The sequence below is a fragment of the Isoptericola maris genome (assembly GCF_048065335.1).
Classification (GTDB): domain Bacteria; phylum Actinomycetota; class Actinomycetes; order Actinomycetales; family Cellulomonadaceae; genus Isoptericola; species Isoptericola rhizosphaerae.
The window spans coordinates 55,738-224,370 of sequence record NZ_JBLUNY010000007.1; the positions used below are offsets into that span (position 1 = coordinate 55,738).

At 72.2% G+C, this 168,633-nt stretch carries 124 protein-coding genes, 1 tRNA gene and 2 rRNA genes (1 of these 127 only partly in view); 86 read left to right on the plus strand and 41 right to left on the minus strand.

Annotated elements, in window-relative coordinates; translation table 11 throughout:
* The 3 genes from ACH5HR_RS11555 to ACH5HR_RS11565 form a co-directional block, all read right to left on the minus strand.
* On the minus strand, positions 1-3,795 hold the 5' portion of the coding sequence (locus ACH5HR_RS11555; RefSeq protein WP_416477967.1) for a multifunctional oxoglutarate decarboxylase/oxoglutarate dehydrogenase thiamine pyrophosphate-binding subunit/dihydrolipoyllysine-residue succinyltransferase subunit. The gene continues 24 nt to the left of window position 1, outside the view; the window shows 3,795 of its 3,819 coding nt (coding positions 1-3,795); it begins with the start codon at positions 3,793-3,795; its stop codon lies off the left edge, out of view.
* A 319-nt stretch (positions 3,796-4,114) separates the two neighbouring features.
* Positions 4,115-5,209 (minus strand): sensor histidine kinase, encoded by a 1,095-nt coding sequence (locus ACH5HR_RS11560; protein WP_402375779.1) that lies wholly within the window; start codon positions 5,207-5,209, stop codon positions 4,115-4,117.
* 10 nt (positions 5,210-5,219) lie between these two features.
* A complete protein-coding gene (locus ACH5HR_RS11565) occupies positions 5,220-5,948 on the minus strand; it encodes a response regulator transcription factor (protein WP_402375777.1) in 729 nt (242 codons plus the stop codon).
* A gap of 157 nt (positions 5,949-6,105) precedes the next feature.
* Here ACH5HR_RS11565 and ACH5HR_RS11570 point away from each other — a divergent pair, with 157 nt between their 5' ends.
* The 3 genes from ACH5HR_RS11570 (at position 6,106) to ACH5HR_RS11580 (ending at position 9,488) form a co-directional block, all read left to right on the plus strand.
* Positions 6,106-7,419, plus strand: coding sequence for a hemolysin family protein (locus tag ACH5HR_RS11570; RefSeq protein ID WP_416477969.1), 1,314 nt, complete (start codon positions 6,106-6,108; stop codon positions 7,417-7,419).
* The gene (locus ACH5HR_RS11575) at positions 7,416-8,468 is read left to right on the plus strand and encodes a hemolysin family protein (RefSeq protein ID WP_402375773.1); all 1,053 of its coding nucleotides are present in this window, start codon (positions 7,416-7,418) and stop codon (positions 8,466-8,468) included. The genes ACH5HR_RS11570 and ACH5HR_RS11575 overlap by 4 nt, the downstream gene beginning before the upstream one ends.
* Before the next feature lie 168 nt (positions 8,469-8,636).
* The gene (locus ACH5HR_RS11580) at positions 8,637-9,488 is read left to right on the plus strand and encodes a M15 family metallopeptidase (RefSeq protein WP_402375771.1); all 852 of its coding nucleotides are present in this window, start codon (positions 8,637-8,639) and stop codon (positions 9,486-9,488) included.
* Between the two features lie 46 nt (positions 9,489-9,534).
* On the opposite strand, the gene ACH5HR_RS11585 is transcribed toward ACH5HR_RS11580, so the two are convergent.
* The 5 genes from ACH5HR_RS11585 to ACH5HR_RS11605 all read right to left on the minus strand — a co-directional run bounded on the left by ACH5HR_RS11585 (position 9,535) and on the right by ACH5HR_RS11605 (position 14,110).
* A complete protein-coding gene (locus ACH5HR_RS11585) occupies positions 9,535-10,164 on the minus strand; it encodes a CYTH domain-containing protein (RefSeq protein ID WP_416477971.1) in 630 nt (209 codons plus the stop codon).
* 26 nt (positions 10,165-10,190) lie between these two features.
* The gene (locus ACH5HR_RS11590) at positions 10,191-11,333 is read right to left on the minus strand and encodes a bifunctional 2-methylcitrate synthase/citrate synthase (RefSeq protein ID WP_416477973.1); all 1,143 of its coding nucleotides are present in this window, start codon (positions 11,331-11,333) and stop codon (positions 10,191-10,193) included.
* A 48-nt stretch (positions 11,334-11,381) separates the two neighbouring features.
* On the minus strand, positions 11,382-12,305 hold the full coding sequence (gene prpB / locus ACH5HR_RS11595; protein WP_402375765.1) for a methylisocitrate lyase: 924 nt from the start codon (positions 12,303-12,305) through the stop codon (positions 11,382-11,384).
* On the minus strand, positions 12,305-13,822 hold the full coding sequence (locus ACH5HR_RS11600) for an MmgE/PrpD family protein (protein ID WP_416477974.1): 1,518 nt from the start codon (positions 13,820-13,822) through the stop codon (positions 12,305-12,307). Before ACH5HR_RS11600 ends, prpB begins: the two co-directional genes overlap by 1 nt.
* A gap of 215 nt (positions 13,823-14,037) precedes the next feature.
* A tRNA-Arg gene (locus ACH5HR_RS11605) sits at positions 14,038-14,110 on the minus strand.
* 130 nt (positions 14,111-14,240) lie between these two features.
* Between ACH5HR_RS11605 and argS the strand changes: the two genes are divergently transcribed.
* The 23 genes from argS (at position 14,241) to ACH5HR_RS11720 (ending at position 37,905) form a co-directional block, all read left to right on the plus strand.
* Complete coding sequence (gene argS / locus ACH5HR_RS11610; RefSeq protein WP_402375761.1) at positions 14,241-15,926, plus strand: arginine--tRNA ligase; 1,686 nt, start codon at positions 14,241-14,243, stop codon at positions 15,924-15,926.
* Positions 15,923-17,353: a diaminopimelate decarboxylase gene (lysA, locus tag ACH5HR_RS11615; protein WP_416477975.1), complete on the plus strand. Its 1,431-nt coding sequence runs from the start codon at positions 15,923-15,925 to the stop codon at positions 17,351-17,353. Before argS ends, lysA begins: the two co-directional genes overlap by 4 nt.
* Before the next feature lie 134 nt (positions 17,354-17,487).
* The gene (locus tag ACH5HR_RS11620) at positions 17,488-18,867 is read left to right on the plus strand and encodes a homoserine dehydrogenase (RefSeq protein ID WP_402375909.1); all 1,380 of its coding nucleotides are present in this window, start codon (positions 17,488-17,490) and stop codon (positions 18,865-18,867) included.
* Positions 18,868-18,869: 2 nt separating this feature from the next.
* On the plus strand, positions 18,870-19,976 hold the full coding sequence (thrC, locus tag ACH5HR_RS11625; RefSeq protein ID WP_402375757.1) for a threonine synthase: 1,107 nt from the start codon (positions 18,870-18,872) through the stop codon (positions 19,974-19,976).
* Between the two features lies 1 nt (position 19,977).
* Complete coding sequence (thrB, locus tag ACH5HR_RS11630) at positions 19,978-20,919, plus strand: homoserine kinase (protein ID WP_416477976.1); 942 nt, start codon at positions 19,978-19,980, stop codon at positions 20,917-20,919.
* 306 nt (positions 20,920-21,225) lie between these two features.
* Positions 21,226-23,139 carry a transcription termination factor Rho gene (rho, locus tag ACH5HR_RS11635; RefSeq protein WP_416478076.1) on the plus strand — a complete coding sequence of 638 codons (1,914 nt, stop codon included), beginning with the start codon at positions 21,226-21,228 and terminating at the stop codon, positions 23,137-23,139.
* Between the two features lie 118 nt (positions 23,140-23,257).
* The gene (gene rpmE, locus ACH5HR_RS11640; protein ID WP_106268919.1) at positions 23,258-23,464 is read left to right on the plus strand and encodes a 50S ribosomal protein L31; all 207 of its coding nucleotides are present in this window, start codon (positions 23,258-23,260) and stop codon (positions 23,462-23,464) included.
* 158 nt (positions 23,465-23,622) lie between these two features.
* A complete protein-coding gene (prfA, locus tag ACH5HR_RS11645; protein ID WP_402375753.1) occupies positions 23,623-24,714 on the plus strand; it encodes a peptide chain release factor 1 in 1,092 nt (363 codons plus the stop codon).
* Positions 24,707-25,681 carry a peptide chain release factor N(5)-glutamine methyltransferase gene (gene prmC / locus ACH5HR_RS11650; RefSeq protein WP_416477977.1) on the plus strand — a complete coding sequence of 325 codons (975 nt, stop codon included), beginning with the start codon at positions 24,707-24,709 and terminating at the stop codon, positions 25,679-25,681. The genes prfA and prmC overlap by 8 nt, the downstream gene beginning before the upstream one ends.
* Before the next feature lie 5 nt (positions 25,682-25,686).
* Entirely contained in the window at positions 25,687-26,349 is a 663-nt protein-coding gene (locus ACH5HR_RS11655; RefSeq protein ID WP_416478078.1) for an L-threonylcarbamoyladenylate synthase, read from the plus strand.
* The gene (locus ACH5HR_RS11660) at positions 26,346-27,569 is read left to right on the plus strand and encodes a glycosyltransferase family 4 protein (RefSeq protein WP_402375750.1); all 1,224 of its coding nucleotides are present in this window, start codon (positions 26,346-26,348) and stop codon (positions 27,567-27,569) included. Before ACH5HR_RS11655 ends, ACH5HR_RS11660 begins: the two co-directional genes overlap by 4 nt.
* Positions 27,535-28,011, plus strand: coding sequence for a Cg1360 family ATP-synthase-associated protein (locus tag ACH5HR_RS11665; RefSeq protein ID WP_402375748.1), 477 nt, complete (start codon positions 27,535-27,537; stop codon positions 28,009-28,011). The genes ACH5HR_RS11660 and ACH5HR_RS11665 overlap by 35 nt, the downstream gene beginning before the upstream one ends.
* A gap of 140 nt (positions 28,012-28,151) precedes the next feature.
* Positions 28,152-29,039: a F0F1 ATP synthase subunit A gene (atpB, locus tag ACH5HR_RS11670; protein ID WP_402375746.1), complete on the plus strand. Its 888-nt coding sequence runs from the start codon at positions 28,152-28,154 to the stop codon at positions 29,037-29,039.
* A 99-nt stretch (positions 29,040-29,138) separates the two neighbouring features.
* Positions 29,139-29,375 (plus strand): ATP synthase F0 subunit C, encoded by a 237-nt coding sequence (locus ACH5HR_RS11675; protein ID WP_098464265.1) that lies wholly within the window; start codon positions 29,139-29,141, stop codon positions 29,373-29,375.
* Positions 29,375-29,959, plus strand: a complete 585-nt coding sequence (locus tag ACH5HR_RS11680) for a F0F1 ATP synthase subunit B (protein ID WP_402375744.1) — start codon at positions 29,375-29,377, stop codon at positions 29,957-29,959. Before ACH5HR_RS11675 ends, ACH5HR_RS11680 begins: the two co-directional genes overlap by 1 nt.
* A complete protein-coding gene (locus ACH5HR_RS11685; RefSeq protein WP_402375742.1) occupies positions 29,959-30,771 on the plus strand; it encodes a F0F1 ATP synthase subunit delta in 813 nt (270 codons plus the stop codon). Before ACH5HR_RS11680 ends, ACH5HR_RS11685 begins: the two co-directional genes overlap by 1 nt.
* 79 nt (positions 30,772-30,850) lie before the next feature.
* Positions 30,851-32,479: a F0F1 ATP synthase subunit alpha gene (atpA, locus tag ACH5HR_RS11690; RefSeq protein WP_402375740.1), complete on the plus strand. Its 1,629-nt coding sequence runs from the start codon at positions 30,851-30,853 to the stop codon at positions 32,477-32,479.
* A 4-nt stretch (positions 32,480-32,483) separates the two neighbouring features.
* A complete protein-coding gene (locus tag ACH5HR_RS11695) occupies positions 32,484-33,383 on the plus strand; it encodes a F0F1 ATP synthase subunit gamma (RefSeq protein ID WP_402375738.1) in 900 nt (299 codons plus the stop codon).
* Positions 33,384-33,450: 67 nt separating this feature from the next.
* Positions 33,451-34,932, plus strand: a complete 1,482-nt coding sequence (gene atpD / locus ACH5HR_RS11700) for a F0F1 ATP synthase subunit beta (RefSeq protein WP_402375736.1) — start codon at positions 33,451-33,453, stop codon at positions 34,930-34,932.
* Between the two features lie 196 nt (positions 34,933-35,128).
* The gene (locus tag ACH5HR_RS11705) at positions 35,129-35,416 is read left to right on the plus strand and encodes a F0F1 ATP synthase subunit epsilon (RefSeq protein ID WP_402375734.1); all 288 of its coding nucleotides are present in this window, start codon (positions 35,129-35,131) and stop codon (positions 35,414-35,416) included.
* A gap of 13 nt (positions 35,417-35,429) precedes the next feature.
* The gene (locus ACH5HR_RS11710) at positions 35,430-35,846 is read left to right on the plus strand and encodes a DUF2550 domain-containing protein (RefSeq protein ID WP_402375732.1); all 417 of its coding nucleotides are present in this window, start codon (positions 35,430-35,432) and stop codon (positions 35,844-35,846) included.
* A gap of 28 nt (positions 35,847-35,874) precedes the next feature.
* Positions 35,875-36,570, plus strand: coding sequence for an endonuclease NucS (nucS, locus tag ACH5HR_RS11715; protein ID WP_402375730.1), 696 nt, complete (start codon positions 35,875-35,877; stop codon positions 36,568-36,570).
* A gap of 66 nt (positions 36,571-36,636) precedes the next feature.
* Entirely contained in the window at positions 36,637-37,905 is a 1,269-nt protein-coding gene (locus ACH5HR_RS11720) for an N-acetylglucosamine-6-phosphate deacetylase (protein ID WP_416477978.1), read from the plus strand.
* 3 nt (positions 37,906-37,908) lie between these two features.
* Here the strand turns inward: ACH5HR_RS11720 and ACH5HR_RS11725 are convergent, their stop codons facing one another.
* Positions 37,909-40,854: a glycoside hydrolase family 3 C-terminal domain-containing protein gene (locus ACH5HR_RS11725; RefSeq protein WP_416477979.1), complete on the minus strand. Its 2,946-nt coding sequence runs from the start codon at positions 40,852-40,854 to the stop codon at positions 37,909-37,911.
* A 303-nt stretch (positions 40,855-41,157) separates the two neighbouring features.
* On the opposite strand from ACH5HR_RS11725, the gene ACH5HR_RS11730 reads away from it, so the two are divergent.
* The 3 genes from ACH5HR_RS11730 (at position 41,158) to ACH5HR_RS11740 (ending at position 44,983) form a co-directional block, all read left to right on the plus strand.
* On the plus strand, positions 41,158-42,825 hold the full coding sequence (locus tag ACH5HR_RS11730) for an extracellular solute-binding protein (protein WP_416477980.1): 1,668 nt from the start codon (positions 41,158-41,160) through the stop codon (positions 42,823-42,825).
* A gap of 320 nt (positions 42,826-43,145) precedes the next feature.
* A complete protein-coding gene (locus ACH5HR_RS11735) occupies positions 43,146-44,009 on the plus strand; it encodes an ABC transporter permease (protein WP_416477981.1) in 864 nt (287 codons plus the stop codon).
* Positions 44,006-44,983 (plus strand): carbohydrate ABC transporter permease, encoded by a 978-nt coding sequence (locus ACH5HR_RS11740; protein WP_402375720.1) that lies wholly within the window; start codon positions 44,006-44,008, stop codon positions 44,981-44,983. Before ACH5HR_RS11735 ends, ACH5HR_RS11740 begins: the two co-directional genes overlap by 4 nt.
* A 22-nt stretch (positions 44,984-45,005) precedes the next feature.
* Here the strand turns inward: ACH5HR_RS11740 and ACH5HR_RS11745 are convergent, their stop codons facing one another.
* Together ACH5HR_RS11745 and ACH5HR_RS11750 are read right to left on the minus strand one after the other, a co-directional pair.
* Positions 45,006-46,031, minus strand: a complete 1,026-nt coding sequence (locus tag ACH5HR_RS11745) for a LacI family DNA-binding transcriptional regulator (RefSeq protein WP_416477982.1) — start codon at positions 46,029-46,031, stop codon at positions 45,006-45,008.
* Between the two features lie 2 nt (positions 46,032-46,033).
* Positions 46,034-48,550 (minus strand): glycosyl hydrolase family 95 catalytic domain-containing protein, encoded by a 2,517-nt coding sequence (locus tag ACH5HR_RS11750; protein ID WP_416477983.1) that lies wholly within the window; start codon positions 48,548-48,550, stop codon positions 46,034-46,036.
* Positions 48,551-48,666: 116 nt separating this feature from the next.
* Here ACH5HR_RS11750 and ACH5HR_RS11755 point away from each other — a divergent pair, with 116 nt between their 5' ends.
* The 7 genes from ACH5HR_RS11755 to nrdF all read left to right on the plus strand — a co-directional run bounded on the left by ACH5HR_RS11755 (position 48,667) and on the right by nrdF (position 59,060).
* Entirely contained in the window at positions 48,667-50,802 is a 2,136-nt protein-coding gene (locus tag ACH5HR_RS11755) for a beta-galactosidase (protein WP_416477984.1), read from the plus strand.
* A complete protein-coding gene (yicI, locus tag ACH5HR_RS11760) occupies positions 50,799-53,099 on the plus strand; it encodes an alpha-xylosidase (RefSeq protein ID WP_416477985.1) in 2,301 nt (766 codons plus the stop codon). The genes ACH5HR_RS11755 and yicI overlap by 4 nt, the downstream gene beginning before the upstream one ends.
* Entirely contained in the window at positions 53,096-54,547 is a 1,452-nt protein-coding gene (locus ACH5HR_RS11765; protein WP_402375710.1) for a GH1 family beta-glucosidase, read from the plus strand. The genes yicI and ACH5HR_RS11765 overlap by 4 nt, the downstream gene beginning before the upstream one ends.
* 580 nt (positions 54,548-55,127) lie before the next feature.
* A complete protein-coding gene (gene nrdH / locus ACH5HR_RS11770) occupies positions 55,128-55,370 on the plus strand; it encodes a glutaredoxin-like protein NrdH (protein ID WP_402375708.1) in 243 nt (80 codons plus the stop codon).
* Positions 55,371-55,433: 63 nt separating this feature from the next.
* A complete protein-coding gene (gene nrdI / locus ACH5HR_RS11775) occupies positions 55,434-55,865 on the plus strand; it encodes a class Ib ribonucleoside-diphosphate reductase assembly flavoprotein NrdI (RefSeq protein ID WP_402375706.1) in 432 nt (143 codons plus the stop codon).
* The gene (gene nrdE, locus ACH5HR_RS11780; RefSeq protein ID WP_402375704.1) at positions 55,862-58,027 is read left to right on the plus strand and encodes a class 1b ribonucleoside-diphosphate reductase subunit alpha; all 2,166 of its coding nucleotides are present in this window, start codon (positions 55,862-55,864) and stop codon (positions 58,025-58,027) included. The genes nrdI and nrdE overlap by 4 nt, the downstream gene beginning before the upstream one ends.
* A gap of 52 nt (positions 58,028-58,079) precedes the next feature.
* Positions 58,080-59,060, plus strand: coding sequence for a class 1b ribonucleoside-diphosphate reductase subunit beta (gene nrdF / locus ACH5HR_RS11785; RefSeq protein ID WP_402375702.1), 981 nt, complete (start codon positions 58,080-58,082; stop codon positions 59,058-59,060).
* A gap of 170 nt (positions 59,061-59,230) precedes the next feature.
* Here the strand turns inward: nrdF and ACH5HR_RS11790 are convergent, their stop codons facing one another.
* Complete coding sequence (locus tag ACH5HR_RS11790; protein ID WP_416477987.1) at positions 59,231-60,208, minus strand: FKBP-type peptidyl-prolyl cis-trans isomerase; 978 nt, start codon at positions 60,206-60,208, stop codon at positions 59,231-59,233.
* Positions 60,209-60,313: 105 nt separating this feature from the next.
* Between ACH5HR_RS11790 and ACH5HR_RS11795 the strand changes: the two genes are divergently transcribed.
* The 3 genes from ACH5HR_RS11795 (at position 60,314) to ACH5HR_RS11805 (ending at position 62,243) form a co-directional block, all read left to right on the plus strand.
* Positions 60,314-60,613, plus strand: a complete 300-nt coding sequence (locus tag ACH5HR_RS11795) for an Rv1322 family protein (RefSeq protein ID WP_402375698.1) — start codon at positions 60,314-60,316, stop codon at positions 60,611-60,613.
* Positions 60,614-60,711: 98 nt separating this feature from the next.
* Positions 60,712-61,452, plus strand: a complete 741-nt coding sequence (locus ACH5HR_RS11800; protein WP_402375903.1) for an alpha/beta hydrolase — start codon at positions 60,712-60,714, stop codon at positions 61,450-61,452.
* A 5-nt stretch (positions 61,453-61,457) separates the two neighbouring features.
* Positions 61,458-62,243: an alpha/beta fold hydrolase gene (locus tag ACH5HR_RS11805; RefSeq protein WP_402375697.1), complete on the plus strand. Its 786-nt coding sequence runs from the start codon at positions 61,458-61,460 to the stop codon at positions 62,241-62,243.
* A gap of 25 nt (positions 62,244-62,268) precedes the next feature.
* Here ACH5HR_RS11805 and ACH5HR_RS11810 read toward each other — a convergent pair whose 3' ends face one another.
* Positions 62,269-63,711 (minus strand): coiled-coil domain-containing protein, encoded by a 1,443-nt coding sequence (locus ACH5HR_RS11810; protein ID WP_416477989.1) that lies wholly within the window; start codon positions 63,709-63,711, stop codon positions 62,269-62,271.
* 282 nt (positions 63,712-63,993) lie between these two features.
* On the opposite strand from ACH5HR_RS11810, the gene ACH5HR_RS11815 reads away from it, so the two are divergent.
* The 3 genes from ACH5HR_RS11815 to ACH5HR_RS11825 are packed head-to-tail and all read left to right on the plus strand — an operon-like array spanning position 63,994 to position 67,581.
* On the plus strand, positions 63,994-65,517 hold the full coding sequence (locus ACH5HR_RS11815) for a hypothetical protein (RefSeq protein ID WP_416477991.1): 1,524 nt from the start codon (positions 63,994-63,996) through the stop codon (positions 65,515-65,517).
* Positions 65,514-66,587, plus strand: a complete 1,074-nt coding sequence (locus ACH5HR_RS11820) for a DUF8094 domain-containing protein (protein WP_416477993.1) — start codon at positions 65,514-65,516, stop codon at positions 66,585-66,587. The genes ACH5HR_RS11815 and ACH5HR_RS11820 overlap by 4 nt, the downstream gene beginning before the upstream one ends.
* A 46-nt stretch (positions 66,588-66,633) precedes the next feature.
* Positions 66,634-67,581 (plus strand): tetratricopeptide repeat protein, encoded by a 948-nt coding sequence (locus tag ACH5HR_RS11825; protein ID WP_416477995.1) that lies wholly within the window; start codon positions 66,634-66,636, stop codon positions 67,579-67,581.
* Here ACH5HR_RS11825 and glgB read toward each other — a convergent pair.
* Entirely contained in the window at positions 67,575-69,794 is a 2,220-nt protein-coding gene (gene glgB, locus ACH5HR_RS11830) for a 1,4-alpha-glucan branching protein GlgB (RefSeq protein WP_416477996.1), read from the minus strand. The two genes, ACH5HR_RS11825 and glgB, sit on opposite strands and share 7 nt — an antisense overlap.
* 112 nt (positions 69,795-69,906) lie before the next feature.
* Here glgB and ACH5HR_RS11835 point away from each other — a divergent pair, with 112 nt between their 5' ends.
* The 7 genes from ACH5HR_RS11835 to ACH5HR_RS11865 all read left to right on the plus strand — a co-directional run bounded on the left by ACH5HR_RS11835 (position 69,907) and on the right by ACH5HR_RS11865 (position 79,973).
* On the plus strand, positions 69,907-70,929 hold the full coding sequence (locus ACH5HR_RS11835; RefSeq protein WP_402375684.1) for a LacI family DNA-binding transcriptional regulator: 1,023 nt from the start codon (positions 69,907-69,909) through the stop codon (positions 70,927-70,929).
* A gap of 118 nt (positions 70,930-71,047) precedes the next feature.
* Positions 71,048-72,361 (plus strand): ABC transporter substrate-binding protein, encoded by a 1,314-nt coding sequence (locus ACH5HR_RS11840; RefSeq protein ID WP_402375682.1) that lies wholly within the window; start codon positions 71,048-71,050, stop codon positions 72,359-72,361.
* 65 nt (positions 72,362-72,426) lie between these two features.
* Positions 72,427-73,374 (plus strand): carbohydrate ABC transporter permease, encoded by a 948-nt coding sequence (locus ACH5HR_RS11845; RefSeq protein WP_402375680.1) that lies wholly within the window; start codon positions 72,427-72,429, stop codon positions 73,372-73,374.
* The gene (locus ACH5HR_RS11850) at positions 73,371-74,282 is read left to right on the plus strand and encodes a carbohydrate ABC transporter permease (protein WP_416477998.1); all 912 of its coding nucleotides are present in this window, start codon (positions 73,371-73,373) and stop codon (positions 74,280-74,282) included. Before ACH5HR_RS11845 ends, ACH5HR_RS11850 begins: the two co-directional genes overlap by 4 nt.
* Entirely contained in the window at positions 74,279-76,843 is a 2,565-nt protein-coding gene (locus ACH5HR_RS11855; RefSeq protein ID WP_416478000.1) for a glycoside hydrolase family 2 protein, read from the plus strand. The genes ACH5HR_RS11850 and ACH5HR_RS11855 overlap by 4 nt, the downstream gene beginning before the upstream one ends.
* The gene (locus tag ACH5HR_RS11860; RefSeq protein WP_416478002.1) at positions 76,840-77,823 is read left to right on the plus strand and encodes a glycoside hydrolase family 113; all 984 of its coding nucleotides are present in this window, start codon (positions 76,840-76,842) and stop codon (positions 77,821-77,823) included. The genes ACH5HR_RS11855 and ACH5HR_RS11860 overlap by 4 nt, the downstream gene beginning before the upstream one ends.
* The gene (locus ACH5HR_RS11865) at positions 77,820-79,973 is read left to right on the plus strand and encodes an alpha-galactosidase (RefSeq protein WP_416478004.1); all 2,154 of its coding nucleotides are present in this window, start codon (positions 77,820-77,822) and stop codon (positions 79,971-79,973) included. The genes ACH5HR_RS11860 and ACH5HR_RS11865 overlap by 4 nt, the downstream gene beginning before the upstream one ends.
* Here the strand turns inward: ACH5HR_RS11865 and ACH5HR_RS11870 are convergent.
* Genes ACH5HR_RS11870 through ACH5HR_RS11880 form a run of 3 tightly spaced genes read right to left on the minus strand, consistent with a single transcriptional unit; the run spans position 79,957 to position 85,228 of the window.
* Positions 79,957-81,366 carry a phosphotransferase gene (locus ACH5HR_RS11870; protein ID WP_416478005.1) on the minus strand — a complete coding sequence of 470 codons (1,410 nt, stop codon included), beginning with the start codon at positions 81,364-81,366 and terminating at the stop codon, positions 79,957-79,959. The two genes, ACH5HR_RS11865 and ACH5HR_RS11870, sit on opposite strands and share 17 nt — an antisense overlap.
* Entirely contained in the window at positions 81,363-83,177 is a 1,815-nt protein-coding gene (gene treS, locus ACH5HR_RS11875) for a maltose alpha-D-glucosyltransferase (protein WP_416478007.1), read from the minus strand. Before treS ends, ACH5HR_RS11870 begins: the two co-directional genes overlap by 4 nt.
* Entirely contained in the window at positions 83,174-85,228 is a 2,055-nt protein-coding gene (locus tag ACH5HR_RS11880; protein WP_416478009.1) for an alpha-1,4-glucan--maltose-1-phosphate maltosyltransferase, read from the minus strand. The genes treS and ACH5HR_RS11880 overlap by 4 nt, the downstream gene beginning before the upstream one ends.
* A 247-nt stretch (positions 85,229-85,475) precedes the next feature.
* Between ACH5HR_RS11880 and ACH5HR_RS11885 the strand changes: the two genes are divergently transcribed.
* Positions 85,476-86,420, plus strand: coding sequence for a type IV toxin-antitoxin system AbiEi family antitoxin domain-containing protein (locus ACH5HR_RS11885; RefSeq protein ID WP_416478010.1), 945 nt, complete (start codon positions 85,476-85,478; stop codon positions 86,418-86,420).
* 114 nt (positions 86,421-86,534) lie between these two features.
* Here ACH5HR_RS11885 and ACH5HR_RS11890 read toward each other — a convergent pair whose 3' ends face one another.
* A complete protein-coding gene (locus ACH5HR_RS11890; RefSeq protein WP_416478012.1) occupies positions 86,535-88,229 on the minus strand; it encodes an FAD-binding dehydrogenase in 1,695 nt (564 codons plus the stop codon).
* Positions 88,230-88,256: 27 nt separating this feature from the next.
* Entirely contained in the window at positions 88,257-90,497 is a 2,241-nt protein-coding gene (gene glgX / locus ACH5HR_RS11895) for a glycogen debranching protein GlgX (protein WP_416478014.1), read from the minus strand.
* 176 nt (positions 90,498-90,673) lie between these two features.
* On the opposite strand from glgX, the gene ACH5HR_RS11900 reads away from it, so the two are divergent.
* The 3 genes from ACH5HR_RS11900 to ACH5HR_RS11910 are packed head-to-tail and all read left to right on the plus strand — an operon-like array spanning position 90,674 to position 93,593.
* Positions 90,674-91,477: an electron transfer flavoprotein subunit beta/FixA family protein gene (locus ACH5HR_RS11900; RefSeq protein WP_402375660.1), complete on the plus strand. Its 804-nt coding sequence runs from the start codon at positions 90,674-90,676 to the stop codon at positions 91,475-91,477.
* A 14-nt stretch (positions 91,478-91,491) separates the two neighbouring features.
* Positions 91,492-92,478: an electron transfer flavoprotein subunit alpha/FixB family protein gene (locus tag ACH5HR_RS11905; RefSeq protein ID WP_402375658.1), complete on the plus strand. Its 987-nt coding sequence runs from the start codon at positions 91,492-91,494 to the stop codon at positions 92,476-92,478.
* Positions 92,478-93,593, plus strand: coding sequence for a ThiF family adenylyltransferase (locus ACH5HR_RS11910; RefSeq protein ID WP_416478015.1), 1,116 nt, complete (start codon positions 92,478-92,480; stop codon positions 93,591-93,593). The genes ACH5HR_RS11905 and ACH5HR_RS11910 overlap by 1 nt, the downstream gene beginning before the upstream one ends.
* On the opposite strand, the gene ACH5HR_RS11915 is transcribed toward ACH5HR_RS11910, so the two are convergent.
* From ACH5HR_RS11915 to ACH5HR_RS11960, 10 genes are all read right to left on the minus strand, one after another.
* A complete protein-coding gene (locus ACH5HR_RS11915; RefSeq protein ID WP_402375654.1) occupies positions 93,555-93,797 on the minus strand; it encodes a MoaD/ThiS family protein in 243 nt (80 codons plus the stop codon). The genes ACH5HR_RS11910 and ACH5HR_RS11915 overlap by 39 nt on opposite strands.
* A 3-nt stretch (positions 93,798-93,800) precedes the next feature.
* Entirely contained in the window at positions 93,801-94,883 is a 1,083-nt protein-coding gene (gene moaA, locus ACH5HR_RS11920) for a GTP 3',8-cyclase MoaA (protein WP_416478017.1), read from the minus strand.
* A gap of 9 nt (positions 94,884-94,892) precedes the next feature.
* Positions 94,893-95,165 carry a DUF6457 domain-containing protein gene (locus ACH5HR_RS11925; RefSeq protein ID WP_416478019.1) on the minus strand — a complete coding sequence of 91 codons (273 nt, stop codon included), beginning with the start codon at positions 95,163-95,165 and terminating at the stop codon, positions 94,893-94,895.
* The gene (gene mobA / locus ACH5HR_RS11930; protein WP_402375649.1) at positions 95,162-95,770 is read right to left on the minus strand and encodes a molybdenum cofactor guanylyltransferase; all 609 of its coding nucleotides are present in this window, start codon (positions 95,768-95,770) and stop codon (positions 95,162-95,164) included. The genes ACH5HR_RS11925 and mobA overlap by 4 nt, the downstream gene beginning before the upstream one ends.
* A complete protein-coding gene (locus tag ACH5HR_RS11935) occupies positions 95,767-97,062 on the minus strand; it encodes a molybdopterin molybdotransferase MoeA (protein WP_416478021.1) in 1,296 nt (431 codons plus the stop codon). Before ACH5HR_RS11935 ends, mobA begins: the two co-directional genes overlap by 4 nt.
* 74 nt (positions 97,063-97,136) lie before the next feature.
* Positions 97,137-98,360 carry an MFS transporter gene (locus ACH5HR_RS11940; protein WP_416478023.1) on the minus strand — a complete coding sequence of 408 codons (1,224 nt, stop codon included), beginning with the start codon at positions 98,358-98,360 and terminating at the stop codon, positions 97,137-97,139.
* The gene (gene narI / locus ACH5HR_RS11945; RefSeq protein WP_402375643.1) at positions 98,357-99,121 is read right to left on the minus strand and encodes a respiratory nitrate reductase subunit gamma; all 765 of its coding nucleotides are present in this window, start codon (positions 99,119-99,121) and stop codon (positions 98,357-98,359) included. Before narI ends, ACH5HR_RS11940 begins: the two co-directional genes overlap by 4 nt.
* A complete protein-coding gene (narJ, locus tag ACH5HR_RS11950) occupies positions 99,112-99,846 on the minus strand; it encodes a nitrate reductase molybdenum cofactor assembly chaperone (RefSeq protein ID WP_402375641.1) in 735 nt (244 codons plus the stop codon). The genes narI and narJ overlap by 10 nt, the downstream gene beginning before the upstream one ends.
* Positions 99,843-101,528, minus strand: a complete 1,686-nt coding sequence (narH, locus tag ACH5HR_RS11955; protein WP_402375639.1) for a nitrate reductase subunit beta — start codon at positions 101,526-101,528, stop codon at positions 99,843-99,845. The genes narJ and narH overlap by 4 nt, the downstream gene beginning before the upstream one ends.
* Before the next feature lie 37 nt (positions 101,529-101,565).
* Positions 101,566-105,540, minus strand: a complete 3,975-nt coding sequence (locus ACH5HR_RS11960) for a nitrate reductase subunit alpha (RefSeq protein ID WP_416478026.1) — start codon at positions 105,538-105,540, stop codon at positions 101,566-101,568.
* A 223-nt stretch (positions 105,541-105,763) separates the two neighbouring features.
* On the opposite strand from ACH5HR_RS11960, the gene ACH5HR_RS11965 reads away from it, so the two are divergent.
* From ACH5HR_RS11965 to ACH5HR_RS11975, 3 genes are all read left to right on the plus strand, one after another.
* Positions 105,764-107,116 (plus strand): MFS transporter, encoded by a 1,353-nt coding sequence (locus ACH5HR_RS11965; protein ID WP_416478028.1) that lies wholly within the window; start codon positions 105,764-105,766, stop codon positions 107,114-107,116.
* A 68-nt stretch (positions 107,117-107,184) separates the two neighbouring features.
* Positions 107,185-109,338, plus strand: coding sequence for a molybdopterin oxidoreductase family protein (locus tag ACH5HR_RS11970; RefSeq protein ID WP_416478029.1), 2,154 nt, complete (start codon positions 107,185-107,187; stop codon positions 109,336-109,338).
* Entirely contained in the window at positions 109,335-110,987 is a 1,653-nt protein-coding gene (locus tag ACH5HR_RS11975) for an FAD-dependent oxidoreductase (protein WP_416478031.1), read from the plus strand. The genes ACH5HR_RS11970 and ACH5HR_RS11975 overlap by 4 nt, the downstream gene beginning before the upstream one ends.
* A gap of 86 nt (positions 110,988-111,073) precedes the next feature.
* Here the strand turns inward: ACH5HR_RS11975 and ACH5HR_RS11980 are convergent, their stop codons facing one another.
* Positions 111,074-112,432, minus strand: coding sequence for a cellulase family glycosylhydrolase (locus ACH5HR_RS11980; RefSeq protein ID WP_416478033.1), 1,359 nt, complete (start codon positions 112,430-112,432; stop codon positions 111,074-111,076).
* Between the two features lie 206 nt (positions 112,433-112,638).
* Between ACH5HR_RS11980 and nirB the strand changes: the two genes are divergently transcribed.
* From nirB to ACH5HR_RS12000, 4 genes are read left to right on the plus strand one after another with little or no spacing between them, the layout of a single operon-like run.
* The gene (gene nirB / locus ACH5HR_RS11985; RefSeq protein WP_416478034.1) at positions 112,639-115,335 is read left to right on the plus strand and encodes a nitrite reductase large subunit NirB; all 2,697 of its coding nucleotides are present in this window, start codon (positions 112,639-112,641) and stop codon (positions 115,333-115,335) included.
* Positions 115,332-115,745: a nitrite reductase small subunit NirD gene (locus ACH5HR_RS11990; RefSeq protein WP_416478036.1), complete on the plus strand. Its 414-nt coding sequence runs from the start codon at positions 115,332-115,334 to the stop codon at positions 115,743-115,745. Before nirB ends, ACH5HR_RS11990 begins: the two co-directional genes overlap by 4 nt.
* 1 nt (position 115,746) lies before the next feature.
* The gene (gene cobA / locus ACH5HR_RS11995) at positions 115,747-116,535 is read left to right on the plus strand and encodes a uroporphyrinogen-III C-methyltransferase (protein ID WP_402375625.1); all 789 of its coding nucleotides are present in this window, start codon (positions 115,747-115,749) and stop codon (positions 116,533-116,535) included.
* 31 nt (positions 116,536-116,566) lie between these two features.
* Complete coding sequence (locus ACH5HR_RS12000) at positions 116,567-117,664, plus strand: uroporphyrinogen-III synthase (protein ID WP_416478079.1); 1,098 nt, start codon at positions 116,567-116,569, stop codon at positions 117,662-117,664.
* Positions 117,665-117,673: 9 nt separating this feature from the next.
* Here the strand turns inward: ACH5HR_RS12000 and ACH5HR_RS12005 are convergent, their stop codons facing one another.
* Positions 117,674-118,975 carry an ATP-binding protein gene (locus ACH5HR_RS12005; RefSeq protein WP_402375623.1) on the minus strand — a complete coding sequence of 434 codons (1,302 nt, stop codon included), beginning with the start codon at positions 118,973-118,975 and terminating at the stop codon, positions 117,674-117,676.
* On the minus strand, positions 118,972-119,628 hold the full coding sequence (locus tag ACH5HR_RS12010) for a response regulator transcription factor (RefSeq protein WP_402375621.1): 657 nt from the start codon (positions 119,626-119,628) through the stop codon (positions 118,972-118,974). The genes ACH5HR_RS12005 and ACH5HR_RS12010 overlap by 4 nt, the downstream gene beginning before the upstream one ends.
* 75 nt (positions 119,629-119,703) lie before the next feature.
* Here ACH5HR_RS12010 and ACH5HR_RS12015 point away from each other — a divergent pair, with 75 nt between their 5' ends.
* From ACH5HR_RS12015 to ACH5HR_RS12025, 3 genes are read left to right on the plus strand one after another with little or no spacing between them, the layout of a single operon-like run.
* Complete coding sequence (locus tag ACH5HR_RS12015) at positions 119,704-120,921, plus strand: LolA family protein (RefSeq protein ID WP_402375619.1); 1,218 nt, start codon at positions 119,704-119,706, stop codon at positions 120,919-120,921.
* Positions 120,918-121,877 carry an ABC transporter ATP-binding protein gene (locus ACH5HR_RS12020; protein WP_416478037.1) on the plus strand — a complete coding sequence of 320 codons (960 nt, stop codon included), beginning with the start codon at positions 120,918-120,920 and terminating at the stop codon, positions 121,875-121,877. The genes ACH5HR_RS12015 and ACH5HR_RS12020 overlap by 4 nt, the downstream gene beginning before the upstream one ends.
* Positions 121,864-122,730, plus strand: a complete 867-nt coding sequence (locus tag ACH5HR_RS12025) for an ABC transporter permease (protein WP_416478039.1) — start codon at positions 121,864-121,866, stop codon at positions 122,728-122,730. The genes ACH5HR_RS12020 and ACH5HR_RS12025 overlap by 14 nt, the downstream gene beginning before the upstream one ends.
* Before the next feature lie 4 nt (positions 122,731-122,734).
* Here the strand turns inward: ACH5HR_RS12025 and ACH5HR_RS12030 are convergent, their stop codons facing one another.
* From ACH5HR_RS12030 to ACH5HR_RS12045, 4 genes are read right to left on the minus strand one after another with little or no spacing between them, the layout of a single operon-like run.
* Positions 122,735-123,790, minus strand: coding sequence for a sulfate/molybdate ABC transporter ATP-binding protein (locus tag ACH5HR_RS12030; protein WP_416478041.1), 1,056 nt, complete (start codon positions 123,788-123,790; stop codon positions 122,735-122,737).
* Positions 123,787-124,620: an ABC transporter permease gene (locus ACH5HR_RS12035; RefSeq protein WP_416478043.1), complete on the minus strand. Its 834-nt coding sequence runs from the start codon at positions 124,618-124,620 to the stop codon at positions 123,787-123,789. Before ACH5HR_RS12035 ends, ACH5HR_RS12030 begins: the two co-directional genes overlap by 4 nt.
* Positions 124,617-125,393 carry a molybdate ABC transporter substrate-binding protein gene (gene modA, locus ACH5HR_RS12040; protein ID WP_416478044.1) on the minus strand — a complete coding sequence of 259 codons (777 nt, stop codon included), beginning with the start codon at positions 125,391-125,393 and terminating at the stop codon, positions 124,617-124,619. The genes ACH5HR_RS12035 and modA overlap by 4 nt, the downstream gene beginning before the upstream one ends.
* Positions 125,390-125,797, minus strand: coding sequence for a TOBE domain-containing protein (locus ACH5HR_RS12045; protein ID WP_416478046.1), 408 nt, complete (start codon positions 125,795-125,797; stop codon positions 125,390-125,392). Before ACH5HR_RS12045 ends, modA begins: the two co-directional genes overlap by 4 nt.
* Positions 125,798-125,905: 108 nt before the next feature.
* On the opposite strand from ACH5HR_RS12045, the gene ACH5HR_RS12050 reads away from it, so the two are divergent.
* The 7 genes from ACH5HR_RS12050 to ACH5HR_RS12080 all read left to right on the plus strand — a co-directional run bounded on the left by ACH5HR_RS12050 (position 125,906) and on the right by ACH5HR_RS12080 (position 134,678).
* A complete protein-coding gene (locus ACH5HR_RS12050; RefSeq protein ID WP_416478048.1) occupies positions 125,906-127,198 on the plus strand; it encodes a molybdopterin molybdotransferase MoeA in 1,293 nt (430 codons plus the stop codon).
* A complete protein-coding gene (moaC, locus tag ACH5HR_RS12055; RefSeq protein ID WP_402375606.1) occupies positions 127,195-127,686 on the plus strand; it encodes a cyclic pyranopterin monophosphate synthase MoaC in 492 nt (163 codons plus the stop codon). The genes ACH5HR_RS12050 and moaC overlap by 4 nt, the downstream gene beginning before the upstream one ends.
* The gene (locus ACH5HR_RS12060; RefSeq protein WP_416478050.1) at positions 127,683-128,735 is read left to right on the plus strand and encodes a molybdenum cofactor biosynthesis protein MoaE; all 1,053 of its coding nucleotides are present in this window, start codon (positions 127,683-127,685) and stop codon (positions 128,733-128,735) included. Before moaC ends, ACH5HR_RS12060 begins: the two co-directional genes overlap by 4 nt.
* Before the next feature lie 123 nt (positions 128,736-128,858).
* Positions 128,859-131,132 carry a PhoX family protein gene (locus tag ACH5HR_RS12065; RefSeq protein ID WP_416478051.1) on the plus strand — a complete coding sequence of 758 codons (2,274 nt, stop codon included), beginning with the start codon at positions 128,859-128,861 and terminating at the stop codon, positions 131,130-131,132.
* Between the two features lie 113 nt (positions 131,133-131,245).
* Positions 131,246-132,493: a cysteine desulfurase family protein gene (locus tag ACH5HR_RS12070; RefSeq protein WP_416478052.1), complete on the plus strand. Its 1,248-nt coding sequence runs from the start codon at positions 131,246-131,248 to the stop codon at positions 132,491-132,493.
* Positions 132,490-133,644, plus strand: a complete 1,155-nt coding sequence (gene mnmA / locus ACH5HR_RS12075; protein ID WP_416478054.1) for a tRNA 2-thiouridine(34) synthase MnmA — start codon at positions 132,490-132,492, stop codon at positions 133,642-133,644. The genes ACH5HR_RS12070 and mnmA overlap by 4 nt, the downstream gene beginning before the upstream one ends.
* Positions 133,641-134,678, plus strand: a complete 1,038-nt coding sequence (locus ACH5HR_RS12080; RefSeq protein WP_416478056.1) for a uroporphyrinogen decarboxylase/cobalamine-independent methonine synthase family protein — start codon at positions 133,641-133,643, stop codon at positions 134,676-134,678. Before mnmA ends, ACH5HR_RS12080 begins: the two co-directional genes overlap by 4 nt.
* A gap of 31 nt (positions 134,679-134,709) precedes the next feature.
* Here ACH5HR_RS12080 and ACH5HR_RS12085 read toward each other — a convergent pair whose 3' ends face one another.
* Positions 134,710-136,884 (minus strand): prolyl oligopeptidase family serine peptidase, encoded by a 2,175-nt coding sequence (locus ACH5HR_RS12085; protein ID WP_416478058.1) that lies wholly within the window; start codon positions 136,882-136,884, stop codon positions 134,710-134,712.
* A gap of 212 nt (positions 136,885-137,096) precedes the next feature.
* Between ACH5HR_RS12085 and ACH5HR_RS12090 the strand changes: the two genes are divergently transcribed.
* From ACH5HR_RS12090 to ACH5HR_RS12110, 5 genes are read left to right on the plus strand one after another with little or no spacing between them, the layout of a single operon-like run.
* Positions 137,097-138,452 (plus strand): histidine kinase, encoded by a 1,356-nt coding sequence (locus ACH5HR_RS12090; protein ID WP_416478060.1) that lies wholly within the window; start codon positions 137,097-137,099, stop codon positions 138,450-138,452.
* Positions 138,449-138,868: a roadblock/LC7 domain-containing protein gene (locus tag ACH5HR_RS12095; RefSeq protein ID WP_402375592.1), complete on the plus strand. Its 420-nt coding sequence runs from the start codon at positions 138,449-138,451 to the stop codon at positions 138,866-138,868. Before ACH5HR_RS12090 ends, ACH5HR_RS12095 begins: the two co-directional genes overlap by 4 nt.
* Positions 138,869-138,879: 11 nt before the next feature.
* Entirely contained in the window at positions 138,880-139,233 is a 354-nt protein-coding gene (locus ACH5HR_RS12100; RefSeq protein ID WP_402375590.1) for a DUF742 domain-containing protein, read from the plus strand.
* On the plus strand, positions 139,214-139,822 hold the full coding sequence (locus ACH5HR_RS12105) for a GTP-binding protein (protein ID WP_449768917.1): 609 nt from the start codon (positions 139,214-139,216) through the stop codon (positions 139,820-139,822). Before ACH5HR_RS12100 ends, ACH5HR_RS12105 begins: the two co-directional genes overlap by 20 nt.
* Positions 139,819-141,048, plus strand: a complete 1,230-nt coding sequence (locus tag ACH5HR_RS12110; protein ID WP_416478062.1) for a cytochrome P450 family protein — start codon at positions 139,819-139,821, stop codon at positions 141,046-141,048. The genes ACH5HR_RS12105 and ACH5HR_RS12110 overlap by 4 nt, the downstream gene beginning before the upstream one ends.
* Positions 141,049-141,090: 42 nt before the next feature.
* Here the strand turns inward: ACH5HR_RS12110 and ACH5HR_RS12115 are convergent, their stop codons facing one another.
* Positions 141,091-142,581 (minus strand): flavin-containing monooxygenase, encoded by a 1,491-nt coding sequence (locus ACH5HR_RS12115; RefSeq protein WP_402375586.1) that lies wholly within the window; start codon positions 142,579-142,581, stop codon positions 141,091-141,093.
* Positions 142,582-142,737: 156 nt separating this feature from the next.
* On the opposite strand from ACH5HR_RS12115, the gene ACH5HR_RS12120 reads away from it, so the two are divergent.
* Entirely contained in the window at positions 142,738-144,981 is a 2,244-nt protein-coding gene (locus tag ACH5HR_RS12120; RefSeq protein WP_416478063.1) for a beta propeller repeat protein, read from the plus strand.
* A 47-nt stretch (positions 144,982-145,028) separates the two neighbouring features.
* The gene (ligA, locus tag ACH5HR_RS12125) at positions 145,029-147,431 is read left to right on the plus strand and encodes an NAD-dependent DNA ligase LigA (protein WP_416478064.1); all 2,403 of its coding nucleotides are present in this window, start codon (positions 145,029-145,031) and stop codon (positions 147,429-147,431) included.
* A 22-nt stretch (positions 147,432-147,453) separates the two neighbouring features.
* On the opposite strand, the gene ACH5HR_RS12130 is transcribed toward ligA, so the two are convergent.
* Positions 147,454-148,125 carry a ThuA domain-containing protein gene (locus ACH5HR_RS12130; RefSeq protein ID WP_416478066.1) on the minus strand — a complete coding sequence of 224 codons (672 nt, stop codon included), beginning with the start codon at positions 148,123-148,125 and terminating at the stop codon, positions 147,454-147,456.
* A complete protein-coding gene (locus tag ACH5HR_RS12135) occupies positions 148,122-149,318 on the minus strand; it encodes an ROK family protein (protein ID WP_402375578.1) in 1,197 nt (398 codons plus the stop codon). Before ACH5HR_RS12135 ends, ACH5HR_RS12130 begins: the two co-directional genes overlap by 4 nt.
* 127 nt (positions 149,319-149,445) lie before the next feature.
* Here ACH5HR_RS12135 and ACH5HR_RS12140 point away from each other — a divergent pair, with 127 nt between their 5' ends.
* From ACH5HR_RS12140 to ACH5HR_RS12170, 7 genes are all read left to right on the plus strand, one after another.
* Positions 149,446-150,966, plus strand: coding sequence for a sugar ABC transporter ATP-binding protein (locus ACH5HR_RS12140; protein WP_402375576.1), 1,521 nt, complete (start codon positions 149,446-149,448; stop codon positions 150,964-150,966).
* Positions 150,963-151,994: an ABC transporter permease gene (locus ACH5HR_RS12145; RefSeq protein WP_402375574.1), complete on the plus strand. Its 1,032-nt coding sequence runs from the start codon at positions 150,963-150,965 to the stop codon at positions 151,992-151,994. The genes ACH5HR_RS12140 and ACH5HR_RS12145 overlap by 4 nt, the downstream gene beginning before the upstream one ends.
* Positions 151,995-152,065: 71 nt before the next feature.
* Positions 152,066-153,133, plus strand: coding sequence for a substrate-binding domain-containing protein (locus ACH5HR_RS12150; RefSeq protein ID WP_402375572.1), 1,068 nt, complete (start codon positions 152,066-152,068; stop codon positions 153,131-153,133).
* A 104-nt stretch (positions 153,134-153,237) separates the two neighbouring features.
* The gene (locus ACH5HR_RS12155; protein WP_416478068.1) at positions 153,238-154,413 is read left to right on the plus strand and encodes a Gfo/Idh/MocA family protein; all 1,176 of its coding nucleotides are present in this window, start codon (positions 153,238-153,240) and stop codon (positions 154,411-154,413) included.
* A 171-nt stretch (positions 154,414-154,584) separates the two neighbouring features.
* The gene (locus ACH5HR_RS12160; RefSeq protein WP_416478070.1) at positions 154,585-160,458 is read left to right on the plus strand and encodes a ThuA domain-containing protein; all 5,874 of its coding nucleotides are present in this window, start codon (positions 154,585-154,587) and stop codon (positions 160,456-160,458) included.
* Positions 160,459-160,786: 328 nt separating this feature from the next.
* Positions 160,787-161,380, plus strand: coding sequence for a hypothetical protein (locus ACH5HR_RS12165; RefSeq protein ID WP_416478072.1), 594 nt, complete (start codon positions 160,787-160,789; stop codon positions 161,378-161,380).
* A gap of 53 nt (positions 161,381-161,433) precedes the next feature.
* Positions 161,434-162,432 carry a sugar phosphate isomerase/epimerase family protein gene (locus ACH5HR_RS12170; RefSeq protein WP_402375564.1) on the plus strand — a complete coding sequence of 333 codons (999 nt, stop codon included), beginning with the start codon at positions 161,434-161,436 and terminating at the stop codon, positions 162,430-162,432.
* Between the two features lie 14 nt (positions 162,433-162,446).
* Here ACH5HR_RS12170 and ACH5HR_RS12175 read toward each other — a convergent pair whose 3' ends face one another.
* The gene (locus ACH5HR_RS12175) at positions 162,447-163,025 is read right to left on the minus strand and encodes a GNAT family N-acetyltransferase (protein WP_416478074.1); all 579 of its coding nucleotides are present in this window, start codon (positions 163,023-163,025) and stop codon (positions 162,447-162,449) included.
* 534 nt (positions 163,026-163,559) lie between these two features.
* Here ACH5HR_RS12175 and ACH5HR_RS12180 point away from each other — a divergent pair.
* Together ACH5HR_RS12180 and ACH5HR_RS12185 are read left to right on the plus strand one after the other, a co-directional pair.
* A 16S ribosomal RNA gene (locus tag ACH5HR_RS12180) occupies positions 163,560-165,085 on the plus strand.
* Positions 165,086-165,513: 428 nt separating this feature from the next.
* Positions 165,514-168,626: ribosomal RNA gene (locus tag ACH5HR_RS12185) — 23S ribosomal RNA — on the plus strand.
* Together the 16S and 23S rRNA genes form the textbook arrangement of a ribosomal RNA operon.
* Positions 168,627-168,633 lie beyond the last annotated feature (7 nt).

The window sequence follows — 168,633 nt, forward strand, 5'->3', positions numbered from 1 at the left end:
CAGCACCGTCTGCTCCTCCTTGTGGCGCTTGGCCGTGCCGGCGGCGGTGGAGGCGGACGCCGGGCGGGAGATCACGTCGACGCGCGGCATGTCCTCCGGGAGGGCCAGGTGGAGGTACCACCACGCGCCCTGGTTGCGGGGCTCGTCCTGGACCCACACGACCTCGGCGCCCGGGTACTTCGCGAGCTCGTCCCGCAGCTGCTCCTCCGGGAACGGGTAGAGCTGCTCGAGCCGGATGATGGCGGTCGCCTCGTCCCCCCGCCGCTCGCGCTCGGCGACGAGGTCGTAGTAGACGCGCCCGGTGCAGAGCACCACGCGCTCGACGGCCGACGGCCGGATCGTGCCCGCGGCGACGGCCACGTCGCCCAGCACCGCCTCGAACGTGCCGGTGGTGAAGTCCTCGACGTCCGAGGCCGCGGCCTTCAGCCGCAGCAGCTGCTTCGGCGTCAGGACCACCAACGGGCGGCGGGGCCGGTCGTAGGCCTGCTTGCGCAGCAGGTGGAAGTACGAGGCCGGCGTCGACGGCTGGGCGATCGTCATGTTGTTCTCCGCGGCGAGCTGCAGGAACCGCTCGATCCGCGCCGAGGAGTGGTCCGGGCCCTGCCCCTCGTAGCCGTGGGGCAGCAGCATGACGACCGACGAGTTCTGCGCCCACTTCTGCTCGGCGGACGAGATGAACTCGTCGATCACCGTCTGGGCACCGTTGACGAAGTCGCCGAACTGCGCCTCCCAGAGCACCAGGGCGTCAGGGCGCTCGACGGAGTAGCCGTACTCGAAGCCGAGCGCGGCGTACTCGCTGAGCGAGGAGTCGTAGACCCAGAACTTGGCCTGGTCGCCCGACAGGTACAGCAGCGGCGTCCACTCGGCCCCGGTGTTGCGGTCGTGCAGGACGGCGTGCCGCTGGACGAAGGTGCCACGGCGCGAGTCCTGCCCGGCCAGCCGGACCGGCGTGCCCTCGATGAGCAGCGAGCCGAAGGCGAGGAGCTCGCCGAAGCCCCAGTCGATGCCACCCTCCTTGGACATGAGCTGACGCTTCTCCAGCATCTTCGCCAGCTTGGGGTGGATGCTGAAGCCCTCGGGCGGCGAGACGTGGACGTCGCCCACGCGCTCCAGCACCGAGTGGGGGACCGACGTCTTCCAGCCGACCATCGTCCCGGCGTCCTCGCGCTGGGACTCCGGCCGCTCCAGACCGGCGACCTCCTCGGCACCGTCGGGCGCCGTGTACCCGCTGCCCTTGGTCTCGGTAAAGACCCGCTCGAGCTGCGCCTGGTAGTCCTTGAGCGCCTGCTCCGCCTCCTCGACCGTGATGTCACCGCGGGCCACGAGGTTCTTCGTGTAGAGCTTGCGGACCGACTGCTTCGCCTCGATGAGGTTGTACATCAGCGGCTGGGTCATCGACGGGTCGTCACCCTCGTTGTGCCCGCGGCGGCGGTAGCACACGAGGTCGATGATGACGTCGCGGTCGAACTGCTCGCGGTAGGCGAAGGCGAGCTCGGCCACGCGGACGCAGGCCTCCGGGTCGTCGCCGTTCACGTGCAGCACCGGGACCTGGTAGCCCTTGGCGACGTCCGTGGAGTAGGTCGTCGAGCGCGACGACGTCGGCCCGGTGGTGAACCCGACCTGGTTGTTGATGACCACGTGGATGGTGCCGCCGGTGCGGTAGCCGCGCAGCTGGGCGAGGTTCAGGACCTCCGGCACGACACCCTGGCCCGCGAACGCCGCGTCACCGTGCACCAGGATCGGGAGCACGGAGAAGCCGTCGCCACCGAGGTCGATGCGGTCCTGCTTGGCGCGCACGATGCCCTCGAGCACCGGGTCCACCGCCTCCAGGTGGGACGGGTTGGCCGCGAGGTAGACCTTGGTGGTGGCACCGGACTCCGCGGTGAACGTGCCCTCGGTGCCGAGGTGGTACTTGACGTCGCCGGAGCCCTGGACGGACTTCGGGTCGATCTGCCCCTCGAACTCCTTGAAGATCTGCCCGTAGCTCTTGCCGGCGATGTTCGCCAGGACGTTGAGGCGCCCGCGGTGGGCCATGCCGATGCCGACCTCGTCGAGGCCGTTCTCGGCCGACTTCGACAGGATCGCGTCGAGCAGCGGGATGACGGACTCGCCGCCCTCCAGCGAGAAGCGCTTCTGCCCGACGTACTTGGTCGCCAGGAACGTCTCGAACGCCTCGGCGGAGTTGAGTCGGCGCAGGATGCGCAGCTGGTCCTCGCGCGGCGTCCGTGCGTAGCCGTGCTCGAGGCGGTCCTGCAGCCACTTGCGCTGGGCAGGGTCGGCGATGTGCATGTACTCGATGCCGATCGAGCGGCAGTACGAGTCGCGCAGCAGCCCGAGGGTGTCGCGGAGCGTGGCCTTGGGCGTCCCGCCGAACCCACCGGTGGGGAAGACCCGGTCGAGGTCCCACAGCGTCAGCCCGTGGTTCTGGATGTCCAGGTCGTGGTGCTTGCGCTGGCGGTAGGCGAGCGGGTCCGTGTCCGCCATGAGATGACCGCGCGAGCGGTAGGAGTGGATGAGCTCGGCGATCTTGGCCGGCTTCGCCGCCTCCACCTCGGCGTCGACGGTGTTGTCGCGCACCCAGCGCACGGGCTCGTACGGCACGCGCAGCGCGGCGAAGACGCGGTCGTAGAACCCGTCCAGGCCGAGCAGCTTGCCGCTGAGGATCTTGAGGAACTCGCCGGACTGCGCACCCTGGATGATGCGGTGGTCGTAGGTCGACGTGATCGTCATGACCTTGGACACCCCGAGTCGGGCGAGCCGTTCCTCGGAGGCACCCGCGAACTCGGCGGGGTAGTCCATGGCCCCGACGCCGAGGATGGTTCCCTGGCCCTTCATGAGGCGGGGGACGGAGTGGACCGTGCCGATGCCGCCCGGGTTGGTCAGCGAGATGGTCGTGCCGGCGAAGTCGTCCATGCCGAGCTTGCCCCCGCGGGCCTTGCGCACGAGCTCCTCGTAGGCGGCCCAGAAGCCGGCGAAGTCCATCTCCTCCGCCTTCTTGATGCTGGGCACGAGGAGCTGGCGGGTGCCGTCGGGCTTGGCCAGGTCGATCGCCAGGCCGAAGCCGACGTGCGCCGGCTGCACGATGTGCGGCTTGCCGTCCGTCTCCTCGTAGTGGGCGTTCATGACCGGCATGTCGGCCAGCGCCTCGACCAGCGCGAAGCCGATGAGGTGGGTGAAGGAGATCTTGCCGCCGCGACCGCGCTTGAGGTGGTTGTTGATGACGATGCGGTTGTCGACCATCAGCTTGGCGGGCACCGCGCGCACCGACGTCGCCGTCGGGACCGCGATGGACGCCTCCATGTTGGTCACGACCCGGGCCGCCGGTCCGCGGAGCTTCTGGACGTCGTCCGTGGCCTCGCCGTCCTCGTCCTTGGGCGTGGACCGGGCGACCTCGGCGTACGGCGCGGTCGACGGCAGCGCCTCGGCGACCGGCGCGTCGGCGGCGGAGACCTCCGGGTCGGCCGGCACGGGGGCGGGCTCGGACGCCTGCGACGCCTCGGCGGCCGCGGTGCCCGAGGCGGGGGTCGACGCGGTGGCCTCGCCCTCGGCCGGCCGCTTCCGGGCCGGCTCCGAGGTGGTCTGCTCGGCCGGTGCGGCCTTCTTCTCGCCCGTGCTCGCGGCACCGTCGGACGAGTCGTCCGGCGTGTAGTCCGCGAAGAAGTCCCACCACGCGGGATCGACCGCGTTCTTGTCCTTCAGGTACTGCTCGTAGAGCTCGTCCACGAGCCACTCGTTCGCTCCGAACGACGCACTACCGGCGTTGATCGACTCTGACCCAGCCTTTGGGGACACCACGCCCGGATCGCCCACTTTCCCGTATTGCTTGGTTGAATGCTTTGGTTGCACTGCTCGGTCGAACTACGTGCTCGAACTGCTTGCTCGAACTGCTTGCTCGGACTGCGCACCCGTTCTCGGGCCCCTCCAGCCTATGCCCTCGCCCGCTTGTTCGGAGCGGTGGCGGCGGCGGCACGACGCGGTTCGTGGGCCGTCTCTCACCGCCGAGTGGTGTCGGGGTAATAGGGCAGGAAAGTGATGGCAGCAGTTGCGTCGCCAGCGTCATGCGAGGCTCACGGAGAACAGCACAAGACCATGCAGTGTGATGGATCTCACGCGTTCAGGCGGCGGATTCCGTCGTCACTCCCGGAGCCGGTCGGGCGACGGCCGGAAGAGTGACGCGCATGGTCGCGCCCGGCTCCGTGTCCGCCACGGCGACATGACCCCCGTGCAGGTCGACGGCCCATCGCACGATCGCCAGGCCGATGCCGGTGCCGCCGCTCGCGCTGGGCTGGGGCCGGGCGTCCGTCGTGCCGCGCGCGAACCGCTCGAAGACCCGGTTGCGGTCCTCGGCGGGGATGCCGGGGCCCTCGTCGCCCACCTCGATGACGACGTCGTCGCCCTGCGGGTAGGCGTCCAGCCGCACCGTGGCCCCGTGCGGGGAGTGCCGGATCGCGTTCTGGAGCAGGTTGGTGACCACCTGGCGCAGCCGTTCGACGTCCGCCTCCAGGGGCAGGTCCTCGGGCGTGACGTCCACGACGTAGGTGAGTCCCTTGGCGGCGTCGACCATCGACATGGCCTCGGCGCACTCCTCGAGGAAGTCGCCCACCGAGAACCGGGTGAGCATCAGCGCCGACGCGCCGGCCTCCACGCGGGAGAGGTCCAGCAGGTAGGTCACGAGCCGGCTGAGCCGCTCGGTCTGCTCCAGGGAGAGCTCGAGGGACGACGGCGTCGGCTCGGTGACGCCGTCGACCATGTTCTCGAGCTGGGCCTGCAGCGCGGCGACCGGCGTGCGCAGCTCGTGGGACACGTTCGCGATGAGGTCGCGGCGCATACGGTCGGAGGCCTCCAGGTCCCGCGCCATGGTGTTGAACGCCTCGGCCAGCTGACCGACCTCGTCCTGGCTCGTCGAGCGCACGCGGATGGAGTAGTCGCCGTCGGCCATCGTCTGCGCGGCGGCCGTCATCTGCCGCAGCGGCGACGTCATGCCGCGGGCGAGGACCTGGGTGAGCACGAGCGAGACGATGATCGCCAGCGGGAACGTGCGGCTGGGCCCGAGCTCGTTGCGCAGACCCACCCAGGTGATGACCACGGCGACGGTCACGCTCGCGACGACGAGGAGCCCGAGCTTGACCTTCAGGGAGTGGACGGGGTCCAGCGGTCGGACGTCCGGCAGCCGGTGGTCCCGCCACCGCGCATGGTCGTCGTCGCGCACGACGCCCACGTCAGCCCGCCGGGGGCTCGAACGCGTAGCCCACCCCGTGCACGGTACGGATCAGGTCGGGCCCGAGCTTGCGGCGCAGCGCCTTGATGTGCGAGTCGACGGTCCGCGTCCCGCTCGCGTCGGCCCAGTCCCAGACCTCGGCGAGGAGCTTCTCGCGGGTCTGGACGGTCTTCGGTGCGCTCGCGAGCATCACGAGCAGCTCGAACTCCGTCGGGGTCAGGTGGACCTCGTCGCCCGCACGGTGCACCCGGCGCTGGGCCCGGTCGATCGTGACGTCCCCGGCGACGAGCGGCGGGTCGGCGGGCGCGGCGGCGGCGGCCTGCGCGGCCCGCTCCACCCGGCGCAGCAGCGCCTTGACGCGGGCGACCAGCTCGCGCATGGAGAACGGCTTGGTCATGTAGTCGTCGGCGCCGACACCGAGACCGATCAGCATGTCGGTCTCGTCGTCGCGAGCGGTCAGCATGAGGATCGGTGTCGGGTGGTCCGCCTGGATGCGGCGGCACACCTCCAGGCCGTCGAGGCCGGGGAGCATGACGTCGAGCACCACGGCGTCGGGGTGGAGCCGTGCGGCGGCGTCGACGCCGGAGATCCCGTCCCGAGCGACCTCGACCCGCCACCCTTCTGCCGAGAGGCGTTGGGCGATCGCCGTCGCGATCGCCGGCTCGTCCTCGACGACGAGGACCGTGGCATTCTGCTGGCCCTGTCCCGGGTTGGTCGCACTGGTGGTCATAGGCCCATCTTGCACTCAGAACCTGGGTGTTCGCTGGGGATGCGCTGGCGTGGCGGCGGGACGGGACGCTGCGCCGACTCCGGGTTAGCATCGTTGCCACGATGGATGACAGTCGATATCCGGGCCTGCGAGGCCTGCCGTGCTGACCGAGACGATCATGATCACCGTCGGTGTCCTGCTCACCGCAGGGACCGCGATCTTCGTGGCGAGCGAGTTCTCGCTCGTGACGCTGGACCCCGCCGTCGTGGGCAGCGACGACGAGGAGGGCGACAGTCCGCCGCCCGGCCGGAAGGGCCCCGATCGTCGGGACCGCATCGTCCGGGCCGGGCTCAAGCACCTGTCCACGGAGCTCAGCTCCGCGCAGGTGGGCATCACCGTCACCACGGTCCTCCTCGGCTACACCGCGCAGCCGGCCCTGCTGAGCCTGTTCGGTGCCGGGCTCGCCGCGACGCCACTGGGGACCGCCGTGTCCGGGGTCCTGGCCGCTGTCCTCGCGCTGCTGGTCGTCAACGCGTTCTCGATGCTCTTCGGCGAGCTGATCCCGAAGAACTTCGCCCTCTCCGCGCCGCACGCCACCGCGCGGACCGCCGTCCCGTTGCAACGGGTCTTCACGATCGTGTTCGGCCCGCTCATCGCGGTGCTGAACGGCTCGGCGAACGCCATCCTGCGCCGGCTCGGGATCGAGCCGCGCGAGGAGCTGTCCGGTGCACGGTCCGCGACCGAGCTCCTGTCGCTCGTGCGGCGGTCGGCGCAGGAGGGCACCCTCGAGGAGGGCACCGCCACCCTGCTGGCCAACTCGCTGGAGCTCGAGGGCCTCGTCGCGCGTGACGTGATGACGGACCGCACCCGGATGTCCGTCGTCCGGCGCGGGACGAGCGCTGCCGAGGTCGTCGCCCTGGCCCACCGGACCGGGCACTCCCGGTTCCCCGTCATCGGTGACGACCGCGACGACATCGTCGGCCTGGTGCACCTGCGCCGGGCCGTCGGGGTCCCGTACGCCAAGCGGGACGAGGTACCCGCCGGCGCGCTGATGGTCGACGCCCCGCGGGTGCCGGACACGGTCAACCTGGGCCCGCTGCTCGTCGAGCTGCGCGGGCTCGGGCTGCAGATGGCGGTCGTGGTGGACGAGTACGGGGGGACGTCCGGCGTGGTGACCCTGGAGGACGTCGTCGAGGAGCTGGTGGGCGACGTCGCGGACGAGCACGACCGGCGCCGCGGCGGGACGGCGCGCGCGGCGGACGGTTCCTGGATCGTGCCGGGCGTCCTCCGGCCGGACGAGCTGGTCGAGACGACGGGCCTGCGAGTCCCGGAGGGCTCCGCCTACGAGACGTTGGGCGGGCTCGTCATGTCCCACCTCGGCCGACTCCCGGAGGTCGGTGACAGCATCGAGGTCGACGACGTGAGCCTTCGCGTCGAGCTGGTCGACGGCCGTCGCATCGAGCGCCTGCGCGTCCGGGGGGTGGCCCGATGAGCACGGGGACCGCACTCCTGATCGGGCTGCTGCTGCTCGTCGCCAACGCCTTCTTCGTCGGGGCGGAGTTCGCCGTCCTGTCCGTCCGGCGCAGCACGATCGAGCCGCGGGCGGAGGCGGGGGAGAAGCGGGCGCAGATCGTGCTGTGGGCGATGGAGCACGTCTCGCTCATGCTCGCGTGCGCCCAGCTCGGGATCACCGTGTGCTCGACGGGGCTCGGGATCATCGCCGAGCCCGCGCTGGCGCACCTCCTGGAAGGGCCGTTCGCGGCCCTCGGCATCCCGGAGCAGCTCGTGCACCCGGTGGCGCTCGTCATCGCGCTCAGCATCGTGGTGTACCTGCACGTGGTGCTGGGTGAGATGGTGCCCAAGAACCTCGCCGTCAGCGGCCCGGAGACGGCGGCGCTGTGGTTCGCGCCGCCCCTGGTGCTGGTCGCCCGGGTGCTGCGGCCGATCATCGTGGCGCTCAACTGGGTGGCCAACCACGTGATACGCCTCCTCGGGGTCGAGCCCAAGGACGAGGTGGCCTCGGCGTTCACCGCCGAGGAGGTCCAGTCGATCGTCGAGCACTCGCGTGCCGAGGGCGTCCTCGCCGACGAGCAGGGCCTGCTCTCGGGGGCGTTCGAGTTCTCCTCGCGCACGGCGCGGGACGTCATGGTGCCGCTCGACTCGCTCGTCACGGTGACGCCGGGGGCGACGCCGGACGACGTCGAGCACCTCGTCTCACGTACGGGCTTCAGCCGCTTCCCGGTGGTCGACGCACCGGACGAGGGCGTGCCGGGGGCCCTGGTGGGCTACCTCCACCTCAAGGACGTGCTCTACGCGACCAACGGCGACCGGGACCGGCCCGTGCCCGCGTGGCGGGTCCGCGCCACGGCGCAGGTCGGCCCGGACGACGAGGTCGAGGACGCGCTGCGGGCCATGCAGCGATCAGGTGCGCACCTCGCCCGGGTGGAGGACGGGCCGCGCACTGTCGGCGTCGTCTTCCTCGAGGACATCCTCGAGGAACTTGTCGGCGAGGTCCGCGACGCGATGCAGCGGCTGCGGTGAACAGGTCTTGAACAAGGAGGACTTGGCGGTGGGCCACGTCACGGCTAAGGTGCGTGACGGATCGACCACGGCGTCGGCGTGAGCTCGCCGTCGTCGGTCCGTGAGGACGTGAGACCAACAGCTCGAGAGGGTGTCGCACGGGCGCGGCACGAGAGGCACGGAGGTGGCGTGGACACGACGTCTCAGGGCGACGGCCCCGTTCCGCGCTCCCGGCGTGAGATCCGGGAGGCGGCCGAGGGGCGCTCCGGACGCCCTCCTCGCCGTCGGACGTCGAGCGCGCCGAAGAGCCGCGGCAGAGGTGCGCACGCCGCGCCGACGGGGCACACGTGGGTCACGCGCGCCACGGTCCTCGGATCCCTCGCGGCCGCCACCATCGCCGTACCGCTGACCGGCGCGGCGGATGCGGACGAGCGTTCGCCCTTCGACCTGGACACGGCGCCCACCGGGCCCTCGACGCTGTCGTTGCTGCAGTCGGGTGCGAAGACGCCCGGGACGGCGGCCGCGATCGCGGCGGCGCCTCGCGAGCGGAGCGTCGCGGCCGCCGCCAGCCGGACCACCGAGCGTGACCCGCTGCCGGACTGCGACGCCGGCACCCAGGTCGAGGGCTCCAACGGCCAGCTCACCGACCACTCCCTGTGCGACCTGTGGCAGAGCGGTGAGCAGCTGCGCCCGGACGCGGCGGTCTCGCTCAGCGCGCTCAACGAGGCGTTCCGGGCGCGGTTCGGCCGGGACCTCTGCCTCGTGGACAGCTATCGCTCGCTCTCCTCGCAGTACTCGGTGAAGGCGAGCCGTGGCTTCCTCGCCGCGACCCCGGGCACGTCGATGCACGGCTGGGGGCTGGCGATCGACCTGTGCTCCAAGGAGACGGGCAGCGCCGAGGTCTACAAGTGGCTGTGGGACAACGCCCCGGCCTACGGGTGGGAGAACCCGCCGTGGGCGCAGCGCGGCGGTTCCGGCAAGTACGAGCCCTGGCACTTCGAGTACCGGGCCGGCGTCGAGGAAGTCTCCACCTGGCACTGAGCCCCGCCCGCCGCGAGGTAGTGCGGCGGCCGCCGAGGGCAGACGGCTACGGTGACTCGAGCCGCTGGTTCTCCCCGAAGTCCTCCCGGAAGCGAGGCCCGGTCCGTGCGAGCTCCTTCGCATGGTCGGCGGCCCACTGCCCGTACGGGCCGACGGCGAGCGACTCGTTGGAGAACCGGCGGTCGTCGGTGATCTCGGTGACGCAGAAGTCCGGGATCTGCAGCTCCGTCACGGGCCCCGAGCGTTCGCACTCCGCGACGACGAGCGGGCTGTTGGCTCCGCCGAAGACGTCGACGGACCACCCGTCCGCACCCAGCCACACCGCGTACCGGGTCTTGACGACGCGCGCGCCACCGCGGCGCACCAGCTCGACCCCGACCAGCGGGTCGAGCTGGCGCTCCGCCTCGTACCGGGTGCCGCCGGCGGACGGCCCCTTCACCGTGACGGCGGCGAAGTCGAACTGCTCCCGGTGCGCAGCGATGATCTCGGCGGGGTCGCTCTCGCCGTCGACCCCGACGTCGATGCCGCCCGCCTGGATGCGGACCCGCAGCGCGTAGCCGCCGTCCGACAGGAAGTACGACTGGACGATGAGCGACGGGGCGTCGCGGAGCACGTCAGGCAGCCGCCGGACGAGGAATCGGCGCTCGAACTCGAAGTCGGAGTAGCTCGTGGACATGGCCCCGACACTACTGCCGCGCGCTGCTACGGCGACGGCACCTCGCGACGCTCGGGGCCGACGTACTGCGAGAGCGGGCGGATCAGGGAGTTGGCCGCCTGCTGCTCGGCGACGTGCGCCGTCCAGCCGGTCACCCGCGCGGCGACGAAGAGCGGGGTGAACGTCGGGGTGTCGAAGCCCATGAGGTGGTAGGCCGGGCCCGCCGGGTAGTCGAGGTTCGGGTAGATGCCCTTGCGGTCCACGAAGGCGGACTCGAGCGCGGTGTAGAGCTCGGCCAGGTCGGGGCGGTCGTAGTGCGCCACGAGAGCGTCCAGCGCTGCCTTCATCGAGGGCACCCGCGAGTCGCCGTGCCGGTAGACCCGGTGGCCGAACCCCATGACCTTGCGCTTGGCGGCCAGGGCCTCGTCGAGCCAGGCCTCGGCCCGGTCAGCGGTGCCGATCTCGGAGAAGGCGTGCATCACGGCCTCGTTGGCCCCGCCGTGCAGCGGCCCCTTGAGGGCACCGATCGCGCCGGTGACGGCGGAGTACACGTCCGACAGCGTCGAGGCGATGACCCTGGCGGTGAACGTGGAGGCGTTGAACGAGTGCTCGGCGTACAGCACGAGGGAGACGCGGAACGCGTCGACGACGGCGTCGTCCGGGACCTCGCCGAACGTCTGCCACAGGAAGTTGCGCGCGTAGTCGAGGTCGTCGCGCGGGGCGACGGGCTCGAGGCCGTGCCGCCGGCGCTGGCTGTACGCGACGATGCCGGGAAGCTGAGCGAAGAGGTAGACGGCGCGGCCCTGGTTGAGCTCGGGGTCCAGGATGCCGTCCTCCCGGCCGAGCGTGTCGTCCAGGCCACCGAGCTGGCTGACGGCGGTGCGCAGCACGTCCATCGGGTGCGCCTCGACCGGCACGTCGTCGATCGCGCGCCGGGTGCGGTCGTCCATGGGGCGCAGCGACCGTTCGAGCCGCTGGAGCTCGGCCAGCTCCGCGTCGGTGGGCAGCTCGCCGTGCCAGAGCAGGTGGGCCACCGCCTCGAACGGCTGGCTCGTGGCGAGGTCCTGGACCGGGTACCCGCGGTACAGCAGGGAGTTGGTCTCCGGGTCGACCTTCGAGATCGCGGTGGTGTCCGCGACGACTCCGGCCAGGCCCTTGCGGACGTCGGACGGGGTTCGGGGCTCGGTCATCGGTGCTCCTTCGCTCTCAACGACGCCCGGCGCGGGTGGCGCGCCGGTTCAGACGGGGCGGTGGTGGCTGTGGTGCGTCTCCAGGGAGAAGTCGTACACCCCGGCGTCGAACGTGCTGTACGCGGGGTAGTCGAGGAGCTCGTAGAGCTCGGCGCGGGTCTGCATGCTGGGCACGTGCGACGCGAGGGACCCCTCGGTCCGCAGGTCGTCGAGCGCGCGGTCCGCGGCGCCCATCGCCAGGCGCAGCAGGGAGACGGGGTAGATCACCAGGGCGACCCCGGCGTCGCGCAGCCGGGCGGCGGTGAACAGCTCGGACTTGCCGAACTCGGTCATGTTCGCGAGCACCGGGACGTCCAGCGCGGCGGCCACGGCCGCGAACTCGTCGAGGTCCTGCATGGCCTCGGGGAAGACGGCGTCGGCACCGGCGTCGACGAGGGCCTGGGCGCGCTCGATCGCCACCTCCAGCCCGGCGCCCGCGCGGATGTCGGTGCGGGCCATGATCAGCAGGTTCTCGTCGCGTCGGGCGGTGACGGCGGCCCGGATGCGCTGGAGCGCCGTGGCGTCGTCGACCACCTGCTTGCCGTCGAGGTGCCCGCACCGTTTGGGGTTGACCTGGTCCTCGATGTGCAGGCCGGCGACGCCGGCGTCCTCCATCGTCTGGACGGTCCGGGCGACGTTCATCGCCTCGCCGAACCCGGTGTCGGCGTCCACGAGGGTCGGCAGGTCGGTCATCCGGGCGATCTGCCCGGCGCGGCCGGCGACCTCGCTCAGCGTGGTGAGCCCCACGTCGGGCAGGCCGAGGTCGGCCGCGACGACCGCACCCGAGACGTAGACGCCGTCGAACTCCTTGGCCTCGATCAGTCGGGCGGAGAGCGGGTTGAACGCGCCGGGAAGCTGCAACAGCTCGCCGGAGCGCAGGCGCTCGCGCAGCGCGGCGCGCTTCGCCGCGGGGGTCTGCGTCGAGTACAGCATCAGAAGATCCCGGGGACGACGGCGGCACGGGCGGCCGGGTCGTCGGCCGGCGTCACGGTCAGCCCGGCCAGCTCGTCGGCGCCGAGCTCCGGCAGCCGCTGGGCGAGGTCCAGGAAGCGCTCGATCTCGTCGCCGGTGAGGACCCCGTCGGCCAGCGTGCGGAACTTCTCCACGTACTGCGCCCGGCCGAACGGCCGCGCACCGAGCGGGTGGGCGTCGGCGACGGCGATCTCCTCGACGACACGCGTGCCGTCGGCGAGCTCGATCTCGACGCGCCCGCCGAACGACTTCTCGTCCGGGTCGGCCGAGTGGTAGCGGCGGGTCCACTCGGGGTCCTCCGCCGTGGTGACCTTGCGCCACAGCTCGATCGTGTCGGGGTGCCCGGCCCGCTCGGGCGCGTAGCTGCCGACGTGGTCCCAGGCGCCGTCCTGCAGCGCCACGGTGAAGATGTACGGGATCGAGTGGTCGAGCGTCTCGCGGCTGGCGGTCGGGTCGTACTTCTGCGGGTCGCCGGACCCGGAGCCGATGACGAAGTGCGTGTGGTGCGAGGTGTGCAGCACGATCGAGCGCACGGCCTGCGGCTGCCGCAGCTCGGGGCGCTCGCGGCCCAGGCGACGCGCGAGGTCGATCCACGCCTGCGCCTGGTACTCGGCGGAGTGCTCCTTGGTGTAGGTGTCGAGGATCGCGGTGCGCGGCTCGCCGCGGGCGGGCAGCGGCACGGTGTAGCGCGCCTCGGGCCCGGAGAGCAGCCAGGCGATGAACCCGTCGGAGCCCTCGTAGATCGGGCTGGGGGAAGTTTGCCCGCGCATGGCCCGGTCGACCGCCTCGATCGCCATCTTCCCGGCGAACGCGGGGGCGTGGGCCTTCCACGTCGAGATCTCGCCCTTGCGCGACTGCCGCGTGGCGGTGGTGGTGTGCAACGCCTGCCCGATCGCCTGGTAGACCGTCTCGGTCGACAGGCCCAGGAGCGTGCCGATGCCGGCCGCGGCACTGGGGCCGAGGTGGGCCACGTGGTCGATCTTGTGCTCGTGCAGGCAGATGCCCTTGACCAGGTCGACCTGGATCTCGTAGCCGGTGACGATCCCGCGCAGCAGGTCGGCGCCGTCGCGGCCCAGGTGCTGCGCGACCGCGAGGATCGGGGGGATGTTGTCACCCGGGTGCGAGTAGTCCGCGGCGAGGAAGGTGTCGTGGTAGTCGAGCTCGCGCACGGCGACGCCGTTGGCCCAGGCCGCCCACTCCGGGCTGGTGAGCTCGCGGCTGCCGACGATCGTGGCACCGGAGCCGCCGCGTGACACGGGGTGCGCCTCGGCCTGGGCCCGCGCCGCGAGGATCGGTGCGCGGCCCAGCGACGCCGTCGCGACGGCGGCGTTGTCGATGATGCGGTTGATCACCATGTCGGTCACCGCGTCGGTCGGGTCGGCCTGCTCGGTGGCGACCTCCGCGATCTTCCAGGCGAGCTGGTCGGTGCGGGCCAGGGGCTCGTCCGACCCGTAGGTGCGCACGGTGTGGTCGATCATGGGTCCTCCGGGTTGCGGGGAGCAGTGGCCACGCGGACCGCCGGGTCGTGCGGAACCACGCGTCGTCGTCGTCGTCGACTGCTGCCTGGAACCTAACGTGTGGGTGCGACGGCGTCCAAGCGGACGTGGCAGGCGCGTCGTAAAGACGTCGTGACGACGCCGGTGGGGACGAGGAAGGCCCGCACCGTGGGTGCACGGTACGGGCCTCGAGACGGTGCGCCTGGAGGGACTCGAACCCCCGACCTTCTGCTCCGGAGGCAGACGCTCTATCCACTGAGCTACAGGCGCGGGTACCGGACGGTTCGCACGAGGCGACCCTTCGGCACGGTGACCGAGACTATCACCGCGGATGTGCAGGTCGGAAACAGGACCGTGGGACGGGAGCCGGTCGCCGTCGCCGGGCCGATAGAATCCCCCGGTGACACCCGACGAGCTCTCGCAAGCACTCAGCACCGCCCTCGCCTCGGCCGTGGCCGACGGCGCCCTCGCGCTCCCTGCCGACGCGGTCCCGGCGTCGGTGCACGTCGAGCGACCCCGTCAGCGCGAGCACGGGGACTGGGCGACGAACGTGGCGCTGCAGCTCGCGAAGAAGGCGGGAACGTCGCCGCGGGCCCTCGCGGAGGAGCTCGCGGGCCGTCTCGGTGCCACGCCGGGCATCCAGGCCGTCCACGTCGCCGGTCCCGGGTTCCTCAACATCACGCTCGACGCGGCCGCGGCCGGCGAGCTCGCCCGCACGATCGTCGAGACGGGCGCCGCTTACGGGCGCGGCGACTCCGAGGCCGGCAAGCGGGTCAACCTGGAGTTCGTCTCCGCGAACCCGACCGGGCCCATCCACATCGGCGGCGTGCGGTGGGCCGCCGTCGGCGACTCGCTGGCCCGGGTGCTCGAGGCCAGCGGTGCCGAGGTGGCGCGCGAGTACTACTTCAACGACCACGGCGCGCAGATCGACCGCTTCGCGCGGTCGCTGCTGGCCCGGGCGCGTGGCGCGGCGGCGCCCGAGGACGGCTACGGCGGGCAGTACATCTCCGAGATCGCGGACGCGGTGATCGCCGACGCGCTGGCCGCGGGCGAGCCGGACCCGCGCGAGCTGCCCGACGTCGAGGCCCAGGAGGTCTTCCGGGCCCGCGGCGTCGACCGCATGTTCACCGAGATCAAGGCGTCGCTGCACGACTTCGGCGTGGACTTCGACGTGTACTTCCACGAGGACTCCCTCCACGAGTCCGGCGCCGTCGACCGCGCGGTCGCCCGGCTGCGGGACGCCGGCCGGATGTTCGAGAAGGACGGCGCCACGTGGCTGCGCACCACCGAGTTCGGGGACGACAAGGACCGGGTGGTCCTCAAGTCGGACGGCGAGGCCGCCTACATCGCCGGTGACATCGCCTACTACCTCGACAAGCGCGAGCGCGGGTTCGACGAGGTCATCATCATGCTCGGCGCGGACCACCACGGGTACGTCGGCCGGATGATGGCGGTGTGCGCCGCGTTCGGCGACACGCCGGGCACCAACCTGCAGCTCCTCATCGGCCAGATGGTCAACCTCGTGAAGGACGGCCAGCCCGTCCGGATGTCCAAGCGCGCCGGGACCGTGGTCACGCTGGAGGACCTGGTCGACGCCGTCGGGGTCGACGCGGCCCGCTACTCGCTCGCGCGGTCGTCGGTCGACTCCACCATCGACCTCGACCTGGACCTGCTCACCCGCGCCACGAACGAGAACCCGGTCTACTACGTGCAGTACGCGCACTCGCGGACCTGCGCGGTGGACCGCAACGCGGCCGACCGCGCGGTGTCGCGGCAGGACGGGTTCGACCCGTCGCTCCTGGACCACGCGACCGAGGCGGCGCTGCTCGGCCGCCTGACCGAGTTCCCGCGGATCGTCGCGCAGGCGGCCGAGCTCCGTGAGCCGCACCGGGTCGCGCGGTACCTCGAGGCGCTCGCCGGTGACTACCACACGTGGTACCAGCAGAAGGACCGCCGCGTCCTGCCCTACCCGGACGAGGCGGTCCAGGACGTCCACCGCACCCGTCTGTGGCTGAACGACGCGGTGCGCCAGGTGCTGGCCAACGGCCTCGCCCTGCTCGGCGTGACCGCGCCGGAGCGGATGTGAGCGCCGTGCCGACCGGGCAGCAGGCGCTGCCGACGGGCGGGCCGGGCGCCGCCGGCGAACCGTGGTCCGCGGGCGTGCGGCGTCGCCAGGACGGCGAGGTCGAGGTCGCCGGCGTCCCGGTGAGCGAGCTCGCGTCCGAGCACGGGACCCCGGCCTACGTGCTGGACGAGGCCGACTTCCGTGCCCGTGCCCGGGCGTACCGGACGGCGTTCGAGGCCGCCTTCGGGGAGGTCGGTGCCGGCGTCGACGTCTACTACGCCGGCAAGGCGCTGCTGACCGTCGCCGTCGCGCGCTGGGCCACGCAGGAGGGCCTGCGGGTGGACACCGCCTCGGGCGGCGAGCTCGCGGTGGCGCTGCGGGCCGGCGTCCCGGGCTCCGCGATCGGGCTGCACGGCAACAACAAGTCCGACGCCGAGATCCTCGCCGCGCTCGACGCCGGGGTGGGCCGGCTCATCGTCGACTCGTTCGTCGAGATCGACCGCGTGGCCGAGCTGGCGGCGTCGCGCGGCGTCACCGCCCCGGTCATGGTGCGGGTCACCACGGGCGTGCACGCGGGCGGCCACGAGTACATCTCGACGGCTCACGAGGACCAGAAGTTCGGGCTCTCGGTCAACCCGGCGTCCGACGGCGGCACCTCGCCGGCGCTCGCGGCCCTCGAGGCCGTCGTGGCCCGGCCCGAGCTGGAGCTGCTGGGCATCCACTCGCACATCGGTTCGCAGATCCTCGACGCCTCGGGCTTCGAGGCGGCGGCGCGGGTGGTGCTGCAGCTGCGCGCCGACCTGGCGGGCCGGACCGGGGTGCTCGTCGACGAGGTCGACCTCGGCGGCGGGTACGGCATCGCCTACCTGCCGGGCGAGGAGGCGCTGGAGCCGGCCCCGGTGGCCCGCTCGGTGGCTCGTGCTGTCGCCACGGCCTCCCGGGAGCTGGGCACGTCCCTGCCGCGGTTCTCGATCGAGCCGGGGCGGGCGGTGGTCGGGCCCGCGGGGCTGACCCTGTACACGGTCGGGACGGTCAAGCCGGTGGCGGTCACGGCCCCGGCCGAGGGCGCACCGGAGGGTGCCACGTTCACCCGCCTGTACGTCTCCGTGGACGGCGGCATGAGCGACAACATCCGCCCGGCCCTCTACGGCGCCGACTACCACGCGGAGATCGTGGGCCGGGAGTCGACCGCCGCGCCGGTGCTGTCCCGTGTGGTCGGCAAGCACTGCGAGAGCGGTGACGTCGTCGTCCACGAGGTGATGCTGCCGGGTGACGTCCAGGCCGGCGACCTGCTCGCGGTGGCGGCCACGGGCGCCTACGGCCGGTCGATGGCCTCGAACTACAACGGCCTGACGCGCCCGCCCGTGGTGGCCGTGGCGGACGGCGCCTCCCGCGTCATGGTCCGCCGGGAGACCCTCGAGGATCTCCTCGGGCTCGACCTCGGCTGACGGCGCCGCCGACGACCCCGCGCGCGCGGCCCCACCATGCGGGACGGTGGGGCCGCCGTCCGCCGGGCGTGGCTATCCTGAGCCACGTCCTTCCCGTTCTCGACCAAGGTGGTTTCGTGCCTGCTGCAGCTGACCTGCCCACCGTGCCCGCGTCGTCGGGCCCTTCGCGGTCCGAGGTGCGGCCCCTGCGGGTCGCGCTGCTCGGCTGCGGCGTGGTGGGGACCGAGGTGGCGCGCGGGCTGCTGGAGAACTCCACCGAGCTCGCCGCGCGCGCCGGTGCGCCGCTGGAGGTCGTCGGCATCGCGGTCCGCGACGCCTCGCGGCAGCGGGAGGGCATCCCCGCCGGGCTGCTCACCGAGGACGCCGAAGGGCTGGTGGCCGAGGCCGACGTCGTCGTCGAGCTGATGGGCGGCATCGAGCCGGCGCGCACCCTGATCCTGCGTGCCCTCGCCCAGGGCGCCAGCGTGGTCACCGCGAACAAGCAGCTCCTCGCCGAGCAGGGACCGGTCCTGTTCGAGGCGGCGGACGCCGCCCGGGCCGACCTCTCCTTCGAGGCGGCCGTGGCCGGCGCCATCCCGATCGTGCGGCCCGTGCGCGAGTCGCTCGCCGGCGACCAGGTCCAGCGCGTCCTGGGCATCGTCAACGGCACCACGAACTACGTCCTGGACGAGATGACCACCCAGGGACTCGATCTCGAGGACGTGGTCAAGCGGGCACAGGAGCTGGGGTACGCCGAGGCGGACCCGACCGCCGACGTCGACGGGTTCGACGCCGCGGCGAAGGCCGCCATCCTCGCCTCCCTGGCGTTCCACACGCGCGTCTCGATCCACCAGGTCGCGCGTGAGGGGATCCGAGGCATCACCCGCGACGACGTCGACTGGGCCCGCCGGACCGGCTACGTGCTCAAGCTGCTCGCCATCGCGGAGCGGACGTCGGAGGGCGTGGCGGCCCGTGTCCACCCGGCGCTCGTGCCGACGGACCACCCCTTGGCGGCCGTGCGCGGCGCGTTCAACGCCGTCTTCGTGGAGGCCGAGTCGGCCGGTCCGCTGATGTTCTACGGGCAGGGTGCCGGTGGCAGGCCGACGTCGTCGGCGGTGCTCGGCGACCTGGTGTCCGCGGCGCGGGACCGGCTGGTGGGCGGCAAGGGGCCTCGTGAGTCGGCGTACGCCTCGCTGCCGGTCCTGGCGGCCGACGCTGCCGTGACGAGGTACCAGGTACGCCTGGAGGTGGCGGACCGCACGGGCGTGCTCGCCCAGGTGGCCGGGGTCCTCGCCGACCACGGGGTCTCCATCGACACCGTCCGCCAGAGTGAGGCGCTGACCGCGTCCTTCGAGGCGGAGCCCGCCTCGGAGCCGGCGGCGGAGGTCGAGCCCGAGGAGACCGAGCCGGTCGCTCGTCTGGTCATCACGACCCACGCGGCGCGCGAGGCGTCGCTGGCCGCGACGGTCGCGGCCCTGGACGGGCTCGATCCCGTCCGTCAGATCACGTCCGTCCTGCGAGTCGAGGGAGTCTGAGAATGCCGGCACACCAGTGGCGGGGTGTCATCACCGAGTACGCCGACCGCCTGCCGGCCCACGTCACCGAGAAGATCGTCACCCTGGGGGAGGGCGGCACCCCGCTCGTCGAGGCCCCCGCGCTCTCGCAGCGCACGGGTGCCGAGGTGTACGTCAAGGTCGAGGGCATGAACCCGACGGGCTCCTTCAAGGACCGCGGCATGACGACGGCGATGTCGGCGGCGGCCGGCCGCGGCGCGAAGGTGGTGGTGTGCGCCTCGACGGGCAACACCTCGGCGTCGGCGGCCGCGTACGCGACCCGAGCGGGCATGACCTGCGCCGTGCTCGTCCCCGAGGGCAAGATCGCGATGGGCAAGCTCAGCCAGGCGATCGCGCACGGTGCTCGGCTGCTCCAGGTCGACGGAAACTTCGACGACTGCCTCGTCGTCGCGCGCAAGCTGGCCGAGGCCTACCCGGTCGAGCTGGTGAACTCCGTGAACCCGGACCGTATCGAGGGCCAGAAGACGGGTGCGTTCGAGGTGGTCGACGCGCTCGGCGACGCCCCGGACGTCCACGCGCTGCCCGTGGGCAACGCCGGCAACATCACGGCGTACTGGAAGGGCTACCGCGAGTACGCGGGCATCGTCACCAGCGAGCACGGCCCGGGCTCGGCCCCGCAGGCCGTCGCCACGCGCACACCGGCGATGTGGGGCTTCCAGGCGGAGGGTGCGGCGCCGATCGTCAAGGGCCATCCCGTCGACCCCGAGACCGTCGCGACCGCGATCCGGATCGGGAACCCGGCTTCGTGGGCCCAGGCGGAGGCCGCGCGCGACGACTCCGGCGGCGTCATCGAGGCCGTCTCGGACGCGGAGATCCTCGCGGCGCACCGACTGCTCTCGGCCGACGTCGGGGTGTTCGTCGAGCCCGCCTCGGCGGCCGGCGTGGCCGGGGTCCTTTCCCGTGCGGAGCGAGGTCTGGTGCCGGCCGGTGCCCGCATCGTGATCACGGTGACGGGGCACGGCCTGAAGGACCCGCAGTGGGCGCTGCGCACGCTCGACGGTGAAGAGGTGGCCCCGACCCGCGTGTCGGCCGACGTCGTGTCCGTCGCGGACGCGCTCGGGCTGGAGTGACATGAGGCTCGGTGCCGACCACGTCCTGGTCCGGGTCCCCGCCACGAGCGCGAACCTGGGTCCCGGCTTCGACGCGATGGGACTCGCGCTCGGCCTGCACGACGAGATCGAGGTGCAGCTCGTCGCGAGCGACGAGGTCCGCGTCGAGGTCGTGGGGGAGGGCGCCGGCGCGGTGCCCGACGGCGCCGACCACCTCGTGGTGCGCGCCCTGCAGCACACGCTGGAGCTGGCCGGTGCGCCGCTGACGGGCGTCCATCTGCGGTGCACGAACCGGATCCCGCACGGCCGCGGCCTGGGATCGTCCGCGGCGGCCGTCGTCTCGGGGATCGTGGCTGCGCGGGGTCTCCTCGCCGACCCGCAGGCGCTGGACGCCCGGACGATGCTCGGTGTCGCCACACAGTTCGAGGGGCACCCCGACAACGCCGCCCCGGCGCTACGAGGCGGTGTCACGCTGGCCTGGTCCGGGGTGGACGGGCCGCGAGCGGTGGACCTGGAGCTCGACCCGCGGATCCGGGCGACGGTGCTCGTCCCGGACGTACAGCTGGCCACCAGCCGCGCCCGGGGTGTGCTTCCCGAGCAGGTGCCGCACGCCGATGCGGCGTTCACCGCCGGACGCGCCGCGCTGCTGGTCGAGGCGCTCGCGCGCCGCCCCGAGCTGCTGCTGGACGCGACGGAGGACCGGCTGCACCAGGACTACCGGGCGGAGGTCATGGCCGCCACGGCGGAGCTCGTCCGTTCGGTGCGTGCCGCCGGGCTGGCGGCGACCGTCTCGGGGGCCGGGCCGACGGTGCTCGTGCTCACGGCCGTCGGGCAGGAGTCGGAGCTCGAGTCCGTCCTCGGGGATCTCCTGGGTGACCCGCACGGGGGAGCCGGCTGGCACGTCGGCCATCCGGCGATCGACACGACGGGCACGACGTGTCGTAGCGTCCCGCATGGGTGGTAGCATGAAGCAAGCCTTCAGCATCGACCACGACGGCACCCACCCCCTCTGCGCCGCGCTCACGCGCGCATCGTCGCAGTCCGAGGTGTGTCAGGGCGCGGCGGCAGCCGTATCGTCACCGACGTCCCGTGCAGGAGGCCGACAGCAACCCCGTCAGCCGACGTCGTCGTACCACTGACGTGAGGTTCCGCGTCCAGGCGCCCCCTGCGCCCGGGCGCCCACCACCCCGGTCCGAGCGGATGAAACCGCCGGACCGCATACGAGGGGGAAGGGTCCTTCGTGACGAACACCACCGACAACCTGAGCTCGATGAAGCTTGCCGAGCTCCAGGCACTGGCGTCCCAGATGGGCGTCAAGGGGACGAGCCGCATGCGCAAGGGCGACCTTGCCGAGACCATCCGCGCCAGGCGCGGGGGCGCGTCCGGCTCGCAGCCCACGACCGAGAAGGCTCCCGCGCAGCAGCGCGGCGCCGCCGCGGTCGAGACCGCCCCGGCCGTCGAGCGGGCCTCGTCCGCCGCTCCGGTCGCCGCCGCGTCCACCGGGACGCCGACGGTGCGCACCGACGCACCGGCCGAGTCCGGGCAGCGCCGCCGACGCGCCACGCGCCCGACCGGCTCCTCGGCCGACGCCGGGGCCGACCGCTCCGGCGGCGCGTCCGGCGAGAGCGGTGCGGACCGGGAGGCGCGCCTCGCCGAGCTCGCCGACGCCGTCGCTGCGCCCCGTGAGCGGGAACAGCGCCAGCGAGGCAACCAGGGCAGCCAGGGGGGACAGGCCGGCCAGGGCAACCAGGGTGGTCAGACCCAGAGCGCCAGGGGCTCCGACCAGGGCGGGGACTCCGAGGACCGCAACCAGGGCGGTCAGGGCGACCGCCAGCGCGGCGGCGACCAGCAGGACCGCAACGGCTCGCGCCGTCGTCGGGGCCGGGACCGCGGCCGTGACCGCAAGCGCAACCGCGGCGGCCAGGGCGGCGGCCGCGGCGGCAACGGCCCCGACCTGGGACCCGAGGAGGTCGAGGTCCGCGAGGACGACGTCCTGGTCCCCGTCGCGGGCATCCTCGACATCCTCGACAACTACGCCTTCGTGCGCACGAGCGGCTACCTGCCCGGCCCGAAGGACGTCTACGTCTCCCTCAACCAGGTCCGCAAGTCGGGTCTGCGCCGGGGTGACGCCGTCGTCGGGGCGATCCGTCAGCCGCGCGAGGGCGAGGAGCCGCCCAGCGGCGGCACCCAGACCGGCAAGAACGTGCGCAGCAAGTTCGCGGCGCTCGTGCGGCTCGACTCCGTGAACGGCATGACGCCCGACGAGGCGCGGCAGCGCTCGGAGTTCAACAAGCTGACGCCGCTGTACCCGCAGGACCGGCTCCGCCTGGAGAACCCCGAGGCGACCCGGCTCACGCCGCGCGTGATCGACATCGTCGCCCCGATCGGCAAGGGCCAGCGTGGTCTCATCGTCTCGCCGCCCAAGGCCGGCAAGACGATCATCATGCAGCAGATCGCCAACGCGATCACCGCGAACAACCCCGAGGTCCACCTCATGGTGGTGCTCGTGGACGAGCGGCCCGAAGAGGTCACCGACATGGAGCGGACGGTCAAGGGCGAGGTCATCGCCTCGACGTTCGACCGTCCGGCCTCGGACCACACGATCGTCGCCGAGCTGGCCATCGAGCGCGCCAAGCGCCTCGTCGAGCTGGGCCAGGACGTCGTCGTGCTGCTCGACTCCATCACCCGCCTGTCGCGCGCCTACAACCTGGCCGCGCCGGCGTCGGGCCGCATCCTCTCCGGTGGTGTGGACGCCGCGGCGCTCTACCCGCCGAAGAAGTTCTTCGGCGCCGCCCGGAACATCGAGGAGGGCGGCTCGCTGACCATCCTCGGTTCCGCGCTGGTCGAGACGGGCTCGAAGATGGACGAGGTGATCTTCGAGGAGTTCAAGGGCACGGGCAACATGGAGCTGCGCCTGTCCCGCAACCTCGCGGACAAGCGGATCTTCCCGGCCGTGGACGTCAACGCGTCGGGCACGCGCCGCGAGGAGATCCTGCTGTCGAAGGACGAGCTCGGGATCGTCTACAAGCTGCGGCGCGTCATGGGCGCGCTGGACCAGCAGCAGGCGATCGAGCTCCTGCTCGGGCAGCTCCGCAAGACCAAGACCAACGTCGAGTTCCTCCTGCACGTGCAGAAGACGACGCCGGCGGGCCTCTCGGACGGGGACCCGGGCGAGACCATCTGACGTCACAGCGGAGAACATTCCAGGCGCGCACGCGTTCTGGCACAATGGTTCGTCGGCTGTCCGGTTCACGGCTCGCTGTCCTGCGAGGCGACCCGGCGGCATCACACCAAGGAGCATCATGAAGTCCGGAATCCACCCCGAGTACGTCGTCACCGAGGTGACCTGTACCTGTGGCAACACGTTCACGACCCGCAGCACCGAGAAGTCGGGCAAGATCGCGGCGGACGTGTGCAGCGCCTGCCACCCGTTCTACACGGGCAAGCAGAAGATCCTGGACACCGGTGGCCGCGTCGCCCGGTTCCAGGCCCGCTACGGCAAGAAGTAGCACCTCCGCAGCGCCGGTGGTCCGCCCGACAACCTCTCCAGGGGCAGTCGGACGTCGGGCCACCGGCGCTGTCGTGTCTCCCCACCGTCCGTCGGGGGCAAGGGGATCTGCGGACCGACGTCGACGGCCTGCGCGATCCATGAGAGAGAAGAGCTGACGTGACCGAAGACTTCGCGGTGGCGGAGCCCCTGCTCGCCGAGCACGCCGAGATCGAGGGCGAGCTGGCGGACCCGGCGGTGCACGCGGACGCCGGCCGGGCCCGCACGCTCGGGCGACGGTACGCGGAGCTCAACCGGGTCGTGGGTGCGTACCGAACGTGGCAGGCTGCGCGCGACGACGCGGAGACGGCCGCCGAGCTGGCCCGGGACGACGCGACGTTCGCCGCCGAGCTGCCCGCCATGCGGTCGGCCCTGGACGACGCCGCCGAGCACCTGCGGCGGGTGCTCGTCCCGCGCGACCCGGACGACGGCCGCGACGTCATCCTCGAGATCAAGGCGGGGGAGGGCGGCGACGAGTCGGCACTCTTCGCCGGCGACCTGTTGCGCATGTACCTGCGGTACGCCGAGCGGCACGGTTGGAGCACCCAGGTGCTCGAGGCCACCGACACCGAGCTCGGCGGGTACAAGGACGTCCAGGTCGCGATCAAGTCCAAGGGCACGCCTCAGGATCCGGGCGACGGCGTCTGGGCCCACCTCAAGTACGAGGGTGGCGTGCACCGGGTCCAGCGGGTACCCGTCACCGAGTCGCAGGGCCGCATCCACACCTCGGCCGCCGGTGTGCTCGTCTTCCCGGAGGTCGACGACCCGGGCGAGGTCGAGATCGACACGAACGATCTGCGCATCGACGTGTACCGGTCCTCCGGCCCGGGCGGCCAGTCCGTGAACACGACCGACTCCGCGGTGCGCATCACCCACCTGCCCACCGGCATCGTGGTGTCGATGCAGAACGAGAAGTCGCAGCTCCAGAACAAGGAGCAGGCGATGCGCGTGCTCCGGGCGCGGCTGCTCGCCGCGCAGCAGGAGGCGGCGGCCGCGGCGGCGGCCGACATCCGGCGTTCCCAGATCCGGACCGTCGACCGGTCGGAGCGGATCCGCACCTACAACTTCCCGGAGAACCGGATCGCGGACCACCGCACCGGCTACAAGGCGTACAACCTCGACCACGTGCTGGCGGGGGACCTGGACCCGGTGGTGCAGTCGGCGATCGACGCCGACGAGGCGGCCCGGCTGGCCGCGGCCGGCGATGCCTGACCGCGTGACTGTGCCGGGTGCTGCCGCCCTGCTGCGCGCGGCGACCGCGACGCTCGCCGACGCGGCGGTGCCGTCGCCCCGGGTGGACGCCGAGGTCCTGCTCGCCCACGTGCTCGGCGTGGACCGCGGCGAGGTGCGACGCCTCGCCCTGCTGGACACCCCGGTCGCGAACACCGTGCCCGACGGCGGTGCCCCGGACGACGGCGCCGTCACCGATCGCTTCGCCCGCCTCGTGGCGCGCCGCGTCCGCCGCGAGCCGCTGCAGCACCTCACCGGGTCGGCCGCGTTCCGGCACCTCGAGCTCGCGGTGGGGCCGGGTGTCTTCGTGCCTCGCCCGGAGACGGAGGAGGTCGCCCAGGTGGCGATCGACGCCGCGGCCCGCGCTGTCGCCGACCGGGGCAGCGCCGTCGTCGTCGACCTGTGCACCGGTTCGGGTGCGATCGCGCTGTCCGTCGCGACGGAGGTCCCGGGGGCGGTCGTGCACGCCGTGGAGCTCGACGCCGCCGCTCACAGGTGGGCGGCGCGCAACGTCGAGACGGTCACGTCCGCCGGGGCCGCCGTCGTGCACCTGGTGCGGGGCGACGCCCGGACGGCCCTGACGGAGCTCGACGGGACCGCCGACGTCGTGGTCTCCAACCCGCCGTACGTACCGCCGGGCGCCGTGCCGCACGACCCGGAGGTCGCCGACCACGACCCGGCGGTGGCGCTCTACGGGCTGGGCGACGACGGGCTCGAGGTGCCCCGCGGGGTGACGGCGGCAGCCGTGCGGCTCCTGCGACCCGGTGGCCTCTACGTCATGGAGCACGCCGAGGTGCAGGCCGAGGCGGCTCGCGCGACCGCCGCCCGTGCGGGGCTGGTGGACGCGGTCACCCGACCGGACCTCGCCGGACGGCCTCGGATGGTCGTCGCGCGGCGACCGACGCGTGCACGGGACGCCCTACGAACCGTGACAGACTGGGACGTGTGAGCAGCGTGCACGACGTCACCGACGCGAACACCTGGGGACCCGGCATCGACGAGGCGGTCAACGCGATCTCCCGCGGCGGACTCGTGGTCCTCCCGACCGACACCGTCTACGGCATCGGGGCCGACGCCTTCGACGCCGCCGCGGTCGCCGCGCTTCTGGCGGCCAAGGGGCGGGGGCGCCAGATGCCGCCGCCGGTGCTCGTGCCGGACGCGCGCACCCTGGACGGGCTGGCGACCGAGGTGCCCGACGCGGCGCGGGCTCTCGTCGAGGCCTTCTGGCCCGGCGGCTTCACCATCATCCTGCGTGCCCAGCCCTCCCTGCAGTGGGACCTGGGGGAGACGCACGGGACCGTGGCCCTGCGCATGCCCGACCACGAGGCCGCGCTGGCGCTGCTGCGTCGCACCGGACCGCTCGCCGTCTCCAGCGCGAACCGCACCGGTCAGGCCGCGGCGCGCGAGGCGGGCGACGCCGTCGAGCAGCTCGGGGACGCCGTCCGCTGCTACCTCGACGGGGGGACCGCGCCCGGTGGTGTGGCGTCCACCATCGTGGACGCGACGGGCGAGCACCTGCGCGTCGCGCGCGACGGCGCCGTGTCCCTGGAGCAGCTCCGTGAGGTCGCGCCCGTGCTGGGCGTCGGCGAGGAGACGAGCGAGGTGCCGGCCGGGTGAGGGCCTACCTCCTGGTCATGCTCATCGCCGCGGCGGTGACGTACCTGGCCACCCCCGGAGCGCGGTGGGTCGCCAACAAGACGAACGCCATCTCCGCCGTCCGCGCGCGCGACGTCCACGTGCTGCCGACGCCGCGCCTCGGTGGCCTGGCGATGCTGCTGGGGATCGTCGTCGCCGTGCTGGTCGCCGGGCAGATGCCGTTCCTCGACGGGGTGGCGGAAGAGCCGCAGGTGCTCGGCATCCTCGGGGGAGCGGTCATCGTCTGCCTGCTCGGGTGGGCCGACGACGTCTGGGACCTCGACTGGATGACCAAGCTGGCCGGCCAGGTGCTCGCCGCCGGCTTCATGGCGTTCAACCAGGTCCAGCTCACGTCGCTGCCGACTCCCGGCGGGCTCACCATCCCGTCGGCCAGGCTGTCGCTGTTCGTCACCGTGCTGGTGGTGGTCGTGGCGATGAACGCCGTGAACTTCGTCGACGGGCTCGACGGGCTGGCGGCCGGGATCGTGGCGATCGGCGGCTCCGCGTTCTTCCTGTACACCTACTCGCTCACGACGCAGGCGAGCCCCACGGACTTCTCGAGCCTCGCGGCCATGATGACGGCCGTGCTGGTCGGCGTCTGTCTCGGCTTCCTGCCGCACAACTTCTACCCGTCGCACATCTTCATGGGCGACTCGGGCTCGATGGTGCTCGGGCTGGTCCTCGCCGGTGCGGCGATCTCGGTGACCGGTCGGATCGACCCGACGATCACCGACGCGCTGTCCGGGGCCCAGCGTGCGCCGCTGTTCATCCCCCTGCTGCTGCCGCTCGCGGTCGCGATGCTGCCGCTGCTCGACATGACGATGGCCGTGGTGCGGCGGCTCGCCGCGGGCAAGTCGCCCATGGCCCCGGACCGGATGCACCTGCACCACCGGATGCTGGCCCTCGGGCACTCGCACCGCCGTGCCGTGCTGATCCTGTACGTCTGGACGGCGGTGTTCGCGTTCGGCGCGTCCGCGTTCGTCCGCTGGCGCTGGCAGGTGGTCCTCGTCTGGTTGCTCGTCGCCGTCGTCGTCGCCCTGCTGCTGACGCTCGGACCGCTGCGCACCAGGGGTCGCTTCCTGGACGACGACGTCGCCTCCGGTGCGTTGCCGACAGCGCAGGTAGCCGCCCCGCCCCCCGTGAAACCGCAGTCGAAGGAGTCGGACCATGACCGCACAGCCACCCGCCCCGGACAACCCTGACGAGCCGGCCGGGGCTCCGGGCCGCTCGTTCGACGAGGTCCAGGCCGGCGAGCGCGCCATGCTGCGCCGCGCGATGCGGTGGACGCTCGTCCTCGTGGGGGCGCTCGTGGTGCTGGGCTCTGCCGTCGGTGTGCTCGTCGCGGGGACCGAAGGGCTCTGGGGTGCTCTCGTCGGAGCCGCGCTCGCCGCGCTCTTCTGCGCCACGACCGTCTGGTCGATGCAGCGCACGGTGGGCAAGCCCCCCACGGTGATGGCTGGCGTGGTCATGGGGACCTGGCTGGCCAAGATCGTCGTGCTGGTCGTCGTCCTGGCCGTGCTGCGGGGTGCCGACTTCTACGACCCGTACGTGCTCTTCGTGGTGCTGGCGATCGGGGCGATCGGTTCCGCGCTGCTCGACTACCTGGCGGTCAAGGGTGCGCGGATGCCCTACGTCCAGCCCTGACCCCGTGCCCCGGCCGCCCGCGCGGCCCGCCGGTCGGACGCGAGAAAGTGCGGTCGTTCACAAGGCGCAGGATTGCAGCCTCGGATCGTCGTGGATGTGTCGGAGCACGGCACAGCGTCCGGTAGGCTGTACCCGAATCCATGACGGCCAGGTCCGACGGCGTGCCCACGACCGTGGGAGTGCTGCAAGACCTTCGACCTCCGGGAGTCCTCCTGTTTACGTCAGCGACCCCCACGCTGTTCGCCGCCTCCGAGGGTGAGGGCGGCTTCCACGTGCCGTCCATCGACGAGTTCTTCCCGCCGGCGATCCTCTTCGAGGACACGATCTTCCAGATCGACCGGATCTGGATCATCCGTGTCCTCGCGGTGATCGTGCTGCTCGCGGTCTTCGTCGTCGCCGCCCGGCGGGCCAGGCTCGTGCCCGGCCGGTTCCAGGGCGCCATCGAGATGATCCTCGACTTCGTGCGGGTCCAGATCGCGGAGGAGATCCTCGGCAAGGCGAACGCCCGGCGCTTCGTCCCCATGCTGACGACGATCTTCCTGGCGATCCTCGTCTTCAACATCACGGGGATCATCCCGTTCCTCAACCTGGCGGGAACGTCCCGGATCGGTCTGCCGCTGGTGCTTGCCCTGTGGGTCTTCGCCACCTACTGGTGGGTGGGCATCCGCCAGCACGGGCTCGGCGGCTACCTGAAGAACAACCTCTTCCCGCCCGGCATCCCGTGGCCGATCTACTTCATCGTGACGCCGATCGAGCTGCTGCAGATCCTCGTGGTCCGTCCGCTCTCGCTCGCGCTGCGACTCGCGGCCAACATGATCGCCGGGCACATCATGCTCGTGCTGTGCTTCGCGGCGACGCACTTCTTCCTGCTCGAGGCGGCTCCGGCCCTCAAGGGGATCGGCGTGCTCACGCTCGCCGGCGGTTTCGCCATCACGCTGTTCGAGATCCTGGTGGCGCTGCTGCAGGCGTACATCTTCGCCCTGCTCGCCGCGGTCTACATCAGCCTCTCGCTGGAGGAGGAGCACTGACCTCGCGGTCGGCTCCTCGACTGATCACGCCCACCACCCACACAGACGCAAGTCAGCGACGTCGGACCGCCGGTCCGTCGCCCAACGGAAGGAAACCCAGTGGACGTCACCACCCTCGCCGAGGTCACCGGTAACCTCAACGCTGTCGGCTACGGCCTCGCCGCCGTCGGCCCGGGCATCGGCCTCGGTATCCTCATCGGCAAGACCATCGAGGGCATGGCCCGTCAGCCCGAGGTCGCCGGCCAGCTGCGCGCTACCATGTTCCTCGGTGTCGCGTTCGTCGAGCTCCTCGCGCTCCTCGGCCTCGTCGCCGGCTTCCTGTTCCCGGCCGCGTGATGGCGGCGGCGCAGAACGCCGCCCCGGTCATCGTGGCGGCGGAGGGGACCGCGGAGGGCATCGACCTCTTCATCCCCGCCTGGTACGACATCATCTGGTCGTCGGTCGTCATGCTCGTCATCGCCGTCGTCTTCTACAAGTACGTGCTGCCGAAGTTCCAGGCCGTCCTGGACGAGCGCACGGCGAAGATCGAGGGCGGCCTCGCCAAGGCCGAGAAGGCGCAGGAGGAGGCCGCGGCAGCGCTGGCGGAGTACCACCAGCAGCTCGCCGAGGCTCGCGCCGAGGCGTCGAAGACCCGCGAGGAGGCCCGCGCCGAGGGCACGGCCATCGTCGCGGAGCTGAAGACGAAGGCCAGCGACGAGGCGGCGCGTATCGTCGAGACCGCACACCGGCAGATCGAGGCCGAGCGGCAGTCCGCGGCGGTCTCGCTGCGGGCCGAGGTCGGCACGCTGGCCACCGAGCTCGCGTCGAAGATCGTCGGCGAGTCCCTCGAGGACAGCGCGCGCCAGTCGCGCGTGGTCGACCGGTTCCTCGACGAGCTCGAGGCGGACCAGTCGGCGACGACGAGCGTCAAGGAGGGCTGATGCGAGGAACGAGCGGAGCATCGCTGGCGGCCGCCCAGGAGCGGCTCGAGCCGGTGCTGCGGTCCGCGGCCGGCGAGTCGGTCACGCTCGGTGAGCAGCTGTTCGCCGTCGTGACCGCGCTCGACGAGTCCGGTGCGCTGCGCCGCTCGCTCGCGGACCCGTCGCGGAACGGTGAGGACAAGGCACGCCTCGTGTCGGCCGTGCTGACCGGGTTCGACGAGCGTGTGGTCGACCTCGTGTCGGGTCTCACCCGGTCGCGCTGGTCGAGCGACGCCGACCTGGTCGACGCCGTCGAGCGGCTCGGCGTGGACGCGCTGCTGGCCGCGGCGGAGTCGCGCGGTGCGCTCGAGACGGTGGAGGACGAGCTCTTCCGCCTGACGCGTGCGCTGGTCGGTCAGCGCGAGGCCCGGCAGATCCTGTCCGACGAGACCACCGACCCGGCCCGCCGCACGGCGCTGGTCGACGCGCTGGTCGAAGGCAAGGTCGACGAGGTCACGCTGGCGCTGGTGCGTCGCGCGACCACGACGCTGCGCGGCCGCCGGTTCGTGCCGACGCTCACGTGGTACGGGGACGTGGCGGCCGAGCGCCGCCAGCGCCTCGTCGCCACCGTGACGAGCGGCTCGGTGCTGACCGGGGCGCAGGAGCAGCGTCTCGGCGAGATCCTCGAGCGCGCCTACGGCCGCCCCGTGCAGCTCAACGTGACGGTCGACCCGGCCGTCGTGGGCGGGCTGCGAATCCAGGTCGGCGCAGACGTCGTCGACTCCACCGTGCTGTCCCGCCTGGCTGACGCCCGTCGCCGGCTGGCCGGCTGATCCATTCGACGCCCAGCCGGCCACCGGTCGGCGCAGATGAACGTTCGGTCGCAGACGCGGCCACGACAGGAGAAGAGCAATGGCTGAGCTGACGATCAGGCCGGAGGAGATCCGCGCCGCTCTGGACAGCTTCGTGAAGTCCTACGAGCCCGAGGGCGCGGTGACCGAGGAGGTCGGCCGCGTCACCTTCGCCGCCGACGGTATCGCCAACGTCGAGGGCCTTCCCGGCGCCATGGCCAACGAGCTGCTTCGTTTCGAGGACGGCACGCTGGGCCTTGCGCTGAACCTGGACGTGCGCACGATCGGTGTCGTCGTCCTGGGCGAGTTCACCGGCATCGAGGAGGGCCAGGAGGTCCGCCGTACCGGTGAGGTGCTCTCGGTCCCGGTCGGCGAGGGCTACCTGGGCCGCGTCGTCGACCCGCTGGGCAACCCGATCGACGGCCTCGGCGAGATCGAGACCGACGGTCGCCGCGCCCTGGAGCTCCAGGCGCCCGGCGTGATGCAGCGCAAGTCGGTGCACGAGCCGCTGCAGACCGGTATCAAGGCGATCGACTCGATGATCCCCGTGGGCCGTGGCCAGCGACAGCTGATCATCGGCGACCGCCAGACCGGCAAGACGGCGATCGCGGTCGACACGATCATCAACCAGAAGGCCAACTGGGAGTCGGGCGACCCGACGAAGCAGGTTCGCTGCATCTACGTCGCCATCGGCCAGAAGGGCTCGACGATCGCCTCCGTGCGCGGCGCCCTCGAGGAGGCCGGCGCGCTCGACTACACGACGATCGTGGCCGCCCCGGCGTCCGACCCGGCCGGTTTCAAGTACCTCGCCCCGTACACCGGCTCGGCCATCGGCCAGCACTGGATGTACGACGGCAAGCACGTCCTCATCATCTTCGACGACCTGTCGAAGCAGGCGGACGCCTACCGCGCCGTGTCGCTGCTGCTGCGCCGTCCGCCGGGCCGCGAGGCGTACCCCGGCGACGTCTTCTACCTGCACTCCCGCCTCCTCGAGCGTTGCGCCAAGCTCTCGGACGAGCTCGGTGCCGGTTCGATGACGGGTCTGCCGATCATCGAGACGAAGGCGAACGACGTGTCGGCCTTCATCCCGACCAACGTCATCTCCATCACCGACGGGCAGATCTTCCTGCAGTCGGACCTCTTCAACGCCGACCAGCGCCCGGCCGTCGACGTCGGTATCTCCGTCTCCCGAGTCGGTGGTGACGCACAGGTCAAGGCGATGAAGAAGGTCTCCGGCACGCTGAAGCTCGAGCTCGCGCAGTACCGCTCGCTCGAGGCCTTCGCGATGTTCGCCTCCGACCTCGACGCCGCGTCGCGCGGCCAGCTCGCCCGTGGTGCGGTGCTCATGGAGCTGCTCAAGCAGCCGCAGTACACGCCGTACCCGGTCGAGGAGCAGGTCGCGTCCATCTGGGCCGGCACCAAGGGCAAGATCGACGACGTTCCCGTGCCGGACGTCAAGCGGTTCGAGTCCGAGCTGCTCGACCACCTGCGCCGCAACACCGACGTCTTCACCACGATCGAGAAGACGGGCAAGCTGGAGCAGGAGACGGAGGACGCGCTCGCCGCGGCCGTGGACGACTTCCGCAACGGGTTCCTCAAGGGCGACGGGAGCCCGCTCGTCGGTGGCGACACCGCGGACGAGGAGACCGACGTCGAGCAGGAGCAGCTCGTCGTGCAGAAGAAGGCTTGATCGTATGGCCGGAGGATCCCAGCGCGTCTACAAGCAGCGGATCAAGTCGACGCAGTCGCTGAAGAAGATGTTCCGCGCGCAGGAGCTGATCGCGGCGTCCCGCATCAGCAAGGCGCGGGGTCGCACCGCGGCGGCGGCCCCGTACGAGCGGGCGATCACCCGCGCCGTCTCGGCGGTCGCGACGCACACGTCGATGGATCACCCGCTGACGAGCGAGCGGCCCGACACGAACCGGGTCGCGGTCCTCGTGATCGCCTCGGACCGTGGCATGGCCGGCTCCTACTCGGCGTCGCTCATCCGTGAGTCGGAGCGTCTGGTCGCCCAGCTCACGGCCGAGGGCAAGGAGGTCAGCCTCTACGCCGCCGGCCGCCGGGCGATCTCGTTCTACCGCTACCGAGGGCGCGAGCTCGCCGGTCAGTGGTCGTACGGCTCGGACCACCCGCAGTCGGACACGGCCACGGAGATCGCGGACACTCTCCTCGGGGCGTTCCTCGCGCCGGTGGCCGAGGGCGGTGTGGGCGAGCTGCACGTCGTGTACACGCAGTTCGTCAACATGGTCACCCAGCGACCGCGCGTCGTGCGGATGCTGCCGCTCGAGGTCGTCGAGGGCGTCGCCGTCCCCGGCGAGCACGAGACGCTGCCGCTGTACGACTTCGAGCCGTCGCCCGAGCAGGTGCTCGACTCCCTGCTCCCGAGGTACGTGCGCAGCCGGATCTTCAGCTTCATGCTCGACGCCGCTGCCTCCGAGCTGGCTTCCCGCCAGCGCGCGATGCACACGGCGACGGACAACGCCGAGGACCTGATCCGTACCTACACGCGCCTGGCGAACCAGGCCCGCCAGGCGGACATCACCCAGGAGATCAGCGAGATCGTCTCGGGTGCTGACGCCCTCGCGGCATCGTGACGACCACCCGCGCACGACGCCGTCGACCGACGAACTCACACCCGAACCTTTCGAAGCGAGGCAAGCAATGACCGCCACCACCGTGGACTCACGCGGCGCGGCCCCGGCTGAGCCGGCAACTGGCCGCGTTGCCCGCGTGATCGGCCCTGTCGTCGACATCGAGTTCCCCGAGGACTCGATCCCCGACATCTACAACGCCCTGACCGTCGAGCTGGACCTGTCCGGCATGGGCGAGGGGGAGAACAAGTTCACCCTCACCCTCGAGACCGCCCAGCACCTCGGCGACTCGCTCATCCGTGCGATCGCGCTGAAGCCGACCGACGGCCTCGTCCGCGGCGCCGTGGTCACGGACACCGGTGAGCCGATCTCGGTGCCCGTCGGTGACGTCACCAAGGGCAAGGTCTTCAACGTCACGGGCGAGGTCCTCAACCTCGCCGAGGGCGAGGAGCTCGAGGTCACCGAGCGCTGGCCGATCCACCGCAAGCCGCCGAGCTTCGACCAGCTCGAGTCGAAGACGCAGATGTTCGAGACGGGCATCAAGTCGATCGACCTCCTCACCCCGTACGTGCTGGGTGGGAAGATCGGTCTGTTCGGTGGTGCGGGCGTCGGCAAGACCGTCCTCATCCAGGAGATGATCCAGCGCGTGGCGCAGGACCACGGTGGTGTCTCGGTGTTCGCCGGTGTCGGTGAGCGCACCCGTGAGGGCAACGACCTCATCGCCGAGATGGAGGAGGCGGGCGTCTTCGACAAGACCGCCCTGGTCTTCGGCCAGATGGACGAGCCGCCGGGCACGCGCCTGCGGGTCGCGCTGTCCGCGCTCACGATGGCGGAGTACTTCCGCGACGTGCGCAAGCAGGACGTGCTGCTCTTCATCGACAACATCTTCCGCTTCACGCAGGCGGGTTCCGAGGTCTCGACGCTGCTCGGCCGCATGCCGTCCGCCGTCGGCTACCAGCCGAACCTCGCGGACGAGATGGGCATCCTGCAGGAGCGCATCACCTCGACGCGTGGGCACTCGATCACCTCGCTGCAGGCGATCTACGTGCCGGCCGACGACTACACGGACCCGGCGCCGGCGACCACGTTCGCCCACCTGGACGCGACGACCGAGCTGTCGCGAGAGATCGCCTCGAAGGGTCTGTACCCCGCGATCGACCCGCTCACCTCGACGTCCCGCATCCTCGACCCGCGCTACGTGGGTCAGGAGCACTACGACGTCGCGACGAACGTCAAGCAGATCCTCCAGCGCAACAAGGAGCTGCAGGACATCATCGCGATCCTCGGTGTGGACGAGCTCTCGGAGGAGGACAAGACGCTGGTGGCGCGTGCGCGTCGCATCCAGCAGTTCCTCTCCCAGAACACCTACATGGCCAAGAAGTTCACGGGCGTCGAGGGTTCGACCGTGCCGCTGAGCGAGACCATCGAGGCGTTCAAGAAGATCTCGGAGGGCGAGTTCGACCACGTGGCCGAGCAGGCCTTCTACAACATCGGTGGGCTCGAGGACCTCGAGCAGAACTGGGCGCGCATCCAGAAGGAGTACGGGGCCTGAGCCCTCGTCCTCGGACGCCCCCGCGTCGGGGGGGGGCGCCCCGGCCCCGGCCGGCCGCGCCCCCGGCCCCCCCCCCCCCACACAACGGGGGGGGCGGCCCCCCGGGGCCGCGCCCCCCCGGGGTGCGCCGGGCGGGGCGGGCCCGGGGGGGCCCGCACGACGTGCCACCCTCGACTGAAGAACCCGGGAGCCCGACATGGCAGAGCTGAACGTCGACCTCGTCGCAGCCGACCGCAAGGTCTGGTCCGGCGCGGCGCGCGAGGTCAGCGCCCCGTCCGCCGACGGTCAGATCGGCATCCTCGCCGGCCACACGCCGCTGCTCGCCGTGCTGCGACCCGGCACCGTGAAGGTCTCCACCGCGCCTGGACAGGTCGCGGTCGAGGCGCAGGTGAGCGGAGGCTTCGTCTCGGTGGACGCGAACGTCGTGACGATCGTCGTCGACCAGATCACCGAGGTCTCCGGCCGCGAGAGCTCGCTGGCCTGAGGCGGGCCGCACGGTGGGGTACACGCTCGGGGTCGTCATCGCGGTCGCGGTGGTGCTCGCCCTCGGGCTGGTGCTCGGAGCATCACGCCTGCGCACGCTCTCGCGCCGCGTGGGTTCCTTCCCGTGCGGCGCCCGGCCGGCGCGGCCCCAGGCACCGTGGTCGGCCGGCATCGCCCAGTACGGCGTCGGGCGGATCGACTGGTGGCGCTGCTGGTCGCTCGCCCCGCGCCCGACCCGCACCTGGCACCGCGACCGGCTCACCGTGACCGGTCGCGCCCCGCTGGACCAGGCGGGCCAGGTCGACCAGTACCTCGTCCGCTGCCGCTACGACGGTGTCGACTTCGAGCTGACCATGTCCTCGGGCGCCTACGCCGGTCTCGCGTCGTGGCTCGAGTCCGCACCTCCGGGCCGCCGCGGCCTCGTCGTCTGACCGACCACACCGCACCCGAAGGGGGACCGTGCGACTCGTCGTCGCCCGCTGCTCGGCTCGTTACACCGGCCGACTCAACGCGCACCTGCCGCAGGCCACGCGCCTGCTCGTCGTCAAGAGCGACGGGAGCGTGCTGCTCCACTCCGACGGCGGGTCGTACAAGCCGTTGAACTGGATGAGCCCGCCCTGCACGCTGACCGTCTCGGAGCCGGACGCGGAGGCGGCCGACCGCGGCGTGACCGCCGTGTGGACCGTGCAGCACCAGAAGTCGGACGACCGCCTGGAGATCGACCTGCACGAGGTGCACCACGACTCGGCGCACGACCTGGGCGTCGACCCCGGCCTGGTGAAGGACGGCGTCGAGGCGCACCTCCAGGAGCTGCTCGCCGCCCAGATCGAGCTCCTCGGCACGGGCCACACGCTGGTCCGCCGCGAGTACATGACGGCGATCGGTCCGGTCGACATCCTCGCCAAGGACGCCGAGGGCGGGACGGTCGCGATCGAGATCAAGCGCCGGGGCGAGATCGACGGCGTCGAACAGCTCACGCGCTACCTGGACCTGCTCAACCGGGACCCCCTGCTGGCCCCGGTACGGGGCGTCTTCGCGGCGCAGGAGATCAAGCCGCAGGCCCGGGTCCTCGCGACCGACCGGGGGATCGGCTGCCTCCTCCTCGACTACGACGCGATGCGCGGCGTCGACGACGCGGACTCCCGCCTCTTCTGAGCGACGGTTCGCGACGGTTCGGCAGGAAAGCTACCTAACCACTCCGCCGTGGTGCAGGATGGAGGGATGGCCCTCGAACCTCCTCCGCCGCCGCCGACCGACACGCCCTCCGCACCGGCGGTCTTCGCCGTCCGTGGGGACGTCGTCACGCCGACGGCCCTCGTCCCCGACGCCGCCGTCGTCGTCGCGGGGGACCGCATCGTGTGGGTCGGCCCGCTGGAGGATGCCGCCGCGGCCGGGGTGGGCGACGCCGTGCGGGCTGCCGACGAGCCGGCGCCGGGGACGTACGTCCTCCCCGGTCTCGTGGACCTGCACGACCACGGTGGCGGTGGCGCGAGCTTCCCGGACGCCACGACGTACGACGAGGCGATGACCGCCGTCCACGAGCACCGCCGGCACGGCACGACGACGATGCTCGCCTCGCTGGTGACCGCCGACCGCGCCACGCTCCTGGCGCGGGCCGCCGTCCTCGCGGACCTGGCCGACGACGGGGAGATCGCCGGGATCCACGCCGAGGGACCCTTCCTGGCGCCCGCCCGCCGCGGCGCCCACGACCCCGCGCACCTGCTGACCGGTGACGTCACGCTGGTGCGCGAGCTGGCCGAGGCCTCCCGCGGTCACCTGCGCACGATGACGATCGCTCCCGACGTCGAGGGCGTCGCCGGGGCCGGCGGGGTCGCCGACGCGCTCGTGCGTGCCGGCGTCGTCCCGTCGATCGGTCACACCGACGCGACGACGCAGGAGGCCGAGGATCTCGTCGCCCAGGTCGTCGCGCGGCTGCGTGCCGCCGAGGTGCCGCGCCGGATGACGGCGACGCACCTGTTCAACGCCATGCGGCCGCTGCACCACCGCGACGCCGGACCGATCCCGGCCTGCCTCGCCGCCGCGCGCAGCGGGAACCTCGTCGTGGAGCTCGTCGCGGACGGCGTGCACCTCGACCCGGCGCTGGTCCGCACCCTGCTCCAGACCGTGGGCGTCGACCAGGTCGCGCTCGTCACCGACGCCATGGCAGCGGCCGGCATGGCGGACGGTGCCTACGACCTCGGGCCGACGTCGGTCACCGTGACCGACGGCGTCGCGCGCGTCGTCGACGCCGACCACCCCGAGGGTGGAGCCATCGCCGGCGGTACCGCCCACCTCGTCGACGTCGTCCGTGCCACGGTCGCGGCGGGCGTCCCGCTCGCGGTGGCGGTGCGGTGCGCGTCGTGGGTGCCTGCTGGGGTGCTGGGGCTCGACGACGTCGGCGGTCTGGTCGCGGGCCGCCGCGCCGATCTCCTCGTGACCGACCGGGAGCTCGTGGTGCAGCACGTGTGCCGGGGCGGTCGGAGGGTCTGAGCCTCAGGCGCTGATCGTCGCCAGGCGCGTCCCTGGTGGCAGCGTGACGCGGAGGTCGACGGGCCCGGCGGGGGCGTCCCCGAGTGCGACCGACGTCTCCTGCCAGCGGTAGCGGGCGTCGCTGCCGGTGGGTCGGGGCGCCGCGACCGACGCGAGCGGCAGCCACGGCGCCCCGGAGTCGCCGGCAGGACGCCAGGCCAGATCCACCCGGGACGCGGCCGGTCGTCGGGTCGCGAGACGCAGGCGCAGGACGCTGCACCCGGCGAGGTCCACGCCGTCGTACCGCACGACGCCGGGGGAGCCGGCGCCGGCCGGCGTCTCGACGCAGGCGCCGGACTCCCGGCTCAGGTCGCCCACGACCACGCCGCTGCCGGTGTGGAACGCATGGCCGTGCAGGGGTCCGTCGGCGATCCGTCGCGTGCGCGGGCCGCTACCGGTGACGCGCAGGGTGGTCCGGACCGGCAGGTCGGCGGCCGACGGACCTGCGGCGAGGGCGTACGAGCCGGGCTGCACCCGCAGCGCGCCGACGTGCACCCAGTCGGCAGGCGTACCCGGCACCTGCTCGGCGACGTCCCAGACGGCGAGCCGCGCGACGTCGAAGGCGAGCGTCACCTCGCGCGCCTCGCCCGGCGCCAGCACCACGCGTTCGTGGGCGACGAGCAGCCGCCGCGGTCCGGGGACCGGCAGCGCGCCGGGCAGGGCGTAGACCTGGACCAGCTCGTGCGCCGGCCGTGCGCCGGTGTTGCGCAGCGAGACCCGCACCAGGACCGTGCGGTCCGGGTCGGACGGCGCCCGCCCGTACGTCGGATGGGTCTGCGTGGGTGCCGGGGCGCCGACGTCGGACCGCTCGACGGCCAGGCCGGTGTACTCGACCGTGGTGTAGGTCAGCCCGTGCCCGAAGGCGAAGGCGGGCTGTGCGTCGGCGTGACGGTAGGTGGCGCGCTGGGCGGCGAGGTCGTGGTCGAGCAGGTCGCCGGGGTCGTCCTCGGCGGCAGGCCACGTCTGGGCGAGGCGGCCGGTGGGTTCCACGTCGCCGGCCAGCACGTCGGCGACGCCGTGCCCCAGCTCCTGCCCGCCGTGGGAGGACCACAGCACCGCGCGAGCGTCGGCGGTCTCCGGGCCGAGCACGTACGGGTAGCTCGAGACGAGCGCGAGCACGGCGTCGGGGTGCTCCTCGCGGGCGGTGCGCCACACCTCGACCGCGGCGTCGGGCAGGCGCAGATGGGGTCGGTCCTCCGTCTCCCGGCCGGACAGGTGGGGGTCGTTGCCGACGACCACGACGACGGCGTCGGCCCGGGCGGCGGCCGCAGCGACGGCAACATGCCCGGAGCGGACGGTGCGAGCGGTGAAGCGTTCCGCCTCGGCGGCACCGTGCGCCTCGGCGACGACCAGGCCGGAGCCGTGCTGGACGCGCAGCCATCGCCCCGAGCCGACGTGCTGGAGGGACCAGCTGCCGTCGGCGTGGTGGTGGCGGCGGAAGCTCTCCTGGGCGACCCAGCCGCCGACCCGCCGTGCGGTGGCACGCACGATCCATCCGGCCCCGGTGAGCAGCCGGTCGTGCGAGACCGAGCGCAGGGTGAGCAGGCCGTCCCCCCAGTCCATGACCTCGAGGTGGGTGGCGGGTGCGGCGTCGGGCGACGCGGCCACCAGCACGGGGCCTTCGTCGTCGTCGGTGACGGTCAGGTAGGCGTGCGCCGTGGTCGACCGCAGGGCCAGGACGTCCGCGCCGGTCGTCACGGTGACCTCGGCGTCCGGCCACCGCTCGCGCAGCGCGGTGCCGACGCCGACGGCGTACGGCGGCGTGCCGGAGTACCAGTCGGTGAGCACGCGGTCGGCGAGCGGGCCGACGACCGCGACGTGGCCCGGTGCCGCCGGCTGGCCCAGGGGCAGCACGTCCGCGTTGCGCAGCAGCACCACCGCGCGGGCGGCGGCCTCCCGGGCGAGCGCCCGGTGCGCGGGCGGGTCGATCGCTCCCGGGCCGATCTGCGCGTACGGGTCGGCGTCGCCGTCGAGCTCCCCGGTGCGCAGGCGCAGCTCGAGGAGCCGGAGCACGGCCCGGTCCACGTGCTCGGCGCTGACGAGCCCCTGGTCGAGGGCGTGGGTGATCCGTTCGACGGTGGGTCCGGCGTCGGCGTCGTTGTCGGTGAAGGAGTCCACCCCGGCCCGCAAGGCTGCCGCGTGCGAGGTGACGTGGTCGTCGAAGTAGCGCTCGCCGGTGACCAGGTTGGTGGGTGCCGCAGCGTCGGAGACGACGGCGAGCGAGCCGTCGGTCCAGCGGCGCAGCTCGTCGAGCAGCTCGCCGGAGACGTGGCACGGCCGGCCGTCGACGAGGTTGTAGGCGGGCATGACGGCGCCGACGACGCCGGCCTCGACGGGCCCGCGGTAGGCGGCCAGCTCGTGCTCGTGGAGCGTGCGCAGGGTGAGGTTCGAGCTCGTCGCCGCCCGGTCCGTCTCGTGGTCGTACCCGAGGAAGTGCTTGAGGGTCGGAACCGTCTTCCACACCCGGTGGCTGCCCCGCAGCCCGGCCGCGTAGGCGGCGCCCAGGTGCGCGGTGAGGTGGGCGTCCTCGGACCAGCCCTCCTCGGTGCGACCCCAGCGGGGGTGGCGCAACGGGTTCACCACGGGCGCCCACACGTTGAGGCTGACCGTGGGGTCGGCGGCGTGCTTGGCCCGCACCTCGGTGGCGACCGCGTCCCCGACGCGGCGCAGCAGGTCGGTGTCCCAGGTGGCGGCGAGGCCGACCGGTTGCGGGAACACCGTCGCGGTGCCCAGCCAGGCCACGCCGTGGAGGCCCTCGGTGCCGGTGCGGAACGGGCCCAGGCCGAGGCGGTCGACGGCGGGAGAGACTTGGTGGAGCATCGCGACGCGCTCGCCCGGGTCGAGGCGGCCGAGCAGGTCGAGCGCGCGTTCGGCCAGCGGCAGGGTGGGGTCGCGGAAGGGGTGGGTCACGACGGCGTGATCCTTTCCATCAAGATCGAAACGGTTCGACAACATGGGGGCCCGCAGGGCGCGTGGCCAGACACTACGGCATGGCTCGCGGTCACGCCGTCCTCGGTTCTCGGCACGGCCGGTCCGGGCCGGCGCGCTAACATCCGTGCGGCCAAGCGGCCGTCGCACGGATTCCGGGCGAGGTGTTGTCAGGGGCGGTGGAGATGGCTACGCTGCGATGTCGAAGCGCTTCGACGGAGAATCGCGGAGCAGTTGTCTGCACGGCGCCAACGGGTGCCGTGGTGTCCACGAAGGAGTGTCCGCATGACGACGAAGTCTCCCGGAACCTCGCCGGCCCGGTATCGGGTCGGCCGCAGAGGGTTTCTCGGCCTGATGGGACTCGGTGCCGCGGCGATCGGTACGCCGTCGCTGCTCGCCGCCTGCAGCAGCGGTGGTGGAGCCGTCGGCTCGGCCGGTGGCGGAGGAGCGGTGAGCACCGGCGTGCTGCCGAACTACCTGCCGATCGAGTACATCGCGCCCGACTTCCCGGGCGTCAACGGCTCGACGGTCGGCTACTCCTCCATCCCGAGCGACCTGGTCAAGGCATTCTCCGCGCCGCCGGGAGCCGGCAGCAGCTTCACGGCCATGACGCCGCTGTGGGGCACGATCCCGCCCACGGAGGGCAACCAGTACTACGACGCCGTCAACGAGGCGCTCGGCTCGACTATCCGGTTCCAGATCTCCGACGGCAACACCTACGGTGACAAGCTCGCCGCCGTCCTGGCCTCCGCCGACGACGTCCCGGACTGGGTCAGCATCCCCACCTGGAACGTGCCGCCACGGTTCACCGAGGCCGTCGAGGGCCTCTTCGAGGACCTGACCCCGTACCTGTCCGGCGCCAACGTCGAGAAGTACAAGAACCTCGCCAACATCCCCACCGACGTGTGGAAGTTCTGCGTCTTCAACGACAAGCTCTACGCCCTGCCGTTCCCCGGCGAGGTCATCAACAACGCCATCTTCTATCGCAAGGACATCCTCGACGAGCTCGGCATCGCGGACCAGCCCACCGACGCCCAGGGCCTGCTGGACCTGGCCAAAGAGCTCACGAGCCCCGGGGAGCAGCGCTGGGGCTGCGAGGACCTCTGGGGCGCCGCCACGATGATGTTCGCCGTCCCCGAGAAGTGGACGCAGGACGACGCGGGCAACCTGGTCCACCGCATCGAGACCGAGCAGTACCGTGCCGCGCTGGAGTGGCACGTCGCCCTCTACGCCTCCGGTGCCGTCCACCCGGACGCGGTCGCCGACAAGACGGAGGAGTCCAAGCAGCGGTTCGAGTCGGGTGAGTCGCTCATCGCGACCGACGGCGTGGGCGGCTGGCACGAGGCGCTGTCGCGCCAGCTCCAGTCGAACCCCGGCTACGACCAGCAGGCGTTCGCTCCCATCGCGGCCGACGGCGGCACCCCGGTCCTCTACAAGAGCGCCCCGGCCAACATCTTCTCGTTCCTCCGGAAGAGTGACGACCCGGCCAGGATCGAGGAGCTCCTCGCGGTGGCCGACTTCCTCGCGGCGCCGTTCGGCACCGAGGAGTACCACCTCGTCAACTTCGGCGTCGAGGGCGTGCACTACGAGACGGACGGCGACGGCCTGCCGGTGGCGACCGACCTGGCCGCGACCGAGCTGCAGCCCACCTACACCTTCCTCGTCGACCCGCCCGTGGTGAACACCAAGGTCCAGTACCCCGGCTTCGTCGAGGACTACTGCACGTGGATGGCGGACGCGGCGCAGCACCTCGTCGACCCGCTGTTCTACGGCATGCAGATCAGCGAGCCGAGCCGGTTCGCCGCGCTGGACGCCCCGTTCGAGGATCTCGAGAAGGACGTCTCCCGCGGTCGCAAGTCGATGGCGGACATGGACGAGGCGATCGAGACGTGGCGAGCGTCCGGCGGCGACGAGCTGCGGCAGTTCTACCAGGACATCCTGGACGCGCAGTGACGTACGGCTCGTCCCAGGACGTCCGCGGCCGGGGGGACGCGGACGACCCGGCGCTCGCGACGGTCGCACCGGCCGCCGCGCGCCCCCCCGCCCGCCCCCCCCCCCCCCCCCCCCCGACCCGGGGCCCCCCCCCCCCCCCCCCGCGCGCCCGGGGGGGGGGGCCCGCGCCCCCCGGGCCCCCCCCGGGGGCCCCCCCGCCCCCCGCCCCCCCCGCGGCCGGCACCGCCGCCCCGACGCTCGCGACCGGGGGCCCGACCGCCCCGCCCCGTCGGAAGGTCTCGTGGCGGGCACGGTTCGCCCGTGACCGGTCACTGATCATCATGACGATGCCGGCCGTGCTCCTGCTGCTCGTGTTCGCCTACGTGCCCATCGCGGGCAACGTCGTCGCCTGGCAGGACTACTCGCCGTTCCTCGGGATCGCGGACAGCCAGTGGGTCGGCTGGTACAACTTCCAGCGGCTGTTCGTCAACGCCGCGTTCTGGCACGCGGTGGGCAACACCCTGCTCATCACGGCGTTCCAGCTCGTCTTCTTCTTCCCGATCCCCATCGCGATGGCGCTGCTGCTCAACAGCGTGATGACGCCCCGGGTGCGGACCACGATCCAGTCGATCGTGTACCTGCCGCACTTCTTCTCGTGGGTGATCGTGGTGACGGTCTTCCAGCAGCTCTTCGGCGGCGCCGGGTTCGTGGCCCAGCGGCTGGCCGACCTGGGCTACGACGGGTTCGACCTGATGACGAACCCGGACACGTTCCTGGTGCTCATCACCATGCAGAGCGTCTGGAAGGACGCCGGGTGGGGGATGATCATCTTCCTGGCGGCCCTGTCCACCATCGACCCGGCGCTCTACGAGGCCTCCGTGGTGGACGGTGCCGACCGCTGGCGTCGCATCTGGCACATCACGCTGCCCGCGCTGCGGCCCGTCATCATCCTGCTGCTCATCCTGCGGCTCGGCGACGCGCTGACGGTCGGCTTCGAGCAGCTCATCCTGCAACGAGGAGCGGTCGGCGTGGACGCCTCCGAGGTCCTCGACACGTTCGTCTACTACCAGGGCGTCATCAACGGCGACTGGTCCTTCGCGGCGGCGGCCGGGCTCCTCAAGGGCATCGTCTCGCTCGTGCTCGTCGTCGGTGCCAACAAGCTCGCCCACGTGTTCGGCGAGGCGGGGGTGTACAAGCGCGCATGACTTCCACGACACACGTCCCGTCCCCGAGAACCGCCGGGGACACCTCGCGCCCGACGGCGGCCCGCCGTCGTCGGCGCTCCAAGCACCGGGCCGTCTGGGAGGAGGCCCCGGGGCCGGTCGGGTTCACCGGCAAGGTGGTCCTGCTGGCGTTCATCGTGCTGGCCGTGGCGTTCCCCCTCTACACGATCATGCTCACGAGCGTCTCGACGCAGGCGGACGTCACGCGCTCCGGCGGTCTGGTCACGGTGCCCGGCGAGCTGTCGCTGGCGGCCTACGAGCAGATCCTCTCGGGCGGCATCGTCACGCGGGCCGCGCTGGTGTCGATCGGCATCACCGCGGTCGGCACCCTGTTGTCGACGGTCGTCTCCGTGCTGGCGGCGTTCGGGCTCTCCCGGCCCGGCTCGTTCGGCCACCGACCGCTGCTGTTCGTCCTGCTGATCACCATGTTCTTCGGCGCCGGGATGATCCCGACCTACCTGCTGGTCTCGGCGCTGGGGCTGATCGACTCCTACTGGGCGCTGATCCTGCCGACGGCGGTCTCGGCGTTCAACGTGCTCATCCTGCGGTCGTTCTTCATGGGCATCGACCCCGCCATCACCGACGCCGCCCGGATCGACGGGGCGGGGGACTGGCGGGTCCTGTTCCAGATCGTCACGCCGATGTCCAAGGCGGCGATCGCCGTCGTCGCCCTGTTCTACGGGGTGGGGTACTGGAACGCGTTCTTCAACGCGATGCTGTACATCAACGACAACGCCAAGTGGCCGCTGCAGCTGGTGCTGCGCTCGTACGTGCTGCAGGGGGCGACCCTGCCAGGGTCGGGTACGGGGCAGGTCGACGTCGCCACGGGTGCCGTGACGGGCCTGCCGGTGAAGATGGCGGTGCTGGTGCTGGCCGTGGTCCCGATCCTGTTGGTCTACCCGTTCGTCCAGCGGCACTTCACCAAGGGCGTCATCTTCGGGGCCATCAAGGGGTGAGCCGCGCGGGCGAGGCGCCGCGTCAGACGTCGACCTCGGCACGGGCGTACGGCCCCGGGGCGGAGCTGCCGCGCTCGGTGAGCACCGGGGCGAGGAGCCGGGTCTCGGACGGGTGGGTGCCGTCGAGACGCGTCATCGCCATCTCGACCGCCACCGCACCGATCACCTCGCCGGGGATGTCGATGCTCGTCATCGGCACGTGCTGCGCCAGCGCCGTGTCGTGCGGGCACACGGCGACCACCGAGGTGTCCCGTCCCACGATCCGCCCCCGCTCGCGCAACCGGTCCAGGACGTGCGGGAGCGCCCGCTCGTTGTGCACCACGAACCCTGAGGTCTCCGGCGCGCGGTCGAGCAACGCGTCGACGGCCGTCCGGGCGCCGTCGGGCGTGGGCTCGCAAGGCTCCACCGTGCCGGTCAGCGCGTTCTCGTCGCACTCGGCGGTGAAGCCGCGGTGCACGCGGTCCGCGTACGAGGTGTGCCGGGCCATCACCTCGGGAGGGGACCCGATGAGGGCGACGTCGCGGTGACCCGTCTGCCGCAGGTGCCGGGCGGCGAGACGCCCGGTCGCCTCGAAGTCCAGGTCGACGCAGCTCAGGCCGTCCGCCTCACGGGGCAGGCCGATCAGGACGGCGGGCTGCTTGAGCGCGCCGAGCGTGGGGATGCGCCGGTCCTCGGCCTCGACGTCCATGACGATGATCGCGTCGACCATGGAACCCGCGGCCACCCGCTCGATCCCGCCGATGTCGTCCTGGGTGAGCAGGAGCACGTCGTGCTCGAACTCCTTGGCGCGCGAGACCACCCCGGCCACGAACTGCATGATGACCGACACGTCGACCCCGGACCGCAGCGGGGCCATGAGGCCGATGACGCTGGTCCGCCGGGAGGCCAGCGCCCGCGCACCCATGTGCGGGCGGTAGCCGAGCTCGGCGATGGCCTGCTCGACGCGGCGCCGGGTCGGCGGGGAGATCGACCGCTTGCCGGACAGCACGTACGACACCGTGGACGACGAGACCTCGGCCGCGCGGGCGACGTCCTCGATGGTGGCCATGGTCAGCTCCTCGCGGTCGGTGCGGCGGACTCGGGTCCGGTGAGGCTCACGGTAGCGCCCCGCAGAAGCCGTTCCGTCGTGGACGGCGCTCCCGGCCGGGTGATCATCACCTCGGTGTCGCAGGTGGCGTGCAGGGCGGCCGAGGTGAGCCGACCGCCACGCCAGTCGACGTCGACGACGACACCGCCACGAGCGCGCAGCCCGCGGACGCTGCCGTCGGGCCAGCCGCCGGGCAGGGCGGGCAGCAGGTCGATCCGGACGGACCGGCCGGCCCTGCGGTGGGACTGGACCAGCATCTCGGCCACGCCCGCGGTCAGACCGCAGTTGCCGTCCATCTGGTAGGGCGGGTGTGCGCTGAACAGGTTCGGGTAGACGCCACCGCGCTCGCCGTGCCCGTCCAGGGCCGGGCGCAGCGCCCGGCGGACCTGGTCGGCGGCGAGCTCGGCCTCGCCCAGCCGTGCCCACAGGGCCGTGCGCCACGCGAGCGACCAGCCGGTGCTCTCCGGCCCGCGCAACGCGATGCTGCGAGCGGCGGCGGCCGCCGTCGCGGGTGTGGTCTCCAGGTCGATCTGGTCGAAGGGGAACAGCCCGACCAGGTGGGACAGGTGGCGGTGCTCGGGTTCGGCCTCGGGCAGGTCCGCGGCCCACTCGGCCACCGCGCCGCGAGCGTCCACGCGGAGGTCGGGCAGCGCGTCCGCGACGGCCTCGAGCCGCGCGAGCCAGGCGGGTGCGGCGCCCAGCTCGTCGGCCACCGTGCGGCAGGAGTCCGCGAGGCGCCGCACGAGAGCCACGTCCATGGTGGCGGACGTCGTCACGGCGGCGGGGTGCGCGTCGGCGGCGGTGAAGTGGTTCTCGGGCGACGTCGACGGCGTGGTCCGTGCGTGCAGGGCGCCGTCGTCGGAGGTCTGCACCCAGTCCAGGCAGAACTGTGCGGCGCCGGTCAGGACGGGCCAGGCGACCTCGCGCAGGAGCTGGCGGTCGGGGCGGAACCGGTGGCGTTCGACGAGGTGGTCCGCCAGCCAGATACCGCCCCAGGGCCAGGCGGCCCAGGCGGCGTCACCGCGACCGTCCCCGACGGGTGCGGCGTGCCCCCAGACGTCGGAGTTGTGGTGGCAGGTCCAGCCGTCCGCGCCGTAGAGGGCACGGGCGACCTCGGCTCCCGGGCCGGCGGCGAGGCGGCCCACGAAGTCCAGCAACGGCTCGTGGCACTCGCCGAGCCCGGTGACCTCGGCGGGCCAGTAGACCATCTGCAGGTTGATGTTCGTGGTGTAGGCGCTCGACCACGGCGCCGGCAGCTCGGTGTTCCAGATGCCCTGCAGGGTGGCGGGCGCCCCGCCGGGGCGGGACGAGCACAGCAGCAGGTAGCGGCCGTAGTGGACGGCCAGAGCGACGAGGCCGGGGTCGGCGTGCTCGACGTTCGCGACGACGCGGGCGTCGGTCGCCGTCGCGGCGGCGCCGTCGGCGGAGGGCAGCCACAGGGCGAACCGGTCGTACAGGTCGGCGTGGGCGGCCACGTGCTCGCGCCGCAGCTCGTCCAGGCTCTCGCCGCCGCGTGCACCGGCCTGGTCCGCGGGTGTCGGGGCGGTGTCGCTCGTCGACGTGTCGATCCGGAGCACGTGCCGGTGGCGGGCGGACGTGCGCAGCTTCCCGCCGGTCACCCGCGCGCCCTCGTCGTCGAGCGCCGTCACCGTCACCCGACCGGTCCGCCCGCGGGCGGTGTCGTAGCGGACCGGCTCGTCGAGGCCGGCGTGCGGAGGGGCGACGTCGACCGGCAGGTGCCAGGTATGCACCAGGTCCGACGAGGGGTGGGCGCCGGCCGCGGCCGGCCGCAGGAGGCTGGAGAGCTCGACGGACAGCTCGACCGGTTCGGTGGCGTGCACCACGTGGACGATCGCGCCGCCGCGGGCGTCCGCCCACGTCTCCTGCGTGACCTCTCCGATCCCCGTGGCCGACCAGGTGTGGCGGGCGACGGCGGTGCGCAGGTCGAGCTCGCGACGGTGCAGCCGGGTGTCGGCCGGGCGGGGACCGGACGCGCCGTCGGCGGGCCGGACCGTGACGTCCGCGGACGCCAGGGGCAGGTAGGCCTGTGCCCAGGGGCTCTGCATCTCGGCGAGGAGCTCCTCGGCGCGGCGCACGTCGCCGGCGTCGAGAGCCGCCCGGACCGCGGCGAGGTGCGCGGGCCCGCGGGCGGCGACCCCGGAGAGCGGGTCACGCCCAGGCAGCCCCGACCAGGCGGCGACGTCGTTCAGCCAGAGGTGCTCGGTCCCGGGGCGGCCGGCGCAGAGCGCCGCACGGTGGCCGTTTCCCACCGGAAGCGCTTCGACCCATCGGGTGGCCGCGGTGTCGAAGAACAGTCGATGGAGCTCGTCGTCTCCCCGTGGCGGATCGTTCGGGCCGGGCCGGGGTGGGCGGCCTTCCGCAGCCTCAGGAAGCGCGTCATCGTGCGGCTGATCGTCGGTGGCGAGGCGCTCTGCGAGCGGGGGCGAGGGCGCGGTCGTTCGACGCTGGACACCGGGCATAGGGACAGGCTAGCGTGTTGAAACGCTTCGACGATGCTGCCGACACAGGCCTCGGCGTGACGCGCACGAGCGGACCGAGCACGCGACGAGGCGTGCCGAGCGACAGGAGGGCGACGGTGCCGCAGACGAACAGCGCCACCGGGCACACGGGTGACCCGGCAGGGTTCGCCGCGCTGACCGACGACCTCGGCCTGCTCTACGGCGGTGACTACAACCCCGAGCAGTGGGACCGCGACACCTGGCGCGAGGACGTCCGCCTGATGGTCGAGGCCGGGGTCAACCTCGTCACGGTCGGGGTGTTCTCCTGGGCGCGCTACGAGCCACGCCCCGGGGTCCGCGACTTCGGCTGGCTCGACGAGGTCCTGGACCTGCTGCACGTAGCCGGCGTCGCGGTCGACCTCGCCACGCCCACGGCCTCGCCCCCGCCGTGGCTCGGCACGCTCCACCCGGACACCCTGCCCGTCGACGCCGACGGCGTGCGGCTCGTGGCCGGTTCGCGCAACCAGTTCAGCCCCGCCTCCCGGGTCTACCGCGAGCACGCGCTCGCGATCACCCGCGACCTCGTGGACCGCTACGCCGGCCACCCGGCCGTCCGCATGTGGCACGTGGGCAACGAGCTCGGGCAGGTCTGCTACGGCGAGGAGTCCGCCGCGGAGTTCCGGCGGTGGCTGCGCGACCGCTACGGGACGGTCGAGGCGCTCAACGAGGCCTGGGCCACCGCGGTGTGGTCCCAGCACTACGCGTCGTTCGACGAGATCCTCCCGCCACGCCGCACGCCGTACCACGTGAACCCCACGCAGTCCCTGGACTTCCGCCGCTACACGTCCGACCAGCTCCTGGCGCTCTACCGCGAGCAGCGCGAGCTGATCCGCGCCGTCGACACCGAGCGCCCGGTGACCACGAACCTCATGGGGTTCTTCCCGCTGGCCGACTACTGGTCGTGGGCCCAGGACCTCGACGTGGTCGCGGACGACGCGTATCCCGACCCCGGCGACCCGCGCTCACCGGCGGACGCCGCGCTGACCGCCGACCTCGTGCGCTCGCTCGGCGGCGGCCGGCCCTGGATGCTCATGGAGGCCGCGGTCGGCGCGGTGAGCTGGCGGGACCACAACCTGCCCAAGACGCCCGCGCGGTCACGGCGCGAGGCGCTGCAGGCGGTGGCGCACGGGGCCGACGGCGTGTGCTACTTCCAGTGGCGGGCCTCCCGGGCCGGCGCCGAGCGCTTCCACTCCGCGATGCTCCCGCACGCGGGGCCGGACACCAGGGTGCACGCTGGAGTCGTGCGCGTCGGCGGCGACCTGGCCCGGCTGCGCGACGTCGTCGGGCAGCGGGTCCCGGCACGCGTGGTCGTGCTCTTCGACTGGGAGTCCTGGTGGGCGGCCGAGGAACAGGCCCGGCCCACCGAACGGCTGCGCACCCTGGACGTGCTGCGCGCCTGGTACCGCGTCCTGTGGGACGCGGGCGTCGCGGTCGACCTGGCCCACCCGGACGACCTCGCGGTCACCGGCGCGGCGGGCTACGACGTGCTGCTCGTCCCGCAGAGCTACCTCCTGTCGCCCGAGGCGGCCGACGCGGTCGCTGCCGCCGCCGCCCGGGGTGCCAGCGTCGTCGTCGGGTGCTTCACCGGCGTCGCCGACCAGGACGCCCACGTCCGCACCGGCCGGTTCCCCGCGCTCCTGAGCGACCTGCTCGGCGTCAGCGGCGAGGAGTGGGCCGCGCTCCCCGACGACGGCGTCCCGCTCACCGGACGGCTCGCCGGCCCCGGCGGCTCGACGGCCACCGACCTCGCGGACGCCGGTGACGGCCCGCGGGCGCACGTGCTGGGCGAGCTGCTCCGCGCCGACGGGGCCGAGGTGCTGGCGAGCTACGCCGTCGGGCACCTCGCGGGGGCGCCCGCCGTGACCCGGCACCGGGTCCCCGGCCTGGACGGTGGCGCGGCCGACACGGCCGACCCGACCGCCGGGTGGGCCTGGTACCTGGGCACGGTCCTGCCGGAGCCTCTGCTGCGGCGCGTGCTGACCGACGCCTGCGAGCGGGCCGGCGTGACCGGCGCCCTCCCGGGCCTGACCGACCTGCCCGACGTGGAAGCCGTCCGCCGCGGCGACCACCTCTTCCTGCTCAACCACTCCGGGGCCGCGGCGCACGTGCCCGTGCCCGGGGAGCACGCCGACGTGCTGAGCGGCTCCATCTTCACCGACGTGGTCGACGTGCCCGCGGGCGACGTCGTCGTCCTGACCGAGAGGAACGCATGAAGTTCACCGACGGCTACTGGCTGTCCCGGCCGGGCCTGCACCCGCTGTACGCGACGGAGGTCGACGACGTCCGCGTGGACGAGACGCACGGGACGATGACGGTGTTCGCGCCGACGTCCGTGGTCCGCGACCGCGGGGACACCCTCAACCGGCCCGTGCTGACGCTGACCTACTCCTCGCCGGCACCCGGCGTCGTGACCGTGCGCGTGGAGCACCATGCCGGTGCCGTCCGGCGAGGCCCGGACTTCGCGGTGCACGCCGAACCCGGGTTCCGACCCGTCGTCAAGGTCGACGAGGCGGCGGGCGTGCTGGAGACCGGAGGGCTCACCGTGCGGGTGCACCGGCAGGGCGCCTGGCGGGTCGACTTCGAGCACGAGGGTCGGGTGATCACCTCGAGCCTGCCCAAGTCCGTCGCCGCGATCTCCGCGGACACCGGCGAGCGCTGGGTGCACGAGCAGCTCGCCCTCGCGCCGGGAGAGCACGTGTACGGGCTGGGGGAGCGGTTCGGCCCGTTCGTCAAGAACGGTCAGGAGGTCGAGGTCTGGAACGCCGACGGCGGCACCTCCAGCGAGCAGGCCTACAAGAACGTCCCCTTCTACGTCACGTCCGCCGGGTACGGCGTCTTCGTCGCCCACCCCGAGAAGGTGTCGCTCGAGGTGGCCTCCGAGGTGAACTCGCGGGTCCAGCTCTCCGTCCCGGGGCAGTCGCTCACGTACCACGTGGTCGCGGGCCCGACGCCGAAGGACGTGCTGCGGCGCTACACGGCGCTCACCGGACGCCCGCCCCGCGTGCCGGCCTGGTCGTACGGGCTGTGGTTGTCGACGTCGTTCACCACGGACTACGACGAGAAGACCGTCACCTCGTTCATCGAGGGGATGGCCGAGCGCGACCTGCCGCTGAGCGTCTTCCACTTCGACTGCTTCTGGATGCGCGAGTACCAGTGGTGCGACTTCGAGTGGGACCCGCGCACCTTCCCGGACCCGGAGGGCATGCTCGCGCGCCTGCACGATCGCGGCCTGAAGGTCAGCGCGTGGATCAACCCGTACATCGCGCAGCGCTCGCCGTTGTTCGCCGAGGGCGCCGAGCGAGGCTATCTGCTGCGCACCGAGGACGGCGGGGTGTGGCAGTGGGACCTGTGGCAGGCGGGCATGGGGCTGGTGGACTTCACCAACCCGGAGGCCACCGCCTGGTACCTGGGGTACCTCGAACGGCTCCTCGACCAGGGAGTGGACTGCTTCAAGACCGACTTCGGCGAGCGGGTGCCCGCCGAGGGCGTGGTCTGGCACGACGGGTCCGACCCGCAGCGGATGCACAACTACTACGCCCAGCTCTACAACGAGGCCGTGTTCGGGATGCTCGAGCGGCGGCGGGGTGCGGGCGAGGCGGTCGTCTTCGCCCGGGCCGCGACCGCGGGCGGGCAGCGGATGCCCGTGCACTGGGGCGGGGACTGCGACTCGACGTACACGGCCATGGCGGAGTCGCTGCGTGGCGGGCTCTCCCTGGCGATGTCCGGGTTCGGGTACTGGAGCCACGACATCGGCGGCTTCGAGGGGACGCCCGACGCGGGCGTCTTCAAGCGGTGGCTCGCGTTCGGCCTGCTCTCGAGCCACTCGCGCCTGCACGGTTCGTCGTCGTACCGGGTGCCGTGGGCCTTCGACGACGAGGCGGTGGACGTCGCCCGGCGGTTCACGCACCTGAAGATGCGCCTGATGCCCTACCTCGGCCGGCTCGCCGAGGAGGTCGTGGACGCCGGTACGCCGATGATGCGCCCGATGGTCCTGGAGTTCCCCGACGACCGCGCGACCTATGGTGTCGACACCCAGTACATGCTGGGCGACTCGCTGCTGGTCGCCCCCGTCCTGCGCGAGGACGGCGTGGCAGAGGTCTACGTGCCCGAGGGCCGCTGGACGCTCCTCGACCCGGGCGCGACCGCCGACGGCGGAGCGGTCGACGGACGCGTCGTCACCGGTCCGCGGTGGGTCGCGCAGACGCACGGGTTCGCGAGTCTGCCGCTGCTGGTGCGACCGGGTAGCGTGCTCCCCGTCGGGGCCCGCACCGACCGTCCCGACTATGCCTGGGCCGAGGGCGTGACCCTCCACTGCGTCGAGCTCGCGGTGGGTCACGACTCCGAGGTCAGTGTGCCCGGTGGCGAGGGCGCACCGGCAACTTTCCGCGTACGACGCACCGAGAGCGCCGTCGTCGTCTCGAGTGGGAACGCTTCCACACGATGGGCGGTCCAGGTCGGTGGCCTGCGGACCGAGGCGAACGGTCCGGAAGAAGTGAGGATCGAGCTGTGAGCACCATCAGCACCACCGGGCAGTTCCCGGACGGCTTCCTGTGGGGGACCGCCACCGCGGCCTACCAGATCGAGGGCGCGGCCGCGGAGGGCGGGCGCGGCCCGTCCATCTGGGACACGCTCTGCCGCGTGCCGGGCGCCATCCAGGGCGGCGACACCGGTGACGTCGCCTGCGACCACTACCACCGCTGGGCCGAGGACGTGGACCACCTGGCGCGGCTCGGCGTCAGCGCCTACCGCCTGTCGATCTCGTGGTCCCGCGTCCAGCCCGGCGGCACGGGACCGCTCAACGCCGAGGGCGTCGAGTTCTACCGGAACCTGCTCGACGCGCTCCGGGAGCGGGGCATCACGCCCTACGTGACCCTCTACCACTGGGACCTGCCCCAGGAGCTGGAGGACGCCGGCGGCTGGGCCGCCCGCGAGACGGCCTACGCCTTCGCCGACTACGCCCGGGCGATGGCCCGCGAGCTCGGCGACCGTGTCGCGCTGTGGACCACGCTGAACGAGCCCTGGTGCTCCGCGTACCTCGGCTACGCGTCCGGCGTGCACGCACCCGGTCGCACCGAGCCGGCGGCGGCGCTCGCGGCCGTGCACCACCTCAACCTGGCGCACGGCCTGGCCGCGCGCGCGATCCGCGAGGAGATCCCCGGGGCGGCGTGCTCGATCACGCTGAACCTGCACGTGTTCCGTGCGGCCTCGGACTCGGCTGCCGACGCGGACGCCGTGCGCCAGGTCGACGGGCTGGCCAACCGGGTGTTCCTCGGACCGCTGCTGGAGGGCACCTACCCGGCCGACGTCCAGGCGGACACGGCGAGCGTCACGGACTGGTCCTTCGTCCAGGACGGTGACCTCGACGTCGTGCGCCAGCCCTTGGACGTGCTGGGGGTCAACTACTACTCGTCGACCCGTGTGCGCCGGTTCGACGGCGAAGGTGAGCCCGTGCGGGCCGACGGGCACAAGACCACGGCCGTCTCGCCGTGGGTCGCGGCCGACGACGTCGAGTTCCTGCCGCAGCCGGGGCCGTACACCGCGATGGGCTGGAACGTCGAGCCGGGCGGCCTGACGGAGCTGCTGCTGGACCTGCACGAGCGTTACCCGGACCAGCCGCTGGCCGTGACCGAGAACGGGGCGTCGTTCACCGACGAGGTCGTCCAGGACCCGGCACTGGGCATCGCGCGCGTCCACGACGTCTCGCGGGTGGCGTACCTGCGGGACCACGTGGCGGCCGTGGCCGCCGCGATCGACGCCGGGGCGGACGTGCGGGGCTACTTCGCGTGGTCGCTGATGGACAACTTCGAGTGGGCCTACGGCTACTCGAAGCGGTTCGGCATCCTGCACGTCGACTACCCGACGGGGGAGCGGACCTGGAAGGACTCCGCGTACTGGTACGCCCGACTGACCCGGACGGGCCGCATCCCGGCGGTGTTCGAGGCCGGCCCGCCCGTCTGACCCTCGTTCGTGACTCGTCCGTGGGGACGACGGCGACGCGCCCGGACGTGCGAGACACGCCCGGGCGCGTCAGGTGTGAGGAAGATCTGAGGTCGTCTGGTCCGACCGGCGCACGGCGCCGTCGGGGCGCCGTGCACAGGGTGTGGACCGCCGTCGTCCACGGGTTGTGGACGGGTGTCCGCCAGGCGCACGACGGCGCGCCCCAGCAGCACCCGGACCGGTGGACCGAGCAGTGGACGGGCGATGGTGTCAGAGGCGCGTGCGACGATGCTCGCAGGAGTCTCCCGGAGGCTCCTGACGGCCATTCCGGGCGAATCACACCGGTGTAACAACAACCGTGTCGACCACAACATGTCGTAGGCGAGCAGTCCGCGAACACTAGGTGTAGTGTTTGTGGGACGCGGAGGCCACTGGCCGCCGCAGCAGCAACATCGGCGTAGTTCCACCGGTGTCGTCACTGGTCACGGACCCTCGGAAGGGGGCCTCGGGGTCGGTCGAGACCGTCGTGGACCGCACGCCAGGACGCGACACACGAGACATCGGACGACCGCCGATCGGGCGGCGAGACAGGGAGTGCGACATGAGCATCACGGTCTACAGCAAGCCGGCCTGCGTGCAGTGCGACGCGACCTATCGTGCCCTCGACCGGAAGGGCGTCGAGTACACGGTCGTGGACATCACCGAGGACGCCGACGCCCTCGAGATGGTCCGCGGGCTCGGATACCTGCAGGCCCCGGTCGTCGTCGCCGGCGACACGCACTGGTCGGGCTTCCGTCCCGACCAGATCAGCGCCGTCGCGGCGCAGCAGGCCGTCTCGGCCTGACGACCCCGCCCGATCGCGGCGCGGTCGGGCGGTACGCAGCACGTTTTTTCGGGGGAGGGTGACATGGGGTCGCTCGTCTACTTCTCCAGCGTCTCGGAGAACACGCACCGGTTCGTCCAGCGCCTCGACCTCGAGGAGCTGGGGATGCCGGTCCACCGCATCCCGTTGCGCCCCGCCGACGGATTCCTGACGGTCGACGAGCCGTACGTCCTCATGGTCCCCACCTACGGCGGGGGCAACGAGGGCGGGTCGGTACCGCGCCAGGTCCGCCGGTTCCTCGGCGACGCGCACAACCGGTCGCTGATCCGCGGCGTCATCGCTGCGGGCAACACCAACTTCGGCGCTGCGTACTGCATCGCCGGCGACATCATCTCGGCGAAGTGCCAGGTGCCGTACCTGTATGCCTTCGAGCTGCTCGGGACGGCCGAGGACGCCCAGCGCGTCCGTGACGGATTGGGACGATTTTGGCAACGACAGTCACTGATCTCGGCGTGAACAGCACGTCGGTGGACGCTCCGCAGGCGGCAGCGGTCCCGCTGCAGCAGTCGGAGCTCGACTACCACGCGCTCAACGCGATGCTGAACCTGTACGGACCGGACGGCAAGATCCAGTTCGACAAGGACCACGAGGCCGCGTCGGCGTACTTCCGGCAGCACGTGCTGCCCCACACGATCGAGTTCGACACGCTCGACGAGAAGCTCGACCACCTGGTCGAGAACAAGTACTACGACCCCACCGTGCTGGCGAAGTATCCGCGCGCGTTCGTCAAGGAGCTCTTCCAGCGCGCCTACGCCGCGGACTTCCGCTTCGAGTCGTTCCTCGGCGCGTTCAAGTACTACACCTCGTACACGCTCAAGACGTTCGACGGGAAGAACTACCTCGAGCGGTTCGAGGACCGGGTCTCGATGGTCGCGCTCGGGCTGGCCGACGGTGACGAGCAGACGGCCCGCGACATCGTCGACGAGGTCATCTCCGGTCGGTTCCAGCCCGCCACCCCGACGTTCCTCAACGTGGGCAAGGCGCAGCGCGGCGAGCCCGTGTCCTGCTTCCTGCTGCGCATCGAGGACAACATGGAGTCCATCGCGCGCGGCATCAACTCCGCGCTGCAGCTCTCCAAGCGCGGCGGTGGCGTCGCGCTGCTGCTCAGCAACGTCCGTGAGCACGGTGCGCCGATCAAGCACATCCAGAACCAGTCGTCCGGCGTCATCCCCGTGATGAAGCTGCTCGAGGACTCGTTCTCCTACGCCAACCAGCTCGGTGCCCGCCAGGGTGCCGGCGCCGTGTACCTGCACGCGCACCACCCCGACATCCTGCGGTTCCTCGACACCAAGCGCGAGAACGCCGACGAGAAGATCCGGATCAAGACCCTCTCGCTCGGCGTCGTGATCCCGGACATCACGTTCGAGCTCGCCAAGCGCAACGAGGACATGCACCTGTTCAGCCCGTACGACGTCGAGCGCGTCTACGGCAAGCCGTTCGCGGACGTCTCGATCACCGAGAAGTACGACGAGCTGGTCGCCGACGAGCGGATCCGGTCCACGACGATCAAGGCGCGCGACTTCTTCCAGACGATCGCCGAGCTGCAGTTCGAGTCGGGCTACCCGTACGTCATGTTCGAGGACACGGTGAACCGTGCGAACCCGATCAAGGGCCGCATCACCCACTCGAACCTGTGCTCCGAGATCCTGCAGGTCTCCACCCCGTCCACGTTCCACGAGGACCTGTCCTACGACGAGGTCGGCCGCGACATCTCCTGCAACCTCGGATCGCTGAACATCGCCAAGACGATGGACTCGCCGGACTTCGGTGCGACGATCGACACGGCGATCCGTGCCCTCACCGCGGTCTCCGACCAGACGAGCATCGAGTCGGTGCCGTCGGTCAAGCGGGCCAACGAGATGGGCCACGCCATCGGTCTCGGGCAGATGAACCTGCACGGCTACCTCGCGCGCGAGCGGATCTACTACGGCTCCGACGAGGGCATCGACTTCACCAACATCTACTTCTACACCGTGGCGTACCACGCGATCGCGGCCTCCAACCGGCTCGCCGAGCAGCGTGGGCGTGCGTTCGGCGGCTTCGAGGACTCGAAGTACGCCACCGGCGAGTACTTCGACAAGTACACGGACGCCGAGTGGAAGCCAGCCACCGAGCGGGTGGCGCGGCTCTTCGCCGAGGCCGGCGTGCACATCCCGACGCAGGACGACTGGCGCCGGCTCAAGGCGTCCGTCATGGAGCACGGCATCTACAACCAGAACCTCCAGGCGGTGCCGCCGACCGGCTCGATCAGCTACATCAACAACTCGACGTCCTCCATCCACCCGGTGGCGGCGAAGATCGAGATCCGCAAGGAAGGCAAGCTCGGTCGCGCGTACTACCCGGCGCCGTACATGACGAACGACAACCTGGAGTACTACCAGGACGCGTACGAGATCGGCTACGAGAAGATCATCGACACCTACGCGGCGGCCACCCAGCACGTCGACCAAGGGCTGTCTCTGACGCTGTTCTTCCCGGACACGGTCACCACGCGCGACGTCAACAAGGCGCAGATCTACGCCTGGCGCAAGGGCATCAAGACGCTCTACTACATCCGCCTGCGACAGCTCGCGCTCGAGGGGACCGAGGTGGACAACTGCGTCAGCTGCATGCTGTGACGCCGACCCGCTCTCGACCGCACCCCGTCACCCGCACCTGAAGGAACCTGCCATGGCACCCACCGGCCAGCTCAAGCTCATCGACCGCGTCAGCGCGATCAACTGGAACCGTGTCCAGGACGACAAGGACCTCGAGGTCTGGGATCGCCTGGTCGGCAACTTCTGGCTGCCGGAGAAGGTCCCGGTGTCCAACGACATCCAGTCGTGGAACACGCTCTCGGACGCCGAGAAGCTCATGACCACGCGCGTGTTCACCGGCCTGACGCTCCTGGACACGATCCAGGGCACGGTCGGTGCCGTGTCGCTCATCCCGGACGCGATCACACCGCACGAGGAGGCGGTGTACACCAACATCGCGTTCATGGAGTCGGTGCACGCCAAGAGCTACTCCTCGATCTTCTCCACCCTGATCTCGACCAAGGAGATCGACGAGGCGTTCGCCTGGTCGGAGGAGAACCCGTACCTGCAGCGCAAGGCGGAGATCGTCCTCGACTACTACCGCGGCGACGACCCGCTGAAGCGCAAGGTCGCCTCGACGATGCTCGAGTCGTTCCTGTTCTACTCCGGCTTCTACGCCCCGATGTACTGGTCCAGCCGCGCGAAGCTGACCAACACGGCCGACCTCATCCGCCTCATCATCCGCGACGAGGCCGTGCACGGTTACTACATCGGCTACAAGTTCCAGAAGGGTCTGGCCCGGCTCAGCTCGACCGAGCAGGACGAGATGAAGGCCTACACCTTCGAGCTGCTCTTCGAGCTGTACGAGAACGAGGTCGAGTACACCGACGCGCTCTACGGCGAGCTCGGCCTCACGGAGGACGTCAAGAAGTTCCTGCGGTACAACGCCAACAAGGCCCTGATGAACCTGGGCTACGAAGGCCTGTTCCCCAAGGACGAGACGGACGTCAACCCGGCGATCCTCGCGGCGCTGAGCCCGAACGCGGACGAGAACCACGACTTCTTCTCGGGGTCGGGGTCCTCCTACGTCATCGGCAAGGCGGTCCACACCGAGGACGACGACTGGGACTTCTGATCCCTCGCCCGCCGTGGTGACCACCGACGGCCCTGCGCTCAGCCGAGCGCAGGGCCGTCGTCGTCCTCCGCCCTCGGGCCGGTACTACCTCGGCGGGATGGCGAAGGGCGGACCCTCGCGTGAAGCGAGGGCCCGCCCCTTCGTCGGTCCGGGCCGTGGCCCGGGGAGGGTCAGTCGGCGTCGAGGATGTCGACGACGAAGATCAGAGGGCTGTCCGGCTCGATGCCACTGCCCTCCGGCGGATTGGCCCCGTAGGCCTGCTCGGCGGGGATGACGAGCAGTACCTGGCTGCCCACCGTCTGGCCGGAGATCCCGTCGGTCCAGCCCGGGATGACCTGCTGCAGGGAGAACGACGTCGGCTCGCCGCGCTCCCAGGACGAGTCGAAGACCTCGCCGTCCAGCGTCCAGCCGGTGTAGTGCGCGGTGACCGTCTGGTCGGCGCTCACCTCGTCGCCCTCGCCCTCGATCAGGGTCTGCGCGACGAGCTCGTCTGGGGCCTCGTAGCCCTCGGGGATCTCGACCGACGGCGCGCCGTCGTCCGCGAGGGTCACGGCAGGCAGGCCGTCGGCCGGCTCGACGGCCTCGCCCTCGGCGCGCGCGGGGATCTGGACCGCCTCGGTGATCTCGACGAGGTTGACGACGGTCGACGGCTCGTTCTGCGCGTCGACGGTCGGGTTCGCGATGAGGATCCGGGTGCCCACCGGCTGCCCGAGCAGCGGGTCGGTGAGCAGGTCGTAGCTGGGGTCGCCGAGCGTAAAGCTCTCCGGGGCGTCGTTCTCCCACGTGGACCCGAGGCGCTCGCCCGCGGCGTCGTAGGCGACGTACTGCATGGTGACCTTCATGCCCTCGGCCAGCTCGTCGCCGTCGCCTTCGTCGACGACGCGGGTGGTCGGCACCGAGACCTCGAGCTCTTCGAAGGCGAGCTCGGGCTCGGAGCCCGGGTCGCCGGTGACCTTGATCGCCGCGACCGCGGCGACGTCCGCCTCGGTGGGCTCGGGCTGGTCGGTGGCCTCGGCCGACTCCGACGTCCCGGCGGAGGCGGACGAGGAGTTCTCCTCGGGCGCGCTGTCGCCGTCGGCACAGCCTGCCAGCGCGAGGGAGGCGGCCAGCACGACGCCGGCGGCGCCGACGGAGGTACGGAGCTTCACGAGGTGCCCTTCGGTCGAAAGTGGATCCGGGACACTGTAGCGGCCGAACCTTGACGAGATTGCCAGGTGTGTCGGCAGGGCCGCGGACGCGTGACAATGGATGGCATGCCGTCGCGTCGACCCTCCCGGAAGCGCCCCTGGGGCGCCGAGCACCAGCCCCTGGACATGGACCGCGCCCTCGGAGGCGTCCAGCACGTCAGCGCCGGTGACGGGGAGTGGACTGTCCGCCGCGTGCGCGGCGGTGACAAGGCGTACACGTGCCCGACGTGCCGCCAGCAGATCCCCGCAGGAACTCCCCACGTGGTCGCGTGGGCCCGGGACGCGATCGGGGGCGAGGCGGCCGGCCTCGAGGCGCGCCGGCACTGGCACACCGCATGCTGGGAGCGGCGCGAACGGTTGCGCTGACCTGGCCGCACGCGCCGTCCTGGGCGAGCGTGAGCCGACACCCGAACTAGGGTGGAAGAGTGAACGACGACGCCGCCACCGGCCACCAGATCCGCTCGATGACCGTCCTGCCCGCCCGTCGCGAGGACGTCGAGCTGCACACCGCGGACGGGCTGACGCTCGTCGGGGAGCTCGCCCTGCCGGCCGCGCAGGAACCGGTGGCCAGCCTGCTGACGCTCCACCCCCTGCCGACGCACGGCGGATTCATGGACTCCCACGTGTACCGCAAGGCGGCCTGGCGCCTGCCGGAGCTCGCCGACCTGGCCGTCCTGCGCTTCAACACGCGCGGCACGACGTCGGCCCGCGGCACCTCGCAGGGGGAGTTCGACGGCGGCGACGCGGAACGCTTCGACGTCGCGGCGGCGCTGGAGCTCGCCGAGTTCCGCGAGCTGCCGCACCCCTGGCTCGTCGGGTGGTCGTTCGGGACGGAGCTCGTGCTCAAGCACGGCGCGGACCCGAGCATCGAGGGTGCGATCCTGCTCTCGCCGCCGCTGCACCGCGCCACCGACGCCGACCTCGACCGCTGGGCCGAGTTCGGCAAGCCGCTCGTGGTCCTCGTCCCGGAGCACGACGACTACCTCCAGCCGGCCGAGGCACGGGAGCGGTTCGCCCGCGTGCCCCAGGCGGAGGTGATCGGGGTGGACGGCGCCAAGCACCTGTGGGTGGGGGAGCCCGCCGTGCGTCGCGTGCTCGACGAGATCGTCCAGCACGTGCTGCCAGGCCACGCCCCGCTGCCCACGCACTACGACGGCGAGGTGCAGCACGCCTCGGACGTCGCCCCGGCCACGACGAGAGGATGAGGACCATGACGAGCCCGACCCTGGCCACCTACCTGCTGCGCGACGGTGCCGGCGTCCCGGTGGTGCTGCTGCACGGCTTCCCGCTCGACCACCGCATGTGGGTCTCCATGGTCGACGCGCTGCCGGACGGCCTGCGCATCATCGCCGTCGACCTGCCGGGCCACGGGCACAGCGACCTCGGCCAGCTCCCCGCCAGCCTCGACGCGACGGCCGACCTCGTGCACGCGACGCTCCGCGAGCAGGGGGAGGGCAACGCCGTCGTGGTCGGGCTCTCGATGGGTGGGTACGTGGCGCTCGCGATGGCGGAGCGCCACCCCGGGTTCGTGCGGGGCCTCGGCCTCGTCGACACCAAGTCGACCGCCGACGACGACGCGGCCCGCGAGGGACGGCTGCAGGTCGCTGCCGCCGTCGAGTCGACGCAGACCCTCGACGCCGTGATGGGCATGCCGGCCAAGCTCCTCGGGCCCACCTCGGAGCTGGAACGGCGGTCGCTGTACCCGACGGTGTACGCCTGGATCCGCTCCCAGGCGGTGGCCGGCGTGGCCTGGGCGCAGCGTGCGATGGCGGCGCGGCCGGACCGGACCGATGTCCTGCGCTCCTTCGAGGGCCCGGTAGCCGTCGTCGTCGGGGCGGAGGACCGCGTGACGACCGTCGACGACGCGCACCACATGGCCGACGCGGCCCGCGACGCGACACTCTCCGTGGTGCCGGAGGCGGCTCACCTCAGCGCGGTCGAGGAGCCGGCCGCGGTGGCCCGGGCCGTGGCCGCCCTGCACACCAGGCTGCGGTGACGGTGCCCGACCGGGCCTGACGGCCTCAGGCCCGGCTGGTCGCCGCCTCGTCCGTGGGCGAGGACGCCTCCTCCGCCGACTGGGCGGAGGCCGCGCGGGCACGCTGGGCGGGCGTCTGGTCGAGAGGGTTCTCGGACTGCGGGCTCTCGGCGCTGTCGGTGCTGTCGGCGCGGCGCGTCTCTGCGGACGTCGCGCTGCCGGTCGGGCTCGACGGGGCGTCGACCGTGGCGACCGGGACGACGTCCGCCGCCTTCTCGCTGCCCAGGAGCCCGCGCAGCTCCTCGAGATAGGAGTTGATGGAGTCGTGCCGGCGTGTCAGGTCCTCGAGCTGGCGCTCCGCCGTCGTGCGGCTCTGCTCGGCCTCGGCCTGGGCGTCGGAGACGGTCTGGTCGGCGAAGGTCCGTGCCTCGGCCACGATGGAGTCCGCGGTGCGCCGGGCGTCGGCGACGAGCTCCTTGATGTAGGCGTCGGACTCGGTGCGCACCTGGTCGGCCTGCTGGAGGGCGACGGCGACCCGCTTCTCGGCCTCGGCGGCGTGCTCCTCGGCCGCGGCGACGAGACGCTCGGTCTCGGCCCGGGCCACCTCGTGGCGCTCGGCGGCCTCGTTCTCGACCCGCTCGCGCATCTGGGCGGCCTCGAGCTCGGCGTCCGAGAGGGCGCGGCGTGCGCGCTCGCGGAGGTCCTCGAGCTCGGTCGTGACGGCGTTGGCCGCCTCGGCAGCCTGGTGCTTGGCCTCCGCCACGATGCGCGCGGCCTCGGTCCGGGTGCGTTCGAGGAGGTCGTTGGACTCGCGCTCGGCCTCCTCGCGCAGAGCGGCCGACTCGGCGGCCGCCTCGGCACGGAGCTGGGCGACCTCGCGGTCCGTCGTGACCCGCGCCTCGGTCACCTCCCGCTCGGCGGTGGAGCGCATCGTGCCGATCTCGCGCTCGAGCGACGCTCGTCGCTCGCTCTCCTCCGTGGTGAGGGTGCTCATGATGAGCGCGGACTCCCGCTCGGCCGACCCGACGAGCTCCTCGGCCCGGCGCTGGGCGCCCTGCAGGATGCCCTCGGCCTCCGACCCGGTGGTCGACCGGATCTCCTCGGCCTCCCGACGGGCGCTGGAGAGCAGCTCGGACGCCTCGGTCTCGGCTCGCTGGCGGACCTGGCCGGCCGACAGCTTGGCTCGCGCCATGACGTCGGACGCCTGCTGGTTCGCCTGCGTCAGGACCTCGGCGGCCTGCTCGTCGGCCGAGCGCAGCAGTCGCTCGGCGCGAGCGCCGAGCCCGGCGTAGGACGGCTTGTCGTTCTCACGCAGCTGGCGGTGCGCCTCGGCGAGCTCGGAGGAGAGCTGCATGGCGCGAGCGTCGGTCGCCTCGACGTTGCGTCGAGCCTCCTCGACGGCCTGCTCGAGGCGGGAGATCTGGTTCTCGACCGCGGCGCGGTCGTATCCGCGCATGGTGATCGGGAAGAGCGTGCGCTCGTCGGACACGTGTAGACCTCCGTCTGTCGTGGGTGCCGAGGCTCCGGCCAGGATAGACGTCACGTGGAACCTCCGACACCTGAACCGGACGTCCGATCCTCGCGAAACGGAAAGATCACCGTCGTGCGGCGGCGGTTCAGTGGTCGTAGGGCCCGCGGCCGTGGGAGGCTCGGGAATGCTGGTACCGGACTCGTGAAGGGTTCGTGAACCGATCCGTCCAGGGTGCCCTCGTGGTCCGGGGCGATCGCCACGCCTCCCTATCCTGAGGAGTCCACGTCGAAGGGAAGCTTGGTGCTGCAACGCATTCTCGGTGCCGTCTTGGTGATCGCCGGTCTGGCCGCCATCGCGTTCGGGGTCGCGACAGCGACCGTCCTGCGCGAGTCGGACACGGTGGTCGCCACGGCCCGGCCCGTCGGTGACGGCACGCTCGTCGTCACGGACCCCGGGGTCCTCGACCTCGTCGACTCCGACGTGACGGTCACCGCCTCGGTGCCGGAGGGCCAAGAGGTCACGGTGGTCGTCGGCCGTGACGTCGACGTGCTCGGCTGGCTCGAGGGCGACCCCTACACCCGGGTCACCGGCCTCCAGGACTGGGACACCCTGACCACCTTCGAGATGCTTCCCGAGGCCCCCGAGGGTGAGGAGGCCGAGGCCGCCGAGGGCGAGGAGCCCGAGGAGCCCGAGGAGGTCGAGCTGCCGGACCCGGCGGGCTCCGACATGTGGATCACCGAGCTGACCGCCACCGAGGAAGTCAGCCTGCGCTGGAACGACCGGCCCGGACCGTGGGTGCTGCTCGCTGCCGGTTCCGGCGCGGCCCCGGTGGAGGAAGCCGAGGCTGCCGAGGGTGAGGAGGCGCCGGCCGAGGCGTCCGACGCCGACGCCGTGGCGCCTACCCTCGAGCTCAGCTGGGACCGCGAGGTCGGCACACCGTGGCTGTGGCCCGCCGTCGGCCTCGGTGGCCTGCTCCTGCTGCTCGGCATCGTGCTGCTCCTGCTCGGCCGCCGGAAGAAGAAGCCGGGTCGTGGGCGCCGTGCGGGCGGGGGCGCGGCCGGGGCTGCCGCTGCGACGCCGGGGACGGCGTCGTCCGGCCCGGTGGGCGGCAGCCCGGCCGAGCCCGCGTCGCCCGAGTCACCCGCGTCGCCCGACGCACCGGCGTCGCCCTTCGGGTCGACGACGTCGGCAGCCGCTCCGGTCTGGACCGCACCTGCCGCCGGCGCGGCTGCGGGAGCCGGCTGGGCCGCGACGGCGGGCACCTCGGACACGACGGTCTCCGCACCCGTCCCGGCACCCGCGGACGAGGGCTCGACCGACGGCCCCGAGCAGGGCGCGACCGGGTCCTCCCCGGAGGACCCCGGCGAGAGCAGGACGGGCACGGCGCCGGTCCCGGTCGCCGGACGGTTCTCCCGCCGGTCGACGCGGCTGCGTCGCACGCGGTCCGCGCCGGAGCCGGCGGCCGAGGACGGTGCGCAGCAGGGCGCCGCACCGGCGTCCCCGTCGGTGCCGGCCGAACCGCCGACCACGACGACCGGGTCGCTGCCGATGCTCGACGGCCGCCCGCTCACGCGGCGCGAGCTGCGGCGTCGCGAGGAGGAACGCCGCGCCGACGGGCAGTCCGGCGTCGGGCGGGCGTTCCGCGCGCTCACGGGTCAGACGCCCGTGGTGCCGCCGGCGCCGGCCACGCCCCCGGCAGCCGACGACCCGCCGCCCATCTCGGGACGGCGTGCGGCGGCGTGGCGGGAGACGTGGGGCTTCGACGCCACGGCCGCCCGCCCCGACGAGCAGCAGGACGACCACACCGACGGGAGGACCCGATGACTGCCAGGAACACGCGCGTCGCGCGGCGCGCGAGCGCCGCCGTCGGGCTCGCGGCCGCTGCCGCGCTCCTCGCCGGCTGCGCCGAGGAGCTCCCGACCCCGGTCGCCGACGAGCCCTTCGAAGGGCCCGTGCTGACGATGGAGCAGGAGACCGCCGTCGTGCAGGACGTCGCGGGAGTCCTCGACAAGGCGGCGGAGGAGAACGACCCGAAGGCCCTCCGCAGCCGCGTCGGCGGACCGGCGCTGGAGGTCCGCAAGAGCCAGATCAAGGTGGCCGAGGAACGGGGCGACGACTCGCTCGTGACCCAGATCCCGACGGACCTCCGGGCCGCGATCATCCCCACCACCGAGACCTGGCCGCGGGTCACGTACACGATCACGCAGCCGACGGAGAACCTCGAGGTCCCCCGCATGGTGGCCTACCAGCAGGAGTCCGCGCGGGACAGCTACAAGCTGTGGTCGTGGGTGCAGCTCATCCCGGGCACCACGATGCCGAACTTCGCCGACCCGGAGGCCATCGGCTCCGAGGAGGTGGCGCCCGACGACGACTCGCTGGCGGTGACCCCCGCCGACGCCGTCGCCCGGTACGCCGACCTGGTGGCCAAGGGCACCGACGACTCGGAGCATGCCGACGCGTTCGAGCTGCCCGGCGAGAGCCAGGACCTCGTCAAGCGGATCCAGGCCGACGCGCGCAACGTGCGCGAGGCCGAGACGTTCGACACGGCCGACGGCCGGTACCGGCTGGCGTTCGCCGCGCGGGACGACCCCCTCACGGTGCGGACGTCCGACGGCGGCGCCGTGGTCATGGGCGTCCTCGACGGCAACGTCCGGATCGACGTCGAGGAGGGCGGCACGATCCCGCCGCTCACCGAGACGCAGTCCGCGCTCCTGGCGGGCGAGGACGAGACGAACGAGCTGTACGTCGAGTACACCGACCAGGTGGCGCTCTACGTCCCGCCGGCGGGCTCGGAGGACCCGATCCGACCGCTCGGGTACTCCCACGTGGCGGTCGCTGCGGCCAACGAGATCCCCAAGAAGCGCAACACCGACCGCGAGGAGTCCGAGGAGTAGTCGCGCCCCGGTCCGTCCCTCCCGCCCGACTTCGTAGGATGAGTGCATGAGCAACCCCGTGCCCGACCCGAGCTTCAGCCCGCGCGGCGCCGTCGACCTGTCGGCGCTGAACCGCCCGCAGTCACCGCCCCCGGGCGAGCCGGGCGGTGCGCCCACGGCCGGTGGCTTCGTCGTCGACCTCACCGACGCCAACTTCCAGCAGGTCGTGCAGGACTCGACCAAGCACCTCGTGGTCGTCCTGCTGTGGAAGCCCACCGACCAGGCGAACGCCGACCTGGCCACCAGCCTCGGGGCGGTCGCCGACGAGTACGCCGGGCGGTTCCTGCTGGGCCGCCTCGACGTCGACGCGTACCCGCAGCTCGCCGCGGCCTTCCAGCCGGAGGGTGTGCCGACCGTCGTCGCCGTGCTGCAGGGCCAGCCTGTGCCGCTCTTCGCCGGTGGGGCCTCCGAGGAGCAGGTCCGCGGAGTCCTGGACCAGCTCCTGGCCGCCGCCGAGCAGAACGGTGTGACCGGGCGGGTACCGGCGCAGGACGGGTCCGAGCCGGCTGCCGAAGCGCCGGTCGAGGAGCCCGAGGAGCCGCTGCCGCCGCTGCACCAGGAGGCCTACGACGCGATCGAGCGCGACGACCTGGACGCTGCGGCCGCGGCGTACGGCAAGGCGCTCAAGCAGGACCCGAAGGACGCGCAGGCCGTCGCCGGGCTCGCCCAGGTGGCGCTCATGCAGCGCACCCGTGGGGCCGACCTGCAGCAGGTCAGGCAGGCTGCGGCGGACGCTCCGACGGACGTCGACGCCCAGCTCGCGGTGGCCGACATGGACATGCTCGGTGGCAAGGTCGACGACGCGCTGGCTCGCCTGCTCGACCTCCTGCCGGGGGCGGACGACGATGCCAAGGAGAAGCTGCGCGGCCGGCTCGTCGACTACTTCGAGGTCGTCGGCGCGTCCGACCCGCGGGTCGCCAAGGCCCGTCGGCGCCTGGCGATGTACCTCTACTGACGGCGCAGGACGAGGCCGCCCAGGGGCGGGACCCGGAGCGCGAGGGAGTGCCGCCGCCCGTGTGACGGCACGTCCTCGGCGTGCAGCTCGCCGGTGTTCACCACGCCGGATCCTCCGTACTCCGGCGCGTCCGAGCAGAACGCCTCGACCCACGTGCCGCCGTCGGGCAGCCCGATCCGGTAGCCCTCGTGCGGCACCCCGGCGAAGTTGACCACGACGACGACCGGGGTGCCGTCGGCGGCGCGGCGGGCGTAGACCAGCACGTTGCGGGCGGCGTCGTCGGCCTCGAGCCACTCGAAGCCCGAGGCGTCGAAGTCGCGTTCCCAGAGCGCGGGCGTGGCGCGGTAGAGCGCGTTGAGGTCGCGCACCGTCCGCTGGACGCCCGCGTGCCCGGGATCGTCCAGGTGCCACCAGTCGAGGCCCTGGCTCTCGCTCCACTCGGCGTCCTGGGCGAGCTCCGATCCCATGAAGAGCAGCTGCTTGCCCGGGTGCGTCCACTGGTAGGTGAGGAAGGCGCGCACGCCGGCGAGCTGCTGCCAACGGTCACCCGGCATCTTGCGCAGCAGCGAGCCCTTGCCGTGCACGACCTCGTCGTGACTGATCGGCAGGACGTACTGCTCGGAGAACGCGTAGACCAGCGAGAAGGTCAGCTCGCCGTGGTGGTGGCTGCGGTACATCGGGTCCTTCGCGACGTACCGCAGCGAGTCGTTCATCCAGCCCATGTTCCACTTCAGGCCGAACCCGAGACCGCCGGTGTCGGTGGGGCGGGTGACGCCCGGGAACGCGGTGGACTCCTCGGCGATCATCATCACGCCGGGGCTGCGGCGGTAGGCCGTGGCGTTCGCCTCCTGGAGGAACGAGATCGCCTCGAGGTTCTCCCGTCCGCCGTGCACGTTGGGCGTCCAGCCGCCCTCCTCGCGCGAGTAGTCGAGGTAGAGCATCGAGGCGACGGCGTCCACCCGCAGCCCGTCCACGTGGAACTCCTCGAACCAGTAGGAGGCGTTCGCCACCAGGAAGTTGCGCACCTCGCGGCGGCCGAAGTCGAAGACGAGCGTGCCCCAGTCGGGCTGCTCGCCGCGCCGCGGGTCCGGGTGCTCGTACAGGGGAGTTCCGTCGAACCGGGCGAGGGCGAACTCGTCGCGGGGGAAGTGCGCCGGCACCCAGTCGAGGATCACGCCGATGCCCGCCTGGTGGAGCCGGTCGACGAGGTACCGGAAGTCGTCGGGGGAGCCGAGCCGTGCGGTGGGCGCGTAGTAGCCCGTCACCTGGTAGCCCCACGAGCCGCCGAACGGGTGCTCGGCCACGGGCATCAGCTCCACGTGCGTGAAGCCTTGGTCGGTGACGTACGCCGTCAGCTCCTCGGCGAGCTCGCGGTACCCGAGGCCCGGACGCCACGAGGCGAGGTGGACCTCGTAGACGCTGATCGGCCCGCCGTGCGGGTCGGACGACGCGCGGCGCGCCATCCAGTCGCCGTCGCCCCACCGGTGCTCGCTCGCCGCGACGACGGAGGCGGTCGCCGGGGGCGTCTCGCTCGCCTTGGCCATCGGGTCGGCCTTCGCGCGCCAGCCGCCGTCCGGGCCGCAGATCTCGTACTTGTAACGGGTCCCGGCACCCACGCCCGGCACGAAGATCTCCCACACGCCGCTGGAGCCGAGCGACCGCAGGGGGTGCACGGACGACCAACGGTTGTGGTCGCCCACGAGCCGGACGCCGCGGGCGTTCGGCGCCCACACGGCGAAAGAGGTTCCGGTGATGTCCCCGTCGGCCGCGGGATAGGTCCGCAGGTTCGCGCCGAGCACCTGCCACAGCGTCTCGTGGCGGCCCTCGCCGATCAGGTGCAGGTCCATCTCGCCCAGGGACGGCAGGAACCGGTACGGGTCGTCGGCGGTGGTCGTCTCGTCGCCGTACCGCGAGCGGACGCGGTAGTCGGGCGCGTGGCGGGTGCCGTCGGCGTCCACCGGGGGGGGGCCGACGCCGGACCACACGCCGGCGGCCTCGTGCACCGTCGGGTGCTCGGTGACGCCGGGCCCGTCCGGGTCGCCGGTGAGGACGACGACCTCGTCGGCCAGCGGTCGCAGCACCCGGACCACGGCGTACGGCCCCTCGTCGGCGGGGAGCAGGTGGGGGCCGAGCACCGCGTGGGGGTCGTGGGTGGTGCCCTGCGCGACGGCGGTGAGGACCTCGGTGTCGACGGCGGGAGGCTCGGGTCTCATGCGTCCACCCTTCCACCGCGTCCACGAGTTGTCTCCATGGGCGCACCGACGTGTCGGCGTCCGGGCGCGACCCCGGGAAGGACGTACGATCCTGGGCGAGGAGAGGTGAGGAATGGCTCGCATCACGATCGCCGACATCGCCGACCGCGCCGGGGTGTCGACCGGAGCCGTCTCGTACGCCCTGAACGACCGGCCGGGGGTGTCGGCGCGGACCCGTGAGCGCATCCTCGAGATCGCCGCCGAGATGGGTTGGCAGCCCAGCCAGGCCGCCCGGTCGTTGTCCGGCGCGCGGGCGGAGACCATCGGTCTGATCCTGGCGCGGGCGCCGGAGACGCTCGGGTTCGAGTCCTTCTACATGCAGTTCGTGGCCGGCATCGAGCAGGTGCTCTCCGAGCGGTCCTACGGTCTGCTGCTGCAGGTCGTGCCCGACGTCGACGCCGAGGTCGTCGCGCACCGGCGGTGGCGGGCGGCGCGCCGGGTCGACGGCGTCGTCGTGGTGGACCCGCGCCAGGACGACCCGCGGCTGCCCCTGCTCACGGACGCGGCCGCGCTGCCCGCCGTCGTCGTGGGGGACCCGTCCCTCGCGGGCGGGGCCACGGCGGTGTGGACCGACGACGCGGCCGCGCTGCGGGAGTGCGTGGGCTACCTGGCGGGACTGGGTCACCGCAGGATCGGGAGGGTGACGGGGACCGAGGCGTTCGGCCACACGCACATCCGCGACCTCGCGTTCTTCGACGAGGCGCGACGGCGGGGGGTGGAGGCCCGGGTGGAGCGTGCCGACTTCACCCCGGAGGCCGGGGCGGCGGCCACGCGGACGCTGCTGACCGCGGACCGGCCGGTGACCGCCATCGTCTTCGACAACGATGTCATGGCGCTCGCGGGCCTGGGGGTGGCCCACGAGCTGGGCGTGCGCGTCCCGCAGGACGTCTCGCTGGTGGCCTGGGACGACTCCCCGCTGTGCGAGGCCGCGTTCCCGCAGCTCACCGCGCTGAGCCACGACGTCACGAGCTACGGGGCGCACGTCGCCCGCCGGCTGTTCGAGCGCATCGAGGGCGCCCCGCACGGGAGCTTCCTCGACGCGACGCCGGTGCTGCGCGTGCGGGGCTCGACGGGGCCGGCTCCCGCGCGAGCCTGACGGCCGCGGGCCCGGCGCGGGTCACGCTGAGATCGAGCGAGGGTGTTGACCTCTCGCGACTTAAGCGCTTAATGTGAGGGTCGTCACCCCGTCAACGACGACCGGAATCGAGCACGACATGGCAACGAGGCACAACATCACCGGCGTGGCCGCCACAGCGGCCGCCGCGCTCGCCCTGTCCGCCTGCGGCGGCGGCACCGACCCGGGCGAGGCCGCCGACGACGGCGAGCCGTCCGGCGAGATCACCGTCATCACGCAGCGCACCGACATCGTCGACACCGTCTTCGCCGACTACAAGGAGCAGTTCGAGGCGGAGTACCCGCAGGTCACGGTCAACTTCGAGGCGCTCACCGACTACGAGGGCGAGATCGCCGTCCGGATGAACACGTCCGACTACGGCGACGTCCTGCTCATCCCCAACAGCGTGACCAAGGACCAGTACGCGAGCTTCTTCGAGCCGCTGGGCACCGTGGACGAGCTGGGCCAGACCTACCGCCTCGTGGAGGAGGCGGCGTTCGAGGACGAGGTCTACGGCGTCTCCATCACCGTCAACACCCAGGGTCTCGTCTACAACAAGAAGGTCTGGCAGGAGGCCGGGATCACCGACCTGCCCACCACGCCGGACGAGTTCCTGGCCGACCTGCAGGCCATCGCGGACGAGACCGACGCCGTCCCGTACTACACCAACTACGCCGACGGCTGGCCGCTGAGCCAGTGGGACGGCAACCGCGGGGCCATGGGCGACCCCGACTACCAGAACACCCACGTGGCCCACTCCGACACCCCCTGGGCCGCCGACGAGTGGCACGGTATCTCCGACGGGCTGCTGTACGACGTGGTCGCGAAGGGCCTCAGCGAGGACGACCCGACCACGACGAACTGGGAGGAGTCCAAGACGCTGCTCGGTACGGGCCAGGTCGCCACCATGCTGCTCGGCTCCTGGGCCATCACCCAGATGCAGCAGTCTGCCGAGGACGCCGGGGCGTCGGCGGACGACATCGGGTACATGCCGTTCCCGCACCAGGTCGACGGCACGTTCCACGCCCAGGTGGCCGGGGACTACAAGAACGCCGTCAACGTCAACAGCGAGCACAAGGCCGCGGCCCGCGCCTGGATCGACTGGTTCGCGGAGGAGTCCGGCTACGCCTTCGACGAGGGTGGCATCTCCCCGCTGCTCGACGGCCCGACGCCGGACACCCTGGGTGACTTCGAGGCGGCCGGCGTGGAGTACGTGGAGATGACGCCCGCCCCGGCGGGCCAGGAGGCCCACGAGACCGACGTCGTCAACACCGCCGAGATCGACCTCTACGGCAACATCTACCGGCAGAAGCTCGTGGACATCGCCCGCGGTGCCGCGGACGGGGACAAGGAGTCGTACTTCGCCGAGCTGAACCAGCGCTGGGCCGACGCCCGCGCGACCGTCGGCGAGTGACCGAACGCCCCGGGGCGGCGACCTGGCGTCCTCGCCCCGGGGACCCCACCGAGAGGAGGACCGCCATGTCGACGGTCTCGTCCCCGGTCCGTGGAGCGGCAGCCCGCTCCACGGCCCTCCCGGCACCGGCGCCACGACGGCGTGGGCCCGGTCGCGGCTGGAAGGTCACCCCGTGGCTCTTCCTGCTCGTGCCCCTGGGTCTGCTGGTGCTGTTCACGTACGTCCCGGTCGCCAACATGGTCTGGTACAGCTTCACGAGCTGGGACGGGATGGCGCCGGTCAAGGAGCCCGTCGGGCTGGACAACTACCAGCGGATCTTCACCGACCCGGACATGTTCAGCGTCTTCCTCGTGAGCCTGTACTACCTGGCGGGCGCGTTCCTGCAGCTCGTGCTGGCCCTGTACTTCGCGACCGTCCTCAGCTTCCGCACCCGCGTGCGGAACCTCTTCAAGGGGATCCTGTTCTTCCCCTACCTGATCAACGGCGTCGCGATCGGGCTGGTGTTCCTGTTCTTCCTGCGCCCCGGGGGCACCCTGGATGCGGTGCTGGCGCTCGTCGGCGTCGCCGAACCCCCGCAGTGGCTGGGCGACCCCGACCTGGCGAACATCTCCCTGGCGTCGACCAGCGTCTGGCGCTACATGGGGCTGAACTTCGTGCTGTTCCTCGGGGCGATCCAGTCGATCCCGGCCGAGCTCTTCGAGGCTGCGGACCTGGACGGCGCCACGAGCTGGCAGAAGTTCCGCTTCATCATCGCCCCGGGGATCAAGCAGGTGATCGGCCTCATGACGATCCTGGCGATCTCCGGCTCCCTGGCGGTGTTCGAGATCCCCTGGATCATGACCGGCGGGGCCAACGGCACGACGACGTTCGTCATCCAGACCGTCCAGCAGGCTTTCGAGTTCAAGAAGTTCGGCCTCGCGTCGGCGATGGCCGTGGTCCTGCTGCTCATCGTGCTGCTCATCACCTGGGTCCAGCGCCGGATCCTCCCGGACGAGAAGGTGGACCTGACATGAGCGCGACGACGCTGCCCGGCCGGACCGGACCCGTCGAGCGGACGGTGCTGCGCGCCCGGCACGGCCTGCGTGCCCTGCACCCGCTGCTCGGCCCCGTGGCCACCACCGCGAAGTACGCCAGCCTCGTGGTGGCCTGCGCCGCCGCGATCATCCCGCTGGTGACGGTGTTCATGGCGGCCTTCAAGTCGAAGGAGGAGTTCGCGACCTCCGACCCCCTGGCACCCCCGCAGAGCTGGACCAACCTCGACAACTTCGCCACCGCCTTCGTCGACGGTGGCATGGTGCAGGGGTTCCTCAACACCTCGATCATCCTGGTCGTGGCGCTCGTCGGCACCATCATCATCGGCACGATGACGGCCTACGCCGTCGACCGCTTCGACTTCCGTGGCCGGCGCCTCGTCATGGGGGCGTTCCTGCTCGCGACGCTCGTGCCGGCGGTGACCACACAGGTCGCCACGTTCCAGGTGGTCAACGGGCTCGGGCTGTTCAACACCCGCTGGGCCGCGATCGTCCTGTTCACGGGGACCGACATCATCTCGATCTACATCTTCCTGCAGTTCATGCGGGGCATCTCCCGGTCGCTGGACGAGGCCGCGATGCTCGACGGCGCGAACCGCCTGACCATCTACGCACGGATCATCTTCCCGCTGCTGCGCCCCGCGATCGCGACGGTCGTCATCGTCAAGGGCATCGCGATCTACAACGAGTACTACATCCCGTTCCTCTACATGCCCTCGCGCGACCTCGGCGTGGTCTCGACGTCACTGTTCCGGTTCATGGGCCCGTTCGGCGCCCAGTGGGAGGTCATCTCCGCCGGTGCGGTGCTCGTCATCGTCCCGACCCTCGTCGCGTTCCTCCTGCTGCAGCGGCAGATCTACAGCGGACTGACCTCCGGAGCCACCAAGTGACCCATCCTTCCTCCCGTCGCACCGCACCGCTCCACACCGGGTGGACCGCCCGGAGCGCGAGCGCCGGCGTCCCCGAGCCCCTGGCCGAACGCCTCGCCGGCCAGGGCGTCGCGGCCACCGTGCCAGGCTGCATCCACACCGACCTGATGGCCGCCGGGCTGATCCCCGACCCGTACCTCGACGACCACGAACGGCTGCTCGGCTGGATCGGCCGGTGCGACTGGGAGTACACGACGACGTTCACCCACGAGGCCGGTACCGGCGACGAGCATCACGAGCTGGCCTTCGACGGACTGGACACCGTCGCCACCGTGCTGCTCAACGGCACCGAGGTCGCCCGGACCGCCAACCAGCACCGCTCCTACCGGCTCGACGTCACCGAGCTGCTGGCCGACGGTGACAACGAGCTCGTCGTCCGCTTCGCCGCTCCCGTGCCGTACGCCGACGCCCAGAGCCTCGCGCTGGGGCAGCGGCCGCAGGTCAACCACCATCCCTTCAACGCGATGCGCAAGATGGCGGCCAACTTCGGGTGGGACTGGGGGATCGACGCCGCCACCGTCGGGATCTGGCGCCCCGTGCGCCTCGAGACCTGGCGCACCGCCCGGCTCGGCACCGTCCGCGTGCTCGCGACCGCATCCGTCGGGCGGGACGAGGCGGCTCAGGGGACGCGCGACCAGGCAGGGCCCGCGGAGGGCGCTCGCGGGCACCTCGAGGTCCGCGCCGACGTCGTGACGGCACCGGGTGCGCCGTCCGGCACCGTGTCGGTCCGCCTCGCCGGCGGCCGGGGCGAGCCGACGGCTAGCGCGACCGTCCCCGCCGACGGCGGCCCCGCCGTCGTCCGCCTCGAGGTGGACGACGTCGACCTGTGGTGGCCGCGCGGCCACGGCGCCCAGCCGTTGTACGACGTCGAGGTCACCTTCGCCGCCGACGGCGCGCTCCTGGACACCTGGCGCACGCGCACCGGGTTCCGCTCGGTCCGGCTGGACCAGACCCCGGACGATGACGGCACCTCCTTCACGCTGGTGGTCAACGACAGACCGGTGTGGGTCAAGGGCGCCAACTGGATCCCGGACGACGCGTTCGTGCACCGCGTGGACCGGGCCCGGTACGCCCGCCGGCTCGACCAGGCCGAGCAGGCGGGCATCAACCTGCTGCGCGTCTGGGGCGGGGGGATCTACGAGGCAGACGACTTCTACGAGCTGTGCGACGAGCGCGGCATCCTCACCTGGCAGGACTTCGCCTTCGCGTGCGCCGCCTACAGCGAGGACGAGCCGCTGCGCTCCGAGGTCGAGGCGGAGGCCCGCGAGAACGTCGCGCGACTCACGCCGCACCCGTCGCTCGTGCTGTGGAACGGGTCCAACGAGAACGTGTGGGGCGTGCGCGAGTGGGGCTGGGAGCCGCTCCTGGCCGGCCGGTCGTGGGGTTGGGGCTACTACACCGAGCTGCTGCCCGCCGTCGTCGCGGAGGAGGACGGCACCCGCCCGTACACGCCGTCGTCGCCCTGGTCGGACGACCCGGCCGTCCCCCCGAACGACCCCGACCACGGCTCCATGCACTCCTGGGAGGTGTGGAACCGGTTGGACTGGACCCGCTACCGCGACGACGTCCCACGGTTCATGGCGGAGTTCGGCTGGCAGGGACCGCCCACGTGGGCCACGCTCACCCGTGCGATCAGCGACGACCCGCTGACCCCCGAGTCGCCCGGCATGCAGGTCCACCAGAAGGCGATCGAGGGCCACAAGAAGCTGAGCCTGGGGCTCGTGCGCCACCTGGCGATACCGGACGACATGGACGACTGGCACTGGGCCATGTCGTGGAACCAGGCCACGGCGGTGCAGGTCGCCGTGGAGCACCTGCGCTCCTGGTCGCCGCGCTGCACGGGCTCCGTCGTGTGGCAGCTCAACGACTGCTGGCCGGTGACGTCCTGGTCGGCGGTGGACGGCGACGAACGCCCCAAGCCTCTGCTGTACGCGCTGCGGCACGCCCACGCGGACCGCCTGGTCACCGTGCAGCCGCGACGCACGCACGGGCGCGACGGGCTCGCCGCCGTGCTCGTCAACGACAGCGACGAACGCTGGTCGGGTGACGTCGTCGTGCAACGCCTGGGTGACGACGGCACCGAGCTCGCGAAGGCCCACGAACGGGTGGACGTCGCGCCGCGCACCACCTTCACGCTGCCGCTGCCCGACGACGTCGCCACCGCGGGTGAGGCAGCCGGCGAGCTGGTGCGCGCCCACCTGGGCGACGCGCGCGGGCTGTGGTTCTTCGCCGAACCCCGTGACTCGGCGCTCGCGGCGCCGGTGCTGGAGACCACGCTCGAAACCTGCCCCGGCGGGTACCGGGTCCGGGTCCGGGCGCAGAACCTGGTGCGCGACCTGACGCTGCTCGCCGACAAGCTGCACCCGGACGCACGGGTGGACGACCAGCTCGTCACGCTCCTGCCCGGCGAGGAGGCCACGCTGCACGTCGCGGTGCCCGACGGCGTCACGCTCGACGCGGAGGCCGTGTCGGCCCCCCGGGTGCTGCGGTCGCTCAACCAGCTCGTGGAGGCCGACCGATGAGCGGGCAGGTGCCGGTGGTCCCGCTGCCCGGCGGGCCCGTGCTCGGGATGACGTGGGGCTGGACCGGGGTGCGCGGGACGTGGGCCACCCCGGCGGCCGAACGGTCGATGGACGCGATGGTCGACTCGTTGGCCACCACCTGGACGGCGGTGACGTACGCCGCCGAGCAGGCCACCGCGCAGTCCACCGAGATCCCGTTCCGCGACGCCCCGGCACCCACCGACGACGAGGTCCGCTGGGCCGTGCGCGCCGCGAAGGCGCGCGGGCAGCGGGTGTGCCTCAAGCCGGTCGTCAACGTGGCCGACGGCACGTGGCGCGCCCACATCGGGTTCCTCGAGCCGGACGTGCCGAACGAGCCCACCTGGTCGCAGTGGTTCGCCGCGTACACCCGGTTCGTGGTGCACCATGCGCGGATCGCGGCCACCGAGGGCGTGGACATGTTCTGCGTGGGCTGCGAGATGGTTCGCGCGGACGCTCACGCGGACCACTGGCGCGCCGTCGTCGCCGCCGTGCGGGAGGTCTACGACGGGCTGATCACCTACAACTGCGACAAGTACCAGGAGGACCGCCTCACCTGGTGGGACGCCGTCGACGTGATGAGCGCGTCCGGCTACTACCCGCTCGGGGAGTGGGAGGCCCAGCTCGACCGCATCGAGAAGGTGGTCGCCCGGGAGGGCAAGCCGTTCTTCTTCATGGAGACCGGCTGCCCCAGCAGGACCGGGTCCGCGGCCCTGCCCAACGACTGGACGCTCGAGGGGCCCCCCGACGGCGACGAGCAGGCACGCTGGTACGCGGACATGCTCACCGCGAGCGCCGCCCGGCCGTGGGTGCAGGGCTGGGTGCTGTGGGACTGGCCCGCCGAGCTGTACGCGCCGCAGGACGCCGCGACGAACGACGACTACTGCCCCTACGGCAAGCCGGCCGCTGACGTGATCGCCGCGACGTACCGCCGGCTCGGCGAGGGAGCACCGAGCGCATGAGCAGCCTGCACCACCTGCGCGCCGGTGGGGTCAGCCTCGTGCTCGCCGTCACCGGCGACCGCCTGCCCACGGTGGTCCACTGGGGCGCCGACCTCGGCGCGACCACCGACGAGCTGCACGCGCTCGCGCTCGGCGTCGCGCCCCAGCCGTTCGGGTACCCCGTCGACGGACCGATGCCCGTGTCGGTGCTGCCCGAGGCCTCGACCGGCTGGCCCGGGGTACGCGGTGTCGCCGGCCACCGGGCCGGTGCGGCGCCGTCCACCCGGTTCGTCGTCACGGACGTCGCCCGGGCCGAGCGCCCCGCGCCCTGGTCGGCGGCCCTGACCCTCGACGCGACCGACACCGACGCCGGGCTCGACCTGCGCCTGGAGATCGAGCAGGCGCGCACCGGCCTGCTCCGGCTGCGGGCGACGCTCACCTCCCGCACGGACGGCGTGTACGACCTGGTCGGCGTCCTGCCCGCGCTGCCCGTGCCGGACCGCGCACGCGAGCTGCTCGACTTCACCGGCCACCAGCTGCGCGAGCGCAGCCCCCAGCGGCAGCCGTTCACGCACGGCACGCACGAGCGCAACGGCCACCGCGGGCGGCCCGGGTTCGACAGCGGGTTCCTGCTCTGCGCCGGCGAACCCGGGTTCGGCGCCCGCGCGGGCGAGGTCTGGGCCGTGCACCCCGGGTGGTCGGGCAACCAGCGGATGCTTGCCGAGCGCAGCTACCACGGCGTGTCGCTGCTGGGTGCCGGGGAGCTCCTGGAGCCGGGGGAGGTCCGGCTCGGCCCCGGTGAGCGGTACACCTCGCCCTGGACCTACGCCACCTACGGCGTCGGCCTCGACGACGCGAGCGCGCGGGTGCACGACTGGTTGCGCTCACGCCCTGAGCACCCCCGCCGCCCGCGACCCGTCGTCGTCAACACGTGGGAGGCGGTCACGTTCGACCACTCCCTCGCGCGGCTCACGGCGCTCGCGGACGCGGCCGCCGAGGTGGGCGCGGAACGGTTCGTGCTCGACGACGGCTGGTTCGGCGCGCGGCGGGACGACACCGCGGGGCTCGGGGACTGGGTGGTCTCGCGCGAGGTCTACCCCGACGGGCTGCAGCCGTTGGTGGACCACGTGCGCGGGCTCGGCATGGACGTCGGCCTGTGGGTGGAGCCGGAGATGGTCAACCCCGACTCCGACCTCGCGCGTGCCCACCCCGAGTGGATCCTCACCGCCCCCGGCGGACGTCGGGCAGCGCCGGGCCGCCACCAGCAGGTGCTCGACCTGAGCGCCCCCGGCGCCTACGCCCACGTGCTCGGCCAGCTCGACGCGCTGCTCGACGAGCACCCGATCGCGTACCTCAAGTGGGACCACAACCGGGAGGTCGGTGAGGCGGGCCTGCCGCCGTCGGGCCGCGGCGCCGTCCACGTCCAGACCCGCGCCGTCCTCCGGCTGATGGACGAGCTGCGCTCGCGCCACCCGGGCCTGGAGATCGAGACCTGCGCCTCGGGCGGCGGCCGCGTCGACCTGGGTATCCTGCAGCACACCGACCGGGTGTGGGCCTCGGACTCCACCGACGCCCACGAGCGGCTCGGCATCCAGCGCTGGACGTCGCTGCTCGTGCCGTACGAGCTCCTCGGTGCGCACGTCTCCGCGCCCGTCGCGCCGACCTCGGACCGGGCGCTGCCGCTCGACTTCCGGTGCGCCGTCGCCCTGTTCGGCCACTTCGGCATCGAGTGGGACGTCACCGAGGCCGACCCGGCGGAGCGCCGGCGGCTGGCCGAGTGGGTGGCGTTCTACAAGGAGCGGCGCGGCCTCCTGCACTCCGGCCGCGTGGTGCATGCCGACGTGCCCGACCCGGCGTACGACCTGCACGGCGTCGTGGCGCCCGGGCATGACGAAGCCCTGTACGGGTGGGTGTGCACGGCGTCGTCAGAGGTGTGGCCGCCGCCGCCCGTGCGGCTCCCGGGCCTGGACCCGCGGCGCCGCTACCGGGTGACGCTCGACGGGCCGGTGCGCGACCTCGAGGGCATCGCCGCCCGCTGGGGGGCGGGACTGCCGTGGGTCGAGGCCGGCGGAGCGGAGCTGCCGGGCCGGCTGCTGGGCGAGGTGGGCCTGGCGATGCCGGTGCTCTTCGCCGACCGCGCGCTGCTGCTGCGCGTCACCGCCGCCAGGTGAAGACCCGGTCGACGGCACCGAGCGGGATGGGCAGCCACTGCGGGCGGTGGTGGGTCTCGTAGACCACCTCGTAGAGCGCCTTGTCGAGCACCAGCGCGCGCAGCACCAGCGCCGCGGTGTCGTCGTCCAGGCCGGTGCCCGACGGCGGGACGGCGGCCGTGCGGCAGCCCGCCAGGAAGGCGCGGGTCGCCTCGTCCTGCCAGGTGGCCGGGTCGGGCGCCGCGCCGACCGCGGCGGCGTAGTCGAAGGACCGCAGCATCCCCGCGACGTCGCGTAACGGCAGGTCGGGGCGCGTGCGCTCGGCGACGGGACGCTGCGGCTCGCCCTCGAAGTCGAGGATCTTCCAGGTGCCGTCGCCGAACAGCGTCTGCGCCAGGTGCAGGTCGCCGTGGATGCGCTGGGTCGGGACCGGCTCCGGCAGGGCGGTCAACCGGTCCTCGAGCGCGTCGAGCAGGGCGGCGATCTCGGTCGTGTGGTCCGCCAGCGACGGTGCGTCCTCCACGGCGCGTGCGGCCCGGCCGCGCAGCCCTGCCACGAATCGCCTCGCGTCCAGGGGCGGGCCCGGCGGGAGCACGCGCGCCATCCGCCCGTGCAGCTCGGCGACCCGCCGCCCGAGGGCCGCCGCATGGTCCGCGAACGACTCGCCCCGGCTCGCGACGTCGCAGGCCAGCTCGAACCCGTCGGCGGCGTGCGGCACCAGCTCCGACATGATCGCCAGGTGCACCGGCAGCACCCGGCCGGCGTCGCCGGCGTCGACCTCGAGCGCGCCGAGGAACCGTGGCACCCCGTCCCAGCCGTCCGCCGTCAGGGCCTGGGGCACCACCACGTCGGGATGCGGGCCGTCCGCGACCGTCCGCAAGATCTTCAGCATCCCACCCGCACCTCCGGCGGACGGCACGCCGGGCAGGATCACCGAGGTGTTCGACTGCTCGCCGGCCAGCACGCGCCCCCGCTCCGTCAGGGTGACCGGGTCGCCGCCGATGCCCATCGCTCGAGCCAGGGTGAGCCAGCAGACCGGGTGCGCACCGCCGTCGTGCACCGCGACGTCCCCCGACGACGTGGTCACGGTGTCGATGTACCCCGGGCCGCGCGCCGCCGGGTCGCAGATCACCAGCGGGACCTGCACGGTGACGGCGCCACCGGGCAGCGCGGTGCCCTCGAGGCGGGTGAGCAGCAGCACGACGTCCGCCGGTGTCGCGTCGAGGGTCGCACCGTCTGGCCCGGCCGTGGTCTCGCCGTCGTCGCCAGGATCGAAGGTCACCGCGAGCCAGGCCTCCGCGCGGACCTCGCCGCGCCCCGGGTACCAGCGCCGTGTGGGCAGCCACGTGGCCAGCAGGGCCGCGACGCTCGGGTCGGGTCCCTGCGCGGCCGCCCGCACGGCGAGGTCGGTCATGACGGTTCGCCTGCCCGCGCCGCTTCGGCCAGGTCCGTGGTGCCGCCGTCGGGCGGGGTCGCGACCAGCCAGTAGAAGTCGCGCGAACCCCACGAGAGGCTCACGCGGCCGTCCTCGCCGACGTCAGGGAACTTCCCACCACCGAACAGGTCCGTGAGCGACCACCCCTCGAGCCCTTCCAGCTCGATGGTCGCCGACCGCGCCGTGGCGGACAGGTTCGCCGCGACGACCAGCGTCTCGCCCTCCGTGCGTGTGAAGGCCAGGACCGCCTCGTCGTCGGCCGCGCACGCCGTGAAGGTCCCCGTGCCGAAGGCCGGGTGAAGACGCCGCACGGCCAGCATGCCGTGCACCCAGTGCAGCAGCGACGAGGGCTGGGCGAGCTGGGCCTCGACGTTCGCGTACTCGTAGTGGTGCACCAGCGACTGGATCAGCGGCAGGTACAGCTTGCCGGGGTCCGACGTGGAGAACCCCGCGTTGCGGTCCGGGGTCCACTGCATCGGGGTGCGGACGGCGTCGCGGTCCGGGAGCCAGATGTTGTCGCCCATGCCGATCTCGTCGCCGTAGTACAGGCACGGACTGCCCGGCAGCGACAGCAGCAGGGCATGGACGAGCTCGATCTCCTTGCGCGAGTTGTCCAGCAGCGGGGCGAGCCGACGGCGGATGCCCACGTTCGCGCGCATGCGCGGGTCGTGCGCGTACCAGCCGTACATGGCGGCGCGCTCCTCGGTCGAGACCATCTCCAGGGTGAGCTCGTCGTGGTTGCGCAGGAACGTGCTCCACTGCCCGCCCGGGGCGGGGATGTCCGGCGTGTCGGCCATGATGTCCAGGAGCTGGTTGGCGCGCTGGTCCTTGATCGCGTAGAAGATGCGCGGCATCACCGGGAAGTGGAAGCACATGTGGCACTCGGGCTCGTCGGCGGTGCCGAAGTACTCCACGACGTCCTGCGGCCACTGGTTGGCCTCGGCGAGCATGATCCGGCCGGGGAACTCGTCGTCGATCATCCGGCGCACCTGGCGCAGGAACTGGTGCGTGCGGGGCAGGTTCTCGCAGTTGGTGCCCTCCTCCTCGAAGAGGTACGGCACGGCGTCGAGCCGGAACCCGTCCACACCGATCCGCAACCAGAACCGGGCGACGTCGATCATCGCCTGCGTCACCTTCGGGTTCTCGAAGTTGAGGTCCGGCTGGTGGCTGAAGAACCGGTGCCAGTAGTACTGGCGGCGCACCGGGTCGAACGTCCAGTTCGAGGTCTCGGTGTCGACGAAGATGATCCGCGCGTCCGGGTAGCGCGTGTCGTCGTCCGACCACACGTAGAAGTCGCCGTACGGTCCCTCCGGGTCCGAGCGGGACGCCTGGAACCACGGGTGCTGGTCGCTCGTGTGGTTCATGACCAGGTCGATCACCACCCGGATGCCGCGCGCGTGCGCCGCCTCGATGAGGCGCTGGAAGTCCTGCAGCGTGCCGTACTGGGGAGCGATCGCCGTGAAGTCGGCGACGTCGTACCCGCCGTCGCGCTGCGGCGACGGGTAGAACGGGGGCAGCCACAGGCAGTCGACGCCGAGCCACTGCAGGTAGTCGAGCCGGTCGACGATCCCTCGCAGGTCACCCGAGCCCGCCCCCTCCGTGTCGGAGAAGGCGCGGACGATGACCTCGTAGAAGACGGCCTTGCGGTACCAGTCCGGGTCGTCGCTCAGGCCCGGCTTGGCCAGCGGTGGCGGTTCCGGCTGCTGTCGCGGAGGCAGTGCCTGCACGGGGATCTGCCGGGTGATCGGGCGGGGCACCTCGACGCCCCCGGCGCTCACGGACGCGTTCATGCCGGACCGATCCTCAGGACGTGGGCCACCCGCTGCCGGGGGTCCAGGCGGACGTACGGATGCTGCCCCCAGGGGTAGGACTCGCCGGAGAGCAGGTCGTGCGCCGTGAAGAACGGCTGGTCCTCGACGCCCTCGGGCCGGGTCAGGCCCAGGGACTCGAGGTCCAGGAGCACCGTCGACTCCTGGACCTGGTGGGGGTCGAGCGTCAGCACGACCAGGACGACGTCGTCCTGCGTGGCGCCGGGGCGGCCGGCAGCCGGGAGGTGCTCGGCCCGCACCCGGCGGGAGAAGGCGACGACCTGGTCGTTGGTGGTGGTGTGCACGGTCAGGTTGCGCAGCTGCTGCAGGGCCGGGTGGGCGCGGCGCAGCTCGTTGAGGCGCCCCAGCAGCATCGAGATGCCGATCTCGTCCGCCCGCTCCCAGTCGCGCGGCCGGTACTCGTACTTCTCGTTGTCGATCTGTTCGTCGGCGCCGGGCCGCGGTACGTCCTCGACGAGCTCGTAGCCGGAGTAGATGCCCCAGGTGGGGGCCCCTGTCGCCGCGAGGACGGCGCGGATCGCGAAACCCGCGACGCCGCCCTCCTGCAGGTAGGGCGGCAGGATGTCGTGGGTGGTCGGCCAGAAGCTCGGCCGCATCACCGACCCCGCCTCGCCCGAGACCTCCTCGAGGTACTCGAGGACCTCCTCCTTGGTGTTGCGCCAGGTGAAGTACGTGTACGACTGGTGGAACCCGATGCGGGCGAGGGTCTCCATCATGGCGGGCTTCGTGAACGCCTCCGACAGGAAGATGACGTCAGGGTCGGTCGCGTGGACCTCCGCGAGCAGCCACTCCCAGAAGTCCAGCGGCTTCGTGTGCGGGTTGTCCACCCGGAACAGGGTGACCCCCCGGGCGATCCACAACCGCACGACCCGCAGCACCTCGGCGTAGATGCCCGCCGGGTCGTTGTCGAAGTTCAGCGGGTAGATGTCCTGGTACTTCTTCGGCGGGTTCTCCGCGTACGCGATCGACCCGTCGGCGCGCACCGTGAACCACTCCGGGTGCTCGGTGACCCACGGGTGGTCGGGCGAGCACTGCAGCGCCAGGTCGAGCGCGACCTCCAGGCCGTTCTCCTGGGCCTGCGCGACGAACGCCTTGAACCCGCGCTCCGTCCCGAGCTCGGGATGGATCGCGTCGTGCCCGCCCTCCGGCGAGCCGATCGCGTAAGGACTGCCCGGGTCGCCGGGCTGGGCGTCCAGCGTGTTGTTGCGTCCCTTGCGGAACGTGGTGCCGATGGGGTGGACCGGGGTGAGGTAGACGACGTCGAACCCCATCGCCGCGATCGCGGGCAGCCGCTTCGCCGCCGAGACGAACGTGCCGGACCGCCAGGTGCCGTCCCGGCGCTGCGTCGCACCCTCCGACCGGGGGAACATCTCGTACCAGGAGCCGGCCAGCGCGAGCCGGCGGTGGACGCGCAGGGGATACGTGGCGCTCGGGCTCATCAGGCGCCGCAGCGGGATGCGACGCAGCGCGGCCCGGACGTCGTGGGTGGTGGCCATCGCGAGGCGGGCCTCGGCCGGGCGGGACGTGTCGGCGAGCTCCCGGGCGACGTCGGCGAGCAGCTCGGCGTCCTGCGGGGTGCGGCGCCGCTGGAGGCTCCGCGCGGTGATCTGCTCGAACAGCCGCGCTCCCTCGGCGAGCATGAGGTCGACGTCCTGCCCGGCGTCGATCTTGATCGTGGCGTCGTGCGCCCACGTCGAGTACGGGTCGGACCAGGCCTCGACCCGGAACGACCAGTCACCGGTGGCGTCGGGCTGGAGGAACCCGCGGAACCGGTCCAGGCCCGGCGCGACGTCCTCCATCGGCGCCCACGAGTGGACCCTGCGGTCCGGGCCGAAGAGGACGGCGGTGGCGGCGACGGCGTCGTGGCCCTCCCGGAACACCGTCGCCTCGACGGGCACGACCTCGCCGGGCGTGGCCTTGGCGGGCCAGCGTCCCCCTTCGATCACGGGGGAGACCTCGAGCACGGGGATGCGTCCGATGGGCCGGGGCGGTGCTGGTTGGGGCGACGTCACGGCTCCACGCTATCCACCCCCGACGTCCGGTGCGCGCGCACCCGGCTGGCGAGTCCTGTCGTCGTCCGCCGCCGCCGTCGTCCGTCACTGTCCGCCGCCTCCTCGTGTCGCGAAGTAGAGCCTCCCGTACTCCGTTCGAGTCCCGGGGGCGCTTCTCGAGTACCGCAGGCGCTACTTCGCGGCAGGGACGGTTGGTTGTCCACAGGGGGTCCGCGACGACCGGGCCGGCCCTGCCACGATCGGCGCCATGGACGACGACGCAGCACCTCCGAGCACGACGACGCAGAGCACGACGGCGAGCATGACGACGGCGATCAAGACGACGAGCACGCGACGGCGTGGCCCGCGACCGACCATGACGGCGCCCCCGCGGGACGGCACCGCGCAGCGCCGACCCAGCCGGCGCCGGCCCGGTGACTCTGCGACGACCAACCCCCGCGATCTGCCCGAGGTGGTCCGGTTCCGCGCGGCGCAGCGGTCGGTGATCGAGCGCCAGGTGCGGCGAGGCGAGCTGCGCCGGGGGATCTACCTGCCGACCACGGTGGACGACGACGGCCCGGCGCTCCGGCGCGAACGTCGCGTCCTGGAGATGGCCGCGGCGACGGCGGAGACCCTGCAGAACGACTTCGTGTTCAGCCACGAGACGGCGGCCCTGATCCATGGCCTGAGCGTCTACCGGCTCGCCGAGGAGGTCCATGTCACGCAACGGTCGAAGCCCACGGTGCGCCGCGCGGACCCGCACCTGCACCGCCATGCGATCACGCTGCCTGGGCGGGACCGCACCGTCGTCGGCGGCCGACCGGTGACGACGGTCGAGCGCACGCTCGTCGACTGTGCCCGATGGCTGCCCGGACCACGGGCGCTGGTGGTGGCCGACTCCGCCCTGCGTGCCGGTGCGGATCTCGACCTGGTCGACGTGCTGCTGCGGGAGGCGGCGGGACGGCCGGGCATCCGGCAGGGCCGGTGGGTGGTCGAGCTCGCCGATGCTCGTGCCGAGTCCGCCGCCGAGTCGCTGGTGCGATGGTTCGTGCTGCAGGCCGGTCTCGACCGGCCCGACCTGGCGGTGCCTGCGCAGACCGACCGGGGCACCTACTGGTTCGACCTGCGTGACCCGGCTGCGCTGATCGGCCGGATCCGTGCGGCCCTCGTCGTTGCGGTGGCGCGACAGCGAACCGGTCGCCGCCCCCTCTGACCGCGAAGTAGAGCCTCCGGTACCGCGGAGGTGTCCCCAGACCTCGACTCGAGAACAGGAGGCTCTACTTCGCGGTGAGGCGTTCGGGGACTGAGCGGCTCGGACGGTCAGGAGTCAGGCGTCGGCGGCCAGCGCACGCCCCGTGACGCGCCCGGTGTGCAGGCACCCGCCGAGGAACGTGCCCTCGAGCGCCCGGTGGCCGTGCACCCCGCCCCCGCCGAACCCTGCTGCCTCACCGACGGCCCACAGCCCGTCCAGCACGGTGCCGTCGGGCCGGAGCACGCGTCCGGACGGGTCGCACCACAGGCCCCCGAGGGTCTTGCGGGTCAGCACCGACAGCCGCACGGCCAGGAGCGGGCCGTCCTTCGGGGTGGTCAACGGTCGCGGCGGGGACACGCGGATCATCTTGTCGACCTTGAAGTCCCGGGCCGCACGGGTGGCGACGACCTGAGGGTCCTTGCCGAGGCCGGAGGCGACCTGCGCGTCGCGCGCGCGGACGACGGCGGCCAGTGCGACCGGGTCCACGTGCCCGGTCGAGCCCGGCGTCGCCTCGGTCAGCGCGTTCATCGCTCCGGCGAGCTCCTCCGGGGTGTCGGCCCAGAGGAACTCGGGGGACTCGCGGGCGAACCGTGCGACCGGTCCCACGGCTCCGGGCAGCACCCGCTGGGCGAGCAGCCGGACGTCCTTGCCCGTCAGGTCGGGGTTCTGCTCCGAGCCGGACAGGGCGAACTCGGCGTCCATGATCGCCTTGTTGAGCACGAACCAGGAGTGGTCGTCGCCGCGCCGGGTGACGTGCTGCAGCGCGCCGAGGGCGTCGAAGCCAGGGAACAGGGGCGCGGGCAGGCGCCGTCCGTCGGCGTCCAGCCACAGGGAGGACGGCCCGGGCAGGATGCGGATCCCGTGGTTCGTCCAGACGGGGGAGTGGTTCGCGATGCCCTCGGGGTAGTGCCACATGCGGTCCTCGTGCACGAGGGCGGCACCGGAGTCGGCGGCGTGGCCCAGCATGAGGCCGTCGGTGGAGTCGGGGACGCCGGAGAGCATGCGGTCCGGCAGCGCGCCGGCCTCGTGGTCCCACCGGGACCGGGCGAGGTCGTGGTTCGCCCCGATCCCGCCCGAGGCGACGACGACGGCGCCGGCCGAGATCTCCTCGATGCCCACCACCTCGCGGGAGGAGGGAGCGCCGCGCAGGGCGTCGTCGTCGGACAGGATCTCGGTGCGGACGCCGGTGACCCGACCGTCCGTCACGACGAGCTCGACGGCCCGACGGCGGAAGCGCAGGTCGAGCAGGCCGGCGGACCGGGCGTCCAGCGCGGCCCGGACGAAGGGCTCGATGATGGCGGGGCCGGTGCCCCACGTGACGTGGAAGCGCGGCACGGTGTTCCCGTGCGCGGTGCCGTGGTCCGGTCCGAACGCGTAGCCGCCCCGCTCGGCCCACTGCACCAGCGGGAACCAGCGGACGCCCTTGCCGTGCAGCCACGAGCGCAGGTCGCCGCTCGCGGTCTCCACGAAGTGTCGCGCCCAGGCGTACCCGTGGCGGTCGGGCCCCTCCCCGCGCTCGGCACCAGGCGCGAACTGGGCCGAGCCGAGCCAGTCCGACCAGGCGAGCTCGGCGCTGTCGTGGACCCCGAGGCGGCGCTGCTCGGGGGAGTCGACGAGGAACAGCCCGCCGAACGACCACCATGCTTGCCCGCCGAGCGAGGCCTCGGGTTCCTGGTCGAGCAGGACCACCTTGCGTCCGGCAGCGGTGAGCTCGGTGGCGGTGACGAGGCCTGACAGACCGGCCCCGATCACGATGACGTCGGCGTCCATGCTCGCAGTCTGCCAGAGCCAGGTCGGTCAGCGGCGGGCGACGAGCACGTCGACGCTGAGGGATTCGAGCACCACGTGGCCGGGCTCGACCGCCTCGTCGGCCTGCTCCGGGCCCTCGGGGGTGTCCCACGTCGAGCTCCAGACGCGTTCCCATGCGCCCTCCCCGGTCAGGGGACGGGGCAGCGTCACGTCGGCGTCGTCCAGCCCTCCGTTGATCACGAGCAGCACGTCCGCCTCGCCGTCGTCCGGCCCCGGCCTCAGCATCTGGATGATCCGCCGGCCCTGCACGGCCCAGGCACCGTGGTCCATCGCCTCGCCGGCGTCGTCGAACCAGAGCAGGTCGGGCACCTCCTCGCCGGGCCGCGGCGACCCGAGGAAGAACGACTCCGCCCGGAGCGCGGCATGCTCGGCCCGCAGGCCGGTGAGGAACCGGGCCGTGGCGAGCAGGTCTCGGCCCGCGGCGTCCAGATCCCAGTCCAGCCAGGAGACGGGGGAGTCCTGGGTGTAGGCGTTGTTGTTCCCGCGCTGGCTGCGACCCAGCTCGTCCCCGGCGGTCAGCATGGGCGTCCCCGCCGAGAGCAGGAGGGTGGCCAGCAGGTTGCGCTGCGAGCGGCGACGCAGCGGGACGACGGCGGACCACGGCTCGGTCGTGGCGTCGTCGGCGCCATCCGGGGCGTGCCCCTCCACGCCGTGGTTCCACGAGCGGTTGTCGTCCGTGCCGTCCTGGTTGTCCTCACCGTTGGCCTCGTTGTGCTTGCGGTCGAACGCCACGAGGTCGGCGAGGGTGAAGCCGTCGTGCGCGGTCACGTAGTTGATCGAGGCGACCGGGCCGCGCATCAGGGGTGGGTCGGAGGGGCCGAAGAGGTCGGCCGAGCCGGCCAGGCGGGTGGTCAGCTCGCGCATGCCGAACATGGCCTCACCCTGCGAGCCCGCGCGCGGCGACTCGAGCCAGAACGAGCGGACCGCGTTGCGGAACCGGTCGTTCCACTCGGCCATCGGGGCGGGGAACTGGCCGGTCTGCCAGCCGCCCGGTCCCACGTCCCACGGCTCGGCGACGAGCTTGAGCCCGGAGAGCACCGGGTCCGTCTGCAGCGCGACCAGGAACGGGTGGTCCGCCGTGAAACCCTCGTGGTCGCGCCCCAGGGTGACTGCCAGGTCGAACCGGAAGCCGTCCACGCCGACGACGTCCGCCCAGAAGCGCAGGGAGTCCAGGGTGAGCTGCACCACGCGGTGCCGTCGGAAGTCGAGGGTGTTGCCCGTCCCGGTGACGTCGGCGATCGCGGCCGGGCTGCCGCCGTCGTGCAGGTAGTAGAGCGGGTTGTCGAGGCCTCGCCAGGACAGGAACAGCGCGTCGTCGCCGCCCTCGCACGTGTGGTTGTAGACGACGTCGAGCAGCACCTCGATGCCGGCCTCGTGCAGCAGGTGCACCATGCCGCGCACCTCGTCCAGCACGGCGGCCGGGCCGGCCTCCTGCGCGGCGCGGGTCGCGTACGCCGCGTGCGGCGCGAAGAACCCCATCGTGGAGTAGCCCCAGTAGTTGGTCAGGCCGCGGTCGGCCAACCACGGCTCCGCCGTCGAGGCGTGGATGGGCAGCAGCTCGAGGGTCGTCACACCGAGCGACGTCAGGTGCTCGATCATCGCCGGGTGCGCCAGGCCCGCATAGGTGCCCCGCAGCTCCTCCGGGATCTCGGGGTGCTGCAGCGTCAGCCCGCGCACGTGCGCCTCGTAGACCACGGTGTCCGCCCAGGGGATCCGCGGCCGGCTCAGCGGGGGCGCCTCGGGCAGCCCGTCCAGGACGACGGCGTGGGGCACGAACGGCAGCGAGTCCTCCTCGTCCGGGCCGCCGTCGTCGGCCGCCCCGCCGCCGAGTGTCGCCGGGACGTACGCGAGCTCGCCGGCGTAGCCGCGGGCGTACGGGTCGAGCAGCAGCTTGGCCGGGTTGTGTCGCATGCCGGCGTCGGGGTCCCAGGGACCGTGCGCACGAAACCCGTAGCGCTGCCCGGGCGGGACGTCGGGGACGTGCCCGTGCCAGACGCCGTACGTCGGCCCGTCCAGGGCGATGCGCCGCTCGACGTACCGCGCCGGGTCGTGCTCGTCCCTCTCGGGGGCGACGACGTCGATCAGGCACAGCTCGACGCCGGAGGCGTGCGAGGCCAGCACCGCGACGTCGATGCCGCCGTCGGACGTGATGCGCACTCCGAGCGGCGGGACGTGGCTGCGCGTCCGGTTGGGGCGGGTCAGCGGGGTGACCTTGGGGCGGGCCTGCATGGGCCCATCCTGGACCAGGCCACCGACAGCGACGAGCGGAGCCATGCCACGAGGTCGAGGTGCGTCACGCCATGCGGACGACGGCGGAGCGCACGGCCGGGGCCGAGTAGGCTCGGCCCCGGTGGCCCCTGGTCGCCAGCGTCCATCCGTCGAGCACCTGGATCGGAAGGTTCCCCGTGCGCATCGCCGTTCTCGTGAAGTACGTGCCGGACATCAACGCCGAGCGGCGTTTCGAGGACTGTCGCGTCGTGCGTGACCCGGCGGAGGGGACCCTCAACGAGCTCGACGAGAACGCGCTCGAGGCCGCGCTGCGGATCGTCGAGGCCCTGCCCGACGACGAGCGCGAGGCCAGCGAGGTCGTCGCCGTGACGGTGGCCCCGCCGGAGGGCGACATCGCGGTCCGCAAGTCCTTCCAGATGGGTGTGGACCGCGGCATCCGCGTCTCCGACGACGCCCTGGCCGGCTCGGACTACTTCGGCACGACGGCGGCCCTGGCGGCCGCGGTCCGCCGGCTCGAGACCGAGGGCCCGGTCGACCTGGTCGTGACCGGGATGGCGGCGCTCGACGGGCTCGGCTCCGTGGTGCCCGCGCTGCTCGCCGCCGAGCTCGGCCGGCCCGCGGTGACCTTCGCGAAGAAGGTCGCCGTCGACGGCGGGACCCTCGAGGTCACCCGTGAGACGGACGAGGCGACCGAGACGCTGTCGGCACCGTTGCCCGCCGTGCTGTCCGTCGCGGACACCGCGAACACCCCGCGGTTCCCGAACTTCAAGCTCATCATGGCCGCGCGCACCAAGCAGATCGAGACGTGGTCCGCGGCCGACCTGGACCTCGACCTGGCCGCGGTGGGTGCTGCCGGCGCGCGCACCGAGACGACGCAGGCGTCCCCGCGGCCGGAGAAGCCCGAGGTCGAGCTCGTCCAGGACAAGGGCTCGGGCGGCCGGGCCCTGGCCGAGTACCTCATCCGCAACGACCTGGTCTGATCGGAGACGCCGACATGCCTGCGCCTACCCACAACCGCACCGTGCTGGTCCTGCTCGACCCCGCCACGGAAGTCCGCTCGAGCGTCCTCGAGCTGTTCACGATCGGCCGCTCGCTGGGGCGCGTCGAGGCCGTCACGCTCGAGGCCCCCACCGTCGAGGTGCTCGCGCAGCTCGGCGCCCACGGCGTCGAGACGGTCCACCAGGCCGAGCTCCCGCCGTCCGCGCAGGGCGAGGCCCGCCACCTGTCGGCCGTGGTCGCGGCGACCCTCGCGGCCGCCGTCCGGCTCACCGACGCCGACGTCGTGCTGACGCCGTCGTCGTTCACCGCGAAGGAGGCCGCCGCGCTGACCGCGCGCGAGCTCGGCGCCGGCGTCGTCATCGACGCCGCGAGCGTCACGCAGGACGACGAGGGCCGGATCGTCGCCGGCAAGCGGGTCTTCGCCGGCTCGTGGGACACCACGAGCGTGGTCCGTACCCCGGCGGCCGTGGTGACGGTCCGCGCCAACTCCGTGGTCCCGCAGCCCGCGGACGCCGCCGTCAGCACCGTGGTCGAAGGGTTCGCCGTGACGGTCGACGGCGTCGTCCCGACCGTCGTGGAGCGCACCCCCACCGAGCGTGACGCGGCCCGCCCCACCCTCGAGGAGGCGGCGGTCGTCGTCGCCGGGGGCCGGGGTACCGGAGGAGACTTCGGGCCGGTCACCGAGCTGGCCGACGCGCTCGGCGCGGCCGTCGGAGCCTCCCGGGACGCCGTGTTCGAGGGCTGGTTCGACCGCTACGTCGGGCAGACCGGCGTCACCGTCGCGCCCCGCGTGTACATCGGCGCGGGCATCTCCGGCGCGCCGCACCACCGGGGCGGCATGCAGGCCTCCCAGGTCGTCGTCGCGGTCAACAACGACCCGGAGGCGCCGATCTTCGAGATTTGCGACTTCGCCGTCGTCGGCGACCTCGCCGACGTGCTCCCGCAGGCCGCTGAGATCATCCGGGCCCACAAGGAGCAGTAGTGCCGCTCGACCCGGTGGTGCCGGCCCGTGGCGCGCTGCCCGCCGAGGAGCGGCGGCGCACCGCGCGGCACCTCCTGCTCGAGGGTTTCGGCCGTGCGGCGCAGGAGCGGCTCGCCGGCGCGCGCGTCCTGGTGATCGGTGCCGGTGGCCTCGGTTCGCCGGCGCTGCAGTACCTGGCCGCTGCCGGGGTCGGCACCCTGGGCGTCGTGGACGACGACGTCGTGGAGCTCTCCAACCTGCAGCGCCAGGTGCTGCACGGCGAGGGCACCGTCGGGTCGCCCAAGACGACGTCCGCCGCGGCCGCCCTGCGGCGCCTCGCCCCGGGGGTGCGGGTCGTCGAGCACCGCGAGCGCCTCGACGAGGCGAACGCTCGTCGCGTCCTCGCGGGGTACGACGTGGTCGTGGACGGCTGCGACACCTTCGCCACCCGCTACGCCGTCTCCGACGCCGCGGCGGCGTTGGGCCTGCCCGTCGTGTGGGGGAGCGTGCTGGGCTGGGACGGACAGGTCGCCGTCTGGTGGTCGGCGGCGCCGGACGGCCGGTCGATCACCTACCCGGACGTGTTCGGCCCGCAGCCGTCCGCCGAGGGCGAGTCCTGCGAGACCGTCGGGGTGCTCTCACCGGCGTGCGGCGTCGTCGGCGCCACGATGGCGGTGGAGGCTGTCAAGCTGCTCACCGGGACGGGGGAGCCGGCGCTGGGCCGGTTGCTGTCGTACGACGCACGGACGTCGGCCTGGGACGAGGTGCGGTTGGCTCCGCTTGCGTCGGGGGTCGAGCCGCCCACCGCTGCGGCGCTGAGGTCCGAAGGCCCCGGCCCCGTCGGTCGTGAGGTGGAAGAGGGGGTGCTGGTGGTGGACGTGTCGCTCGTGGCCGGCGGCAGGCCCGAGGGGTCCGTGTGGGCGCGGCTCGAGGACCTCGCGGCGGGGGAGTACCCGCCGGAGCTGGCGGCTCATCCGAAGGACGGCCCCGTCGTCGTCGTGTGCCCGTACGGCCTGCGGTCGCGCGGGGCTGCCGCACTGCTCGCGGACGACGGTTGGACGGCCGTCGAACCCCGAGCTCTCGATATCTCGGCAGCGTCAGCCGCCGGCGAAGGGCGGCAGCAGGTCGACCCGTGACCCGTCCGGCACGACGTCGGTCGGCGCGGCACGGCGCCCGTCCAGCAGCACGGCGCAGCGAGCCAGCACCGGTCCGGCCTCGGGGGAGGCGCCGGTGAGGTGCCCGACGACGTCACCGACGGTCGCGCCGTCGGGCACGTCCATGGTGTCGGTCGAGCGTCCCAGGGCCGCTCGGGCGGCGGCGAAGTATCGCAGCTCCACCATGCTCTAGCCTCCGATCGCGCTCATGGTTCGTTCCGGCTGCGTGAAGGACGGGTCGTCCATGCCGTGCCCGGCGCCCTTGCCCCACATGGCGGTGCGCCACAGGTCGGCCAGCTCGGCGTCGGAGGCGCCCGCGCGCAGCGGGCCGAGGAGGTCCGACTCGTCGTGCGCGAACAGGCAGTCGCGCACGCCGCCCTCCGCGGTGAGGCGGGTGCGGCGGCAGTCGGCGCAGAACGGCTCGGTGACCGACGCGATGATGCCGACCCGGCCGAGCAGCGCGCCGGTCGCGGGCGAGCGGACCGTGAACCGTTCCGCCGGAGCGCCGTCGCGGGGCTCGTCGTCGGGCGCCAGCGTGACGCGGCGACCCAGAAGCTCCCGCACCTCCGCCGCGGTCACCATGGCGGCCCGGTCCCACGAGTGGTCGGCGTCCAGGGGCATCTGCTCGATGAAGCGCAGCTCGAACCCGCGCTCCAGCGACCAGGCCAGCAGGTCTGCGGCGTGGTCGAGGTTGACCCCGCGCACCAGCACGGCGTTGATCTTGACCAGGTCGAACACGCGGGCGGCGGCGTCGATCCCCGCGAGGGTGCGCTCGAGGAACGGGCGCCGGGCGAGGGTGGCGAACGTGTCCGGGTCCAGGGTGTCCAGGGAGACGTTGACGCGGTCCAGCCCGGCGTCGCGCAGGGCGTCGGCCCGCGAGTCGAGCCCGACCGCGTTGGTGGTCAGGCTGATCTCCGGCCGGTGCTCCAGGGCGGCCACGTCGCGCACGACCTCGACCAGGTCGCGACGCAGCAGGGGCTCTCCGCCGGTGAAGCGCACCTGGCGCACCCCGAGCTCACCCGTCGCGACGCCGACGAGCCGCGCGATCTCCGCGCGAGTCATGACCGAGTCCTTCGGCAGGGCGGGCAGGCCCTCGGCGGGCATGCAGTACGTGCAGCGCAGGTTGCAGCGGTCGGTCAGGGAGACGCGGAGGTCTGTGGCCGTGCGCCCGTAGCGGTCCACCAGGCCGCCCGTGGTGGGCCGGTCGGTGGGCAGCACGGCGTCCTGCCAGGGAGTGGGGATCGCGGGGATCCCGAGGTCGACGGGGGGCACGGTGCCTCCTCAGGTCCGGTCGGGCTGCCAGCCCAGCGCGAGGCGGGAGGCGCGCTCGGCGACGACGTCGTCCGGGGTGGGGCGGCTGGACGCCGCCGCGAGCCCGCGCGCGTAGCCGACGAGGTAGGTGGTCACGGGGGCGGCGGGCCGGGCGACGTGGTGCGCGGCGTCCCGGGCCAGGTCGAGGATCTCGTGGAGGTCGACGCTGCCGGCGGGCAGCTCGAGCTCGGCCTCGAGGGCCTCGACCCAACGTGCCAGCACGTCGGCGGTGTCCTGGGTCATCGTTCTCCCTCCTCGGTGTGGCCTACCGCGTGCCGCGCGGTGAGCCTGTTCACATCCTCCCAGGTGTCGACGTCGTCGCTCGTCCCCGTCTCGTCCGGCACGGTGATCAGCCGCATCGACGCGACGAGCCTGCGGACCGCTGCGCCGTGCGGGTCGACCGCTCGCAGCGCCGCTCCCAGCGCGGCCCGCCGGTAGATCCCGACGAGCCACTGGGCGCGGTCCGCGCGCACCAGGTGGGCGCCGTCGGCGTCGGGTTCGTCGCTGAGGGCGGCGCACAGGGCGGGTACGGCGGCCGCCGCCCCGGGGACGTCGACGGCGAGCAGCAGGACCCAGGGCGGCGCACCGGGTCGGTCGAGCGCGCGCAACCCCGCGTCGAGTCCCGCCACGGGCCCGCCGAACGGCGGGTCCTCTCGGGTGACGACGAGCGAGCGGCAGGGCTGCGCGACGGCGTCCCGGGGGCCGACGACGGCGGTCGACTCGGCCTCGGCGGTGGCGGCCAGCGCGTGGTCGAGCAGCGACGCGCCCCCGACGACGATGCCCGGCTTGGGGGTGCCGCCCAGCCGCGTGGCACGACCGCCGGCGAGGATCACGGCGTCGTACCTCATGCGTCGTCCCCGAGCGGGAGGACCGTGACCTCGTCGCCGGGAGCGACCCGCGTGACGTCGGCGGGGACGACGGCCAGCGCGTCCGCCGTCGGGAGGGCGGACAGGTGGTGACCGTCGTGCGCGGCCGGGGCGACGCCGTCGTGCCCGGTGACGACGGGGAGCACCTGCTCGGCGCCCGCCGGGCTGGCCCAGCCGCGCGCCGCCCGCGCCGTCCGGTCGTGCGGCAGGCCGCGGCGCCCGCCGAGGCGGTGCACCGCGGGCCGCGCGAAGAGCGTGAACGACACGAGGGCGCTGACGGGGTTGCCGGGCACGGCGACCCACGGCACGCCACGCCAGGTGGCCAGCGCCTGCGGGCGGCCGGGACGCATGGCGACCGCGGCGACGTCGACGTGCTGGGCGGTCCCCGCCGCGAGCACCTCGCGGACCACGTCGCTGGCGCCCGCCGAGACGCCACCCGAGGTGACGATCAGGTCGGCGTCGCCGGCCACGCGGTCGAGGACGGCGGTCAGCGCACCGGGGTCGTCCGGCACGGCGCCCACGCGCACGACGTCGGCGCCCGCCGCGCGGGCCAGGGCGGCCAGCATGAGCGAGTTCGAGTCCGGGATCGTGCCCGGGGCGGTCGACCCGAGGCCGGCGAGCTCGGAGCCGGTCGAGACGACCGCGACGCGGGGGCGCCGGTGCACGGGCAGCGTCGTGAGACCCGCGGCGGCGGACGCGGCGAGGGCCCCCGGGGTGACGACGGCGCCGGCGGCGGCGACCAGGTCACCGGCGGCGAGGTCGGTCCCGGCGCGGCGCACGTGGTCGCGGTGCTGGCGGCCCAGGGTGACGGACCGCTCCGTCGTCGGGCGGCCCGCGACGAACCGGCCGGTCGAGGTCCGCTCGACGGGGACGACGGCGTCGTACCCGTGGGGCAGGGGAGCCCCGGTCATGATCCGCACCGCGCCCCATGGCTGCGGGCGCAGTTCCTGGCCCGACGTGTCCTCTGAATCGGGGCAGAACGGACCAGAGATTGCGCCCACAACACCAGCGGGGTGGCCGGGACGGATGTCGGCCAGCACCGGCAGCGTGACCTGCGCGCCGTCGTCGGGCAGGTCGGTGAGCCGCACCGCGTAGCCGTCCATCGCGGAGTTGTCGAAGGCCGGCACCGGTGCGACCGCCACGACGTCGCGGGCGAGGACGAGCCCGAGCACGCCCTCCGCGTCCAGCCGGACGCCGGTCGTCTCGAGCGGGTGCACGCGAGCCAGCGTCGCCGCGAGGTGCTCGGCGATGGTGCGCGGCGTCGGACCGGTCATGCCCGCCACCGTAGGCGGCGGATGTGTCGCCCGTGCAGCACCGACCTCACAGCGTGTCGACCGTGCCGGTGAGATCACCGTGCCTGCGCACGGACGCGGCGTCGCACCGGCCCCAGCGTGACCAGCAGCGTGAACAGGGTCGTCACCGCCAGCAGGCCGAAGCCGAGGTCGTAGGTGCCGTCCGCGCTGTACACCGCGCCCATGATCAGCGGTGGGATGAACCCGCCGAGGCCACCGGCCGCGCCGACGACGCCGGTCACCCCGCCGACCTTGTCCGCCGGCGCCATCTTCGCCACCAGTGCGAACGTCGCTCCCGACGAGGCGCCCAACCCGGCGGCCATCCCCAGGAACGCGATCGTCGCACCGGGCATCAGCGCCGGCTGGAGCACGATCACGGCGGCGAACACCGCGACGACGGCGTAGCAGGCCGCGTTGACCGCGACCCCGCCGAACCTGTCCGACAGGCCGCCGCCCACCGGGCGCATCACCACGGCGAGCACCACGAATCCCGCCGTCCGGAACGACGCGTCCGACGGCTCCAGGCCATAGGCGTTCTCGAGGAACGTCGGCAGGTACACCGAGAACGCGACGAAGCCGCCGAACCCGATGGCGTACAGCCAGGACAGCTGCAGCGTCGCGGGCAGACGGACGATCGCCCAGGTACGGGCGAGCATCCCGCCACCGCTGCCCGGTGCCCAGGCCGGCGCCTCGTGCAGCGCCACGCGCGAGACCACCGCGAAGACGGCCAGCGCGGCCGAGACGATGAGGAAGGGGGCGCCGTCGCCCCACGCGTCGCGGATCGGCACCGTCGAGAACGCGGCCACCGCCGTGCCGCCCATCCCCGCGCCGAAGATGCCGATCGCCGTCCCGCGACGGGCCGGCGGGTACCAGCCGTTGACGAACGGGACGCCGATGGCGAAGGTCGTCCCGCCCAGCCCGAGGAAGAACCCGCCGATCAGCAGCCACAAGAGGCTGTCGGCGACGAACCCGATGAACAGCACGGGCACGATCGTCAGCGCGGAGGCCAGCGGGAACATGACGCGCGCACCGAGCCGGTCGGTCAGCGCGCCCACCGGGATGCGCCCGAGCGAGCCGACGATCACCGGCACCGCGACCAGCACCGACACCTCGAAGTCCGACAGGGAGTACAGCTGGCCGTAGCTGTTGCCGAGCGGGCTCAGCAGCGCCCAGGCCCAGAAGCAGATCGCGAAACCGGTCGTGGCCAGCGCGAGCTGGGCCGTCGACCCAGGTACGGTGGCGCTCGCGGGCGCCCGGTCCGGGTGGGTCTCGGACGTCATCGCTGCTTCCTCCGTGCCGTGCTCGGTTCCCATCCCGGACGCGGGGCGCGGGTCCCGCCACCGGTGGCGGCGTCGCGAGACCGGTAGACGATGTACGGGCGCAGGGGGTACGTCACGGGCGCCGAGAACGCGTGCACCAGCCGGGTGAACGGCCAGACCGCGAACAGCAGCATCGCGAGCGTGACGTGCACCGCGAACGCCAGGGGCACGCCGACCATCAGGGCCGGTTCGGGCTGCAGGAGGAACAGCGAGCGGAACCAGGGCGAGATCGTCTGGCGGTAGTCGTACCCGAAGCCGCCGGCCAGGATCTGGGTGTGCACGGTGGCCCAGGTACCGGACAGGATCGAGGCGGCCAGCATCACGTACATGAACTTGTCGGTGCGCGTGGTGGCGAGGAAGACCGGCCCGGTGGACCGGCGACGGTAGACGAGGATGACCAGACCGCTCACGAGCAGCAGCGCGCCGAGCGTGCCGAGCCACGTGGCCAGGAAGTGGTACGCCGCCTCGGTGACGCCGACGGCGTGCGTCCAGGACTCCGGGATCACGAGACCCACGAAGTGCCCGGCGATGACGGCCAGCAGCCCGAAGTGGAACAGCGGGCTGCCCAGGCGCAGCAGGCGCTTCTCGTACAGCTCGCTGGACCGGGTGGTCCAGCCGAACTTGTCGTACCGGTACCGCCAGATGGTGCCCACCACGAAGGTGGTCAGGCACGCGTACGGCACCACGATCCACAGCAGGATCTCGGCGGCGCTCAGCTCCACGGCAGCTCCCTCCCTCCGGGTGCGCCGGCCGTTCCCGGCGCCGCCGGCCCGGCTCCGTACCCCTCCAGGCCGACGGCCTCCGCGGGTGGGCCCGACGCCACGAGGTCGGCGACCCGCTCGGCCGTCGCCGCGTCCACGGGCGCAAGGGTGAGGCACACGGCCTCGACGCCGGCGGTCCACGGCACGTCGAGGGCGGCCAGCGCGGACCGCAGCACCTCGATCCCCTCGCGGTGCGCGTCCAGCAGGGCTCCGGCGATCCGCGCGCCGTCGGGACCGCCGCAGGCGGAGAGCTCCAGCACGGTCGGCAGGTAGTCCGGCAGCTCGGTGCCGGTCGTCTCGAACCCGGCGGCCCGGTACGCCTCGACGAACCGGACCAGCGCCTCGCCCCGTCGTCGGGTGTCCCCGGCGGCGTAGTAGGACAGGTACATCGAGCACCGACGCTTGAGGTCGAACGTCTCCACGTAGCGCGCCTGCAGGTCGCGCTGGTCCCCGGTCAGGAGGGTCGCCGCGAGCCCGTCGAGCCGATCGCGCACGGGTGCGGGGAGGCGGCCGACGGCGGCACGCACCTCGCGCGCCGCGGCGAGCGTCGCGTCGTCGGGGTAGGCGAGGAGCAGCGACGCCGCCATGTGGGCGGTGGCGCGGGAGGGGCCGTCGAGCCGTACGGGCTCGAGGGCGTCCAGCCGACGGGCCCGCACCCCGGGTCGGGGCAGGAACGCGAGCCTCATGACGCCTCCCGCGGTGCGTCGGAGCCGGGTTCGTCCGGCGGGAAGAGCCCGTCGGGGCGACCGTTGCCGTCCCAGTTGAGCAGGTTGACGCGCCCCGGGGTGGACGGTCCGTAGGGCGAGTCCGCCGTCTGCCGGGAGGACAGGGCGTGGAAGTTCTCGACCGCGACCGGCGTCGGCTGCCCGGACGACGAGCCGAACGGGCCGGCACCGTCCATGCCCTGCCCTCCCATGCCGGGACCACCCTCGAAGTCCAACGAGCAGGCCATCTCCTCCAGGTCGTCGGCCACCTCGGCGTGAGCGGTGGGGATCACGTACCGCTCCTCGTACTTGGCGATGGCGAGCAGCCGGTACATCTCCTGGACCTCGTCGCCGGTCATCCCGACGGCCGACGCGGTCTCCTCGACGGGCTCCCGGCCGAGGTTGACGTCCCGCATGAACGAGCGCATCGCCGCGAGCCGCCGCAGCACCCGCTCCACCGGCGCGGTGTCGCCGGCGGTGAACAGCCCGGCGAGGTAGTCCAGCGGGATGCGCAGCTGAGAGATCGCGGCGAACAGGGTGCGCCCGTCCTCGCCGTCGTTGCCCGACGACGTCACCACGTCCACGACGGGCGACAGCGGCGGGATGTACCAGACCATCGGCAGCGTCCGGTACTCGGGGTGCAGGGGCAGCGCCACCTCGTAGTCGGAGATGAGCCGCCACACCGGGGATCGCTGGGCCGCGTCGATCCAGTCGTCGGGGATGCCCTCCCGGCGGGCGGCGGCGACGACCTCGGGGTCGTGCGGGTCGAGCAGCACCGAGCGCTGGGCGGCGAGCAGGTCCTGCTCGTCCTCGGTCGCCGCGGCCTCCCCGACCCGGTCGGCGTCGTAGAGCACCAGCCCGAGGTAGCGCAGACGGCCGACGCAGGTCTCCGAGCAGACGGTGGGAAGGCCCACCTCGATGCGGGGGTAGCACAGCGTGCACTTCTCGGCCTTGCCGGTCTTGTGGTTGAAGTAGACCTTCTTGTACGGGCAGCCGGTGACGCACATCCGCCAGCCGCGGCACTGGTCCTGGTCCACCAGGACGATCCCGTCCTCGGCCCGCTTGTACATCGCACCGGAGGGGCAGGACGCCACGCACGAGGGGTTGAGGCAGTGCTCGCAGATGCGCGGCAGGTAGAACATGAAGGTCTTCTCGAGCTCCTCGGCGACGTGGGAGCTCATGTGCTGCAGCACCGGGTCCTGCTGCATGGTGGCCGTGGAGCCGCCCAGGTCGTCGTCCCAGTTCGCCGACCAGGAGATCTTCATGTCCTTGCCGGTCAGCAGCGACTTCGGCTTGGCGACCGGCGTGTGCTCCTGCGCCGGGGCGTTGAGCAGCATGTCGTACTCGTACGTCCACGGCTCGTAGTAGTCGTGGATGTCGGGCAGCTTCGGGTTGAAGAAGATCGAGGCGAGCTTCTTCCAGCGTCCGCCGGCCTTGAGGGTGAGCCGACCCCGCTTCGTGAGCTTCCAGCCGCCCTGCCACTTCTCCTGGTCCTGGTAGGTGCGCGGGTAGCCGAGCCCGGGACGCGTCTCCACGTTGTTGAACCACACGTACTCCATGCCGGTGCGGTTGGTCCACGCCTGCTTGCACGTCACCGAGCAGGTGTGGCACCCGATGCACTTGTCGAGGTTCATCACCATCGACATCTGGGCCATGACCTTCATGCCCGCACCTCCTTGCACGCTCGTCCTGCTCGGATCATCAGTACTGCACCTCTTGTGAGCGCCGGCGGACCACGGTGATCTCGTCGCGCTGGTTGCCGGTCGGGCCGATGTAGTTGAAGGCGTAGGAGAGCTGGGCGTACCCGCCGGCCAGGTGGGTGGGCTTGAGCAGGAGGCGCGTCAGGGAGTTGTGGATCCCGCCACGCTTCCCGGTCGTCTCGGCCAGCGGGACGTCGATGGTGCGTTCCGTGGCGTGGTACATGTACACGGTGCCTTCGGGCATGCGGTGGCTCACGATCGCGCGGGCCACCACGACGCCGTTGCGGTTGACCGCCTCGACCCACTCGTTGTCGGCCACACCGATCTTGGCGGCGTCGGCGGGACTCATCCAGATGTTCGGCCCGCCCCGGGAGAGCGACAGCATGAACAGGTTGTCCTGATACTCCGAGTGGATGGACCACTTGGAGTGCGGAGTCAGGTAGCGCACCGCTACCGCCGCCTGGCCCGCCTCGGTGCCGAGGGTGCCGGGCACGGGGGAGTCGCCGAACAGCCGGTGCAGGTCCAGCGGGGGGCGGTAGACGGGGAGCTGCTCACCGAGCTCGACCATCCAGTCGTGGTCCAGGTAGAAGTGCTGGCGGCCGGTCAAGGTGTGCCACGGCTTGAGCCGGTCGACGTTGACGGCGAACGCCGTGTAGCGCCGTCCGCCGTGCTCGGACCCGGACCACTCGGGCGAGGTGATGACCGGGACGGGCCGCGCCTGGGTGTCGGCGAACGTGATGCGCTTGCCCTCCTCGTCGCTCGCCAGGTCGGCGAGCCGCTGCCCCGTGCGTCGCTCCAGGTGCTCGAAGCCCTGCACGGCGAGGCGGCCGTTCGACGTCCCGGACAGCGCGAGGATCATCTCGCACGCGTGCGTGTCCCGGTCGAGCCGCGGGCGTCCTGCGGCCGGGCCGCTGGGCACGATGCCGTTGCGCCGCCCGAGCTCCCGCACCTCCTCGACCGGGGAGAACGTCACGCCCTTCGTGACCATGCCTGCGGTCTCCGTCAGCGGCCCCAGCGACGCCATCCGCGCGGCCAACGCGGGGTAGTCGCGCTCGACCACCGTCAGCTTCGGCATGGTCACCCCGGGCACCAGATCGCGCTCGGTCGGCCCCTTGCCCGGGTCGGGCACCGTGCCGTGCGGCATCGCCATCTCGTCGGCCGTGTCGTGGGCGAGCGGTGAGGCGACCAGGTCCTCGCGCACACCCAGGTGGGTCTCGGCGAGCCGGGAGAACACCTGCGCGATCGTGTGGAACGTCGCGAAGTCGGTGCGGCACTGCCACGGGGGGTCGATCGCCGGGCTGAACGAGTGGATGAACGGGTGCATGTCGGTACTGGACAGGTCGTGCTTCTCGTACCAGGTCGCCGCGGGGAGCACGACGTCGGAGAACAGCGTGGTGCTCGTCATCCGGAAGTCCGCGGTCACCAGCAGGTCGAGCTTGCCGCGGGACGCCTCGTCACGCCACACCATCGAGGTCGGGCGACGACCGGGCGGTGCTTCGTCCGCGCGGACGGATGCGTCCGTGCCGAGCAGGTTCTGGAGGAAGTACTCGTTGCCCTTGCCGGAGGAGCCCAGGATGTTCGCCCGCCACACCGTGAGCACGCGAGGGAAGTTCGCCGGGTCGTCGGGGTCCTCGCAGGCGAACCGCAGCCGGCCCGCCTTCAGCTCGTCGACGACGTGCCCCTCCGGCGCCTTGCCCGCCGCGCGGGCCTCGTCCGCGAGGTCGAGCGGGTTGCGGTCGAACGTCGGGTAGCTGGGCATCCACCCGCGCTGCGCCGACTCCACGAGGGCGTCCGCCGTCGTGCGTCCGGCCAGCCTGCCTGGGGCGAGGGGTGAAGCGAGGGCATCGGCCGCCATCCCGTCGTACCGCCACTGGCCGGTCGCGAGGTAGAACCATCCGGTGCCGATCATCTGCCGCGGTGGGCGCGACCAGTCCAGCCCGCCGGCGTACTGCGCCCACCCGGTGAGGGGCCGGCACTTCTCCTGACCGACGTAGTGCGCCCAGCCACCGCCGTTGACGCCCTGGCAGCCGGTGATCGTCGTGAGCGTGAGGAACGCGCGGTAGATGGTGTCCGAGTGGAACCAGTGGTTCGTCCCGGCGCCCATGATGATCATCGAGCGGCCGTCGGAGTCCTCCGCGTTGGCAGCGAACTCCCGTCCGATCCGCTCGGCGGCGGCCGCGGGCACGCCGGTGATCTCCTCCTGCCACGCCGGTGTCCCCGGCGTGCTCGCGTCGTCGTAGCCGGTGGGCCACGTCCCGGGCAGGCCGAGGCCGGGGCGGTCGACGCCGTACTGGGCCAGCAGCAGGTCGAAGACCGTCGTGACGAGGTGGTCGCCGACCCGTCGCACCGGGACACCGCGGACGACGACGCCGGAGCCGCCGAGGTGAGCCGCCGCCTCGTCCGCGCCCGACCCGCCCGCCGCGCCGTCGTCGGGCAGCAGGTCGAAACGTGGCAGGCGCACGGGCACCGTCTCGGGGGCGTCGGCGCCGTCCGCGACGCTCAGCAGCGGGTCCACGTCACCGAGGTCGAGGTTCCAGCGGCCCTCGTCGGCGTCGCCGTAGCGGTGGCCGAGCGTCCCGTTCGGGACCACCGGCGTGCCGTCGGCGTCGAGCAGGACCGTCTTGAAGTGGGCGTTGGCCTCCTGCGCGTGCTCGGGCAGGTCCGCCGCCGTGAGGAACTTCCCGGGCACGACGGCGGAGGTCCCGTGAGGGCTCGCTTCGGACGTCGCTCGGTTCCCTTGGTCGCGATCGTCCTGCACTCGCAAGCTCGCTTCGGACGTCGCTCGGTTCCCTTGGTCGCGATCGTCCTGCACTCGCAAGCTCGCTTCGGACGTCGCTCGGTTCCCTTGGTCGCGATCGTCCTGCACTCGCAAGCTCGCTTCGGACGCTCGCTCGAGCCGGACGAGGAACGGGGCGTCCGCGAACCGCTTGAGATAGCTCTCGAACCGCTCGGTGCGCCGTTCGACGAGGAACTCGCGCAGGATGACGTGGCCCATCGCGAAGGCGAGCGCACCGTCGGTGCCGGGGTGCGGCGAGAGCCATTCGTCGGCGAACTTGGTGCTGTCGGCGAAGTCCGGCGAGACGTTGACCACCTTCTGGCCGCGGTACCGCGCCTCCGCCATGAAGTGGGCGTCCGGGGTGCGCGTGACCGGCACGTTGGAGCCCCACATGATGAGGTATGCGGCGTTCCACCAGTCGGCGGACTCGGGGACGTCGGTCTGGTCGCCGAACACCTGCGGGCTGGCCACCGGCAGGTCCGCGTACCAGTCGTAGAAGGACAGCATGGTGCCGCCGAGCATCTGCACGAACCGCGCTCCGGCACCGTGGGACACCATCGACATCGCTGGGATCGGGGAGAACCCGGCCACCCGGTCCGGGCCCCAGCGCTTGATGGTGTGCACGTGGGCCGCCGCGACGATCTCGGCCACCTCCTCCCAGGTGGCGCGCACGAGGCCGCCCTTGCCGCGGGCCGCCTTGTACCGCCGGGCCGTCTCGGGGTCGTCGGTGACCTCGGCCCAGGCCAGCACCGGGTCGCCGGTACGGGCCTTCGCCGCGCGGTAGGCCTCCAGCAGGACGCCGCGCACGTACGGGTAGCGCACCCGGGTGGGGGAGTAGGTGTACCAGCTGAACGCGGCGCCGCGCGGGCAGCCGCGCGGCTCGTACTCCGGGGAGTCCGGGCCCACGGACGGGTAGTCCGTCTGCTGGGTCTCCCACGTGATGATGCCGTCCTTGACGTACACCTTCCACGAGCACGATCCGGTGCAGTTGACGCCGTGGGTCGAGCGGACCACCTTGTCGTGCGACCAGCGGTCACGGTAGAAGACGTCCCCGGCGCGGCCACCGGTGAGGAAGAGCTGGCGCAGGTCCTCGCTCGTCTCGCCCTTGCGGAGATGTCGTCCGAGCCGCAGCAGCGGGTCGGTCTCGCGCGACGCGTCCTGGTCGGTGGTTCGGGACGGACCCGTGGAAGCCTGCGTCATCGCGACCTTCCTGGTAGGAGCACTCGATCGTCCACCTCGAAGTCAATCGTAGCGAGCACGCCTCCGCATGCCGAACCGGGAACTCACAGCAGTCGGCCATGCACTGAGAGATTCGCCTCATCGAGAGTTCACGCCCCCACACCGCACGGCGAAACACCCGGTTCCTACTGTCGGCAGCACCGGCCCGACGCCGTCGGGCACGAGCACGGAGGGGAGAACGACGATGGTCGCTCCGACCAGCGAGACCACCGCCATCGATGCACCGCCGCGCCGCCCGGTCCACCGCTCCGGCCGGTGGATCGACCACTGGGACCCGGAGGACCCCGTCTTCTGGCGCGACGGCGGACGCCGCATCGCCCGCCGCAACCTCGTGGTGTCGATCTTCGCGGAGTTCCTCGGGTTCTGCGTCTGGGCGATCTGGTCGATCGTCGTCCCCCAGCTCCCCGCCGCCGGGTTCGCGCTCACCGCCGACCAGATGTTCTGGCTCATCGGCCTGCCGGCCCTCGTCGGCGCCACGCTGCGGGTGCCCTACACCCTGGCCGTGCCGGTCTTCGGGGGCCGCAACTGGACGATGATCTCCGCCGCGCTGCTGCTGGTCCCCGCGCTCGCGCTCGTGTGGGTGGTACAGCGGCCCGAGACGTCGTTCGGCGTGCTGCTGCTCGTCGCGGCGCTCGCCGGCCTCGGTGGCGGGAACTTCGCCTCCTCGATGGCGAACATCTCGTTCTTCTTCCCGGAGAAGGAGAAGGGTGCCGCGCTCGGCTGGAACGCGGCGGGCGGCAACCTCGGCACCGCCGCCGTGCAGTTCGTCGTGCCGCTGATCATCGTCACCGCGGCCGGGGTGTCGCTGCAGCGCGCCGGCCTCGTCTTCGTCCCGTTCATCCTGCTCGCCGTGATCCTGGCGTGGCGGCTGATGGACAACCTGGGCACCGCCAAGGCCGACCCGCGCTCGTTCGGGGTCGCCGCCCGCGAGAAGCACACCTGGGTCATCTCGTTCGTGTACATCGGGACGTTCGGCAGCTTCGTCGGGTTCGCCGGGGCGTTCCCGACGCTGCTGGCCCGGGAGTTCCCGGATGTGACCCTGTCGCTCGCCTTCGTGGGTGCCCTGGTCGGCTCGGTGACCCGCCCGCTCGGCGGCTGGGTCGCGGACCGCCTCGGCGGCGCCGTCGTCAGCGTGGCCAGCTTCGCCGTGATGATCCTCGGTGCGCTGGGCGCGATCCAGGCGCTCGGCACCGGCTCGTTCGCCCTGTTCTTCAGCTCCTTCATGCTGCTGTTCGTCGCCACCGGCGTCGGCAACGGGTCGGTGTACCGGATGATCCCGGCGACCTTCCGGGTCGCGAAGGTGGGCGGCGGCGGGGCCGCGACGGCGAAGGCGGCGGCCGGCTGCATCGGGATCGCCGGCGCGGTGGGCGCCTTCGGCGGGTTCCTCATCCCGCGCGGGTTCGCGATGTCGAACAGCCTGACGGGCTCCCTCGTCCCCGCCCTGTGGGTGATCATCGCCGCCTACGTGGTCATGGCGCTGGTCACCTGGGCCGTCTACGGGCGCCGGGGCAGCGCCATGGGGGCGGCCCGCGTATGAGCACGTCCGTGTCCTCACCCGCCGCGGCGCGGAAGACCCACTGCCCCTACTGTGCGCTGCAGTGCGGCATGGAGCTCACGCCCGTCGAGACCTCGGGTCCTGACGGGCGCGCTGCCCTCCCGGTGGCCGTCGCGCCGCGCGACTTCCCGACGAACGCCGGGGGGCTGTGCCAGAAGGGCTGGACGAGCGCGACGGTCCTGGGCGTCCCGGACCGTCTCACCGCACCGCTGGTCCGTGGGGCGGACGGCGAGCTGGCCGCGACCACGTGGGACGAAGCGCTCGATCTGGTCGTGTCGCGCGTGCGGTCGGTCCAGGCTGAGCACGGCCCGCAGGGCGTCGCGATCTTCGGCGGGGGCGGCCTGACCAACGAGAAGGCGTACACGCTGGGCAAGTTCGCCCGGACCGTCCTGCGCACGCCGAACATCGACTACAACGGCCGGTTCTGCATGTCGTCCGCGGCGGCGGCCGGCAACCGCGCGTTCGGTGCGGACCGCGGCCTGCCGTTCCCGCTCACGGACCTGGGCGGCGCGGACGTGGTGCTGCTGCTCGGATCGAACCCCGCCGAGACCATGCCGCCGTTCGTCCAGCACCTCGCCGGGGCGCGCGAGCACGGCGGCCTCGTGGTCGTCGACCCCCGGCGCTCGGCGACCGCGCGGCTCACCGACGACGGTCAGGGCATCCACCTGCAGCCCGTCCCGGGCACCGACATGGTGGTGCTGCTGGCGTTGCTGCACGTCGTCGTCGCGGAAGGGCTCGCCGACCGCGACTACCTGGCCACGCGCACCGCGGGGTGGGACGACGTCGTCCGGTCGGTCGCGGCGTGGTGGCCGGAGCGCGCGGAGACCGTGTGCGGCATCCCCGCCGAGGAGCTGCGCGTGACGGCACGGCGGCTCGCCGCCGCCGCACCGACGCGAGGTGGCCGCGGCGCCTACGTGCTCACCGGGCGGGGCGTCGAGCAGTCCGCCCAGGGCACGGCGACCGTCACGGCGGCGATCAACCTGTCCCTCGCGCTCGGCCTCGTCGGCCGCCCGGGGTCCGGGTATGGCTGCCTGACGGGCCAGGGCAACGGCCAGGGCGGTCGCGAGCATGGCCAGAAGAACGACCAGCTGCCCGGGTACCGCAAGATCGATGATCCGGCCGCCCGTGAGCACGTCGCCGCGGTGTGGGGCGTCGACCCGGCCACGATCCCCGGTCCGGGCCTGCCGGCCGTCGCGCTCCTGGGGTCGCTCGGCACGCCCGGCGGCCCGCACGCGCTGTTCGTGCACGGGTCCAACGTGCTGGTCTCGGCGCCGAACGCGGACAAGGTCCGCGAGCGTCTCGTCGCGCTCGACCTGCTGGTGGTCTGCGACGTGGTGCCCTCCGAGACCGCGCGCGTTGCCGACGTCGTGCTGCCCGTGACGCAGTGGGCGGAGGAGGAGGGCACGATGACGTCGCTGGAGGGCCGGGTCATCCGGCGTCGGCGGGCGGTCGCTGCGCCGGGCGAGGTGCGTTCGGAGCTGTGGCTCCTCGCCGAGCTCGCCCGGCGGCTGGGGTCGGACGTCACGTTCCCCACGGACCCGGCCGTCGTGTTCGACGAGCTCGCCCGGGCGTCGGCCGGTGGCGTCGCGGACTATTCCGGGCTCTCGCACGCACGGCTGGACGCCGCCGAGGAGGCCGGTGCCCCGGGGCTGTTCTGGCCGTGCCCGGCGCCGTCAGCGGGGGCGGCCGAGCACGCCGGGACGCCGCGGATGTTCCTGGATGAGTTCCCGACGCCGAACGGCCGGGCCCGCCTGATGCCGGTGGACCATGCCGGGCCCACGGACGACGTGCGCGGTGACGCCCCCACGTACCTGGTCACGGGCCGCGTGCTGCAGCACTACCAGTCGGGCGCGCAGACTCGTCGCGTGCCGGAGCTGGACCGGATCGTCCCCGAGCCGTACGTCGAGCTGCACCCGCAGCTCGGGCTGCGCACCGGGGTGGCGGACGGCGCGCGGGTCCGGGTGACGTCGGCCCGCGGGTCGGTCGAGGCCGTCGCCCGATGGACCGACGCCGTCCGCCCGGACACCGTCTTCATGCCCTTCCACTGGAGCGGGGCCGGCAGCGTCAACCGCGTCACGAGCGACGCCGTCGACCCGATCTCCGCGATGCCCGAGTTCAAGGTGTGTGCCGTCCGGGTCAGCCCGGTCACGCAGGATGCCCCGGATGCGCAGCCCGTCCACGTCACCCAGGAGGTGCCGGCATGACACTCCACGTGCCCCTGAAGGTCGTCGTCGTCGGTCACGGCATGGTCGGCTCGCGTCTGGTGGACGAGCTGGTCCGCCGCAGCGCTGAGTCGTTCGACATCACCGTGCTGGGCGCGGAGCCGTACGAGCCGTACAACCGGGTGTTGCTGAGCGACGTCGTCGCCGGCCGCACCGAGGTGGCGTCGATCTCGATGCCCGCACCGGGCGGCGACCACGTCACCACCCTGCGCGGGGTGGCCGCCGTGTCGGTCGACCGTAAGGTCCGCACCGTCACTGACTCGGCCGGGGCGGTGCACGGCTACGACCACCTGGTGCTGGCGACCGGTTCTCGCGCCCGCGTGCTCCCGCTGCCGGGCCTCGTCGACGGCGACGGCGCGGTGGACCTGCCCGCCGGTGTCCACGCGCTGCGCACACTCGACGATGCCCGCGAGATCGTGGCGGCGAGCGTCAACACGCCCCGCGCCGTCGTGGTCGGCGGCGGGGTGCTCGGTGTCGAGGCGGCCTACGGCCTGGCGAGCCGCGGCCTGCGGGTCACGCTGGTGGATCCCTCGTCCGCGCCGATGTCCCGCCAGCTCGACACCACTGCGGGGGACGTCCTGGCGGCGGGCCTGCGGGACGCGGGGGTCACGCTGCACCTCGGCGCGCGGCCCCGGGAGGTGCTCGTCGCGGGCGGGCGCGTGGTAGGCGTGCGCCTGGGCGGTGACGACGGCGAGGTGGTCGCCGCGGGGCTGGTGGTGCTCACGACGGGCACGGTCCCGGAGGCCGGGATCGCGCGCGAGGCGGGCCTGACCGCGGACCGCGGGATCGTCGTCGGGCACGACCTGGCGAGCCCGGACGACCCGCGTGTCTTCGCGATCGGCGACTGCGCGCAGCCGCCGCAGGGGTCGCGCGGGCTGGTGGCCGAGGGCTGGGACCAGGCGCGGCGGCTGGCGGACCATCTCGCCTCGCTGGTGGCGGTCCGTGCCCGGGAGTCCCGGCGGGATGCGGCGCCGCGCGAGCACCTGCGGTTCCCGCAGGAGGGCGAGCGGCCGTCGATGGCGGTGCGCCTGGGCACGCTGCTCGCCTCCCGGGCGCCGACCGACCAGGGGGTGGAGACGCGCGGCACGGACGTGGTGAAGGTCAAGGCGGGTGCCTTGAGCATCGTGGCGATGGGGGTGAGCGGTCGGCGCGAGCCGGCACCCGGGCACCGGGCGGTCGCGCTCCACGACGCGACTGCCGGACGCTACGTCGAGGTGGTGGTCGCGGACGGGATCCTCGTGGGCGCCACGTGCGTGGGCGACCCGCGGGTCGCGGCGGACCTCACGGCCGCCTACACCCGCCGGACCCCGGTGCCGGTGGACCCGGCGTTCCTGCTCCTGACGCCGGTGATGCCGAGCGCGGAGCCCGCGTCGTCCCCGGAGCACATGCCCGAGGACGCCACGGTCTGCCGGTGCAACGGCGTCACCAAGCACGACATCACCCGCTGCTGGGACGACGGCGCCCGGTCCGTCGACGACATCGCCGCGGCGACGCGCGCCACGACCGGCTGCGGGAGCTGCCGCGAGGCCGTGTGCGGGCTGGCGGACTGGCTGGCCGAGACCCGGGAAGTCGGCGAGGCCTCGGCCGAGACCGACGTAGCGCTGGTTCACGCGTCGTCGGGTGACGGGTGAACCAGCGCTACGTCGCCCGAGCCGGGCGTCGTCCTGGACCACGCATCGGTCGGTGAAGGGCGAACCAGCGCTACGTCGGGCGAAGGTCAGTCCGTGCCGCAGGTGACCTCGGCGTCCGACGGCGCGGCACCGCTGCCGATGAACCCGTAGGACGTCGCCGCCCCGGCGCCGAGGTTCCCGTTCCAGGCGGCGTGGGTGACGGTCGTCCCGTCGTCGCCCAGCGTGCCGCCCCAGAGCTGGGTGACCTCGACCCCGGCGGGTAGGGTGGTGGTCCAGCCGTCGATCGCGGCGTCGCCGGCGGTGACGGTGACCTGGGCCTGGTAGCCGCCCTGCCACGCGTTGGCGACGGCCAGCTCGGCCGTGCAGGCACCGTCGCCCGGCTCGGGCTCCGTCGGGTCGGGGTCCGGCGTGGGGTCCGGGTCGGGCGTGCCCCCGCCGAACACGGAGGCCTCGACGGACGTCTCGGAGAGGCCGTCCGGCCCGGTGAAGATCCGCTCGCCCCACGGCGACGGGGAGCCGACGTCGAAGTTCTCCACGAGGTCGAGGTACTCGACGCCGCCGCCGTTGCCGCTCCACGACCAGGCGAGCCAGCCGATCCCGAGCCGCTCGGTCTCGGCGAGGATCGTGTCGTAGGCGACGTCGCCGTCGGAGTGCGTGTATCCGAACTCGCCGATCATCAGGGGTAGCCCGAGGTCGACGAAGTGCTCCAGATATTCCGTGACGGTGGAGCCCTGGCTGTACACGCCGTACATGTGCACGGAGAAGATGGTGTTCCCGGCGGGGTCCGCGGCGGCCACGGTAGACGCCTGGTCGGACATGATGTGAGCCCAGTCCTGGCCCCAGCTCGGGGCGTCCACGACGAGCGCGTGCTCGTAGCCGACGTCGCGCAGGCGCTGGATCGCTGCCGAGGTGTCGTCCGCCCAGCCGGCGTTGGTGGCCTCGTCGTTGCCGTACGGCTCGTTGCCGATGTTGACCAGCACGTGGTCCTCGGTCCCGGCGAGGGTGGGGTAGAGGTACTCCCAGTAGTCGGCGGCCTGGTCGAGCGTGGCGGCGCCGGCCTGCTCGCCGTAGCCGGTGGTGTCGTGCACCTCGAGCTGGCAGATCAGCCGGTTGGCCTCGCACTCGTCGACGATCGAGGCGACCTCGGACGCGCTGGTGCGGGTCCAGCGCTCGCCGCTGGCGAGGACGACGCGCACGGCGTTGGCGTCGACCGACTTGATGTCGGCCAGCGCCTGCGTGGTCGTCCCGGTGTACCAGGCGTGCGGGTGGTTGACGCCGCGCAGCACCAGGTCGGTGCCGTCGGCCTCGACGATGCGGCCGTCGGCGACATGGATGCCGGGCGCGTCGTCGGCGGCGGCGCTGTGGGCGGCGAGCGCGCTCAGGCCGCCGGCGGCGAACGTCGCGGCCGCGACGCCCGCGACGGTGCGGGTGCGGAGGCGAGTCATGGTGGGTCCTTCCTGTCGGGTCCCTGGCACGGTTCACCGTGCCGGGACGGGTTCGCGGACGGAAGGCGCTGAAGCGATTAAGCGCAGGACTGGGTGCCGCTGTGTCCGGTTCCTCTCACGGGCGCCGCGCCGCGCGTGAGCAAGATGTTCCCGCGGGGTAACCGCCTCCTGACGGTCCGGTCACGGTGGCTGCCTAGGTTCGCAGCATGACGAGCGAGCCCTCCACCACAGGCAGCACCCCCGGAGCCACCGCCCCGCGGCACGTCGTCGTCGTCGGCGGCGGCATGGTCGCCCAGCGCTTCGTCGAAGCCCTGCGTGCCCGCGACACCGTCGGCGCGTGGCGCGTCAGCCTCTTCGCCGAGGAGCCGCGCAAGCCGTACGACCGCGTCGGCCTGACCCGCTACTTCGAGGTCCGCGACGCCGAGGAGCTCACGCTCGGCGACCCGGCGCTCTGGGACGACCCGCTGGTGGACCTGCACCGCGACTGCCAGGTCGTCGCCGTCGACCGCGAGGGGCGGACGGTCACGGACCGCCTCGGCAACGTCCACCCCTACGACGAGCTGGTGCTGGCCACCGGGTCGGACGCGGCACGCCCGCCGATCCCGGGCAACGACCTGCCCGGTGTGTTCGTCTACCGCACCATCGACGACGTCGCCGAGCTGCGCGGCTGGGTCGAGGCCAAGCGCGCGGCGGGTCGCGTCGAGACGCGCGGCGGCGTCGTCGAGAAGCCGGTCCGGGGCGCCGTGATCGGCGGCGGCCTGCTCGGCCTGGAGGCTGCCGGCGCGCTCAAGGCGCTCGGTGCCCAGGCGACCGTCGTCGAGTTCGGGACCCACCTCATGGGCGTCCAGGTCGACCTGGGTGGCGGCCAGGCGCTCAAGCGGCTCATCAACGACAAGGGCATCGCGGTGCGCGCCGAGACCGCCACGAAGGAGATGCGGCCGCACCGCCGTACCGGCCACGTGGGGCGCATGGACTTCGCCGACGGCGGCCGCCTCGACGTCGACGTCGTCGTCATGGCCACCGGCGTGCGACCCCGCGACGAGCTGGCCCGCTCCGCCGGGCTGCCGGTCGGCGAGCGCGGTGGCGCCGTCGTCGACCTCACCTGCCGCACCGAGGACCCGCACGTCTGGGCGATCGGCGAGGTCGCCTGCATCGAGGGCCGCTGCATCGGTCTGGTGGCGCCCGGCAACACGATGGCCGAGGTCGTCGTCGACCAGCTCCTGGGCGGCGAGGCCGCGTTCCCCGGCGCGGACACCGCGACCAAGCTCAAGCTCTCGGGCGTCGACGTCGCGTCCTTCGGCGACGCGCACGGCCGCACCGAGGACTGCATCGAGATCGTGTGGGCCGACCCCACCGCGGGCGTGTACAAGAAGCTCGTCATGTCCGACGACGCGAAGACGCTGCTCGGCGGCGTGTTCGTCGGTGACGCCGCGCCCTACGCCTCGCTACGTCCGATGCTCGGCGCCCAGCTGCCCGGCGACCCGGCCGCGTTCCTGCTCCCGGAGGGCACCGGGGCGCCGGACCTCGAGCTGCCCGACGAGGCGAACGTCTGCTCCTGCAACAACGTCTCGGCCGGCACCATCCGCGGCGCCGTGACGGAGCACGACTGCACCTCGGTGGGCGACGTCAAGAGCTGCACCAAGGCGGGCACCACCTGCGGAGCCTGCCTGCCCCTGGTCAAGAAGATCACCGAGACGGAGATGACCAAGGCGGGCATCGAGGTCTCGAGCGCGCTGTGCGAGCACTTCGAGATGTCCCGCGCGCAGCTCTTCGACGCCGTGCTCGTCGCCGACCTGCACTCCTTCAGCGAGATCATCGAGCGGTTCGGCGTGCGCCCCGACGGGCTCACGAGCCCCGGCCGGGGCTGCGACATCTGCAAGCCCGTGGTCGGCTCGATCCTCGCCAGCCTCGGCAACGGCCACATCCTGTCCGGCGAGCAGGCGGCGCTGCAGGACACCAACGACCACATGCTCGCCAACATGCAGAAGGACGGCACCTACTCCGTGGTGCCGCGCATGCCCGGCGGCGAGGTCACGCCCGAGGGGCTCATCGTCGTCGGGCAGGTCGCGAAGGACTTCGGGCTGTACACGAAGATCACCGGCGGCCAGCGCATCGACATGTTCGGCGCCCGCGTCGAGCAGCTCCCGGAGATCTGGAGGCGGCTGGTCGACGCCGGCTTCGAGTCCGGTCACGCCTACGGCAAGTCGTTGAGGACCGTGAAGTCCTGCGTGGGCTCCACCTGGTGCCGGTTCGGTGTGCAGGACTCGGTCGGCATGGCGGTCGAGCTCGAGCTGCGCTACCGGGGCCTGCGCTCGCCGCACAAGCTCAAGATGGGGGTCTCGGGCTGTGCCCGCGAGTGCGCCGAAGCCCGCGGCAAGGACGTCGGCGTCATCGCCACCGACAAGGGCTGGAACGTCTACGTCGGCGGCAACGGTGGCCAGACGCCCAAGCACGCCCAGCTCCTCGCCGAAGACCTCACGTCCGAGGAGATGCTGCGCGCGATCGACCGGTTCCTCATGCTCTACATCCGCACCGCGGACCGTCTGCAGCGCACCGCCCCGTGGGTCGAGGAGTACGAGGGCGGGCTCGACGCCATCCGGGAGGTCGTCCTGGAGGACTCGCTGGGGGTCGCGGCCGACCTGGACGCCGCGATGGCCGCCCACGTCGAGGGCTACGAGGACGAGTGGAAGGCGGTCCTGGAGGACCCCGAGAAGCTCGCCCGGTTCGGCTCGTTCGTCAACGCGCCGACGACGCCGGACCCGACGCTCGCGTACGTCCCCGAGCGCGGGCAGAAGCGCCCCGCCACCCCCGAGGAGATCGCCGCCGGACCTGCCGGTCCGGTGGACCCGTCGCTCACCGGACCGGTCCTCGTGGCCGGCGCCACCCTGGAGGTCCGCGCATGACCGTCATCCACGCCACCACCGACACCACCGGCGCCGTCAGCCGTTGGACCGCCGTGTGCCGCCTCGACGACCTGGCCCCGGAGCGCGGTGCCGCCGCGCTGCTCGAGCGGGCCGACGGCTCGACCGTCCAGGTGGCCGTCTTCCGCCTCCTGGACGACTCCGTCCGGGCCGTCCAGCAGCTCGACCCCTACTCCGGCGCGTACGTCATGTCGCGTGGCATCGTCGGCAGCCGCGGAGTGGAGCCCACGGTCGCCTCGCCGATCTTCAAGCAGGTCTTCGCGCTGGCGACCGGCCGGTGCCTGGAGGCCGGCGGCAAGACGCCGAAGCCCGGGCTCGGTGCCCACCTGGAGCCCTTCGACGTCGAGGTGCGCGGCGGCGTCGTGCACCTCGACATCGCAGGGCCGGCCTGACATGACCGGCCGGGCGGGCCACGTCACGCTCGTCGGGGCCGGCCCCGGCGCGGCCGACCTGCTGACCTACCGCGCCTGGCGGGCGATCGCGCGGGCCGACGTCGTCGTCCACGACCGTCTCGTGCCCCGGGAGGTGCTCGACGACCTGGCCGCCGACGTCGAGGTGATCGACGTCGGCAAGGCGCCCGGCAGGCACAAGGTGCCCCAGGACGGCATCAACGAGCTCCTCGTACGGCACGCCCTGGCGGGCAAGGAGGTGGTGCGGCTCAAGGGCGGCGACCCGTTCGTCTTCGGCCGCGGCGGCGAGGAGCACGCCGCCTGTGCGGCGGCGGGCGTGCCCGTCGACGTCGTGCCGGGCGTCTCGTCCGCCCTGGCGGTGCCGGCGCTCGCGGGCGTCCCGCTCACCCATCGCGGGACGACGACGGCGTTCCACGTCGTCACCGCGCACACCCGCAGCGGCGAGCAGGAGCTGGACGACGTCGCCGTGGCCTGCGTCACCGAGCGGGCGGCTACGCTGGTGATCCTCATGGGGGTGTCCTCGCTGCCGACGATCGTGACCCGGTTGCTCGACGCCGGAGCGGCACCGGCCACTCCCGTGGCGATCGTCGAACGAGGGTCGACGCCCGAGCAGCGGGTGACGCGCGTCGGGCTGGACCTGGCGGCCAAGCGTGCCGACGAGCTCGGGGTCCGTGCCCCTGCCGTGATCGTGGTCGGGGACGTGGCGGCGCCGGGCCTGCTGGAGGGTGTGTGTGAACGAGGAGACGTCGTCCTGGGGGACGCGCGTGGCTGACACCTCGGCGAGGCCTGCCCTGGGGCAGGTCATGGCGGGGTGCACCGTGCTGGTCACCGCGGACCGCCGGTCCGGCGAGCTCGCCGCCGCCCTCGAGCGCCGGGGCGCCGCCATCCGGCACGCTCCCGCGCTGAGCATGATCCCGCACGTGGACGACGACGCGCTGGTCACCGCCACGGCGGGCCTCGTGGCGGACGCGCCGGACGTCGTCGTGGCCACGACCGGTGTCGGGTTCCGGGCGTGGATCGAGGCGGCCGACGCCCACGGGCTCGCCGACGACCTGCTGCGCGTGCTGGGCGAGGCCCGCATCGTGGCGCGCGGGCCGAAGGCGCGCGGAGCGGTCCAGGCGGCCGGCCTGGCCGCCGACTGGGTCGCCGAGTCCGAGACGTCCGCCGAGGTGGCCGAGGTGCTGCTCAGCGAGGGCGTGAGCGGGCTGCACGTGGCGATCCAGCACCACGGCGCCGGCGCCGACGGTCTCGACGAGGTCTTCGCCAAGGCCGGCGCCCGGGTCTCGCCCCTGGTCGTCTACCGGTGGGGACCTGCTCCGGACCCGCAGGCCGTGCAGGCGTCGGTCCGCGCGGCGGCCGCCGGGGAGATCGACGCCGTCGTCTTCACGTCGGCCCCGGGTGCGGAGGCATGGATGGAAGCGGTGGAGGCCGCGGGCGTCCGGGACGAGGTGGTCTCGCGCTTCACCACGGGCGAGCTGGTGGCGGCGTCCGTGGGTCCCGTCACCTCCCGGCCGTTGGTGGCCCGCGGCATCGCACCCCTCGAGCCCGAGCGGGGGCGCCTCGGCGCGCTCGTGCGGGCCCTGGTGGGGCACTACGAGCACATCGAGTCCGTCGCGCTGAGCACGGTCGCCGGTTCTCTGGTGATCCGCGCCCGCGTGGCGGTGCTCGACGGCCAGGTGCTGCCGTTGTCACCCACCGGCGTCGAGGTGCTGCGGCTCCTCGCGTCAGCCGGTGGCGACGTCGTCTCCCGCGACCAGGTGCTGGAGGTGCTTCCCGGCGACTCCCGCGACGGGCACGCGGTCGAGGTCGCGGTGGCGCGGCTGCGCGAGGCCGCCGGGCGTCGCGACCTCGTCAAGACCGTGGTCAAGCGCGGCTACCGGCTCGAGCTGGCGCACGACTGAACGGCACGCTCACGCGCCGCGGTCCGGCGTGGGGAGCGTGACCGTGGCGCGCAGACCGCCGAGGTCGCCGTCGCCCAGCGTGACGTCCCCGCCGTGCTCGCGCGCGATCTCGCGGGCGATGGCCAGGCCCAGCCCGGCACCGCCCGAGTCCCGGCCGCGCGCCGACCCGAGCCGCGTGAACCGCTCGAACACGCGCTCGCGGTCTGCCGCCGCGATCCCCGGGCCGTCGTCGTCCACCGTCACGACACCGTCGCCGACCTCGACCACCACGTCGTCGCGCGCGTACCGGCGCGCGTTGTCCACCAGGTTGCGCACCACCCGCCCGACGGCGGAGGGGTCGACCATCGCGCGGCCCTCGCCGCGGACCTCGACCTGCCCCGCGGCCGACCGGGCGACCTCGGCCAGGTCGGCCTCCCGCACGTCGAGCGGTGCCGCACCGACCCGGGCGAGGACGAGCAGGTCGTCGGCGAGCACGTGCAGGCGGATCACCTCGTGCTCGAGGTCCGCCGTCAGCTCGGCGTCCTCGTAGGCCTCGGGGTGGGCACGCGCCACCTCGAGGCTCGTCCGCAGGGCCGCGATCGGTGAGCGCAGCTCGTGCGCGGCGTCGGCCACGAAGCTGCGCTGCCGCTGTGCCGACGCGGCCAGCCGGTCGAGCATCGCGTTGAGGGTCTGGGCCAGGGCGGCGATCTCCTGGGCGCGCGGCACCGGGAGCGTGCCGGGGCCGCCCACGTCGCTCACCCGGGCGGCACCGGCGCGCAGCTCCTCGACCGGGCGCAGCGCCCGCCCCAGCACCATCCACGTCACGAGCCCGAGGGCGAGCGTCAGCAGGGGCACCACGAGCCCGAGCGAGAGGCGCAGCGCGTCGAGCGCACCCTCGATCGTGCCCAGCGGCAGGGCGGCGACGACGCGTCCCCCGGTGGGCGCCGTGCCGACGAGCACCCGCACCGACCCGGAACCGTAGGCGGCGTCGTCGCGGGTCGTGGCGCCGTCGGGCGTCTGGCTGAGCACCTCGGGCGCGAGGACGGGCAGCGTCCGGCTGGCGTTGGGCGAGGAGGCGACCACACGACCGGACGTGTCCACGAGCTGGACGACCTCGCCCGGCTCGTCGGCGGCGAGCACCTGCGGGACGCGATCCTCGGCGACGAGCGCCGACACCTGGGCGACGGTGCCGCGCAGGACGGCGTCCGTCGCCGCGATCCGGCTCTGCGACACCACGGTGGTGAGCAGCAGCGCGCCGACCGCCAGAGCGACGCCGGTCAGGCCCGCGGCCGCGAGGGTCAGCCGCAGGCGCAACGACCAGCCGCTCCTCACCGCCCCACGACCCGGTAGCCGACGCCGCGCACCGTCTCGACGGCGTCCCGGCCGAGCTTGCGGCGCAGGTAGCTGACGTAGACCTCCACGACGTTGAGGTCGTCGCCCACCGCGTCCCACACGTGGTCGCGGAGCTCGATCTTCGTCAGCACCTCGCCCGGTCGGCGCATGAGCTGCTCGAGCAGCGCCGTCTCGCGGGTGGTCAGCTCGACCGGGCTCCCGTCCCGACGCACCTCGCGGGAGGCGGGGTCGAGCTCCAGCCGGCCCATCCGCAGGACGGCCGGCCGCGGCGGGGCGCCCCGGCGCAGCAACGCCCGTAGCCGCGCCACGAGCACGGTGAACGCGAACGGCTTGGGCAGGTAGTCGTCGGCTCCGACGTCCAGCCCGGCGGTCACGTCGGCGTCGCCGTCCTTCGCGCTGAGGATGAGCACCGGGGTCCAGACCTCCTCGCCGCGCATCGTGCGGAGCACGTCGAGGCCCGACCGCCCCGGCAGCATGAGGTCAAGGACCACGACGTCGTGCTCGCCCTCGAGCGCGAGCCGCAGGCCCGTCTCGCCGTCGGCCGCCACGTCGACGGCGAAGCCCTCCGCCTGCAGGCCCCGGCGCAGTGCTCGCGCGAGCACGTCCTCGTCCTCCACCACCAGTACACGCACCACCGCAGCATGGCACCGGGGGGCCAGGTCTGCGTTCTCAGCGTCGTCTCAGGCGAGGTCGCGCACAGTGGGGCCATGGACACCACGCGCACCTTCTCGCCCCGGGCACGGTGGGCGGTCCCGGCCGTCGCCGCTGCCGCCGTCGCCGCCGCCTTCGTCGTCCCGGCCACCCTCGGCGCGTCCGCGAGCGACGACCTGCCCTCCGTCTCGGCCGACGACCTCGTGGACCGCATGGCGAACGCCGACCGCGTCCCGGTCTCGGGGACCGTCGTGTACACGGCGCGGCTCGGGCTGCCCGACGTGACCGTCCCCGAGCTGCAGGGCGCGGGCCCGCTCGACCTGCTCGGGGGCAGCTCGACGGTCCGGGTCTGGTCCGACGGCGAGGATTCCTCCCGGGCTGCCCTGCTCGGCGAGGTCTCGGAGTACTCCGTGGTCCGGGACGGGCCGGAGGCGTGGACCTACTCGAGCGCCGACGACGAGGCGGTGCACTACGTCGTCGACCCGGCGGACCTGGAGCGCTACGAGGAGCTCTCCGAGGAGGCCGCCGAGCCGCCGGTGGACGGCGACCTGCCGACGCCGTCCGAGGCGGCCGAGCTGGCTCTCGCCTACGCCCGCACCACCACCGACGTCACCACGACCGAGCCGGTCGAGGTGGCGGGGCGCGCCGCCTACCAGCTCGAGATGCGCCCGCAGACGGACGGCACGCTGGTGGACCGGGTGCGGGTCGCCGTCGACGCCGAGACCTCCGTGCCGCTGCGTGCCCAGGTGTGGGGCGTCGGGGACGACGCGGCACCCGCCCTGGAGGTCGGGTTCACCGACGTCTCGTTCGAGATGCCCGACGCGAGCGTCTTCGACTTCTCCGCCCCGGCGGGGGCCGACGTCCGCGAGGTCGAGGTGCCCCTCCCGGAGCCGGGAGCGCTGGAGCAGAAGCACCCGGACGCGCTGGACGGGGCCGAGGGCGTCACCGTCTCGGGCACGGGCTGGGAGACCGTCGTCGAGCTGTCCGACGTCGACGTCGACGCGATCCTCGGGGCGGCGGCCGAGGGCCGGCTGCCCAAGGACGGCACCGGGTCGAGCGGCGCGGACGACCTGCTCGACGAGCTCTCGCCGTCCGACGGTGAGATGCCCGCCCTGCCGGAGCTCGACACGCGGGCCCTGTACGAGCAGCTCACCACGGAGGTCGACGGTGGCCGGGTCCTCACCTCCGCGCTGCTGTCCGTGCTGGTGACCGACGACGGCCGTGTCCTGGCGGGCTCGGTGCCGCCGGCCACGCTCGAGGAGCTCGCCGGATGACAGGTGCCGAGGGCGCCGCGGAGCCCGCGGTCCGCACCCGTGGGCTGACCAAGAGGTTCCGTTCGGGGCAGGTCGGCGTGGACGGGATCGACCTGCTGGTCCCGCGTGGCGCCGCCTACGGCTTCCTCGGCCCGAACGGTTCGGGCAAGACGACCACGATCCGCATGCTCCTCGGGCTGGTGGCGCCGACGGCGGGGACGGTCGAGCTCCTCGGCGCGCCGATGCCCGCACGCGGCCGGTCGGTGCTGCCGCGCGTCGGTGCGCTGGTCGAGGGCCCCGCGTTCCACCCGTACCTCCACGGGCGGGCGAACCTCGAGCGGCTCGACGCCGCGGACGCCACCGCGGACCCGGGGACCCGGGCGGCCCGGGTCGCTGCCGCGCTCGACCGGGTCGGGCTCGCCGCGGCCGCGGACAAGCGCTACCGGCAGTACTCGCTGGGCATGAAGCAGCGCCTGGGCCTGGCGGCGACGCTCCTGCGGCCGCGGGACCTGCTGCTGCTCGACGAGCCCACCAACGGCCTCGACCCGCAGGGCACGCGCGAGGTGCGCGCGCTCGTGCGGGAGCTGGCCGCGGCCGGCACCACGGTGCTCGTCTCGTCGCACCTGCTGAGCGAGATCGAGCAGGTGTGCTCGCACGTGGGGATCATGAGCCGTGGGAGGCTGCTCGCCCAGGGCGCGCCCGAGGAGATCGCGGACGCCGCGACCACGCAGGTGCGGGTCGCCGTCCGCCCGGACCAGCGGGACCACCTCGCGCGCGTCCTGGCGGGCCTGGGGCTCGCCGACGTCCGGTCGGACGGCGGCGCTCTGGTGGCTCCGCTCGGTGACGTCGCCGTCGAGAAGATCGCGCAGGCGGTCGTCGGCGACGGGATCGACCTGCTCGGTCTGGAGGTCCGGCGGCCGACGCTCGAGGACGTGTTCGTCCGGCTCACGGGGGAGGGGTTCGATGTCGCTCGCTGAGGCGGGCACGGTCGCCGCGCCGGCGCGGCGAGGGGTCGCCACGGCACGCCTGCTGCGCAGCGAGCTGCGCCTGGTGTTCGGGCGGGTCCGCAACATTGTGCTGCTGGCCGGCCTGGCCGCCGTCCCGGTGCTGGTCGGGATCGTCCTGTTCGTCACGCAGGACTCCCCGGTGGCCGGGCAGGGTCCGCCGTTCCTCGACCGCGTGACCGGCAACGGACTGTTCCTCGTGTTCGCGGCGCTGGTCAGCTGCCTGCCGTTCCTCCTGCCGTTGTGCGTCGCGATCGTCTCCGGCGACGCGGTGGCGGGCGAGGCAGCCGCCGGGACCCTGCGGTACCTGCTCGTGGTACCCGTGCCGCGGACCCGCCTGCTGCTCGTCAAGGCCGGTGCGGTCCTGGCGTTCGCCGTCGCGGCCGTCGCCGCGATCGCGGTCACGGGCCTCGTCGTCGGTGCGGTGCTCTTCGGCGTGGGCGACGTGACCCTGCTGTCCGGCGACACCGTCCCGCTCGCCGAGGGCATCCTGCGCACGCTCGGGGTCGTCGGGTACGTCGTCCTGTCGCTCACCGGTCTCGTGGCGGTCGGGCTCTTCCTGTCGACGCTGACCGAGGTCCCCGTCGCCGCGATGGCCTCGACCGTGGTGGTCGCGATCGTCAGCGGTGTGCTCGACGCGCTGCCGCAGCTCTCGGCCGTCCATCCGTGGCTGCTCACCCACCACTGGTTGGACCTCGGCGAGTTCTTGCGCCTCCAGGTCGACGTCCCGACGGTGCTGGGCGGCTTGGCCGTGCAGGGTGCCTGGGTCGCGGTCTTCGGGGCGCTGGCCTGGAGCCGGTTCACGACGGCGGACGTGTCGAGCTAGCCGCTCAGCGGGGGTAGACGTCGACCTCGGCGGCCTTGACCGTGGCGACGACGGCACGGCCGGGCACCAGGGCGAGCTCGGCGACGGCCTGGGGCGTCACGTCGGCTGCGAGCTGGTCGGTGCGCACCCGCACCAGCGCGCCGTGCGGTTCCACCGAGCGCACCGTGGCGCGGAAGGTGTTCCGGGGCGAGCCGTGCGGGTCGGTCAGGTGCAGCGCGACGGCGGCGGGCCGGAACACGGCGGTCATCGCCGTCCCGGCCGGCATGTCGGCCTGGGTGGAGTAGCCGTGCACGACGGCGCCGCTCGCGGTGGCGACGCCGTGGCCGGTCCACGTCCCCGACAGCAGGTTGAAGCCGGCGATCGACGCACCGAACGCGCTGCGCGGCCGGGACAGGACCTCCGCCGTCGGGCCTCGCTCGACGACGCGGCCGCCGTCGATGACGGCGATCTCGTCCGCCAGCAGCAGCGCGTCGAGGACGTCGTGGGTGGCGATGACGGTGGTCTGCCGGGCGAGCAGGTGCTGCAGGGTCTGCCGCAGGGTGGGTGTGACGTCGACGTCGAGGGCCGCCATCGGCTCGTCCAGCAGCAGGAGCCGCGGCGCGGCGGCCAGCGCCCGGACGATGGCGACGCGCTGGGCCTGCCCGCCGGACAGCGCGGCCGGACGGCGGCCGGCCAGCGCGGTGAGGTCGGTCGCGGCGAGCCACCCGTCGGCCGCGGCGGTGGCCTCCCGGCGGGAGCGGCCTTGCGAGCGGGGCCCGAAGGCGACGTTGTCGCGCACGCTCAGGTGCGGGAACAGCATCGGGTCCTGGGCGAGCAGCGCCACCCTGCGGCGGTGCGGCGCCACCCAGACCGTGCGGCGGCCGGCCCGGGCACCGGCGAGGGCACGGCCGTCCAGGGTGATCTCGCCGTCGTGCGGGCGCAGGGTCCCCGCTGCGAGTCCCAGGGCGGTGGACTTGCCCGCGCCGTTGGGGCCGAGCAGCGCCAGGGTGCGGCCCTCGGCGACGTCGACCGTGACGTCGAACCCGCGCGAGGGGACCGAGGCGTTCAGCGTGAACGTCATGGCGTCGCCCGGTGGTGGGTGCCGGCGATGACGACGACGGCGATCGCCACCAGCAGCAGGGACAGCGCCACGGCGGCGTCGGGGTCGGTCTCGCGCTGCAGGTAGATCTCCAGCGGGAGCGTGCGGGTCACGCCCTGCAGGCTGCCCGCGAACGTGATGGTGGCGCCGAACTCGCCGAGCGCCCGGGCGAAGGCCAGCACGGCCCCCGAGAGCAGGCCGGGCCGCACGAGAGGGAGCGTCACGCGGCGCAGGACCGTCGTCGGGCCGGCGCCGAGGGAGGCCGCGACGACGTCGTACCGCGTCCCGGCGCTGCGCAGCGAGCCCTCCAGGCTGATGACGAGGAACGGCAGGGCGACGAACGTCTGGGCGATGACCACCGCCGTCGTCGAGAACGCGACCTGGAGCCCCGCGACCTCCATCGACTCGCCGAGCAGGCCGCGGCGGCCGAACGTGGCGAGCAGCGCGACGCCGCCCACCACGGGCGGCAGGACGAGCGGGACGAGGACGAAGGCCCGCAGCAGGTTCCGGCCGCGGAACCGCCCACGGGCCAGGACGATCGCCATCGGGACGCCGAGCACCAGGCAGAGCAGCGTGCTGACGGCGGCGGTCCGCAGGCTGAGGACCAGGGCGGCGCGGGCCGACTCGCTGGTGACCAGTCCCCAGTAGCCGGTCAGGTCGACCCGGGTACCCAGGGCGATCAGCGGCAGCACCACGAACAGGCCGCCGACGGCGGCGGGCAGGAACGCCCAGCGCGGCAGCCCGGCCGCGACCTCGGCAGGGTCTCGGGTGGCGCGCCTGCGGGCGGCGCGGGTGGTCGCCGGGGCGGTCATGGTGCGGCGAACCCGAGATCCGCGAGGACCGCCCGGCCGTCGTCGGACAGGACGGCATCGACGAACTCGTCGGCGAGGGCAGGCCGGGGGGTGCCGGTGATAGTAGCGATCGGGTAGGTGTTCACCGCTGCGGCGGACTCCCGGAACATGACGCCCTCGACCTGGTCGCCCGCCCGGGCGACGTCGGTGACGTAGACGAGCCCGGCGTCGGCCTCGCCCGCGGTGACCTTCCCGAGGACGTCGGTGACGCTCTGCTCCTCGCTGACGGGGTGCAGCGTCAGCCCGGCGTGACCGACGACGGCGGTGGTGGCTGCGCCGCACGGCACCTCCGGGGCGCACACCACCAGCCGGAGACCGGGTTCGGCGAGGTCGGCCAGCGCGGAGACCCCGGCCGGGTTCCCGGGCGGGACGGCGATCTCCAGCGCGTTGGCGGCGATGTCCTGCGGGGTGCTCACCAGGCCGTCGGCGACGAGTTCGTCCATGGTCGACGTGTCTGCCGAGGCGAACACGTCGGCCGGGGCGCCCTGCTGGATCTGTGCGGCGAGGGTCGAGGACCCGGCGACGCCGAGCCGGACGTCGACGTCGGGGTGCTCGGCCTCGAAGTCGGCGGCGATCTGCTCGAACGCCTCGGTCAGGGAGGCGGCGGCGTAGACGGTCAGTGTGGTGCCGCCGTCGGTGGTGCCGGTGCTGCAGGCGGTGACGACGACGGCGGCGCTCGCGGCGACGAGCGCGGCCCCGGCGGCGCGCGCACGGCGGGGGAGCGCCGCCGTCATCCCTGGCCCCGGTCCGGCACCTCGACCACCACGTTGGTCGACTTGATGACGGCGACCGCGACGGAACCGCGTTCCAGGCCCAGGTCGCGGACCGCCTCGCTGCTCATCAGCGACACGACGCGGAACGGACCGCACTGCAGCTCGACCTGCGCCATCACGGCGTCGACCTGGAGATCGGTGACCAGCCCGACGAACCGGTTGCGGGCGGAGCTCTTCATGCCGTGCGGCAGACCGGGCGGCGTGGCGTGCTCGCGGGCGGCCATCGCCACCTCGTACCCGTCGACCACCTTGCGGCCGGCGTCGTCACGGATGGCGGTGAGCAGCCCGCGGTCGATCCAGCGGCGCACGGTGTCGTCGCTGACGCCGAGGTAGACGGCGGCCTCGCTGATCCTCATCTGCGGCATGACCATGACCTTAAGGGCGTATCTACGTCGTCAGCAACGCCTGCCAGGCGCACGTGCCTGAATGACGGGGATCGTCCGTGCGCGGTGTGCCCCCGTAGGCTGGCGTTCGTGCACGACGATGCGACGAACCGGCCGGTGGCGGACCATGCTGCGGCCGTCGCCGAGCTGGTGGGCCCGGCGCTCCTCCGGGCGGCCACGGGGCCGACCGCGGTCACCCTTGCCGCGTTGCTGGCCGACGCCCGGGCCGGTGCCGTGCTGGCGCCACGTGTGCTGGTGCGCGACGCGACGGCCGCCGTCGACCTGCCGGGCTTCGACAACTCCCAGATGGACGGCTATGCGGTGCGTTGCGACGACCTGGCCGACGCCGCGCCCGGCGACCCGGTCGAGCTGCCGGTCGTCGCCCCGGTCCCGGCCGGGACCACGCCGCCACCGCTCCCACGCGGCGCGGCCGCGCCCGTCATGACGGGCGCCCCGATGCCCGACGGCGCGGATGCCGTCGTCAAGATCGAGGACGCCGACCCACCTGCTTTCCCCGAGCTCGGCACCGCGGCGACGGTCCGGTTCACCATGCCGGTCGCCGGCGGCACCTTCGTGCGGAGCGCGGGCTCCGACGTCGCAGCCGGTGACGTCGTCGTGCCGGCGCGGACGCCGCTCGGGCCTGCGCAGCTCGGGGTGCTCGTCGCGGCGGGCGTGGCGCAGGTCGAGACCGCCGGGCCGCCGCACGTCCTGCTGATCTCCACCGGTTCCGAGCTCGTCCCTGCCGGGCGGCCCCTGGGCGCGGCCCAGCTCTACGACGCCAACGGCGCCGCGCTGACCGCGGCGCTCGCGCAGGCCGGGGCGCGCGTCTCCCATCGCGTGGTCGCCGACGACTCCGCCGCCCTGCGCGCCGTGCTGGCCGAGGCACCTGACGACGTGGCGCTCGTCGTCACCAGCGGCGGCGTCTCGGCCGGTGCCTACGAGGTGGTGCGGCAGACGCTCACTGATGCCTGGTTCGGGCACGTCGCCGTCCAGCCCGGTGGGCCGCAGGGGCTCGGCACCATCACCGTGGGCACCGCGGCCGGCAACCGGGAGGTCCCGCTCGTCGCGTTCCCCGGCAACCCGGTCAGCGCGCTGGTGTCCGTCGAGCTGTTCCTGCGCCCGGTCCTTGCCGAGATCACCGGCGCGACGCCGACGCACCGGTCGCGCGGCCGCGCGCCGCTGGCCGAGGCCGTCGACTCGCCCCGGCACCTGCACCAGGTCCGTCGCGGCCGCCGCGACGCCGACGGCCGCGTCGAGATGGTCGGCGGACCCGGCTCCCACCTCCTGGCCCACCTCGCGGCGGCTACGCTCCTGGTACACGTACCGCCGGGCGTCACGCACCTCGACGAGGGCGACGACGTCGACTACTGGGAGATCCGATGAGCGACCTGTCCCACTACCGTGACGACGGCGCGGCCCACATGGTCGACGTCTCCGCCAAGGACGTCACGACGCGTCAGGCGACCGCGCGCGGCGTCCTGCGCACCCGGCCCGACGTCGTCGAGCGCATCGCCTCGGGCGAGCTGCCCAAGGGGGAGGCCATCGCCACCGCGCGCATCGCCGGGATCATGGGCGCCAAACGCACCCCGGACCTCGTGCCGCTGTGCCATCCGCTGCCGCTCGCCGGCGTCGAGATCGACATCGCCCCGGTGAGCGGTTCGGCGGGCGCCGTGGAGATCACGGCGACCGTGAAGACCACCGGCCGCACCGGCGTCGAGATGGAGGCGCTGACGGCGGTGACCGTCGCGGGCCTGACGCTCTACGACATGATCAAGGCCGTCGACAAGGCCGCGACGCTCACTGACATCGAGGTCGTCGCGAAGTCCGGCGGAAAGTCCGGCGACTGGGTCCGCGGCGAGGAGCGCTCGTGAGGGCCGCCGTCGTCGTCGCGTCCGACCGCGCCGCTGCCGGCGTCTATGCGGACCGCTCCGGGCCGGCCGCGGCCGAGTGGTTCGCCGCGCGCGGCTGGGAGGTGCTGCCCGTCCAGGTCGTGCCCGACGGCGAGCCCGTCCGCGAGGCGCTGCTCGACCTGCTCGACGTGGACGACGACGGCGCGCCGGACGTGATCGTCACCGCCGGTGGGACCGGCCTCGCGCCGTCGGACATGACTCCCGAGGCCACGCGGGCCGTGCTGGACCGCGAGGTGCCCGGGATCGCCGAGCTGGTCCGGGCGAGGTCGCTGGCGCCCACCGATCCTGCCAAGCGGGCCGTGCCCGGTGCGGCGCTGTCCCGGGGGGTGGCCGGCGTCGCAGACCATTCGTTGATCGTGAACCTGCCCGGCTCTGTCGGGGGAGTCCTCGACGGCCTCGACGCGCTGGCGGACGTCCTGCCGCACGCCGTCGACCAGCTCCACGGGGGCGACCACACGCACGCCGACCCCGTTGCCGACCCCTCCGTCCCGCGAAGTAGTGCCTCCGGTACTCCGGACGAGCACGCGGGGCACTCCACCGGTACCGCAGGCTCTACTTCACGGTCCGCCGTGGTGCTGGAGGCCGACGTGGTCGACCACCCGATCGACGACGCCGTCGCGCGGCTCGCCGACCTGGTGCGCGACGACTCCTGCGGGGCGGTCGCCACGTTCGCGGGCCACGTCCGGGACCACGACGAGGGCCGAGGCGTGACCGCGCTGCACTACGAGTCGCACCCCGACGCCGCCACGGTGCTCGCGACCGTCGCCGAACGCGTGGCCCACCGTGTCGCCGCTGCGACGGGGGACACCGTGCGTGCCGCCGTCGTGCACCGGGTGGGGGACCTCCAGATCGGGGACGTCGCCGTCGTCGTGGCCGTCGCCTCCGGGCACCGACGGGCTGCGTTCGCCTGCGCGAGCGACCTGATCGAGGAGCTCAAGGCCGAAGTGCCGATCTGGAAGGAGCAGGGCTTCGCCGACGGGTCGAGCGAATGGGTCGGGTCGCTCGGCTGATCCACGGCCGGCCTCCCTGCAGGTCATCGGTTGTTCATCGTGCGGTCGGCCGGGCGACGCCCTCGCGCCACGCACCGTTCCTAGCGTCGGGCAGGACCCCCGGTCCCGATCCAGGAGTGCCCGATGACGATCGCCCCCGAGTCCCGCCCCCAGCTCCCCGTCACGGTGGCCCCGCACTACGCGCGCGGCAAGCGGGCCGCCGCGACCTGCCGGTACAAGTGCGCCGACGCCTGCGCGCACCCGGCGCCGAACCTGAGCGCCAATGAGTACTTTCGTGACATCGCGTCCAAGGCGCTGAGCCGACGTGTCATGCTGGGCGGCGTCGCGGCCGCCGCGGCCGCCGTCGTCGTCGGTGCCGAGGCGATCGGTGCCCAGCCCGCCGCGGCCGGCGGTCGCAAGCACGGCAAGGGGCTCGCGTTCCGTGCCATCGCGCCGCAGCCGATGGAGCTCGACCAGTTCGTCGTGCCCGAGGGCTACGAGTGGTCGCCGATCATCCGCTGGGGCGACCCGATCCTGCCCGGCGGCCGTGCCTTCGACCCGGCCCGCCAGAGCCCGGAGCAGCAGGCTCGTCAGTTCGGCTACAACTGCGACTACCTCGACATCCTGCCCGAGGACCCCAAGCACATCCGGTCCATGGTCGAGACCCGCCGCGGCAGGCGCGGCGTGCTCGTGTCCAACCACGAGTACACCAACCCGCAGATCATGTTCGACGAGTCGTACGACGCCGCGACGCGCCGCGCGATCGAGCGCGCCGCGCACGGCATGTCGGTGGTCGAGCTGCGACGCCACCGGGAAGGCGCGCCATGGGAGTACGACCGCATCGCGCGGTTGAACCGCCGGATCCACATCGGCTCCGAGTTCGTCGTCGACGGTCCCGCGGCCGGCCACGACCTCATGAAGACGACCGACGACCCGTCCGGACGCAAGGTCCTGGGCACGCTCAACAACTGCGCCGGCGGCACCACCCCGTGGGGCACGGTCGTCTCGGGCGAGGAGAACTTCCACGGCTACCTGCGGGTGAACGGGAACGACTCCCGCGACGCCCGCTACGGTCTGCGCAACGCTCCGACCGGGTACGGCTGGGAGCTGGACGAGCCGCGGTTCGACGGCAACAACCCCGGGTACGAGAACGAGAACCACCGGTTCGGGTGGGTCGTCGAGCTGGACCCGTACGACCCGGGGTCGAAGCCGGTCAAGCACACCGCCCTGGGGCGCCTCAAGCACGAGGGCGCCAACGTCATCATGTCCGACGACGACCGCGCCGTCGTGTACATGGGCGACGACGAGCGGTTCGACTACGTGTACAAGTTCGTCTCGTCGCAGCGGATGCGTCACGGCAACAGTCGCTGGGCTCGCGAGCACAACAAGACGCTACTGAGCGAGGGCGACCTCTACGTGGCGCGCTTCACGGGCGACTCGCCGGCGTCGGAGATCGACGGGTCTGGCGCGGTGCCCTCCGACCGGTCCTTCGACGGCACCGGGGAATGGCTGCCGCTGGTGCTGGACGGCGAGTCGCAGGTGGCCGGCATGTCGCTCGCCGAGGTGCTGGTCTTCACGCGCGTCGCGGCCGACGCGCTCGGAGCGACCAAGATGGACCGGCCCGAGGACGTCGAACCCAACCCGTTCACGGGCCGCGTCTACGTCGCCTGCACGAACAACTCCAACCGCGGCGTCGGCTCCAACGCGGCGGCCGACGAGGCGAACCCGCGCAGCTCCAACCGCCACGGGCACGTGGTGGAGATCATCGAGGACGGCGGCGACCAGACGGCCACCACCTTCACCTGGAACCTGCTGCTCGTCGCCGGCGACCCGGAGGTCGACGACTCGACCTACTTCTCCGGCTACCCGGCGGACAAGGTCTCGCCGATCTCCTGCCCGGACAACCTCGCGTTCGACACTGACGGCAACCTGTGGATCTCCACGGACGGTCAGCCGTCCTCGATCCAGAAGAGCGACGGCCTGTTCAAGGTGACGCTCGACGGGCGCCGTCGTGGGCGGGTGGAGCAGTTCCTCTCGGTACCCCGCAGCGCGGAGACCTGCGGCCCGCTCGTCGACGTGCGCGACTCCATGGCGTACGTGAACGTGCAGCACCCGGGCGACGACGGGACGTGGGCCGCGCAGACGTCCTATTTCCCGGACTACCTCGCCGAGGGTGAGGAGGTGCCGGCAGGTGCCTGGCGCGGCCCTCGGCCCTCGACGATCCAGGTCTACCGGAGCGATGTGGAGCACGAACACCCCGGCAAGGGGCACGGCAAGGGCAGGGGCCGGGGCCGCGGAAAGGGACGCGACCGGCACGACGGGCCGGGCCCTTTCCCGGGCGGTCGTGGTGGTCGAGGCAAGGGCTCGACCCAGCACCCGTCCCACGACCCCCGCCCCGGCGAACAGTTCCGACCCTGACCCGAGCTGGTGCGCCGCCCGTCGAGGTAGTACGGAGACCGCCCCGCTACCTCGGCGCAACCCGTACTACCTCGGCGGGATGAGAACGCACCACGGCATGGTTCGTAGACTTGATGACCGTGACACCCACCGAGGCGCCCGGCGCCTACCTCGACCACGCCGCCACGACGCCCATGTCCCCGGCGGCGCTCGAGGCCTTCGTCGCCGAGGCCGGCCGCACCGGCAACGCCTCGTCCCTGCACTCGGCGGGCCGTGCTGCCCGCCGCACGGTGGAGGAGTCGCGCGAGTCCGTCGCGGCGGCGCTCGGCGCACGCCCGAGCGAGGTGATCTTCACCGGCGGCGGCACCGAGGCGGACAACTTGGCGATCAAGGGCATCTTCTGGGGCCGCCGCACCCAGAACGCGCAGCGCATCCGCGTGCTCGTCTCCGCCGTCGAGCACCACGCGGTGCTCGATCCGGCGTTCTGGCTCGCCGGGCACGCCGGGGCGGAGATCACGTTGCTGCCCGTCGACGGCGAAGGTCTGGTCGACCTGGAGGCGTTGCGTGCGGAGCTCGCCGCTCATGCGGACGAGATCGCCCTGGTCTCGGTCATGTGGGCGAACAACGAGGTCGGCACGGTCCAGCCGGTCCGGGAGGTCGTGCGGATCGCGCACCGCTACGGCGTGCCGGTGCACACGGACGCGGTCCAGGCCGTGGGGCAGGTCGAGGTCGACTTCGCCGACTCGGGTGTCGACGCCCTGACCGTGACGGGCCACAAGCTGGGCGGGCCGGTCGGGGTCGGCGCGTTGCTCGCGCGGCGTGAGCTGCCCTTGGAGGCGGTGTCCCACGGTGGCGGGCAGGAGCGCGGTGTCCGTTCGGGGACGCTCGACGCAGCGGCGATCCGAGCCTTCGCTGTCGCCCTGCGTGAGGCGGCTGCAGCCCGCGAGGAGCGTGCCGTCGTCCTGGGTGGCCTGCGTGACGAGCTGGTGCAGAGGGTCCGCCGCGCGGTGCCCGACGCCGTCCTGCGCGGTCCGGACCCGCGGGCCGTCACGTCGTCGGGCACGCCTGCCCGGTTGCCCGCCAACGCGCACTTCACGTTCCCGGGCGCCGAGGGCGACTCTCTGCTCTACCTGCTGGACTCCGCCGGTGTGCAGGCGTCCACGGGGTCGGCCTGCCAGGCCGGGGTGCCGCAGCCGAGCCATGTGCTGCTCGCCATGGGCGTGGAGGAGACGGACGCGCGTGGTGCGTTGCGCTTCTCGCTCGGTGCCACGTCGACCCACGACGACGTCGACCGGCTGCTGGCGGCGCTGCCCCAGGTGGCGGAACGTGCTCGGGCGGCTGGGCTCGTCGCCGCCCGCCCGTTGTCCGGGGGTGTCGCATGAGGGTGCTCGCCGCGATGTCGGGCGGCGTCGACTCCGCCGTCGCTGCCGCGCTGGCCGTGGAGGCGGGTCACGAGGTCGTCGGGGTCCACATGGCCCTGAGCCGGAACCGTGACCAGTTCCGCACCGGTTCGCGCGGCTGCTGCTCCATCGAGGACGCGGGGGACGCGCGCCGTGCCGCGGACGTGCTCGGTATCCCGTACTACGTCTGGGACCTGTCCGAGACGTTCGAGGAGACGGTGGTCGCGGACTTCCTGTCCGAGTACTCGGCGGGGCGCACCCCGAACCCGTGCGTGCGCTGCAACGAGCACATCAAGTTCGAGGCCCTGCTGGACAAGGCGACGGCTCTCGGCTTCGACGCGGTCGCGACTGGCCACTACGCGCGCGTCGAGAGGCACGAGGACGCGGACGGGGCGGTCACGCGCGAGCTGCACCGGTCGCCGAACGACGCGAAGGACCAGTCGTACGTGCTGGCGGTGATGGGTCCGGAGCGTCTGGAGCGTGCGATGTTCCCGCTGGGCGGTTTCGCCTCGAAGGACGAGGTGCGCGCCGAGGCGGAGCGCCGTGGGCTGTCCGTGAGCGCCAAGCCGGACTCCTACGACATCTGCTTCGTGGCCGACGGCGACACTCGCGGGTTCCTGCGCTCACGCCTCGGCGCACAGCCGGGCGAGGTGCGCGACACCGAGGGCAACGTGGTGGGGGAGCACCAGGGCGCGTACGCGTACACGGTCGGGCAGCGTAAGGGCCTCGGTCTCGGGCGACCGGCCGCGGACGGCCGGGCCCGGTACGTCGTCGACGTCGACACCGGCTCGAACACCGTCGTCGTCGGCCCGGCGGAGCTCCTGAGCGTGGACCGGATCGCGGGGGAGCAGGCGGTGTGGCTCGCCCCGCCGCCGGCGGACTGGTCGGAGTGCGAGGTCCAGGTGCGGGCGCACGGCCGGGCGGTACCGGCGCTCTACCGGGCCGTCGCGGGGGCCGACGGCGGCACGGACGGCCTGGAGCTCCGGCTCGGCGAGCAGCTCCGCGGTATCGCGGCGGGGCAGTCCGTCGTCGCCTACCGGGGGACCCGGGTGCTGGGCCAGGCGACCGTGTCACGAGCCTGGCGCGACGCGCCGGCCACGGCGGGCGCACCGGGCGGGGCGGTGCGAGCATGACGGCGGTCAGCGGCCACGGCCCGTGGCCGGGTGGCGAGCGCGACGTGCTGGAGGCGCAGCAGACGATCTTCGGTGACCTCGCGGAGCTGCCCACCGGCGTCGGCGCCGTGCCGTTCCTCGCTCAGCTCACGGACCGCGGGCCCGGGGCCGGGTCGACGGGCCGTACCGCGACCCTCCTGGCCGAGACGGCGGTCGAGCTCGGGCCGCACGGGTGGAAGCTGGCGGACCGTACCGGCGTGGACGAGCGGCGCGCCCGTGCCCTGCTGCGTGAGGACCTCGGGGCGCTCTCCATCGCGGCCCACGGCTACGTGGGCCCGTTGACCGTCGAGGTGACGGGGCCGTGGACGCTCGCGGCGGAGCTGTGGTCGGCGCGGGGTGACCGGGTGCTGGCCGACACCGGTGCGCGCGCCGATCTTTCGCTCGGCCTGGCCACGGGGCTGGCACAGCACGTCGCTGACGTCCGGGACCAGGTGCCGGGCGCGGAGGTCGTGGTGCAGCTCGCCGAACCGCTGCTGGGCCAGGTGCACGCAGGCGTGCTGCCGACGTTCTCCGGCTACTCGAGGATCCGTGGTGTGGACGGGCCCGGCGTCGTCGAGGGCCTGCGTCCGGTGATCGAGGCCGTGCACGACGCCGGTGCGACGGCGGTCGTGCACCTCGGCGGCACGTGGGTGGGCATCCCGCCGGCCGTGCTGGCGGGTGCCGACGCGATCGGGCTGGATCTGGCGGAGGTCGGTCCGGACGGCTGGAACGAGCGGGCCTGGGAGCTCGTCGCCCGCGCGACCGAGCGTGGGGTGGCGCTCTGGGCAGGTCTGCCGCCGGCGACGGTCTCCCAGTGCTCGGGACCGCAGCTCGGCGAGCTGGTGCGGTTGGCCGCCGAGCCGTGGCGCCGTATCGGGCTGGCGCCCGCCGGCCTGGGCTCGCTCACCCTGCTCGCGGCGCCGCGCACGGCACCGGCGGGCGCGGACGAGCACCGGGCGGGGCTCGCCAACCTGGGGCGGGTCGCGGAGTCGCTCGCGGAGCGCGCTGCGGTCTGAGCCGCCGTCCTGCCCGCCCGCGGCGGGGCGGTCAGGCGAGCCGCTCGTGCAGGAACGTCCAGGCGAGCGCTGACATGTGCGCGGCCTGGGCGTTGTTGGCCGCGCCGCCGTGGCCGCCCTCGATGTTCTCGTAGTAGGTGACGTCCTTGCCGGCGGCCAGCATCTTCGCGGCCATCTTGCGTGCGTGGCCGGGGTGCACGCGGTCGTCCTTGGTCGACGTGGTGAACAGCACCGGCGGGTACTCGCGGGTGGCGTCGAACAGGTGGTACGGCGAGAAGGTCCGCAGGAACTCCCAGTCCTCGGGGACGTCCGGGTCGCCGTACTCGGCGACCCACGAGGCGCCGGCGAGCAGGTGGTGGTACCGCTGCATGTCGAGCAGCGGGACCTGGATCACGACGGCGCCGAACAGCTCGGGATACTGCGTGAGCATGTTGCCGGCGAGCAGCCCTCCGTTGGACCCGCCCTGCACGCCGAGGTGCTCGTGCGTGGTGATGCCGCGCGCCACCACGTCCCGCGCGACGGCGGCGAGGTCTTCGTACGCCCGGTGCCGGTTCTCCCGCAGTGCGGCCTGGTGCCAGCGAGGGCCGTACTCCCCGCCGCCACGGATGTTGGCCACGACGCGCACCCCGCCGCGTGCGAGCCAGGCCCGGCCGGCGGTCCCGGAGTAGCCGGGCAGGAGCGGGATCTCGAAGCCGCCGTACCCGTACAGCAGGGTCGGGGCCGTGCCGGGCGCCGTGGGGTCCGTCGGGCGGACGAGCTCCGCGGAGCCGACCACGAAGTACGGCACGCGTGTGCCGTCGTCGGAGGTCGCGAAGTGCTGCTCGGCGACCATCCCGGTCGCGTCGAAGAACGCCGGGGCGGACTTCAAGGGCTCCGGCTCGGTGGGGTCCGTCCCGGGGCCGACGACGGTGGCGAGCGCGAGGGTGGAGGGCGCGAGATAGCCGCTGCTGGTCACCCACACGTCGTCGCCGTCCACCGGGGAGACGGCGCGGACACCGACGGTGAGCAGCTCGCCGCCGAGGGGCAGCTCGGACCGTGTCCACGGGTCGGTCCCGTCGGCGCCCGCCGCGAGGTCCGGCGGAGTGAGGACGTGCAGGGCGTTCTTGACGTCGTCGAGGACGTTGAGCACCAGGTGGTGGCGGGTCCAGGTGGCTCCGGCCAGCGAGGTGGCGGGCGTCGGGGCGAACAGGACGGTCAGGTCGCGCGACCCGTCGAGGAACGCGTCGAGGGGTGCGGCCAGCAGCGACCCTCCCGGGTGGGTACGGCCGCCCACCGCCCAGTCCTCGCGCAGCTCGACCAGGAGCCACTCGCGGTGCAGGCCGACCTCGGCGGAGTCGGGCACGTCGATGCGTACCAGCTGCTGCTCCGGCGTGCCGACGTCGGTCACCAGGGAGGTCTCGGAGCGGTAGAACGCGATCGACCGACGCACGACGTCACGCTCGAACCCGGGCGTACGGGACCGGCTCCCCATGATGTACATGTCCTCGTCGGTCCCCTCGTAGACGACGGTCGCGTCGTCCATCGAGGTGCCCCGGCGCCACAGCTTGACGATCCGGGGGTAGCCGGACGGCGTCATCGTGCCCGGGCCGAAGTCGGTGAACACGTAGACGGTGTCCTCGTCCGCCCAGGAGAGGCCGCCCTTGGCCAGCGGACGGCGGAACCCGCCCTCGGACGGCGGCACGAAGCGCTTCTCGACCAGGTCGAGCTCACGCGTGACGTCGGCGTCCGAACCGCCGGGCGAAAGGTCGACCAGCGCACGACGCCAGGGCTCGCCCGCCGCGAGCTGCTCCGGGGTCGGACGCAGCACCGACGCGCCGTGCCACACCCACGACTCGCCCTCGGCGTCGGCGAGCGCGTCGAGGTCGAGCACCGTCTCCCACCGCGGTGCGTCGGTCCGGTAGGACTCGAGCGTGGTCCGCCGCCACAGCCCGCGCTCGTGGTCGGCGTCGCGCCAGAAGTTGTACAGGTGGTCCCCGATCCGTGAGACGTCGGGGATGCGGTCGTCCGAGTCGAGGACCTCTCGCAGAGCCGCCTCGGTCGGGTCGAGCCGGCTGCCGCCGAGCGCGTCGTGCGCCTCGTCATTGCGTTCCCGTACCCAGGCGAGCGCCTCGTCGCCCGAGACGTCCTCGAGCCAGCGGTACGGGTCGGAGGTGTGCGGTGCGTCGGGCGAGGTGGCCGCGGTGCGCAGCAGCGGGTCGGCACTCATGGCCAGGACCCTAACCCGGGGGTGCGACGCAGAGCCCGCAGGGGCATCCTCGGCTTCGGCTTCCTCTTTCACCCGGGTGATCCCTGTGGTAGAAACTCCTGGTCAGGGCTTTGTGCCCGGTTCAGACCTTCCTACGGGTTCGCGGAGAAGGTCGCGTTCGCGCGATCTGTGCACGACGCCGTCGGACCCGGTCTCACACCGACGGAGGTGCGGTGAGCACGACGACCCCGGCCCGGCCCTCTGCGACGGGCCGCCTCCTGCCGTGGCTCTGCGTCGCCGGCATGGTCCTGTGCGTGGCAGCGCTCCCGCTCGTCGGCGCGGCTGCTCCGCCCTGGGTGGTGTGGGTGCTCGCCGTCGCTGCCGTCGTCCTGCCCGTCGTGGCGGCGGTCCTGCTGTCCGGCGCGTCCCGCCGTGACGCCGCCGCGTTCCGTGCCCTGCTGATCGAGCGCGACGGCCTCGCCGCCGGTCTCCACGAGACGACCCAGGCGCTGCGGGAGACGACGACGGCGCTCACCGTCGAGCAGGAGGCCCGCGCCGACCAGCGGGCATCGGTCGAGACGGCTGTCGTGGCGCTCAGCCGCAAGGTGCAGGCCTCGGCCCACCGCATCCAGGAGGAGGCGGCACGGATGGTCCAGCGACACTCCGCGGACCCGGACGTGCTGCAGACGTCCATGCGGATCGACCACGCGGCGGCGCAGCACGCCCGGCAGGCGCAGAGCCTGGTGGCGCTGTGCGGCCGCCGCCCGGGACAGACGTGGGAGGACGCCCTGCCGCTGCCGGACGTGGTGAAGGCTGCCGCGGGCCGGATCACCGCGTTCCAGCGGGTCGAGGTCTCCGGCGACCCGGGCCTGGCGATCGTCGGGCGTGCGGTGGAGCCGCTCGTGCACGTCGTCGCGGAGCTGCTCGCCAACGCCACCCAGTGCTCCCCACCGAACACCCAGGTGCTCGCGGTCATCCGGCAGGTCCAGCGCGGTGCCGTCATCGAGATCGACGACTGCGGCGTGGGCATGGACCCGCGCGAGCTGAGCCGGGTCCGGGCGATCGCCGCCGGTGAGCGATCGGTGGGCATCGCCGAGCTCGGCGAGGTCCCGCAGACGGGTCTCGCCGTCGTCGGGACCTATGCACGCTTCCTCGACCTTCGGGTCGACCTCACCGAGTCCGTGTACGGCGGCCTGCGGGCCGTGGTGATGGTCCCCGGCAACCTGACCGAGGTGGCCGCCACGGCTCCCGCGGTGCTCGCACCCGGCGTGGACGACGGGTGGGAGGAGCCCGCGGCCCAGGAGCCGGCGCCGGACGCCACCGCGGTGCGAGAGCGTCCGCCGAGCGGCCCGCCGGTGCTGCCGCAGCGACGCACCCGGCGTGCGGTGGCGGGGTCGGCGCCTGCGCCCGGGCACCGCCTGCCGCCGGCGGGACGGCGACCTGAGACCTCGACCCCCGACCAGACCGCGGAGGAGGCGGGAGCCTGGATCGGCGCGTTCTTCGCCGCGAGGACAGACGCACCATCGCAGGACGACCCTGACACCCATGAGCCGTCCGTCGCGACGGACGGGACCTCGGAGGACAGATGACCACCCAGACCACCGGAACGACACCACCCGGGACGGACGACCCCGACAGCTGGATGCTCGACCTCGTGGCCCAGGTGCGTGGCGTGCAGCATGCCGTCGTGCTCAGCTCGGACGGCCTCGTCAAGGTCCGGACCGACGACACGGTCCCGGACACCGCCGACAAGGTCGCGGCCGCGTGCGCCGGACTCGTCGCGCTCGGCATGAGCATGGGCCGCGAGTTCGGGGCCGGTGACCGGCTGCGGCAGGTCGTCGTCGAGTTCGACGGCGGGTTCCTGTTCGTGCGCGGCGCCGGGGACGGTTCTCGGCTCGCCGTCGTGACCGACGCGACGGTCGATCCCGGGCTCGTCGCCCAGCAGATGCAGGCGCAGGTGCTCATGATCGGCGAGCACGCGCTCGGCACGGACCCGGTCAGCTGAGGGATGACGACATGCACACGGACGGATACCGCGACCACCCGGTACGTTCCTACGTCCTGACCGGCGGACGAGCGCACCCGACCCGGAACACGCTGCGGCCGGAGACGCTGCTGCGCGCCGTCGACGACGGTCGTGAGCTTCCCGGGACGGCGGGCCGGCACGAGCAGGCGTTGCTGCGGACCTGCCGCGGAACCCTGGCCCTGGCCGAGCTCGCCGCCTACCTGCACCTGCCGGTGAGCCTCGTGGCCGTCATGGTCTCGGACCTCGTCGACGGCGGCTACCTGGCGGTGCTGTCCACCCCGGTGCACGACCTGCCCGACACGGACCTGCTCGAGGAGGTGCTCGATGGGCTCCGCGGCCTCTGAGCCCCGCACAGCACACCACCTGGCCCCGACCGTGGCCCGGTCGGTCAAGGTGCTGGTCGTCGGCGCGTTCGGCGTCGGCAAGACGACACTCATCCGGGCTGTGAGCGAGATCCCGATGCTCAGCACCGAGGAGTCGATCACGACGGCGAGCGTCGGTGTCGACCCTCGGCGCGACGAGAAGCGGACGACGACGGTCGCGATGGACTTCGGCCGTGTCACCGTCGGCTCCGACACCGCGCTCTACCTTTTCGGCACGCCCGGGCAGCGCCGGTTCTGGGACCTCTGGTCAGGGCTGGCGGACGGTGCGGTCGGCGCCCTGGTGATGGTCGACACGCGTGACCTGGCCCAGAGCTTCGAGGTCCTGGACCAGCTCGAGGAGCACACCCGCCTGCCCGTCGCGGTGGTGGTCAACGAGTTCCCCGACTCTCCGCGCCACGGGCTCGACGAGGTCCGCGCGGCGCTCGACCTGCCGGAGGGGACGCCCGTCGTCTCGGGAGACGTCCGCGGTCGGCCGCAGGCGGTCGAGGCGTTGACGACGCTGGTCGCGCACGCGCTGGACCTCCGACGGGCCGGGAACGCCGCCGCATGAGCATCACCGCCGCCGGCCGCGTCGTCCGGCTCGAAGAGGTCGCGGACCGGCCGCTGCTCGCCGACCTCGCCGGTGCCCGCGATCCTCAGGCGGGCTACGCGGCGCTGCGCTCCCGCTGGGGCGCCGTGGCCCCGGTTGACCTGGAGCCCGGCGTCCCGGCGTGGCTGGCGCTCGGCTACGAGGAGGTCGGCACGGTCCTGCGCAACGAGGTGCTGTTCTCCCGTGACTCGCGTGCGTGGCGCTACGAGGCCGAGCGGCTGGTCGCCTGGAGGTCGCCGGCGCGGGCGGTCCTCGCGCAGCGGGACAGCGTCCACGACCGCGACGGCGGCGAGCACCGTCGGTTGCGCGCACCGATCGCGGACGTCCTGGGGGGCGTCGACGAGAAGCGGCTGACCCGGACGGTCAGCGTCGCGTGCACGTCGGCCCTCGAACGGCTCGCTGCCCGTGGCGAGGCCGACCTGGTGGCGGACTATGCGGTCGACGTCCCGGTCCGCGTCCTGGCCGACCTCCTCGGGATGACCCTCGCCGACGCGCGCCGGATGCACGAGCTCACCGTGGACCAACGTTCCGGGACGGAGTCCGCGTTCCCGGCCGTCGCCGAGATAGAGAACCTGCTCGCGACCTTCGTCGCCGGGCGGCGTGCTGAGCCGGCCGACGATCTGACGTCCCAGCTGCTGGCTCATGGCCAGCACGAGAACGATCTCGAGGTGATGGGGGCGGTCGGCCTGCTGTTCCGGACCGCGCACGACGCCGAGGTGGCCTGGACCGCTACCGCGTTGCAGCGGATGCTCGCGGACCCCGGGTTCGGCGCGAAGGTCCACGGGGGACGGCTCTCGCTCGACGACGCGCTCGACGAGATCGCGCGGGACACGCCGCCGATGCCGCACCTGCTTCCTCGCTACGCACTGACCCACAGCGAGCTCGGCGGTCAGCCGATCGCGGCGGGTGACGCCGTCGTCCCCGCCGTGGCGGCCGCCAACGCCGATGCCGCAGTGCAGGCCGCGGATCCCTGGGAGCAGGTCGACTCCCGCTTCCACCTGACCTGGGGCGTGGGGGCGCACGCGTGCCCGGCCCACCGCACGGCTCCGCTCATCACGCGGCTCGTGATGGGGCACTTCCTCAGCCGGGTCGCCGACATCGAGCTCACGGTCGGGCCCGACGAGATCGAGCTCGTGCGATCCGCATGGACCTGCTATCCGCGCGAGCTCCCGGTCCGGTTCCGCTGAGGGGACCGGCCGGGAGCGCGCGCCGGGGGCGAGGGTGCGCGGTCAGGCGCCGACGCGGGCGCGCAGGCGGCCGGAGACCCCGCGGTAGGCCTTCGGGTCGACGGGCAGCAGCCACTGCTTCGTCTGGGCGAACCTCGAGACGTTGAGGCCCAGGTCGTCGAGCAGCTCGTCGACCTGGTGCATCGAGAAGGGGATCACGTTGGTGCCGCGGGCGTGCCGGCCCTCGGTGCGCTTCTCCATCCAGTCCACGCGGTCCCGGACGTGCTCGCGCCGGACCTCGAGGGGCGGCAGGTTCAGGGCCCCGGCGAGGTATCCCGCCGTCCAGACGGCACCCATCTCTGCCGAGAGAGGGCTGAAGAACGACGAGTTGTAGCCGGCGAATGTCAGGTGGGGCACGTCATGCGGCAGGATCTGGCGGTAGAGGAGGAAGTTGCCACGGTCGTCGAGCAAACGGTCCGTGACGTCCTGGTCGAGGAACGGCACCCGCTGGTGGAAACCGGTGCCGCACACCACCAGGTCGGCGCGGACGGTGCTGTCGTCGCTGAGCACCGCGACCGGAGCACCGTCGTCGTCGGTGGCGAACCGTTCGACCTCGGCGTCGCGATGGACGACGATCGATCCGTCGGCGACCTGCTCGTAGAACCCGTCGGTGGCCAGCGACACCGTCGAGCGGGCGATGTCGGCGAAGTCGCCGCGCGGCACCAGGCCGAGATGCTCCAGGCGCAGCTGCTTCTTGGAGAGGGCACCCACGCTCGAGACCATGGACCCGCGGACAGCGTTGCCGGGCCCGTGCAGGAACTTCTCCATGGAGTTGTCGAGCGTCTGGTAGCGGAACAGGGCCTCGCCGAGCCGCGTCAGCAGCAGGTACTTGTAGTTCAGCGTGTTGCCGAGCTTCTTCGGAAGCTTCCACAGCAGCTGACGGGCGACGACCGTCGTGCGCTCCGCCACCGGGCCGATCTCGCCGGCGACGTCGCAGGCCGACTTCCCGTAGCCGACCACGACGACGTTCTTGCCGCGGGCCTCCTCCACCGAGGAGAGCTGGCTCGCGGCCACGACCTTCCCGCCGGCACGCATGAGCTCAGCGAGCCCTCCGAACGCCGGGATGACGGGGTCGGAGAAGATGCCGTTCGCGACGATCAGGTGGTCGAACGGCTCGGGGTCGCCGACAGCCTCGCCGACGTGCCGGGAGGTGATGAGCCAGCCGTCCTCGGCGTCGGTGAGCTCGGCGCGCACGACCTCGGTGGACAGGCGCAGCCGGGCGGACAGCCCGTGCTCCTCCACGTACTGCTCGAGGTAGGCCTGCACCTGCTCGCCGCTGGGCCACTCCGGGTAGTGCTTCGGCATGGGCAGGTCCGAGAAGGAGTACGAGCCCTTGTTGTTCTGCGTGTAGAGGCCGGTGTAGCGGCGCGTCGCGCTCCAGACGCCCCCGACGTCTGGGGCCTTGTCGAACACGACGACCTGGTGGCCGAACTCGGCCAGGATCTTGGCGCTGGCCAGACCGGCGAATCCAGCGCCGACGACGGCGATCTTCATGGGCGTCCTTGCTCTCGGTCGGGCATCGGTGATGCCAAGAATCGTAGCGGTCCGGACAGACCGGGCGATAGACCCGAGAACAGGACGAACCGGTCGGCCAGCGGCCTGTGGACAACGCCTGCAGACAGGCGGCGGGACTCGATACCGTCGCCGACCGTGACCACAGACCGACGGCGATCCAGATCGCTGAGCACAGCACTGTCCATCCTCCTCGTCGCGGTCCTGGCCGGGTGCGATCCGAGCTCGGCCGGGACGGGAGCCGACCCGGACGACGGTGCTGCCCCGCCCGCCGAGTTCGTCGAGCTCGACCTGCCGGCGTCGACCCGACCTGAGCAACCGGTCGTCGATCACGCGTCGATCGTCGGTCCCGCCGGTGACCTGCCGTGGTTCGTCGCAGGGGCCAGGACCGAACCCGGTGATCTCAGCAGGCTCGCGATCTGGCTCGCCGACGGCGCCGAGCTACCGGCGGAGCCGCGCCTCCTGCCCGTGGCGGGCGACGTCCGGTCTGTCACGGTGGCGGCGGCCGGCGACACGGCCGTCATCGGGGGGACCCGGTGGTCGGAGGGTGAGTACGGCACCTACCTCCTCCTGAGCACCGATCGCAGCACCTGGCAGCCGGTGGAGTCCCCAGAGCTCGACGCGATGAGCGTCGAGGGCATCGCCGTGACGGACGGCGACGTCGTGGCGCTCGGGACCGACCGGTCGAGCGACGCGGTCCGAGGGCTGCGGGTGGCACCGGACGGTGGCGTGACCGAGTTCGAGATCGATGCACCCGAGGAGGCGACCGGCGTCGTCGCGGTGGCCGCGTCCGGCGACGACATGGTGGTGCTCCTGACCGAGACGGCGCCGGCCGGCGATGATCTCGTCACGGCGCTCCGGAGCCGCGACGCCGGCGAGACCTGGAGCCGACGTTTCGTCCCCGGCATCGAACCGCAGGTCGTCGGCGTGACGTCGGTCGAGGGCGGGTTCGTGGCGACGGGCACCACGCGGCGGGACGTACCCGCCGGGGAGGGGACGATCGCGACGGCGTGGAGCACGACTGGTGACGACGACAGGTGGTCGGTCAGCCACACAGAAGACAACGACTCCAAGACCGCTTCCACCGGGTTCGGCGCACCGGCACCGTTCCAGGACGGGTATGCCGCAGTCCTCTGGCTGGAGGCCAACCGACAGGCGGCCCTCTCGATCGACGTGGAGGGGCGCAGCGGTATCGTCGCGGCGACCGAGAAGATGGCTGCTCTGTCGCACTCGGGCCCCAGCGCCGGCGTGGCGGGCACCGGTGAGGTGCGCAGCGTCCTGGCTGCGGAGCACGGCGCGACGGTCGTGCGCCTGCGCGAGAAGCAGGAGTCGATGGAGGTGGTGGCGGTCCTGGCCGAGCCGCAGCGGTGGCAGCGTCCCGCGACGCCTGCCCTCGCCGTCGACGGCGGCGTACCGGTCTCGCGCGCGTTCTTCGAGATCCTCGACGACGGATGGCGGCGTGGTGCGGAGTTCGCGCACCTCGGGCCGGCGGACGGCGAGCTCGTCGTCACGGTGGACGACGCCGAGCGGCGCGTCGAGGCCTCGGCGCCGGACGGTCGCCGAGCCGCCCTCGAGACGAGGTGGCTCGGCAAGGGTGACGACCTGCGCGTGGGAGTCCTGGCCGCGGCGAGCGACGGCGAGACCTGGTCCGACCCCGAGCCCGTCCTCGCCCATGGGTACGCCTCCGCCTCGGACATGGAGTGGGTCGGGGGTCGCTGGCTGGCCACCGGCGTGGCCGGCAAGGGAGCGAACTTCGCCGAACGGCACCGAGCCGCCCTGTGGACCTCGAAGGACGGGAAGTCCTGGCGGACCGTCGGGAAGTTCGAGCCCGGCGACGGAGCCTCGTCCGCGGACCACGTGTGCGCCGCCGGTGACGGTGCCTTCGTCCTCGGCACCGCCGAGGGGGACGACGTCGTCTGGGCGCGCGACGGAGAGCGTTGGAAGCGAGAGCCCCTCGACCTGGGACCCGATGAGACGGTGGGCGAGTGCCGGGTCGACGGCGCGGGCTCGCTCGTCCGTTTCGGCACCGAGAACGGTACGGAGCTGCGGTACACGGAGGACGGCCTGACGTACGAGACGCGGCACGTCACCGGGCCGGACGAGCACCTCGACGAGATCGTCGAGGTCCCGGGCGGACTTGCCGCGACGGGCAGCGTCGAGACCGAGGAGTGGTCGGGTCCGGTCCTGTGGTTGTCGCAGGACGGCAGCACCTGGTGGTGGAGCCCCGTCCCGTCGACGCAGCCCGACGTGAGCGCGGTCTACCCGTCCGGTGACGGGGTCGTCGTCGCCGCGGACGGGCCCGGTGGGATGCGCGCCTGGCGCGTCTCCGACACGGGCGGGCTGATAGCGGCGCACCAGGGAGACGGGGCGTCCGTGTCGTGACGACGGACCGGCCTGCCGCTGTCGGTGGGACCCGGCAAGATGGGGTCGTGACCGACACGACCGATCCCGCCGCTCTCGACGAGCCCACCGCCCAGCGCCGATGGTCCGAGCTGGTCGCCCTCGTCGAGGAGGATCAGCGGGCCTACTACCAGCACGACGCCCCGAAGGTGTCCGACGCCGAGTACGACGCACGCATGCGGGAGCTCGAGGCGCTCGAGGCCGCGCACCCGGCCCTGCGCAGTCCCGAGTCACCGACGCAGCGGGTCGGCGGCCAGGCCGCTGCCGGGTTCTCGACCGTCGAGCACCTCGAGCGCATGCTGTCCCTCGACAACGTGTTCAGCGTCGACGAGCTGCGCGCCTGGGACACGCGCGTCGCCCGAGACCTCGGCGTCGACGGCGGTGACGTCGGCTACCTGACCGAGGTCAAGATCGACGGGCTGGCGATCGCCCTGCTGTACGAGCGCGGCCGACTGGTGCGTGCCGCGACGCGTGGCGACGGCCAGACGGGCGAGGACATCACCGCCAACGCGCTGCGGATCGCCGAGATCCCCCAGCGGCTCGCCGGGGACGACCACCCGGAGGTCGTCGAGGTGCGCGGTGAGGTCTTCATCCCCGTCTCGGCGTTCGAGCGGCTCAACGAGCTGCAGGAGCAGCTGAGGGAGCGGGCCGTGGCCGAGGCGCGGGACCGCGCGGACGGCCGTGCCGCCGCCACCCGTGCCTTCGACGAGGAACGCGCACGCGTGGCCGCGCTGCGCCGGTTCCCGCAGTTCGCGAACCCTCGCAACGCGGCTGCGGGTGGTCTGCGGCAGCTCCTGGACAAGAAGAGCGGCCTGGAGCGAGAGGCGGGCCTCGCCCGCGTGAAGGCCCTGCGGATCTACGCGCACGGCGTCGGAGCCCTGCAGTGGACCGAGGGCGAGCACGCGGAGCTGGCGAACCAGTCGGACGCGTACACCCTGTTCGAGCGGTGGGGCATCCCGGTGTCGCCGCACAACCGGGTCGTCCAGGGGATCGACGGCGTGGTGGACATGATCACGTACTTCGCGGAGCACCGGCACGACATCGAGCACCAGCTCGACGGCATCGTGGTCAAGGTCGACGCGCTCGCCGACCAGCGCCGGCTGGGCACCACGAGCCGCGCGCCGAGGTGGGCGACGGCTTACAAGTACCCGCCCGAGGAGGTCAACACCCGTCTGGTCGCCATCCAGGTCGGGGTGGGGCGGACGGGCCGCGCCACCCCGTACGCCGTCATGGAACCGGTGACGGTCGCCGGGTCCACGGTGCGGCAGGCCACCCTCCACAACCAGGACGTGGTCAAGGCCAAGGGCGTGCGCATCGGTGACATGGTGGTGCTGCGCAAGGCCGGCGACGTCATCCCCGAGATCCTCGGGCCCGTTCCCGCGCTGGCCGACGACGGCTACCCGCGCGAGGACTTCGTCATGCCCACCGAGTGCCCGGAGTGCGGCACCCCGCTGCGGGCGATGAAGGAGGGCGACGTCGACCTGCGGTGCCCGAACGCGGAGTCCTGCCCGGCCCAGGTCCGCGGGCGCGTGGAGCACATCGGGTCCCGCGGAGGACTGGACATCGAGGCGCTCGGCGAGGTCACGGCGGCGGCCCTCACCCAGCCGGACCTCCCGGCCGAGCCACCGCTGCGGACCGAGGCGGGGCTCTTCGACCTCACGCTGGAGCGGCTCCTGCCGATCGAGGTCGTCGTGCGGGACGCCGAGACGGGCCTGCCGAAGGTCGACGACGACGGCGGGCTCCGCCGTCGGACACCGTTCCGCAAGAAGCTCACGCACTCCAAGGCGGCGCGGCTCGCCGCAGAGGAGGCAGGGGAGACGCTCCCCGTCCACGAACCCTCCAGCCAGGCGACCAAGCTCCTCGACGAGCTGGACCGCGCCAGGACCAAGGACCTGTGGCGCATCCTCGTCTCGCTCAACATCCGGCACGTCGGCCCGGTGGCGGCGCGGGCGCTCGCGGACTGGTTCGGATCGTTGGACGCGATCCGCGAGGCGTCGCGCGAGGAGCTGGCCGCGGTCGAGGGTGTCGGGCCCGTCATCGCCGACGAGCTGCTGGCCTGGTTCCAGGTCGACTGGCACCGCGAGATCGTCGAGGTCTGGGCCGCGGCAGGCGTCCGGTTCGTCATCCCCGGCCACCCGGGACCCGCCGTGATGGCGGAGAAGGCCGCCGAGGGACCGACGGGCCCCCTCGCCGGGCTGACCGTCGTCGTGACGGGGTCGCTGGAGGGCTACACGCGCGACGGGGCCAAGGAGGCGGTCATCGCCGCGGGGGGCAAGGCATCAGGGTCGGTGTCGAAGAAGACCGACTACGTCGTGGTGGGGGAGAACGCCGGCTCCAAGGAGACCAAGGCGCGCGACCTCGGGCTGACGATCCTCGACGAGGACGCGTTCACCCGGCTGCTGGAGGGAGGCCCGGAAGCGCTCGCGGAGTGAGGGTGCCGACGGGCGCGGCGGTTCAGCGGTGGTCGCGCGCCGCCCAGAGGATGCCGCGCTCGATCATCGTCCGGATCTCGGGGATCTTGAGGTCCGCGATGCTGTGCCCGACGGCGCACGCGAACACCTTTCCCCGGCCCCAGTGCCGGGTCCAGACGACGGGCACGGTCGCCGGCTCCTGCCACGGTGCTCCGTCCCGGACGGCGTGCGTGGTCGTCGCCAGCACGTCGCAGAGCGGGTCGGTCTGGACCCAGTACTGCTCGGTGGTCAGGCGGATGCGTGGTCCGATGCCGGCCACGACCGGATGGTCGGCCCGCTCCGGGCGGACGTCGATCTCGTGGTCGACCATGTCGTCCGGGTGGGCGACGAACTGACCACCGACGATGTGCTGGAAGTCGGTGGCGCCGCGGAACGCGTCGAGCAGCCCGCCGTGCCAGCCCGCGAGCCCGGCCCCGTTCTCCACCGCGAGGCGGAGCCCGTGCATCTCGTCGGCGAGGATCTCGCCCATGGTCCAGCTCTGCACGATCAGGTCGACGCCGGTCATCACGGACTCGTCGGCGTAGACCTCCAGCGAGTCCTCGACGGTGACGTCGAACCCGGCGACGGCGAGCATGGGCAGAAAGAGGTCCGTGGTGGCGACAGGGTCGTGACCCTGCCACCCGCCGCGGACGACGAGGGCCTGACGGTTGCTCACGAGTCCTCCTTGACGGTGATGAGCGCGTCGATCGAGTGGGGAGCCAGGAAACGATCGGTGACCAGTGTCGCAGCACCGACGACGCCTGCCTGCGCCCCCGCCCGCGAGGTGACGATCCGCAGGTGCTGGGTCGCCAGGGGCAGTGACCGCTGGTAGACGACTTCCCGGATCCCGGCGACGAGGTGCTCGCCGGCACCGGCGAGGATACCGCCGATGATGATGCGTGACGGGTTGAGCAGGCTGACCGAGGCGGCCAGCACGGTCCCGATGTCGCGGCCTGCCTGACGCACCGCCTGACCGGCCGCGACGTCCCCGGCGCGGACCAGGTCGACGATGTCCTGGGTCGTCCGGATCTGTGCGCCGGACTCCTGCAGCACGCCGGCGATCGCGAGCCCGCCCGCGACGGCTTCGAGGCACCCGACGTTGCCGCAGCGGCAGGGGATCTCGGCGGCGCCCGAGACCGCGACGTGCCCGAGGTCGCCGGCGGCACCTTGTGCTCCGCGGCGCAGCTCTCCGTCCATGACGACGCCCGCACCGATGCCGGTGGCGACCTTGACGAACAGCAGGTCCTGCTCGTCGGGGCACACGGTGCGGTGCTCTCCGAGCGCCATCACGTTGACGTCGTTGTCGACGACGACGGGGGCGCCCAGGAGCCGGTGCAGGATGCCGGGGACGTCGGTGCCGTCCCAGCCCGGCATGATCGGCGGGTTGACCGGCCGTCCGTCGGCGTGGTCCACAGGGCCGGGCAACCCGATGCCGATGCCGGCGAGCTCTTCCACCTTCCGCCCGGCCTGGGTGACGAGGTCTGCGCCGGCTTCGGCGACCCAGGAGAGCACCGGCTCGGGGCCGTCGGCGATGGCCAGCGGCTCCTGCGTCGACGCGAGCGGCCTGGCGGCGAGGTCGGTGATCGCGAGCCGCGCGTGCGTGGCCCCGAGGTCGACGCCGAGCACGATGCGGTTCGAGGGGTCGAAGGCGAAGGTCGACGGCGGTCGCCCTCCGGTGCTGGACGCCTCACCGGCCGGCGCGAGCAGCCCGACAGCCGTCAGCGCCTCGATGCGCGCGGCGACGGTCGACCGGGACTGGCCGGTCTCGGAGACGAGCGAGGCGCGGGTGTGCGGAGTGCCGTCCCGGAACAGCTGGAACATCTCCCCGGCCCCGGTGGGGCGCGGAGGAAATTTCTGCAGCCCTTCCATGAGCACAGTGAACCACGCCCTTCCGACCTCGTGTTTTGTCGCTCGGTGTCTATCACGAGCGGGTAACGATCACAAAGCTCCCACACTTTTGCTTGACGGACAACATAAGTCCGTCTACGTTCGTCACATGGTCACAGAAGACCCCCCAGCACTGCTGCTGCAGATGCAAGGCATCGTGAAGACGTTCCCCGGAGCGCGAGCCCTCGACGGCGTGGACCTCGACGTCCGGCCCGGCGAGGTGCACTGCCTCCTCGGCCAGAACGGAGCGGGCAAGTCCACGCTCATCAAGGTCCTGGCCGGTGCGCACCAGCCGACCGAGGGCACGATCCTGATGGACGGCGAGAAGATCGAGATCCCGCACCCGGTGGCGGCGCTGGAGCACGGCGTCGCCACGATGTACCAGGAGCTGGACGTCGTCGACGGGCTCACCGTCGCGGAGAACATCTACCTCGGCCACGAGCTGGCGTCGGTGGGCTTCACCCAGCGGCGCGAGGCCACGAGGCGCACCCGCAAGCTCATGGAGCGGCTCGGGCACCCGGAGATCTCGCCGCACCGCGAGGTCGGGACGCTCTCCGCGGCCGGCAAGCAGGTCGTCTCGATGGCCCGCGCACTCTCGCGCGACGCCCGGGTGATCGTCATGGACGAGCCGTCGGCGGTCCTCGACTCGGGCGAGGTCGACAACCTCTTCCGGGTGGTCGAGGAGCTGGTCGAGCAGGGCATCGCGATCGTCTACATCTCCCACCGTCTGGAGGAGATCCGCCGGATCGGTCACCGGATCACGGTCATCAAGGACGGCCGGACCGTCGGCCGCAACCTGGACGTGGCCTCGACGCCGACGGACGAGCTCATCAAGCTGATGACCGGCAAGGACGTCGAGTACGCCTTCCCCGAGCGTCCCGGGGTACCCGACGACGCCCCGGTGCGGCTCGAGGTCGCCGACCTCTCGCTGGCCGGCGTGTTCTCCGGCGTGTCGCTGAGCGTCCGAGCCGGCGAGATCGTCGGTCTCGCAGGGCTGGTCGGCTCGGGACGCTCGGAGATCCTCGAGACGATCTACGGGGCACGTCGGGCCGCCGGCGGGACCGTCGCGCTCGATGGCCGGCGCCTCCGCAACGGCTCCGTGACGGCTGCGGTCGGGGCCGGTATCGGGCTGGCGCCCGAGGAGCGGAAGAGCCAGGGCCTGGTCCTCGACGAGCCCGTGTACCGGAACATCACGCTGTCCACGTTCGCCCGGACGGCGCGCGCGGGCTGGCTCGACGAACGAGCCGAGCGGGACGCGGCGAAGGAGCAGGCCGTCGCGCTCGACCTGCGGCCGCCGGACGTCGATCGGTCGATCCGCACCCTGTCGGGCGGCAACCAGCAGAAGGCCATGCTCGCCCGCTGGCTGGTGCACGGCTGCGAGGTGCTGCTCCTCGACGAGCCGACCCGCGGCGTCGACGTCGGGGCCCGGTCCGAGATCTACGCCCTGGTGCGCCGGCTCGCCGACGCCGGGACAGCCGTCCTGGTGGTCTCCAGCGAGATCCCCGAAGTCCTGGGCCTTGCCGACCGAGTCCTCGTGATCTCCGAGGGCGAGGTCGTGCACGCAGGGCCCGCCGATTCGATCGACGAGCACCAGGTGCTCGACATGGTCATGGAAGGAAGTGCCGCGTGAGCGAGCAGCAGACGTCGTCGAGACCGGCGGCGGACACCCCGAAGGCGCGGGCGGACCACCGCCGCGGGCACAGCATCTTCTCCGGGGCCGTCGGTCGTAACCTCGGCCTGGTAGCGGCCCTCCTGCTGCTTTGCCTGGTCGGGTTCCTCACGGGTGGCGACCGGTTCGCGAGCCTGACGAACCTGATGATCATCCTGAGTCTCGCCTCGGCGATCGGCGTCCTCAGCATCGGCATGACGTTCGTCATCACGACGGGCGGCATCGACCTTTCGGTCGGCTCGGTGGTCGGGCTGTCGACCGTGTGGGCCTCGACGCTGGCGACGCAGAACCTGGCCGACCAGTACGGCTGGATCGTCATGGTCGGGTGCGCGCTGCTGGTCGGGCTCGCCGCCGGCCTCGTGAACGGCGTGGTCATCGCCTACGGGAACGTCGTCGCATTCATCGCGACCCTGGCGATGCTCGTCGCTGCCCGTGGGCTCGCCGAGCTCATCGCGAACCGCCGGACGCAGATCGTCGACGTGCCGTCGTTCGACAACACGTTCCAGGGCAACCTCGTGGGCGTGCCGAAGATCGTGTGGATCTTCGTGCTCGTCGCCGTCGTGGGCTGGTTCCTCCTCAACCGCACGACGTTCGGCCGCCGTACGGTCGCCGTGGGCGGCAACCCGGAGGCCGCGCGCCTCGCGGGCATCAACGTCAAGCGGCACCTGGTGTACGTCTACGGGCTCTCCGGCCTCGCGGCCGGCATCGCCGGCGTCATGATGCTCGCCCGCACGGGTGCGGGCTCGTCGACCACCGGCATGCTCTGGGAGCTCGAGGCGATCGCCGCGGTCGTCGTCGGCGGCACGCTCCTGGCCGGCGGGCGCGGCACGATCGTCGGCACCGTCATCGGCGCCCTCATCTTCGCGACCCTCTCGAACGTCTTCATCATCAACAACCTCGACAGCTCGGTGCAGGCGATCGCGAAGGGCGCGATCATCGTCGGCGCCGTGCTGCTGCAGCAGCGCATCTCGGCACCGAGATCGAGCTGATCCGTCACCCCGCACCATCAGCACCCGCACGACCGACCCTGCACGACCCGGACCGAATCGAGGAAGATCCTATGTCCGCACGTATGAACCGCCGGCGCCGCATGCTCGGTGTCCCCGCCGCTCTCGCCGCCTCGGCACTCCTGCTGACCGGCTGCGTGAGCAACGAGCCGCCCGAGGAAGAGACGGAGACCGACACGGCGAGCACCCAGGAGGGTTCTGGCGGCACCTCCAACGACGAGCCCGGCGAAGAGGTCGTCATCGGCTTCTCCGCCCCCGCCGCCGACCACGGCTGGATGGGTGCGATCACCTCCGCGGCGGAGGCCGAGGCCGAGAAGTACGAGGACGTCGACCTCCGCGTGGCCGAGGGCACGAACGACGTCAACGTGCAGATCAGCCAGATCGAGGGATTCATCGCCGAGGGCGTCGACGCCATCGTGCTCCTGCCGTTCGACGGCGCGGCCCTCACCGACGTCGCGACCGAGGCGATGGAGGCCGGCATCCCGGTCATCAACGTCGACCGCGAGTTCTCCAGCCCGTTCGCCGCGCGCAGCACGGTGCTCGGTGACAACTACGGCATGGGTGTCTCGGCGGGCCAGTACATCTGCGAGCAGCTCGGCGACAACCCCGACGCCGTGGTCGCCGAGATCGCCGGCATCGACTCGCTGCCGCTGACGCAGGACCGCAGCCAGGGCTTCGAGGACGCCCTGTCCGACTGCGGGCTCGACGTGGACAACCGTGTCGCGGCCGAGTTCACCGTCCAGAGCGGTGAGCAGGTGACCTCCAGCCTCCTGCAGGCCGCCCCGGAGATCGACGCGATCTGGAACCACGACGACGACCAGGGCGTCGGCGTGCTCCAGGCGATCGAGAACGCCGGCCGCGACGAGTTCTTCATGGTCGGCGGTGCCGGCTCCGCCAACATGATGCGGGAGATCCAGAGCGGCGACTCCGTCGTCCAGGCGACCGTCGTCTACCCGTCGACCCAGGCCGCGGACGGCATCAAGCTCGCCCGTCTGGTCGCGCACGACAAGGGCATGAGCGACCTGACATCGGCGGGCGTCCCGCGCACCGTCCAGCTCTTCGCGCCGGTCGTCACGGCGGACAACGTCGAGCAGTACCTGCCCACCGCGTTCGAGTCCTGACCGGACGCACCACACCACCCGGCGGCGGGGCCCTGTCCCCGCCGCCGCGGTCCCGTCCGGCCTCGACCGGAGCGGGGCCGCGCCCGAAAGGAAGGACCAGGCACATGGGTGACGCAGACCGCGCACGTCTCGGCATCGGGATGGTCGGCTACTCGTTCATGGGCGCCGCGCACTCCCACGCGTGGCGTACCGCCCCCCGCTTCTTCGAGCTGCCGCTGCGCACGGAGATGACCGCCGTCGTCGGCCGTGACCCCGAGCGGGTCGCCGAGGCCGCGACACGGCTCGGGTGGGACTCCTCCGAGACGGACTGGCACCGTCTGCTTGAGCGTGACGACATCGACCTGGTCGACATCTGCACGCCGGGGAACACGCACGCCGAGATCGCGATCGCGGCGCTGGACGCCGGCAAGCACGTGCTCTGCGAGAAGCCGCTGGCCAACACGGTGGCCGAGGCGGAGCAGATGGTCGCCGCGGCCGACCGTGCCGCCGCTCGTGGCGCCCGCGCGATGGTCGGCTTCACGTACCGGCGCGTCCCGGCGATCCAGCTCGCGCGTCAGCTCGTCGCGGACGGCCGCATCGGGCAGGTGCGCCACGTGCGCGCCCAGTACCTGCAGGACTGGCTCTCCGACCCGTCCGCGCCGCTGTCGTGGCGCCTGGACAAGGAGAAGGCGGGCTCCGGGGCGCTGGGTGACATCGGCGCCCACATCGTCGACCTGACGCAGTTCATCACCGGTGAGCAGATCACCGGCGTGACCGGCGTGCTGGAGACCTTCGTGACCGAGCGTCCGGTGGCGACCGTGTTCGCCGGGCTGTCCGGCACCGGGGGCGACGAGACCGGTCCGGTGACCGTCGACGACGCGGCCGCCTTCCTGGCGCGGATGTCCGGCGGGGGCCTCGGCGTCTTCGAGGCCACGCGCTACGCCCAGGGCCGCAAGAACGCCATCCGGATCGAGATCAACGGGTCGAAGGGCTCGCTGGCGTTCGACTTCGAGGACATGAACGTCCTGCACTTCTTCGACGCCGAGGAGTCCGGTGCCACCGCCGGGTTCCGACGGATCGTCGTCACCGAGGCGGACCACCACGCCTATGTCGCGGCCTGGTGGCCTCCCGGCCACGGGCTCGGCTACGAGCACGCGTTCACGCACCAGGTCGTCGACCTCGTCTCGGCGATCGCCGGCGGCGAGGACCCGGCGCCGTCGTTCGCGGACGGTCTCGCCGTCCAGCGGGTGCTGGACGCGGTCGAGCGCAGCGCCGAGAAGGGCGTCTGGCTCGACGTCTGATCTTCTGCACCGACCGACGAAGGAGGCACGCAGACAGCACCAGCATCGACCGGTTCCATCACGTCCGGGCCGACGTGAACGGATGACGGCGGAGCGCTTCCCCCGCAGCACCACTGATCCAGACCGAAGGAGTTCCTGGTGAGTACAGTGCTCAGCGTACGTTCGCGAGCTGTGAGACGAGGCGTCGGAGCCGCTGTGGCGGCCGCCGTCGTCCTGCCGCTCTCGTGGGCCGGCATGGCCGGCGCACAGGCGGCCGAGGCCGACGAGCCGCCTCCCGTGGAGGCGGCGGCCGAGGAGTTCGACCTCCTCGTCTTCTCCAAGACGGCGGGCTTCCGCCACGGATCGATCCCGGCCGGTATCGCGGCCATCCAGCGGCTCGGTGACGACAACGGTTTCTCGGTCACGGCGACCGAGGACGCCGAAGCGTTCACGGCCGAGAACCTCGAGCAGTACGAGGCCGTGCTGTTCCTCTCGACGACCGGTGACGTGCTCGACGCCGACCAGCAGGCCGCGTTCGAGGCGTACATCCAGGACGGCGGCGGCTACGCCGGTGTCCACGCGGCATCCGACACGGAGTACGACTGGCCCTGGTACGGCGAGCTGGTGGGCGCCTACTTCAACAGCCACCCGCAGAACCAGGACGCGACGGTCAAGGTCGAGGACCACGTCCACGAGTCGACGGCGCACCTGCCGGCTCGCTGGGACCGGTACGACGAGTGGTACAACTTCCGCACGGACCCGCGGGACTCGGTGCACGTGCTGGCGAGCCTCGACGAGTCGAGCTACTCGGCCGGCTCGGGGGCGATGGGTGCCGAGCACCCGATCGCCTGGTGCCAGGCGTACGACGGCGGCCGGTCCTGGTACACGGGCGGCGGCCACACCGACGAGTCCTACGCCGAGCCGGAGTTCCTCCAGCACCTGCTGGGCGGGATCCAGACGGCGGCCGGCGTCGTGGGCTCCGACTGCGCCGCGACGCAGAGCGCGAGCTACGAGGCGGTGCCCCTGGATGACGACACGTCGAACCCGATGATGCTCGAGGTCGCGCCGGACGGCACGGTCCTCTACGTCGAGCGTGACGGTCGGGTCAGGGTCATCGACCCGGAGACCAGCACGACGACGACGGCGGCGACGCTCGACGTGACGCAGGCCAACGAGGACGGGCTGACGGGCATCGTGCTCGACCCGGACTTCGCGTCCAACGGCTGGGTGTACCTGTACTGGTCCCCGACGGACGTGGGCGAGGACGGGCCGCACAACCGGATCTCCCGGTTCACCTACGCTGACGGGTCGATCGACCTGAGCACCGAGGAGAAGGTGCTGGTCGTGCCGACGCAGCGCCAGACGTGCTGCCACGCGGGTGGCGACATGGTCTTCGACGACGAGGGCAACCTCTACCTCGCCACGGGTGACAACACGAACCCGTTCGAGTCGGCGGGCTTCTCGCCGCTCGACGAGCGTGACGGGCGCCAGAACTACGACGCGCAGCGCACCTCGGCGAACTCGAACGACCTGCGCGGCAAGGTCCTGCGGATCACCCCGCAGGACGACGGCTCCTACACGGTGCCGGACGGCAACATGTTCGAGAGCGGGACGGCGGACACGCTGCCCGAGATCTACGCCATGGGGTTCCGCAACCCGTTCCGGATCGGTCTCGACCCGGTGTCGGGCAACGTGCACGTCGCGGACTACGGCCCGGACGCAGGCAGCGCCAGCGCGACGCGTGGTCCGGCCGGAGCGGTCGAGTGGAACGTGGTGAGCGAACCCGGCTTCTACGGTTGGCCGTACTGCACCGGCTCGAACAACGCCTACATCGACTACGACTTCGCCACGGGCCAGTCGGGTGAGGCGTTCGACTGCGCCGGCGGCGTCGTCAACGACTCCCCGCACAACACGGGCATCGAGCAGCTCCCCGGAGCGATCGAGGCGGAGATCTGGTACGGCTACCAGACGAACCCGGACTTCCCCGAGATCGGTGGGGGCGGTGCGCCGATGGGTGGACCGGTCTACGAGTTCGACCCCGAGCTCGACTCGGACGTCAAGTGGCCGGAGTACTGGGACGGCAAGGCGTTCCTCGGTGAGTGGAACCAGGGCACGATGTTCTCTCTCCAGCTCGACGGCGAGGACCGCGACGACCTGGTGGACATCAACCGTGTGCTGCCCGGCATCTTCGACCCCGGCGCCGGATTCGACCGTCCGATGGATTTCGAGTTCGGGCCCGACGGCGCCATGTACATGGTCGACTGGGGTTCCGGCTTCGGCGGGAACAACGACTCGTCGGGCATCTTCAAGGTCAACTACGTTCAGGGTGACCCGGCGCCGATCGCGAGGGCGTCCGCGGACGTCACGAGCGGACCGGCTCCGTTGACGGTGCAGTTCTCCTCGGAGGGCACGCGGCACCCGAACGACGAGCCGATCTCGTTGCAGTGGACCTTCGGCGACGGCTCGGACCCGAGCACGGAGGCGAACCCGTCGCACACCTACACGGAAGAGGGTTCGTACACCGCACAGCTCACCGTCACCGACGACTCCGGTCAGACCGGAGTCGCGAACGTGACGATCGTCGTGGGGAACGAGGCGCCGACGGTGTCGATCACGTTCCCGGAGAACGGCGGCTTCTTCGAGTGGGGCGACCAGGTCGCCTACGAGATCGCCGTCGACGACCCGGACGGTGAGGTGGACTGCGCCGACGTGCAGCTCTTCACGTCGCTGGGGCACGACTCGCACGCTCACCCGTTCGACGAGCTGACGGGCTGCGAGGGCGTCATCCAGACGGCTCGCGACGAGGGCCACGGCATCGAGTCGAACATCTTCTGGGTGATCGAGGCGATGTACACCGACGACGGCGGGGCCGCGGGCGTGCCGCTCACCGGCAACGACCTGCAGGTGCTGCAGCCCAAGCTGGTCCAGGCCGAGTTCTTCACCTCGACCGGACGGCTCGACGGCTCGACGAGCTCGGGCGACGCCGGCGTGGTCACCGAGGAGACCGGCGACAGCGCCGGTGGCGGCCAGAACATCGGGTTCGTCGAGCCCGACGACTGGTGGGCGCACGACCCGATCAGCCTGGGCAACGTGGACGGCCTCTCGCTGCGCGTGGCCTCCCCGGACGGCGGTGAGGTCTCGGTGCGCTGGGGCGCACCCGACGGACCGGAGATCGGTCACTTCTCGGTCCCGTCGACCGGTGACTGGCAGGTCTACGAGGACGTCACGACGTCGCTGACGGACGCCCCGTCGGGTTCGGACGCGCTGTACTTCGTGCTCGAGTCCGGTGGCATCAACGTCAACTGGTTCGAGATCGACGGGCGCGGCGTGACCGCCAACGAACGTCCGGACCTGGACCTCGAGGTCGGCCCGCTGGAAGGGTTGGCTCCGCTCACGGTGACCGGTTCGGCCACGGCGAGCGACCCGGACGGCGAGGACGACGAGCTCGTCTACGCGTGGGACGTCGGGCTCGGCGACGGGTTCGTCGACGGCGAGCCGGCGTTCGAGCACACCTACACCGAGCCGGGCACCTATCGCCTGCAGGTGAAGGTGACCGACGGTGGCGGTGCCTACGTCCAGGAGTACGTGACGGTGACCGTCACGGCGGAGGCCGTCGAACCGGCGCTCTGCTTCCAGGGCCGCTCGGACGACTTCCTCGGCGACGAGATCGACGCCGAGCGGTGGAACGTCGTCAACCAGGACCAGGGCCTCGTCGTCGCCGACGGCGTCGCCCGGATCCCTGCGACGGTGGCCGACATCTACGGGGCCGACAACTCGACGGTGCCGAACCTGGTGCTGCAGGAGCTGCCGGACGGACCCTTCACGGCCACGGCCAAGGTGACGATCCCGGCGAACGCGCAGTACCAGCAGGCCGGCCTGCTGATCTACGGCGGGGACGACGACTACGCCAAGATGGTGATCCAGGGCCGTTCGGCCCCGGCGGACCCGTCGACGCGCGTCTTCCAGTTCATCCGTGAGGAGGCCGGCCAGCCGAACGAGGTCGGTGACTCCAACACGGCGGCGCTGGGAGCGGACTACCCGTCGACGGTCTACGTGCGCTTCACGAGCACGGACGGCTCGGACCTGCGGGCGTCCTACTCGGCGAACGGCACGGACTTCACCGACATGCCGGAGACGAAGTCGCTCGACGGCCTCGTCGACCCGCAGATCGGGCTGGTCTCCCTCGCGGGTGCCAGCTCGACGGCCCCGGTGGTGGATGCTGAGTTCGACTGGTTCCACCTGACGCCGGACGACTCGGTGTCGACCACGCCGGACGACGAGTTCGACGGTGAGGAGCTCGACACCTGCCGTTGGCAGATCGTCCGCGAGGACGAGTCGGGCTACCGGGTGGCTGACGGTTCGCTGCAGATCGACACCACGGCGACCGACATCTACACCGGGACCAACACCGACGTGCCGAACATCGTCCTCCAGGACCAGCCGGAGGGTGACTGGACGGTCGAGACGCGGGTCGACGCCTCGCAGCTCGTCGAGCAGTACCAGCAGGGCGGTCTGATCCTCTACGGGGACGACGACAACTACGTCAAGCTGGACTACGTCACGGACAACGCCGCCGGTGACCCCGTCTCGGCGCGTCTGGAGCTGCGGTCGGAGGTCGACGCCACCGTCGTCAACCCCCAGCCGAACGTCTCCGGTCTGACCGAGGACGTCTGGTCCCTGCGCCTGACCAAGGAGGGCACGACCTTCACGGGCTCGTACTCGACCGACGGTGAGACGTGGGAGCAGTTCGGCGACCCGGTCGAGCACGAGGGGCTTGCGCAGGCCAAGGTCGGCCTGTTCGCCCTGGGCGGCTCGCAGACGACCTCGGCGACCGTTCTCTTCGACCACTTCCGGGTGGTCGGCGACGACACGGAGCCGCTGGCGGTCGTCGGTTCGCTCGACCCGGCCGAGCCGGATCGTGAGGACGGCACCTACACCGGGCCGGTGACGGTCACGGTGGAGGCCACGGGTGGTCCGGACGGCGCGACGGTCTACCGCGAGGTGAACGTCGACGGCGCCGGCTGGGCCGAGTACACGGCTCCGGTCGAGGTGACCGGAGCGGGCGACCACACGGTCGAGGTGCGTGCTTCGGCCGGCGGTGAGGACGTCGTGGGCGAGACCCTGACGTTCACCATCGCCGCGCCCGACGCGACGCCGGTGACCCCGAGCGTCGAGGTCGTCCAGGCCACGTGCGCCTGGGCGGACGACGGCACCCACGAGGTCACGGGTGGAGCGATCGTCACGGCCGAGGTGGAGGGCGTGCGGTACGTCGTGCGTCCGCTCACCGAGGACGGTGCGGGTCCGGTGGTCGACGACCTCGACGACCTGGCCGCGGGCACCTACCGCGTGGCAGCCCGTCCGGGCGACGGGTACGTCGTGGAGCCGGGTGACGGCTGGCGTGTCAACGCCAACGGCTTCGGCATCCTCCGTGTGACCATCGACGAGCCCGAGTGCCCGGAGCCGACTCCGGTGACCCCGACGGTCGCGGTCACGCAGGCCGGCTGCGAGGTCGACGGGGACGGCGAGAACGTGCGCATCGGTGGTTCGCTCACCGGTGTGGCGGTCGAGGGTGTCAAGGGCTACGTGGTGCACAACTGGGTGGACGGGGACCTCAACGACGGCAAGCCGTCGGACCTGGGGAACCTGGCACCCGGCCAGTACCACGTGATCGCGACGCCTGCCGCCGGCCACGTGCTCGAGATCGACGGTGACTGGAAGCTGAGCCCGTCGGGCAAGGCGACGCTGGTCGTCACGATCGAGGGCTACGGCTGCGACCGTGTCCCCGCGGTGGAGCTCACGCAGGCGAGCTGCACCGACGGCACGCTCGTGCCGGGTTCGATGAATCCGCTCGACGTCGCCGGGGTCAAGTCGTACGTGGTCCACAACTGGGTCGACGGCCACGCGCAGGGCAAGCCGAAGAAGCTGTCGGCGCTGGCCGCGGGCAGCTACCGCGTGATCGCGAGCCCGGATCCGCGCACCGAGCTCGAGGTCGAGGGTGACTGGGAGCTGAGCCCGTCGGGCAAGGCGAAGGTCATCCTGACCGTGGAGGAGGTGGACTGCCACTGATCCGGTCGCGGGGGGCCGCAAGTGCGGCCCCCCGCCCCACCATCCCCCCTGGGCGGGGCGCCGTGCGCCCCCGCGGGGGGGGGGGGGGGGGGGGCCCCGCCCGGGGGGGGGGGGGGGGGGCCCCCCCCCCCCCCCCCCCGCCCCACGATCGCCGCTGGGCGGGGCGCCGGGCGTCCGACGGCGCGGTCCCGGCCCGGGGACGGTGCCGTCGGCCGGTGACCATCCAGCGGTAGGCCGGCCTCGAGCCGGCAGACCCTCGGCACAGGACGGTGCGCTCCGCTCCTGTGCCGAGGGGCCTCGGCGTCACGAACTCGAAGGAGCACGGCAGATGATCACCCAGCACGATCAACGGCGATGGACGACGACGGCGCTCGCCGTCCTCGCGACCCTCGTCCTCGCCGTCGTGGCGTGGGCAGCAGCTCTGCCGCCGGCCGCGGCGCACGGAGGTGACCTGCAGATCGACGTCGGGACCGACGGCTCCGGGGGTGTCGACGCCGTGGTCGTCTGGGCCGCGGACGGCCACCCGGTCGAGGAGACCGTCGACGTCACGGTCAAGGCCGTCTCCGACGACGGCGAGGAGGTCGGGCCTGTGCAGCTGACGTCCGCCTCGGAGGGTGTGGGGTGGTACCGGTCCGAGGCGGGCCTGCTCGGTGAGGGGCACTGGACTCTCACGGTGCGGGCGACGGAACCCTCGAAGTACAAGTCGAAGACCGAGCTCGACGTCGTCGCGCCGCCGACACCCACCGCCGAGCCTGCGGACACCGACGACGTCGACGAAGCCGCCGCGGAGACCGCGGCCGACGCCTCCGACCCGGCGAGCACCGCCACGGCCGGGACTCCGGCCTGGGTCTGGATCGCCGTCGGGGTCGTCGTCGTGGGTGCCGCCGTGCTGATCCTGGTCAGGCGACGTCGCTCCGCCTGATCTCTGTCACGACCTCGCCCCCGCAGAGGGGGCGACCGAAGGAAGGAACCGACATGACCCGACCGATCTCTCTCTTCACCGGCCAGTGGGCCGATCTGCCGCTCGAGGAGGTCGCCGGCCTGGCCGCGGGCTGGGGCTACGACGGCCTCGAGCTGTGCTGCTGGGGCGACCACATGGACGTGTCGCGGTGGGACGACGCCGACTACGTCCAGGGGCGCCTGGACCTGATGGAGCGGCACGGGCTGCGCATCGTCGCCATCTCGAACCACCTCACGGGGCAGGCCGTGTGCGACGACCCGATCGATCGTCGTCACGAGGAGATCCTGCCGCCGCAGGTGTGGGGCGACGGCGACCCCGAGGGTGTGCGGCAGCGGGCCGCCGAGGCGATGAAGGACACGGCGCGCATGGCGGCGAAGCTGGGTGTGAAGACCGTCGTCGGCTTCTCCGGGTCTTCGATCTGGAAGACGGTCGCGATGTTCCCGCCGGTGCCGGCGGACATGGTGGAGGCGGGGTACCAGGACTTCGCGGACCGTTGGAACCCGATCCTCGACGTCTTCGAGGAGGTCGGCGTGCGGTTCGCGCTGGAGGTGCACCCGAGCGAGATCGCCTACGACTACTGGACGGCGAAGCGCACGCTCGAGGCGATCGGTCACCGCGAGTCGTTCGGCCTCAACTGGGACCCGAGCCACATGGTGTGGCAGGACATCGACCCGGTGGCGTTCCTCTGGGACTTCGCCGACCGGATCTACCACGTGCACTGCAAGGACACGAAGAAGCGCCTGAACGGTCGCAACGGCCGGCTCTCCTCCCACCTGGCCTGGGCGGACCCCCGACGCGGCTGGGACTTCATCTCCACGGGGCACGGCGACGTGCCGTGGGAGGACGCGTTCCGCATGCTCAACGCGATCGGCTACGACGGTCCGCTCTCCGTGGAGTGGGAGGACGCCGGCATGGATCGGCTCGTGGGTGCGGCCGAGGCGGTCGAGTTCGTGCGCCGGTACGCGTTCGATGCGCCGGACGCCGCGTTCGATGCGGCGTTCTCGTCGCAGTGAGCGCCCCGGCGTGACTACCCGGCGGGGGACTGCAGCATGACGACGTCGTCGTGCTGCACCCCGCCGACGTCGTAGGTACGCCGGCCCACGACGTCGAACCCGTGGCGCCGGTAGAACGCCTGGGCGCGAGCGTTCTCGCCGTTGGTCCCGAGCCAGAGCGGACTGCCGGGGGCGAGGCGACGGGCCTCGTCGGTCGCCTCCGACAGGATGCGCCCGGCCGTCCCGGTCCCGAGGTGGTCGGGGTGCACGTAGATCTTGGACAGCTCGACGTACGGTCCGGGCCCGACGGCGGCACGCAGGACCGCGAGCTCCTTCGTCCCGGAGGGCTCGCCCCGCACCAGCAGCGCGTAACCCACGGGACCCCCGGTGTCCCCGGCGCCGGTCGGCGACTCGGCGACGAGCAGCACGTGCTCGGGGGAGGTGCTCCATCTCGCGAAGTGCCCGGGGGTCAGGTGCTGGGCGACGTGCGCTGCCATCGTGGGTACGGGGGTGCCCGGGGGGCACGCCAGCGGGAACGTCAGCGCGGCCAGCCACGCGATCTCGGCGGCCTCTCGCGCGCGGGCACGGCGGACGACGACGGGTTGTGCTGTCACCCGACGAACCTAGCGCGGGCGCGAGACTCCGGCATCAGGCGGTGGCAGCAGGCTGACCTGCATCGACACGAGAGGTCGCGGTGTGCCGGGCGTCACCCCGCGACCGAGTTGGCGCCAGGGCCGGGGACGTGTAATGTTCTCGAAGTCAGCCCGACAGGAACCGGACACCGCGAGGTGGCCGCCGGGGTCTGAAACTCTCACCGAAGGTCGTGGATCGCTTCGTGCGCCACGAGCCAGGAGCGGGAGACCTCGCCGCGAGATGCGGGCTTGGATCGGATCGCCAAGGCGGTTTGGACCGGGCCGGGAGATCGGGTAAGGTTGAAGGGTTGCCCCGGACGGGGTCGGAGCGGTTGTTCCGGTCTTGGATGGTGTGCGTCGGTTGTTTGAGAACTCAACAGTGTGCTTGATAGTCAATGCCAAATTTTGAACCTTTTTGGTTCCTTTGGACTGGATTGAACAGCTAGTCTGTTTGGTCTGGCCAGTATCGATAGGCGACTGGCGGCTCTTTCGGGGGTTGTTGGTTGTTTTCTCTCTTTTACGGAGAGTTTGATCCTGGCTCAGGACGAACGCTGGCGGCGTGCTTAACACATGCAAGTCGAACGGTGAAGCCCAGCTTGCTGGGTGGATCAGTGGCGAACGGGTGAGTAACACGTGAGCAACCTGCCCTCCACTTCGGGATAAGCCTTGGAAACGGGGTCTAATACCGGATATGAGCATCTGCCGCATGGTGGGTGTTGGAAAGTTTTTCGGTGGGGGATGGGCTCGCGGCCTATCAGCTTGTTGGTGGGGTGATGGCCTACCAAGGCGTCGACGGGTAGCCGGCCTGAGAGGGCGACCGGCCACACTGGGACTGAGACACGGCCCAGACTCCTACGGGAGGCAGCAGTGGGGAATATTGCACAATGGGCGAAAGCCTGATGCAGCGACGCCGCGTGAGGGATGACGGCCTTCGGGTTGTAAACCTCTTTCAGCAGGGAAGAAGGCCTTCGGGTGGACGGTACCTGCAGAAGAAGCGCCGGCTAACTACGTGCCAGCAGCCGCGGTAATACGTAGGGCGCAAGCGTTGTCCGGAATTATTGGGCGTAAAGAGCTCGTAGGCGGTTTGTCGCGTCTGGTGTGAAATCCCGAGGCTCAACTTCGGGCTTGCATCGGGTACGGGCAGACTAGAGTACTGTAGGGGAGACTGGAATTCCTGGTGTAGCGGTGGAATGCGCAGATATCAGGAGGAACACCGATGGCGAAGGCAGGTCTCTGGGCAGTCACTGACGCTGAGGAGCGAAAGCATGGGGAGCGAACAGGATTAGATACCCTGGTAGTCCATGCCGTAAACGTTGGGCACTAGGTGTGGGGCTCATTCCACGAGTTCCGTGCCGCAGCTAACGCATTAAGTGCCCCGCCTGGGGAGTACGGCCGCAAGGCTAAAACTCAAAGGAATTGACGGGGGCCCGCACAAGCGGCGGAGCATGCGGATTAATTCGATGCAACGCGAAGAACCTTACCAAGGCTTGACATGCACCGGACGCTGCCAGAGATGGTGGTTCCGCAAGGTCGGTGCACAGGTGGTGCATGGTTGTCGTCAGCTCGTGTCGTGAGATGTTGGGTTAAGTCCCGCAACGAGCGCAACCCTCGTCCCATGTTGCCAGCGGGTTATGCCGGGGACTCATGGGAGACTGCCGGGGTCAACTCGGAGGAAGGCGGGGATGACGTCAAATCATCATGCCCCTTATGTCTTGGGCTTCACGCATGCTACAATGGCCGGTACAGAGGGCTGCGATACCGTAAGGTGGAGCGAATCCCAAAAAGCCGGTCTCAGTTCGGATTGGGGTCTGCAACTCGACCCCATGAAGTCGGAGTCGCTAGTAATCGCAGATCAGCAACGCTGCGGTGAATACGTTCCCGGGCCTTGTACACACCGCCCGTCAAGTCACGAAAGTTGGTAACACCCGAAGCTCATGGCCCAACCGGTTTTCCGGGGGGAGTGGTCGAAGGTGGGACCGGCGATTGGGACTAAGTCGTAACAAGGTAGCCGTACCGGAAGGTGCGGCTGGATCACCTCCTTTCTAAGGAGCACATACTGCTCGCTGCGGGGCTTGCCTCGTGGTGGGTGGTCATGCACAGCTGCTGTAGGCGCCGAACGTGCGTCTGGTGGTTGCTCTGGGTGGAACATTGACGAACGTCGGTCCGCTGGTGCGGTCGGCTGCTAGTACGTCTGCTGCTCTTGGGTGGTGGTCTGGAACGTGGTCGGCGTGGCTGGTGGGTTGGTTGAGCACACTGTTGGGTCCTGAGGCAACCGGCCATGGAAGTGGTCGGGGCTTGTCCTCGGATGGATACGGGTCGTTGGTCTGGTGCAGACCGCTCCACGGTTGTGGGGGTGGGTGCACCGGTGGGCCGGCGGGACCGTCCGTTGCTTGAGAACTGCACAGTGGACGCGAGCATCCCAGATGTTCAAGTATTATTCTTGGATTTCTGTAGCATATTTGTAGTGTGTGTCGAAGTTTTTAAGGGCACACGGTGAATGCCTTGGCACTAGGAGCCGAAGAAGGACGTTGTAGCCTGCGTTAAGCCTCGGGGAGCTGGCAAACGAGCTGTGATCCGAGGATGTCCGAATGGGGGAACCCGGCCGTAGTCATGTGCGGTCACCTGTACCTGAATTCATAGGGTGCAGGGGGGAACGTCGGGAAGTGAAACATCTCAGTACCGGCAGGAAGAGATATTCCGTGAGTAGTGGCGAGCGAAAGCGGATGAGGCCAAACCATATGCGTGTCAAGCTGTCAGGCGTTGCGTGTATGGGGTTGTGGGACCTTTCGAGGATCACTGACATGGTCCTGACCAGTAAGAAAGTCGTGTCATAGTCGAACCGCATTGAAAGGCGGACCGTAGAGGGTGGGAGTCCCGTAGACGAAATGGCGTGGCCTGGTGAAGGGGATCCCAAGTAGCACGGGGCCCGAGAAATCCCGTGTGAATCTGGCAAGACCACTTGCTAAGCCTAAATACTACCTAGTGACCGATAGCGGACAAGTACCGTGAGGGAAAGGTGAAAAGTACCCCGGGAGGGGAGTGAAATAGTACCTGAAACCGTGTGCCTACAATCCGTCGGAGCCTCCCTAGCAGGGGTGACGGCGTGCCTTTTGAAGAATGAGCCTGCGAGTTAGTGCTCGGTGGCGAGGTTAACCCGTGTGGGGAAGCCGTAGCGAAAGCGAGTCCGAACAGGGCGATGCAGTCGCCGGGTCTAGACCCGAAGCGAAGTGATCTAGCCATGGGCAGGTTGAAGCGCCGGTAAGACGGCGTGGAGGACCGAACCCACTTAGGTTGAAAACTGAGGGGATGACCTGTGGTTAGGGGTGAAAGGCCAATCAAACTTCGTGATAGCTGGTTCTCCCCGAAATGCATTTAGGTGCAGCGTCACGCGTTCCTTACCGGAGGTAGAGCTACTGGATGGCCGATGGGCCTCACCAGGTTACTGACGTCAACCAAACTCCGAATGCCGGTAAGCCAGAGCGTGGCAGTGAGACTGCGGGGGATAAGCTTCGTAGTCGAGAGGGAAACAGCCCAGACCACCGGCTAAGGCCCCTAAGCGTGTGCTCAGTGGGAAAGGATGTGGAGTTGCACAGACAACCAGGAGGTTGGCTTAGAAGCAGCCACCCTTGAAAGAGTGCGTAATAGCTCACTGGTCAAGTGATTCCGCGCCGACAATGTAGCGGGGCTCAAGTACACCGCCGAAGCCGTGGCACTCACACTTTACCCAGCATCCCCTTGAGGGGTGTTCAGGTGTGTGGGTGGGTAGGGGAGCGTCGTGTGGGCAGTGAAGCCGCGGAGTGATCCAGCGGTGGAGGCCACACGAGTGAGAATGCAGGCATGAGTAGCGAAAGACGGGTGAGAAACCCGTCCGCCGAATGACCAAGGGTTCCAGGGCCAGGTTAATCCGCCCTGGGTAAGTCGGGACCTAAGGCGAGGCCGACAGGCGTAGTCGATGGACAAGGAGTTGATATTCTCCTACCGGCGAAGAACCGCCCATACCGAGCCCGGTGATGCTAACCACCCCGGACCACCACCGTCACCTTCGGGTGACACCGGTGGCGAGGCGTGGGACCCGAACCGGTAGTAGGTAAGCGTGTTAACAGGGGTGACGCAGGAAGGTAGCCCGGCGTGGCGATGGTAGACCACGTCCAAGGCCGTAGCCGGCTTCGTAGGTAAATCCGCGAAGCACACACGGTGAGAGCTGACGGTGACCGCACAAGCGGGAATCGGGTGATCCTCTGCTGCCAAGAAAAGCCTCGACGCGAGGTTCTAGCCGCCCGTACCCCAAACCGACTCAGGTGGTCAGGTAGAGAATACCAAGGCGATCGAGCAAATCGTGGTTAAGGAACTCGGCAAAATGCCCCCGTAACTTCGGGAGAAGGGGGGCCCGAACTGTCCAACCCCTCGCGGGTGACGGCAGCAAGGGCCGCAGAGACCAGGGAGAAGCGACTGTTTACTAAAAACACAGGTCCGTGCGAAGTCGCAAGACGATGTATACGGACTGACGCCTGCCCGGTGCTGGAAGGTTAAGAGGACGGGTCAGCCTTCGGGCGAAGCCCAGAATTTAAGCCCCAGTAAACGGCGGTGGTAACTATAACCATCCTAAGGTAGCGAAATTCCTTGTCGGGTAAGTTCCGACCTGCACGAATGGCGTAACGACTTCTCCGCTGTCTCAACCGCGAACTCGGCGAAATTGCACTACGAGTAAAGATGCTCGTTACGCGCAGCAGGACGGAAAGACCCCGGGACCTTTACTATAGCTTGGTATTGGTGTTCGGTGCGGTTTGTGTAGGATAGGTGGGAGACTATGAAGCCCGCGCGCCAGCGCGAGTGGAGTCATCGTTGAAATACCACTCTGACCGCATCGACCATCTAACCTCGGTCCGTGATCCGGATCAGGGACAGTGCCTGGTGGGTAGTTTAACTGGGGCGGTTGCCTCCCAAAATGTAACGGAGGCGCTCAAAGGTTCCCTCAGCCTGGTTGGCAATCAGGTGTCGAGTGCAAGTGCACAAGGGAGCTTGACTGTGAGACCGACAGGTCAAGCAGGGACGAAAGTCGGAACTAGTGATCCGGCGGTGGCTTGTGGAAGCGCCGTCGCTCAACGGATAAAAGGTACCCCGGGGATAACAGGCTGATCTTCCCCAAGAGTCCATATCGACGGGATGGTTTGGCACCTCGATGTCGGCTCGTCGCATCCTGGGGCTGGAGTAGGTCCCAAGGGTTGGGCTGTTCGCCCATTAAAGCGGCACGCGAGCTGGGTTTAGAACGTCGTGAGACAGTTCGGTCCCTATCCGCTGCGCGCGCAGGAAACTTGAGAAGGGCTGTCCCTAGTACGAGAGGACCGGGACGGACGAACCTCTGGTATGCCAGTTGTTCCGCCAGGAGCACCGCTGGTTCGCTACGTTCGGAAGGGATAACCGCTGAAAGCATCTAAGCGGGAAGCCTGCTTCAAGATGAGGTTTCCATCCCCCTCGTGGGGTGAAGGCACCCAGCTAGACCACTGGGTAGATAGGCCGGAAGTGGAAGACAGGACCAACGACTGTCGCAGCTGACCGGTACTAATAAGCCAACAACTTCAACACAACACAC

Coding starts and splice junctions, on each gene's coding strand:
- ACH5HR_RS11565 (WP_402375777.1), bottom strand. CDS start 5,948: ATGACCACCAGTGCGACCAACCCGGGACAGGGCCAGCAGAATGCCACG.
- ACH5HR_RS11570 (WP_416477969.1), top strand. CDS start 6,106: ATGATCACCGTCGGTGTCCTGCTCACCGCAGGGACCGCGATCTTCGTG.
- ACH5HR_RS11575 (WP_402375773.1), top strand. CDS start 7,416: ATGAGCACGGGGACCGCACTCCTGATCGGGCTGCTGCTGCTCGTCGCC.
- ACH5HR_RS11585 (WP_416477971.1), bottom strand. CDS start 10,164: ATGTCCACGAGCTACTCCGACTTCGAGTTCGAGCGCCGATTCCTCGTC.
- ACH5HR_RS11590 (WP_416477973.1), bottom strand. CDS start 11,333: ATGACCGAGCCCCGAACCCCGTCCGACGTCCGCAAGGGCCTGGCCGGA.
- prpB (WP_402375765.1), bottom strand. CDS start 12,305: ATGCTGTACTCGACGCAGACCCCCGCGGCGAAGCGCGCCGCGCTGCGC.
- ACH5HR_RS11600 (WP_416477974.1), bottom strand. CDS start 13,822: ATGATCGACCACACCGTGCGCACCTACGGGTCGGACGAGCCCCTGGCC.
- thrC (WP_402375757.1), top strand. CDS start 18,870: ATGCCGGCACACCAGTGGCGGGGTGTCATCACCGAGTACGCCGACCGC.
- thrB (WP_416477976.1), top strand. CDS start 19,978: ATGAGGCTCGGTGCCGACCACGTCCTGGTCCGGGTCCCCGCCACGAGC.
- rho (WP_416478076.1), top strand. CDS start 21,226: ATGAAGCTTGCCGAGCTCCAGGCACTGGCGTCCCAGATGGGCGTCAAG.
- rpmE (WP_106268919.1), top strand. CDS start 23,258: ATGAAGTCCGGAATCCACCCCGAGTACGTCGTCACCGAGGTGACCTGT.
- prmC (WP_416477977.1), top strand. CDS start 24,707: ATGCCTGACCGCGTGACTGTGCCGGGTGCTGCCGCCCTGCTGCGCGCG.
- ACH5HR_RS11665 (WP_402375748.1), top strand. CDS start 27,535: ATGACCGCACAGCCACCCGCCCCGGACAACCCTGACGAGCCGGCCGGG.
- atpB (WP_402375746.1), top strand. CDS start 28,152: ATGACGGCCAGGTCCGACGGCGTGCCCACGACCGTGGGAGTGCTGCAA.
- ACH5HR_RS11680 (WP_402375744.1), top strand. CDS start 29,375: ATGGCGGCGGCGCAGAACGCCGCCCCGGTCATCGTGGCGGCGGAGGGG.
- ACH5HR_RS11685 (WP_402375742.1), top strand. CDS start 29,959: ATGCGAGGAACGAGCGGAGCATCGCTGGCGGCCGCCCAGGAGCGGCTC.
- atpA (WP_402375740.1), top strand. CDS start 30,851: ATGGCTGAGCTGACGATCAGGCCGGAGGAGATCCGCGCCGCTCTGGAC.
- ACH5HR_RS11695 (WP_402375738.1), top strand. CDS start 32,484: ATGGCCGGAGGATCCCAGCGCGTCTACAAGCAGCGGATCAAGTCGACG.
- atpD (WP_402375736.1), top strand. CDS start 33,451: ATGACCGCCACCACCGTGGACTCACGCGGCGCGGCCCCGGCTGAGCCG.
- ACH5HR_RS11705 (WP_402375734.1), top strand. CDS start 35,129: ATGGCAGAGCTGAACGTCGACCTCGTCGCAGCCGACCGCAAGGTCTGG.
- ACH5HR_RS11720 (WP_416477978.1), top strand. CDS start 36,637: ATGGCCCTCGAACCTCCTCCGCCGCCGCCGACCGACACGCCCTCCGCA.
- ACH5HR_RS11730 (WP_416477980.1), top strand. CDS start 41,158: ATGACGACGAAGTCTCCCGGAACCTCGCCGGCCCGGTATCGGGTCGGC.
- ACH5HR_RS11735 (WP_416477981.1), top strand. CDS start 43,146: ATGACGATGCCGGCCGTGCTCCTGCTGCTCGTGTTCGCCTACGTGCCC.
- ACH5HR_RS11740 (WP_402375720.1), top strand. CDS start 44,006: ATGACTTCCACGACACACGTCCCGTCCCCGAGAACCGCCGGGGACACC.
- ACH5HR_RS11745 (WP_416477982.1), bottom strand. CDS start 46,031: ATGGCCACCATCGAGGACGTCGCCCGCGCGGCCGAGGTCTCGTCGTCC.
- ACH5HR_RS11750 (WP_416477983.1), bottom strand. CDS start 48,550: ATGCCCGGTGTCCAGCGTCGAACGACCGCGCCCTCGCCCCCGCTCGCA.
- yicI (WP_416477985.1), top strand. CDS start 50,799: ATGAAGTTCACCGACGGCTACTGGCTGTCCCGGCCGGGCCTGCACCCG.
- nrdH (WP_402375708.1), top strand. CDS start 55,128: ATGAGCATCACGGTCTACAGCAAGCCGGCCTGCGTGCAGTGCGACGCG.
- nrdI (WP_402375706.1), top strand. CDS start 55,434: ATGGGGTCGCTCGTCTACTTCTCCAGCGTCTCGGAGAACACGCACCGG.
- nrdF (WP_402375702.1), top strand. CDS start 58,080: ATGGCACCCACCGGCCAGCTCAAGCTCATCGACCGCGTCAGCGCGATC.
- ACH5HR_RS11795 (WP_402375698.1), top strand. CDS start 60,314: ATGCCGTCGCGTCGACCCTCCCGGAAGCGCCCCTGGGGCGCCGAGCAC.
- ACH5HR_RS11800 (WP_402375903.1), top strand. CDS start 60,712: ATGACCGTCCTGCCCGCCCGTCGCGAGGACGTCGAGCTGCACACCGCG.
- ACH5HR_RS11805 (WP_402375697.1), top strand. CDS start 61,458: ATGACGAGCCCGACCCTGGCCACCTACCTGCTGCGCGACGGTGCCGGC.
- ACH5HR_RS11820 (WP_416477993.1), top strand. CDS start 65,514: ATGACTGCCAGGAACACGCGCGTCGCGCGGCGCGCGAGCGCCGCCGTC.
- ACH5HR_RS11825 (WP_416477995.1), top strand. CDS start 66,634: ATGAGCAACCCCGTGCCCGACCCGAGCTTCAGCCCGCGCGGCGCCGTC.
- glgB (WP_416477996.1), bottom strand. CDS start 69,794: ATGAGACCCGAGCCTCCCGCCGTCGACACCGAGGTCCTCACCGCCGTC.
- ACH5HR_RS11835 (WP_402375684.1), top strand. CDS start 69,907: ATGGCTCGCATCACGATCGCCGACATCGCCGACCGCGCCGGGGTGTCG.
- ACH5HR_RS11840 (WP_402375682.1), top strand. CDS start 71,048: ATGGCAACGAGGCACAACATCACCGGCGTGGCCGCCACAGCGGCCGCC.
- ACH5HR_RS11845 (WP_402375680.1), top strand. CDS start 72,427: ATGTCGACGGTCTCGTCCCCGGTCCGTGGAGCGGCAGCCCGCTCCACG.
- ACH5HR_RS11850 (WP_416477998.1), top strand. CDS start 73,371: ATGAGCGCGACGACGCTGCCCGGCCGGACCGGACCCGTCGAGCGGACG.
- ACH5HR_RS11860 (WP_416478002.1), top strand. CDS start 76,840: ATGAGCGGGCAGGTGCCGGTGGTCCCGCTGCCCGGCGGGCCCGTGCTC.
- ACH5HR_RS11865 (WP_416478004.1), top strand. CDS start 77,820: ATGAGCAGCCTGCACCACCTGCGCGCCGGTGGGGTCAGCCTCGTGCTC.
- ACH5HR_RS11870 (WP_416478005.1), bottom strand. CDS start 81,366: ATGACCGACCTCGCCGTGCGGGCGGCCGCGCAGGGACCCGACCCGAGC.
- treS (WP_416478007.1), bottom strand. CDS start 83,177: ATGAACGCGTCCGTGAGCGCCGGGGGCGTCGAGGTGCCCCGCCCGATC.
- ACH5HR_RS11885 (WP_416478010.1), top strand. CDS start 85,476: ATGGACGACGACGCAGCACCTCCGAGCACGACGACGCAGAGCACGACG.
- ACH5HR_RS11890 (WP_416478012.1), bottom strand. CDS start 88,229: ATGGACGCCGACGTCATCGTGATCGGGGCCGGTCTGTCAGGCCTCGTC.
- glgX (WP_416478014.1), bottom strand. CDS start 90,497: ATGCAGGCCCGCCCCAAGGTCACCCCGCTGACCCGCCCCAACCGGACG.
- ACH5HR_RS11905 (WP_402375658.1), top strand. CDS start 91,492: ATGCCTGCGCCTACCCACAACCGCACCGTGCTGGTCCTGCTCGACCCC.
- ACH5HR_RS11915 (WP_402375654.1), bottom strand. CDS start 93,797: ATGGTGGAGCTGCGATACTTCGCCGCCGCCCGAGCGGCCCTGGGACGC.
- ACH5HR_RS11925 (WP_416478019.1), bottom strand. CDS start 95,165: ATGACCCAGGACACCGCCGACGTGCTGGCACGTTGGGTCGAGGCCCTC.
- mobA (WP_402375649.1), bottom strand. CDS start 95,770: ATGAGGTACGACGCCGTGATCCTCGCCGGCGGTCGTGCCACGCGGCTG.
- ACH5HR_RS11935 (WP_416478021.1), bottom strand. CDS start 97,062: ATGACCGGTCCGACGCCGCGCACCATCGCCGAGCACCTCGCGGCGACG.
- ACH5HR_RS11940 (WP_416478023.1), bottom strand. CDS start 98,360: ATGACGTCCGAGACCCACCCGGACCGGGCGCCCGCGAGCGCCACCGTA.
- narJ (WP_402375641.1), bottom strand. CDS start 99,846: ATGAGGCTCGCGTTCCTGCCCCGACCCGGGGTGCGGGCCCGTCGGCTG.
- narH (WP_402375639.1), bottom strand. CDS start 101,528: ATGAAGGTCATGGCCCAGATGTCGATGGTGATGAACCTCGACAAGTGC.
- ACH5HR_RS11960 (WP_416478026.1), bottom strand. CDS start 105,540: ATGACGCAGGCTTCCACGGGTCCGTCCCGAACCACCGACCAGGACGCG.
- ACH5HR_RS11965 (WP_416478028.1), top strand. CDS start 105,764: ATGGTCGCTCCGACCAGCGAGACCACCGCCATCGATGCACCGCCGCGC.
- ACH5HR_RS11970 (WP_416478029.1), top strand. CDS start 107,185: ATGGAGCTCACGCCCGTCGAGACCTCGGGTCCTGACGGGCGCGCTGCC.
- ACH5HR_RS11975 (WP_416478031.1), top strand. CDS start 109,335: ATGACACTCCACGTGCCCCTGAAGGTCGTCGTCGTCGGTCACGGCATG.
- ACH5HR_RS11980 (WP_416478033.1), bottom strand. CDS start 112,432: ATGACTCGCCTCCGCACCCGCACCGTCGCGGGCGTCGCGGCCGCGACG.
- nirB (WP_416478034.1), top strand. CDS start 112,639: ATGACGAGCGAGCCCTCCACCACAGGCAGCACCCCCGGAGCCACCGCC.
- ACH5HR_RS11990 (WP_416478036.1), top strand. CDS start 115,332: ATGACCGTCATCCACGCCACCACCGACACCACCGGCGCCGTCAGCCGT.
- cobA (WP_402375625.1), top strand. CDS start 115,747: ATGACCGGCCGGGCGGGCCACGTCACGCTCGTCGGGGCCGGCCCCGGC.
- ACH5HR_RS12000 (WP_416478079.1), top strand. CDS start 116,567: ATGGCGGGGTGCACCGTGCTGGTCACCGCGGACCGCCGGTCCGGCGAG.
- ACH5HR_RS12015 (WP_402375619.1), top strand. CDS start 119,704: ATGGACACCACGCGCACCTTCTCGCCCCGGGCACGGTGGGCGGTCCCG.
- ACH5HR_RS12020 (WP_416478037.1), top strand. CDS start 120,918: ATGACAGGTGCCGAGGGCGCCGCGGAGCCCGCGGTCCGCACCCGTGGG.
- ACH5HR_RS12025 (WP_416478039.1), top strand. CDS start 121,864: ATGTCGCTCGCTGAGGCGGGCACGGTCGCCGCGCCGGCGCGGCGAGGG.
- ACH5HR_RS12030 (WP_416478041.1), bottom strand. CDS start 123,790: ATGACGTTCACGCTGAACGCCTCGGTCCCCTCGCGCGGGTTCGACGTC.
- ACH5HR_RS12035 (WP_416478043.1), bottom strand. CDS start 124,620: ATGACCGCCCCGGCGACCACCCGCGCCGCCCGCAGGCGCGCCACCCGA.
- modA (WP_416478044.1), bottom strand. CDS start 125,393: ATGACGGCGGCGCTCCCCCGCCGTGCGCGCGCCGCCGGGGCCGCGCTC.
- ACH5HR_RS12045 (WP_416478046.1), bottom strand. CDS start 125,797: ATGCCGCAGATGAGGATCAGCGAGGCCGCCGTCTACCTCGGCGTCAGC.
- moaC (WP_402375606.1), top strand. CDS start 127,195: ATGAGCGACCTGTCCCACTACCGTGACGACGGCGCGGCCCACATGGTC.
- ACH5HR_RS12065 (WP_416478051.1), top strand. CDS start 128,859: ATGACGATCGCCCCCGAGTCCCGCCCCCAGCTCCCCGTCACGGTGGCC.
- ACH5HR_RS12070 (WP_416478052.1), top strand. CDS start 131,246: ATGACCGTGACACCCACCGAGGCGCCCGGCGCCTACCTCGACCACGCC.
- mnmA (WP_416478054.1), top strand. CDS start 132,490: ATGAGGGTGCTCGCCGCGATGTCGGGCGGCGTCGACTCCGCCGTCGCT.
- ACH5HR_RS12080 (WP_416478056.1), top strand. CDS start 133,641: ATGACGGCGGTCAGCGGCCACGGCCCGTGGCCGGGTGGCGAGCGCGAC.
- ACH5HR_RS12085 (WP_416478058.1), bottom strand. CDS start 136,884: ATGAGTGCCGACCCGCTGCTGCGCACCGCGGCCACCTCGCCCGACGCA.
- ACH5HR_RS12095 (WP_402375592.1), top strand. CDS start 138,449: ATGACCACCCAGACCACCGGAACGACACCACCCGGGACGGACGACCCC.
- ACH5HR_RS12100 (WP_402375590.1), top strand. CDS start 138,880: ATGCACACGGACGGATACCGCGACCACCCGGTACGTTCCTACGTCCTG.
- ACH5HR_RS12105 (WP_449768917.1), top strand. CDS start 139,214: ATGGGCTCCGCGGCCTCTGAGCCCCGCACAGCACACCACCTGGCCCCG.
- ACH5HR_RS12110 (WP_416478062.1), top strand. CDS start 139,819: ATGAGCATCACCGCCGCCGGCCGCGTCGTCCGGCTCGAAGAGGTCGCG.
- ACH5HR_RS12115 (WP_402375586.1), bottom strand. CDS start 142,581: ATGAAGATCGCCGTCGTCGGCGCTGGATTCGCCGGTCTGGCCAGCGCC.
- ACH5HR_RS12135 (WP_402375578.1), bottom strand. CDS start 149,318: ATGGAAGGGCTGCAGAAATTTCCTCCGCGCCCCACCGGGGCCGGGGAG.
- ACH5HR_RS12140 (WP_402375576.1), top strand. CDS start 149,446: ATGGTCACAGAAGACCCCCCAGCACTGCTGCTGCAGATGCAAGGCATC.
- ACH5HR_RS12150 (WP_402375572.1), top strand. CDS start 152,066: ATGTCCGCACGTATGAACCGCCGGCGCCGCATGCTCGGTGTCCCCGCC.
- ACH5HR_RS12155 (WP_416478068.1), top strand. CDS start 153,238: ATGGGTGACGCAGACCGCGCACGTCTCGGCATCGGGATGGTCGGCTAC.
- ACH5HR_RS12165 (WP_416478072.1), top strand. CDS start 160,787: ATGATCACCCAGCACGATCAACGGCGATGGACGACGACGGCGCTCGCC.
- ACH5HR_RS12170 (WP_402375564.1), top strand. CDS start 161,434: ATGACCCGACCGATCTCTCTCTTCACCGGCCAGTGGGCCGATCTGCCG.